The following is a 186,488-nucleotide window of genomic DNA, read 5'->3' as shown; positions in this document are numbered from 1 at the left end:
TGCCGCGATCGCCGGTCAGCGTGGCCGGCGGGTCCTGCTGGTCGATCATGCCGACGAGGCGGGCAAAAAGATCGTCATTTCCGGTGGGGGACGTTGCAATTTCACCAACATCCATACCGCGCCCGATCGCTATCTGTCTGCCAATCCGCATTTCGCCAAGTCGGCGCTCGGGCGCTACACCGCCGCCGATTTTATCGGGATGGTCGAGCGCCACGGCATCCGCTGGCACGAAAAGACGCTGGGGCAGCTGTTCTGCGACGGATCGGCGCGGCAGATCGTCGCGATGCTGCTGGGCGAATGCGAGCTCGGGCGGGTCGAACTGGCACTGTCGTCGCCCATCGGCGAGGTCGGGCATGACGGCAATCGCTTTACCGTCGCCCTGCCCGGTCGCATCGCCACTGCCCCACGGCTTGTCATCGCGACGGGCGGGCCGTCGATCCCCAAGATGGGCGCGACCGGTTTCGCCTACGATCTCGCGCGCCGTTTCGGGCTGAAGGTGGTCGAGCCGCGCCCGGCGCTCGTGCCGCTGACCCTGGGTGGCGAGGAAGCATTGTTCCGCACGCTGTCCGGAGTTGCGGCAGAGGTGGTGGCCAGCGCGGGCAAGTCGCGGTTCCGCGAGGCCGCGCTGTTCACGCACCGCGGCCTGTCCGGCCCGGCGATCCTGCAGATATCGAGCTACTGGCGGCCACGCGAACCGATCGCGATCGACTTCACACCCGATACCGACGCCGACTGGCTGGTACGGACCAAGCGGGCGCAACCGCGTACCACGCTGCGCCGAGCGTTGGCCGCGACGCTACCCGATCGACTGGCCGAGGCGCTGAGCGAACGGCTCGCGCTGACCACGGAACTGGCCAACACGCCCGATCGCAAGCTGGCGGAGGCGGCCCTACAACTCTCGGCGTGGCGTTTCACCCCGAATGGCAGCGAAGGCTATGCCAAGGCAGAGGTCACCGCGGGCGGGATCAGCACCGCCGACCTGTCATCGCAGACGCTGGAGGCGCGGCGGGTACCCGGCCTGCATGCAATCGGCGAGGCCGTCGATGTCACCGGCTGGCTGGGCGGCTACAACTTTCAATGGGCGTGGGCGAGCGGCTGGGCGGCGGCACAGACCTTATAGCGACACTCCCGATCGGTCGTTCCCCGGGCAGCCGTGGCCAGTCGGCAATGCCGGGGCTTTCAGGCAGTTGTGCGCCGGTAATCCGCTGTAGCTGCACGCTGTAACCGGCCGCGAGTTGCGCAAACGCACGTTTGAGAGTAGGGGCTTGTACGCGGCCTCGCTCGGCCTCGGCTTCGCGGATTAGGCGGCGCAGGGTCTCTGGGGTCACGGTCACGGCCATGATGCGCGGGTACAAGCGCTACATTGCGTCCGTATTGCCGCCCGCACCTGGCCCGCGATTCCATCGCGACTCTGTTGTCCCTGCTGCGTTCCCGCCCGGCTCATCGCCTCGGCTGTGGGGCGCCGCTCGTATTTAGGTTTTCCCATGCCCTTTTCCTCCCTGCCCCCGCTTCTCGCCGAAGCGCTCGTCGCTCGCGGCTATGAAGCGCCCACCACCGTCCAGGCATCGGTGATCGAACCCGAGGCGGCGGGCCGCGACCTTGTCGTGTCCGCCCAGACCGGTTCAGGCAAGACCGTCGCCTTCGGCCTCGCCATGGCCGGCGAGCTGATGGCGGACGGCACCCTGCCCCCGCCTGGCCTGCCGCTCGCTCTCATCATCGCTCCTACCCGCGAACTCGCCTTGCAGGTCAGCCGCGAGCTGATGTGGCTGTACAAGGGTGCGCATGCCCGCATCGCTACGTGTGTCGGCGGCATGGACGCTAGCAAGGAGCGCCGCTCGCTCAGCCACGGCGCGCATATCGTCGTCGGCACGCCGGGGCGTCTTCGCGACCATCTGGAGCGCGGCGCGCTCGACCTGTCGGCGCTGCGCGTCGCGGTGCTGGACGAGGCGGACGAGATGCTCGACATGGGCTTCCGCGAGGACCTAGAGGGTATCCTCGACGCCTCGCCGACCGAACGCCGCACGCTGATGTTCTCGGCCACGATGCCGCGGCCGATCGTCGCGCTCGCCAAGCGCTACCAGCGCGATGCGCTGCGCATCTCGACGGTCGGTGAAGACCGCGGCCATGGCGACATCGCCTATCAGGCGGTCACCGTCGCACCGGCCGATATCGAGCATGCCGTCATCAACCTGCTCCGCTTCCATGAGGCGGAGACGGCGATGCTGTTCTGCGCCACCCGCGACAATGTCCGCCATCTGCACGCCAGCCTGGTCGAGCGTGGCTTCGCGGCGGTCGCGCTGTCGGGCGAACACAGCCAGAGCGAGCGCAACTCGGCGCTCCAGGCCCTGCGCGACCGCCGCGCCCGCGTCTGCGTCGCGACCGACGTCGCCGCGCGCGGCATCGACCTTCCCTCGCTCAGCCTCGTCGTCCACGTCGAGATGCCGCGCGATGCCGAGACGTTGCAGCATCGTTCGGGGCGCACCGGTCGCGCCGGCAAGAAGGGGACCGCGGTCCTCATCGTCCCCTATCCGCGCCGCCGTCGCGTCGACATGATGCTACGCCAGGCCAAGATCGCCTGCGACTGGATCCCTGCCCCCTCGGCCGACGATATTCGCAAGCAGGATCGCGAGCGCCTTATCGCGACGCTGCTTGCCCCGATCGAGTTCGACGACGAGGATCGCGAACTGGCGACGCGGTTGATGGCGGAAAAATCGGGCGAGGATATCGCCGCCGCGCTCGTCCATGCGCATCGCGCCTCGATGCCGCAGGCCGAAGACCTGCTCGACTCCTCCGCGCCGAGCGCCAATCAGACCGATCGCACGCAAGGCCACCGCCCCGGCTTCGACGATACCGTCTGGTTCCAGATGGACATCGGCCGTCGCCAGAACGCCGATCCGCGCTGGCTGTTGCCGCTGATCTGCCGTCGGGGTCACATCACCAAGGCCGAGATCGGCGCGATCCGCATCAATCCGAACGACACGATCTTCGAGGTGCCGCGCGCCGTCGCCGACCGCGTGCTTGCCAGCGTGCAGCGCACGGCGAATCCGGAGAACGACGAGGGCAGCCTGCAGATCATCCCGTTCACCGGCAATCCGCGGCAAGAGCGCGGCAGCGAGGATCGCGGTCCCCGCACGCCCCGCACCGGCGCCGGGGGCGGCACCGGTCGGCCGCGGCCGGCATCCGGCGGCGCGCCGGCGCGCCATCAGGCGAAGCCCTATCGCAAGGGCCCCCGTGGCTAGGAGTCCCCGCTGATGAGGACAGGCGTCCGTATCCTGGTCGATGCGGATGCCTGTCCCGTCAAGGAAGAGATTTACAAGGTCGCTTGGCGCCGCGAGGTGCCGGTGACGATCGTTAGCAACAGCCACTTCCGCGTGCCGGTTCACCCGCTCGTCACACGCGTGGTGGTAAGCGACGGCTTCGATGCCGCGGACGACTGGATCGCCGAGGCTGCCGATACGGACGCCGTGGTCGTGACCGCCGACATCCTGCTGGCAGATCGCGCGCTGAAGGCCGGCGCGACGGTGCTCAGCCCCACGGGGAAACCGTTTACGACCGCCTCGATCGGGGGCGCCATCGCGACGCGGGCGATCATGGCGGACTTGCGCGCGGGCGGGGATCAGCTTGGTGGCCCGAAGCCGTTTGCCGCAGCGGATCGCAGCCGCTTCCTGCAGGCACTCGACACGGCGCTTGCGAGGTTACAGCGCTGACGGGACGGACGAGGTCAATCTCACCCTGAAACGGCTGACGACCGGATGGCGGCCGGATGTCGAAAGTGTCATCCGGTTTTGGCGCCGGAACCAGCCCCACCCCTTGCCGATTGTCGCGATCATTCCAGCAAAGGAGTCTCGCCGATGATCCGTCTTTGTCTGCTCGGTGCCGCACTGATCGTCACCGTACCGGTCGTCGCTCAGGCGCAGAGCGCCCGTCCCGTCGCACAGCCGAACAGGCCCCTGCCCCACGATCCCGGCCAGGACAGCAGCAATCCGCGCAGTAACGCGATCGCCGCCGAAACGGCGCCCGATGTCGCTGCCGCCAATCGTGAGATTGCTGCACAGGCGCGGCTTCAGGGCGGTGCCGTCGCAGCGGTGAACAGCGCGAACGAGGCGCGCTACGCCGCCGACGTCGCGCGCTATCGCACCGCGATGCGCAAGCGCCGGCATATCATCGCCGCCGATGCCGCGCTCCAGGCCGATCGCGAACGCGCCTATGCAATGGCGATGGCCGACTGGCGCGCGCAGGTCGATGCTTGCAGCCGCGGCAGGACCCGCGCGTGCAAGCGGCCGACGCCGAACCCGCAAGACTATATGTAAGAGCCGCGGGCCGGCGCCTCTACCGCGTACTACCGCTGTCAGGACACCGATCGAGCAAGTGCCATACTTGTCCGATCGGTTTGACGTCTCAATCTGGACGCGACGTGCCTCTATACCAGATTATCCCTCGTCGCCCATCCGCAGAGCCGCGATGAAGGCTTCCTGGGGAATGCTGACGCTACCGTATTCGCGCATCTTCGCCTTGCCCTTTTTCTGCTTGTCGAGCAGCTTGCGCTTGCGGCTGGCGTCGCCGCCATAGCATTTGGCCGTCACGTCCTTGCGCATCGCGCTGATCGTCTCACGCGCGATCACCTTGCCGCCGATCGCCGCCTGGATCGGGATCTTGAACAGGTGGCGCGGGATCAGTTCCTTCAGCCGTTCGACCATCCCGCGGCCGCGCGTTTCCGCGGTACCGCGGTGGACGATCATGCTCAATGCGTCGACCGGCTCCTCGTTGACGAGGATGCTCATCTTGACGAGGTCACCCTCGCGATAGCCGATCTGGGTATAGTCGAAGCTCGCATAACCCTTCGACAGCGATTTCAGCCGATCGTAGAAATCGAACACCACCTCGTTGAGTGGCAGCTCGTACGTCGCCTGCGCGCGCCCGCCGACATAGGTCAGGTTCTGCTGGATGCCGCGGCGGTCCTGGCACAGCTTCAGGATCGAGCCGAGATATTCGTCGGGAACGTAGATCGTCGCGTTGATCCACGGTTCGCTGATCGTCGCGATCTTGTTGGGATCGGGCATGTCGGCGGGATTGTGGAGGTCGATCTGGGTGATGCCGGCCGGATCGGGATGCGTCAGTTCGATCTGGTACACCACCGACGGCGCGGTGGTGATGAGGTCGAGGTCGTATTCGCGGGTCAGCCGTTCCTGGATGATCTCGAGATGCAACAGGCCGAGGAAACCGCAGCGGAAGCCGAAGCCGAGTGCCGCCGAGGTCTCCATCTCGAAGCTGAAGCTGGCGTCGTTGAGGCGTAGCTTGCTGATCGATTCGCGCAGCTTTTCGAAATCGTTGGCGTCGATCGGGAACAGGCCGCAGAACACGACCGGCTGGACTTCCTTGAAGCCCGGCAGCGCCTCGGCGGCGGGCTTGCGCGCGTCGGTCAGCGTGTCGCCGACGCGGGCCTGCGCGACGTCCTTGATCTGCGCGGTGATGAAGCCAATCTCGCCCGGCCCAAGGTCCGTGAGCTGTTCGATCTTGGGCCGGAAACAACCGACACGGTCGACCAGGTGCGTGGTGCCCGCCTGCATGAAGGTAACCTGCTGCCCCTTCTTGAGCACGCCCTCCATCACGCGGACGAGGATGACGACGCCGAGATACGGATCGTACCAGCTGTCGACCAGCATCGCCTTCAGCGGCGCGGTATCATCGCCCTTCGGCGCAGGGATACGGGTGACGATCGCCTCGAGGATCTCGTCGATGCCGATGCCCGACTTGGCGGATGCCAGCACCGCGCCGGACGCATCGATGCCGATGACGTCCTCGATTTCCTTTCGCACCATCTCGGGTTCGGCGGCGGGCAAGTCGATCTTGTTGATGACCGGCACGATCTCGTGATCGTGCTCGATCGACTGGTAGACGTTGGCGAGCGTCTGCGCCTCGACACCCTGCGCCGCGTCGACGACCAGCAGCGCGCCCTCGCACGCCGCCAGGCTGCGCGACACCTCATAGGCGAAGTCGACGTGGCCCGGCGTGTCCATCAGGTTGAGCGTGTAGGTGACGCCGTCCTTAGCCGGATACGACAGGCGCACCGTCTGCGCCTTGATCGTGATGCCGCGTTCCTTCTCGATATCCATGTTGTCGAGCACCTGGCTCGACATCTCGCGGTCGGTCAGGCCGCCGGTCCGCTGGATCAGGCGGTCGGCGAGGGTCGACTTGCCGTGGTCGATGTGGGCGATGATCGAAAAGTTGCGGATCTGCGAAAGCGGGGTCGTCATGGCAGCGCCCCTAGCAGGGTGTCGGCAGCTTCACAAAGGGGGACGCGCCGGTCGTATCACGTACGGCTCAGCCGCTCGATCGCGCTCAGGGCGTTGAGGTAGCGCACCTCCCCTGCCCCGGTGACGAGCGCCCAGGGCAGATCGCGTTCATCAAGGATCGCCTTGCTGAGGTCGAAGAAGCGGCGCCGCTCCCGTTCGGAGCCGAACATCCGGGTGCCATCCTCGACCCAGGGGAGGTCGACGTCGAACAGCAGATAGATGTCGGCGGTGGCGGTCCAGGTGGCGAACCAGGGGTCGCGGCGACCGAACAGCATGTCCGCCCACACCGCGGTCATCAGCGGATCGGTATCGAGGATGACGGGATAATGCCGTTCGGCGAGCGCACCGCGGACCTTGGCGTCGTGCCCCTTCCCGATCTCGACCAGGTCGGCCATCGTCAGGTCGGTGCCGAACGCCTCGCAATAGGCGCGGCCGAACTCCGCGACGCAGGGCACCCCGCCGAAATGCTGGGCGAGGCGCGGGGCCAGCGTTGACTTGCCCGTGCTTTCCGGGCCATGCAGGCAGATGGAGAGCGGCGTCACGCCATGGCCTCGGTCCGCAGTCGCGCCCGTGTCCAGCCGAGCAGGCCACCGACCGACAGCGCCAGCAGGACGCCGTACAGGGCGCAGGTGAACCACAGCCCCTTGGCCGCGTAGAGCGGGATGCTGGCGATATCGACGGTGATCCACACCCACCAGCTTTCGATCGCCCGCCGCGCCTGAAGCAGTTGCGCCGCGATCGAGGCGATGGCGATCGCCGCATCCCACCACGGGTAGGACGCGTCGGTGTAGCGATGCATCATCGTCCCCCAAAGCATGCAGACCGCGATGCCGCCGAGGGCCCATGCCAGCCGGGCGGCGGGGGCGAGCCGTTCGACGACGACTTCGCCCGCGTGCGCCCGGCTGCGTGCCCAATTGCTCCACCCGTACAGGTTGGCGGCGAAGAAGAACGCCTGCAGCAATGTGTCGCTGTAGAGGCGGGCGCCGGCGAAGACCCAGGCGTAGAGGGCGACGGCGGCGAGCGCGACCGGATAGTTCCACACGTTTCGCCGGGCGACGAGCGCGACATTGACCACGACCAGCGCGGCGGCAAGCGGTTCGACGAAGGCTGGTGCCATATCCACGGCCGCCTGCCTAAGGCCGCCACGACGGTTTTCGCAAGCCCGTCATTCCGGCGCTTGCATCCCGTTTCGGGCGTGGCTATAGGCGCGCCTCCAAGCACGGTTCGGCCCTTCACGGGGCTGATATCGAACTCCGTCGGGGAGTAGCTCAGCCTGGTAGAGCACTGTCTTCGGGAGGCAGGGGCCGGAGGTTCGAATCCTCTCTTCCCGACCATTTCCGCCGCGTTCCGCGGTGGATTGCCTGGTACATCAGGAGCGGTGCCCGAACCGCTCCCCTAGCGCCCGTAGCTCAGCTGGATAGAGCATCAGACTACGAATCTGAGGGTCGGACGTTCGAATCGTTCCGGGCGCACCATTTTCAAGATCATCATCCGGAGCCGCAGCTTTGGTGGACAAGAGCTGGGGCACTGCCCCGTCGACGCCGTCGTTTCGCGTCAGGACCAACGACAGCACCGACCAGCGTGCCGCCGAGCGCGCCCGTGCGCGCGAAGAGCGCAGCCGCGATCGCGCCGCGGCGATGACGCAGCGGCTGGAAACGCGCGCGGTCGAGCGCGAGGCGGACATCCGTTCGCGAGAGGAGGCGCGCGTCGCCCGCCGGGTGGAGGAAGAGCGCAAGGCAGAGGGCGATCCCCATGCCGCCGCCGCGCAGCGCCGCCGTGGGTCGGGACGCAAGGACGTGGTGCGCGAGCAGCGCGACACCCGCAGCTATACGACCATCGTCGATGTCGGCCGGATGCGCGAACTGGCCAAGCGCGGTGCGTCGACCGCCGGGCTGGCCGGCGCGTTCGGGATTACCGAGGCCGAGGTGACGGCGGCGCTGGCGGATGCGGACGCGGACGAAGAGTGAGACAAGATGAACAAGTGGGGCACTTGTGACGAAACGATCGAGGGCGATCGTTTGCGATCAGGCGATGATCCACAAATCGGCGAGAGCGGCGGCTCTGTAGCACTCGGCAAGGGTGTAGGACAGCAGCCCCGTAATCCGCTGTCGTTTCGGTATCTTGCAGATACCCGCATCCATCATGCCCGCCCCCGCAAAGACGAGGAGCAGGCTCCGCCGCAGCCCGCCCCTGCCGGCGACCGACGACAATCGATCAGGCGGCGCGGGCGAACCGGCGAGCTTCGGCACGGTCGTTGGCGATCGTACGCGCCGGCTGGATCGGGGCAGCGCCAAGCACCGACATGGCGGCCTGACGGCGATAAGAGATGATGGCGGCGATCAGGCTGAACATGGGAACGGCTCCTGGGGAAGGATTGCTGCAATGCAGCATCGGTGCGGCATATGTTGCCCCTGGGAGCATGCGGCAATTGCAATGTGACTTTGCGCGATTGCGTGCCATGCAATCGTAAAAGCCGTCGGGTCGGGAAGGCGTGATCTCCGCCGCGACGCCCCGCGACCGGTGGATTGCGGGGAGCTGAGCCGCCGCGTGTGCCCGGTGCCGGGGTCGCGACCCGGCCGTGGTCGATCCTTCAACCTGCCATGTTCCACGATCGCAAATGATGTTCATTCAGGCCTTCCCCCCAACGCGCATCGTGGCCGTCACGCGCGCGTGATTGCGGCTGAGCGCATCCGCCCGGCTAAAGTCTTGATCTGGAATGCGATCGGAACGAAACGGGGACATGGCCGATGACGAAGCCCCGCCGCAGCGAAAGGTGATCCATGTCGACATGGATGCCTTCTATGCGTCGGTCGAACAGCGCGACGACCCGACCTTGCGCGGCAAGCCGGTCGCCGTCGGTGGATCGCGTGCGCGCGGGGTCGTGGCGGCGGCGAGTTACGAGGCGCGCGCGTTCGGTGTGCGCAGCGCGATGCCGTCGGTCACCGCGATCCGGCGTTGCCCCGACCTCGTCTTTGTCCGGCCGCGGTTCGACGTGTATAGCGGGGTGTCGCGGCAGATCCGGGCGATCTTCGCCGACTATACCGACCTGATCGAGCCGCTGTCGCTGGACGAGGCGTATCTGGACGTCACCACCGATATTCGCGGACTGGGATCGGCCAAGGCGATCGCCGAGGACATTCGCGCGCGCATCCGCGCCGACACCGGACTCACCGCATCGGCCGGCGTCAGCTACAACAAATTCATCGCCAAGCTGGCGTCCGACCAGAACAAGCCCGACGGCATCTGCGTGATCCCGCCGCACAAGGGCGCGGCGTTCGTCGCATCGCTGCCGGTCAAGCGCTTTCATGGCGTCGGGCCGGTGACCGCGAAAAAGATGGAGTCGCTCGGCATCCTGTCGGGCGCGGACCTGCGCGACCGGCCGCTGGCGTTCCTGCAGGCGCATTTCGGATCCTATGCCGATTACCTGTATCGGGCGGCACGCGGCGAGGATCACCGCCCGGTGCGATCGCATCGCCAGTCGAAATCGGTCGGTGCGGAACGGACGTTCGAAACCAACCTGTTCGATCGCGCGGACCTGCACGCGGCGCTTGCCCGCGTGGCGGAGGCGGCGTGGGTGCGGATCGACCGGTCCGGCACGCGGGGACGGACGGTGACGCTGAAGCTGCGCCATGCCGATTTCCGCACCATCACGCGGGCGCGATCGTTCGGCGTGCCGATCGCCGACGAGGCGGCGTTCCTGAAGATTGGCGACGAGCTGCTCGATGCGCAGCTGCCGGTGCCGGATGGCGTGCGGCTGCTGGGGCTGACGCTGTCGGGGATCGTCGGCGAGGATGCCGATGTCGACGAGGTGCAGCCCAGCCTGCCGTTGTAAGTGGCTGGGGTGTGTTGCGGGAAGGGTTTCGTGGCCGAGGACGGGGGCGCAATCGAAAAAGGTAGTCGTTACTATGCGTAGCGCTTTTTTGGCGTGGTTGCCCAACTCGACCCCGAACTTCGCCGGGGGACGGATTTGTGATCGAGGGCGGCGCTCTGTCACTACCTTGGTCCAACCAGGCTCGCCGGTTGCCCCGGGACGGAATCGCGACGGACAGCTCGCCGTCATCCCCGCCCCTCGACGCGTTAACGATTGTCGTTTACGCCTCGTTTACCAAACGGGCGGGGACATGACGGGCGAAGCGTGGTTCATTGCGGCGATGGCGCTGAGCCTGGCGGGCTATGGCATCTATCTGGCCGGACTGCGGCGCCACTTGGTCGAGCCGAGCCGGGCCTCATGGCTCATCTGGGCGGTCGCGACGGGGGTCGAGGCGGCGACGTATCTCGCGGTCAATCCGGGCGAGCCGCAGGGGCTGGTGTTCGCAACGTCGGCGATCGCCTGCATCGTGGTGACGCTGGCGATGTGGCGACGGTCGCGCTGGACCGCCCCCTCCCCCACCGAGACGGCCTGCATGGCGGCAAGTTTCGTCGCGATCATCCTGTGGCTGCTGCTGAAGGAGACGTTCTGGGCGCATATGCTGGTCGTCGCGGCGGTGCCGCTGGGCTTCTGGCCGACCTGGGCGAGCGTATGGGAGGATCGCGCACGCGAACGCTCGCCGGCCTGGGGGCTGTGGACGCTGGGCGACCTTGCCACGCTGATCGTCGCGACGCGAAGTTCGGGATCGGGCGTCGGCGAATATGCCTATGTGCTGGTCGAGTTGCTGTGCCACGCCAGCGTGTGGTTCATGGTCGGGCTGGCGACGATCAACCCGTTGCGATCGTTCGGACGGCGCGAGGGCGGGTTGCGCGTGCTCGACGCCTATCTGCCGGCCAATCCGTTCGCCGTGGGCGAGACGCATCTGGGCAAGGCGGTGTTCGCCGCACGGAATTTCGCGGAGGGCGAGACGATCGTGCGCTTTTCGGGGCGGACGGTGCCCGCATCGCGACTGCCACGCGGCCTGAGCGGGGCGGCGGACCGCTTCCTCCAGATCGCACGCGATCGCTATATGGGGCCGTCGGGCCGGATCGACGATCTCATCAACCACAGCTGTTCGCCCAATGCCGGGCTGCGCTTCACGGACGGCGGCGTGTTCCTGACGGCGCTGCGCGGGATCGCGCCCGGCGAGGAGATCGCGTGGGACTATTCGACAACGCTGGCCGATCGCGACTGGTCGATGGTCTGCGCCTGCGGCAGCGCCGAATGCCGCGGGGTGGTGCGCGCCTTCGCCCTGCTGCCCGCGGAGGCACAGGCACGGTATCGCACGCTGGACGTGGTCGCGCCCTATCTGGATGAGGTGGCGGTTCGCGCGGCGTGACGATACGCGGCTGCGGGCGGCGATGCGGACGAAGATGCCGTCCCCTTCGCGCATACGCCCTGTCCACCATTGCGTCCCGCTCCGGTTTCCGCTAACGGCCGCCGCTTCCACGCTCATGGCTGGATGCTTGCGGGAGGGCGCCCTGGCGCCCGACTGGACCGCTAAACTTGAAACGAGAGTGACATGGCAAAAAAGATCACAGGTTATATCAACCTGCAGGTTCCTGCAGGCGACGCGAAGCCCGCCCCGCCGATCGGCCCGGCGCTGGGTCAGCGCGGCGTGAACATCATGGAATTCTGCAAGGCGTTCAACGCGCAGACGACCGACATGGACAAGGGCACGCCCCTGCCCACCAAGATCACCGTCTATGCCGACCGCTCGTTCTCGTTCGAGATCAAGACGCCGCCGGCATCGTTCCTCATCAAGAAGGCCGCCGGCCTGAAGTCGGGTTCGAAGGAGCCGGGTAAGGTCGTCGCCGGCAAGATCGCGCGCAGCAAGCTCGCCGAGATCGCCCAGACCAAGATGAAGGACCTGAACGCCAACGACATCGAGGCTGCGACCAAGATCATCGAAGGCTCCGCCCGCGCGATGGGCCTCGAAGTGACGGAGGGCTGATACAATGGCCAAGCAGACCAAGAAGCGTAAGTCGAACGCGATCAACCCCGAGACGCTGCACGGCGTCGACCAGGCGATTGCCATCGCCAAGCAGAACGCCACCGCCAAGTTCGACGAGACCATCGAGGTCGCGCTGAACCTGGGCGTCGATCCGCGCCACGCCGACCAGATGGTCCGCGGCGTCGTGACGCTGCCCGCCGGCACCGGCAAGACCGTCCGCGTCGGCGTGTTCGCCCGCGGACCCAAGGCCGAGGAAGCACTGGCAGCCGGTGCGGACGTCGTCGGCGCCGAGGACCTGATGGAAACCATCCAGGGCGGCACCATCGACTTCGATCGCTGCATCGCGACCCCGGACATGATGGGCGTCGTCGGTCGCCTCGGCAAGGTGCTGGGCCCCAAGGGCCTGATGCCGAACCCGAAGCTCGGCACCGTGACGATGAACGTTGCCGAAGCGGTCAAGGCCGCCAAGGGCGGCCAGGTCGAGTATCGCGTCGAGAAGGCCGGCATCATCCATTCGGGCATCGGCAAGGCGTCGTTCACGCAGGAAGACCTGCGTCGCAACTTCGACGCGCTGGTCGATGCGGTCGTGAAGGCCAAGCCGTCGGGCGCCAAGGGCAAGTATGTCCGTAAGGTCGCCGTCAGCTCGACGATGGGTCCGGGTATCCGCGTCGACACTGCCGAGGTGGCTGGCGCGTAAGCGTTCCGGTCTTCGGATAGTGAAAGGGCCGGGAGCGATCCCGGCCCTTTTCATATGTGCCGCCGGCGTACGGTCGGATCGCCGCGGAGATGCGACGGGTTGGCGTCAGGCGGGGAAATCGGCGCCGATCGCCTGATCGCGCAGGCTCTCGATCGACGACAGCCGCTCCTTCAGCCTGGCGGTGACCGCGTCGTAGCCGAACTTGCCGAGCACCAGATGGCGCGGCGGATCGGTCATTTCGGCCGCGGCGATGATCGCTTCACCGGCGCGGACCGGATCGCCGGGCTGTTCGCCGCTATACCCCTTGGTGCTGTCCATGCGCGCGCCCGCCGTGTCGGCGTAATCGACGATGGTGACCGGCGTCTGCTGCAGCGACCGGCCCGCCCAGTCGGTGCGGAACGGCCCCGGTTCGACACAGGTCACCGCGACGCCGAGCGGGCCGACTTCGGCGGCGAGGCTGTCCGACCAGCCCTCCACCGCATGTTTCGACGCGGCATAATAACCGGAACCCGGAAAACCGACGAGGCCGGCGACCGAGGTGAAGTTGACGATATGTCCCTGCCGGCGTGTCCGCATGACCGGCAGGACGGCACGGGTCAGTGCGAACAGGCCGAAGACGTTCGTGTCGAATTGGGCGCGTATCGCATCGTCCTGCCCTTCCTCGACGCTCGCCTGATAGCCATAGCCGGCGTTGTTGACGAGCACGTCGATGCGGCCGAAACGATCCTCTGCCGCGGCCACCGCTTGGACGATGCCGGGGGCATCGGTGACGTCCAGCGAGAGTGCCAGGGCGCGATCCTCATGCCCCGCGACCAGATCGGCGACACGGGCCGCATCGCGCGCGGTCGCCACCACCCGCCAGCCGCGATCCAGTACCAGCCGCGCGAGGTCGCGCCCGAACCCGGTCGAACAGCCGGTGATGAACCACACGGGATCGGAAGCAAGCGTCATGGACCATCGCCTTTGGTGATACGGGAAGGAAGGTGTCGCCGCAGCAATGCGGCAGCCACCCGCCCGGTTCCCCGGCGACGGCGATCAGCGCGGCGGCTCATCGGCGGCGCGGATGGCGCTGCCGTCGAGATAGCCGCCGACGATATCGAACGGCCGCGACAGGATACCGCCGACTTCGCTGGCCAGCAGCACCGCGGCGGTGGTGACGATGACGATCATCACCGCGAACTGGACGATGCGGGACACACGCCGGCTGGCCGCTTCACGGTCGGCGATGGATGCGGCGGATCGGGCGGCGACGCGGCGATCGTCACCGTCGTGGCCCGGCTTGTGGAGCGGCGGCCTGGCCGCCACGATACCGTCGATGTCGATCCGGTCCTGGGTGCGGACGCCGAAATAGGCGCCCTTCTGCCAGACGACGCGGCCGACGATGACGTGATGGATACGGCGGATCTCGATCACCGTCCCGCGCGGGCAAGGTACATCGGCGGTGGCGAGCAGGCCGCGCGAGGACATGTTGTGGATCAGTACGTCGCCCCAATCCGCGCCGTGGCGCATGCGGGCGCGGACCAGGACCTTGCGACGTGCCTCCCGCTGCTTCACCGCAGCGATCCCCACCGGAACCGGGCGACCCGACACCGGTCGGTCGAAGGCATCATGCGGGCCATGGCGCCAGACTATGGCGAAGAGCTTAACGGGCGGTAAGCATGCCGACCGAAACGAACCTTGCCGGAGGGTGGGGCCCCTCCGGCACGTCGTCGGGGCGTTACAGACCGATGATGCCGCCATCGGTCTTGGTGATGACGATCGTCGCGGATCGCGGACGGCCGGTGCCGGTGCCGGTCGCCTGGCTCTGCGGCCAGTTGCTGGTGATGGCGGCGGGATTGCCGTTCTCGCCGGGGTGCTGGATGTTGACGAAGATCGCCCGGCCATCCGGCGTCGAATCGATGCCGGTGATCTCGCATTCCTTCGGCCCGACCAGGAAGCGCTTCAGGTTGGTGCCGGGCGCCTTGCCGATCCGCGTCGTCTGGCTGGCGGTGGCGCCGTTCAGGCTGTTGGTGATCGTCCGCGTGCCGCCGTCGCCGACGCTACCGGGAATCGCCGCCAGCAGCATGCAGTTGGTGACGTCGGTATAGGCGCCATCGTCGGTTTCGATCCACATCAACGGCGTCCCCTGCCCCGCGACGTTGCTCGGCCGGGCGAACCACAGGCCATCGGGCGACGAGAAGTCGTTGGTCGCATCGAGGTTCGACAGGTTGATGTTCGCCGGATTGAGATCGCTGCCGGCACCGAAGGCGTAGATATCCCAGGTAAAGGCCAGGGCCTCGCTGGTATCGCCGCTCTCGCGCAGGCGGATGACGTGGCCGTTGGGGTTGCCGCTGGTCGAACCGCCGGTCGTCTTGGGATCGGTATAGGCGCGCGGGTTCGCGGCGTCGGTGGTGGCCACCGTGCGCGACGAATTGTTGGTCAGCGTCAGATACATCTCGCCATTGACCGGGTTGACTGCGGTCCATTCGGGACGATCCATCCGCGTCGCGCCCAGCGCGTCGCCGGCGAGGCGGGCGTGGGTCAGCACGTCGGCCTGATCGGCGAAGGCATAAGCGGCATTGGCGGCGGTCAGCGGTCCCTGGCCGAAGACCAGCGGCAGCCACTGTCCGCTGCCATCGGCGGCCAGCTTCGCGACATAGAGCGTGCCGCTGTCGAGATACTTGTCGCCGATCGCGAGACGATTGGTCGTCGTCGCATCCGCCGCAGCCCAGGGCGTGGCGGAGACGAACTTGTAGAGATATTCGTTCTGCGCGTCGTCGCCCATGTAGAAGGCGGGCTTGATACCGGCGACCGTGCGACCGACCACACAGCCTTCATGGTTCATGCGGCCGAGCGCGGTGCGCTTGCGCGGGGTCGAGGCGGGGTCGAACGGATCGATCTCGACCACCCAGCCATATTGGTTGGGCTCGTTGCGAAAATCGCCGGTGCCGTTCGCGGGCAGCGTCGGGTCGATCGTCGCGTTGAACTTGGCGATGCGGGTATCGCCCGCCGCCGGTGCGGCCGCCGTCGTCCAGTTATAGTTGCCGCCGCGCTCGCTGAGGCCGTAGCGGGCGAAGGCGACGGAGGATTTGGCGCTGACCGCAGCCGTGCGGCGCGCGTTGTCGCCCGTGTCGCGGCGGAAATAGCCCGCCCAATTCTCTTCGTTGGTGAGGTAGGTCATCCATGGCATCGTGCCGTTGGCGCAATTGTTGATGGTGCCGCGACCGGCGCGACCCGTCGGCGAGAAGGCGGTGAAGAGCAGCCCGCTGCCCGCGACCGGCCCGGAGAAGCTGGTCGGCGTGAACGGCGTGATCCGGCGGTTGAGGCTGCTGGTCGGCGCATAGGCCCAGCCGCTGGTGCCGCGCGCGATCTCGATCACGCTGACGCCGTGGCATTCCATCTCCTTCAGAACCTCCGCCGTCGGCCGGGCGCCGGCGACGCTCGTCGGGCCGTTCGGGTGGAGATAGTTCTGGGTGATGTTCTCGTGGTTGAGCACCAGCACGCCGCGCGTGCTGCTGTTCGCATCGGGCGTGGTCCCGGTCGCGGCGAGGCCGAAGAAGCTCATGCCGTCGTGGTGATCGCCGGCACGCGCCGAAAAGGTCGCGTCGGTGCCGTCATTGGCATAGGCGCCGACGCTGGCGTTGATCGGATCGCCCAGACGGTACAGCACGGTAACCTGATAGCCCGAAGGCACCGCGACGATGTCGGCCAGGCTTTTCGGCACGGCAGTGAAGTCGAGCGTCGCGGGTGCGACGGTGACGGTCGTGTCGGCAACCGATTTGATGCCGTCACTCGACGTGCTGCTGAACTGGAAGCCAAGCACCGTCGATGCGGTGACGGCAGGGGCGGTGAAGCTGGCGGTGGCCGTCGCGCCATTGGCGAGCGTCACGATCGGGCCACTGGTCTGCGTCCACCCCGATGCCGACGCATTGCCGCTGGTGACGCTGCCGCTGAGCGTCACCGTCTTGCCGACCGAGGTCGTGATCGCCGAGCCGGCGGTGACGGTGGTGCCGCGACGATCGTCGTCCTTGTCGCAGGCGGTCAGCATCGTACTGCCGAACACCGCCGCGGTCATCGCCGACAGGCCGCCACGCAGCGTCTGGCGTCGCGAATAGCGCGACGCGATCAGATCGGCGATGTGCGGATTGGCGGTAAGATTGGTATCGATGTCGCCATCGTCATAGCCGATCGTCGGCTGGTTCAGCATCGTCATGAATTTTCCCCCGAATTTGCGGCAGCATGCCGCTCGCCAGGCCGCTTTGCCGGTGGAAAGCGGCAAACGGGTTGCGCAGCGATGACGGGATGATGAAACGGATATGACGGATCGGAGACGCCGCTGCCATTCCGCCCCGCCCGGGGAGGATCGGTTGACTCGCCATCGCATTGCGCTATGAGCGCGGCCTTGCCGACGGGTTCGCCCGCCGCGCATCCGTCCGAGACAGCAGGTGCCGCGGAATATGCCGCAGCTTAATGTCCTGCCGAGACGGGGACAGGAATTTACGATCGGCATGCCCTTGCGGCGTTCCGGTCCGCCGCCCTTCACGGGTGCCTTCCCCATCGATGGACAACCCCGGCGGGGTTTTCCCCTCCGGTTTGTAACCGGGGTGATCGTTAGCGATCATCTCAAAACGTGGAGAATGGCATGGATCGTGCTCAAAAGGCCGCGGCCGTTGCCGAGTTGAATCGCACCTTTTCCGAAGTCGGCGTGGTAGTCGTTACCCGCAACAACGGAATGACGGTTGCCCAGTCCACCCGACTGCGCAACGCGATGCGTGATGCTGGCGCGACCTATAAGGTCTCGAAGAACAAGCTTGCCAAGATCGCACTGGATGGCACCGATTACGGTTCGGTGGGCGACATGCTCACGGGTCCCGTCGGCCTCGCCACCTCGATCGATCCGGTCGCCGCAGCCAAGGTTGCGGTCGAATTCGCGAAGACGAACGACAAGTTCGAAATCGTGGGCGGAGCGATGGGTGCGACCCCTCTCGATGTTGCTGGCGTGGCTGCGCTCGCCACCCTGCCCTCGCTGGATGAACTCCGGGCGAAGATCGTCGGCCTTCTGGTTGCTCCGGCAACGAAGCTCGCGACCATCACCCAGGCTCCCGCGGCGCAGATCGCGCGCGTGCTGTCGGCGTATGCCGAGAAGGAAGCCGCCTGAACTTCAGGCGCTTTTGGTTAAGCGAATTTTCAACTGACACTTTGGGGCGATGAGCCCCGACATATGAAGGAAGTATCATGGCAGACCTGAACGCGCTCGTTGAGAGCCTGAGCGAACTGACCGTCCTCGAAGCCGCTGAGCTCTCGAAGATGCTCGAAGAGAAGTGGGGCGTTTCGGCCGCAGCAGCGGTCGCAGCACCGGCAGCTGGCGGCGGCGCAGCCGCTCCGGCCGCTGAAGAGCAGACCGAATTCGACGTCATCCTGACCGGCGACGGTGGCAAGAAGATCAACGTCATCAAGGAAGTCCGCGCGATCACCGGCCTGGGCCTGACCGAAGCGAAGGCTCTCGTCGAGGGCGCGCCGAAGGCCGTCAAGGAAGGCGTGAACAAGGACGAGGCCGCCAAGGTCAAGGCGCAGCTGGAAGCAGCCGGCGCGACCGTCGAGCTGAAGTAATCCGCCGTACCGGGGCTCGCTGAGGCAAGCCCCGGTGCGCGACCGACGAAAAGGGCGGCCTCCGCAAGGGATGCCGCCCTTTTTGCGTTATCGCGGCAGCGATGTGCCCCCCGCATCCACTGCGCCCCGCGCCGACAGCCCGTTCGGCACGACGAACCTACCAGAAGCCCTGCCCGCCGCTCCGGTCGCATGCCTGATCCGGATCGGCACGCCGTTTCATCATCTCCGCGGCACGTTCGGTGGCGCGGCGGGTATCGCCGGCTAGCTTCTTCACCTCGGCGGCGACGACGGCGAAACCGCGACCGGCCTCCCCCGCCCGCGCCGCTTCGATCGTCGCATTGAGCGCCAGCATCTTGGTCTGCGCCGCGATATTACCGATCGTGGCGACGATCACGCCGAGATGCTCCATCGTCTCCTGCATCGCGCTCGCCTGGCTTTCCAGCGCCTGTTGCAGGTTCTGACCTTCCTGCAGACGGTCGGCCACTTCGCGTTCCAGCCGCACGCGATCGGTCACGTCGCTCGCGACCTTGACGATCTTGACCGGGCGGCCATTGGCGTCGAGCACCGGATTATAGGTCGCCTGCAACCACACATCGCGACCCGCGGCATCGATCCGGTGGTAGAGGCCGCTGTCGAATCGGCCTGCGCTCAGCTTCGTCCAGAAATCGTCATAGGCTTGCGAACGGACATGGTCGGGCTCGCAGAACATCCGGTGGTGGTGGCCGACGACCTCGTCGGCGCGATAGCCCATCAGGCCGAGGAAATTGTCGTTTGCCGCCAGAATGGTGCCATCGAGCGCGAATTCTATGACGGAATGGCTGCGGTCGAGCGCGGCGATGCGCGCTGCCCGGTCGGCGTCCTGCTGACGGATGGCCGATACGTCGGATGCGATCTTGACTACGCCCAGCACCTCACCGGCATCGCCAAGGATCGGATTGTACGTCGCCTGCAAACGCACTTCGCGCCGATTACGCCCGAAGCGTTTGAATTCACCCGCTGCAAAGCGGCCGTTCGCCAGATCGCGCCAGAACGCTTCGTAGCTAGGCGACGCGCAGTCGGCGGGCGAACAGAACATGCGATGATGCTGGCCGACGAGTTCGTCCAGCCGATAGCCGAACAAGGTACAGAAGAACGGGTTCGCCCATACGACATGTCCGGCGCGATCGAATTCGATCACGGCTGCCGAGCGGCATATCGCCTGCCATACGGCCCCGCTCTGTTCGTTCCGGTACATCCCGCTCCCTTTATGACCATATAGGACATAATATTAATGGATGAATGACTGGTTTACGTAGCAGGCGCACGCACCATCAGCCGATCAGCGGGCGATCGCCACGACATAGGGTCGGATACCGAGCCCGTCGTACATCCGCGGCGGCTGATCGAGCCATAACGGCGCAAGCTTGGCACTGTCGACGCGTTCGACCCCCACCGCAAAGGCCTGCGCCGCCTGTCCTTCGCCGCGCCCTGCCTGATACAGCGCGTTGACGGCGACGACCGGCACGAACATCGCGCGACCGCCCGCGGCCAGCGACCGGATGTCCGCCCGTGGCAGGGCGACGACGAGGCGCACCCGGCGTTCTTCGCCCGGCCCGAGCGCGAACGGCGGTGTGATCGGGCGGACGACGGGCTGCGCGAACAGAGCGGCGACGTCACCCTCCGGCCCGGCGGTGGCGCCGATCAGCGTGGCACCGATGCGGATACCGGTTGCGGCTGCGGCCCCGTCGTTGCGCACCAGCAACTCGCCCTCGACTGTCGCGCTCAACAGGTTGAGCCCCGCGCGGCGCGGGTGCAGCGTCACGGAAAGGCGCGCGCGGTCGGCGGCGAACGGGATCGGTTCGGCTGGCGCAGGCGCGGGCGAAGGCGGGGGCGGCGGCGTGACGGGCTGCGGCGTCTGGCTTGGCCGCGTTACGTTCGGCGCTTCCGATCCGGTGACCGATCGACCGGTCCGGGCGCGTCGATACCACCACGCGATCGCCAGGCCGGCAAGCAGCGCGAGCCCCGCGCCGATCGCCCATCCGCTCCAGCCGTCCTGCGTTGCAGCGCTGTCGCCGGTAACGGCGGCGGGCGTCGTCGGCGTCGCGGCGGGCGTGGGCTCGACCGCCGGCGCCGTTGGAACGACGGGCGCCGGGCTGGGAGTGGCGGCGGGAGCCGGGGTGGGTGCGGCAGTGGGTGTCGGCGTGGGATTGGGGGTCGCACGGGGACCCGGCGTCGGTGTGGTCTCCGCGCGGGGTGTGGCCCTTGCCGCGGGCGTCGGGACGACACGGGGCGTGCGCGTCGCGACCGGAGCCGGCACGGGGGTCACGGCAGGCGTCTGCGTCGGGACGGGCTCGGACGTCGGCGCTGGGGTCGGCGTCGGCCGCGATGGCGGCAGGTTGAAATTGTCGAGGCCCGGGATCGTCTGGGGCGGGGTGCTGCCCGCCGTCTGTGCCGATACGCCGGCCGCCGTTCCCGCCAGCAACATGGCGATCGTGCCGGTCCGCACGCGCCGCGAAATATGCATGTACCCTGTTCTCACCCGAAAGCCTTTGCGCGCTCCTGACCCGTCCGCGCAAGCCCGCCAGCCATGCTGCGATGAAGCGCCCCGCGCATTCGACGGGGCGATGTGCGATGTTGGACGGCTGCTGGCCCCTGCCCCTTTGACAGGACCCAACCATGATCCTATATCCGCCTCTCACCAGTTCTTTCGGGACACGGTGCGCCGTCGCGCAGCGCATCGTACGAATAGGAAGTTCATGGTTTCATAGACGCTGAAGGCCGACGCACTGCGATGCGATCGGCTTTTTTGCGTCGCTCCTCGCGTCCCGTCCGGAGGTTTCCGGACACGATATTCCGGCCGACGCCCGTTCCCACGGGCAGGCCACGACTGAGGGCATAACGATCATGGCCACCAAGGCGATCCAGGGCAGCACCGCAAAGCGGCGCATCCGCAAGATCTTCGGGGACATCCACGAAGTCATCCAGATGCCGAACCTGATCGAGGTTCAGCGCGAAAGCTACGAGCAGTTCCTGCGCTCGGACAAGAGCACCGGCCACGTGTCGGGCCTCGAGAAGACGCTGCGCAGCGTGTTTCCGATCCAGGATTTCGCCGGCACCGCCTATCTCGACTTCGACGATTACGTCCTCGAACCGCCGAAGTTCGACGTCGAGGAATGCCGTCAGCGCGGCATCACCTATGCAGCGCCGATGCGCGTCACGCTGCGCCTGACCGCGTTCGAGGTCGATCCCGATACGGAGGCCAAGTCGGTCATCGATATCAAGGAGCAGGACGTCTACATGGGCGACATGCCGCTCATGACCCAGAACGGCACCTTCTTCATCAACGGTACCGAGCGCGTCATCGTGTCGCAGATGCACCGCTCGCCGGGCGTGCTGTTCGACCACGATCGTGGCAAGACCCATGCGTCGGGCAAGTATCTGTTCGCCGCGCGCGTCATTCCGTATCGCGGCAGCTGGCTCGATTTCGAGTTCGACGCCAAGGATATCGTCAACGTCCGGATCGACCGCAAGCGCAAGCTGCCGGTGACGGCGCTGCTCTATGCGCTCGGCATGACCAGCGAGGACATCCTCAACGAATTCTACAACCGCGTGACCTATGTCCGCGGCCAGGGCGGCTGGATCATCCCGTTCGCGCCGGAGAACTGGCGTGGCGTGAAGCCCCTGTTCGACATCGTCGATGCCTCATCGGGCGAGGTCGTGTTCGCCGCGCAGCAGAAGATTTCGCCGCGCGCCGCGAACAAGGCGGCCAAGGACGGCCTGTCGCAGCTGCTGATCCCGACCGAGGAAATCTTCGGTCGCTATTCGGCCTATGACCTCATCAACGAGACGACGGGCGAGATCTACGTCGAGGCGGGCGACGAGATCGGCGCCGAGAACCTCGAAGCGCTGGACAAGGCGGGCATCGACACGATCGAGCTGCTCGACATCGACCATGTCTCGACCGGCGCGTGGATCCGCAACACGCTGAAGGTCGACAAGGCCGAGGAGCGCGAGCAGGCCCTGTCCGACATCTATCGCGTCATGCGCCCCGGCGAGCCGCCGACGCTGGAGACGGCCGAAGCGCTGTTCGCCGGCCTGTTCTTCGATCCCGACCGGTACGACCTGTCGGCCGTCGGTCGCGTCAAGCTGAACATGCGCCTCGACCTCGATGCCGAGGATACGGTGACGACGCTGCGCACCGAGGATATCCTTGCCGTGGTGAAGACGCTGGTCGGCCTGAAGGACGGCAAGGGCGAGATCGACGACATCGACAACCTCGGCAACCGCCGCGTGCGGTCGGTCGGCGAGCTGCTCGAGAACCAGTATCGCGTCGGCCTGCTTCGCATGGAGCGCGCCGTGAAGGAGCGCATGTCGTCTGTCGACGTGTCGACAGTCATGCCGAACGACCTGATCAACGCCAAGCCGGCGGTCGCTGCGGTGCGTGAGTTCTTCGGCTCGTCGCAGCTGTCGCAGTTCATGGACCAGACCAATCCGCTGTCGGAAGTGACGCACAAGCGTCGCGTCTCGGCACTCGGGCCGGGCGGCCTGACGCGTGAACGCGCGGGCTTCGAGGTACGCGACGTCCACCCGACCCATTACGGCCGCATCTGCCCGATCGAGACGCCGGAAGGCCCGAACATCGGCCTGATCAACAGCCTCGCGTCGTTCAGCCGGGTGAACAAATACGGCTTCATCGAGACGCCGTATCGCAAGGTCGTCGACCACAAGGTCACCGACGACGTCGTGTATCTGTCGGCGATGGAAGAGGCCAAGCACACGATCGCGCAGGCCTCCGCCGAATTGAACGCCGATGGCGGCTTCGCCGAGGAGCTGGTGTCGTCGCGTCAGGCGGGCGAATTCCTGATGGCGCTGCCCGACAACATCACTTTGATGGACGTCAGCCCCAAGCAGCTGGTGTCGGTCGCCGCATCGCTCATCCCGTTCCTGGAGAACGATGACGCCAACCGCGCGCTGATGGGTTCGAACATGCAGCGTCAGGCCGTGCCGCTGGTGAAGGCGGAAGCGCCGTTCGTCGGTACCGGCATGGAAGAGACCGTGGCGCGCGATTCGGGCGCTGCGATCGGGGCGAAGCGCGCCGGTATCGTCGATCAGGTCGATGCCAGCCGCATCGTAATCCGCGCCACCGGCGAGGTCGATTCGACCAAGTCGGGCGTCGACATCTACACGCTGATGAAGTTCCAGCGTTCGAACCAATCGACCTGCATCAACCAGCGTCCGCTGGTGAAGGTGGGCGATGTGGTCAACGCCGGCGACGTCATCGCCGACGGCCCCTCGACCGAGTTCGGCGAGCTGGCGCTGGGCCGCAACGCGCTCGTCGCGTTCATGCCCTGGAACGGCTACAACTATGAGGATTCGATCCTCATCAGCGAGCGGATCGTGAAGGACGACGTGTTCACGTCGATCCACATCGACGAGTTCGAGGTAATGGCCCGCGACACGAAGCTCGGGCCGGAGGACATCACGCGCGACATCCCCAACGTCGGCGAGGAAGCACTGCGCAACCTCGACGAGGCGGGCATCGTCTATGTCGGCGCCGAGGTGGAGCCGGGCGACATCCTGGTCGGCAAGATCACGCCGAAGGGCGAAAGCCCGATGACGCCTGAGGAAAAGCTGCTCCGCGCCATCTTCGGTGAAAAGGCGTCGGACGTGCGCGACACCTCGCTGCGGCTGCCGCCGGGCGTTGCCGGCACGATCGTCGACGTTCGCGTCTTCAATCGCCACGGCATCGACAAGGACGAGCGCGCGATGGCGATCGAGCGCGAGGAGATCGAGCGGCTGAAGAAGGACTCGGACGACGAGCGCACCATCCTCAACCGTGCAACGTGGTCGCGTCTGCGCGAGATGCTGCTCGACCAGGTCGCCACGGCGGTGCCGAAGGGCCTGAAGAAGGGCTCGGCGATCGACATGGACCTGCTCGACAGCGTCGACCGCCACGAATGGTGGAAGTTCGCGGTTGCCGACGACAAGGTCCAGGCCGATCTCGAAGCCGTCAAGCAGCAGTATGACGAGGCCGCCAAGCGGATCACGGACAAGTTCCATGATCGCCGCGAGAAGCTGGAGCGGGGCGACGAGCTGCCGCCGGGCGTGCTCAAGATGGTCAAGGTCTTCGTCGCGGTGAAGCGCAAGCTGCAGCCGGGCGACAAGATGGCCGGCCGTCACGGCAACAAGGGCGTCATCAGCCGCATCCTGCCGGCGGAGGACATGCCGTTCCTCGCCGACGGGACGCCGGTCGACCTCGTGCTCAACCCGCTGGGCGTGCCGAGCCGCATGAACGTCGGCCAGATCTTCGAAACGCACCTTGGCTGGGCTGCCCGTAACCTCGGCATGCAGGTCGCGAGCGCGCTGGAAGACTGGCGCGAGGCGAACCCGGATGCCAAGGCGGGCGAAATGCCCGACGCGGTCAAGTCGCGCCTCGTGGAAGTCTATGGCGATCATTACGCCGAAGACATCCAGAGCCGCGAACCCGAGGAGATCGTCGAACTGGTGCACAATATCCGCACCGGTATTCCGATGGGCACCCCGGTGTTCGACGGCGCGCGCGAAAGCGACGTGTCGGCGATGCTGGAACTGGCGGGTCTCGACACGTCAGGCCAGTCGGAGCTGTTCGACGGGCGTACGGGCGACAAGTTCGATCGCAAGGTGACGGTGGGCATCATCTACATGCTGAAGCTGCACCATCTGGTGGACGACAAGATCCACGCGCGTTCGATCGGGCCGTACAGCCTCGTCACCCAGCAGCCGCTGGGCGGCAAGGCGCAGTTCGGCGGCCAGCGCTTCGGCGAGATGGAGGTCTGGGCGCTCCAGGCCTACGGCGCCGCCTACACGTTGCAGGAGATGCTGACGGTGAAGTCCGACGACGTCGTCGGCCGCACCAAGGTCTACGAGGCGATCGTCAAGGGCGACGACACGTTCGAGGCCGGCATCCCCGAGAGCTTCAACGTGCTCGTCAAGGAAATGCGCAGCCTCGGCCTTAACGTCGACCTCAAGACCATGCAGGACGTGGACGACGAGGGCGGCATCGCGATCGCGGCGGAGTAAGCTCTTCTTCTCCCTCTCCCGCCGGGAGAGGGAGGGAGCGCCGAAGGCGCGGAAGGGTGAGGACAGCAAACTGCCCTGCCCTCACCTTCCCACCGGCTGACGCCGGCGGGCCCCTTCCTCTCCCAACGGGAGAGGAGACAAGATTTGAAAGAGGTTCATCCCCATGAACGAACTGACCAACTTCGCGAACCCGATCGCAAAGCCCGAGACCTTCGACCAGATCCAGATCGGCATCGCATCGCCCGACAAGATCCGTTCGTGGTCGTTCGGCGAGATCAAGAAGCCCGAAACCATCAACTATCGCACGTTCAAGCCCGAGCGTGACGGCCTGTTCTGCGCGCGCATCTTCGGTCCGATCAAGGATTACGAATGCCTGTGCGGCAAGTACAAGCGCATGAAGTACAAGGGCATCGTCTGCGAGAAGTGCGGCGTCGAGGTCACCGTGTCGAAGGTCCGCCGCGAGCGGATGGGCCATATCGAGCTCGCCGCCCCCGTCGCGCACATCTGGTTCCTGAAGTCGCTGCCGAGCCGCATCGGCCTGCTGCTCGACATGCAGCTGAAGCAGCTGGAGCGCGTGCTGTACTTCGAGGCCTATATCGTCATCGAGCCGGGCCTGACCCCGCTCGAGAAGTTCCAGCTGATGACCGAGGACGAACTCCTCGAGGCGCAGGATCAATATGGTGAGGACGCGTTCTCGGCCGGCATCGGCGCCGAGGCCGTGCGCATCATGCTCGAAAGCCTCGACCTCGAAGGCGAGAAGGTCGCGCTGCTAGAAGAGCTGGCGACGACCAAGTCGGAGCTGAAGCCCAAGAAGATCATCAAGCGCCTGAAGGTCGTTGAGAGCTTCCTGGAATCGGGCAACCGGCCGGAATGGATGATCCTCGAGGTCGTGCCGGTCATCCCGCCCGAGCTGCGCCCGCTGGTGCCGCTGGACGGTGGCCGCTTCGCGACGTCGGACCTCAACGACCTGTACCGCCGCGTCATCAACCGCAACAACCGCCTGAAGCGGCTGATGGAACTGCGCGCGCCGGACATCATCGTCCGCAACGAAAAGCGCATGTTGCAGGAAGCGGTCGACGCGTTGTTCGACAACGGTCGCCGCGGTCGCACGATCACGGGCGCCAACAAGCGCCCGCTGAAGTCGCTGTCCGACATGCTGAAGGGCAAGCAGGGCCGCTTCCGCCAGAACCTTCTGGGCAAGCGCGTCGACTATTCGGGCCGTTCGGTCATCGTCACCGGTCCGGAGCTGAAGCTGCACCAGTGCGGCCTCCCGAAGAAGATGGCGCTCGAGCTGTTCAAGCCGTTCATCTATGCGCGCCTCGACGCCAAGGGTCTGTCGATGACCCTGAAGCAGGCCAAGAAGTGGGTCGAGAAGGAGCGCAAGGAAGTCTGGGACATCCTGGACGAGGTGATCCGCGAGCATCCGGTGATGCTGAACCGTGCACCGACGCTCCACCGTCTCGGCATCCAGGCGTTCGAGCCGGTGCTGATCGAGGGCAAGGCGATCCAGCTCCACCCGCTGGTCTGCTCCGCGTTCAACGCCGACTTCGACGGCGACCAGATGGCCGTGCACGTCCCCCTGAGCCTCGAGGCCCAGCTGGAAGCGCGCGTCCTGATGATGTCGACCAACAACATCCTGTCGCCGGCGAACGGCAAGCCGATCATCGTGCCGTCGCAGGACATGGTGCTAGGCCTGTATTATCTGTCGATGATGAAGGAAGGCGAGCCGGGCGAAGGCATGCTGCTCGGCGACATGGCCGAGGTGCATCAGGCGCTCAACGCGCAGGCGGTGACGCTGCACACCAAGATCATCAGCCGCGTTCCACAGACCGATGAGAACGGCAAGCAGTACCTCAAGCGCTACGAGACGACGCCGGGCCGCATGCTGCTTGGCGAAACCCTGCCGCACAGCCACAAGGTGCCGTTCGAGACCGTCAACCGCCTCCTCACCAAGAAGGACGTGGGCGACGTGATCGACGAGGTCTATCGTCACACCGGCCAGAAGGAGACCGTGCTGTTCGCCGACGCGATCATGGCACTGGGCTTCCGCCACGCGTTCCGCGCCGGCATCTCGTTCGGCAAGGACGACATGATCATCGCGCCGGACAAGGACAAGCTGGTCGACGAGACGCGCGATCAGGTGAAGGACTTCGAGCAGCAGTATCAGGACGGCCTGATCACGCAGCAGGAGAAGTACAACAAGGTGATCGACGCCTGGTCGCGTTGCGGCGATCAGGTCGCCAACTCGATGATGAACGAGATCAAGGCTGTCCGTCACTATGACGAGGGTCCCAACAAGGGCCGCGAGAAGGACATCAACTCGATCTACATGATGGCGCACTCCGGTGCCCGTGGTTCGCAGGCACAGATCAAGCAGCTCGCCGGCATGCGCGGGCTGATGGCCAAGCCGTCGGGCGAGATCATCGAAACGCCGATCATCTCGAACTTCAAGGAGGGCCTGACCGTCCTCGAATACTTCAACTCCACCCATGGTGCTCGCAAGGGCCTTGCGGACACGGCGTTGAAGACGGCGAACTCGGGGTACCTCACGCGCCGCCTGGTCGACGTGTCGCAGGATTGCGTTATCGTCGAGGAGGATTGCGGCACCGAGCGCGCGCTGGAGATGAAGGCGATCGTGCAGGGCGGTTCGACCATCGCCTCGCTCGGCGAGCGCATCCTTGGCCGTACGACGGCGGAGGACGTGGTCGACGCCAAGACCGGTGAGGTCATCATCCCGACCGGCACGCTGCTGGACGAGGCGATGATCGCGCAGATCGAGAAGATCGGCATCCAGGGGATGAAGATCCGCTCGCCGCTGGTCTGCGAGAGCAAGATCGGCGTCTGCGGCAAGTGCTACGGGCGCGATCTCGCCCGCGGTACGCCGGTCAACATCGGCGAGGCGGTCGGCGTGATCGCCGCGCAGTCGATCGGTGAGCCGGGTACGCAGCTGACGATGCGTACCTTCCACATCGGTGGTGCGGCGCAGCTCAACGAGCAGTCGAACCTCGAGGCGCCGGTCGACGGCACCGCGGTGTTCAAGGACCTGCGCCTGATCGTCGACCAGCGTGGTCGCCGCGTTACGCTGTCGCGTTCGGGTGAAATCGTGATCGTCGACATGGACGGTCGCGAACTCTCGACGCACCGCATCCCGTACGGCGCCTACGTGCTGTTCGACGACGGTCACGTCCTGACCAAGGGCGATCGCATGGCCGAGTGGGACCCGTTCACCATGCCGGTGATCACGGAAAACTCGGGTATCGTGAAGTACGTCGACCTGACGGAGGGCAAGACGCTTACCGAGCAGACCGACGAGGCGACCGGTATCGCCCAGCGCGTCGTCATCGAATACCGCACCTCGACCAAGTCGAAGGAGGATCTGCGTCCGCGCCTGACCCTCACCACGACCGAGGACGGCGAAGCGGCCCGCTACATGCTGGCGGCCGGCGCGGTGCTATCGGTCGACGACAATGCGCAGGTGCAGGCGGGCGACGTGCTGGCCCGCGTCAGCCGCGAATCCGCCAAGACCCGCGACATCACCGGCGGTCTGCCGCGCGTCGCCGAACTGTTCGAGGCGCGCATCCCCAAGGAAGCGGCGATCATCGCCAAGGTTTCCGGCCGGGTCGTGTTCGGCAAGGACTATAAGGCGAAGCGCAAGATCGGCATCCAGCCCGAGGATGGCGGCGACGTCGTCGAGTATCTGGTGCCGAAGTCGAAGGTGATCGACGTTCAGGAAGGCGACTACGTCAAGCGTGGCGACAACCTGATCGGCGGTTCGCCGAACCCGCACGACATCCTGGAAACGATGGGGATCGAGCCGCTGGCCGAATATCTCGTCAGCGAAATCCAGGAAGTCTATCGACTGCAGGGCGTGAAGATCAACGACAAGCACATCGAGACGATCGTTCGTCAGATGCTGCAGAAGGTCGAGATCACCGACGGCGGCGACACCACGCTGCTGAAGGGCGAACAGGTCGATCGCGAGGAAATGGACGCGACCAACGAGCGGCTCGAGAAGAACCAGCAGCCTGCGCACGGCAAGCCTGTCCTGCTCGGCATCACCAAGGCGTCGCTGCAGACCCGCAGCTTCATTTCGGCGGCGTCGTTCCAGGAAACCACCCGCGTCCTCACCGAGGCTGCGGTCCAGGGCAAGCAGGACACGCTGATGGGCCTGAAGGAGAACGTCATCGTCGGTCGCCTGATCCCGGCGGGCACGGGTGCGGGCATGAACCGCCTGCGCGTCGCGGCCTCGTCGCGCGATGCGGCGCTGCGGGCGCAGCAGCGTTCGCTGGCCGCCGCGATCGTCGCTCCGGCATCGGCCGCGGAACTCCGCGCCGCCGAGGAGCAGCGTTCGCGTCGTGAGGACACCGGCACGGGTCCCGATCCGCTCGCCGAAGTCGTCCCTTCGGGCGACGGCAGCGACGAGGCCGCCGGCGAGTATCTGAACCAGGAGTGATCACTGGTTCGGGCTTCTGCCAGACGTGATTGAGAGAGCCGCCGTCCGGAATACCGGGCGGCGGCTTTTTCGTGACCGGGCGACGCGCGGCCAATCGCGAACGCCACCCCCACCATTCGCCACCAAAAGCCACGCTGTTCTGCCAGACGCGGGAGGAAAGACGCGCCGTATGCTGGAGTGACGGCGACTAGGCCCAATTCTCCAAATTATCGATTATCAACGAATCACTTGCTGATTATCGATATGCCGATATGCTCGCCCGACAATCTTCGGGGGATGATATGCGGGACGGTGGACGGTTGCTCAGGGCTTCGATCGCGGTCGTTCAGCTGTTCCGGATCGTCAACGCTGCGTCCATATTGTTCTTCGTCGCGGCGTTGGTCGCTACATTGCCCGGCGCGGAATGGGTCGAGGGCGTGCTGGTGCGCAAATATGGCACGACCGTCGATCCGCAACAGGTCATCGTGTTCATGCAGCTCACCATGCTGCTCACCCTGCCGGTCGCCTTTGCGGTCGAACGTCTGCTGCTGGCGCTGCGCGCCATCCTGCGGACGATCGAGGACCGCGAGCCGTTCGCCGCAGCAAATGCCGGGCGGCTCCGCCTGATCGGCTGGATGCTGCTGGTGATCCAGTTCGCCGATGTCGGCTTCGGGATCGTCACGTGGATCGCACGGGCGCTGCACATCGACTTCCTTTCCTGGACGCCCGGCTTCACCGGCTGGATCGCGGTCCTGATCGCCTTCGTCCTGGCCCAGGTGTTCGAACGCGGGGCAGCGATGCAGCACGATCTGGAGGGCACCGTCTGATGCCGGTGCGCGTCCATCTCGACGACATGCTTCATGCTCGCCGCATGACGCTGACCGAACTCAGCGAGCGCGTCGACATCACGCTCGCCAATCTCTCAATCCTGAAGACCGGCAAGGCCAAGGCCGTGCGCTTTTCCACGCTGGAGGCGATCTGCACGGCGCTGGACTGCCAGCCGGGCGACATCCTCACTTTTGAAGCGGAGACCGTATGACTGTCTGGAAGGCACTGACCACGACCTATCGCGGCAGCATCGCATTCATGGTCGCCTGCCCGCTGCTGGCGCTGGTCCCGGTGGTGTTCGAACTGCTGCAACATGTCGTCGAGGTCAGGATCGGCCTGTACGACAGCATCGCGGCGGCAAAGGCGTCCGAACATCATCCGTTGCGAATGGCATTCGGCATGGTGAAGGTACTGTCGCTCATCATCCCCGGTTATTGGGTGACGCGATTCCTGGCGCTCGGCGACGCCCGCCGCGCCGGGGCGGTCGAAATGCCCGCCTTGTGGTTGTTTGGCGGCGTGGTCGCCTTCCACACCGTCATCGCCGCCTTGCAGCTGTTCGTCCTGCCGCAGACGCTGCCGGTGACGCTGATCGCCTTTGCCGTGGGTGAGGTGATCGGCTGCCTGATCCCCGCCTGGACCGTGGCCGCGGCGTTGGGGAACCGCGCCGTTGGCCCGCGCAAGTCGATCGCGATCATGGCGCCGCACATGCCCTGGACGTTCGTCGTCCTGCTGCTGTCGATCGTACCGCTGATGATACCGCATTACCTGCTCGGCGCTGCCGCGCTGCTGGCACCGAAGCTATGGCTGTGGCCGGCGCTGATCGTCGATGCGCTGCTGGTCGGCTGGCTGAGCGTGGTCATGGTCGCCGGCGCCTATGTCACCGCCCGCAGGGCGGCGCAGGCCTATGGCGTGGATCTGGCGGCCGGCGCCGCGCGATCGGGAAAATACGCATTATAACGTATACTTTAGCAGGCTGAGATGTGGCACACGATCGGGACAATCCATCAAGGGCAACGGTCGTCATGTCTCTGCAAGTGCTGCCTGTGCAAAGTGAGGCGATAACGGCGTTCCGTCTGGAGGCACTGCTCGCCGAAGCGGTCCGGATCGCGGACAGGATCGGCTACGATCTCACCGCCATCCGGATCGAAGAGGCGATCGCGGCGATCCATGACCGGCATCTCGCTGCCGCTGGCGGGGCGTCGTTGCCGTTGAACTGACCGGCCCCGTAATGGCGGCCCTGCGATGTCAGTCGACGTGCAGGGCCGGATTCACCATGCTGCAGACCTGCGCGATGAACGCGATGCGCAGGGCCTGCGACAAGGACTGGGCATCCAACTTTTCCATCACATTGGCGCGGTGGATCTCCACGGTTCTGGCCGAAATCGCCAATCGCCGCGCGATCTCCTTGTTGGACCAGCCCCGCGTCAATCCCTCCAGCACCTCGCGCTCGCGAACGCTGAGGATGTCGAGAGCGGCCTGCACGCGGCGCATGGTGGCCGCGCGTCGTTGCGCCTGCTTCAGCCGATGCCGCGCGACACCCATCGCCTCATACAGCCGCGGTTCGCCGACCGGCTTCGGGATCACGTCGATCGCGCCGCGTCGCATCGCCGCGACCGCCTTGTCCAGATCGGTGCAGGCCGTGACGATGACGCTGGGCATGCCGATCCCGGGACTGGCCAGGCGTTCCTGCAACACCGCCACGTCGATGCCGCTCGCAAACGGGTCCATGACCACGCACCCCGCCGGCACGGCATCGCAACGCTCGCCGAACGCGGCGAACGAGGGCCATGAGTGCACCACAAAGGACTGCCGGGTCAGCGTGTCGCCGACATGGCGAGAAGCGGTGGCGTCCTCGTCCACCACGTGCACGCAAAAGCTGTCCGCCGCCGCCTCGTGTAACCGCATGTTCAATGTCATGATGCCGCCCCCTGCCCTGGCAAGGCTATACCACGTTAAGATCGAAATCGGTTAGCTGCAAAGACTTACGCGCGGCGTCCAAAGATAGGACGGCGTACGTCACACGATAGCGGCCGGCTCGATGCGCGGTTCGGCGGTGTCCTCGCTGATCGGGCGCCTCGCCGCGGCCGTCCCGGTCGCCTCGTCCATCGTCCGGGCGATCGTTTCGAAACGGCCGTCGACGATGCGGATCTCGTTGAACGCGGGCGGCGAATTGCGCACGCGTTTCGACAGGGTGCCGGCGCCGATCATGCGGACGATCCGGCCCTCCCGTTCGACCGGCACGTCGAACGGATCGTGGACATGGCCCGACAGCACGGCATGCGCCCCCGCCTGTGCCAGTGCGGTGAGCGCGCTGTCGCCGTGGCGGGTCTTCGCCGTCCCCTTCGTACCACCCTCGATCAGCGGATGATGGGCGGCGACGAAGATCAGCCGGCCGGGCGGCACCTGTTCGATCATCGCCAGCGCGCGGCGCAGCGAACCCGCGCTGACCCGCCCCTTCGACCAGTTCCAGCGCCACTGCGCGCGCGCCGTCGTCTTGAGCGGCACGATCGTCACGCCGGGCAGGTCGAGTTCGCGTTCGATCATCCGTTCGACCGTGGCATAACGCTGGTAGGGCGCGAAGATGCGGCGGAACGGATCCCAATAATAAGGGATGTCGTGATTGCCGACCTCCAGCGTCACCGGCACGCCCAGGCTGCGCAGCCAGTCGCCGCCGCGCTGGAACTCGTCCCGCGTCGCGCGCATCGTCAGATCGCCGGTCATGATGACGGCATCGGGCTTTTCCGCGGCCACGCGCTCGCTGAACCAGGCGATCGCCTGCGGGTCTTCCGCACCGAAATGCACATCGCTGACGTGAAACAATCTGATCATGATAGTCCGGTCACACTCCCGTCCGTCCCCACCCCAAGCCTCATAGCGCGCCGATCTCCGCAAAGAACAGGACCGTCATGCGCCATAGTCGGGTCGCCCTGCATCCATTCGCCCGCGCGGCCCGCGTCGTCGTCACCTTGGACCCGATCGCTAACCCGCCACCCATCCCGGCCGTTCCGCCAAACATATTGATCGAGATCAGCCAGCCGTGGATTGTAAAGCCTGCCGCCCCGGCCCATGCTCGTCGCAACGACGATCAAGAGTAACGATGGCGATACCCCTGACGACTGACCCGACGCTCGACCTGACCGCATGCGACCGCGAGCCGATCCATATTCCAGGAGCCATCCAGCCGCACGGCCTGCTCCTGATCGCAGAGGCCGATGGCGAGCATCGCGTGATCGCCGGCGCCGGCGACCTAGAAGCGCGGCTGGCGCCGGACTGGCTGGGCAGCCCGCTCGCCGCGCTCGTCGGTCAGGATGTCGATGCCGCGCTGCGTACCACAACCGGTCCCGCCGCGGTGACGCCGCTGTCGGTCGCGGGGATCGAGGAACGCTTCGTGGCGACGCTGCACCGCGCCGGCGATCGCCTGCTCGTCGAACTGGAACCGATGGTCGACGAACCCAGGACGGCGACGGCCATGCTGGCCTGGCTGGACGGCGCGGCCACCACCTTCGAACGCGCCGCCGACAAGCAGACGTTGTACGATCGAGCCGCGGTCGCCTTTCGCACGCTGACCGGGTTCGACCGGGTGATGATCTATCGCTTCCTCGACGATGACGCCGGCAGCGTCGTCGCCGAGGATCGCGACCCTGCGCTGGGCAGTTTCCGCAACCACCATTTCCCCGCCTCCGACATCCCGAAACAGGCACGCGCCCTGTATATCCGCAATCGGACGCGCACGATCCCGCGGATCGACTACACCCCTGCCCCGCTGCGCCCGGCGGGCTTCGTCGACTGCGATCTCAGCGACGTCGCGCTGCGCCATGTGTCGCCGATCCACCTTCAATATCTGCGCAACATGGGGGTCGGCGCCTCCGCATCGATCTCGATCGTCAAGGATGGCCTGCTCTGGGGCTTGGTCGCCTGCCACCACAATACGCCGCGCCTGCTGCCGCCCGACGTGCGCAGCGCCGCGGCTACCCTTGCAAGCGGCCTCGCCCGCCAGATCCGCGCCAAGGAAGAGGCCGCCGCCTATCGCGAGCGGCTCGCGCTGCGCGCCGCCGAAGACAGCGTCGTGCCTCGCCTCAACAGCGAGGAGCCGTTGCGCCAGGCGGTCGTCGCGGTGAAGGACGAATTGTGCGCGATGCTCGATGCGGACGGGTTCGCCATGGTCGCGGGCGATCAGGTCGAATCGGTGGGGCGGTGCCCGGACGCGTCGACCCTGATCGCGATCGCGCGCTGGGTCCGCAGCCGCGGCAGCGATCCCGTCGCCACGCACGAACTGTCCACGCTGCTGCCGGAAGCGGGCCGCCATCTCGGCCTTGCCAGCGGTCTGCTGGCCCTGCCGTTGTACGAGGAGAATGCCACGCTGTTGTGGCTGCGCGCGGAAACGGTCGAGACGATCGAATGGGCGGGCAACCCGCACAAATCGGTCCAGCTCACGCCGGGCGAGACGCTGACCCCCCGCGCCTCGTTCGCCAGCTTTTCCGAAACGGTCCGCGGCCGCTCGCGGCGCTGGACACAGGAAGAGGTGGAGGCCGCCCACCGCCTGCGCCGGCGCTTCCACGAAGCCCGCCAGAACCTGCAGGTCCGCATCCTCAACCGCGAACTCAACCGGACGCTCGCCGAAAAGGACGCACTACTCGCGCAGAAGGACGTCCTGATGAAGGAGGTCAATCACCGCGTGCAGAACAGCCTGCAGCTGGTGGCATCGTTCCTGCGGTTGCAGGCGAAGGCCGCCGGCGGCATCGTCGCCGACCAGCTGGCGGAGGCGCAGGCGCGGCTGGCGGCGGTGGCGCTGGTCCACCGGCGGCTGTACCGCGACGATCAGGTGGAAAGCGTCGACCTGTCGCGCTACATCGATGAACTCGTGGCCGACATGCGCGTCTCGCTGGGGGACGAATGGGGCCGGCACATCCGGCTCGATCTGGCGCCGATCCTGGTGCCCACCGACCGTGCGGTGAACATCGGACTGATCCTCACCGAACTGGTCATCAACGCGACCAAATATGCCTATCCGGGTGGCTCCGGCCCGATCGCTATCGCGTTGGAACAGCATAGTGCGAAGCTGCGTCTGATCGTCGCCGACGACGGCCGTGGCAAGGGTAACGGCGAAGGTTTCGGCAGTCGCATGATGGAAGCGATGGTGCAGCGGCTGAACGGCGACATCGAATTCGGCGACAATCATCCCGGCCTGCGCGCGATCATGACGGCGCCCATCGCCGAAAGTTGACCACCATTGTTGACGATCGTTTCTATGCAGTAACGATCATCCTAAGAATTGCTTCACCGTCATGCGCTATAGCGACCGCGACGATTGATGTGCAGGACCTTGGGCAATGAGAGTGGCGGTTGTATCGAACGGCGACGGCAGCAGCCGTGACGCCATGGCGCCGGCCTCCGCCTCACGGCTATCGCGCCTGTCGGCATGGATCGGCGGTACGCCGGATCCCCGCGTCATGGACATGGTGATACCTGCCGACGGAGATGGAAATGGGGATGGCGCCGCGCCGACCGACCTGTTCGCACAAATCGGTGCGTTTCTCGATCGGCACGCCCTGGAACCGACCGTCGAACATTTCCGCATCGCGCGGTCCTTCGTGCTGCGCGATGATGATCGTCTGGTCCGGGCGATCGATCACCGACTGCGCGATGGCGGCGCCATCGATGCGGCGTTGCTGGCATCGCTGAAGCCCTGCGCCCAGGCCGACCCGCTCGGTTCCCGACGTATCGCGGAAATGGCGGATGCGCTCGCCGCGCGACTGGCGGATACGCAGAGCACGGTCCGGCAAAGCCACGCGTCGGCGCGCGATTACGAACAGGCGCTGTCGGTCGAGGCCGGGACGGCGGGCAGCGACCCCGATGGCACCATCAAACGGCTGTTGGCGCTCACCACGCGTGCGATCGCGCGCAACCGGGAACTGGCCGATCGGCTGGAGGAAACCCACCGGGAAACCAACCTGCTACGCAGCAATCTGGAGGATGCACGCCGCGCGGCGGACGAGGATCACCTGACCGGATTGCCCAATCGCCGCTGTTTCGACGCACGCCTCGACGCGCTGTCGGCAGCGGCTGGCAATCTGGACGCGCATTGCGTCGCCTTGTGCGACATCGACGATTTCAAGGCGATCAACGATCGTCACGGCCATGATGCCGGCGATCGCGTGCTGAAGCTCGTCGCCCGTCACCTGACCACCGAACTCGGCGCATCGGTCCTCGTCGCACGGCACGGCGGCGAGGAATTCGCATGTCTGTTCGAACATTGCGCTCCCGACGCGGTGCTGGCCTCGCTCGATTCCGCCCGCGCGATGTTGGGCGAACGCATCCTCGTCAACCAGGCGACGGGCGAAGGCATCGGCCGCATCACCATCTCCGGCGGCATCGCCCGGATCGGCGACGATACCGCCGCCGCGATGCGCGCGGCCGATGCGGCGCTCTATGCCGCCAAGCGCGCCGGCAAGAACCGCATGGTGTTCACCGCGCCGTCCGCCTGATCCCGGCCCCCGCGACCACGGCGGCCGCGACCACGGCGGCGCACCCCGGACCAACCATATCCGGGCGAACGTCAATCAGACCCTCGATCCCCCGTTCAGCCCTCCGCAGCCCGCGCATAGAGTGCGAACGTCGCCCGCGCTCCGGCCACCGCTGCGTCACGCCACGCATCGTCGCTCGCCGCCGCCCGGGCCTCGATCGCCGCAAGTAGCGCCCGCCACTCGCCCGGCAGATGCCGCGCCGACAGATAGGCGGATGGCAACGCCGCCGGCACCGATCGCGCCAGCAACTGGCCGCCCAGCCGCGATCCCTCGATCACATACAACGCCCCCCACAGCGCCGGCCCATCGGTCAGGGCGAGGGCCAGCGGCACCGGCATCGCCAGACCCAGCGCAGCGAGATCGCGCGCCAACAACGCGCTGCGGGGACGCCACGCGGGCAGATCGTCGTCTCCTGCCCGGTCCAGCATCGCCTCCACGGTCGGCAGGGCGCGGCCATGCGCGACCAGGAACCGTCGATAACCGGCAGCATCGTCTAGTGCGAAGCTGCCGAATGCGGCATCGACCGCGTCATGGTCGCTGGCGGTGGCGGCGCGAAGGGCTTGGACGAAGGACATGCCTCCCCCTGCCCCGGCCGGCCGATGCTGTCGAGCCACAGCGCGGGCATGCATCGCCTGTGCCGTCGCCGGTACAGCCCTTCGTCTCAGACGAGCGTCAGTACCACCTTGCCCGCCAGATGCCCCTGCTCCAGCCGCTCCTGCGCCGCCGCGACGTCTTCCAGGCGATAGGTCGCCGCCACGGTGACGATCACCTCGCCGGACGCGACGAGGTCGCCGATCGTGCCGAGCTGTACCGTGTTGGGCTGCGCCAGCCATTGCGGCACGGCACGGACGCCGTGCGCACGCGCGGTTTCGGCATCCGGTTCGGACAAGGTCGACACCAGGATACCGCCGGGCCTGATGACGGCCCACGATCGCGCCCGCGTGTCGCCATCGACCAGATCGAACACGCAGTCGACGTCGTGGGCGATATCCTCGAACCGCTGCCCCTGATAATCGATCGCGACGTTGGCACCCAGGCGCCGGATCAGCTCCTGATCCGCGGCGCCGGCGGTGGCGATCACTTCTGCGCCCTTCCACCTGGCGAACTGGATCGCGAACTGGCCGACGCCGCCGGCACCGCCATGGATCAGCACGCGCTGGCCCGCCTCCAGGCCGCCATGGTCGAACAATCCCTGCCAAGCGGTCAGGGCGGCAAGGGGGATCGCCGCTGCTGACGTCATGTCGACGCCATCGGGGATCGCGCACAACTCGACCGCCTTGACGACCACATAGTCTGCCTGGGCGCCGCGATCGAAATCGATGAACGCGAACACCCTGTCGCCATGGCTCAGCATGTTGTGCGCGCGTGTGCCGACCGCCTCGATCGTGCCGGCCAGGTCGCGGCCCAGCGTCGCGGGCAAGTCCGCCGCGCCCACCGGCGGGAATTCGCCCGCGCGGGTCTTGCCGTCGACCGGGTTGACGCTGGCGGCGTGGACGCGGACCAGCACCTCGTCGTCCACCGGCTGCGGAATGGCGATCTGTTCGACGCGCAGCACCTCGGGTCCGCCGAAGGCGGCGATCCGCACAGCGCGGCCGGTGCTTGCCCCCCGACCGGTACCGCTATCTGCGTTACGGTTAGTCATGCTATCGTCATGCGTGCTCGCCATGGTCAGTCTCCATTCACCTGGATCGGAACGCCGCGAGGGCGTGGCCGATCCGTCCCGGTTCGGCGCAACCGGCAGAAACGGCTTGCACGCCGGATCGCCGGGCTCCATGCGCGCCGCGCCATCAACGAAAGGTCTCTTATGGTTGCCTGGTTCCAGGCGCTGATGCCGAAGCAAGGTCGTTTCTTCGATCAGTTCGAGGCGCATGCCGCCACGCTGGTCGCGGGCGCCGATGCCTTGCAGAAGCTGTTCAGCGGCGACGGCGCGATTGCCCGGCACATCGCCGAGATCGTCGACCGCGAGCATGAGGCGGACGATATCACCCGCGACGTGCTGCAGGACGTTCGCCGCGTGTTCGTGACGCCGTTCGACCGCTCCGCGATCACCGACCTGATCGGGGTCATGGACGATTCGATCGACCAGATGAACCAGACCGCGACCACCATCGCTTTGTACGAGGTGACCGAATTCGCACCCGACATGCGCGAGATGGTGAAGCTGGTGGTCGAGGCGGCACGGGTGACGGCAGAGGCGATCCCGCTGCTCCGCAAGCTCGACGTCAACGCCGCCCGGCTGCACGATCTCACCGCGCGGCTGGTGCAGCTCGAAGGGCAGGCGGACGATTTCCATGCACGGGGGCTCAAAGCGCTGTTCAAGGCGTGCGGAAACGACAATCCCATGCGTTTCATCGTCGAGCGGGAAATCTACAGCCACCTCGAACGCACCGCCGACCGCTTCGAGGACATCGCGAACGAGATCCAGGGTCTCGTGATCGATCACGCCTAGGCCATGATCATTTCCTTCCCGCTGCTGGTCGCACTGATCGGCGTGGCGCTGCTGTTCGACTTTCTGAACGGCCTGCACGATGCCGCGAACTCGATCGCGACCGTCGTGTCGACCCGCGTCCTGAAACCGCATCACGCCGTCCTCTGGGCGGCCTTCTTCAACTTCATCGCCTTTGCCGTATTCGGCCTCCATGTCGCGCAGACGGTGGGCAAGGGCATCGTCGATGCGCAGATCATCGATCCGCAGGTGATCTTCGGCGCCTTGATGGGCGCGATCGCGTGGAACGTCATCACGTGGCGTTACGGTATCCCGTCCAGCTCGAGCCACGCGCTGATCGGCGGACTGCTCGGCGCCGGCATCTCCAAGGCGGGGCTGGACAGCGTCGTCTGGAGCGGCGTCGGCAAGACCGTCGCCGCGATCTTCCTGTCGCCCACCGTCGGCCTGATCCTGGCGCTGATGCTGGTGCTGCTGGTCGCCTGGTCGTCGCTGAAGCTGACCCCGATGGGCGTAGACAAGCGATTCCGCAAACTCCAGCTCGTCTCCGCGGCGCTCTATAGCCTCGGCCACGGCGGCAACGATGCGCAGAAGACGATGGGGATCATCGCCGTGCTGCTATATTCGCAGGGCATGCTCGGCGGCGAATTCCACGTACCCTTCTGGGTGGTGCTGTCGTGCCAGGCGGCAATGGCGCTGGGGACCATGTCCGGCGGCTGGAAGATCGTTCACACGATGGGATCGAAGATTACTCGCCTCACCCCAGCACAGGGCTTCTGTGCCGAAACCGGCGGGGCGATCACGCTGTTCATGGCGACGATGGGCGGCATTCCCGTATCCTCCACGCACACCATTACTGGCGCGATCGTCGGCGTCGGTTCCGCCCGCCGGCTCAGCGCGGTGCGCTGGAACGTCGCCAGCCGGATCGTCGTCGCCTGGGTGGTCACCCTGCCCGCCGCCGGTCTGATCGGCGCCGCTTGCTACGAGCTCGCGGTCCTGCTGGGACGGTAATCGCATCGGACGAGGGAGCCTGGGCGCCGCTCCCTCGTTCCACCGGATAACCAACGGGAACACGCCCATGCCTATCGAACTGACATTGCTGGGCGCATCGACGCTATTGCTGTTCGCCCATGTGATGATCCAGGGTCAGACCGTGACGCGCGAGCGCGGCCTCGACTGGAACGCCGGCGCCCGCGACGGCCAGCCACCGCAACTCGGCCCCTTGGCCGGCCGGGCCGCGCGCGCACTCGGCAATTTTCAGGAAACCTATCCCGCCTTCATCGCTCTGGCGCTCGGCCTCGCCGTTACCGGTCAGACCGGCGGATTGGGAGAGGCCGGCGCGATATTGTGGTTCGCGGCCCGGATCGCCTACATTCCGCTGTATCTGATGGGCGTGAAATACATCCGCAGCCTAGCCTGGACCCTGTCGATGCTCGGACTGCTGCTGATGCTCATCCGCTTCTTCTAGAAGCGTGGAGCGGGTGAAGGGAATCGAACCCTCGTCGTAAGCTTGGGAAGCTTCTGCTCTACCATTGAGCTACACCCGCACGGGCGCGATCGATGCGCCGGAGCGGATCGACTAATCGCAGCCGCGCAGCGATGCAAGCGCTGTTGCGTATCAGGCGGGCATCAACATGTGAAGCGTGTCCGCCCCAACCCACGCGGCGGTACGGACACTGCCGTCGAAGCTCGCAAGATCGACGAGGGTCCGATCGGCGACGACGATGCGCAGCCGGGTGCCGTGACGCGACACTGCGCCGATATTGTCGCGACCACCCAGTGCCGCCAGAAGCGATGCCGGCACGGTCGCCATGGCAGGCGTCGCTGCCGATGCCGGTGGCGATACGGCGGACGTGCCAGACATCGGCACGGCATCCATCGCGGTGCGCATGTCCATCGCGAGGCCATCCGCTATGCCGCCGACGATCACCTGCACAGCCGTTGGCGAAGGACGAAGCACGCCGCGGGCGCCCAGTTGCCGCAGCCTTGCCTCGTCGATCGCGGTCGCATCCACCACCGACAGCCGAAGCCGCGTAGCACAGGCGTCGATGGCACGCAGGTTCGCAGCGCCGCCCAGAGCCGCGACGAAAGCCGCCGCCTTGTCGTCCGCCGCCACCACGGGTCCCGCCGGCACCGTGTCGAGCGCCTCGCGCCCCGGCGTCGGCAAATCGAAGCGGACGATGGTCCAGCGGAACAGGCCGTAATAGATGCCGGCATAGACCGCGCCAATCGGGATCAGCAGCAGCGGCTTGGTCGCCTTGCCGTAGTTCAGCACGTAATCAAACAGACCCGCGGAGAATCCGTAGCCGAGCTTCACCCCCAGCGCGTTCATCAGCGCTTCGGACAGGCCGGTGAGCACCGCGTGGATCGCGTAGAGCACGGGTGCCAGGAACATGAAGCTGAATTCGATCGGCTCGGTCACCCCGGTCAGGAACGACGTGAGCGCCAGGCTGAACAGCATGCCGCCCACGGCCTTGCGGCGGTCGGGCGCGGCCGCATGGTACATGGCGAGACAGGCGGCCGGCAGGCCGAACATCATCACCGGGAAGAAGCCGCTCATAAAGCCGCCGGCCGTCGGATCGCCGGCGAAAAAGCGGGTGAGGTCGCCTGTCTTGCCCTGGTAGTCTCCGACGACGAAGTAGGCGACGTTGTTCAGGATGTGATGGAGGCCGGTTACGAGCAAAAGGCGATTGAGCACGCCGAACGCGAACAGGCCGAACCCGCCCGCCGCGACGACACCGTTGCTAAGCGCGTCCATACCGGCGTTGATCGGCGCATAGCTGAGCCCGAGGGCAAGCGCGATCACCAGTCCGGCGATGCCCGCGATGATCGGCACGAACCGCCGCCCGCCGAAAAAGGCGAGATAATCCGGCAGCTTGAACGTCGCGAAGCGATTGTAGAACAATCCGCCCACCAACCCCGAGACGATGCCGACCGGCACCTCCAGACGATCGATCGCCGCAGCCTTCCACGCGGTCGAGACGCCGGCGGCGAGCGCGTCCGGCACGTTCGCCAGGGTCGCGGCCGGCACATTCAGGAACACCTGTGCGCCGTTGGTGGATACGAGGTAGCAGACCACGCCCGCCATCGCTGCGGCGCCATTGCCGTCCCGGGCGAAGCCGGTCGCGACGCCGACTGCGAACAGCAGGCCGAGGTTGGCGAACATCGCATCGCCGGCAGCGCTGAGAAAGGCGATGTCAAGCAGGTCGGGCTGGCCGAGCCGCAGCAGCAGTCCGGCGATCGGCAGCACCGCGATGGGCAGCATCAGCGCGCGGCCCAGCGGCTGGAGGAAGGCCATGGCCGAAAAGCGGGGGGCGTTCATCGGCCGGACTCCTCGGCGAAACGGCGGGCAAGGTCGCGCACCCGGGCAGCGTCCCGGGCGGCGAGCGCGCGGTCCGCCAGGTCTCGCGCGGCGGCGAGAGTCAGTCCGGCGACGAGCGCCTTGGTGGCGGGGATGCGGGCGGGCGGCACCGACAGGGTGCGGACGCCGAGCCCGATCAGGATCGGCGCCGCCAGCGGATCGGCGGCAAGCCCGCCGCACACGCTGACCGGGACATCGCGGGTAGCGGCGCCCTCGCAAGTCATCCGGATCAGCCGCAACACGGCCGGGTGCAGTCCGTCGATACCCGCGGCAAGGGCGGGATTGCCGCGATCCATCGCCAGCACATATTGCGTGAGGTCGTTGCTGCCGATCGACAGGAAATCCGCATGACGCGCGATCAGGTCGGCAGTCGCCGCCGCCGCCGGCGTTTCGATCATCGCCCCCAGTGGCACGGGACCGATGCCCAATTCGCCACGTAACCGGTCGAGCGCGGTGCGGACCGCGATCATCTCGTCGACGTTGGCGACCATCGGCACCATGATCCGGCAGCGATCGACATCCGGCACCGCCAGGATGCCGCGCAATTGCGCGTCGAGGATTTCGGGGCGGGCGAGCGCAACGCGGATACCGCGCAGGCCAAGTGCCGGATTTTCCTCCGCCGGAATGGCGAGATATGTCGCCGGCTTGTCACCGCCGACATCGAGCAGGCGGATCACCACCGGTCGCCCCGGCAACGCCGCGACGACATCGCGGTATTCGGCGGCTTGTTCCTCATGATCGGGCGGCGTGGTCCGGTCGAGGAAGAGGAATTCGGTGCGGAGCAGGCCGCAGCCTTCGGCACCCATCGCCGCCGCATTGCGGGCGTCGGTAACCGAGCCCAAATTGGCAAAGACGTGGACAGGCACACCGTCGGCGGTCGCCGCGGGACGATCGCCCGCCACCAGCGCGGCCGCCTCTGCCGCGGCGCGCGCGGCCATGATCGACCGGACGGCGGCGACGCGTTCGGGCGCAGGATCGGCGACCAAAGTGCCGGCATCGGCATCCAGCAACACCGTCACGCCATCGGTGACGGCGTCGATCGCATCGCCGAACGCCACGGCCATCGGCACGCCCATACCCGCCGCCAGGATCGCGACGTGCGATGTCGGTCCGCCGCCCGCCACCGCAAATCCGCCGACCTTCAGGTCCGCCAGCGCCGCCAGCTGCGACGGGAACAGGTCGTGCGCCAGTACGATCGCCCCCGCCGGCACACTGAGGGCCGCAGGTTCGGTACGGAGGATCGCATGGACCACGCGCAGGGCGACATCGCGAATGTCGTCGGCACGTTCGGCGATGCGCGCATTGCCGGATGCGCGCAGTTGCGCCTCCTGCGCCTCCGCTGCCGTCATCATCGCTGCCGCGGCGCTCATGCCGTTGGCGATCGCCGCGTCCGCGCGGGCGCGCAGATCGGGGTCGTCCAGGATGGCGCGATGGGCGTTGAGCACGCCCCGCATCTGTCCGGGCTCGGTCGCCGCCATATCCAACGCCGCGGCGACGGCGGTCAGGCCCTCGCTCAGCCGGGCCCGTTCCACCGCGACCCCCTCGCCGTTCGCCGGCAGGTCGGGCGTCGCGACGTGCAACCAATAGGCCGGTCCGATCGCCAGCCCCGGTGCCGCGGCCACGCCGCCGATCGCGCCGGGCTCCGCGACGATGGCCGGCTGGCGGACCGAAGGTGCGGGTACGGGTGCGGATGCTGGCCCGGCGTCGACCTCGGCGCTCAGCAGCGTGGCGATGGTATCAATCACCCCCGCCGCCTCGCCGCCCCGCGCCTCGATCGTCACCGGTGCGCCCGACGCCAACCCCAGCGAGAGCAGGGCGACCGGGCTGGTCGCGGCGGCCGATCGTTCGCCGCTGCGGATCGTCACGTTTGCTCCGCTCGCCCGGACCGCGGCGACGATGCGGGCCGCAGGCCGCGCATGGAGGCCGTGAGGCAGCAGGACGACGGTATCGCGGCTGACCATGTCGCCGACGATGCGGCCGGTCCCGCCGGCATCATCGGCAGCAACGATGCGGAACAGGGGATCGCCGACCGCCACCAGTCCTTCGGCCGCCACGTCGAGCAGCGCGACGCCCTCCCCTTCGATCACGATCACCGGCGTGACGGCGGAGGGGGCGGCCTGAACCACGCCATCCAGATCGAACCGGATCAGCGGGTCGCCGGCAGCCACCCGGGCGCCCGGTGTGACGAGCGGCTCGAAACCCTTGCCCTGTAAAGCGACGGTGTCGACGCCGATATGCATCAGCAGGGACATGCCGTGTCCGGCGTCCAGCGTCACGGCATGCCCGGCCGCATGGACGGTCAGCACTATTCCATCGCACGGTGCGTGCAGCGTGTCGCCGATCGGATCGATGCCGATGCCCGGCCCCATCATGCCTTCCGCGAACACGGGATCCGGCACGGCAGCGAGCGGCAGGACCCATCCTGCGAGTGGCGCCACCAGCTGCACGTCCGTCATTCGCATTCCTAATCCGGTCATCGTCGGTGCAGTGTATCGCGGCTTCGCGTACTGACAATACCTATTGCATACCATTGTGTGTCGTTGATGTGACGATCCTTTGGCACACCACCTGTCGGATGACGCGACGGCGCGCTAGCGCGCGTCCAGCGGCCGTATCTCCACGGGACCGACGATGCCCGATGGCTGCCCCGGCTCCGGTCGAACGATCAGCAAGACCGTCCGCTCGCCGGCTCCGGGCGGCAGCGCGACGTCGATCGGGCCGGTTGCCGGTCCGCCCGTGTCGGCGAGCTTGCGGCCATCGACCCACAGTTCGGCGCGCCCCGCCACGCCGGCGAACACGATGCGTCCGCCATGGGCGGCGACCGCCCGCACCGGCGCAACCCGCGCACGATACAATTGCCAGCCCCCGGCCGCCTCTGCCGGCGTCGCGGTGCCGCTGCGCACGAAGGCCCAGCTGTTGTTGTCGCCATCCGCCGGCGCCAGTGCGGGATCGGGACGGGCGGGCAGCAAGGGCGACCGGCGCCAGCCATCGATGGTGCGCAGCGCCACGGCCGGCGCAACCTGCGGCCCGGCGGCTCGCGCGATCCGGTCGATCCGCAGACTGGCGGGCGTCAGCCCCGGCGCACTGGCCCGCAACACGATCGTGCCGCGCGGCGCGGCATCTGCCTGCACGATCACCTGCGCCAGACCATTGAAGAGCGATCGGGCATCGCCCTTTTCCGGTTCGTGGCTGTTGGGATCGCCGTTGCCGACGCCGATGATGGCCGCGCCGACGACCGCGAAGCGCACCGGCAGGTTCGCGTTCGGCACGTGCCGCCCGCGTGCGTCGATCGCATCGACGGTGACCGGCTGCACGTCCTCGCCATCGCCCGTCATCACCCGGCGCGCCGGCGTCAACCGCAACGCCGCGGGCGCTCCGGCGGTCTCGTGCCCCGCGCGTGCGACCTCGCGTCCGCCGCGATAGGCGATCGCCTCCAATATGCCGGGTGCGTAGGACACGCGGAAACTGTTGCCCATCAACCGGTCGACCGCCGCATCCCCGACGATCCGGCCGTTCAACGAAAGGACGATCCGGTCGGCGTTGCTGGTCACCAATACCGGGATCGATTGCCCCTCCCGGCCCGGCCACGTCCAGTGCGGCGCGATCCCGACGACCGGCGCGTCATCGACCCACCCGGCGCGATGGATGTCATAGGCGGTCTTGCGGAAACCACAGAGGTCGAGGATGCCGAAGAAGCTGGCGATCGTCGGCCATGCATGCGGCGTAGGTTCGCCATGATAGTCGAACCCGGTCCACACGAAGCCATCGGCGACGAACGGCCGCGTGGCGATCTTGGCCCAGCCGCTGCGATGCGTCTCGCCCCATCCCGCCGCCTCGTCGTCCATCGACGACAGGACATGGGCGGCGGCGTCGGTCGCATAGGCGCCGCGCGTCATGAAGGCGCTGGTATCTTCCGAACTCGTGATCGGCTTGTCCGGATTGAGCGCGTGGAACTTGTCGTAATCGCCCGGATAATAGTTGAAGCCGACGACATCGACGACGGTCGAGACGTTGGCGGGGTTGAAGAACGACCCGTTCATCGCCGCCGTCACCGGCCGGCTGTCGTCCAGCCGCTTCACCGCCGCCGCCATCCGCCGCACCATCTGCACGCCCGCGGCGGTGCCCTGCATCGGTTCCTCGTTGAAGACCGACCACAGGATGACGCTGGCATGGTTGCGATCGCGCCGTACCAGCCATTCCAGCTGTGCCATGTAATCGGGCGCGGGATTGAAATTGCGGTTCTCGTCCATGACGAGGAAGCCCATGCGGTCGCACAGGTCCAGGAACGCGGTGGCGGGCGCATTGTGCGAACAGCGGATCGCGTTGCAGCCGAGTTCCTTCAGCCGCTCCAGCCGCCATGCCAGCAGCGCGTCCGGCACCGCCGTACCGACACCGGCATGATCGAGGTGCAGGCACACGCCCTTCAGCTTGACCGGCCGATCGTTGACGAACAGCCCCTGCGCGGGATCGAAACGGATCGTGCGGAACCCAACTGGTACGTGCCGGGCATCGACCACCGCGCCGCCGCGTTCCAGCGTCACCACGACGGTGTAGAGGGTCGGCGCTTCCACCGACCACAGCATCGGCGACGGCACGGGGATCGACAGGGCGAGGTCCGCCTGTTCGAGCGGCGCGATGGTCACCGGGGCGGAACGAACGCTGGCGATACTGCGCCCGGCGGGATCGATCAGGCTGGCGAGCGCGACCACATCGGCGGGTGCCGCGGCGATCGAGCGGGCGGTGACCGTCACCGGCACGTGCCATGCGTCACCGGTCCGGCGCGGGTCGCAATGCACGCCGTCGGTGACGATCGCCACGGGCGCGCGCTTGGCCAGCCACGCGTGGCGGTACAGGCCCGCGCCTTCATACCACCAGCCCTCCATCGCCTCCGCATCGACGCGGATCGCGACGACATTGGTGCGATCGCCGAAGCGCGCGAACGGCGTGATGTCGATGTAGATGCTGTTGTAGCCCGACCAATTGTGCGCCACGATGCTGCCGTTGACCCAGATCGTCGCGTTGGTGGCGATGCCGTCGAACTGCAATTCGAGATATTTGCCCTCGTCCGCCGCATCGAGGCGGAAGGTGCGGCGGTACCAGCCGATGCCGCGCGGGCGATAGCCCTGCGACGGGTTGGCGGTTTCGACGAACGGCTGGAAACTCGCCCAGTCGTGCGGCAGCGTCACCGGCGACCAGTCGCTGTCGTCATGGTCGATGGCCGCCGCACCCCTGGCGTTGCCGGCCTTGGCACGGATGTATGTTTCCTCGTGCGTCGTCGCCGGCGGTACGACGACATCGCCCTCGTGGAACAGCCAGCCCTGGTCGAACCCGATCCGCGACGGGTCGACGATCGGCAACGGCCGGGGCAAGGCATCGCCCGGCACCGGCATCGACAAGGCGCCATATCGCGACGAGTGTGCCGCTGCCGCCCCGCCGGGCAGGGTCATCGCAAGGCCTGCACCGGCGGCCCCCATCAGTTGCCGCCGGTCTATCGTCACGCCCGTATTCCCCCGATGGTCGTCGCCACCGGCGCCATGGCGCTGGTCAGTTGCACCCAATCCGCCCGCAGTCCGACGGCGAGCGTACCGCGCTCCGCCTCCAGCCCCAGGAACGCCGCCGGATTGCCCGCCGCCAGCCGCGCCGCGACCGCCGGATCCAGCCCCAGCATGCCCATCGCATTGGCCACCGCCGCCGCCATGTCGAGGTCGGACCCGGCCAGCGTGCCATCCTCGTACGAACAGATGCCGTCGCGAACGCGGATCTGCCGGCCCTGCAACACGAAATCCTTGGTCTCGGCGCCGACCGACGACATCGCATCGGTCACCAGCATCATCCGATCGATGCCCCGCGCGCGCAGGGCGATGCGCAGGACCGCCGGCGCGACATGGACACCGTCGACGATCAAGCCGCACCAGGGTCGCGGATCGTCCAGCGCCGCGCCAACCAGCCCGGGCGTGCGCTGTACCATCGGCGGCATCGCGTTGAACAGATGGGTGATCCCGCACAGCCCCGCATCGAACGCGGCCAGGGCGGTGTCATAGGGGGCCTCGCTATGCCCCGCGCTCACCCGCACGCCCGCCCGCGACAGGCGCGCGATGTCGTCGATATGCGCCAGTTCGGGTGCCAGCGTCACCATCACGCGCCCCCGGCGCGGACGCGACAGCAGGTCGACCATCTCGGCGTCGAGCAGCCGGAAGCGGGCCGCATCGTGGATGCCCTTGCGCGCGACGTTCAGGAACGGCCCCTCGATATGCACGCCGACCACGCCCGGCACGTCGGCGTCGATCGCGGCATCCACCGCATCCAGCGCCGCCGCGATGCGGTCCGGCGAATCGCTGATCAGCGTCGGCAGCAGCGCCGTCGTGCCATAGCGCGCATGCGCGGCGGTAATCGCGGCGATCCCGTCGACGCTGGTCGCATCGTTGAACAGCACGCCGCCGCCGCCGTTGACCTGCGTATCGATGAAGCCGGGCATCACCCAGCCGCCGCCCAGGTCGATGCCGTCCGCCGCATCGACCTCCAGCGGCCGGATGCTGGCGATACGGCTGCCGGTGACGACGATCTCGGCGCCCGACCAGATCTCGCCGGCAACGACGATATGGCCGTTGGTGAAGCGATGCGCGTCGCTCATAGCGTGCGCGTCACCTTGGCCAGATGCGGCGGCGTATCGGGATCGAGCCCGCGTCGCCGCGACAAGGCTTCGGCCAGGCCGTAGAAGCTCGCCAGCATCAGGATCGGCTGCACCGCCGGATGCGCGTCCAGCGCCGGCAGGATCGCGCGTGCGTCGCCGGCATGCGCCGCCAGCACCGTCGCACCCCGCCCCGCGAAGGTCTCGACCACCGCCATGACGTCGTCGCCGGCGGCGTCGCTGGTCGCCAGGGCGAGCACCGGAAAACCCTGTCCGACGATCGCCATCGGCCCGTGGCGCACTTCGGCGGCGCTGAACGGTTCGGCCTGGATCTGGCAGGTTTCCTTCAGCTTCAGCGCGCATTCCTGCGCAACGCCAAAGCCATAGCCGCGGCCGATCACGAACATCTGCGTCGCCGCGGCCAGCGGTTCGACCGCGGCGCTCCAGTCGAGCGCGACGGCGCGCTCCAGTTGCTCCGGCAGGGCGTCGACCGCCGCCTGCAACGCCGCATCGCCCGCCCAGGCCGCGACCATCGCCGCCAGACCGGCCATCGCCGCGATGCACGATTTGGTCGCCGCGACGGATCGTTCCGGTCCGGCGCTGAGCGCCAGCAGCGTGTCGGCCATGGCGGCGAGCGGCGACGTCTCGTCGTTGACCAGCGCCACGACCTCTGCGCCGCCCCTCGCATGCGCCTCGACCGTCGCGATGAGGTCGGGACTGCGCCCCGATTGCGAGATCGCGATGCACAGCGACCGGCGCGTCGCGACCGGCGCATCGAACAGCGACACCACCGACGGCGCGGCAGAGGCGACGGGCACGCCCACCATCGTCTCGATCAGATACTTGCCGTACATCGCAGCATGATCGGACGATCCGCGCGCGCAGGTCACCACCACGTCGGGCGCCGACGACCGCAGCCGTTCGCCAAGCGCGCGCAACGCCCCGCCATTGCGGGCCAGCAGGCGCGCGACGGTCGCCCCCGCCTCCAGCGTTTCCGCCCGCATCAGCGTGTCGGTCATGGTATCGCTCGTCACAGATCGCGCCCCCCAGGCGGTGTCAGGTGTCCGCAAGCTCGGCCACGAAATCGTAGCTGTCGCCGCGGTAATAGGATCGGGTGAATTCGACGGCGCGGCCGTCGCGCAGGAAACCACGCCGTTCGATCAGCAGTCCCGGCGAACCGGGATCGACGCCCAGCATCCGGGCGTGGTCGCCGCCGAACGGCACCGCACGCAGCCGCTGCAACGCGCGCGTCGGTCGATGCCCCGCCTCGGTCAACGCGGTATACAGCGAGGTATCGACGGCATCGACCGACGGCAGGCAGAAACCGGCGATGGTCGACAATTCCAACGCCATCGGCACCTCGTCGGCGAACCGCAGGCGCTGGAACCGGTAAACGGGCGCGCTCGGCGACAATGCCAGCGCCATCGATTCCTCCGGGCTGACCGTCCCCTCCGCGCGCGAGATCCAGGCGCTGCTCGGCACGCGTCCGCGTGCGATCATGTCCTCGGTGAAGGACGACAATTTGCTGAAGTTCTTCTCGACGCGGCCGGCGACGAACGTCCCCGCGCCGCGTCGCCGCGTCAGCAGACCCTCTTCGACCAGTCCCTCGATCGCCTTGCGGACGGTGATCCGCGACACGCCGTAATCGACCGCCAGATCGCGCTCGGCCGGGATCGCATCGCCACGCGTGATCACCTCGCTGCCGATGGCGTCGCGGATAAGCTGTTGCAGCTGCAGGTAGAGCGGCGAGGGATTGTCGGTACGGAACCGCCCCACTCTGCTCACGAAACTCATCGTCGACTCCCTCTTCCACGCGCCGTTGCACCGGATCGGTGCCACGGCTCGCGGAGTAGCGCCAGCGGCGCCTTGATCTACAATTGTCCTAGATTGGACTTGTGGTCAATTACCTGTCGCAGTTGCCGGACGACATCCTCGCTCGTCCGGCGCGGCATCGGGCCAAAGCCGAAGCGGTCGTCCACATCGGCATCCGCCGCCACGCTGGCGGACCCATGCAAGGCCCCGACGCCCGTCGCCTCGATCAATGCCGCGGCATTGCCGGGGTTAACTCCTGCACCGGCGATGATCTCGCACCGCCCATCGGCGCGCTCGGCCATCCGCGCGATCACGCTCGCGCCCGCCATCGCGCTCGCCGCACCGCCGGACGTCAGGATGTGTCCAAAGCCGAGCGCCACGGCCTGCTCCACCGCGGCAACCGGATCATCGACGACATCGATCGCCCGGTGCAGCGTCAGCGCCGGCCGTTCCGTGCCCAGAGTCTCGATCCAGCGCGCCAGATACTCCGTCGCCAGCCGACCGTCCCCGGTCGCGCCGAACACCAGCCCCTGCGCACCGCCCTCGACGAGCGCCCGTGCTTCCGCCGCGGCGAGCGCCAGATCATCGGCATCATAGTCGAATCCGCCCGGTCGCGGCCGGACCATCGCATGGACCGGGACACCCGCCGGCCGCGCCACCGCGAGCACCGATGCGAGCAGGCCGGCAGACGGCGTCAGGCCGCCGAGCGCTAGCGCCGCACACAGTTCGATTCGATCACACCCTCCGGCGATGGCAGCCCTCGCCCCCGCCGCCGACTCGACGCAGATTTCGAGCGTCACGGACCGGCCGTCACTTTCCCATTTCGGCATCAATACTGCTCGCTCGCCCCCTGCACTGTCGGTTTCGATCGTCGAAACCACACTTCCCGACACTTGCTTACGGCCGGAAACCGGGGCGGTTCCATGAAAATCCAATTATGACAAATTTTTTATAGGTCATTGGGTATGGATTGGTTATAAGAAAAACTATCGGAACCGATACGAGGCCAGAAAGAGGTCCGTCGTTCCGCTCTGTCGCCGGCTTCGCGGCAGCTTCGGGTTGGGGGGGACATGCGACCGGGCATGTTCCGAATAAGGAATGTCCTATGCGTTTGCGCCACGCGATCCTCGTCACCACCGCCCTTGCGGGCTTCGCCGGTAGCGCTACCGCGCAAGAGGCACCCACGACCACGGCGCCCTCGGGCACCGCCGCGACGCAGGATGCCACCGGCGCCGATTCGGGCGACGACATCCTCGTCACCGGCTATCGCGGTTCGCTGCGCGAGGCGATTTCGGTGAAGCGCAACGCGAATGCCGTCGTCGACGTCATCACCGCAGAGGACGTCGGCAAGTTCCCCGATCGCAACGTCGCCGAATCGCTGTCGCACATCCCCGGCGTCAGCATCGACCGTCGCTTCGGTGAAGGCGAAAAGGTCGCGATCCTCGGCACCGACCCCGCGCTCAATCGCATGCTGCTCGACGGCCATGCGCTCGCCTCGGCCGACTGGGGCGGCAACGACAACGATCCGTCCAGCCGTACCTTCAACTATTCGCTGCTCGCCCCCGAGCTGGTCGACCGGCTGGAAGTCTACAAGTCGCCCGAACCGCGCATCGAGGAAGGCAGCCTTGGCGGCACCGTGATCGTGCGCACCCGCCGCCCGCTCGACCTGCCCGCCAATTCGATCTTCGCCTCGGGCGGCTATTCGTATAACGACCGTTCGGACAAGGGCAACGTCCGCGGCTCGGGCCTGTACAGCTGGCGCAACGCCGACGAGACGTTCGGCGTCCTCGTCGCGGCCACCTACGACAAGCAGAACCTGACCCGCGCCGGCGTCGAATTCTTCGGCTACGACAATGCCGCACCCAATGCCGACGGCACCTACAACAGCCCGTTCGTCAACCGCGCGGCCAACGGCGCCCTGACGCTCAAGAACCCGGGCGCGACGATCAACGGCGGCACGATCGCAGATCTGTACAAGGCGGCATCGCCGTTCGGCATCAACTACGCCTATTTCCAGCAGCAGCGTGAGCGCAAGAGCCTGTCCGGCACGGTGCAGTTCCGCCCCAGCAGCGACCTGACGTTCACGCTCAACGGCCTGCATATCGACGGCAATTACAACAACTACAGCCAGTCGATGTACACCATCCCCGGCGCATGGACCGGCGACAAGCTGCAGTCGGCGACGATCAGCAACGGTGTCGTCACCGCCGCCAGCTTCGGCGCCGCGACCAGCCAGAGCGCGCAGCTCGACACGCTCGTCCGCCACACCAAGCTGAAGACCGACAACATCAACCTGTTCGCCGACTGGGAAGGCGACAATGGCGCGAAGATCGGCTTCGCGGGCGGCTGGTCGAAGGCGACCGGCGGCCGCAATCCCGAATATCTGTTTAACGTGCAGACCAAGCTGCCGTTCAGCTATGCCTTCACCAACAACAGCGCGGACGTGAACTTCACCGGCGATCTGACCAACCCGGCGAACTATTTCACCAACCCGAACAACAATCCGGCGACGATCGAAGGGCGCCCGGTCATCGTCAACGGCACGCAGCTGAATGCGGCGCAGATCGGCGGGCTGGATTACAGCGTCACCACCGATCGCGACATCTTCGGCGGCTATGACGCGACGATCCCGGTGGAATTCGGCCCGTTCAAGGAAATCCTGCTCGGCAGCCGCGTCACCGACCACGTCAACCGCATCGATGGGCGCGGCGTGAACACCTACCTCCAGCGTTCGCTGACCGGCGCGCAGCTGGGCGTCACCACGTTGGTCACGCCGGACGGCACGTTCAGCGGCAGCGGCGGCAACGGCAATGCCACCAAATACCTCAACCTGCCGGAACAGTCGGTCATCGACATCCTGGCGAACGCCATCAACAGCCCGCTGATAAAGAAGGTCGGCGCCTCGACCAAGGTCAAGGAAACCGTCGCAGCAAGCTATATTCAGGCGAATTTTGACCAGGGCGGCCTGCGCGGCAATATCGGTGGGCGTCTGGTCTACACCCGCGACGTGTCGAACTATGCGCTGTCGCTGACCACCACCGCAAACCCGAACCCGATCCCGACGCCGACCCGGACGGTGACGGACTATCTGAAGTTCCTGCCCAGCCTGAACATCGCCTACGAAATCAGCCCGAAGGTGCTGGTCCGCGGCGCCGTCGCAAAGGTGATTTCGCGTCCACGCTACCAGGATCTGGCAGCATCGGTGTCGCAGAACGACATCACCAACGATGCCGGCGGCGGCAATCCGAACCTCAAGCCGTATGAATCGACCAATTACGAAGTCACCGCGGAATGGTATCCACGCGCCGGCTCGCTGGTCGCGGTCGAGCTGTTCCGTCGCGAGATCAGCAACTACATCATCAACACGATCGCCCCGGCGACCCTGTTCAACTCGCTGCGCGCCCGTCTGGAGACCTATAACGTCTCGCAGCCGATCAACGGCGGCAAGGCCAAGGTCAACGGTGCCCTGATCTCGGCGCAGAGCGAAATCTGGGGCGGCTTCGGCTTGCAGGCGAACTACACGTATCAGGACAGCAGCACCTCGTCGGTCGATGCGACCGGTGCATCGCTCAACCTGCCGTACCTCTCGAAGCACAACGTCAACGTGATCCCGTATTTCGAGAGCGGACCGTTCCAGGCGCGCGTCAGCTACAATTACCGCACCGCCTATTTCCGCACGATCGGTCGTCTCAACAGCCGTGAGATGGTGGCGCCGTACAGCCAGCTCGACGCCTCGGCATCGCTGGCGATCACCAAGGGCATCATCCTGAGCGTCAACGCCCAGAACCTGCTCGACGAGACCTACCTGCAGTACAACGCCACCAAGGACCGTCCGACCGCCTTCTACAAGAACGGCCGCACCTTCTCGGCGGCGCTGTCGTTCCGCATGTAGGATGATCGGCGCCGGCCGGGACCTACCCGGACGGCGCCGGTCCTCCGTGTTACGTGCGGTTTTGCCCGCACGCCCGTCTCCCCGATGGACGCGTCCTCCCCTGCGGCGCGTCCCGGCCCTCGACCCCGGCCGCCGTCCCCACGGCGCCGGGGTTTTTTTAATCGTCGGGCATGGACGCCGCCGGATCGCTCCGGCAAGATACCTTCAATACCAAAACAGAACCAAGGGGCTGTCATGACGCAGAACGCCGGTATCGCGACCATCGTCGGGGGAGCGGCGCTCGCCTTGCTCGTGCCGGCCATGGCCCATGCCCAAACGGCGTTGCCGCTGCTGCCGATGCCGCAGTCGGTCGTGCGCGCGGCCGGCAGCATCACCATCGGCAATGGCGCGGCGATCGTCGCCAGCGATGCCGGCGCGACCGCTGCGGCGGCATTGCTGACCGCCCACGTCGCGGCCGAACGCGGCCTGACGCTGGTGCCCGGCGCCGCAGGTCCGATCCGCTTCGTCCGCGACCCCGCCGTCCCCGGCGACGAAGCCTATCGCCTTGCCGTCACGCCGCAGGGCATCGTCGTCGCCGCCTCGGGCGATCGCGGCCTGGTCCACGGCGCGATGACGCTCGCACAATTGCTCAGCCCCGACACCGCCTTTGGCAAGCCCGTTGCGGTACCGGCGCTCACCATCACCGATGCCCCGCGTTTCGCATGGCGCGGCCTGATGATCGATCCGGCGCGCCATTTCCTCCCCATGCCGGCCCTGCGCGCCATCGTCGACCAGATGGCGGCGGTGAAGCTCAATACGCTCCACCTGCATCTCACCGACGACCAGGGCTGGCGGGTCGAGATCAGGAAGTATCCGAAGCTGACCGCGGTCGGCGGGTGGCGGTTGCCGCCGTGGACCGGCGGCGCGCAACCGACCGAAAAGGTCGGCGGCTTCTATACCCAGGCCGAATTGAAGGAACTGGTTGTCTATGCCGCCACCCGCGGCATCACCATCGTCCCGGAGATCGACCTGCCCGGCCATGCGCAGGCGCTGGTCGCCGCCTATCCCGAACTCGGCATTCTCGGCGATGCGCCGGCGGTCAGCAACAATTGGGGGATCATGCCCTATCTGTTCAATCCGGGGCCGAAGGGCATCGCATTCGTCAAGGACGTGCTCGATGAATTGATGACCATCTTCCCCGGCACCTATGTGCACCTCGGCGGCGACGAGGCGGTGAAGGACCAGTGGCAGCGCAGCCCCGAGGTGCAGGCGCAGATGAAGGCGCTCGGCATCAAGGACGAAAATGCCCTGCAAAGCTGGATGATCGACCAGTTCGGCACCTACCTGCAATCCAAAGGCCGCCGCCTGATCGGCTGGGACGAGATCCTCGAGGGGGGCCTGCCGCCTTCCGCCTCGATCATGTCGTGGCGCGGCGAACAGGGCGCGGTGGATGCGGCGAACCAGGGGCATGACGTCGTGCTGTCGCCCGGCACGCCGCTGTACCTCAATTATTCGCAGAGCCGCCTTGCCGACGAACCGCCCGGCCGCTTCGCGCCGATGACGCTGGAGCAGGTCTACACCTACGATCCGATGCCCGCGGGCATCCCGGCGGACAAGGCGAAGCACGTGCTCGGCGCGCAGGGCAATCTGTGGAGCGAATATATCGTCACGCCCTATCAGCTCCAGCACCTCATCTTCCCGCGGGCCGGGGCGGTGGCGGAAATCACCTGGTCGCCGAAGGACAAGCGCGACTTCGCCGGGTTCCTGCCCCGCGTGCAGCGGCAGGGCGATCGCTGGAGCCGCGGCGGCATGCACGTCGCCGACAGTGCGTTCGCGGTGGATATCCAGGTCGACGGGACCCGCGGCGATGCGCTGCGCCGCAATCGGGTGCCGCTGACGCTCGCCACGCAGGTCCCCTATGGCACCATCCGCTACACCACCGACGGCAGCACCCCGACCGCCCGGTCGGCCGCTTATGGCAAGCCGCTGTCGCTGAAGTCCGGCGCGATCGTCCGCGCGGCGGCCTTCGATGCGAACGGCCATGCGACCGCCGGGATACGCAGCTTCGATACGTCGCGGTCCGCGCTGTTGGCGCGCACTAGTTCCGACATGGCCGCCTGTCCTGCCGGCGACCTTGGCCTGCGCGTGCCGCTCACGTCGGAATCGCGCGACAATGCGCCGGTGTTCAACATCAACCTGTTCGACACCTGCACGCTCTACCCCGCCGCCCCGCTCGACATCGCGCGCGGTTATACGGTCGATGTCGTCCGTCTCGCCCGCCATTACGGCCTCGCGCACGAAGCCGCGATGGTGAAGGAACACTACAACGTCTCCGACCACGGCGAATTGCTCGTCCAGGTCGGCTGCATCGCCGCGGCCAAGGCGCGGGCGGCGGGCGACAAGACGGCACGGCCGGTCGCCGCGGGCGCCTTCCCCCTCCCCGATCCCCGCACCGCGCCACAGCAGTTCAGCTTCAAGGGCACATTGCCCGCGATGGCCGGCGACCAGGACGTCTGCTTCCAGTTCACCTCGCCGATCAAGGACCCGTTCTACACCGTCGGCCGCGTCCAGCTGACGGAGGCCGCTCGATGAAGCGCGCCCCCGCCCTCGCCCTCGCCCTCGCGCTGTTGCTCACCACCTCGCCGCTCGCCGCGCGCGACACGATCCCGCTCGATCGCGACTGGCAGGTCCGGCTCGATCCGGCCGATAGCGCGGCGATCGGGGCGCACCCGCGCGAGGCGAAATGGTTCGCGGCGCAGGTGCCCGGCAGCGTCCAGCAGGACCTGATCCGCGCAAAGCGCGTCCCCGATCCGTTCATCGGCACCAACGAGGGCGCAATCCAATGGGCGGGCCTGTCGGCATGGCAGTTCCGCACCCGGCTGACCGTGACGCCCGCGATGCTCGCGCACGGCCACCTCGATCTGGTGTTCGACGGCCTCGACACATTTGCGGCCGTGGCCGTCAACGGCCGGCCGTTGCTGAAGGCGGACAATGCCCACCGCCGCTGGCGTGCAGACGCCAAGCCGCTGCTGCACGTCGGCGCGAACGAGGTGCTGGTCAGCATCGCCTCGCCGATCAGGACGTTGCAGCCGATGGTGATGAAGGAGGCGCATCCGCTTCCCGGCGAATATGACAGCGCGTTCGGCGACGAGCCGAAGGGCGTGCAGACCAGCCCGTATATCCGCAAGCCGAAATACCAGTACGGCTGGGATTGGGGTCCCCGCATCGTCACCACCGGCCTGTGGCGGCCCGCCCGGTTGGAGGCATGGGACGACGTCCGGCTCGACCACGTCCGGGTCGCGCAGGATGCGCTGTCGGATGCGGAGGCGCGGCTGACCGCCCATGCCACGATCGTCGCCGACACGACGAAGGCGGTGACGCTCACCACCACCGTCACCGCGCCGGACGGAACCCGTGATACGGTCCGGCGCAGCATCACGCTCGTCCCCGGCAGCAATCCGGTGACGATCCCGTTAACGATCGCGCGGCCGCAACGCTGGCAGCCCGTCGGCTATGGCGCGCAGCCGCTCTACACCGTCGCCACGACGCTGGACGGCGACACGCAGACGCGGACCATCGGTCTGCGCACGGTGACGATCGATCGTAAGGATGGCGCCTTCGGCTTCGTCGTCAATGGCACGCCGATCTTCGCCAAGGGCGCCAACGTCATCCCGTTCGACAGCTTCCCCGCGCGCGTCGATCCCGCCGAACCGGAAAGCCTGTTGAAGGCGGCGCGCGACGCCAACATGAACATGGTCCGCATCTGGGGCGGCGGCTATTACCTCGACGACGCCTTCTACGCCGCCGCCGACCGGATGGGGCTGATGGTATGGCAGGACTTCATGTTCGGCGGGTCGGTGACGCCCCCCGACGCCGCGTTCCGCGCCAATGTCGCGGCGGAAGCCGACGAACAGGTCGCACGGCTCGGCGATCATCCCTCGATCGTGATCTGGGCGGGCAACAACGAAGTGCTGTCCGGCTGGGAAAACTGGGGCGACCGCAAGGCGTACAAGACGGCGATCGGCCCCGACCAGCAGGAACGCATCGGCACCGGGATGGCGGTGCTGTTCGATCGCGTCCTGCGCGGCGCCGTCACCGCGAACAGCCCCGGCACACCCTATATGCCGGGATCGCCGTCGAGCGACTATGAAGGCCCGGTCGATACCGACGCCAACGGCGACCGCCATTTCTGGGACGTCTGGTCCGGCAGCAAGCCCGTCGAGACGTATCTCGATTCCTGCCCGCGCTTCATGAGCGAATATGGTTTCCAGTCGATGCCGACGATGGCGACCATTCGCGGCTTTGCCGGCAAGGGCGCGCTCGATCCCGACAGCGCGGTGATGAAGGCGCATCAGAAGTTCCTGGCCGGCGAGGGCAACGCCCGGCTGCGCCTCTATCTCGACCAGCGGCTGCGGCCGGCGAAGGATTTCGCCGACTTCGTCTATCTGACGCAGGTCAACCAGGCGCAGGCGATCGGCCTTGCCGCGCGCCATCATCGCGCCTGCCGGCCGGTGACGATGGGATCGCTGTTCTGGCAATTGAACGACGTATGGCCGTCGATCAGCTGGGCCAGCATCGATCATCTCGGCCAATGGAAATTGCTGCAATATGAGGCGAAGCGGGCATTCGCGCCGCAGGCGATCGTCGCCGAACGCCGCAATGGCAGCACCCGCATCGCGCTGGTGTCCGATGCGACCACGCCGGTCGAGGCCACGTGGCGGATCGTCGTCCGCGACATGACCGGCGCGACGCTCGATACCCGACAGGCGGACTTGACGCTGGCCCCGCTCAGTGCGGCCACCGTCGCGACGCTGAGCGATGCCGACCTGTTCGGCGCGGCCGACCCGGCGAAGAGTTACGCCGTCGCCGAACTGATGGTGAGGACGGATGTGCCTGAAGCATTCCGCACCGACCGGCGCGTCGTCAGCCGCACCCTGATCGAACGCCTCCCGCCGAAGGACATGGCCTATCCCGACCCCGGCCTCACCCTCCGCCGTACCGGCGACACCGCGACGATCACGGCAAAGAACCTCGCCCGTGCGGTGATGGTCGACATGGGCGATACGACGGGTCAGGCGAGCGACAGCGGCTTCGACCTGCTGCCCGGCGAGAGCGTCACGGTGACCTTGTCCGGAAAGCAAACCCCCGTGCTGCGCACGCTCGCGCGATGATCGCCGTCCCCTTCACTTCCCCGGCGAAGGCCGGGGCCAAGATGGGCGGCCGTGGGTGTTCGCCAGTGGCGGTTTCCCGACTAGGCCACGGCCCCCGCCGGGGAAGCGAGGGGCGATGGTCACGCGAAGGCGCGATGGCGCGCAGAAAGGGGATTCACGCGGAGACGTGGAAGCGCGGAGGGGCTGCGCCCGGAACGCCTGACGTGTGTCGTCACGATGGTAGTCGAGCCTGCGTTGGCTTGGACGATCCTCGTAAGCAGCCGCCATGCTCGCCCGCATCCGCGCCTTCCCTCCGCGTCTCCGCGGCTTCGCGTGACCGACACTTTCCCCTCGCGCGCCGTCGCGTCTTCGCGCGCACCCCCAAAACGGGACCGACAGCATGATCCCCGCCCTCCTGTTGCTCGCGCAGGCCGCCGATCCGGTGACCGCCGCCATTGCCGCGATGAGCCCCGAGCAAAAGGCGGCGCAATTGCAAAGCACCGCCCCGGCGGACGCGCAGGCGAACCTGCCCGCCTATGACTGGTGGAACGAAGGGCTGCACGGCCTCGCCCGCAACGGCCGAGCGACCGTATTCCCGCAGGCGATCGGCCTTGCCGCGACCTGGGATGTCGACATGATGGAGCGTGTCGGCACCATCGTGTCGACCGAAGCACGCGCCCGGTTCAACGCACAGCCGGTGGCCACCGACCGCCGCATCTATCAGGGCCTCACCATCTGGTCCCCCAATATCAATATCTTCCGCGATCCGCGCTGGGGCCGGGGACAGGAAACCTATGGCGAGGACCCGTATCTGACGGGCAAGCTCGGCGTCGGCTTCGTCCGCGGGCTGCAAGGTCCCGACCCGCGCCATCCGCGCGTCATCGCCACGCCCAAGCACCTCGCGGTGCACAGCGGGCCGGAGGCGGGACGCGACGGGTTCGACGTCGACCCCTCGCCGCGCGATCTGGAGGCGACCTATCTGCCCGCCTTTCGTCGCGCAGTCGTCGAGGGCAAGGCGCAATCGCTGATGTGCGCGTACAACAGCCTGCACGGCACGCCGGCCTGCGCCGCGTCCTGGCTGATGAACGATCGCATCCGCCGCGACTGGGGCTTCACCGGCTTCACCGTGTCCGACTGCGACGCCGTGTCGAACATCCACGCCTTTCACCATTACCGGCTCGATGCCGCCGGCGCCGCCGCCGCCGCGGTCCGGGGCGGCACCGACCTCAATTGCGGCACCGCCTATGCCGCCTTGCCACAGGCACTGGCGAAGGGACTGGTCAGCCAGTCGGAAGTCGACACCGCCCTTGCCCGCGCGCTGCGCGGCAGACAGGCGCTCGGGATCGCATTCGGTGCCACCAGCCCCTGGGCGCGGATCGGCTCCGATCAGGTCGCGACCCCGGCGCATCGCGCCACCGCGCTCGAAGCGGCCCGCAAGTCGATCGTCCTGCTGCGCAACGAAGCCGGTCGCCTGCCGCTCGCCAGGGGCACGAGGATCGCCGTGATTGGTGCCGATGCCGACGACCTGGGCGTGCTGCAAGGCAATTACCACGGCACCGCAGTGAACCCGGTGACGCCGCTCGACGGCCTGCGCGCCCGCTTCGGGCCCGCCAACGTCGCCTATGCGCAGGGCTCGCTGCTCGCCGAAGAGGCGGCTGTCGTCTTACCCGAAACCGCGCTGCGCAGCGATGGCCAGCCCGGCCTCCACGCCACCTATACCGCGAACGGCGCCCCGGTGGTCCGACGGGATCGCCGCGTCGACTTCGACCTCAACCGCGCGGCGCCCGCTCCCGGCCTGCCCGTCACCGGCTATCGCGCCCGCTGGACCGGCACCTTCGTGCCCCCCGGCCCGGGGCGATACCGCCTGATCCTCGACCAGTCCCCATGCTGGAAGGATTGCACGGTCCACGACCGCGCCACGCTGACGCTCGGCGGCCGGCTGCTTCACGACGGCGACCTGCCCAGGGGCCGTGTCGAGGTCGCGGTCGACAGCGACGGCACGCCGCAACCGATCGACCTGACGCTCGACCACCGTTCTGAGGACGAAAGCTTCCGCCTGCTCTGGATCCCTCCGGCCGAGCCGTTGCTGGCACAAGCGGTTGCGGCGGTGCGCGATGCCGACGTCGCCGTGGTGGTCGCCGGCCTGTCGCCCGACCTCGAGGGCGAGGCGCTGTCGGTGCAGGTCCCCGGCTTCGTCGGCGGCGATCGTACCGACATCGCGCTGCCCCTGCCGCAGCAACGGCTGCTCGCCGCGCTGAAGGCGACGGGCAAGCCGATCGTCCTCGTCCTCACCAGCGGCAGCGCGGTGGCGGTCGATCCCGGCTCCGCCGACGCGATCCTCGCCAATTGGTATCCGGGCGAAAGCGGCGGCACCGCGCTCGCCGACGTCATGTCGGGCGCGGTCAATCCGGCAGGGCGCCTGCCGGTCACGATGTACCGCGCGACCACCGACCTGCCCGCCTTCGTCGATTATGGCATGAAGGAGCGGACCTACCGCTATTTCACCGGCACGCCGCTGTGGGGGTTCGGCCACGGCCTCAGCTACACGCAGTTCGCCTATGCCAGCCTGCGGGCGCCTGACAGCGTCGCCGCTGGCGGCGACCTGCGCATCGAAGCGATGGTGACCAACGCCGGCGCGCGCGACGGCGAAGAGGTGGTGCAGGCCTATCTGGTCCCGCCCGCACCGCCAGAGGGCGGGTTCACCGATCCCGTCCTGCAACGCCAGCTGGTCGGTTTCCAGCGGGTGGCGATCGCACGCGGCAAGACGGCACGCGTCGGCTTCACGCTCGATCCGCGCGCGATGAGCATCGTCGATCGCGACGGCCGTCGTCACGTCGTGCCGGGTGCCTATCGCCTGTGGATCGGCGGCGGCCAGCCGGGCGATGGCCCCGGCCGGTGGTTCGATTTCACCGTGAGCGGCACGGATACGGAACTGCCGAAGTGAACCGCCGCGATTTCCTCGCCGCCACGGCCGCCACAGCTGCGGCAGCGGCGACCCCGACGCGCGCCGCACCGGCATTCCCGTCGCAACGCCCGGCGCCGAAGGATCGCCGCTTCGCCAGCCCGGCGGTGGAGCGCGAAATGGCTCGCGTCACGGCCCGGATCGGCGATGACAAGCTGCGCTGGATGTTCGGCAATTGCTACCCGAATACGCTCGACACCACCGTCGCCATGAGCACGATCGACGGCCGGCCCGACGCATTCGTCATCACCGGCGACATCAAGGCGCTGTGGCTGCGCGACAGTTCGGCACAGGTGAAGCCCTACCTGCATCTTGCCAGGAACGCCCCGGAACTGCGTCGCCTGTTCCACGGTCTGATCGCGCGCCAATCGCGCTGCATCCTGATCGACCCCTACGCCAATGCCTTCATGGCGGATCCGACCGCCAAATCCGACCTCGAATGGTCGCAGGCCGACGAGACGGTGATGAAAACGGGCATCGCAGAGCGGAAGTGGGAGATCGATTCGCTTTGCTATCCGATGCGGCTCGCACACGGCTATTGGCGGGCGACCGGCGATGCCGCCCCCTTCGATGCGACCTGGGCGGAGGCGGCACGCGCCAGCATCCGCACCTTCCGCGAACAACAGCGCAAGGACGGCCCCGGCCCCTACAGCTTCCGCCGTTCCGCACCGCAGCCGACCGAGACCCTGCTGTGGGGCCATGGCGCACCGACCAGGCCGGTCGGTCTGATCCATTCGGGCTTTCGTCCATCGGACGATGCCTGCCAATATCCGTTTTTGATCCCGAGCAACCTCTTCGCCGTCACCGCCCTGCGCGAACTGGCAACCGTCGCGGGCGAGGCGTGCAACGATGCAGCGCTGGCGCAGGACGCGACGGCGCTCGCCGCGGAGGTTCAGGCGGCACTCCTGCTGCATGGCACGATGCGGCTGCGCGACGGCAGCGAGGTGTGGGCCTATGAGGTCGACGGGTTCGGCAATGCCATCTTCATGGACGACGCCAACGTCCCCAGCCTGTCGGGCCTCGCCTATCTGGGTTGCGTCGATTCCGCGGACCCGCTGTGGCGGCGGACGCAGGCGGCGTGCTGGAGCGCCGCCAACCCCTGGTTCTTCCGTGGCAAGGCCGGTTCCGGCATCGGCGGTCCTCATGTCGGGCGCGGCCAGATCTCGCCGATGTCGCTGATCGTCCGCGCCCTGTCGGCGGGCGACGATGACACGATCCGCACCGCGCTGCGCACGATCCGCGATACCGACGGTGGCACCGGCTTCATCCACGAAAGCTTCGATCAGGACGATCCCTCCAAGTTCACGCGCGCCTGGTTCGCCTGGGCGAACGGTCTGTTCGGCGAACTCGTCGTGCATCTCGCCGCGACCCGGCCCGCCCTGCTGAAGGCACCCTTATGATCGATCGCGCCATCTCGCGCCGCACCCTGCTCGCCGGAACAGCGGCCGTCGGCCTGCCGCTGCCCGCATTCGGGGCAGCGGCGGCGGCGGCGGGCAAGCCGAACCTCTTCGTCGGCACCGGCGGCCATGGCCACACCTATCCCGGCGCGACGTTGCCGTTCGGCATGGTGCAGCTGTCGCCGGACACCGATGTCGAACGCTGGGATGCCTGCTCGGGCTATCACCGCACCGACACGTCGATCATGGGATTCAGCCACACGCATCTCAGCGGCACGGGCATCGGCGACATGCTCGACGTGCTGGTGGTCCCGACCGCGGTCGAGCGCCGGGATGCGCCCGTCCAGCTCCAACCCGGCCCGCTCGACGATCCCGATGCCGGCTATCGCCAGCGCTTCACCGCCGAACATGCCGAACCCGGCTATTATCGCGTCGCGCTGGAAAGCGGCGTGCGCGCCGAATTGACCGTCACCGAACGAACCGGCTATCACCGCTATACCTTTCCGGCCGGTGCGGGCCGCATATTGGTCGACCTGTCGCACCTGATCCTCGACACCTCCGACCAGCCGCCGCTCGTCACCGAGGCCAGCCTGCGGCTCGATCCCGACGGGACGCTCACCGGCAGCCGCACCGTGCACCGCTGGGCCAAGGGCCGCCGCATCCATTTCGCGATGCAGCTGTCGCGAACGCCGACGCGCATCACCTTCTACGGCGACGGGGACGTCGAACAGCCGGCCGGCACCACCGCCGTCGCCGGTCGTCGCCTGAAGGCACTGCTGCACTATGACGATGCCGGCGATGCGCCGATCCTGATCCGCTGCGGCATCTCCGGCGTCGATGTCGCCGGCGCACGCGCGAACCTCGCCGCGGAAGCGCGGGCGTGGAACTTCGACGCCGTCTGCGCCGCCGCACGGCGACGCTGGGCAGAGCAGCTCACCACGATCACCGTCGCGGGCGGCACGCCGGATCAGCGCAGCATCCTGTCCTCCGCCCTCTATCACGCCCTGCTGGCGCCGACGCTGTTCTCCGACGTCGACGGGCGCTACGTCGGGCTCGACCGGCAGGTCCATCGCGTGCCGCGGGGCGGTGCCGCCTACAGCAGCTATTCGCTGTGGGACACCTATCGTGCGCTGCACCCCTTGCTGACGATCGTCGCGCCCGACACGGCGCAGGCTCTCGTCGCCGACATCGTCCGCCAGACGCAGCAGAGCCCCTATGGACCGCCGGTCTGGCCGCTGCAAGGCGTCGAAACCGGCACGATGATCGGCTGGCACGGGGTTGCGGTCCTTGCCGAAGCGCAGGCGAAGGGCATTCCGGCCGATTACGCCGCGGCATGGCCGGCCATCGCCAGGCGCAGCTTCGATTTCACCGCCCCCGACCTCGACAACAGCAAGGGGCGCGACCTGTACGACGCCGAGGGGTACGTGCCGGCTGACGCCTGGTTCGAAAGCGTCAGCCGGACACAGGAATATGCCTATGACGACTGGGCATCGGCACATCTGGCCCGCGCCGCGGGGAAGGCCGCCGACGCCGACCGGCTGCTGAAGCGATCGGGCAACTGGCGCAACGTCATCGACGGCAAGGCGGGCTTCGCCAAGCCGAAGTTCGCCGACGGCAACTGGTGGAGCCCCTATGATCCGATCCAGCTCGGCCACATGCCAAAGCCGTGGTGGCGCGACTACACCGAGGCGAACGGCTGGCAGGCGACATTCCTCAACCAGCACGACGTCTACGGCCTGATCGCTCACATGGGCGGCGATGCGGCGTTCGAGGGGCGGCTCGACGCGTTGTTCGCCGCGCCCTCGACGCTGCCTGCCAACGCGCCGCCCGACATCAGCGGGCTCGTCGGGCAATATGCCCATGGCAACGAACCCAATCATCACGTCGCCTACCTCTACGCCTATACCGGCGCGGCGTGGAAGACGCAGGCGATGGTTCGACGCCTGTGCACCGACATGTACCGGAACGACCCCGACGGCATCATCGGCAACGACGATTGTGGCCAGATGAGCGCGTGGTTCGTGCTGTCGTCGCTCGGCTTCTACCCGGTCGATCCGGTCGAGGCGGCGTATGTCTTCGGCTCGCCCCTGTTCGAGCGCGTGACCATTCGCCTGCCCCGCGGCCAGCGCCTGACGATCGAAGCGCCGGGCAACACCGCCGACACGCCCTACGTCCGCTCGGTCACGTTCAACGGCCGCCCGTGGACGAAGAACTGGATCGCGCACGCCGACCTGATGAAGGGCGGCCGGCTGGTCTTCACGATGAGCAGGACGCCGGTGAAGACCTTCGGCCAGGCCAAGGCCGATCGCCCGCCGTCGAACGGCCATGGGGCGGTGTGAACCATCGCCCCACCTTCCCCGTCACCCCGGACGTGTTCCGGGGTCCACCGCGCGGCAGGTGTCCCGGCTTCAAGCGCCGCCCGCACGCTGGTGGACGGGTGGACCCGGAACACGTCCGGGGTGACGTAGGGAGTGGGGACAGGCCCGCTCTCCCCGACAATCGCATGCCAGCCGCCAACACCGGAGCCACCCCGTGACCGACCTCTCCCGCCGCACCCTCATCGCCTCCGGTCTCGCCGCGACCGCGACCGCCACGCCCGCCTTTGCGGCCACCCCGCCGGCATCCCCCCAGCCATGGGGCGCCACGCCTTCCAAACGCCAGCTCGCGTGGCACCAGCGCGAACGCTACGCCTTCGTGCATTTCTCGATCAACACGTTCACCGATCGCGAATGGGGCTATGGCGACGAAAGCCCCAGGCTGTTCGATCCCAGCGATTTCTCCGCCGACCAGATCGTCGCTGCGGCCAAGGCCGGCGGCATGACCGGCATCGTCCTCACCGCCAAGCACCATGACGGCTTCTGCCTGTGGCCGACGATGCTCACCGAACATTGCATCCGCAACAGCCCGTACAAGCAGGGCAAGGGCGATATCGTCCGCGAAATGGAACAGGCGACGCGCCGCGCCGGCCTTGCGTTCGGCCTGTACCTCTCACCTTGGGATCGCAACCATCCCGAATACGGCCGTCCAGCCTATGTCGATTACTATCGCAAGCAGATCGTCGAACTCTGCACCCGTTACGGCGAATTGTTCGAATTCTGGTTCGATGGCGCCAATGGCGGCGACGGCTGGTACGGCGGCGCGAAGGAAACGCGCACGATCGATGCGCCGAAATATTACAACTGGCCCTCGATCATCGCGCTCGTCCATCAGCATCAGCCGATGGCCTGCACCTTCGATCCGCTGGGCGCGGACATCCGCTGGGTCGGCAACGAGGATGGCGTTGCCGGCGATCCCTGCTGGCCGACGATGCCGGACCACGCCTATGTCCAGTCGGAGGGGAACAGCGGCGTGCGTGGCGCGCCCTTGTGGTGGCCGGCGGAAACCAACACCTCGATCCGCCCCGGCTGGTTCTACCATTCCGACGAGGATGCGAAGGTGAAGACGCCCGCGCGCCTGATCCGCTTCTTCGATGAATCGGTGGCCCGCGGCACCAACATGCACCTCAACCTGCCGCCCGATCGCCGCGGCCGTATTCCCGACCACGACGTCGCGGTGTTGAAGAGCTTCGGCGATGCGATCCGCGCCAGTTTCGCCACCGATTTCGCGCAGGGTGCGGTCGCCAGCGCCACCGCCACCCGCGGCGCTGCCTTCGCACCGGCGAAGGTGCTCGACGGGGATCGCGACAGCTATTGGTCGACGCCCGACGGCGACGCCACCCCGACGCTGACGCTGGACCTGCCGCCGGGCCGCAGTTTCGACCTGATCCGGTTGCGCGAACATCTGCCCCTCGGCGTCCGGGTGACCCGGTTCGCGGTGGAGGCGGAGGTCGGCGGCGCGTGGCAGCGGCTCGCGACGCACGAATGCATCGGCGCGCAGCGGATCATCCGCCTGGCCACACCGATCACCGCGCGCCGCGTGCGGCTGGTGATCCTCGAAGCCCCCGCCTGCCCGGCGATCAGCGAGATGTCGCTGTTCCGCAGCGTCGCGCCGGTCGCCGTCGCCGCGCCGCGCGGCACCGATACCGCGGTGCTTTCGCCGCGCGACTGGAAGGTCTTCGCCGCCACTGCCCCCGGCGCCGAAGCGCTGCTCGACGGCGACGGCTCCACCGTCTGGAGCCAGCCCGCGCCCGCCACGACCCCGGCGAGCGTCACGCTCGATCTCGGCACCGCGCAACGGGTCGCCGGCTTCAGCCTCACCCCTGGCGCCACCCCGACAAGGTCAGCGCGCCGCCCCGCGGCTATCGCGCCGAAACCAGCGTCGACGGCAAGACGTGGACGCCCGCCGCAGAAGGCGAATTCCAGAACATCGCCTACGCCCTCTCGACGCAGCGCATCCCGTTCACCGCGCCGCGCGCCATGCGCTACCTGCGCCTGATCTTCGCCGCTACCGCGGTGCCGGCGCAGAAGCTGGCGATCGCGGATGTGGGGGCGTTCGCGCGGTAGCCGCTCGCCGCGTCATTGCGGGCGCAGCGCGGCAATCCAGGGGTTCTGGTGCAACCCTGGATTGCTTCGCCACGCTTGCAATGACGCGCGGCTAAATCCCCTCGGGAACCACCTCGCGCCCACCGGCCTCCAGTTCGCGCGTCAAGTCGGCGAGGCAGGCGTCGACCAACGCCGCGTCGGGGCTGCGCACGACGAAATTGGCGCCGGTGCGCCCGTCGCGGAAGAACGGATAGGACCCGATCGATACGCCCTCGTGCACCTTTTCCGTGGTACGCAGCAGGTCGGCGACCTCGCTCTCGCCGACCCAGCAGCCGATCGTTCCCGACACCACCGGGCGTCCGCCCTCCAGCGTCCCGGTCAATCCGTCGAGCATGCCGGCGGTGATGTGCGGCACGCCCGCCATGATGAAGACGTTGCCGATACGGATGCCGGGCGCGCCCGACACCGTGTTGACGATCAGCCCCGCCCCCGCCGGCACCCGCGCCATCCGCGCCCGCGCTTCGGTCAGCCCGCCGCGCGTCGCATAATATCGCTCCAGCACCGCCAGCGCTTCGGGATGATGCTCTACCGCGACGCCCAGCGCCTCGGCGATCGCATCGACGGTGATGTCGTCGTGCGTCGGCCCGATGCCGCCGGTGGTGAACAGGTAATCGTTGCGTGCGCGCAGCGTGTTGACCGCCTCAACGATCGCCTGCGTCCGGTCGGCCACCACCCGCGCCTCGGCCAGCCGGATGCCCTGTACGTTCAGCCAGCTGGCAAGCTGCGCGATGTTCTTGTCCTGCGTCCGGCCGGACAGGATCTCGTCGCCGATCACGATCAGCGCGGCGGTCCAGATACGGTCGGGCTGCGTGCGATCGGGATCGTTGGCCTGCTCCATCGTCCTGCCATAGCCTCGCAAAAACGGTCTCGCCATGCTATATCGCCGCGATGACCGAATACGTGACCGTCACTTCAGACGCGCCGGAAGGGCGCACCGGCGCCATCAAGCTGCATGGCCCCGCCGCCTTCGCCGGCATGCACAAGGCGGGACGGCTGGCCGCCGAAACGCTCGACATGCTGACCCCGCACATGGTGCCGGGCGTCGCCACCGCCGAACTCGACCGGCTGATCTACGATTTCATCGTCGCCGGCGGCGGCGTGCCCGCGACGCTCGGCTATCGCGGCTATACCCATTCCACCTGCATCTCGATCAACCATGTCGTCTGCCACGGGATCCCGAGCGAGAAGACCCTGAAATCGGGCGACATCGTCAATGTCGACGTGACCCCGATCGTCGATGGCTGGCATGGCGACACCAGCCGCATGTACCTGATCGGCGACGTGCCGCTGAAGGCGCGGCGCCTGGTCGAGGTGACGTACGAATGCCTCATGCTCGGCATCGAACAGGCAAGGCCCGGCGCACACATGGGCGACGTCGCCAACGCGATCCAGCGCCATGCCGAAAAGCACCGCTACGGCGTCGTCCGCGATTTCTGCGGCCACGGCCTGGGGCGGCTGTTCCATGACGCGCCGGAGGTCGTCCATGTCGGCAAGCCCGGCACCGGGCCCGAACTGCGCCCCGGCATGATCTTTACGATCGAACCGATGATTAACATCGGCCGCCCCGACGTGAAGCTGCTCGACGACGGCTGGACCGCGGTGACGCGCGACCGCTCGCTGTCGGCGCAATTCGAACATTCGATCGGTATCACCGAGGATGGCTGCGAGATCTTCACGCTTTCCCCCGCCGGTTTTCACCAGCCTCCCTTTTCCTGACGGACATTCGGCTGCGGGTGACGCGTTCACCGCATCCCACCAGCCGAAGGACCCGCCCATGACCGACGACGATGACGTGCGCGCCGACCGGCGCGGCCGGGCCGTGCCGAGCGGCCGGCTGTCCCGGCTGGGCGCGTTCGGGCGCATGGCCGCCGGCGTCGGCGGCGGCGTCGTGGCAGAGGGCGCGCGCCGGATCGCGGCGGGCGAACGACCGCGCATGGGCGACATGCTGCTCACGCCTGCCAATGCGGTGCGCGTCGCCGACCAGCTCGCCCATCTGCGCGGTGCGGCGATGAAGCTCGGGCAGATGATATCGATGGATGCCGGTGACATGCTGCCGCCCGAACTGTCGACGATCCTCGCCCGGCTGCGCAACCAGGCGCATCACATGCCGCCGCAACAGCTCGACAAGGTGCTGACGGCGGAATGGGGCCGCGACTGGCGCCGCCGCTTCGCGCATTTCCAGGCGCATCCAATCGCCGCCGCCTCGATCGGGCAGGTCCATCGCGCCCGCCTGCCCGACGGCAGCGAGCTTGCGATCAAGGTGCAATATCCCGGCGTCAAACAAAGCATCGATGCCGACGTCGACAATGTCGCGACGCTGCTGCGCGTCTCAGGCCTGCTGCCCAGGACGCTCGATATCGCGCCGCTGCTCGGCGAGGCGAAGCGCCAGTTACACGAAGAGGCGGATTATATCCGCGAAGGCGCCATGCTGACCCGCTATCGCGATCTGCTCGCCGATGCGCCCGCCTTCGTCGTTCCCGCCCTGCACGAGCCGCTGACGACCCCGCGCGTGCTGGCGATGACCTATGTCGCCGGCATGCCGATCGAGGCGCTGGACACGGCGGAGCAACCGGTGCGCGATGCCGCCATGCACAGCCTGATCGGCCTCGTCCTGCGCGAATTGCTCGACTGGCGGCTGATGCAGACCGATCCGAATTTCGCCAATTATCGCTGGCAGCCGGAAACCGGTCGCATCGTCCTGCTCGACTTCGGCGCGGCGCGCGAAATCCCTGCCGAGACCGCCGATGGCTATCGCGTACTGCTCGCCGCCGGCCTGTCCGGAGATCGGGATGCCGTCCGCGCAGCGGCGATCGCCGCCGGCTTCCTCGGTGCCGCCGCCGCCGCCGCGCATCGTCCGCTGGTCGATGCGATGATCGACGTCATCCTCGACAACCTCAATCGACCCGGTCCGTTCGATTTCGGCGATCGCGCCTTCGTCGGCGTGGTGCGGGAACAGGGCATGGAAATGGCGCGCGACCGTACAACATGGCACCTGCCGCCTGCCGACACGCTGTTCGTCCAGCGCAAGATCAGCGGCACCGCCCTGCTCGCCGCACGACTGAAGGCGCGCGTCGACATCCGCGCCATGGTGCAGGACAAGATGTGAACCGCATCACCCATGGCGCCGGGCCGGGCCGTCCTTCGGCACCGATGCTCGACGTCGATCTGCAATGGCAGGCGGGCAATCGGGTGGCGGCGATAAGCCTATCCCGTTCGAAGCCGCCTGACGCGATCGCGGCGTCGTCCGCCTCGAACGGCCGGCCCTAGCCCCCGCCAAATCCCTGCTGGCTCGGTCGCGATGCCCTGGGCACGGATGTCCGCGGTCGGCAGGGATCAGCGGCGGCTGCGACGTGCTTCCGCCTGACGCGCCGATGCGATCGTATCGACCACCATTTCGTAGAATGCGGGCGAATAGCCCACCGCCAGGAACGCCTTCACCTCGACCGATGCGATCGAATAGCCGCGCTTCCAGCTCAGCACCGCGATCCGGCGCAGCGCCTCCAGCTTGGGATCGGCCAGTCGCGGGCTGATCCGCACGCCGAACACCAGCTCCAGCCAGCGCGATAGCCGTCCCGGCTGTCGCAACGTCGCCAATCCGTCCTGTCGGGCGATGCCGATCACCGATCGCTCCAGTTCCGTCAGCACCGGTCGCTCCTCCTCCGTATCGACGGCGACCGTGTCGCACACCAGCGTCAGCGAGGGCCGCACGGGCGCGGTCGCACGCGCATAGCCGGCGTTGCCGGGCTCGGCGAAAGCAAGAAAGGCCATGGCGTCACTCCCTCGTCGGATCACAGGCAGGCGTGCCGCATCCGTCGTGATGCAGCACCCTAGCGCCGGTTTGTTGCTACCCTTTTGCCGCCGATAACCGGCATGCGTCCGGATGTTCCCGAGAAGCCACGGCGTTTCGCCGCCGCCAGCTTCTATACTGGACGGTATAGAAGCAGCGCCGACGTTCGTCAAATCGTTTTGTACCGCTTGGTAACGAAAAGTGCGCGGTGACGCCTACACGGGTGTCAGCGCGCTCTTTGCCGCTGCCGCGCACCGATACCGCGCGACGCTGCGTTCTTCATAGGCGGGCACCAATACCGTCGATACGGTGCGGAAATCCGCCGTCGCCGCCTGCCGGTCCAGCGTCAGCAATATATAGCCCTTGTGGTCCTGATCGCAGAACAGCACCTCGTCGTTCGCCTCCTCGATCAGCTTGCCGATGCCCGGCAGCAACGATCCGTAGGACGGGCTGGTCACCGCCGTCGCGCCGAATTCCACCGCGACGGGGCCCTTCGCGTCGTCGTGCAGCACGTTGGCCCAGGCCGCGTGGCTGTCGCCGGACAGGACGATCGGCTTCGATCCCGCACGGCGGAACGCCTGGTACAACCGCTCGCGCGCCGGCGGATAGCCGTCCCAGCTGTCGAAATTGAACGGCAGGCCGGCGCGATACGACGCGATCGACGCGGCCAGCCGGTCCCGCCACATCGCCGGCAGCTTGGCCATCGTGTCGGCGAACCGCACCGGCCCCAGCTGCCGTTCGATATCCGGCCCCGCGACCTTCGCCATCACCACCTGATTGCCGAGCACCTGCCACGGCTTGTCCGCCTTCACCGACGCGGCGAGCACCCGCTCCAGCCAGGCCTGCTGACCGGCGCCGAGCAGTTCGCGCTTCGGCAGCGCCCGTTCCGCCATCATCGGCGCGTAATCGGCGGGGGCGATCCCCGCTCCTTTCGCGGCGACCTGCCGGGACCGGGCGAGCAGCCGCGTCTCCACCATCGCCAGCGTGGCGAGATCGCCGAACTCGAACGACCGGTTGATGGCTTCCCACGGCTGGCCCGGCAATGGATCGCGGATCGGCATCCATTCGAAATAGGCCTGCATCGCCGCCGCCTTGCGTGCCTTCCAGTCCCCCTCCTTGGCGGGATCGTGGTTCTCGGCGCCGCCGATCCAGTCGTCGTTGGCGACCTCATGGTCGTCCCACACGCAGATGAAGGCGGCGCGGGCATGCGCTGCCTGCATGTTGGCATCGCGCTTCACCTGCGCATGCCGCGCCCGATAGTCGGCAAGCGTCACGATCTCGTGCGCCGGCTCCACGATCCGGCCGATCTTGCGGGCGATGTCCGCGCCATAGCCGTCCGCACCATATTCATAGATGTAATCGCCCAGGTGCAGCACCGCATCCAGCCGCGGCTGCCTGGCGATCGCGTCATAGACATTGAACAACCCGCCACCGTACAATTGGCAGGATACGACCGCGAACGTGACGGTGTCGGTCGCACCCATCGGCAACGTGCGGAAGCGTCCGACCGGGGAACGTGTGCCGTCCTCGCTCTCGAACCAATACCAATAGTCCGTGCCGGCCTTCAGCCTGGTCGCGGTGGCCTTGGCCGTGAAGTCGCGGGCCGCCCGCGCGGTCGCCTTGCCGCTGGCGACCGGCTTGCCGTCCGGCGCGGTCGCGACATGCCAGGTCAGCGCCACGTCGCCCGTCGCGTCCGCCGCGGACGGCGTGGCCCGTGTCCACAACACCGCTCCATCGGCGGCCGGATCGCCGCTCGCCACGCCATGGTCGAACCGGACTGCGGTTGCCGGTCGCGCCGATGCCATGTTCGGCAGCCCCAGCGCTGCACCAGCGCCGAAGAGTCCCAACGTTTCGCGGCGGTTGATCGTCATGCTGCATTCCTTCGAAGGTCGTCGCCGGCGCGTAGGATCGGGCAGTGACGATACGGCGACGCCTGGATGACAGTCCCGCGACGCAATCGTCACGCCCGGGTAACGTCATCGACGCACGTTCGTCATCCACGGCCCCTATCGCCCGGTCCAACGACATCGGGGGACCATCCATGACCTGCTTCTTCACGCGCCTGGCACTCGCCGGGCTCGCCGCCACCTGTTCGACCGCCTCGATGGCGCAGGCGACCGTACAGGCCGATCCGGCGCTCCCCGCCGCCGAAACGGATAACGAGATCATCGTGACGGCGCAAAAGCGCGAACAGCGGATCGAGGATGTCGCGGTGACCGTCACCGCGCTGACCGGCGCGCGCATGGCCCAGATCGGCGTATCGGAACTGGACGAAGTCGCCGCCTTCATCCCCGGGCTGCAGGTGCAGGAACAGAGCGCCAACAACCCCGGCCTCGTCATCCGCGGCATCACATCCGATTCCGGATCCGCGCAGCAGGGCGCGCGCGTCACCCTTTATTATAACGGCGTCGACATCAGCCGCTCGCGCGGGGCGTGGCAGGACCTGTACGACCTCGAACGGATCGAGGTGGTGAAGGGGCCGCAGGCGACGTTGTTCGGCACCGCCGCCGCCGTCGGCGCGATCAGCCTCGTCTCCGCCCGGCCGGTCGCCGGCACGCATGCCGGCCTGGACGCCAGCTACGGCAATTACGACCGTACGCAGGTGTCCGGCTTCATCAACGCCGGCAACGACACGCTCGCCGGCCGCATCGCCTTCGCCTATAAATATCGCGACGGCTATGTCCGCAACATCGCCGGCGATCCCAAGGTGCCCAACCAGAATCAGGGCCAGGTCGATCAGGACGATCTCAACGGTCAGGATCAGCGCGGCATCCGCGGCTCGCTGCGCTGGCGGCCGAACGATGCGATCACCGCCGACCTCGTCCTCACCTACGACGGGCAGCGCAATCCCGGCACCGCGTTCAAGAGCCGCGCCTTCGCGCCGACCGGCGGCCAGACGGGCGATTACGGCTATGCCGAACTGTCCGGCTCGCCCTTCTCGCAGTCCGTTCTCGGCAAGCGCAAGCTGGGCCTCGATCGCAACGTCTACGACGCCAATTTCACGTTGACCGCACAGCTGTCGCCGGGTGTCACCTTCACCACCGTCAACGGCTACCGCCGCTTCGATGCGCTGGAAACGTTCGATGCCGACGGCGGCCCCGCCTGGTATCTGGAATTCGCCGAGGACGCCAAGGGCGACCAGTGGAGCCATGAAAGCCGCTTCGCCTTCGAAGGGCCGAAATATCGCGCCGCCTTCGGCTGGAACGCCTTCTTCGAAAACGGCTATCAGCGCGTGCCCTTCTCCACGGAGGAAGGGACATATCTCGCCTGTTCGGTGACCGGTGCCTATGCCGCGATCCGCCAGAACCTCAACCGCGCCGGCCTGCCGACCGGCCCCGCCTGTGTCGCCGCCAACGGCACGATCCCCGCCACCCGCGCCACCGCGCTGCTCACCGGCGGTCGCGCGACCGTCATCCCCTATGCCGCGGAATTCGCCAATTACGGCAACAACGACACCTATTCGGTATTCGCGGACGCGACCTGGATTCCGACCCCCGCCGTCGAACTGACCGCCGGCGCCCGTATCCTGATCGAGGATCGCCAGTCCGGCTACACCTCGACCCAGCCGGATTCGCAGATCCTCGCCGGCCTCGGCGTCTTCACCAGCCTGCTCGGCACCGCCAATACCAAGGGGGTCCGCTACGAGGCGGAGGAAAGCTTCATGGCCATCCTGCCGCGCTTCAACGCGCTGGTGAAGCTCACCGACGACGTCAACCTGTACGGCACGATCAGCAAGGGTCGCCGCTCGCCCGTGGTGCAGCTCGGTGCCAGCCGCATCGTACCGACCAGCGTCGCCAACGCCGGCTCGATCCCCAACCGCCAGGTCATCCCGGAGGAAAAGGTCTGGAACTACGAAGGCGGCATCAAGGGTCGGGTCGGCCCGTTCAGCGGCGCCGCCTCGGTGTTCTACCAGACGTATGACGGCTTCCAGGTCTCGATCACCGAAAACGGCGTCACCACGACGCGCAGCGCCGGCTCCGCCAACAACCTTGGTGTGGAACTGGAGGGCAACCTGCGCCTCGCCAACGTCCTCTCTCTGTTCGGCACCTTCGCCTATATCGACGGTGGCATCGGCAAGGACGCCAGCAACGGCGTGTTCGCCGGCAACCGTTTCCGCCTCCAGCCCGCCTATACCGCATCCGGCGGCGCCACGCTGCGCCTGCCATTGACCGATCGCGCCACTGTCTATGCGACCCCCACGGTCACCTATCGTTCGAAGGTGTTCTTCGAACTGCCCAACAGCGCCGCGATCTCACAGGGCGGATACACGCTGGTCAACCTGCGCGCCGGGGTGGATTTCGACAATGGCCGCTACACGCTAGGCGGTTTCGCCCGCAACCTGACCAACAAGAGCTATCTGATCGACGCCGGCAACACCGGTGGCGGCTTCGGCGTGCCGACCTACATCGCCGGCGAACCGCGCTTCTACGGCGCGGAGGTCGGCTTCCGCTTCTGACCGCGAACCGCGTCCGGGCGGCCGGTGCCGCCCGGACGCGGGATATCGGCGGACCCCAGCGCGTTGTTGTCGGCGAACACAGGAGGTCATGCATGCCCGACAATGCCGCCGACAGCGCGCCGGTCGATCCCGAACGCGACCGTCAGGACAAGCCGTTCGACCGCAAGGACGGCACCTACGGCCTGGACTATGACAAGGAGAGAGAGGCCGCGTCCGGCGCGCAGCGGCCGAGCGGCACCGTCGGCGCCAGGCCGGGCGATGCGGGTCCGCCCCGCGATCCGGCCATGCCGCCCGAAAACGGCCGCCGCGCCTCGTTCGATCCCGCGACCGGCGCCGTCCACGGCAGCGGCAGCGGTGCGGGCGGCGGCGGCAATCCGGGCGAGGATTTCGAAAGCGACCCCGCCGCCGGCGACGGATATCCGATCACCGGGGGCGAGGGCTTGGCCAAGGGCGGTGACACCGACCTGGGCCCGCCCGATCGCGACGAATGACCTTGGGCGCGTTGCCACCCGCAAGTCGCGACGCGCCCATCATCGCACCCCGGTCCCCAGACAAGGTCGCGATCAGGCGGCAGGCGGCGCCAGCAGTTCGGGCTCGAGCAGGCGGTGCAGGTGCACGACGACGAACTTCATCTCCGCATCGTCGACCGTCCGCTGCGCATTCGCGCGCCACGCCTTTTCGGCGCTGGCATAATCGGCGAAAATCCCCACCACTTCCAGCTTGGAGGGGTCGGCGAATTCGAGGGTCCGGGGGTCGTTGACACGACCGCCGAAGACGAGGTGCAGCTTGCTCATGCGCATGTCCCGGGTGAGAGGTTCAAGTCACCGCACTAGCGTGTTGCGCTGCAATATTGAACCCCAGAAGGCACGGGGCCGTCGTTTGCCGACGACCCCGCATCGCTCCTATGCCTTGTTCGCGGCCCCCTTGGCAGCGGCCGATCCGGCACTGGTCGCCGCCTTGGCGATGCCCTGGAATAGCGACTTCACCTGATCCTTCGCCGCGTCCCTGGACAGGCCGGCATTCTGCAACTCGCTGTTGCCGGCCTCGCGCGCCGCCTGGAACGCACTGCGCGCCCGCGCGCTCAGGCTGCGCCCGACCGGCGCCAGCAACTCCTTTTCCTTCGCCGATCGCGGAATCAGCGCGCCGGCCAACGCGCCGATCGCGATGCCTCCCGCCACGATCGCCAGCGGATTGGTCTCGATCGCATTGGCGGTCGCCCGCGCGGCGTCGGTGGCGGCGTGTTTCGCATCGTCGATGCGATCCTGCGTATGCGCGTTCATCGGAATATCCTTGAAAGAGTTAGTCGTTGGGGCCGAGGCCGCGTTCGTGATTGCGATACCCCGGCTTGTGCTTGGGCTTGCGCCGGAACAGGCTGGCGATGCGATGACGGGCGAGGAACAGGCCGGCGATCGCGGTGGCGCCCGCAACGGCGCCGGGGTTGCGCGCTGCCGTGTCGAGGCTCGCCTGCGCCGCGGCCCCGCCCTTGTCGGCAACGTCGCGCGCCGCCTGCAAGGCCAGCGCCTTCGGATTGAGCTTCACCTGCAGCTTGCCGACCGTCGCCGACAATCGCTCCCGCGCGATGGCTGCCTGCGCCTCCGCCTCGGCCAGCCGGGCGGCCGCATCGAGGCCGCTCATGCCGATGTCCCCGGCGCCAGTCGTCCCTTGCCGACGATCGCCAGCACGGCGGCGATCGCCAGCGTGCCGACCACCACCGCAGCGGTCGCCAGCCAAGGCCCGATCACCGTCGCCAGGCTGAGGATCAACCCGACGAGCAAGGCGATAAGTGCAGCCAACGCGAGCACGCCCGCCACGACGAAGAACACCGCGGCGTTCTTGTATGCACTCGCCCGCTCGCCGATGCGCGCCTTGACCAGCGCGACCTCGGCACTCGCCAATCCGCGCGCGTCCTCGACGAACTGCGAGACGAGGGCGCCGATGCCCTCGTCCTCCGTCACCGGCTCGATCACCGCCATCGACCGGGTCAGGCCTTGTCGCTGTCGATGCCGGACTGGACGAGGCGGGCGATCGCAAAGCCCAGCGCCGCGGCTACCCCGACTGCCACGCCCGGACTCTTGCGCACGAACTCGCGCGCTTCGTCCAGCAGCTGGTCGACGTCCTTGTCCTTGATCTGCTCGGAGAAGCTCGACACGGCGCCTGCCGCCGAGCGCGCATATTCGCCATATTGCGCGCCGAGCTTCTCATCGACCTGCCCGGCCGCATCGTTGATCATCTGCGACAGCTGATCGAGCCCGCCGACCGCACGGTCCTTGCCGGTGTCGGCCAGCGTACGGATCTTGTCGGTCGCCTGGCTGCCGTATTTGGACGAATAATCCTTCACGGTCTGCTTCGCCTGCTCGGTCCTGCTGCCGCTATCGTCGGGCTCGAAATCGACGCCGGAATTTTTCAGCGGCGCCGCCGGCGTGAAATCGGTTGAGGCTGGCGGCGACGTGATGTCGCCTTCGGTGATCGGTTTCAGGTCGTTATCGGCCATGACGCGCCCTTTTCGGTTGTTCGACACCATCAACCCCGGTCCACCAAGCGCGGTTCCCTGAGGGTTCAGGAGATTGCCGCACTGCGTCGGGCAAGGTACAGGCGCCCTCACAGCCCCAAGACCTAGGAGCATCGTTACGTGACCGCAATCATCGACATCCATGGCCGCCAGATCCTCGACAGCCGGGGCAATCCCACCGTGGAAGTCGACGTGTTGCTGGAAGACGGCAGCTTCGGCCGCGCCGCGGTGCCATCGGGCGCCTCGACCGGCGCACACGAGGCGGTCGAAAAGCGTGACGGCGACAAGACGCGCTGGGGCGGCAAGGGCGTCGACGACGCGATCGAGGCGGTGAACGGCGAACTCGTCGAAGCACTGATCGGCCTCGATGCCGAAGATCAGGCGGACCTCGACCGCACGATGATCGACCTCGACGGGACCGAGAACAAGGGCCGGCTGGGCGCCAACGCGATCCTCGGCGTCAGCCTCGCCGCCGCCAAGGCCGCGGCCGAAGCGCGCGGCATGCCGCTCTACAAATATGTCGGCGGCGTCGCGGCCCATGTTCTGCCGGTGCCGATGATGAACATCATCAACGGCGGCGAACATGCCGACAACCCGATCGATTTCCAGGAATTCATGATCGTCCCCGTCGGCGCCGACAATATCATCGAGGCGGTCCGCTGCGGGTCGGAGATTTTCCACACGCTCAAGAAGGCGTTGCATGACAAGGGGCTGGCGACCGGCGTCGGCGACGAGGGCGGCTTTGCCCCCAACATCGCCTCGACCGAGGAGGCGCTCGGCTTCATCATGCAGAGCATCGAACGGGCGGGCTATACTCCCGGCGACGACGTCATGCTCGCGCTCGATTGCGCCGCGACCGAATTCTACAAGGACGGCCGCTACGATATCTCGGGCGAAGGCAAGATCCTCGAAAGCGGCGCGATGGCCGAATATCTTGCCGACCTGACCCGCCGCTATCCGATCTTCTCGATCGAGGACGGCATGAGCGAGGACGATTGGGAAGGCTGGAAGGCGCTGACCGATCTGATCGGCGACAAGGTCCAGCTGGTCGGCGACGACCTGTTCGTCACCAATCCCAAGCGGTTGAAGCGCGGCATCGACGGTGGTTACGCCAATTCGCTGCTGGTGAAGGTCAACCAGATCGGCACCCTGACCGAGACGCTGGAGGCGGTGAACATGGCGCACCGCGCGCGCTACACCGCAGTGATGAGCCACCGTTCGGGCGAGACCGAGGATGCAACGATCGCCGACCTGGCGGTCGCGACCAACTGCGGCCAGATCAAGACCGGCAGCCTCGCCCGGTCGGACCGGCTTGCCAAGTACAACCAGCTGATCCGGATCGAGGAAGAGCTGGGCGATGCGGCACGTTATGCCGGCCGCGACGTTCTGAAGGCTTGATCGCGGCGACGTCGCAAGCGAGGATGCGGACCATGGCAAGGGCAACGAAGACGTCGGCGTTTCGCAGAACGATGCGCCGCGCCGCGCTGCCCGCGCTTGGCCTCACCATCATGGCGTTCTTCGGCGCCTATGCGGTGCTCGGCCCCAACGGCATCCTCGCCTATGGCGACTATAAGAAGCAGCTGGCGCGGCGCGAAAAGCAATTTACCGTGCTGGACCAGAAGCGCGCGGTGCTGAAGAACCGCGTCGCGCTGCTCGACCCGGATCACGCCAATCCTGACATAGTCGATGAAATGGTGCGCAAGGAATTGAACGTCGCCCACCCGGACGAGGTCATCGTCCCGCTGAAGTGATCGAGGCGGAAGCGTTGGGGCGAGGTGATGGCCAGATGCGCCTGTACCGCCTGTTGGCCCGAGGGCTTCCGAGGCTGACGGACATCGGTCGCCCGATCGCTGAATTTTGCGGTGACGAGGGTTGCTACCCGCCCGTCGTCGCGAGCAGGCCCCGTCAGGGCAAACACCCCCTCGTCAATGCGACCGTAGCCTCGTCATTGCGAGCGTAGCGAAGCAATCCAGGGCGTCCTGGTCCAACCCTGGATTGCTTCGCTGCGCTCGCAATGACGGGGGAGGGCAGCCTCACGCCACCGTCCCATCGCCAGACCTACCGACTAAAAAACGAAACCCCCCGAAGCCACGAAACGCGGCTCAGATGAACTCGATCTTCGACACCACGTAATAGCGGTCGCCCGCCGGCACCGACACCTCGACCTCTTCATCGACCTTGCGCCCGATCAACGCCCGGCCCAGCGGCGAATTGTAGGAAATGCGGCCGGTCTTCGCATCCGCCTCGGTCTGGCCGACGATCTGATACTTCACCGGCTTGTCGTCGTCGTCGAGCAGCGTCACCGTCGCGCCGAATACCACCTTGTCGCCCGACAGGTCGCGCGGGTCGATGATCTGCGCGCGGGACAATTTGTCCTCGATGTCGCTGATCGTCGCCTCGTTCTGGCCCTGTTGTTCCTTTGCCGCATGATATTCGGCGTTTTCCGACAGGTCGCCATGCGCACGGGCTTCCTCGATCGCATCGACGATCAGGGGACGTTCCGCTTTCAGACGCTTCAGGTCCGCGGTGAGCTTTTCGTAGCCCTCCTGGAGCATCGGCATCTTTTCGACGGTCGCCATATCTACGTCCCCAATTCACTCTTTCCCCGCGCGAACCCGCTGGGCTCGCCCGCACACATTTCATTATGTCGGGATCAGTTGTGCGACTGCGAATAGTAGGATTGCAACGGCCTGACTTCAAGATGCGTCACCCCGATTGCCGCCGCCGCCTGCACGCTGGCGGGCGCGGTGGTGAAATACGGGATCTTCTGCGCCAGCGCCGCCTGACGGATCGGCTTCGAATCCTTCAGGCTCTGCCATCCCTCGGTGGTGTTGAAGATCAACGTCACCTCGCCGTCCATGATCCGATCGAGGATGTGCGGCCGCCCCTGCGCCACCTTGTTGACCTTCTCGACCGCCAGTCCCGCGGTTTCGAGGAAATCGGCGGTGCCGCCGGTCGCCAGCACCTTGAAGCCGTGCGACAGCAGCGACTTCACCGCCGGCACGATATGCGGCTTGTCGCCGTCCTTGACGCTGACGAACGCGGTGCCGCCGGTCGGCAGCACGGTTCCGGCCCCCAGCTGCGACTTGGCGAAGGCGGTGGTGAAATCGGGATCGATTCCCATCACTTCGCCGGTGCTCTTCATTTCGGGCGACAGCACCGGATCGATGCCGGGGAAGCGGTTGAACGGGAACACCGCCTCCTTCACCGCATAATAGGCGATGTGCCGATCGATCGTCGGCAGGTCGCGCAGCATCTCGCCCGCCATCACGCGGCTGGCGATCTTGGCGATCGGCACGCCGATCGCCTTGGCGACGAACGGCACGGTCCGCGACGCGCGCGGATTGACCTCGATCAGATAGACTTCGCCGTCCTTGACCGCGAACTGGATGTTCATCAGCCCCTTGACCGACAGCGCATGCGCCAGCGCGATCGTCTGCCGCTCGATCTCGGCGATCGTCTCGGGGGTCAGCGAATAGGGCGGGATCGAACAGGCGCTGTCGCCAGAATGGACGCCGGCCTCCTCGATATGCTGCAACAGTCCTGCGACCACGACCTCCTCGCCGTCGCAGATCGCATCGACGTCGACCTCGATCGCATCGCGCAGATACTGGTCGATCAGCACCGGGCTGTCGCCCGACACCTGCACCGCGGTCTGGATATAATCGTCGAGCTGCTGGAGCGAATCGACGATCTCCATCGCCCGCCCGCCCAGCACATAGCTCGGCCGCATCAGCACCGGATAACCGATCCGCTCCGCCGCCGCGACCGCCTCGTCGCGGCTGCGGGCAAGGCCGTTGGCCGGCTGCTTCAGCCGCAGCTTGTTGACCAGCGCCGCGAACCGCTCGCGATCCTCCGCCAGATCGATCGCATCGGGCGACGTGCCGAGGATCGGGATACCCGCCTTCTCCAGCGCCCGCGCGAGGTTCAGCGGCGTCTGCCCGCCGAACTGCACGATCACGCCGACCAGCTCGCCCTTCGACTGTTCGACGTGCAGGATCTCCAGCACGTCCTCGGCCGTCAGCGGCTCGAAATACAATCGGTCCGACGTGTCGTAATCAGTGCTGACCGTCTCCGGATTGCAGTTGACCATGATCGTCTCATAGCCCGCATCCGCCAGCGCGAAGCAGGCGTGGCAGCAGCAATAATCGAACTCGATCCCCTGCCCGATCCGGTTCGGGCCACCACCCAGGATCACCACCTTGCGGCGGTCGGACGGCATGCTCTCGTCCTCGGGTACGCCGAACGACGGCGCCTCGTAGGTCGAATACATGTACGGTGTCTTCGCGTCGAACTCCGCGGCGCAGGTGTCGATGCGCTTGAACACCGGCCGCACGTTCAACCGGTGGCGCAATGCGCGCACCTCTTCCTCGGTGACGCCGCCGGTCATCGCGACGACCGCATCGTGGATCAGGCCCGATCCGCGCGCGATACCGCGCTCCATGCCGCGCAGGTTCGCCGACTTCAGCGCCAGATAGGCGAGCCGCTTGTCGCTGAAGCCCATCGACTTCAGCCGGCGCAGGCCCGCCGCCTCGATCGGCAGTCCGTTGGTGCAGACCTCCGCCTCGGCCGCGACGATCTCCTCCAGCCGCTCGACGAACCACGGATCGAACTTCGCGATGGCGTGGATCTCGGCGACGGTGAAGCCCTCGCGCAGCGCCTGCGCCGCGACCAGCAGCCGGTCGGGGGTCGCCACCGCCAGCGCCGCCTCGATCTCCGCACGCGGTGCGCCGACCAGCCGCTCGACCGCGTTGAAGCCCGACAGGCCCGTCTCCAGCCCGCGCAACGCCTTCTGCATGCTCTCGTGGATATTGCGCCCGATCGCCATCACTTCGCCGACGCTCTTCATCGCCGTGCCCAGCACCGCCTCGGCGCCCTTGAACTTCTCGAACGCGAAGCGCGGGATCTTGGTGACGACATAGTCGATCGTCGGCTCGAACGACGCCGGCGTCGCGCCGGTGATGTCGTTGGTGATCTCGTCCAGCGTATAGCCGACCGCCAGCTTGGCGGCGACCTTGGCGATCGGGAATCCCGTCGCCTTCGACGCCAGCGCCGACGATCGCGACACCCGCGGGTTCATCTCGATGACGACGAGGCGGCCGTCCTTCGGATTGACCGCGAACTGCACGTTCGAACCGCCTGTTTCGACACCGATTTCCCGGAGTACCGCGATCGATGCGTTGCGCATGATCTGATATTCCTTGTCGGTCAGCGTCAGCGCCGGCGCGACGGTGATCGAATCGCCGGTGTGGACGCCCATCGGATCGACGTTCTCGATCGAACAGATGATGATGCAATTGTCCTTGCGGTCGCGCACCACCTCCATCTCATACTCCTTCCACCCCAGGAGCGATTCCTCGATCAGCACCTCGGTGGTCGGCGACGCGTCCAGGCCCTTCCTGACCATGTCGACGAATTCGGAGCGGTTGTAGACGATGCCGCCGCCCGACCCGCCCATCGTGAAGCTTGGGCGGATGATCGCGGGCAGGCCGGTGATCTCCAGCCCCGCCATCGCCTCCTCGATCGTATGCGCGATCGCGGACCGGGCGCTTTCCAGCCCGATCTTCGTCATCGCATCCTTGAACTTCAGCCGGTCCTCGGCCTTGTCGATCGCCTCGGCATCCGCGCCGATCATCGTGACGCCGAACTTCTCGAGCGTACCGTCATGGAACAGCGCGAGCGCGGTGTTGAGCGCGGTCTGCCCGCCCATCGTCGGCAGGACCGCGTCGGGGCGCTCCTTCTCGATGATCTTGGCGACCACGGCAGGCGTGATCGGCTCGACATAGGTCGCGTCGGCCAGCTCGGGATCGGTCATGATCGTGGCGGGGTTCGAATTGACGAGGACGATGCGATAGCCCTCTTCCTTCAATGCCTTGATCGCCTGCGTGCCCGAATAATCGAACTCGCACGCCTGCCCGATGACGATCGGCCCCGCGCCGATCACGAGAATGGAGGAGATGTCGGTACGTTTTGGCATTACTTGTCTTTCGGAGCTTGCTCGTTACCGACGAGGCCTATGTTCGTCATATCGACCACTGCGCTGATCTTCCCCAGCACACATTCGATCTTGGTCAGATCTGAGTCAGGATTGGCCTTGAAGACGACTTCACGGCCTCGCAACTCAACCCAATTTCGAGGCGCGTGACACGCATCAGCCATCGCGTTCAGACGCGTCTGGCTTATCCGACGGCGTGTTGGGGAGCGAGGTTGAGACGCAGCCTGCACCGCAAGGGCGAGCAACGCACTCATGATGCCTTCCGATCGAGCGACCCGACAAACCGCTCGAACAGATACAGGCTATCCTGCGGCCCGGGACTCGCCTCCGGGTGATATTGCACGCTGAACGCCGGCCGATCCGTCAACTCCAGCCCCGCATTCGACCCGTCGAACAGCGACACATGCGTCTCGCGCACGTTGGCAGGCAGGCTGTCCCGCTCCACCGCAAAGCCGTGGTTCATGCTGGTGATCTCGACCGCGCCGTCGCTCAGCCGCTTGACCGGATGGTTGGCGCCGCGATGGCCCTGGAACATCTTGGTCGTCGTCGCGCCAACCGCCAGCCCCAGCAACTGATGGCCGAGGCAGATGCCGAACAGCGGCTTGCCGGTGTCGAGCAACCGCCGGATCACCGGTACCGCATAGTCCCCCGTCGCCGCGGGATCGCCGGGGCCGTTGGACAGGAAGATGCCATCGGGCGACAGCGCCATCACCTGCTCGAACGTCGCCTCCGCGGGCAGCACCGTCACCTTCGCGCCCGCATGAACGAGGTTGCGGAAGATGTTGTGCTTGCTGCCATAATCGATCGCGACGACATGCGGGCGCCCGTCCCCGTCGCCGCCGCCATAGCCGAACCCCAGCCGCCACGGCCCGCCCTCGCGGCCCTCGCCCCAGGCGTAATGCGTCTCGGTCGACACGCTCCGGGCAAGGTCCATGCCCTCCAGCCCCGGCCAGCCCTGCGCCATGGCGAGCAGCGCGTCGAGGTCGAACACCCCGTCCGCCGCATGCGCGACGACGCCGTTGGGCGCGCCGCCGCTGCGGATGCGCCGCGTCAACGCGCGCGTGTCGATCCCCGACAGGCCGATGCGGGCATGCCGCTGCATCCACCCGTCCAGCCGCTCGACCGCGCGGAAGTTGGACGGCGCGGTCACGTCCTCGCGCACGATCATGCCCAGCGCATGCGGCGCATCCGCCTCGATATCGTCGGGGTTGGCGCCGACGTTGCCGATGTGGGGGAAGGTGAAGGTGATGATCTGCCCCGCGAACGACGGGTCGGTCATGATCTCCTGATACCCGGTCATCGCGGTGTGGAAACACACCTCGCCCACCGCAGCGCCTTCTGCGCCGAAACCGCGGCCCCAGGCCACGTCGCCGTTGGCGAGGACCAGGACACCCGTCGCGCCGTCGGGCTGAGCCGAAGCGTTTAGGGCAGGCATGGCAATGGGCTTGGCGTCGGCCATGGCTTGGCGGGCACTCCTCAAGGTTTCGTCTATGTCGCTAAGTGGCGCCCGCTAGACCCCTGCCCCCGTGAGGTCAACCGGTTCACGGGAAGCCGTTCGTCCGCTAGGCTGACCCGCTTCACCCGCAGGTACGAGAGTTTCCCCATGATTCGCGACGACATCAAGGCCGCCCAGGTCACCGCCATGAAGGCCGGCGACAAGGAATCGCGCAACGCGATCAGCCTGATCCAGGCCGCGATCAAGAACCGCGACATCGAATTGCGCACCGGCGGGGCGACCCCCGACGACGATGCGATCGTGGTCGAGGTGTTGCAGAAGATGGTCAAGCAGCGCCGCGAATCGATCGCCATGTACGAAACGGGCGGCCGCCAGGAACTCGCCGACGCCGAAAAGGCGGAGGTCGCGGTGATCGAACGCTTCCTCCCCGCGCAGATGAGCGAGGCGGACACCACCGCCGCGATTCTCGCGATCAAGGCCGAACTCGGCGCCACCGGCATGAAGGACATGGGCCGCGTCATGGCCGAACTGAAGGCGCGCCACGCCGCCAGCCTCGACATGAGCAAGGCGAGCGGCCTCGTGAAGGCGGCGCTGTCCTGATCCCCGCCGTGAATCCTTGCCGGGGGTCGGCCCTGCACCGATCCCCCGCCCGCTTCGATGCCGGAACATAGGGCTGTCCTACACGGAACAAACCGTGCATGTCGGGCCGCCCGGCTGTTTCTCATCGTCGATCCCGCCTCTTCCCTTGGCCGGGCAGGTCGCATGCCGGAAAGGCGTTGCGGACGCGACGTAGTGTCAACTTCGGCAACTTCCGCGCGCCCCCGCCCCCAGATTTGCCGCGCGGTGCGGCATCGTTCATGGTAGAATCGCCCGCATGAGCCTGTCCCCCCAGTTCCTCGACGAGTTGCGCGCCCGCACCTCGCTGTCGGCACTGATCGGCAAGACGACCAAGCTGCAAAAGGCCGGCCGCGAAATGCGCGGCTGCTGCCCGTTCCACAACGAAAAGACCCCGAGTTTCTACGTCAACGACGACAAGGGGTTCTATCACTGCTTCGGCTGCTCCGCGCATGGCGATGCGATCAAGTGGATGACCGATCAGCGCGGCCTGCCCTTCATCGATGCGGTGAAGGAACTCGCGCAATCCGCCGGCATGGAAATGCCCGCACAGGATCGCGCGTCCGCCGCCCGGGCCGAACGCGCAAAGGGTCTGCACGATGCGATGGCGGATGCTGCGACCTGGTTCACCGAACAGCTGAACGGCATCGCCGGCAGCGAGGCGCGCACCGTGCTGGCACGGCGCGGCATCTCGGCGGACACCGCCCGCACCTTCGGCATGGGCTTTTCCCCCGACAGCCGCGGCAAGTTGAAGACCGCGCTCAGGGAATACGGCGACCCTGCGCTGGTGGAATGCGGCCTGCTGATCCAGGTCGAGGGGAAGGACCCCTACGACCGTTTCCGCGGCCGGTTGATGATCCCGATCCGCGATGCGCGCGGCCGGACGATCGCGTTCGGCGGCCGGGTCATCGGCGAGGGCGAGCCGAAATATCTGAATTCCCCCGACACGCCGCTCTTCGACAAGGGCCGCACGCTCTACAATCTCGACCGCGCCGCCCCCGCCGCCCGCAAATCGGCGCGCGTGCTGGTGGTCGAGGGGTATATGGATGTCATCGCGCTGGCGCAGGCCGGCATCCACGAAGCCGTCGCCCCGCTCGGCACCGCGCTGACCGAGGCGCAGCTGGAACGATTGTGGCGGATGGTCGACGTGCCGATCCTCTGCTTTGACGGCGACAATGCCGGTCAGAAGGCCGCATTGCGTGCGGCGGCGCGCGCGATGCCGCTGCTCGGCAACGGCCGCAGCCTGTCGTTCGTCACCTTGCCGCAGGGGCAGGACCCGGACGATCTGGTCAAGGCCGGCGGCGCGCAGGCGATGGAGGCCCTGCTCCAGCAGCCGCAGCCCTTGGTCGACAGGCTGTGGCAGAGCGAGGTCGCCGCCGGACCGCTGGATACGCCCGAACAGCGCGCCGGCCTGAAGCAGCGGCTTGCCGAACTCGCCGCGACGATCGCCGATGCTTCGGTCCGCCGCGAGTATGAGAATGATTTCAAGAATCGCTTCTACGAACATTTCGCGCCGAAACGCCGCGTGTTCACCCCCAATGCGCCCCGCCCGCAGGGCAAGCGCGGCAGCGATGGCCAGTGGAAACAGCCGATCGCGCCGCCGACGGAGGATGTGAAGGCCTTTCACGCCGCCGGGATCGACCGCGTGCTCGCCAAGGCTATCCTGGCCGGACTGATCCGCCACCCGATCGAAATCGCGCGCCATATGGAGGTGCTGGGCAGCCTGAAGCTGGTCGGAGGGCCCCTTGGTCGCCTGTTCGAAGCGGTGGTCGATGTCGCGCTGGAGGATCAGGCGCTTGATAGCGTCCGCCTGCGCACCATATTGGCACGTAGCGGTTTCGATTCAGTCGCGAGCGATTTGCTGAGAGCCGATACGATGCCCTATTCGTTTACGCAGAACGGCGGTGATCCGGACCGCGCCCGAGCCGACCTCGACGAGGCGATCGCCATCATGGTGGCACGGCCCGAGGTCGATCTGGCGTTGGGAGAGGCGACTGCCTCTATGCAGGCGCACTTCACCGACGAGGCGTTCGAACGGCAAGTGGCATTGGTGAAAGAGAAACAGGCGTTGGAGCTTCGGCTTGCAAATTTGGTGCAGTCGAACGAAGACGCCCGAGCGTTGGGATCCGAGGGCAATTGATGGCGAAAGTTAACGGTAACGGTGGCGATGAGGGTGGTGACGTGACCGACGCACCGCTGATCGACCTCAATGATGCCGATATCAAGAAGCTGGTCGCCCGTGCCAAGAAGCGCGGGTACATCACCTACGACCAGCTGAACGAGGCGCTGCCGCAGGACCAGATGTCGTCCGACCAGCTCGAGGACATCATGTCCGCGCTCAACGAGATGGGCGTGAACATCGTCGAGAACGAGGAAGCCGGCGAGGACGGCGACGAGAAGGAAGCGCAGGAAGACGACGAGGCGGAGACGCCCGAAGTCGATGGCGACGGCACCGCCGCGCCCGCGCTGGAGACGAAGAAGAAGGAAACCGTCGATCGTACCGACGATCCGGTTCGCATGTACCTGCGCGAGATGGGCGCGGTCGAACTGCTGAGCCGCGAGGGCGAGATCGCCATCGCCAAGCGGATCGAGGCGGGTCGCGACACCATGATCCTCGGCCTGTGCGAATCGCCGATCACCTTCAACGCGATCATCGATTGGTCGACCCAGCTCAACGAAGGCACGATGCAGCTGCGCGAGATCCTCGATCTCGACGCGATGCTGTCCAAGGGACCGTCGGCCGAACAGGTCGAGGGTGCCGAGGATGACGATTCGGCGGAGATCAGCGAAAAGACCGCCGGCGCCAGCTTCAAGGACGAACCCGAGCCCGAGGAAGCGTCGGCCGACGAGGACGAGGAATCAGGCGAGCCGCGTGCGCCGCGTCCTTCGGACGACGAGGACGAGGACAACACGCTCAGCCTCGCGCAGATGGAGGAAACGCTCAAGCCTCAGGCGCTGGAACGCTTCGCCAACATCACCGCGCTCTACAAGAAGTTCAGCAAGATCCAGCAGGCGCGTCTTGATGCGATGACCGCCGGCGGCGAACTGACGTCGGGCGACGAGCGCAAATATCACAAGCTGCGCGAGGACCTGACCGCCGAGGTCGAGAGCGTCCAGTTCCACAACGCCAAGATCGAATATCTGGTCGACCAGCTCTATGCCTACAACCGTCGCCTGACCGCGCTGGGCGGGCAGATGCTGCGGCTTGCCGAGCGTCACAAGGTCAGCCGCAAGGACTTCCTCGACCGCTATGTCGGCCACGAGCTTGACGATACGTGGCTGCAGTCGATCGGCAAGCTCGACAAGAAGTGGACGGCGTTCGCCAGCAACGAGGGTGATGCGGTCGATCGCATCCGCGGCGAGATCAACGAAATTTCGCAGCAGACCGGCATGGCGCTCCCGGAATTCCGCCGGATCGTCAACATGGTGCAGAAGGCGGAGCGCGAGGCGCGGATCGCCAAGAAGGAAATGGTCGAGGCTAACCTGCGCCTCGTGATCTCGATCGCCAAGAAATATACCAACCGCGGGCTGCAGTTCCTGGATCTGATCCAGGAGGGCAACATTGGCCTGATGAAGGCTGTCGACAAGTTCGAGTATCGGCGCGGCTACAAGTTCAGCACCTATGCGACGTGGTGGATCCGTCAGGCGATCACCCGCTCGATCGCGGACCAAGCGCGGACGATCCGCATTCCGGTCCATATGATCGAGACTATCAACAAGCTGGTCCGCACCAGCCGCCAGTTCCTCCACGAGCAGGGCCGCGAGCCGACGCCGGAGGAGATGGCGGAACGGCTGAGCATGCCGCTCGAAAAGGTTCGCAAGGTGATGAAGATCGCCAAGGAGCCGATCAGTCTCGAAACGCCGATCGGCGACGAGGAAGATTCGCACCTCGGCGATTTCATCGAGGACAAGAACGCCGTCATCCCGGTCGATGCGGCGATTCAGGCGAATCTCAAGGAAACCGTCACGCGTGTGCTGGCGTCGCTGACGCCGCGCGAGGAACGCGTGCTGCGCATGCGCTTCGGCATCGGCATGAACACCGACCACACGCTCGAAGAGGTCGGCCAGCAGTTCAGCGTGACCCGCGAGCGCATCCGCCAGATCGAGGCGAAGGCGCTCCGCAAGCTCAAGCACCCGAGCCGCAGCCGCAAGATGCGCTCGTTCCTCGATCAGTAAGGCCTAGGGGGCGGGAGCATGGCTCTCGCCCCCTCTTATTATCGTTTTCTAGCAATCACATAGCGGGCGACAAGCGGCCTAGTCGGGGATCTGCCCGAACGGCAGCAGCCGGGCCGCCAGCGTCCGCGTCGCCGCGGCGTTGCCCGCCTGGATCGATCCCAGCACCATCGCCGCCGCCTTGCGCATCGACCGGTCGAACAGCGTCGGCGTCGCGGCGCGGGCGGCCTGTTCGGCCAGCGCCCTGCCCTTCGGATCGCTGGCGTCCTGCTCCAGCCGCAGCAGCGCCGATACGCCGGGATAGATCGCCCGGTCGCCACCGGTCGCCACGGCGCGATCCAGCGCGGCGAGCCCGGCGCTCTTCTGCGCGCCCAGCGCCGCCCGGCCGATCATCCCGCCCAGCTTGAACACCGCGCCCATATGCCATGCACCAAGGCCCAGCTGCGGCTCCGGATCGCGCGGCGTGCGGGCGGCCAGCGCCTCGAACATCTTCCGCGCCGCGATGGCATCGGCCCGGCTGCCATTCATCTTGGCGCGATAGCTGCGCGCCGTCGCCTGCATCAACAACGCTTCGCGATCGTCCGGTGCCCGCGACAGCACCGCCGCGGACAGCCGCTCCGCCTCACCGATGCTCTGCAACGCCGCCTGCTTGCTCCGTGCACCGAATGACGCCTGGGTCAGGACATCGCGGGCGCTTTCCGCCGCTGCCGGAACAGCGGCCACGCCAACCGTGATCGCAACCATCATCGTCGCCAGCCTGAGATTCAACACTGCGGTATCAATCCTTTGCTCAGTCAGGATGACAGCACATCGCCCGCGCCTCTGCAACGATCCTGCAATCTCGCCCGATTCGCAAACCTGCGGCGGCACCACCGGAACTCCCGCCCGATGACATCGATCGACCAGCATCGGATCGAACGCACGGCATGCCGCCGACGCCGATTGATGGAGACTATCTCCACCGATCTGCATGACGCCGAACAAAACCCCACGAGATACAGAGTGCATCCCCGCAGTCGCCTTGAACCTCGATGGGCGCGCGCTTGCGATGTCGATCCAAGCGGCTCTATTAGATGTTCGGCACCCTGATGCCGACATCCTGCATTTTGCTTTGCGTCTTAAGATTCCGGCCACGACGCCACGATCGCCTGCAAAGGTATCGGCGCCCTTTACCGATCCCGGACCTTCCTCCTAACATCAGGACCGAGCGGCAGCACGGTAAGCAGTTTGTCGCTGCGGCCGCCATCGGCACCGGTGGGAATCGGAGCTGGAGGGGGTCCGACAGTCCACGAAAAAAGGGCGCGGAGGTCAGCCTCCACGCCCTTCCTCATATTCAGATCCGGTCGGATTACTCCGCGGCAACGGTACCCTTGGCCGGACGCGTGTCGCGGCGCTCGGCGATACGCGCCGACTTACCGGTGCGGCCGCGCAGATAATACAGCTTGGCGCGACGGACGGCACCCTTGCGCACGACCTCGATCGAATCGATGTTCGGCGAATAGAGCGGGAAGACGCGCTCGACGCCCTCACCGAAGCTGATCTTGCGCACGGTGAACGACGAACCCATGCCCTTGTTCGAACGCGCGATGCATACGCCTTCGTAGTTCTGGACGCGGGTACGCTCGCCTTCGACGACCTTCACGCCGACCTTCAGCGTGTCGCCGGGACGGAATTCGGGGATCGCGCGCTTGGCGGTCAGCTTTTCGATCTGCTCGGCTTCGAGCTGCTGGATGATGTTCATGACTTCGAGTCCTTCGTTCGCCGCGCGCCAGAGGGAGGTTGGACCCGAGCGCCCTCATGGCGCTCCCACAGGTCCGGCCTCCGTAGCCGTGTATCGGTCTCGGCCTGTTGCTTTCGCCAGGCCGCGATCCTCGCATGATCCCCCGATCGCAGCACTTCGGGGATCGTGCGCCCTTCCCATTCAAATGGTCGGGTATATTGCGGATATTCGAGCAGCCCCGTTTCGAAGCTCTCGTCCACACCGCTTGAAGCCGCGCCCATTACGCCGGGGAGCAGCCGAATGCAAGCGTCGAGGAGGACCAGTGCCGCCATCTCGCCGCCGGACAGGATATAGTCGCCGATCGATATCTCTTCGATAGCGCGCCCTTCGAAGATACGTTCGTCGAACCCCTCGAACCGGCCGCACAGGATGATTACGCCGGGGCCGGCAGCGATCTCGCGGACGCGCGCCTGGGAAAGCGGCCTGCCGCGCGGGGTCATGGCGACAACGGGGCGACCGTCGGCAACGCTGTCGATCGCCGCTGACAGCACGTCGGCGCGCAAGACCATACCGGCGCCGCCGCCCGCGGGCGTGTCGTCGACCGACCGGTGCTTATCCAGCGCGAAATCGCGTATCTGGACGGGGTCGCAAGACCATCCACCCTCGCGCAACGCCCTTCCCGCCAGCGACACGCCAAGCGGACCAGGAAACATCTCCGGGTAGAGCGTAAGGAGGGTCGCGGCAAAGGACATGGGCAATTCTCGATAGGCAATCCGACCGGTGTCGATAGTGCCAGAATGTGGGTTCGTCACGAGCGACGGAATTGCCTGAGTTGAACACGTTGCCGCGATGGTCGTTAAGCCACGGCATGCCGCTGTGAGGATGGAATGCATTGCTGCGTGAAGGGGCGTAAAGTCTGATGGACGATTGCATCATCGTCGGCGCGGGTCCGGCGGGGCTGACGGCGGCGATTTATCTGGCGCGGTTTCATCTTTCCATCCGGCTGTTCGACAGCGGATCGAGCCGCGCCGCCATGATCCCGTGTACGCGCAACCACGCCGGTTACCCCGAAGGGATCAGGGGAACGGACCTTCTGGCATTGATGGGGAAGCAGGCGGCCAAATACGGCGCCCATCGCGAGCAGACGAAGGTCACGGCGATCGTGCCGGAAGGGGATACGTTCCGCATCACGACCGACAGCGGCGCGTTCGAGGCGCGTACGGTGCTGCTGGCTACGGGCGTGGTCAATCATCGGCCGCATATCCTGCCGGACGTACACGACCCCGCACTGGAGCGTGGCCTGATCCGCTATTGCCCGATCTGCGATGGCTATGAGGTGACGGACAAGCGGGTCGCGGTGATCGGCACCGGCGATCATGGGACACGCGAGGCGCTGTTTCTGCGTGGCTATACCAGGGACGTTACTCTGATCTCACCCGAGGCGGAGCATCTGCTGAATGACGCCTGTGCCGGCAAGCTCGACGAGGCGGGGATCGTGCGGGTGCAGGGGCCGTGCGGCGGCTGGGCGATCGAGGGCGAGCAGTTGGCGCTGGATACGGCGCGGGGGCGGATGTGGTTCGACAGCGTCTATCCGGCACTCGGGTCGCGGATACGGTCGCATCTGGCGATCGCGGCGGGAGCGCGGGCAAACGACGAGGGGTGCCTGGAGGTAGACGACCACCAGCGCACCAGCGTGCCGGGGCTGTTCGCGGCGGGAGACGTGGTCAAGGGGCTCGACCAGATCAGCCATGCGATGGGCGAAGCGGGAGTCGCCGCAACGACGATCCGGAACCTGTTGAGCGAGCGTCAGCCGATCAGGCGGTGAGAGCGGGTCATCAGGTGAACATGAACAACATGAACAACATGGGCACCCGTGGAGAAACGATTCAGTCCCACCGTTTCGAATAAGGTGATGGTAGGCAGGGGTCCGATTCGCGACGGTGCTTTACGTATCGCTTGACCAATAGGACAGAGCGGCTCCTTTTTCGTATCCGCTGAGCGGTTTACGCAGCGGCCGATCCAACCACCGGTATCATTCGATGAAGCTGGCGCTTACCACCAGACGGTCGACATTCCATTCGGGCACCGCATCGGCGTTCATGGGGACCATGAACCGCTTACCGTCGGGACGTTCGATCTCGATGACATCACCGGCGCCGAAATTCTCGATCAGCACGACATGACCGATCGCCGCCCCGGTGTCGGCCACGACGGGCAGGCCCAGCAGGTCGGCGTGATAATATTCCCCCGCGCCCAACGGCGGCAAGGCGGAGCGAGGGACCGTCAATTCGGTGCCGCGCAACGCTTCTGCCGCATTGCGATCAGCGATCTCGGCAAAACGGGCGATCGTGCCGTTGTTGCCGGGCTGCGACGCCTTCAGCGTCAGCGTGCCGTGGTTGAAGCTCCTGTAACTACCGAAGTCGTCGGCGAAGACCTTCAGGCGCACTTGGCCGTTGATGCCGTGAGCGCCGATCACCACGGCCAGCGTGACGGCGGGTTCGCCTGCGGCTGCCCTAGCGGCCGGCGTGTTCGGGCGATCCGTCGCCTCCTGTGGGGGCATCGTCGTCACCTTCCGCGGGTTCGGTATTGGAGACGCCCTGATTGGTGGCGTCGTCGATCGTACCGTCCTCGTCGGGCGCGGTACGGGGATCGGGTTCGGTGACCATGGTGCGTCAACTCCTTCGTCTGGAAGGGATCAACGCACCATGGCCGGTTCCGATGCTTACGCCTCGGTGGTCTCGGCGGTCGCTTCGTCGGCCGGAGCCTCCTCAGCGGCAGCCGGAGCGGCGGCGGCGGCTGCGGCGGCCTCTTCCTGCGCCTTCAGCTTCTCGGCACGCTCTTCGGCGCGCTCGGTCGCCTTCTCGCCCGGCTTGCCCTTGTTCGGGTTGCTGCGGGCCGCGCGCTCGCGAATGCCGGCGACGTCGAGGAAGCGGGCGACACGATCGGTCGGCTGCGCGCCGTTCGACAGCCAGTATTTCGCACGCTCGGCGTCGAGCACGACGCGGCTTTCCGAATCCTTGGCGAGCAAGGGATTGTAGTTGCCGATCTTCTCGATGAATTTGCCGTCGCGCGGGCTGCGCGCATCGGCGACGACGATCCGGTAATACGGACGCTTCTTGGAGCCGCCACGCGACAGGCGAATGCTGAGAGCCATGTGATATTCCTTCGTTCTAAGTCAGTTGAAGTGGATTATTACTTTTTCTTGATAAGATTTTCGAAGCCGGGCGGCAGCTTGGGCATGCCATCCTGGCCACCGCCAAGGCCGGGCAGGCCCTTGGGAAGGCCGCCACCGGCCTTGTCCATCATCTCGCCGAGCCCGGCGCCGCCGAGCGCATTGCCGAGACCGCCCATGCCGCCCTTGCCCAGCATCGCCATCATGCCTTTCAGCCCGCCCATCTTCTTGATCTTCTTCATGGCGGTGGACATTTCCTGATGCATCTTCAGGAGCTTGTTGATCTCCTGCACCGTGGTGCCGGAGCCCTTGGCGATACGGATCTTGCGCTTGGCGTTGATGAGTTCGGGCTTGGCGCGCTCCTTCACGGTCATCGAACCGATCATCGCGTCCATGTGGATGAGCATCTTGTCGCCGCCAGCGGTAGCGAGCGCACCCTGCGCCTTCTTCATGCCCGGCATCATGCCGGCGAGCGCGCCGAGTCCGCCCATGCGGCGCATCTGCGCCAGCTGGCCGCGCAGGTCGTTCATATCGAACTGGCCCTTGGCGAGCCGCGCCGTCATCCGCTCGGCGTCTTCCGCTTGGATCGATTCAGCAGCCCGCTCGACCAGGCTGACGACATCGCCCATGCCAAGGATACGGCCGGCGACCCGGCTGGGATGGAAGGCTTCCAGCGCGTCGAGCTTTTCGCCCACGCCGGCAAACTTGATCGGCTTGCCGGTCACCGCGCGCATCGACAGCGCCGCACCACCACGGGCGTCGCCGTCCATGCGGGTCAACACCACGCCGGTCAGCGGGACCTGATCGGAGAAATTCTGTGCGACGTTGACCGCGTCCTGCCCGGTCAGGGCGTCGACGACGAGCAGGATCTCCTGCGGTGTCGCGATTTCCGCGACCGCCTTCATCTCGTCCATCAATGCCTGATCGACGTGGAGGCGACCCGCGGTATCGAGCATCAGGACATCATAGCCCTGCAGCTTTGCGGCTTGCAGCGCGCGGCGGGCGATGTCGACCGGCTGCTGGCCCGCGACGATCGGCAGCGTCGCCACCTCGATCTGCGTGCCGAGCGTGGCAAGCTGTTCCTGCGCGTTCGGACGATTGACGTCGAGCGACGCCATCAGCACCTTCTTGCGCTCGCGGGAAACCAGGCGCTTGGCGATCTTTGCCGTCGTGGTCGTCTTGCCCGAACCCTGCAGGCCGACCACCATGACGACGGCGGGCGGGGTGACCGCCAGTTCCAGCTCGGATTCGTCGGCGCCGAGCATCTCGACCAGCGCATCGTTGACGATCTTGACGACCTGCTGTCCCGGCGTGACCGAGCGCAGGACGTTCTGGCCGACCGCCTGTTCGGTGACCTTGTCGACGAAGCTGCGCGCCACCGGCAGCGCGACGTCGGCCTCGAGCAACGCGACGCGCACTTCGCGCATCGCCGTCCGCACATCGGCTTCGGTCAGCGCGCCACGGCCACGAAGGCGGTCGAATACGCCACCAAGCCGGTCGCTCAGACTGTCGAACATCGCCTCAAGACCCTCATCATACCCGCAACGCAAAAGACGCCGGCGGGCGAAACCTCGCCGGCCAGCGTGCACCCGTGGGCGCGCCATCGATCGCATTCCGTGGTGGAACGTTCGCGGCGCTTACCTTGGTTCGGTGCGGAAGGCAAGGTTCGGGTTTGGGTTCGGGTTCGGGAATGAGGTGTTCGCGCGAAGACGCTAGGCCGACAAGAAGCAGAATTCGCGCAGAGGCGCGGAGGCGCGGAGAAGGTTCTTCAGGGTGCGCGCGCCCTATCCCGCCCGTCATTCCGGCGAAAGCCGGGCCCCATGGACGCGCTGTCGGCGAGGTTGCGCGCTACATCCGGGTTCATCGCAACCATGGGTTCCGGCATTCGCCGGGATGACTAAAGATCGCCAGGTCGTTGCTCGCTTATCCGCTGCACTCTCGGCGCCTCTGCGCGTCCGCGCGAACGCCTTGCCGACCCGACCCTACCACCCGGCATCCGGTTGCGCGAGATAGGCTTCTTCCTTCGCCGTCGACGTCCGCCCCAGTGCCGCGTTGCGGCTCGGGAACCGGCCGTATGCCGCGATGACGTCGCGATGGTCGCGAGCGAAGGCGATATTCTCGTCGATGCCCAGCGCCTCGAATTTCGCGACCGACAGGTCCTGCAACGCGCGATCCTCGGCGTGCATCAGCGGCATGTAGAGGAAGACGCGGCGATCGGGCGGGTAGCGATCCTCCCAGCCGCGTTCGATCGCCGACAGGGTCAATTCGACCGCGAGACCGTCGGCGGCGAAGGCGGCGGCCGTGCCCCGGTGCATGTTGCGCGAGAACTGGTCGAGCAGGATGATCGCCGCCAGCAGGGTGTCGGGATCGTCGCGCCACCCCTCCGCCCGCCCGCGCAGCACGCCGTCGCGCAGCGCGCCGAAACGCTCGGCGATCGTCCGGTCGAGCGCGTCGTCCTTGGCGAAATGCTGGTCGGTGGTCATCCCGAACCAAAAGTCGAGGACGGGCGCGGACATGTCATGGACTTGATCGTGTCGGTCGATTAGATCGCGCGGCATGCATGCTCCTGCGCCAGAGGTGATTTCCCTCGGCTGCCGCCTCAACATCGCCGAGAGCGAAACGATCCGCGCGCTGATCGCGGGCCGGGATACGGTCGTGGTCAATTCCTGCGCGGTCACCAACGCCGCGGTGAAGGCGACGCGCAGCGCGATCCGGCGGGCGCGGCGCGACCGACCGGGCGCGGAACTGGTGGTCACCGGCTGCGCCGCTCAAATCGATCCGCAGGGCTTTGCCGCGATGCCGGAGGTGGACCGCGTAATCGGCAATGGCGAAAAGCTGTCGGCCGCCGCCTGGACCAGCCGCGACGCGGTCGTGGTCGGCGACATCATGCAATTGCGCGAAACCGCCCCGCATCTTGCCGCGAGCGTCGGGGCCGCGAGCTTCGGCGGCCATGCGCGCGCGTTCGTCGAGGTGCAGAACGGCTGCGACCATCGCTGCACCTTCTGCGCCATTCCGTTCGGGCGCGGACCGAGCCGTTCGGTACCGGCCGGCGCGGTGGTCGAGCGGATCGCAGGACTGGTCGAGGCCGGTCATCACGAAGTGGTGCTGACCGGGGTGGACCTGACGAGCTATGGGCACGACCTGCCCGGTGCGCCGACGCTGGGGCTGCTGGTCGAGCGCATCCTGCGCCATGTGCCGGCGTTGCAGCGGCTACGCCTGTCGTCGCTCGATTCGATCGAGATCGACGACCGATTGTTCGCGATCGTCACCGGCGATGCCCGCGTGATGCCGCACCTTCACCTGTCCTTTCAGGCGGGTAACGACCTGATCCTGAAGCGAATGAAGCGGCGCCACAGCCGCGCTCAGGCGGTCGATGTGGTACGGCGGCTGAAGGCGGCGCGGCCCGATATCGCGATCGGCGCCGACCTGATCGCAGGCTTCCCGACCGAGGATGCGGCGATGTTCGCCGATACGCTCGCGCTGATCGACGATGCGGATATCGTCCATGCGCACATCTTTCCCTATTCGCCCCGCGCCGGCACGCCGGCGGCGCGGATGCCGCAGGTCGATGCCGGTACGATCCGGGCGCGCGCCGAGGCGTTGCGGGCCGCCGCCGCGCGACGCAAGGCGGCATGGCTCGCGGACCAGACCGGCACGATGCAGGCCGTGCTGGTCGAACGGCCCGGCGTGCGCGGCCATGCCGGAAATTTCGCCGACGTCCTGCTCGATACCGCCGGCGAACCCGGCACCCTGTCCATGGTACGCATCACCGGCGCGACCGAAACCCAGCTTCTAGGTACGATTGCATGAGCACCACCCCCACCTGGCACGAACGCCTGCTCGGCGGCTTCAAGAAGACCTCCGACCGGCTGGTCGGCAATCTGGCGGGTCTGGGCGGCGCGCGCCTGGACGAGGCGACGCTGGACGAGGTGGAGGAGGCGCTGATCGCATCTGATCTGGGGCCGGACACGGCGGGCAAGATCCGTACCCGGCTGGCCGAGGGGACGTTCGAGCGCAACATGGAGGAGCTGGGCATCCGGCTCGTCGTCGCCGAAGAGGTTGAGAAGGCATTGGCGCGGGTCGCGCAGCCGCTGGAGGTCACCGCCTTTCCCCGGCCGCAGGTGATCCTGGTGATCGGTGTCAACGGATCGGGCAAGACGACGACGATCGCCAAGCTCGCGCATCTGCTGATGGAGCAGGATTACGGCGTCATGCTCGCGGCGGGCGACACCTTCCGCGCCGCAGCGATCGGACAGCTGCGGACGTGGGCGGACCGCGTCGGGGTGCCGATCGTCACCGGGCCGGAGGGCGGCGATGCCGCCGGCGTGGTGTGGGATGCGGTGAAGAAGGCGACCGAAACGGGCATCGACGTGTTGATCGTCGATACGGCGGGCCGGTTGCAGAACAAGCGCGAGCTGATGGACGAACTCGCCAAGATCCGGCGCGTGCTGGGGCGGATCAACCCGGCCAGCCCGCACGACGTCGTACTGGTGCTGGATGCAACCACCGGCCAGAACGCGCTGAGCCAGATCGAGGTGTTCAAGGAAGTCGCCGGCGTCACCGGCCTGGTGATGACCAAGCTGGACGGGACCGCGCGCGGCGGCGTGCTGGTCGCGGCGGCGGAGAAATACGGCCTGCCGATCCATGCTATCGGCGTCGGCGAGGGGATGACCGATCTGCGGCCGTTCGACGCCAACGAAGTGGCGCGGATCATCGCCGGTGTCGATGCCGGAGGACGGATGTGAGGCCTTTCCTTCCTTCTCCGAAGAAGGCAGCGGTGTCGTTACGGCCGGTGCGCGATCGGTGCCTGATGCGTTTGCCGCCGGCGCCCGGCCTTCACCGGGCAACGACGATGGGATGCAAGGCATGACGCAGCAGCATAGCGCCTCCCCCGGTTTGCGGATGGGTGTCGAATATGGACCCCTGTTGGTCTTCTTCGCGGTCAACTTCCTGTTCCCCGCGGCGCTGGCAATGCAGCTGGTCGCAGCTGGTACCGGGTTCCTTTCGGACCTTGATCGGGCCGGCGCGCTGGTGATCGCCAAGGTGATCGTGGCGACCACCGCCTTCGTCCTCGCCACGATCGCAGCGATGATCGTCTCGAAGGCGAAGCTCGGCCAGATTTCGCCGATGCTCTGGATTTCGGGCGGGTTCGTCGTGCTGTTCGGCGGCCTGACCGTCTATTTCCACGATCCCAAGTTCATCCAGATGAAGCCGAGCTTCGTCTATGGCATGTTCGCCGCGGTGCTCGCGTTCGGGCTCCTCACCGGGCGCCCGCTGCTCCAGGGGCTGCTCGGCACGGCCTATCCGGGACTGACGGCGGAGGGGTGGCGCAAGCTGACGCGTAACTGGGCGCTGTTCTTCCTGTGCATGGCCGCGCTGAACGAGGCTGTGTGGCGGACGACCAACTGGGATTTCTGGGTCGGCTTCAAGCTGTGGGGCGCGATCCCGCTGACCTTGCTGTTCGCATTCGCGAATATTCCGATGCTGCTGCGGCATGGACTGAGCACGGGCGATACGCCCGACGCGCCGGTAGAATAAGGGGCCCTCTCCCCCGAGGGGGAAGAGGGTCTGCCAGCATTGCCGGGAACCGGTGAGGACGATCGAACCGCTCTCACCGTATGGCTTCCTCTCTCCCGGCCGGAGAAGAGAGGCTTCAGGCGGCGTCGAAACGCTTGCCGGCCTCGTCCCAGTTCACCACGTCCCACCATGCCTTGAGGTAACCGGGGCGGTCGTTCATGTAGGTCAGGTAATACGCGTGTTCCCACACGTCGTTGCCCAGGATCGGCGTGCCGGGCTCCTTGGCATCGTCCATCAGTGGATTGTCCTGGTTCGGGGTCGAGGTGACCTTCAGCGCACCGCCGGAATCCTTGATGACCCAGGCCCAGCCTGAACCGAACTGGCCGGCGCCCTTGGTGTTGAAGTCGTCCTTCAGCTTATCGAGCCCGCCATAAGCGTCGATCGCATCCTTGAGCGCACCGGAAGGCTGGGTCGAGCCCTTGGGCCCCATGATCTTCCAGAAGAAGTCGTGGTTCCAGAACCCGCCACCGTTGTTGCGGACCAGCGGCGGCAAGGTCGAGATCATGCCGAGGATGTCCTCGATCGACTTGCCTTCCAGCTTGGGGTCGGCCGCGACACCCTCGTTCAGCTTGTTGGTGTAGGCTGCGTGATGCTTGTCGTGGTGGAAGGTCATCGTCTCCTTGGAGATGACCGGTTCCAACGCGTCATAGGCGTAGGGCAGCGGCGGAAGTTCGAATGCCATGGAAAAAGGCTCCTTTCGAGAAGGTGGGACGATGTCGTCCCCGCGTTAACGCGAGAGGCGGCCTAACGCTCCCGGCCCGTTACGCAAGCGTCATGACCCGTTTGCGTTGATCAGATCGTGACGACGCAAGGCATGACGCAGCTGGTCGTAGCTGAGCCCCAGCGCCTCGGCCGTCGAACGCTGGTTGAAGCGATGTTCGGCGAGCGCACGCGCGAGCAGTTCGCGTTCGAACCGGGCGACGCGAGACTTGAAGTCGGATGGCCCCGTATCGCAGGCGACAACGGGATCGTCCTCGGGCTGTGGTGGCGGTTGGGTGGGCGCGGATGCGGGCGCTTCGGCCTTCGGTCGTGCGGGGCCGCCCCCTGCACCGCCGGTCGGCCGGAACGGCGAGGCGAAGGGATCGATTTCGATTCCGTCGACCGGGCCATCGCCCTCCCAACGATACACCGCGCGTTCCACCACGTTGCGCAATTCGCGAACGTTGCCGGGCCAGCGGTGCGTCAACAGCTGGTCGACCGCGCGGGGTCCGAAACCGGGCCAGCGTTCCCAGCCGATCTCCGATGCCATCCGCCGGCCGAAATGGTCGGCCAGCACCGCGATATCGCCCGACCGGGCGCGCAGCGGCGGCAACGTCACCACCTCGAATGACAGGCGGTCGAGCAGGTCGGCGCGGAATTCGTGCGCATCGACCTTGTCGGGCAGATGTTCGTTGGTCGCGGCGACGATACGGACGTCGACCCGCCGCGGTCGCGACGATCCGATGCGCGTGATCTCGCCATATTCAACCGCGCGCAGCAACCGATCCTGCGCGGCCATCGACAGCGTGCCGAGTTCGTCGAGAAACAGGGTGCCCCCGTCCGCTTCCTCGAACCGTCCGGTGCGCGTCTTGGTGGCGCCGGTGAAGGCACCCGCCTCATGACCGAACAATTCCGCTTCGATCAGCGATTCGGGCAGGGCAGCGCAGTTCATGATGACGAGCGGCTGATCCCAGCGCGGGCTGAGGCGATGCAGGCGCTCGGCAACCAGTTCCTTTCCCGTCCCGCGTTCGCCGATGACCAGCACCGGCCGGTCGAGCGCGGCGGCACGGCTGGCGCGTTCCAGCGCATCCAGAAAGGCCCCCGATTGGCCGATGACCTGCGTCGTCCGTTCCATCGCCAACATCTGGCGTAAAACACCAACGTTACGCAAGCGTTCATCCGTGGTTCATGCGAATAACACACCAGGAAATGACGGTTTTGCGTCGTTTTCGCAATTGGCACGCCGCATGCAATGCTGCCGGTATACCGCCGAACGGTGGTCACCACATTTGCATTTCAGGAGGTTTCCATGTTCAATTCCGACATCGGCCGCAAGCTCGCCGCCATCGTCTGCACGGTCGTCTTCAGCGCGACCTGCGTCGTCGGCGCGGTGGGTCCGGCGACCGGCGGCAGCCAGGGCGCAGCGGCAGCTGCCCGCCTGACGGCATAAGCGGCAACACACCGGGGCCACCCCGTTTCTCGGGCTGTCCCGGCCTCGTTTCAGGAGCACACACCACGATGGGCATTTTCTCCCGCACCCGCGATATCGTCGCCGCCAACTTCGCCGACCTGCTGGAAAAGGCGGAAGACCCGGCGAAGATGATCCGCATGATCATCCTCGAAATGGAGGAAACGCTGGTCGAGGTCCGCGCCAGCGCGGCCCGCACGATCGCTGATCAAAAGGAGATGCGCCGCCACGTCAACAAGCTCGACCAGCTTCAGGCGAACTGGCTGGAAAAGGCCGAGCTGGCGCTGAGCAAGGGCCGCGAGGATCTGGCCAAGGCCGCACTCGGTGAGAAGCAGAAGGCCGCCGACATGGCGGAACAGCTGATGATCGAGGTGAAGGTGCTCGACGATGCGCTGCGCGCGTCCGAAGAGGATATCACCAAGCTCCAGAAGAAGCTTTCCGAGGCGCGCGCCAAGCAGTCGAACGTGCAGACCCGGCTGGAAAGCGCCAACAATCGCTATCGCCTGCGCGAGATGTACGCCGGCCCCAAGACGCACGAGGCCTTCAGCCGCTTCGACGTGCTGGAACGCCGGGTCGACGATGCCGAGGGCCGTGCCGAGGCGATGGGGCTGGGCGTGCCCAAGACGCTGGAAGAAGAGATCGCCGAGCTGCGGCAGGGCGACAAGGTCGATGCCGAGCTCGCCGCGCTGAAGGCGCGTCTGAGCGGCTCGAAGCAGGAGGGTTGAGATGAACTTCGAAGGAGTTCTGGCGATCTTCTGTGCGCTGATCGGCCTGCCCTGGCTGATCTTCCACTATGTCACCAAGTGGAAACAGGCGCCCAAGATCACCGATGAAGACGAAAAGCTGCTCGACGAGATGTTCAATCTCGCCCGCCGCCTGGAGGAACGCATCAACACCGTCGAGCGGATCGTCGCCGCCGACAATCCCGATTTCAAGCCGAGCCTGACCGCTCCGCAGTCCACCCCCTATCAGCTCGACCGGAGGAATTGAGATGTCCGCCCGCACCAAATTCTACCTCGATCCGCAGGACGGCAAGTGGAAGGGCGTCTGCGCCGGGATCGCCGATTATACCGGGGTCGACGTGCTCTGGGTCCGCCTGGGCGTCGCCGGCATGACCCTGATCGCGCAGCAATGGTGGATCGTCCTTGCCTATATCATCGTCGCCTGGGTCGCCGAGAACAAGCCGAACGGCCTGTACGACACGCCCGAGGATGCCAAGTTCTGGCAGGGCGTACGCTCCAACCCGAAGCGGTCCACCGCCGAGGTACGCAGCAAGTTCCGCGACATCGATCGCCGGCTGGCCGACATCGAGCTGCACTACACCAGCCGCAACACCCGGCTGGCCGAGGAAATCGACAGCCTGCGCTGAGCCAAGGGACTCGCCAAGCAAGGACATATGCGATGAACAATTGGGGGATATTGGTACCGATCGCGATCTTCACGGTCGGTCCGGCGAGCTGGGTCATCAACAACTGGATCCGCGTTCGTCACGGCTACGAGCCCGACCGCTGGAAGAGCCGGCGTGAACGCCGCCACGGCGGCGACCCGGACGATGCCCGCAAGATCATGCTGCTGACCAACGAGAACGACAAGCTGACCGGACAGGTCGGGCGCCTGGAGGAACGCATCGCCGTCCTCGAACGCATCGCCACCGATCCCGCCGAGCGCACCGCTCGCGAGATCGAAGCCCTTCGCGACCGCTAGAAGGAACCCCGCCATGGGACCCGATCACGTATTCTGCATGTTCGTTGGTGCCGCGATCACGCTCGCCATCCAATGGTACGGCCGTCGCAAGGTGCGTCAGGCAACCACCGCGCCGGACCTCGCCGCCCGACACGATATCGAATTGCTCGATGCCGAGAACGCCCGCCGGGTCGGCCAGATCGACCGGTTGCAGGAGCGGCTGGCGACGGTCGAGAGCATCGTTACCGACCGTTCACACCGGCTGGACCGCGAGATCGAGCAGCTGAGACTCGGCACGAATTGAGGATAGCGCGATGAGCCCGATCATGATCCCGATTCTTGGCATCTGTTGCGGTCTGCTGGCGATCTTCGGCGGCGTGTTCCTGCGCCCCTGGTTCCGGTTGCAGGAGCGCCGGATGGAGATCGAGGCGACCAAGGTCGCCGAAAAGGCGGCGCAATATGCCGCACAGACAGAACGGCTCGAGGAACGCGTCCGCGTCCTCGAACGGATCGTCACCGACCGCGGCGTCGATTTGGCGCAGGAAATCGACGCGTTGCGCGATGCGCGCCACGACGGGCGTTCCGCACCCAGCCGCCTTCCCATCAACTGACCCCTGCCGGAGGAGGCAGACCATGTTCGATCCCAATGTGTACCTCACCGTGTCGCTGTCTTCGCTGGCCGGGCTGGCGATGGTAACGACTGCCGGCCTGTCCGGCTGGCGCAGCTGGCTGGCGCTGAAGCATCAGCAGCTGGACCAGACCACCGATCCGCTGCCAAACGTCGCATCGGCGGGATCGCGGATCGAGATCGCCGACCTGAAGGAGCGGATCAAGAAGCTGGAGGCGATCGCGGCGGGCGTCGATTTGTGATCGCCGTCGACTTCCCGTCCCCTTCCCCCGTCATTGCCGCCCGGGCGGAAACCCACTGTCGCAGGATGCGGTGACGCTGACGGCGGTCAGCCAGACCGTACCCCCGCCCCTGTACAGGTGACGGACGGGCGAGGGTCGAAACGCGCGGCTCCTCAGAACGATTGCCCCCGCCCCGTCCCGCCTGTACCGCGCGAAGCCATGACCAGCATCGCCGACGTCCGCGACGAATACGACTTCCTCGACCCCGATGATCGCTATCGGTTGCTGATCGACCTGGGCCGCGCGCTGGAGGCCATGCCCGATGCGCTGAAGACCGAGGCGACGCTGGTACGGGGTTGCTCGGCCTCGGTGTGGGTGTATCCGACCCGCCGCGACGATGGCACGCTCCACTTCCTCGCCGATAGCAATGCGGCGATCACGAAGGGGATCATCGCGCTGGTGCTGCTGACCGTGCAGGATCGTGTGCCGGATGATATCGCAGCGACGGATATCGAGCGCGAGCTGGCGCCCTTCGATCTCAAGAACGCACTTAGTTCCAACCGGACGCAGGGCATTCCGAACATGATCGCGCTGATCCGCGACACGGCGCGGCGATATGGCTGACCATAGCCGCTGCGCATGACGCGAACCATTCGCGGGCAGCGCCACGCCCCGGACGCCTGCAATAACGATAGCGCAACCAGCCTCAGACAGACTTGCGTGTCTGAATTCCCGCTTCCGCGGGATCGACGGCGGCGGGCGGATATATTTGCGGGCGTTCCAGCTGTGCCGCCAGCTCCGCCACATCGGCATGGCGGGGCACCACCAGCCATTCGCCGGGGCGACGGGCATCGACCAATGCCACCGCATCGCGGGGGCACACGCCGAGACACCGCGTTTCGACGACGCCGAGATGGGCCTTGCGCCCCGTCTTCAGGCCCAGAATCTTGCGCAGCAGCTTGGCAAGCGGCGTGCGCCCCTTCTTGCCGAAGCCGCCGTCCAGTTTCTTCGAGCATTTGCCGCAGACCAGCACCGCGCCCTGCCAGTCGCTGCGGACCCGCTTCAACTGGGGCGCCACTCGCGGCGTTCCTCAGCGGAGCGCAACACCTCGAACGCGGCCTGCACGGTCTGGAAACGCACCGCGGCATCGGCGTCGCCGGGGCGGACGTCGGGATGGTTTTCCTTGGCAAGGCGGCGCCAGGCCGTCTTCACGGCATCGAAGTCAGCATCGCTCTGCAGCCCCAGCGCCTCCAGCGCGCGCATTTCATCGCGCGAGCGGCTGCCGTCGCCCGAGCCGCCCCAGGCATAGTGGCTGGCATTGGCATAACCCTTGGCGGTGCTGCTTTCCGATGCCTCGCGCCGGGCGGCCTCTTCGGCGGACAAGCCCTCGAAATAATTCCAGCCGCGATTGTATTCGGCGGCGTGTGTCTCGCAGAAATACCAGCGGTCAGGGCTGTTGGGCGATTTCGGCGCAGGGCAGTTGCCCGGCGCGTCGCAGCCGTGACGGTCGCACAGACGCACGGTGGTGGCATCGCGACTGGAACCATAACCGCGCCAGCGCGGAAATCCCCAGTCGTTCGAACGTATCGTGCTGCGCGCCATCGCCGCTCACATAAGCGCTGGACGGCGGCGTGCAACGCCCATCGCCCGGCAAAGGGAACGTCAGAGGGTCTGTAAGCCGGGTTCTGTCCACTCCCGAGGGAGATAGGCGACCATTCCTCTAGGACGACGCTTGCGCGCCGCCTCAAGCAACCAACCCGGACGACGAGCTGAAACGAAGCCCATATGCCGTCCCTATTCGGTTTTGCTCCCGGTGGGGTTTGCCGTGCCGCCCCTGTTACCAGGGGCGCGGTGCGCTCTTACCGCACCCTTTCACCGTGACCGTTCCGAAGACCGGCCGTCTGCTCTCTGTGGCACTGTCCCTGGGGTCGCCCCCGCCGGGCGTTACCCGGCACCGTCGTTTCGCGGAGCCCGGACTTTCCTCGCGCGTCCGAAGACGCCCGCGGCCGCCCGACCCTCTGACGTTCCTGCCCTAGCGCGCGAAAGCGCGCCAGGGAAGCGGTTCCAGCCTGAACGCTGCCCTACCGCAGCGTTCAGCCGACATCACTCGTCCCCCTGCGGTTTGGGCAGCAGCAGCGCGAGCAGGATCATCCGGCATTCGGCGTCGATCTCGCCATCGATCAACTCGGGCCGGAAGCGGCGCTGGAAGGCCATGATCGCGGCCATCGCATCGCCGACGTCGTAGCCGAAGCGTTCGAGCGCCAGCAGAAAGCCGCCCTGCGTCCACATCGGGTCCATCAGATTGCGTGTCGGGCGCGGCAACGCGAGCCGCAGCCTTGCGAGGCGCGCCCAAGGGAACAGTTCGCCGGGATCGCGCTTGCGGGCGGGGGCGATATCCGAATGGCCGACGACGTTGCCGCGGGTGATGCCGTAGCGCTCCTTGATCGCCGCGACCAGCGGCACCAGCGCGTCGATCTGTTCCTCGTTGAAAGGGCGATAGCCCCATTCGTGGCCGGGATTGACGATCTCGATCCCGATGCTGGCGGAATTGATGTCGGTCACCCCGCGCCAGTGCGAACGGCCCGCGTGCCAGGCCCGCCGGTCCTCGTCGACCAGGCGGCAGACGGTGCCATCCTCCTCGACCAGATAATGGGCGGAGACCTTCGCCTCCGGATCGCGCAGCCGCGCCAGGGCGGACGGGCCGTCCTGCATGCCGGTGTAGTGCAGCACGATCATGCTGATCGGCAGCGTCCGCTCGTCGAAGTTCGGCGAGGGCGTGTCGAGGATGGTCATGCCCCTTCCTAGCGAAGGAGCGCGCGGCGTGTAAGAGGGGTCACACCAGCGCGATGCGGGCCGGCGCGGCGCGGCGGGTGGCGCCGACGCGTTCGTACAGGCCGCGCAACTGCCGGCTCGGCTCGAACGCCTTGGTCTGGCCGATCACCGTCTCGCCGGCGCCCAGCGCCAGCGTGCCGCCGGGACGGATGACATCGGCGAAGCGGGCGAACACATCCGCCTTGGTCGTCGCGGACAGATAGAGCAGCACATTGCGGCAGAGCACCACGTCGAACCGGCCCGATGGCGGGCGATCGGCGACGAGGTTGTGGCGACGCACCGCCACCAGGCGCGTGAGGTCCGGGCGGGCGACCCAGTCGGACCCGTCCGCCTCGAACCAGCGCATCATGCGACGGATCGGCAGGCCGCGCTGGATCTCGAACTGCGTATAACGTCCCGCCCTTGCGCGCGCGACCGCGGCTTCCGAAACGTCGGTGGCGACGATTTCGGGCATCGGCTTGCCCGTGTCCTGGCGTTCGGCGAACAGCATCGCGAGGGACAGCGGTTCCTGTCCGGTCGAGCAGCCGGCGCACCAGATGCGGGCGCGGCGCCCCTCCGCTTCCGCCCCGGCCACCGCCTCGACCAGCAGGTCGAAGATCGGCGCATCGCGGAAGAACGAGGTTTCCTGGTTGACCAGCGCATCGACGATCTGGTCGCCGATCCGCAGATCCTGGCCATCGAGCAGCAACGGGATGAGCTGGTCGATCGTCTGCAGATTGCGGTCGCGCAACAGCGGCTTCAACGCCGTGTCGATCCGCCACGATCGATAGCTGGCGATCTGCTGGCCGGTGCGCGCCTCCAGCAGGGCGCTGAATACGTTGAGCGCGACCGGCGACACCGGCGCCGCGATGGGGTGGGACGCGACGTTCATGGACGCTGCCGTGCCGCAGCGAGACGGCCGATCGCGGCGGGCGGCAGGATCGCATGCGCACAGCCGGTGTCCGCGACGGCGCCGGGCATGCCCCAGACCACCGAACTCGCCTGATCCTGCACCACCACGCATCCCCCCGCCCGATGGACGTACCCGGCCCCGTCGGCCCCGTCGCGGCCCATGCCGCTCAACACGATCGCCAACATCCGCGGCCCGAACACTGCCGCCAGCGACGCGAACATCGGGTCGACGGAAGGCATGCAGCCGCTGCCGCTGGGCTCGCTGCTGAGACGGATCGCCGCGCCGCCTTCGGGCAGCGCCACGCAGCGCATGTGCGCATCGCCCGGCGCGACGACGATCCGTCCGGGGCGCAGCCGGGTGTGGTCCGCGGCGACGTCGCACGGACGCCCGGCGATCACCGCGAGTTGTGCCGCGAAATAGGGCATGAACGACACCGGCAGATGCTGGGTCACGAGGATCGGCAGCCGGAATTCGGGGGGGATCGCCCGCAACAGCTGACTGAGCGCGTGGATCCCGCCCGTCGAGGCGCCTATGGCGACGACGTCATATTCCTCGCCGACGACGACCGGGCGCATCGGCGGTGCCCCCGTCGACCGGGTACCGGCCGAGGGGGCACCCCCGCGCGACAGGGTTGGATCCGCGAGCCGGCCGAGCTTGTCGACCAGGGCATCGCCGAACCCGCCCATCCGATCGCCGCTGGCGGGTTTGAACAGGGTGTCGGCAGCGCCGAGCGCCAGCGCCTGCACCGTCGTCGTTGCGCCCTCCCCGCCTGGCCGGACACGATCACCACGCGGGCCCCCTGCCCCGCCGCGATCAGATCCGGCAGCGCGGTGATGCCATCGACGCCGGGCATCTGGACGTCGAGCAGGATGAATTGCACCCGTTCGCGGGCGAGGAAGGCGAGCGCGGCGCCTGCGGTGCTGACGCTGGCGGCCACGACGAACCGGTCGGTCGCACCGATGATCCGCTCCATCACCGCTCGCGCGACCGCCGAATCGTCGACGATCAGGACGCGGGGCGGCGGCGATGTGGGAAGCGCAAGCGTATGCACGGCATGGGCCATCGCCGGACCTCCCGCGTCAGGCCATGCCGACGATCTGAAGCTTCGATTCCAGCGTGTCGCGATCGAACGGCTTCATCACATATTCGTCAGCGCCGGCTTCGATCGCCGCACGAATGTAGGCCATGCCGTTTTCCGTCGTGCAGAACACCACCTTCGGGCGCGAGGCGATGGTCGAATCGCGCAGCGCCCGCAGGAAATCCATGCCGCTCATCACCGGCATGTTCCAGTCGAGCAGGATCACGTCGGGCGCAGATGCCATACAGGCATCCAACGCCTCGCGGCCGTCGCACGCCTCCGTCACCGCGAAATCGAGCGTTTCCAGGATATGACGAGCGACCTTTCGGATCACTTTCGAATCGTCGACGACGAGGCAGGTCTTCATGGATAAGCCTTTTTACGAGCGATGATCGCCGCCCCAGTCTATGGCAGCGAAGCGTAAGCGTCGCGTTAAGCGGCAAGCGATTGCGGGGCCGCGGGCTGCGGGACCAGCGTGGCCAGATCGACGATCAGCAGCGGTTCGCCATCGCGTTCGACCAGCCCCACGCCGACGCTGGCCCAGCCGCGATCCAGCGCCAGCCCGGACGAGAGCGGCTGTCGTTCGAACGAGGCGACATCCTCCAGCGCATCGACCAGGATGGCATAGGGATGGCCGTCGACCCGGGTGATGACCGCACGACGCGCACTGTCGGGCGTCGGCTCGAGCCCGAGCGCGGTGCCCGTGTCGATCACCGTCACCACGCGGCTGCGCAACGCGACGAGGCCGCGAATCGCCGCTTCCGTCCGGGGTACGGCGACGATGTCGGCGATGTCGACGACCGAATCGACCTGCCCGGTTTCGATGGCCACGCCCCGCCCGGCGATCTGCGCGATCAGGAACAATTCCATCAGCGGTCTCCCACAGCGCGCGCAAGTGCGTCGAGCAGCCCGGCGCGATCGTAACGATAGATGCTGCTGCCGCCAGGCGGCGCGACGATGTCGCGGCGCAGCCGCACGACGTTGCGTGCGGCGGCGGGAGCGATGACGGCATCGTCCATGGTCAGCGCGACGTCGGCCGGCGCGTCGCGGGGCGGTTGCGTGACGCAGCGATAGCCCGATGCTTCGAGCATCGGCCGCAGGAAGGTTTCCATCCAGCCGCTGCCGTCCGCCTGCAGCCAGCACAGTCGCTCCTGCGATCCCGGCCGGGCCTCGCCCGCGAACAGCGCATGCGCGTCGAGCAGTTCGACCTGTTCGCCATCGATCATCACCACGCCCGCGATCGGCCCCGGCCCGCGCGGCGGCGCGACCTCCGCCGGCAGCTGGACGATCTCGATCGGTTCGTGGATCGCATAGGCGATCTCGGTCGTGCCGTCGGTCAGGCGGAGTACCGGCACCTCCGCACGATCGCCGATCGCGGCAGCGGAGTATAACGGTACCAGCGCGCCGCCGATCGCCAGGCGCCACTGGCCCGCGGTCAGGCGGATCGCGTCGGTCGATACCGGTTCGACCCGATCGATCGCGGCGAGCGGCAAGGCACGGCGCTGTCCGTCCAGATCTTCGAACAACAGTGCAGGCACCGCTTCGACGCTGTCTTCCGCGACGCCGTCCTCCTCGATCGCGGCGGTCCGGAGGAAGCGGAGGCCGGCGACGGTGGCGATGCCCGCCCCGTCGAGCAGCAGCATCGGCAGACCCGAATCGGGCAGCGTCTGCCCGGCGTAGACCCCGGTCGCCATGACCGCGGGCGTGGCCGGCTTCACCACCAATTCCTCGGTATCGATGACGTGGTCGATCGCCAGGGCATAGTCGCCGTCGCGGGTGGAGATGATCGCCAGCGTCCGCCCTGCCTCGTCGCTATCCCCATTGTTGTCCCCGTCACCCGCGATGTCGAGCAGTTGGCCCAGCGACACCAGCGGCAGCCGGCGGCCGCGGACGGTCGCCACCTGCGCATCGCCGATCGTGTCGATCCGCACCGCCTCGCCGCGGACGCGCAGGATCTCGTCGACCGACTGGCGGGCGATCGCGAACCGCTGGTCACCGACGCCGACGACGATCGTCGACATGATCGACAGCGTCAGCGGCACGTAGATGACGATGGTGAGGCCGCGACCCGGTTGGCTCGACAGCTGGATGCGACCGCCGATATGTTCGATGTTGGAGCGGACGACGTCCATCCCGACGCCGCGCCCTGAAATCGCGGTGACGGTGTCGCGACTGGACAGGCCGGGATGGAAGATCAGGTCGAGCTTCGCCGCCGCATCCATCCGGGCCAGGTCCGCCTCGGGCACCAGTTTCTGCTGGCGAGCCTTGGCGACCAGGCGGTCGACGTCGATGCCGCAGCCGTCGTCGGCGACCTCGATCAGGATCTGGTTGCCGGATTGGCGGGCGGAGACGATCAGCCGGCCCGCCTCGCGCTTGCCTGCCGCCTTGCGATCCGCGGGCGATTCGATGCCGTGATCGACGGCATTGCGAATGATGTGGACGAGCGGATCGCGCATCAGCTCGATCATCTCGCGGTCGAGTTCGACATCCGCGCCATCCACGCTGAGGGCGACCTGCTTGCCGAGTTCGCCGGCGGTGTCGCGCACCATGCGCGGCAGAGCGGAGAACAGGGCATCGATCTTTTGCATCCGCGTTCGCGTTACGGTGTCGCGCATTTCGGCGACCGTCAGCGACAGGCGTTCCAGCGCCGCCTCGACCAGCGGATCGACGGCCTCATCACGCAGGCGCCGGGCGAGTTCGTTGCGGGCCAGCACCATTTCCGACATGCCGCTCATCATCCGGTCGAGCAGGTCGACGTTCAGGCGCACCGAGCGACTGTTGGTGCGGGGCATGTTGGCAGGCTGCGCGTGGACCATCGGCCGGGCGTCTTCGGCGAGTGCGGCGATCAGCAGGTCTTCGCTCGAATCATCCAGCGCCGCCCCCGAATCGATCGCCTCGACGATCTCGCCGATCCGGTCGACGATCGCGAGTACCGCGTTGACGAGCGCGGTATCGGGTATGCGCTTGCCGTCGCGCACGGCGGCAAGGACGTCTTCCGCCGCGTGGCTGAGCCGGGCGAGCCGCGGCAGGTCCAGAAAGCCGCAGCTGCCCTTCACCGTGTGGACGAAGCGAAAGATGGCATCCAGCCGCGCGCGATCGGTCGGATCGGCTTCCCACGCGACGATCTCGCCGGACAGCGCTTCCAGCGTTTCGCGCGTTTCGGCGATGAATTCCTGCAGCAGGTCGTCCATGGGTCCCCGGATGTTACCGGGGCGGTCTTGGCGCAGGAGGAGTTAAGACCCCGTTTAGGGGGCGTGGCTTCGGCGGTCAGACCAAACCGACGGTGACGGCGTCGCGTGCGACGCGCTGGCCACCAGCTTCCGTACGATCGATATGAAAGCTGGTGACCCCTACGGGATCAAAAGCCAACATCTCTGAATGGCAGAAAACCGCGGTTTCTTGTGTGGCTTCTCCATGGCCGCTGTACCAGCGCCAGCTACCTCGCGCTGTACCTTCGGCATACCCGCGCCGCGACGACGCCGCGGCGCGAGGGCAGTACGAGTTTCTGGATGGATTGCCTATCCGCCGCTCCGTGCGCATCGGCAGGTCGTGTTGATCGACCGACGAGACGGGTCCGGCGGTCTTCACGCCTCGACCGGTACGGGCATCGAGCCGAGATCACCGTAGCCTGCAATGAGAGATCATCGCGTCGGCCTTCCTAAGTCAAGGCTACCTAACCTTTCGTTGACGTGAAGGGGCGTAGCCCTGCATCAGAAGAGCAGCCGGTTGGATAGGCCGCGTGCGAACGGGGAAATTGATGGCGCGGACAAATCATGGCTGATGCGGAGCAGCTGACGCTCGCGGTGCCGGTGCAGGCCCGATGGTGCGATACCGCGAGCTTCGGCACCGCGGACTGCAGCCAGATCTGCCACTGCGACGACGGGTCCGACTATGCGGTGAAGGACGACGTCGTGGTCGCGGCCGTTCCCCATTCCGAATGGTTCTGCACGCACCTCGGCGAACTCGTCGGTCTGGCATCGCCGCCGTGCAAGATCGTCGACGTGAAGGGAAAGGCCTGCTTCGGCTCGCGGTGGGAGACGGGACATAACTCGACCGACTGGATCCTGCGCGCGCAAGACGGCCGGATAGACTTCTCCTCGCTCGCGCCGACGCTGTCGCGCATCTACGCGTTCGACCTGTTCGTAAACAACGTCGATCGGCACACGAACAACTACATCGTGCGTGAGCAGCACTTCGGTATCTCGCTCCTGGCGTTCGACTACAGTCGCGCGTGGCTGGTTCAGGGCATGCCGCCGCCTGTCCTGCCGATGTCGGACATGCACAATACGGTCAGGGTGATCAAAATCCTGCGCGCTCTGTTTGGCGAATTCTTCATCAAGTCGGAAGCATACCACGTTCTAGATAGAATAGAGTCTCTTGACGACTCTAAGGTGGATAAGATTATAGCTTCCCACCCAAAAGAATGGTTGACCGATCAGCAGCGTGATGGCATTATTTCGTGGTGGAAGAGCGACGTGAGGACTTCACGTATCGGCGATATAAGGGAAGGAGTTAAGGGTGGCGACTATCTTTAACTACGCCGTTGTTCAGGCGGTTCCCGATCGTCGTCGTGGCGAGCGGGTGAATATCGGACTGATGATCTTCGGACCGGACGGCGTTGAGCTCCGCATCAGCGAGACGCGCAAGCTGGCCGTGTTGGCGGCCGGGTCGTGGGACGCTGACATCGACGCGTTCGCCTCGGCCGTCGAGGCGCTGGACGATCCTTCGCTTGAGGCCCGCGAGCGCATGGACCGCGTGTCGCTGGTGGAAAACCAGTTCACGTCGACCAGCCGCGGCTGGTTCGAGGCGAGAAAGCCGGCCGAATACGAGAAGATGGTCGGCGAGATCGTCGATACGCTGGTCGCCCGCAGGCGTGCGCCGCGCAGCCGCGACGGATCGACCGTGGTGGCGGAGATCAGCGCCGAGCTGCGTGGAGCCGAGATCCTGGCTGGCCGCGACGACGAGCTGCGTAGCGGCAAGGTGATCCGCAACTTCCGCGTCGCCGACGGGCTCGAGGCCGACTTCGCGCAGCTGAACGGTCAGTTCCACGTCGCGGCAGTGCTCGACCTGCGCGCGAACAGCCCGCGGCTCGCCCAGGCGGCGCTGAAGGCCGTGGTTCTCGATCGTGCCCAGTCGGTCGTGCCCGACTACAGGGTGCACAAGATCGGCGTGTTCGCCGCGGCGCCCGCGCGGCTCGGCGAGCTTCACGACAACCTAGCGATCCTGAAGCCGTATGCCGACGAGCTGGTCAACTGGGAGGATCCGTCGGACCGCCGCGAGCTGAAGCGCATCTTCTTCGACGCCTACAACTCGCACAGCCCGACGCCGTTGGGGCACTGACGACAGGCCCCTCCGGCCGGACATGCCCCGGATCCGGGACGAAGAATCTGCATCAGCGCTGTTCCCGGAATGTTCACTCCGTCCTACAAAGGCGGAATGACCGTACCGCGAGCAAGCATGCCACACCTGACGCTGCACGAGCTGCCGTTCGAGATGGTGCCGTTCGAAGCGCGCATGCTCGTCGAAACGACGCCCGCGGGTTTCCCGTCGCCGGCGCAGGACGACATGGACGAGCCGATCGATCTCGCCTCATGGCTGATCGACCATCCGGCGGCGAGCTACGTCATGCGCGTAGCGGGGCACTCGATGGTGGATGCCGGCATCGCCGATGGCGATCTGGTGGTGGTCAGCCGGGCTGTGGAAGCGCGTCCCGGCGACATCGTCGTTGCGCTTGTCGACGGCAGCCGCACGATGAAGCGGCTCCGGCGCTCGGCCGGTCGACTGTGGCTGGTGCCGGAGGCGGAGGGCTACGATCGGATCATCGTCGACGAGACGGTCGAGGTATGGGGCGTCGTCGTGGCGCTGGCGCGGCGGTACAGGCGATGACCACCGTCGCGCTCATCGACTGCAACAACTACTACGTCAGCTGCGAGCGCGCGTTCGACGCCAGCCTGAACGGCGTGCCCGTCGTCGTCGCGAGCAACAACGATGGCTGCGCGATCGCGCGATCCAGCGAGGCCAAGGCGCTCGGTGTGAAGATGGGCGATCCGATCCACCTGATCCGCGATCGGCTGACGAAGCACGGCGTTGTGGTGCGCTCGTCCAACTACACGCTCTACGGCGACATGCAGCGGCGGGTGGTCGCGGCGGTCGAGGAATTCGCCAGCGAGGTCGAGATCTACTCGATTGACGAGACGTTCCTCAATCTGGAGCCGTTCGCCGACCGCGATCTGGTCGATCACGCCAATGCGATGCGCGACCAGGTCCGGCGCTGGACCACGATCCCGACCTGCGTCGGCATCGCCCCGACGAAGACGCTGGCGAAGCTGGCGAACGCCGCCGCCAAGAAGAACCCCCTGTTCGACGGCGTCGCCGACCTCCGCGATCCCGTCCTGCGTTCCTGGGTGCTGGACCGCTTCCCCGCCGGTGACGTGTGGGGCATCGGACGAGCGACGGCGACGAAGCTCGCCGAGATCGGCATCACGACAGCCGGGCAGATCCGGGACATGCAGCTCAAGCAGGCCCGTGGGCTCGGCACCGTCGTTCTGGAGCGGCTGGTGGCCGAGCTGCAGGGCGTAGCGGCGAGCGCGGTCGAGGTGATCGAGCCGCAGCGCAGGGGCATGGCGGTGACGCGCAGCTTCGGTACGCCAGTGCATGATCTGGAGACGCTGATGGGCGCGGTCGCGCAGTATGCGATGCGCGCCGGCGAGAAGCTGCGCCAGCATGGGCTGGTCGCCGGCCAGCTCACCGTCTTCTTCCACACCAACCGGTTCAAGGCCGGTGCCGGACAGTATCAGGGCGCCCGGCGGATGTCGCTGCACCCGATGACGGCGGACTCGCTCGAGCTGCTCGCGGCTGCGCGGCGCGGCGTCGAGGCGGCGTGGCGCGATGGCTACGCCTACACCAAGGCCGGCATCATGCTCGACGACCTCGTCGCGGCCGAACTGCGGCCCAGGACGCTGTTCGAGGGCGACGTTGAACGTCGCGAGCGGCTGATGACCGCGCTGGACGAGGTCAACGGCAGGTTCGGCAAGTTCACCGCCGTGCCTGCGGCGCAGGGATTCAGGCGCGACTGGAAGATGCGCGCGGAGAACCGGTCACCGGCATGGACCACGAGGATCGAGGACGTTCCGATGGTGAGTGCTGACTGATCGACCGTCGCGATCTGGAGGATCCTGATCCCTTGGCGATTTTATCTCTCCATCCTACAACCGAAAATCAACGGGCCTGAGTTCATTGAGGCGTCGAGGGGGACTTATGGACGATACGGCTGATGCTCAGGAGCTGCTCATCAACCTTGCGGTCGAGAGCTGGCGGCTGTGTCGCCTGTTCCAGCGTTCGATCGACGCAAGCGATATCAGGGCGGCGGGGCGCCAAGCCAATCAGGTTAGATATTTTCAGCGCAAGCTGGACGACAGTCTCTCACCCTTGGGCCTTCGTCTCGTGACTCTGGATGGGCAGCCCTACGACACGGGCATGGCAGCCACCGCGCTCAACGCGGCGGACTTCGGTCCCGAAGACAACCTTTACGTCGATCAGATGATGGAGCCGATCGTGATGGGTCCCGACGGGGTTCGTCGTACCGGCACCATGATGCTCAGGAATTAAAAGCGTGGAATACGTAGGAATCGATCTCGGTACGACCAACAGCGCGATCGCCAGCTACGATGGCGAGGCGGTGGCTCTCTACAAGAGCCCCGAGCAGCACGACGTCACCCCGTCAGCCATCTTTATCGATCGGCGCGGCAACAAGTTCGTCGGTTCTCGAGCCTACGCCAACGCGGCACGTAATCCAGATAACGCGGCCACGCTGTTCAAGCGCATGATGGGAACCAGCACGCCGGTTCGGCTGACGGCCTTGAACAAGGTCATGACTCCGGAGGAGTGCTCGGCCGAGGTCCTGCGCACGGTGTTCGGCTATCTTCCCGAGACGATGCGGCGAGATGGCGACACCGGCACCGTCATCACGGTTCCTGCCGCCTTCAACCAGATGCAGAAGGATGCGACGCTCGCGGCAGCCGAGTCCGCCGGCATCGGTCGGGTGGCGCTGATGCAGGAGCCGGTGGCCGCAGTCATGAGCGTCATGCGACAGCGCAATCGCGACGGCACGTTCCTGGTTTTCGATCTCGGTGGCGGCACTCTGGACATCGCCATTGCCCAGAGCATGAAGGGTCGCGTCAGCCTCCTCGCGCATGGCGGGGTGGAGATGTGCGGTGGTCGGGACATCGACCGCGCTCTGATGGACGAGGTGGTCAAGCCATGGCTGGTCCAGACCTTCGACCTCGGCGAGAACTTCGTTGCCGACAAGCGGTTCAAGTCTCTCGTCCGACTGGCGACATGGGCAGCCGAGCGCGCCAAGATCGAGCTGTCGCGTGCTGACGACGCAGTGGTCGCGCTGTCGGAGACCGAGATCGGCGTGCGCGACGACGCCGGTGAAGAGATATACATCGACATCCCGCTCGACCGAGCTGGACTCGATCGGTTGATCGCACCAATCCTCGACAAGGCAATCGAGTCTGCGCGCGCGACGCTCGACCAGGCCGGCATCAGCTCCCACGACGTCGACCGAGTGGTCTTCGTCGGTGGCCCCACGCAGTACAAGCCGCTCCGCGACAAGGTCGCTTTCGAACTTGGGATCGCCGCCTCGACCGACGTGAACCCGATGACCGCGGTTGCCGAAGGCGCGGCGATCTTCGCTGAGTCGATCGACTGGTCCACCCAGAGCCGCGGTCGCAAGGCTTCCCGCAGTTCCCTGTCTGCTACCGGCCTTGAGTTCTCGTTCGTCGCGCGCACGCCTGATGCATCGGCCCGAATAGTCGCACGGAAGGTCGGCGCCTCCACCGGCGAGTTCCAGGTCGACAGCTTGGACACTGGCTGGTCGTCCGGGCGCAAGGAACTGAAGGAAGGTGCGGCCATCGACCTGCCGCTGGCGAAGCCTGGCGAGAACGGCTTCCGCGTCTTCGTCTTCGACGCAAGCGGCGGCCCGGTGGGCATCGCCAATGACCGCATCGTCATCAGCAGGACGGCCGCGTCCATCGACGCCATCCCGGCCTCGCACACCATCAGTGTCGAGGCGCTCGAGCGACGTGGTGGGCCCACTGTGCTGGTTCCGCTTGTCCGAGCGGGCGATGCACTGCCCAAGAAGGGCGTCGTAAACTTCAGGGTTGCCGAAGCCCTTCGAGCGGGCAGCCCTGGTGCGCTCAACTTCAAGCTCTGGGAAGGCGACATCCGCGAGCCCGTCGAGGACAACGTGTTCATCGGCACCTTCCGGGTGTCGGGATCGGACTTCGAGGAAGGGATGATCTCGGTCGGCTCGGAGATCCGGTGCGAGTACGAGATTACCGATGGCGGGACGATCCGCCTTGACGTGTCGGTAGACGAGATTGGCGGCTCGTTCACTAGCGGCCACAACTATTACGCACGACAGGATGCGCAGCTCGACTATGCGCAGGCGGCTGGCCTGGTCGCCGTCGAGGCCCAGGCGACGATCGGGCGGCTCGACGAGTTCGGTCGGCACATCGACGATCCTCGGGTCGGTGCGATCCGGGACAGAATAGCCAAGGCGTCGAGTCTCGATGTCGACCGTGCCGAACCCGAGGAAACCAAGCAGGCCCTCGACGAAATTCGCGCCGCACGCCGCGACATTTCTCAGGTTCGTAAGGACCATCTCAAGGTCATTCGCCAGATCGATCTCGATGGCGTCGTTGCTAACTTCGACGGCTGGGGGCGCGAGTTCGCCCGCCCCGAAGAAGCCAAGGCGTTCGATGCGCTTGTGCGGACAGCGCAGCATTCGATCGACATCAACGGCACCGACTTCGAGGCGCACCTGTCGGAACTACGGTCGAAGAACATTGCGGCGCTGTGGCGATCCGACGAGTTCATTGTCGAACGCTTCCACTGGCTTTCGCGCAGCCCAGAGCAGTTCATCGACCAGGCCCGCTACGGAGCGCTCATCCAGCAGGGCCGGGCTGCTCTGGCTCAGCCCGATATAGCGATGCTTCGCGATCTTCTCATCACTCTCGACGAGCTGCGTTTCACGCGTGGCGGCGAGGAGGAGATGCTCGCGATGACCAACATCGTGAGGGGCTGATGCCAAGCTCTCCGCTTCCCCAAGGAACGCCACTTCCGGATGGCGCCCAGCTCGGGCGTGTCATCCGCTCGGTCGATAACGCCTTCTGGATCCATGCGGTTAAGGGGGGACGGCGCGTGCTCGTCATGACGCCCACCTTCGCCTCGACCACTGGGCTTGAGCTGGCTGAGCTGAAGATCCTGACTTTCGCCGGCATCGACTACAGCTGCCATCTCTGCTCAGGAGCGCTTGACCTGCTCGAGCATGTGCCGAGGCCATCCACGGTCGATCAGGCCCTTGCGCTTGCCACCGCACTCGCGGCGATCGACGAGCCGGTGCAAGGCATAATCTACGACGACGTGACCGGCACGCTCATTCCGATCTCCGCAGCGGAGATGCCGCCTCTATCGAAGGCGGATGTCCTGGGCCGCTACCTGACCGGCGGCGTCGAAGTCACCGGTGACGACATAGTCGCGCTCGCGCGCATCCGGCCGACGTTCGACGAAGACGATCTCGTGTTGATCGCGGCGGCCGCAGGCTTGGCGACGAAGAGGCCCATCCGATCCGGCAACTCCACACGCCGGAAGGCCAGTGCGCCGGTCTCGCCGCCGCCGCTGACGCCGGTCGGACGGTTCGAGTTGCCTGGTCGCCTTGCGCTTGCCGACTTCTTCAATGAACACGTCATCGACATCGTCGCCGACGAGGAGCGTTACGCCGCACTTGGGATAGGTTTCCCAGGCGGAATCATCCTCGAGGGGCCGACCGGCTGTGGGAAGACCTTCGCGGTCGAACGGCTGATCGAGCATCTCGGCTGGCCGAGCTTTCCCATCGAGGCGTCCAGTGTTGCGAGCCCCTATATCCATGAGACCTCGCGCAAGGTGGCGCAGGTATTCGCGGACGCGGTCAAGGTTGCGCCGTCTGTCATCGTCATCGACGAGATGGACGCATTTCTTTCGAGCCGGGAAGTCGGCTCGCAGCAGCATCACGTCGAGGAGATAGCAGAGTTCCTGCGTCGTATCCCAGAAGCGGCGAAGCAGCGCGTACTGGTGGTCGGCATGACGAACCAGGTCGAAGCGATCGACCCCGCCATCCTGCGACGCGGCCGCTTCGATCACGTCATCCATGTCGATCACGCCGGTCGGGACGAGATTGCCGGCCTGCTCCGGTCATTGCTCGCCGACATTCCCAACGACGTGTCCGATCTGGATGAGCTGGCAGGTCGATTGGCCGGCCGTCCGCTATCGGACGTGGCGTTCGTAGTACGTGAGGCAGGGCGGTTGACGGCGCGAGCGCGCAAGGAACGCATCGGCTCCGACGAGATCGCAGCGGCCCTGGCGAGAAGCCCATCGCGCGACTCCGACGATCAGCGCAGGATCGGGTTCTGAAGATGAGCGACTTGACTGGCAGGGGCTTCGAAGGCCTGTCCGACTATAGAACCGATGTGGATGAGGCGATTGCGAAGGCTGATCGTATCGCCTCGGGTACGCGACCTGCTCAGCCTCGGAATCCGAGGCCGACGCCGACGACACCAGCCACCCCGATCCACAGTGACGGTGGAGCGTTCTTGGGTTTGTTGAAGAAGGTCGGCGGGTGGGTCCTCGCCATCGGCCTGATCTTCGCGGTTAAAGCCTGCATCTTCGGCGGAGTGCGGGCCGTGAGCAGCAGTGGATCCTCATCCCCGACCTATTCCACGTCGAGCTCATCAGATCAGCCCGGGGAGTATGTTGCCGACGTGAACGATACCGACGCGATGACGGACAACATGACGGCCGTCGATGGAGGCGACGGGACGCCTACGATCGGCGAGGCGCTCGATGCGTCTGAGACCGATGCGACACAGGAGACATCGCCGTCGGACGACGGCGCAATGGCGAAGCCGGTACCTGGGTATGCTACCCTCAGTATATCGGAGGTGAGGTACTGTCTGGCGGAAGACATGCGCATCGCGGCGCAGAAGACGGAACTCGACAGCCTGCAGTACAGCGACATGGACCGTTTCAATCGCAACGTAGATGGCTTCAACGATGCCGTGAACGACTACAACAGCCGCTGCGTCAACCGTTCCATCATGACGAACGACCGACCGCTTGCGACGTCGCAGGTTGAACAGCAGCGCTCTCAGCTCCAGGCGGAGGGACGCGACCGTGTCCAGTGAAATTACCATGACAACCAACAACCCGTTCGCGGTTCTCGGAGTATCGACGCGGGATGATCGCGTGCGCATCATGGAGGCGGCCGAAGAGCGCGCGGACATTCTCGACCCCGAAATCTGCTCGCAGGCGCGCGCGACGCTGACGAACCCCCGCAAGCGTCTTGAAGCGGAGCTCGGCTGGTTCCCGGGAACGTCGCCGAAGATCGCCGAACAGGCCTTGTCGACACCGGTGGCCGGTATCGATCAACTGCCGCTTGCCGGGCTTGCCAAGGCCAACGGACTTGCCATCGCGGCGGAGCGCTGGACCCCGTCGAATACCGAACAGCTTGGCAGCTTCCTGGATAGGCTCAGTGCCGCCGTTGACGAGGTAGACCTCACCCAGGTTCTTCGCGAGGTCAACGAGGACCGGGAGATCGCGGGATTTCCAGCGTTCTCCTCCGCCGAGGCAGCCGAGGATGTCCTGCGTGACCGCCGTCAGGCCTGGCGCCGTTCAGCGATGATGGTGATGGAGCGAACGCCAACCGCCGACATGGCGGAAGCGATGTTCATCCTCGTGGACAGGCTTGAGGCCGAGAAGCGCTTCCCCCTCTTCATGCACGAGCTGATCGCGGACTATGCGCTCCGCGCCCAGCCGTTCATGGCCCGGGAAGTGGAAGGTGCCGAGCGCCTGGTCGATAAGGCCCGTGAACTAGCCGGCCTGCGACCAGACGCTCTTCCGCCGCTATTCGATGCCTTGAAGGAGCTGCTCGGCACCTGGGACGAGGTGACCCGCCCTATTCAGCTCAGCGCGACTTTGCTCGGTCGCAAGGATTCGGACAGCGAGAACCTTGCGTTCGCCGTTCGCGGGCTGTCGATCGACCTGTATAACGATCATCGGCTTGTCGACGAGGCGCGGCAGGTGTCGGCCATGGTCGGCGCCAGCTTCTCTGCTCTGCCGCGGATAGCCACCCAGGTAGCCGAAGATGCCAAGGCACTAGAGAAGCTGGCTGCCGAGGCCGCGCAGGAGGAGGCCGACCTGGCCTATGCGGTTGATATCGGGACCTTTAGCAAGTCCCGCCTGGCCATCGACAAGGCTGGCATAGAATGGAAGGGTCAACGGACATCACTGTCCGCTGTATGCGGGGTGCGATGGGGTGCGGTGAAGAAGTCGGTCAACGGCATCCCGACGGGGACAGACTATCTGATCGCATGGACGGATGGCTTGTCCACCACGACGGCTGAATTCAAGAACGGAGCCATTTTTGAGGCATTCGTCCCGAAGCTCTGGAAGGCAGTGGGCTTTCGGCTTGTCGACGAGATGGTGAGTACGCTCGGCGGCGGCGGTGAGCTACGGTTCGGCAACATGATCGTTCGTGACAACACCGTCGTGCTGACGAAGCGTAAGTTCATGGGGAGCGAGCCCGCGGAGTTCGGCTGGGGTGACGTGAGTGTTACGACTGCTGATGGATCGTTTGTCGTCAATGGTCCCAAGGGATCGAAGGCCTCTGCATCAATGCCATACAGGGAGGTCACGAACATCCACTTCTTCGAGCTTCTGGTGAGACAGGCCTTCAAAAACGGGCGCGTCAGGCTCAGCGAAGCCTTCGCATGATCGCATGATCCGAGCGAGATCGCTGGACCCCGCCCGGAATCGGTTCTGTCCCGATCCGTCGTGAAGTACGGCGTCAGGTCATACGTTCGAATGGGGCGGCAAAACTGAGCCTTGATCCGTATCGGACGTGGAGGACCAGCTGCGCCACGAAGCGACCCGAAGCCTCGGCATCTGCACGCGAATGCATGTGCCAAGGTCCGGGATCCTGTCGTTCAGATGCGTCACTGCCAGCACCATGATCGGCAGGGTGTCGAGCAGCTCGTGGCGCAGGACGGAGGCGAGCGGCACCGCATCGCCGCGGCGCATTGCGGGAAGCGGCATGCCCCACGCGTGCAGCGTCTCGAGCGGGTGATGGTACCAGAGCCCCTGGGCCAGACGGATCACGCATCGGAGCCCTTCCGGCGCGAGGTAGGCCTGGATCTCGAGCTCGCGGTCGGCTGAGCGGATGGATTGGTCCTGCCAGATCGCACCGCTCGCCAGCCTGACGAGGAACGCGCGTAATCGCGTGTCGGCGGCCTCGAGCGCCGACAGGATGACGATCGGGAGTTCGAGCCGGTCGCCGTCGAACGCGTGCCGGGGAAGCGGATCCGGACCCGGCGTCAGCGGGACCATGCCGCGCGGTCCGCTGTGCGGCGGGCGGCTCACGGCCGTCCCGCCCCGCCGTCATGGCCGATCGCAAGCGGCCCCGCAGGTCGAGGTGCTTCGGTCGGCTGCCGTTCTGACCGGTCGGCGAACAGGAGCGTCATGAGGTGCTGCGTCAGGGCCGGCGCGCCCTCGCGCAGGACGAGTTCGCCCCATGCGGTCCAGCGGTCGGACCGGTCGGCCATCCACAGGAAGAGGCGGTCGCGCAGCTGCGCGTCGGGGAAGCGGATGTGCCAGATGGTCCGTGCGACGGGGATCACGTCGTTGGGATCGCGATGAAGCAGCGAGATGCCCGCGGTGCCGAACGCCGTCTCGCGTACGATCACGAGCGGCAGCAGCCGCGCGCTCGCCTCCGCCGCCTCGAACTTGGCACGGTCGCATTCGTCCAGTGCCCCTGGCGTACCGAGAAATTCGACCGCGGCACGTCCGACGGGCACGGCGTTCAGCTCGACCGGACGCGTGACAGCCAGCATGCGCAGGACGGCGACGCCTTCCGCCGAGAGGTCGGCGTCCAGCGGGTCGCGACGGAAACCGCCCTCCACGAGTCCCTCGGCGTACATCCAGTACCACCAGAACCGCATGAAGACATGATCGCCGCCGAAGACCGAATGGGCTCTTTCGTCTGTCGAGACGATGCCGTGTCGCTTGGAGGCGAACGCCGCGAGCATCAGCTCCAGCTGCTCGTTCATTACCCGGGGACTGGACGTGCTCATCCGCAGGCGCCCGGCCCAGAAGGCGTGACGCAGGCTTTCCCATGTCCGGCCATGCTGGTCGATGACGGTGACCCCGCCAACACCGGTCGCGATCCGCATCCAGCATCCCCAGGGAAGCTCCGGGGAATAGGCGTAGTCGGTCATCGCACCTCTCCCAGCAGCGTCAGGTCGCGGGCGAGATCGGTACAAAGATCGATTGCATAGGCCTCGTCGCGGTAGACCTGATCGATGCCGAGGCGGCGCGCCTCGGTGGCGTGCCCGATGTCGTCGGGGACCAGATCGGTGATCTGGTCGCACGTCGTTCCGATCCACCACGCGTCGTCGACGTGCTCGACGCTGCCGGAATGGACGTGGCAGATTGACCGGTCCTCTGGGCCTCGGTCGTCACATGCTTCGGCGTAGTCGACACCCCCGTGCGTGCGCAGGAGTCCGGGCGGGATGGCGCCGGCCGAATACCCGAAGAGCGGGTGTCCACGCCTGACGGCGACGAACGCCCCCAGGTGCCCCCTGTTCATCCGGCGGACAATGCAGTCGAGACCGGTGGCGGGATCGGTCCACGCGAGCTTGTCGTGCTCGCGCCTCCAGGGGCCGGATGTCTTCGGCTGGAGGTCCGGAACGCTGTACGCCTTCTCGATGCGCCGGCCGGACAAGACGATGCCGGTGCTCGGCGCGACCGTCGCAGGCGGGGCGCTGGTGCGACGCTTAGCCATGCGCGCCTCCCGCTATCGCGATCGCGACCCACAGGCCGCCGGCGACGATGCCGAGGTCGACGACAAGGATGAAGATCATCGCGCCGAGCAGCGAGGTGCGGGCGATCGATCCGGGTACGTCGGGGATAGCCAGGATCTCCCGGCACGCCTGCCACGTGGTGCCGGTCGCGCCGCAGCCGACCAGCGCGGTCCCGATGCCGAAGACGAAGAGGGGATCCATCACGCCTCTCCCGCCAGGAGATGCTGCTGGTGACCGCGTGCGCTCTGCCACCAGTCGATGCCCGAGAGCGTCGTCTGGTTGAGCAGCGTGCCGCGTTCCGACAGCCAGGTGCTGGCCACCCAGATGCGGGTTTCGGGATCGCGCGTGATGTACGGTTCGGAAAGAGCCTTGAGCAGCATGACCGTCCCGAGCGGATCGGCCTGCCGCGACGCCAGCGCCGCGCAGCTCCCACCGATTTCGTAGCAGATGCCGAGCGCCATGCTGTCCATGCAGAAGAAGGCATGCGCGAGGTCGTTCCAGGTCGGGGCGAGCTCGTCGTCGGGGATCGTGGCCAGCTCGGCGATGAGCGCGGGAGGCGCGAGGCGACTGACTGACACGATGGAGACCACCGCGGTCTCCACGATGCTCGCGTCGGCGAGGAAGGCGGTGCAGGAGAGCGTGCGCCACCAGGACAGCGGGCCGGTGCCCCTGTCGCCGAGCGCCTCGAGCTGGTCTTCGAAAGCGATGTTCCTCATGTGCAAAGCTCCGTCCGCAGCGCCGGAATTCGGGCGCTGTCATTTCAGGATGGGATATGTCATCCAGAAATTGCAGAACGTAGCGGGAACGATTTGGACTCACTGAATGAAGGAAAAACTTCAGTAGGACTCCGTCAAGCCTTCACTGCGGCCCACTTGTCACCTAGGTGGACGACAATTCCGCCCCTGTCATCGAGCTTCCTGAGCAGGGGCGAGATGCTCGTCCGCGGGATAGTCTCGCCGAACCGCTCCTTGACTGCGTCCATCATCGCCCTGATGCCCATGGGTTCGGGCGACGCCCGGAGGACCTCCAGCACCATCACGGTGTCCGTCGGTAGCCCCAGCTGCTTCTTCGTCCGCTGCCGGTTGGCTCGACCGTTGCCCGGTCTGTAGAGATTGCCGTTCAGGCGGATGTCCCCCATCACGTGGAACGGCCGCAGATCGTCCCGGAGGCCCTTCTCGGTTACCCGTCGGCCCGTCGCCTTCCCGACCCGTTCGGCGAGCTGCCCGGCGGGGATCCCTTCGTCGCCTGCGCTCCGGACGATGTTCAGCGCATGTTCGATCGCCGGGCTGGCGAGGCGGCGCTGCTGTGCGCCGAGGTCCACTCCGGCAAGGCCCGCGAGCTCGACCGCCGCCGCGATGCGCTCGCGGTCGAGGCGCTCGGCCTGATCGAGGGCCGCGTCGATCTGCGCCGACAAGTCGATGATGCGCGTCGCCTCGGCCACGATCCGCGAGGATCGCTCCCTCTCGTGCATGGTCATGTATATCTTCCTTTTCAAGGTCGGGTAGTGACGTGCATCGAAGACTCTACAGAGGATAATTGACTCATGAGCCTGCGATCGTCATGGTCGGCGCATGAGCGAATCACCTGCATCCCCGTCGACCCGGCTGGTCACCCTCGATCTCGACGATCTCTATCGTCGACGTGACGAGGCGGAGGAGCGGGTCGCCCGCGAGACGCGGGCGCTCGCAAGCATCTTGGGCGCCATTCAGGTCGTGGAGGAGGCGCTAGGCCTGACACCGCGAGGCGCTCCGCAGCAGGGGTCGGCAGGCGCGACGGTCGTGAAGGCTCGCCCGACGCACCGGACGATGCTGACGACGGTGCTCGCCGAGGCCGGGAAGCCGATGGGAGTGCGCGAGATGATCGACGCCGTGCATGCCCGATGGGGCGTGACGATCCCCCGTACGAGCGTATCGCCGCTTCTTCGCAAGCTCGCCGATCGCGGCGAGTTGAGGCACGATGGCGAGAACGCCAGATGGGTCATCGGCGATATCGATCGTGCGACGGTCGAGGGCGAGATCGTAGGGTTCCGCGGTCCCAGGACCGCGAAGCGCGAAGCGGCATGATGGTCGTCAGCTCAGGTTCGCCGGCCGGAGGCGCGATGCGCTGATGGCGATTTTCGTCCGGGAGGAGGTGCGGGGCCGCCGTAGGAGCGGCAGGCCCCGCGGACCACTCTTGCCGGACCCCACCACCGTGAAGGAGAAGGTCATGAAGCCGACCTGAGGATTACCCCAGAGACGACATCCGGCTGAAGCGGCTAAGTTCCGAATCGCACGCCGCACCCCCGGACGTCAACACCCGTCACGTCGCACTGCGAAGCCCGTTTTCAGGATAGGACGGGAACCGTTCACGTTGTGTTCGGTTCATGGCCGACTCCCGTGCGGTCTTCGGAGGACTGTGGAGGCCGGATGGTCTCTACGGGCGAGTTCGGCCGCCTTCCGGTCAGGAGCGGCGATCGATGCAGCATGACGATGACGACGATATGGTCAGCGGGACGACTGGCGCGCGAGCGCGGCTTCCCGACTGGCCGAGACTGATGCCGCTGCGGCTCGCCTGCGCCTATTTCGGCGTGTGCGACAAGACCTTCCGTTCGCTCGGCATCGCGCCGCGGCGGATCGGACGGCGCGTGCTCTGGGACCGGCAGGACCTCGACCGCTTCGCGGACGCGATGGCCGGAACGCCGTCGCGGTCTACGGACCCGGCCTCGAGTGCGCGGGCGATGCAGCAGCGGTTCTACGCAAGGCTCAAGAAGCATGAACAAGCAGCACGGCAAGGTTGATAAGCCCAAGTACACCTACATCGCGCGCGGCACCTACTGGCGCTTCCGCTATCGCGACTTCCAGACCTCGCTGCCGGGGCAGCCCGGCGAGCCCGAGTTCCTAGAGAAGTATCAGCGACTGCTGACGCAGATCATCCCGCCCGAGCGCGTGCGGGTCGAGAACGCACACGGTAGCTTCTCGTTCGTGCTGGAGAAGTTCTTCGCCGACGTCGAGTTCCGCGCGCTGGCGCACAAGACCCAGGAAGGGTATCGCGGGTTGGCGCGGAAGGTGGAGCCGTTGCTGGGCGACTGCGACATGACCGCCACCACCTCCGAGATGATCGCCGAGGTCCGAAATACCGTCCCGATCGGCAGCTCGAATGGCTTGAGGGCCTTCATCAGCCGTCTGTACAATTTCGCCAGCAAGCGCGGCTATGTCGAGAAGGGCGTGAACAGGGCGCGGGAACTCGACAGGGTCAAGATCGTGTCCGACGGGCACGTGCCGTGGTCTGACGACGAGATCGTCCTTCTTCTCAAGCATGCGAAGGGGGCGATCCGCACGCTGCTGATCCTGGGGCTCTGCACCGGTCAGCGTGCCGGCGATATCGAGCGCACGCAGTGGTCGCAGGTGCTCGGCGACAGCATCCGCGTCAGGCAGGGGAAGACGAGGGAGCTCCTCGACATCCCGCTGCATCCGATGCTGAGGGCCGAACTCGACTACCTCCGCGCGCAGGGCCCCGTCTCGGGAGCGATCGTCCGGAACCACGTCGGCAATCCCGTCGGCAGGAAGAGCTACAATCGGCGGCTGACGAAGCTGATCGCGAGCATCCCGAACTTTCCGCATCGCACGCCCCACGGCGGCCGCTACGCGACCGCCGCGATGCTCGAGGATGCCGGATGCACGGTCCAGGGCATCATGGCGATCATCGGTCATCGGACGTACCAGCAGGCGATCGCCTATCTCATCAAGCGCAAGGAGGCGGGTCATGCCATGGCGAGGCTGGTCGAGCACGCCGCGGCGATGAATGCGGAGCCGCCGATGATGCGCCAGGCGGTCAGGCGGGCTGCGCCGCGTCTGCGCCTGCGTCTGGTCAGCCTGGCCAAGGCGGCCTAGCCCGAGCCGATCGCGGCGGGTGACAGTCGGGGGTCGGGGCCGCGAGGCCCCGGCCCTTTTCCATGCCGGCTCGGCATGAGGAGGAGGCATTGGTCCGCCTCTTCGGCCGACGCCCGGCAAAGTGCGAACTTCTGCGAACTCTGACGCTTTTCTGCGGCTTTGGTATCATCGGCGCTGTTTGCAAAAAAGGGGAGGGCCGCAGAAAACCGTCAAAGTTCGCACCTACGAATGGACTCATCCAGAAATGGATAGGAACCACGATCAGTCGCTAGGGCTAGTAATCTTAGCTCGCGCGACGAGCTTTTGAACCAGGTCGACCCACTTCACGTTTGCCGCCGCCGCCGTGATGGCGTCCCAGTCGATAGCTGCGAAGACGATCCTGTCGAGGTTCCGCTTCAGCGACGGCAGACCGACACCGCTGCCGTACTTCCCGCCGACGCTGGTCGGCGCATGACCGCACAGTTGGTCGAGGATCCGTTCCTGGATCTCCGCTTCTCGCCCCTGGTCCTTGAAGGTGTGGCGGAACGAGTGGAACACGAGGCGCGGGTCGTCGGCGACGACCCTGTCGATATAGCGGCCGGCCCGACGGCTGGCCTCCTGTGTGAGCTTGCTGAACATGTTCGACGTCAGGTCTGGAAAGAGCTGGCGCTGATCCGCCCTCCTCAGCGCATCGACATAGCGCTCGAACCCGATGTCGAGAAGGCGATCGTGGATCGGCACGACCCGTCGGGACCCGTCGTTCTTGACTGACTTTTCCAGTTCGCCAGCGCCGTCCTCCGTGTCGGTCACATAGTCGTCGATGTCGATATGAAGAACGCCGTCACGTCGCACGACGTCGGCGAGATGGGCCTGGCCGATCTCCTCGATCCGAGCGCCGGAGGTCACGCCGAACAGGAAGAGCCAGTAGAGGGTGAGATCGCTCACCTTGGTACGGCGGTCGAGCAGCCGGGTGGGATGAAGGAAGAGCTCGCTGCCGAACAGCGTCGTCAGCTCCTCGCTCCTGAAGCTGCGCCGCCGGATCTTCGGCCGACCAGCGCCCTCCACGGTCACCCCGCGTCCGACGTTGTGCTCCAGCCAGCCTTCCTGGCTCGCGAATCCGAGAAGCGCCTGGACGGCGCCGATGCGCTTCTTGACGGTCGTGGCGCCAACCCGATTCAGCTTCGTCCCTGCGTACTTCTCCACGCGGGCCGGGAACGGGAGCTCGCGGTCCGCCCTAGGCATGCCGAGCGGCAGCCCACGAGCGGCGTCGCGGTAGTCGAGCAGCATGTCCTTGGTGAACGACGAGACGGCGATGTCGCCGTAGAACGCCACGAGATCCGCGATTGCGACCTTCGTGTCGTGGATCGTCTGTGGGCGCGGCGTACGGGCCTCCGCCCAGCGATCGAGCAGTTCGCCGAACCGAAGGCCGGAGTCGAGCCGCGAGCGGGACCTGGCGCGAGGCGGATTGTTCACGGCGTCGTGGAAGCGCCGGCTGTCCTCTTCGACCCGGACGTTCCAGGCGTCCATCAGCGCGAACTCGTTCTCGGGTATCCGCTTGACCGGCGGTGTGGCGAATCTGAACAGCGGAACAAGGATCTCGTCGCATGCCTTGATCCAGACCGACCGTGGCCGATCGCGGACGAAGTCGAGCCACTGGTCGCCGACGAGCAGCCTGCCGCGCTTGAAGGAGAGGTTGTCGGTGTCCTCCATGGGCATCGGCGTCGAGCGCTCCGCGACGAACCCGTGCAGCCGCACGCAGGTCTCCTCCGCATAGAACGTGCGCGCGAGCGAGTAGAACGGGTGGAAGAGGTTGTCGGGGCGGTATGTCGCGAGATACCGGCTCACGATGTCGCCCGCACGCTCGGCGGAGATCTCGTCGAGGGAGCGCGCGGCGAGGATCCGCTTCTCGGCCTCGTCCATCATGACCTGCAGTCGCGCGTTGGCCGCGACGAAGAGGCGTGCCGCCTCGGCGGGATCCCTCGTGCCGAGCGATTCCTTGAAGACCGGACTGCCGCCCATCTCGGGCCGCAGCCGTTCGGGTATCTGGCGCCGGAGGTAGTATATGCCGCTTGGATGTTTCCAGGGGTGGCCATCTGCACCATTCGTGTCTCGCTGTACCTGCTCGCTGTACCAGCGGGCGGTGAAGACACCGTAAATCCTGGATTTCTGCCGCTAACAGCGGTGCTGGTGACCCCTACGGGAATCGAACCCGTGCTTCAGCCGTGAAAGGGCCGCGTCCTAACCGCTAGACGAAGGGGCCAGCGGGGGTGCTGCTAGAAGAGGGTCGGCGATCGGTCAAGGGGCTGTTCATCAATTTGCCCATGCCGCATCCTCCAGATGCATTTCGGCGGCGGGGCGGCTGCCCCAATCGTCGATCTTGACCCGACCGGCGAGCCACAGGCGGCGATGCGGTGCGGCGCCGAGCAGCGCCTGCCCGAGCGTGGTGTCGGCGGCGCGGAACGCCACCGCCTTGAAACTGCGGCCATCATCGCCCGCGACGACGGCGCGGACGTGGCCGTTGCCGACGACATCGGCCTTGATGATCCGAACCGGTCCCGCTGCGATCCGCGGTGCCGGCCAGCCCATGCCGTATGGTCCGCCGACGTCGAGCGATTCGACCAGCAGAGGGTTCACCCCTCCCGGCGCGAGCACCGCATCGACCAGCAACGCCCGTTCACCCATCGCGCGATCGACGCCGGCGGCAAGCCGTTCCTCGAGGAAGTCGGCGAAGGCGGCGACCCGGTCTGCATCGATGGTGAGGCCCGCCGCCATGGCATGGCCGCCGCCGGCGACGAGCAGCCCGTGCTCCTTGGCGGCCAGCACGGCGGCACCAAGGTCGACGCCCGCGATCGAGCGACCAGAACCCTTGCCGATGCCGTCCTCGCCGATTCCGATGACGATGGCGGGGCGGCCGAGCTTTTCCTTCAGCCGTCCGGCGACGATGCCGATCACGCCGGGGTGCCACCCCTGCCCCGCCACCACGACGACCCGCCGATCGGCGGAGGTCATCGTGTCCGCGGCCAGTTGCACCTCCGTCTCGATGCCGCGGCGCTCTTCGTTGAGGCGGTCGAGTTCTCCGGCAATCTGCTGCGCCTCGTCCGGGTCCGCGGTGGTGAGCAGGCGGACGCCGAGGTCGGCGCGGCCGACACGGCCGCCGGCGTTAATGCGCGGGCCGAGTGCGAAGCCCAGATCGGTGCACGTCGGAGCGCGGGTCAGCCGCGATGCGGCCACCAATGCGGCAAGGCCGATGTTGCGCCCCTGCGCCATGACCTTCAGCCCCTGCGCGACGAATGCGCGATTGAGGCCGCGCAGCTGCGCCACATCGGCGACGGTGCCGAGCGCGACGATATCAAGGTGATGGATCAGGTTGGGCTTGGCCCGGGTGGCGAAGAACCCCCGCGCGTCCAACGTGCGCAGCAGCGCGGCGGCAAGCAGGAAACAGACACCGACTGCGGCGAGGTGGCCATGCGCCGCGCCCTCCCCCTCGTCCAGGCGATTGGGATTGACCAGCGCATGCGCCAGCGGCAGCGCAGCGGCACATTTGTGGTGATCGACCACGACGACATCGACGGGATGGGCATGGGCGGTCGCCAGCGCCTCGAACGCCTGCGCGCCGCAATCGACGGTCACGATCAGCGAGGCGCCCTCGCCCGCCAGCCGCACCAGCGCCGCGCCGGACGGGCCATAGCCCTCGATCAGGCGATCGGGGATGTAGGGGCGCGCCTCTACCCCCAAATCGCGCAGGACGAGGATCAGCAACGCCGCGGACGTCGCGCCGTCGACGTCGTAATCGCCGAACACCGCGATATTCTCCTGCGCCTGCACCGCATCGGCGAGGCGTTCGGCGGCGCGCTCCATGTCGCGGAAGATCGACGGGTCCGGCATGAACGCGCGGATCGACGGATTGCGGTGCTGCTCCAGCGTCTCGCGCGGCGCACCGCGGGCGAGCAGCAACTGCGTGACGAGGTCTTCGGTGCCGAAGCCGTCGCGACCGTCGGCGGCGAGGCTGCGCCACCGCCATGGTTGGCCGAGAATCGAATCCGTTACGCCGAGTACGGGTGTCATGGGGTGCGAAATGTTCCGGAACGCGCGCGGGGCTGGCGCAGCGTCGTCATACGGCAGCCGCGATGCGGGGGCAAACCCGCCCTTCGACAGCGGCGGGTCGGCTGCCTATATGCAAGGGGATGGCCGATTCCTTTGATCTGGGCGAACCGCCGCAGCCCGCAGCTCAGGCGCCGTCCGCCTCGAGCCCCTATCGCGTGCTTGCGCGCAAATATCGTCCGCAGACCTTTTCCGAACTGATCGGGCAGGATGCGATGGTCACCACGCTGGGGAATGCGATCAGGCGCGACCGGCTGGCGCATGCGTTCCTGATGACCGGCGTGCGTGGGGTAGGCAAGACGTCGACCGCGCGGCTGATCGCCAAGGCGCTCAACTGCATCGGGCCCGATGGCACCGGCGGCCCGACGATCGACCCATGCGGGGTGTGCGAGCCGTGCCGCGCGATCGCGGAGGGGCGGCACATCGACGTGATCGAGATGGACGCCGCGAGCCACACCGGCGTCGACGACGTGCGCGAGATCATCGATGCGGCACGTTATGCCGCGGTGTCGGCACGCTACAAGATCTACATCGTGGACGAGGTCCACATGCTGTCCAAGAACGCCTTCAACGCGCTGTTGAAGACGCTGGAGGAACCGCCCGCACACGTGAAGTTCCTGTTCGCCACGACCGAGGTGAACAAGGTGCCGATCACCGTGCTGTCGCGGTGTCAGCGCTTCGACCTGCGGCGCATCTCGGCAGAGCAGCTGGCGGCGCACTTCGCGTTCGTCTGCCGCGAGGAGGGCGTCGAGGCGGAGGCCGAGGCGTTGACGCTGATCGCGCGCGCCGCGGAAGGGTCGGCGCGCGACGGGCTGTCGATCCTGGACCAGGGCATCGCGCATGCCGGGCTGGAGGGTGGCGGCGTCACCGCGGCGGCAGTGCGGCAGATGCTGGGCCTGTCCGATCGCGGCGCGGTGCGCGACCTGCTCGGGCTGGTGCTGGCCGGCGATGCCGCGGCGGCGCTGGCCAGCCTGCGCCGGCAATACGACTATGGCGTCGATCCGCAGTCGGTGCTGCGCGCGATGCTGGAAACCGTGCACGGCATCACGCTGGCCAAGGTCGGCACGGCGGAGGACCCGGCACAGCCGGTCGAGGAACGCAACGCGCGCGCCGAATGGGCGGCCAAACTGTCCTTCCCTGCCCTGCATCGCCTGTGGCAGTTGTTCCTGAAGGGGCATGACGAGGTCGCGAAGGCGGCGTTGCCGATCGAGGCGGCGGAGATGGCGCTGCTGCGCGCGATCCACGCCTCGACCCTCCCCGACCCGGGCGAACTGGCGAAGGCGATCGCGAGCGGCGAGCTGACGGCGCCGCAGCCGCAGGGCGCCGCCGCCGCACCGGCCCCGCTGGCGGCGCCGGCCGCGGTCGAGCGGCAGGGTGCGCCCGCGGATTTCGCCGGGCTGGTGACGTTGCTGGAAGACAAGGGCCATCACGCGGTCGCGGCGCAACTGAGCAACGGCGCCCGCGTCGTCCGCTACGAGGCGCCCGAACTGATCCTCAGTGGATCGCGGCCGATGTCGGCGGATACGCTGCGCGACGTCGCCGATGCGTTGAAGACGGCGACCGGGAAAGCGTGGAAGATCGCCTTGGAGGATGCGCCCGGCGCGCCTACCTTGCGCGAGCAGGCCAAGGCCGAGGAAGAGGCGACGCGCCAGGCGATCCTCGACACGCCGCTGGTCAAGGCGGCGTTTGCCGCCTTTCCTGGGGCGGAACTGGAATCCTGGCCCGGCAAACGGAGTATCGCATGAAGAATATCGATGAAATCCTCGCGATGGCGCAGAACGTCCAGAGCGAATTGCAGAAGGCGCAGGATCAGCTCGACACGATCGAGGTCGAAGGCGTGTCGGGCGGCGGCCTCGTCAAGGTGAAGGCCAGCGCGAAGGGCCGGATCATCGACATCGCGATCGACGATTCGCTGATCGAGATGTCCGAGAAGCAAATGCTTGAAGACCTGCTGGCCGCCGCATTCAACGATGCCCGTACCAAGGCGGATGCAGTATCCGGCGCCGAGATGTCGAAGATGACCAGCGGCCTGCCGCTGCCGCCGGGCTTCAAGCTGCCGTTCTGAACCCCGCGCGCGCCGTCGGCGATGCCGGCGGCGGGACGCGTGCATCTATGGCTGGTGTGCGCCGCGACGATCGCCTCCGCCACCATGCCACAGCCGCCTATTTCAGGCAGGCGTCCAGGCCATTGCGCCGCACCGTACCGACGTAGCGCGCCAGCGTGTTGCCGTGCCGCCGCACGAAGCCGCGCGGATCGATCGCGGCCCGCTTCTTCGGCAATGGCAGGACCGCCGCGATCCGACCCGCTTCGGTCGGAGACAGCCTTGTCGCGTCATGGCCGAAATACCGCAGCGCCGCGGCGTCGGCGCCGTAGGTGCCGATCCCCGTTTCGGCGACGTTGAGATAGACCTCCATGATCCGGCGCTTGCCCCAGAGCGTTTCGATCAGGACGGTGAAATACGCCTCGAACGCCTTGCGGATATAGCCGCCGCCCTGGAACAGAAAGACGTTCTTCGCGGTCTGCTGGCTGATCGTCGAACCGCCCCGGATGCGGCCGCCCTGCGCGTTGCGATAGGCAGCGCCGGCGATGGCGCGGAAATCGAAGCCGTGATGTTCGCAGAAGCGTGAATCCTCGCCCGCGATGGCGGCACGCGCCATGTCGGGATCGATATCGGACAGCGGCATCCACCGTTTGGTGACGCTGCGTCCGGCGACCAGATCGCCGGCCATCGTCCAGGTGAACGGCACGGGTACGAAGCGATAGATGGCGACCCACAGCACGCTGACGCCGACGAAGATCAGGCCGGCCTTGAACAGGATGCGGAGGATGGAGATCATCGCCGCCTCTTACGTGCGGCGCGTGGCCGCCAGCAAGCCCAGGATGGCGTCCGCCGCATCGATGCCGGTCAGATAGGCGCCATGGGCCGTGGAGAAGTCGTGGTCGGAACAGGCCTCGCCAGCGAAGAACAGGCGGTCGTCGATGGTTGCGGCCAGTGCCGCGCGGGCGGCGGCATGGCCGACGCGGGCGTGGCTGTAGCTGCCGTGGATATATGGCATGCCACGCCAATGCGTCGCGGCGAGCGGCGTCAGCCGGGCGCGCCACGACGCCCCGAGCAGCGTCACCAGTTCCGCGAGGGCGAAATCCGCCGCAGCGTGGGCGTCCGGCATCGCTTCCGCACAGGCACCGCCGAAGAAGCTTTCGATGATCGGCAGGCCGAACGGCGACAGCCGATGGCTGGCGGTACACGTACGATGGGGGTCGCCGACCAGATGCGCGTTCGCCGGCCATTCCGGCGCGTCGACGGCGACGAACACCTTGTCGGCAAGCCCGAGCGGCAGCGCGGCTGCGGCGTCCTGCTTCACCGTTAACGCCGGGTCGAAGCGAAGCGTGCGATAGGCGGTGGTCGGAATCGCGAGGATGATGCGATCGGCCTCGATCGTGCCGGCGGGTGTATCGAGGCGGATCGTCGGTCCGCGATGGTCGATGCGGGTGACCGGCGTGTCAAGGCGCACGGGCGCCGCACCGACATGACCGACGACCAGCGTGCCATAGCCACTGGGCAATGCCCAATTGTCCTCGGTCGCGGCGTCTTCGTAACTGGCCCAGTCGTGCAGCGACACCTGGTCGAGCGGCGCGCCATTGGCATAACCAGAGATCGCATCGATCATCGGCCGCCAGGGGTCGTCGGCAGGGACGAAGGCAGAGAGCGGCCGATCGGGCCCGTCCAGCGCCGCATGAGCAGTCGTTTCGAAACAGGCATAGGCCTCGCGAAAGGCCTGTTGTTCCGCGGGTGGGTAGCCGAGGTCGCGCCATTGCACGCCCCAGTTCGGCGAGGAGCGGTCGATGCCGATGCCCTCGCGTTCGGCGATGGCCGTCCACGGGTTGCGCCGGGCCGAATGAAGCCAGCCGCAGCCGGCATCGACGATCATGCCCGGTTGCTCTCCCCTGGCGGATGTCGGGCCGCCGGTGGACAGCATTGGTGGCGTATCGGAGAACGTATCCAAACCATACCCCGGTCCTGCCCGAGGATGGGATAATGGCGGTGTGGTTATCTCGACCGCGGCGACCATGTCGCCATCTCGCGGCAGCGGGGGAGCATGGGGGAGGCGCAAGCTCAATGCCCGCCCACCCAGTCGGTCGCTCGCCTCGACCAGCAGCACATTCGCGCCCGCATCGTGCAGCCGCCGTGCCGCAGCTATGCCGGCCGCCCCGCCGCCGATGACGACGGTGCGGCCCATCTCAGGCGGCGAGCAGGCGCTTCTCGCCGGCGATACGCATCATCGCCTTTTGCAGCTTTTCGAAGGCACGCACCTCGATCTGCCGGACGCGTTCGCGGCTGACGCCATAGACCTGCGAGAGTTCCTCGAGCGTCTTGGGATCGTCGGTCAGACGGCGTTCGGTCAGGATATGCTTCTCGCGATCGTTGAGGTCGTCCATCGCCGAAACGAGCATGCCGTGGCGGACGTCCGCCTCCTGTGCCTCGGCGACGACGGTGTCCTGCAACGGCGCATCGTCCTGCAGCCAGTCCTGCCACTGGCCCTCGCCGTCCTCCCGCATCGAGACGTTGAGCGACGTGTCGCCGCCCATCGCCATGCGGCGATTCATCGACACGACATCGCTTTCGGCGACGCCAAGGTCGGTGGCGATCTTGGTGATATGTTCGGGCTTGAGGTCGCCGTCCTCGAACGCGTCGAGCTTGGACTTCATCCGGCGCAGGTTGAAGAACAGCTTCTTCTGCGCGGCGGTGGTGCCCATCTTCACCAGGCTCCACGAGCGCAGGATATATTCCTGGATCGAGGCGCGGATCCACCACATCGCATAGGTAGCGAGGCGGAAGCCGCGGTCCGGCTCGAACTTCTTGACGCCCTGCATCAGGCCGATGTTGCCTTCGGAAATCAGTTCCGACGTCGGCAGGCCGTAGCCGCGATAGCCCATCGCGATCTTCGCCACGAGACGCAGGTGCGAGGTAACGAGCTGCGCCGCCGCATCAGTGTCGCCATGTTCCTGAAAACGCTTGGCGAGCATGAATTCCTGCTCGGGCGCGAGGATGGGGAATTTCTTGATCTCGGACAGATAGCGGTTGAGGCTCTGCTCCCCGCCGAGGGCAGGAATCGTCGCGGGGACGTTGCTGCGGGCTGCCATGATCTGATCTCCCTTTCTGCGGAGGCGTCGTTCCGCACTGCGGTAACGAACGGCTCTAACCTATACGTGAAGCTCGGTGAACAGTTCCTGCATGTCGGCAGGCATATCGCTTTCGAACGCCAAAGCGGTGCTTTTCACCGGATGAATGAACCCCAGGTGCGCCGCATGCAAGGCTTGGCGGCGGAAACCGAGGGTTTCGAGAAGCGCTTTTTGAGCACCCTTTGTTCTACCATAGACCGGGTCACCCAGCAAGGCATGGCCGATCGATGCCATGTGGACGCGTACCTGATGCGTTCGTCCGGTTTCCAGCCGGCATTCGACCAGCGCGGCATCACGCAGCGTCGTCATCGTGCGGAAATGCGTCACCGCCCGTTTGCCGCCAGCCACGATCGCGATCTTCTTGCGATTGGCCGCCGAGCGAGCGAGCGGGGCATCGACCTTGCCCTCCGCCGGGCGCGGCACGCCGCCGACGATGGCACGGTAGCGGCGATCGATGCTGTGGTCGTGGAACTGGCGGGCCAGCCCTTCATGCGCGCGGTCGGTCTTGGCGGCGACCATCAGCCCCGACGTATCCTTGTCGATGCGATGGACGATCCCCGGCCGGGCGACGCCGCCGATGCCGGACAGGCTGCCGTCGCAATGGTGGAGCAGCGCGTTGACCAGCGTGCCGTCGAGGTTGCCGGCGGCAGGGTGGACGACGAGGCCGGCGGGCTTGTCGATGACGATCAGATGTTCGTCTTCATAAGCGACGACGAGCGGGATGTCCTGCGCCTCGTTATGCGGCAGCGTCGGCACCGGTACGGCGACCGCCAGCCGGTCGCCCGCGGTCGCGCGCTTGGCCGGATCGCGCACCATGATGCCGTCGCGGGTGACCGCACCGCTGGCGATCAATACCTTCAACCGTTCACGCGACAACGTCGGCACGGCATCGGCCAGCGCGCGGTCCAGCCGCCAGCCATCGGCCGTGGTGGCGATCGTCGCCTGCAAGATGGAAACCCCCCGGTCCATGTCGTAACGATGTGGGCATGACGGTGACGATTGCAAGCGAGCTGGTCGGGCAAATTCTGGAGGAAGCGGCGGCATCGCCGGCGGTGGAGATTTGCGGGTTGCTGCTGGGCGAGGGGGACAGGATCACGCGTGCCCTGCCCTGTCGCAACGTCGCCACCGATCCCGCCCGCCGGTTCGAGATCGATCCCGCCGCGCTGATCGCGGCGCATCGCGCCGCGCGGGGCGGCGGGCCGCGGATCGTCGGCCATTACCATTCCCACCCCGGCGGCGTCGCCGTGCCGTCGGCGCGCGATGCGGCGGAGGCGGCGGCGGACGGCACGCTGTGGCTGATCGCCGCCGGCGGCGTGCTGCGGGGATGGCGCGCGGTGGCGGACGGGCCGGTCGAGGGGCGGTTCGTTCGGATCGCGCTGGCGAAGTCGAACAACATGAACAAGTGGGGCACTCGTACGGAAACATGAGCGGTCGATCGTTTCCATTCTCGCGATGATCCGACGCGGTGAACAGAAACGAGCCGGGCGATAGCCCGCACCGGACGCATAGGACAGGCGTCCGACAATCCGCCAGCGATACCAACGACACGCGGGGATCGCGATCCAACAGCCGCGGCGGCTTGCCAGCGCGACTCGGGTCGGCCACAGATTGGCCGAGAGTTCAGGGGATCCCAATGTCCGTCAGTCCGGTCGATTTCGCCAGCCTGCTGTGTTCGCGGCTGTGCCATGACCTGTTGTCGCCGGTCGGCGCGCTCAACAACGGGCTGGAGCTGCTGGGCGACGAGAACGATCCCGAGATGCGGGCGCGCGTGTTCCAGTTGCTCAGCGAGAGCGCGCGGGCGTCGGCGAACAAGCTGAAGTTCTTTCGCCTCGCCTTCGGGGCGGGTGGCGGTTTCGCTGAGCGGGTCGACAGCCGCGAGGCGAAGACCGCGATCGAGGGGCTGCTGGTCGACAACAAGCGGACGACGTTCAACTGGTGGGTCGAGGGCGAGACGCTGCCGAAGACCGCGCTGAAGGTGATGCTGAACCTGACGCTGATCGCCAGCGAGGCGCTGGTGCGGGGCGGCACGCTGGATGTCGGCGGCGAGGAGAATGACGGGCATCTGGAGATCGTCGTCAAGATCGAGGGGCCACGCATCATCCTCGACCCCGAATTGCGCGAGACGCTGACCGACGGCGAGCGGGCCGACGGCGTGACGCCGCGCGCGGCCGCCGCATATCTGGTGCATACTTTGGTGGCGCAGGCGGGCGGTGCGGTGCAGGTCAACGAGCCGGCGGACAACGTCATGATCCTGGGCGCGGTGTTCAACGCGAGGTAAGGGATCCCGAGACCGTTCGCCCCCTGCCCTCACCCTTCGCCGCCTGCGGCGTCTATTCCCTCTCCCGATGGGAGCGGGAGGGAGGGGCGCAGCGGAGGAAGGGTGAGGGCAGCACGTCGGCCGAAGTTCAATCGGTCAGCATCGTGTCCAGCGCAGGCGTCAGATATTCCCGGGTCACGCCTTCGATCAGGGTCACGATCCGCCCCGCGATGCCGTGCGTCGTCGCCAGTGCCCCCCCTCCCCCGGCCCCAGCACGGTCAGAGCCGTCGCCCAGGCATCCGCCGTCAGCGCGTCGGCGTGGATGACGCTGGCGGACACGACTCCGTTCGCTACCGACCGGCCGGTGCGGGGGTCGATCGTGTGGGCGCCGCGCCGGTAGTCGCCCGAGGTCGCGACGGCGAGGCGATGGAGCGCGATCCGCAGCGGCGCGAGGTCGCTGCCGGGCGGAACCTCCAGATCGACCCACCACGGTTCGCCATCGGGGCGGATGCCGCGACCGACGAACTCGCCGCCGATCTCGGTTAGCGCATGCCTCACGCCGCATTGCGCCAGCACGTCCGCGATCGCGTCGACGGCATGCCCCTTGGCGATGCCCGACAGGTCGAGCGACAGGCCGCCGGGCTGGCGCAGGCGGCGATCGCCGGGGGTGTAGGTGAGACGCTGCCAGCCGGTGGCGGCCTTGGCCTGGGCCAGCGCAAAGTCGGTGGGTGACGTAGTGACGGGCGTGGGGCCGAAACCCCACAGCTCGACCAGCCGGCCGATCGTCGGATCGAACGCGCCGCCGGTCGCCGCGGCAATCGCCAGCCCGCCCGCGACGACATGCGCGAAATCGGGCGGCAGCGTCACCCACGCGCCCGCATCCGCGCGATTGAAGCGCGACAGCCGCGAGGTCGGCGACCAGTGGCTCATCTCGTTGACGATGCCGTCGAGGCGGGCGACGATCGCCGCCCCGACCGCGGCGACCGTCATGCCGGCGGGGAGGACGGCACGGACGTGCCAGCGCGTCCCCATCGTCTCCCCGCCGAGGTCGACGATCGCCGCGGCCGGGTCGTGCGCCGCGACCGCCGCCGGATCGATGACGGCGGGCAAGGCGATCCGCATCGCGGGCGGGCTCAGGGGGTCAGCACTTCCAGCGTGGTGACGTAGGTCATCCGGCGCTCGGTCGCGCGCGGCACGGTCGTCTTCGCATCGGTGGCGGTGGCGTTGAGCCAGTACATGCCGGCGGCCGGCCATGTCACGGTCAGCACGCCGTCCGCGCCGGTGGTGAGGTTCATCGCGCCTTCGTCGTTGCGATAGCGCTTGCCGCCGGGGATGACGGTGACCTTGAGGCCGGGGGCGGGCTTGCCGTCGATTAGGAAGCGGAACTTCGCCGCCTCTCCCGCGACCAGTTCGTCGGGGTGGGTGACGGGGGCGAATTCGAGGCCTTTGCCGCTGGTCTTCAGCACCGTGGTGGTCGGCGCGCCGGCGGTCAGGAACACCTCGTTGCGGGACGACACCTCGGTCAGCTTCACGTCGGTGGCGTTGGCAGGGATATCCGCGACGGTCAAAGGCGCAGGCTGGCCGGGACGCGGCTGGCCGCCACGACCGCCGACGCGCTTTTCGACGCCGTCCGCCTTGAAGCTGCCCATGACCGCGGACATCTGCGTCGCGACCTTCCACGTGCCGGGCTTGTCGAGTTCGACGTCGAAGACCGATCGGTAGCGGCCGGTCGCGCCGTTCTGCAACTTGCCCTCGCTGCCGTCGGGCTGCCACACCTTGATGCCATCGAGGCGCAGCGGCTGGTGATCGAAGAAGAACAGGTCGTTCGACACCGCGGCGTCGATCGTCGCCCAGCTGTCGGTGCCGGAGAAGACGGTGCCGGAGGGCAACATCCACATCCGGTGGGCGGACAGCATCGTCGGGGCCGCGACCAGGGCGGCGGCGGCCAGCAGACGGATGGGCAGGCGGATGGCGTAAGGCTTCATCGGGCGACCTTTCAGCGGGCGGAGAGCGTGATGGCGCCGAGTTCGGACTTGCCGGCGGCGCGGGCATTGGGGGCGGGCACGGTCAGCGGCAGCGTCACGAGTTCGCGGCCCCCCGTTTCACGCGCCGCCTCGACGTTCAGTACGTATTGGCCGGGCTTCAGGTCGGGCAGCTTGACGCTGTACTGGCCGGGCGCGCGGGTGGCGCCGCTGACGCCATCGGCGGGGACGGTCATCGACCGGCCGCCCTTGCGCCACCAGGAGCGCAGGTCGGCGAGGTATTTGGTGCCGGCCTCCTTGCCGGTCTTTTTCGTTTCGTACCACAAAGCGACGGTACGGGCGGCACCGCCGCCGGCCGGCTCGACCCACATGGCGACATAGGGGCGGTGATATTCGGCGACATCCTGTTTGGGGATGGTGATGGTGACGGTCGAGGCGCTCGCCGGCGCGGCGATGACGCCGCCGAGCAACGCGAAGGTGGTCGGACGCATGGTTTCCCCCTTTTAGTGGATGAAGACTAGGATCAGGACGGTCGGGATGACGACGCCGGCGGCCACGATCGGCCACGTCGTCGGGCGGTGGCGGGCGTGCAGCTGGAGCAGCAGCAGCCCGGTGAGCGTGAACAGGATGCAGGCGCCCGCGAAGATATCCAGGAACCAGCTCCACGCGCCGCCCGCATTGCGCCCTTTGTGCAGGTCGTTGAGATAGGCGATCCAGCCGCGGCTGGTGGTTTCCGAAGTGATCGCGCCGCTGGCCCGATCGATGCTGACCCAGGCATCGCCGCCCGGCCGGGGCAGCGCGACATAGACGTCGGCGTCCGACCATTCACCCGGGCGGCCGGCGGGATCGAGGCCGACGGCGCGGTCCACCGCGGCGGCGACCGGCGCGGGCAGCGGCGCATCGGTGGCGGCGGGCGTCCTCAGCGTGCGAAGCAGCGGCGGCGGCAGCGTCCCTGCCCTGTCGGTGACCACCGGGGTCGCGCCGATCGAGGCGGCATGGTTGAGCGTGATGCCGGTCGCGGCGAACAGCAGCATGCCGACCAGCGAGATCGCCGCACTCATCCAGTGCCAGCTGTGCAATTGCTTGAGCCACCAGCCGCGCCATTTGCTCTTGCGCTTGCGGACGGCGGGCTGGGGGGCGGATTCGCTGCGGGTCACCCGCATCGACTAGCCGCGGCGGGGCAACAGTTCAACTCTCTTGCGAATGATTATCATCCGCACCTGTCAGAGGTAGCGCATCCACCATGCCCCGCTCGCCTGTTTGCGCCGCGCGAACCAGCGGGTCGCGAGCCAGAGCGGCGGGGCGAGGAGCGCCGCGATCAGCCACAGCCACGCGACCGAGGGAACGTCATGCAGTTCCGCGGTCGGCACGCCCACTGCGGCGGCCGCGGCAATGCGCACGAGGTGAAGGACGTAGAGGTGCACGACGTAGAAGAATAGCGGCGCGCTGCCGAGCACGGCGAGCCAGCGCCCTGCCCGTTCCGGCCACGCCGACAGCACCAACGCGCCGACGCCCAGCGTCAGCAGCAGGAAATCGAGCGAGGGCGGGTATTTGGTGACGTTGAGCACGCTCATCGCCGTCGCGAGCGGCGTGTCGCCGGCGTGCCAAGGGGTGGGATCGCCATAACCGTTCAGCCCGCGAACGATCGCAAAGCCGACCAATGCGGCGATGCCGCAGATGCGCAGGTTGCGGGTACGGGTGTCGGCGGACACGCTCGCCGCGAACCACGGCCCGATCGCATAGCCGAGCGCGATCGCGCCGATCCATGGCAGGACGGGGTAGGAGGTGCGCGCCCTCGCCCCCTCCCACAGGTCGATATACCCACGGTCGTGCAGGATCGCCCACAGCGTATGACCGGGCTGGCCGGGCGCGAAGGCGATCGGATCGAGCAGATTATGCCCGACGACGATGACGCCGCCGATGCCCGCGATCCACCCGCGCGGCAGGTGGACCAGCGCGGCGAGCGCGATCATCGACCAGCCGATCGCCCAGATCACCTGCAGGAACACCGTCGTCGGCGGCCATGCGAAGGTCCAGGCGAAGCCGACGACGGTCAGTTCCAGCACGATGAGGAACAGGCCGCGCTTCACCAAGAATGCGGCGGTTTCGGCGGCAGGACGCCTTGCGCCGTACAGCCAGGCGGCAAGGCCGGTCAGCGCGACGAAGACCGGTGCGCACAGATGCGCCGCCAGCCGGGTGAAGAACAGGCCGGGCGACGTCGCGGCAAGGTCCATCGGGTCGGCGACCTGATGGCCGTAGAAGAAGGTCTCGCGCGCGTGGTCGACCAGCATCAACAGCATGACGAGGCCGCGCAGGCCATCGATCGCGCCGATGCGGGCATTGGCGGCCATGGTCGGTGCAGCTGGGCTCGCGCCCACGATCGATGCGGGCGGGCTCGCGTTATGGGCGGGTGGAGCGATCGTGTCGGTAGCCATGACGTCGCGCTATGATATGTTATCACGTCTAGGGCAACCTCCGCCGCCAGTGATCCCGCTTGCCACCCGGGCCGGTCGGACGGTAACCGCGATATCGCCAAACGTCCCGGAGTGACCCCGATGAAGACCCGCGCTGCCGTCGCGTTCGAAGCCAAGCGCCCGCTCGAGATCGTCGAGCTCGACCTTGAGGGTCCCAAGGCCGGCGAAGTGCTGGTCGAGATCATGGCGACCGGGATCTGCCACACCGATGCCTATACGCTCGACGGATTGGACAGCGAGGGCCTGTTCCCGAGCGTGCTGGGGCATGAAGGCGCGGGCATCGTCCGCGAGATCGGCGCGGGGGTGACGAGCGTCGCGGTCGGCGACCATGTCATCCCGCTCTACACGCCCGAATGCCGCCAGTGTAAGTCGTGCCTCAGCCAGAAGACCAACCTGTGCACCGCGATCCGCGCGACGCAGGGCAAGGGCGTGATGCCCGACGGCACGACGCGCTTCAGCTACAAGGGGCAGCCGATCTTTCACTACATGGGCTGTTCGACATTCTCGAACTTCACCGTGCTGCCCGAGATCGCGGTCGCGAACATCCGCAAGGACGCGCCGTTCGACACCAGCTGCTATGTCGGCTGCGGCGTGACGACGGGCGTCGGCGCGGTCGTCAACACGGCCAAGGTGCAGGTGGGCGACACCGTCGTGGTGTTCGGGCTGGGCGGCATCGGCCTCAATGTCATCCAGGGCGCGAAGCTGGCGGGCGCGAAGATGATCGTCGGCGTCGACATCAATCCCGATCGCGAAGAATGGGGCCGCAAGTTCGGCATGACCCACTTCGCCAACCCGAAGGCGGTCGGCGATATCGTCGCGCATATCGTGGCGCTGACCGACGGCGGCGCGGACTATAGCTTCGATTGCACCGGCAACACCGACGTGATGCGCCAGGCGCTGGAATGCTGCCACCGCGGCTGGGGGACGAGCGTCGTGATCGGCGTCGCCGAAGCGGGCAAGGAGATCGCGACCCGGCCGTTCCAGCTGGTGACCGGGCGCAACTGGCGCGGCACTGCCTTCGGCGGCGCGCGCGGGCGGACCGACACGCCCAAGATCGTCGACTGGTACATGGACGGGATGATCCAGATCGATCCGATGATCACCCACCGGCTGACGCTGGACGAGATCAACACGGGTTTCGACCTGATGCACGCGGGGACGAGCATCCGGTCCGTGGTGATCTATTGATATTGCCATGCCGCGGTAACACGGCACAGACAGGTTCAATCATAACGAAGGAGAGACGGAGTGTTCAGCCACATCATGATCGGCACCGACGACATGGCCGCGTCCAAGGCGTTCTATGACGCCACGCTCGGCGCGCTCGGCGGTGCGGCCGGACGCGCCGATCCGATGGGCCGTACCGCCTATGTGCACGACGGCGGCATCCTGATCCTCACCAGGCCGATCAACGGCGAGCCGGCCTGCCATGCCAATGGCGGCACGATCGGCTTCGCCGCCGCCTCGCCCGAGGCCGCCGACGCCTGGCATGCGGCGGGCGTTGCCGCCGGCGGCACCGCGATCGAGGATGCGCCGGGCGTGCGGCAATCGCCGTTCGGGCCGCTCTACCTTGCGTATCTGCGCGATCCTGCCGGCAACAAGGTGTGCGCGATGCACCGCGTTTCCGCCTGATGACCGAACGCCGCGCGGTCCAGGTGCTGACGTTGGCGTGCCAGGACCGCGTCGGCATCGTCGCCGCGGTGTCCGGCGCGCTGGCCGCCATCGACGGCTTCATCGTCGACAGCCAGCAATATGCCGATCTGGAGACTGGGCGCTTCTTCATGCGCGTCGCCTTCGTACGCGGCGGCGGGCGCTATCCCGCCGATCGCGCGGGGATCGAAGCGGCGCTGGCGCCCGTCGCCGCCCGGTTCGCGTTCGACTGGAGCCTGCATGCCGCCGCGGATCGCCCGCGGGTGCTGATCGCGGTGTCCAGGGGCTCGCACTGCCTCAACGACCTGCTCCACCGCTGGCAGACCGGCGCGCTGCCGGTCGAGATCGTCGGCGTGCTATCCAACCACGAGAACCTGCGCCCGCTGGTGCAATGGCACGGACTGCCCTGGCATCACCTGCCGGTGACGGCGGACACGCGCGACCGGCAGGAAGCGGCGATCGTCGCGCTGATGGCGGAGGCGCGAGCGGATTACCTCGTCCTCGCGCGCTACATGCAGGTGCTGGGCCCGGGGCTGGTCGCCGCGCTGGAGGGGCGGTGCATCAACATCCACCACAGCTTCCTGCCCGGCTTCAAGGGCGCGCAACCCTATCACCGCGCGCATGCCCGCGGCGTGAAGCTGATCGGGGCGACCGCGCATTTCGTCACCTCGGACCTCGATGAAGGGCCGATCATCGAACAGGCGGTGGAGCGGGTCGATCATCGCGCCAGCGTCGACGACCTTATCCGCATCGGCCGCGACATCGAATCGCAGGTGCTCGCCCGTGCGGTCGCCTGGGTCGGCGAACGGCGGGTGTTCCTCAACGGCAACAGGACGGTGGTGTTCAGATGACGATCGAGACGGTGTCGAAGGCGCGCGCCTGTGGCGGGACGCAGGGCGTCTACACCCACGCATCGAGCGCGACGGGAACGCCGATGACCTTTTCGGTCTACGTCCCCCCGCATGACGAGGGCGAGACATTGCCGGTGGTCTGGTATCTGTCTGGCCTCACCTGCACCCACGCCAACGTCACCGACAAGGGCGACTATCGGCGCGCCTGCGCCGAGCTGGGGCTGATCCTGGTCGCGCCCGACACCTCGCCGCGCGGCGATGGCGTGGCGGACGATCCTGCGTACGACATGGGCCAGGGTGCGGGCTTCTACGTCGATGCGACGCAAGCGCCCTGGACGCCGCATTTCCGCATGTGGACCTATGTGACGGAGGAATTGCCGGCGCTGGTCGGCGCGCATTTCCCCGCCGACATGACGCGCCAGTCGATCATGGGGCATTCGATGGGGGGCCATGGCGCGCTGACCATCGGCCTGACCTTCGCCGACCGGTTCCGCGCGATGTCGGCCTTCGCACCGATCGTCGCGCCCGGACAGGTGCCGTGGGGCGAAAAGGCGTTGGGCGGCTATCTGGGCGACGACCCGGCGGCATGGCGGGCGCATGACGCGGTGGCGCTGATCGAGGATGGCGCGCGCGTGCCGGCGCTGCTGGTGGACCAAGGCGACGCGGATCAGTTCCTGGCCGATCAGCTGCAGCCGCAGCGGCTGGCCGATGCCTGCCGGGCAGCGGGGATCGACCTGACGCTGCGGCTGCAGCCGGGATACGACCATAGCTATTATTTCATCGCGACCTTCATGCCCGACCATCTGCGCTGGCATGCCGAGCGACTGCGATAGCGTTCCGACGCGCGGGGCCACCGGCCGCCGCGCGCGCAACGCCCGGCGCCCGCGATCGCAGGCGGCCGGACGAGCTGCGTGAGGATCAGGCCGGTTTCGCCAGCATCTTTTCCGCGCTGGTCTTCACGAATTCGGCGATCGGACCGGACATCATCGCCAGCATCATCGGCACCTTGACCGTGCCGTCGACGTTCGCTTCGCCGACGGTCATGTCGACCGCGACCTTCTGCCCCATCGTGACGATCGCCATTGCCAGCGTGTCGGCCCCGGTCCAGTCCGCATCGACCGTGCCGCCGCCGGGGATATGCTGCGCGAGCCGGGGCAATCCCGCATCGATGCGGCGGCGGGCCTCGTCCTTGCCGAGCGCGTGGGGGATGTCGAACGGAATGTTGGCCATGATGGTCCTTCGTTGGATGGGCGGCGCGCGCTATCGCCCGCCCCGCGCCGGCCGGGCAAGGTGAAATCCCCGCCCCCCTCTGTGCGTGCGCGCCGCCGTTGCCTTCGCGAACCTGGCGCGGGACGCGGGAGGCTCCACGGACAGGTGACGAAACCGCCGAGCCTCGCTAAGGCGCGCGCATGACCGAGATCACGCCCCAGATCGTCGCCGACCATGGCCTGTCCCCCGAGGAATATGAGCGCGTGCTGCACGCGCTGGGTCGCGAACCCAACCTTGTCGAACTCGGCATCTTTTCGGTCATGTGGTCCGAGCATTGCAGCTACAAGTCGAGCCGCATCCACCTCAAGAAGCTCCCCACCGAAGGGCCGCAGGTGATTTGCGGCCCCGGTGAGAACGCCGGCGTGATCGACATCGGCGACAACCAGGCCGCGATTTTCAAGATGGAATCGCACAACCACCCCTCGTACATCGAACCCTACCAGGGCGCGGCGACCGGCGTCGGCGGCATCCTGCGTGACGTGTTCACGATGGGCGCGCGGCCGATCGCCAACATGAACGCGTTGCGCTTCGGATCGCCGACGCACCCCAGGATGCGCCACCTGATCAGCGGCGTCGTCCATGGCATCGGCGGCTATGGCAATTGCGTTGGCGTGCCGACCGTCGGGGGCGAGGTGAACTTTCATCCCGCCTATGACGGCAACATCCTAGTCAATGCGATGACGGTCGGGATCGCCGATCAGGACAAGATTTTCTATTCCGCCGCCAGCGGCATCGGCAATCCGATCGTCTATGTCGGCAGCAAGACCGGGCGCGACGGCATCCACGGCGCGACGATGGCGAGCGCCGATTTCGGCGAGGATGCCGACGCCAAGCGCCCGACGGTGCAGGTCGGCGACCCCTTCACCGAAAAGCTGCTGATCGAGGCGTGCCTGGAACTGATGGCGACCGACGTGATCGTCGCGATCCAGGACATGGGGGCCGCCGGCCTGACGTCATCGTCGGTCGAGATGGCGTCGAAGGGCGGCGTCGGCATCGAACTGGTGATGGACGACGTTCCCCAGCGCGAAACCGGCATGACCCCGTACGAGATGATGCTCTCCGAATCGCAGGAGCGCATGCTGATGGTGCTGAAGCCCGGCCGCGAGGGCGAGGCGGAGGCGATCTTCCGCAAGTGGGAACTCGACTTCGCGGTCATCGGCCACGTTACCGATACCGAGCGGATGGTGCTGAAGTGGCGGGGCGAAATCGTCTGCGACATCCCGCTGGGGCCGCTCGCCGACGAAGCGCCGCTATACGACCGTCCGCACGTCCCGACGCCTGCGCCGGCGCCGCTGGAAAACGTGCCCGAGAGCGGCGATATCGCCAGGGACCTGCTGACGCTGATGGGGTCGCCCGATGTCGCCAGCCGCCGCTGGATCTGGGAGCAATACGACCACATGGTCGGCGCCGACACGGTGCAGGCACCGGGCGGCGACAGTGCGGTCGTCCGCGTCCACGGAACGACCAAGGCACTGGCGATCACCACCGACTGCACCCCGCGCTATTGCTTCGCCGACCCGGTCGAGGGCGGCAAGCAGGCGGTCGCCGAGGCGTGGCGCAACCTGACCGCGGTCGGCGCGACGCCGCTGGCGATCACCAACTGCCTCAACTTCGCCAATCCGCAGCGGCCCGAGATCATGGGCCAGATCGTCGGCTGCCTCGATGGCATGGCGCAGGCGTGCCGGGCATTGGACTTTCCGATCGTGTCGGGGAACGTCAGCCTGTACAACGAATCCAAGGCGACCGGCGGCGGTTCCGCGATCCTGCCAACGCCCGCGATCGGCGGTGTCGGCCTGCTCAAGGACTGGACGAAAAACGCGACGATCGCCTTCAAGGGGACGGGCGACATGATCCTCGTCGTCGGTGCGCGCGGCGGCCACCTTGGCCAGTCGCTGTACCTGCGCGAATGCCATGGCCGCGAGGAAGGCCCTCCCCCGCCGGTCGATCTCGACGCCGAGCGCAAGGCGGGCGACCTGATCCGCGCCGCGATCACCGATGGCTGGCTGTCGGCGGTGCACGACGTGTCGGATGGCGGCATCGCGGTGACGATTGCCGAAATGGCACTGGCCGGCGGCATCGGCGCGATGATCGATCGCAAGCAGCCGTTCGGCTGTGCACGGTCGTTCTTCGCCGAGGATCAGGGCGTCTATGTGGTGACGGTGCAGGACCATGCCCTGCTCGACTTCCTGGGCGCCGCCCATGCCGCGGGCGTCGAGGCGGAGCCGCTGGGTCGCACCGGTGGCAAGCGGCTGATCTTCGAACGCCCCGACCGCGACGACGTGGTGACGCTCGACGATCTGCGCACCGCGCACGAAGGCTTCTTCCCCCGGTTGATGGGGGCCGACGCCGCGCTGGCCTGACCGGCGAATCCGGATCGTCTGGCGCGCGGGATCGGGTTGCGACGAACCGTGCGCCAGCGACTGCGAATCAGTCGCATAATGACTTGCGAGCGCCTCGCATTAGCCCTATTCGGATGGGCGAAGCGAAGGAGCATCCATGGTCGTCTGCGTCTGCAATGCCATTCGGGAATCCCAGGTCCGTGCAGCGGCACGCAGCGGCTGCATGACCGCGTGTCAGGCGTATCGCTCGTTGGGATGCCAGGCGAAATGCGGGCAATGCACGGTGGTAGCGCGAGCCATTATCGATACCGAACTCGCTGCTGCCTGACGTTCGCAAGTCAATAAAACCGCAGAAATCCGCCACTTTCGGGGTTGCCGCAATAGTGGTTTGACGCCTAGACCCGCCTGGTAACGATCCGAAAGGTGTTGGAGTCATGGCGATGAAGGGCGACCCGCGGGTCATCGAATTCTTGAACGAAGCGCTCAAGAACGAACTCACTGCGATCAATCAATATTGGCTCCATTACCGGATGCTCGACCATTGGGGCGTCTACAAGCTCGCCCAATATGAGCGGATGGAATCGATCGACGAGATGAAGCACGCCGACTGGCTGTCGGAGCGCATCCTGTTCCTCGACGGACTGCCCAACTTCCAGCTGCTCGGCCGCCTGCGCATCGGCGAGACCGTCGAAGAGGTGCTGCGTTCCGATCTCGCGATGGAGCTGGAAGCCGTCGTCCAGCTGAAGGGCGCGATCGCCTATTGCGAAGAGGTGAAGGACTATATCAGCCGCGACCTGTTCGCGCGGATCCTCGCCAGCGAGGAGGAGCATGTCGATACGCTGGAACGCCAGTTCGAGATGATCGAACGGATGGGCATCCACAATTACGTGCAGCTGAATTCGATCAGCGAACATGATTCGCCCAAGTCGGGCGCTGCCCCGTACTTGAAGGGCTGACGTTATACATCGGGCGGCGGTTTGCAGACCGCCGCCCGATGATCGAAGCGTCTAGGCTTCGGAGCAGCCCATGGCCGCCCCGTCGCTCAGATCAGCGACACTTCACATTGCCGCGGTCGATCGATCGGCCCAGCACCGCGCCGCCACCCGCGCCGAGCAGCGTGCCGAGCGTACCGCCGCCGACCAGATTGCCTAGCACGCCGCCACCGAGCGCGCCGACGACCAGACCGGTGGTGCCGTCGTTACGCTTGCAATAGGCACGACCGTCCCGGCCCTTGTAGATGCGATCGTTGCGGCCCAGGCGACGCTCGCGATATTTGCCCGAGCGGTAATGCTCCGACGGTTCCCAGTTGCGGCCGTTGTCGCCCTGCCAACGATGGTCGCCCCGCTGCGCGGCGGCGGGGGTCATGGCGACGGGCGATGCCATGGCGATAGTGGCGAGTACAGCGAGCAATCCGGTCTTCATCATTGGTCCTCCTGCAGGGATGATGCAGGATAACCGCAGCCGCCACGTTTGGTTGCCGTGGCTGACCTATTTCCCCGGCGGCCGGGGTGCGGCCTTGGTCTTGACCAGCCATGGCTTGACCAGCCCGGTCGGGTGCGGCGTACCGTTCAGGCGGCGTGCGGCGACCAGCCTGATCGGCCGCAGCAGCAATTGCCCGCCCATGCCCCCGCCGGTCGGCAACGCCAGGATGCGCTTCACCACGGGCATGCCGGACACGACATGGCCGAACGCCGCATAGCCGGGATAGCTGCCCTTTGCATCCATGCTGGGCATCGCGCCCACGGTGATGAAGAAATTGCCGCCGGCGGACCCCGCCTCTGCCCGGCGCGCCATCGAGATCGTGCCGTCGACATGCCTGATCCCGGTCATCGCCGTCGTTTCGAGCGGGAATGGCGGCAGGATGCGCCGCGCGTCGGTGCGGATACCGCCCTGGATGAAGCCATAGGTCGGGGCGCTGCGATTGCGGGCGGAGCGATAGAAGCTCATCCCGTCGAAGCGCTTGTCGTCGACATAGCCCATGAAGTTGGCGACGGTCTTCGGCGCCCGTCGCGCTTCCAGCGCCAGCACGATCGGGCCGTAGGGGGTGTCGAGCCGCACGCGGACGACCGCCGGGTCGCGGGGAGCGGCGGCCGGCGCGGCGGTGGCCAGCGCTGCAATTGCGAGCAGAATCAGCGGAACACGCATCGCCAGCCTCGCTATGCGGATGTGCCGCTTCGTGCAACCGCGCCGTACCCACAGATGGTAGCGCTACGATTGCGACAAACGAATGCTGGATTGCACTTTTTGCAATTGCTTCGTTTCGTGCTGCGATGCACAACGACTGTGCCTTTCAGGCATCCTCTCCTAAAAACTTTTCGGCCGGTCTTTGACCGGCCTTTTTTTTGGCCGCGATCCGGCGTAGGGGACGGCTGTCCAGACCGCGCCGTCAACGAGATATACGGAGTGGAGCCCGCCGGTGAAACCGGCACCGGCGCGATCGGGACGCGGGGGATCGAGTCCAGCGGCGTATCGGATTCTCCCCCGCCGTTTCGTCAGACGACCGTGTCGGAGCGTCCATCATGCACATCGGCATCCTCGCGACGGGCGCGCCTCCGGGTGATCTGGCGCGGACGCATGGCCTTTATCCTGACATGGTCGCGCGACTGCTCGGACCGGATCATCGTTATTCCAGGTACGACGTTCGCGCCGGCACGTTGCCGGCGGTGGCGACGGAGTGCGACGCTTATGTCGTTACCGGGTCTGCCGCCGGCGTGAACGATGGCCTCGACTGGGTGGACGCACTTGCAGCATTCCTGCGCTCGGCGCGGGGCCATGCGCGGTTGATCGGCATCTGTTTCGGGCATCAGGCCATCGCCCACGCCTTCGGCGGCACCGTGGTCAAGGCACCGCAGGGTTGGGGTCTGGGCCTCAGCCGCTACGATCTGGCGGCACCGGTCGCAGGGCTGGCCGGCCAGGTGGTGGCGATGGCGTCGCATCAGGATCAGGTGACGCAGGCACCCGCCGGTGCGCGCGTGCTGGCATCGAACGGGTTCACGCCGTGCGCGGCGCTTGCCTATGCCGACGGTCAGGCGTTGACGCTGCAATTCCACCCCGAATTCGATGCGGATTACAGCCAAGCCCTGATCGCGGCGCATACGGCGCCCGACATCGGCGATGCGTTACGCGCCGCCGCCACCCGCTCGCTGGACGGGGCCAGCGACAATGCCGCCATCGGCGCGTGGCTTAATCGGTATCTTGAAACCGGATCGTCGGCCTGAACGGCACTGGCGCGATGTCGCACACGGCGCCGCTTCCCGACGCCGCAATCCAGCCCCGCGGTATCGCAATGCCGTAATGCTCACCCGATTCGCGGATGCCGTACCGCGCAGGACCAGCTTGATCCGGGTTCGTCATTGCGAATGGAGGCGTCATCGGCACGGCGCGCTCCGTCTCATCCGGCGGATCGCTATGCTGCCGCCCTCATTCCCGTGTGCCGGTCAGCGTTCCCACCACCTCGCCCGCAATCAATATCCGGCAGGCTTGCGCCCGAAGCCGCCGCCGCCGGCGGGACGACGCGAGACCAGCGGATTGGCCTCGCGTTCCAGCAGGTTGAGCGTTTCGAAGAACAGCGGGCGCAGGCGGACGACGTGTTCCAGTGCCTCTTCGCAGCTATCCTGCCGCTCGACGCAGTCGCGCGCGATCTCCTCGATCGTCTCCGCCAGCGCACCCAGCGGGTCGGCGCCGAACTGGCGCGATTCCCCCTTCAGCGTATGGGCGGGGATCACCATCGCCGCCGCGCTATTGCTGCGCATCGCCTGTTCGATGGCGGCGACGGACTTGACGCCATCCTCGCGGAAATAACCCAGGATGCGCACGAACCCGGCGCCGAGTTCGGCGCGCGCCTTGGCGAACGCCACCCAATCCACCAACGTGCTGCCTTCGAACGACACCGCTATCTCCCCGCGCGATGGATGCCCCACCGATGTTCGCAGGCAGGATTAGGGCAAAGCGGTAAACACGACGTTGCCGACGGGCCGCATCAGTCCTTATTATCGAAGGGATTTTTCGGCGCGCGGAAGGTGATCCGCACCGGAACGGCACCAAAGCCCAGTTCCTTGCGCATCGAATTCACCAGATAGCGTTCGTAACTTGCTGGCAATTGGTCGACGCGCGTGCCGAAGATCACGAAGCTGGGTGGCCGCGTCTTGACCTGCGTCACGTACCGCATCTTGATCCGCTTGCCGCCGGGCGCGGGCGGCGGGTTCGCCTCGATCGCGCGTTCGAACCAGCGGTTCATCTCGCCGGTGCCGACCCGCTTTGACCACGCCTCGCGCGTGTCGAAACACGCCTGGATCAGCTGGTCGATGCCCTTGCCGGTCGCCGCCGACACGGTCATCACGGTGACGCCCTTCACCTGCGACAGGCCGTCCTCCAGCGCGCGCTTGACGCCGTTGAACAACGACGAGGCGTTTTCTGCGACATCCCATTTGTTGAGCGCGATGACGAGCGCGCGGCCCTCTTCCAGCACCTTGTCGGCAATGCGCAGGTCCTGCGCCTCCAGCCCCAGCGTCGCATCGAGCAGCAGCACGACGACTTCGGCGAAATCCACCGCGTGCAGCGCATCGGCGACCGACAGCTTTTCCAGCTTGTCCTGCACCTTGGCGCGCTTGCGCATGCCGGCGGTGTCGATCAGCCGGACCGGCCGCGGTTCGCCCTTCGGGTCCTGCCACAACCAGTCGACCGCGATCGAATCGCGGGTGATTCCGGCCTCCGGGCCGGTAATCATCCGGTCCTCGCCCAGCATCCGGTTGATGAGCGTCGATTTGCCGGCATTCGGCCGGCCGACGATGGCGAGCTTCAGCGGTGCATCGGGACGATCGTCGTCCTCTTCCTCGGGCATCGCCTCCAGCGCCGCCTCGATATGCGGCAGCAGCGCCTCGAACAAATCGCCCATGCCCTCGCCATGCTCGGCGGACAATTGTACCGGATCGCCGAATCCGAGACTGAGCGATTCGAGGATACCCTGCTCGCCGGCCTTGCCCTCCGCCTTGTTGGCGGCGAGCACCACCGGGGTCGAGGACGAGCGCAGCCAGCGCGCGATTTCCTCGTCGAGCGGCACGATGCCGGCGCGCGCGTCGAACAGGAACAGCGCGACATCCGCCTGCCCGATCGCCGCCTCGGTCTGCAACCGCATGCGGCCGGGCAGCGTCTGGGCGTCGTGATCCTCGTAACCCGCGGTATCGATGATCCGAAAGTCGAGGCCGATCAGATGCGCATCGCCCTCGCGCCGGTCGCGGGTGACGCCGGGACGATCGTCGACCAGCGCCAGTTTCTTGCCGACGAGGCGGTTGAAGAGCGTCGACTTGCCGACGTTGGGACGGCCGACGATCGCGACGGTGGGAAGACGGGACATTCGCCCGCTCTTAGAAGAGGTCGCGGGATAAGGGAACCGACACCTTGGTCAGCCCCGATCCGCGTAGGGCGGGCGTCGGCGCGGCGGGCGGGAGGCAATGGTCTTGCCTGCCCCCCTCCGTCACCACCCGCCAGGCGACGCCCCCCCCTATTTCGGAGGAGGCGCCAGACTCAACGATAGGCCGAGATTTTGCCCGACTGACCCAGCGTGTACAGCGTGCCGTTGGCCACGATCGGCGGCAATGCGAATGCATCCTTGGTGTCCACCGTCGTCACGACGCTGCCATCATTCGGCGAGGCATAGACGAGCTGGCCCAGCGAATTGGTCATCACCAGCCGGTTACCCGCCAGCACCGGTCCGAACCAGGTGACCTGCGGCCCCTTGTTCTTCTTGGCGTTCTTGAAGCGCTGCAATTGCGCGATCCAGCGCGCCTTACCGTTCGACCGGGCGAGGCAGACGAGTCGTGCATCGTCGGTGACGACGAACAGCCATTCGCCCGCGATCCACGGCGTCGAGATGCCGGCGAAATTCTGTTCCCACAACCGCTGGCCGGTGGCGAGGTCGAGGCTGACCATGCGCCCGCCCTGCCCCACTGCAAAGACGCGGCCGTTGTCGATCACCGGTGCCGCATCGATGTCCGACAGGCTCGACACCGACGTGGTGATCGAGGTGCGCGACAGGGCATCGCCCCACAGGACGCGGCCGTTTTCGTAGCGATAGGCGTTCAGCTCGCCGCTCGAAAAGCCGGCGACCACCGTGCCCTGGCTTGCCGCAGGCGCCGCGACGCCGAACACGCCCTGCGTTTCGAGCGTGCCGGACTGCGCCCACTGCACCTTGCCGTCGCTCTGATCGAGCGCGAAGATCTGGTTGTCCTGGCTTTCGACATAGACCGACCCGTTGGCGACGGTCGGCGCGCCGCGTAGCGGACCACCCGGCTTGCCGCGCCAGACTTCCTTGCCGTCCGCGGCATTGAACGCGACCACGTCGCCGACGCCATCGGTGGCGAAGACGCGCCCGCCCTCATAGCTGACGCCGCCGCCGAAGCGGGCCGGCCGGTTCTGGTCGCCGGTGCTGACCGGTGCCTCCCACAGTTTCGCGCCGGTGTCGGCGGCAAAGGCGTGGAGCACGGCCTGGACGTCGACGACGAACAGCTTGTTCTCCGCCACGACGGGGGCGGCACCGAGCCGTTCGCGCGCCGAACCGCCGTTGATCGATGCCTGCCATGCGCGCGACGGTGCGTCGGCGAGCGTCAGCTGCCCCATCGACTTGGCCGCATTGCCGCCCGGCTGGGTCCAGCTATCATTTGGGGCGGCCGCGGGCAGCGTCACCTGGATGTCGGCGATCGTCTTGTCCGCTTCGATCGCGCTCTCCGACGCCAGGATCGGCACGCGTTCGCCGACCGTCGGCGTCTTCTTGGGGCCACCGCCCTTGAACACGCCGCAGGCGGACAGCGCCATCAGCGCGGCGATCGCCACGCTGGCCCGGTAGGTGGTCGTCCGCTGGCGGGCCCGATGCTCGATCATTGCGCAGGTGCTTCCTTGGATTGTGCGGCGTGGACGCTGGCGGGGGTGACGACGCGTACGTCGGCCGCGGCGTTCGCATTCACGTCGGCGCCCATCGCGCCGGCCATCTGAACGCTGCGTTGACGGATCGATTCGGGAACCGTTTCGTCCTTGGCCATCTGGCCGAACATCTGTCCGGCCAGGTCCTTGCGGCCGCTGTTCAGATAGGCGAGCGCGACCAGTTCGCCGGCGCTGCCGAAATAGGGATTGCCGGTGACCGCCAGCGGACGCAGCCGTTCGATGACGACCTGCGGCTTCAGCGTGTCATATTCCGCGACCGTCTGGCGGATCAACGCCAGGTCGCGGAACGGCTGCGCGATGCCGCTGTCGGCCGCGATGGCGCCGAACTTGGCGGCAGCGGCCTTGTCCTGCTTCTTGCTGAGCAGGATGTCGGCCTCGGTCATCATCGCCAGCGCCTTGTAGCCGTCCCGACCCGATGCGGCGATCGGCGCCAGCGCCTTGGCGGCCTGATCGGGCTGGCTGTTGCCCAGCGCGTCATAGGCCGCCTGGAGCTGCTCGCCCTGCACGCCGGCGGCCTCCTTCTGGCGGTGCTGCCAATACAGCACCCCGGCAAAGGCGACGAGCGCCAGAACGATCGCGGCGATCGTCCAGCGGCCATAGCGTTCCCAGAACGTCATCAGCTGGTCGCGGCGCATCTCGTCGTCGACCTCGCGCAGGAACGCTTCGTTGTTTTGCGGCGTAAGGGCCAAGGAGGGCTCCGGACAAAGAGACAGAGGAAAGGGGAACGGCGCGCATCCTTAGCGGTCACGGCCGGGAAACAAAAGGTGGCGTAACGACCGGTCGGGATCAGCCCCTGGACGGGTAGATCTGCTCGGGTCCCGGAAAGCTCCGCGCCCGGACCTCAGCGGCATAGGTTTCGGCTGCGGCGGAAATGCGGCCGGCCATATCGTCGTAGCGCTTCACGAAGCGCGCGGTGCGTTCGAACAGGCCCAGCATGTCCTCCGCCACCAGCACCTGTCCATCGCAGCGCGCCGAGGCGCCGATGCCGATCGTCGGGCAGGCGACGGTATCGGTGATGCGGATCGCGATCGGCTCCATCACCCCCTCGATCACCACCGCAAACGCGCCCGCGTCGGCGACGGCGGTGGCATCGGCGACGATCTTCGCCGCCTCCGCCTCGTCCTTGCCGCGCGCGCCATAGCCGCCAAGGACGTTCACCGCCTGCGGCGTCAGGCCGACATGCCCCATCACCGGAATGCCGCGTTCGCTAAGGAAGCGGACCGTCGGTGCCATCGCCTCCCCGCCCTCCAGCTTCACCGCCGCCGCGCCGGTCTGCTTCAGCAGATAGGCCGCGCTCTCGAACGCCTGCTGAGGAGATCCTTCGTAGCTGCCGAACGGCATGTCGATGACCACCACCGCGTGGAAGCTGCCGCGCACCACCGCCGCGCCGTGCGCCGCCATCATCTCCAGCGTCACCGGCACCGTCGACGGCAGGCCATAGATGACCTGCCCCAGGCTGTCCCCGACCAGCAGCATGTCGCAATGCGGATCGAGCAGCTGCGCAGTGCGCACCGTATAGGCGGTGAGCATCACCAGCGGTTCGCCCCCCTTGCGACGGCGGATCGCCGGTACCGTCAACCGCTTCAGCGGCGCGGGTGTCGGCGTGGCGCGGCTGGTCGCGGTATCGATCGTATAGGTGGTGGACATGGCGCGACCTTAATCGGGTGCGCCCGGTCGATCCAGCCCCGGCGGAGGACCGATCCACCGCCATCGCCACGAACCGGATCGGAGCGTGGGCCAACCCCATCGCGCCACGCCGGCCATCGCCTGCATTCCCGCGCGGCGATGGCGGCCGGGGACGGATCCGCCCCAGCTCACTTCTTTCTGGGCAGCACCGCCAGCGTCCAGTCCTTGTCCGGCACCAGATACTTCGCCGCCGTCGCCTGCAGCACCGCGGGCGTCACGTCACCGAAGTCGCGACCGATGCGGCGGGTCGCCTCCAGCCGGCGATCGTCAAAGGCGCCGCCCGACAGTTCGCGCAGCCAGAACAGGCTGCTGGTCGAGGCCCGGGCATAGACCTGCTGCAACGGCCCCTTCACCCGGGCGAGTTCGTCGTCGCTGACCGGGTTCTTCGCCAGGTCCGCCGCGATCTCACGCGACAGGCGGAAGAACAGGCCGACGTTGGCGGGCGCCACCTGGCTTACCGCCATCAGCCGCCCGCCACCGGGCAGCCCCTTGGGCCAGTTGCTGGCGACGCCGGGGCTGTAGCTGGCGCCCGCCGCCTGCCGCATCCGCTCGAACAGCCGATCGCTGAACACCTGCGCCAGCACGTCGAGCCGGCGCGCCTCGGCGATGTCGGTCAGGCCCGCGCCGATCGGCCAGGCGATGACCGCGCTCGCCTGGTTGTCGGGGCCGTTGTGGTAGCGCAGCACCGGCGTGGCATTGTGGGCGGGAAAGCGCACAGGCGGCGGTGCGGCGGTCGGCGCGGTGCGGGCGGGGATCGCCCCCAGGCTCTTGGCCACCGCGGCCACCGCCTCGTCCGCCTTCACGTCGCCGAACACGTCGACCTCGATCGGCCCGCTGGCGAGCAGCGGCGCCCAGAACGCCTCGAAGCTTTTCGGCGTCAGCGCGTCGACCGCCTTGGCGTCGGGCGTCGCCCAGCGCGGATCGCCGGCGTGCAGCAACCCTTCCAGATCGCGCGACAACACCCCGTCCGCCGACGAATCATAGCCGGGGATCGCGGTCAGCGCCGCCGACTTCGCCCGCGCGACCGGCGCCGCGTCCCAGCGCGGATGCGCCAGCTTGGCGGCGATCAGCGTCAGCTCGTCGGCATAATCCTTGGGATTGCTCAGCGCGGCGATCGAAAAGGTATCCTCGTCGATGCCGAAATCTAGGCCGAGCTGGCGACCCGCGGTCAGCTGGTCGAGGTCGTCCTGCCCCAGATTGCCGATCCCGCTTTCCATCAGCGCAAGGTCGCCGGCCCATGCGGGGCTCGGCCGGTTTGCGGGCAAGGCGTTGTAACCGTTGCCGAAGCGTACGCGCACGAACACGCGGTTGGTGTCGTCGGGGTTCGGGAACACCAGCATCCGCACGCCGTTCGCGAACACCACCTTTTCGGCCGGCAACCCGTCGATCGGGGTGCGCGTCACCACCGTGCCGGGGGTGCCGAGCGCCGGCAGCTTGCTGAAATCGACCGCCGCCTGACTGGCGCGCTTGATCGTCAGCGCGGACACGTCCGCCTTCAGCGCGGCGGCAAGCTTTTCCGCCGTCCCCTTTTCCGCGGTGCGGGTGTTGACGAGCGCACGCGTCGCATCGCCCTGGAACAGCTTCTTCGACGAGGCGAGCACCGCGGCGGGGTTGAACATCCCCTTCTGCTTGGCGTCGGTCAGGATCGCATAGCTGTTTTCGGGCGCGGTCACCGTCTCGCGGATGTCGAGCGCGCCGGCCATGTCGTCGGCCTGCTTGGCGCTCGCCTCGACCCGCGCGGTTTCGACACCGTTGCGGATCGCGACTTCGTAATCGGCATATTCACGGTCGATCTCGGCCTGCGTCGGGGCCGAATTCTGGGCGTCGGCGATCACCGCGCGCACGTCCTTCAACGCCTGTTCCCACTGGTCGCCGACCGGCAGGATCATGACCGTCGTCATGTTCGCCGATCGCGACCGGTCGTCGAGGTCGACGCCGGCCTGCACGAAGCTGGCACCGGCGCGCGCGCGCCGTTCCAGCCGCCGGCTGATGACCTTGGCCGCGATCGTGTCGACCATCCGCTTCTGGTTGAAGATCCTGGTGTCGTCATTGTACTGCCACGGCCGCAGCACGCCCATCATGACGAGCGGCGGCAGGCCCGGTTCGACCAGCGTCGCCGACGTCGGCTGCGAGGGGTCGGGCTTGCCGAAATCAAGCGCCGGGCTGGCGGGGCCATTCCCCTTCCAGTCAGCGAAATGCGTCGTGACCATCTGGCCGAGCGTCGCTGCATCCATATCGCCCGAAATGATGACGACCGCGTTTTCCGGGCGATACCAGCGATCGTGGAACGCCTTGATGCTGGCGCCGTTCGCCGCCTCCAGCGTCTCGACGGTGCCGATCGGCGAGCGGTTGGCGAGTGGCTGGCCGGCGAAGAACAGGCCGTTCATCGCATCCTGCAGCTTGACCTGCGGGCCGGGCTGCTCGCGCCGCTCGGCGAGCACGATCGGACGTTCGCTCGACACGGCGGCATCGGTCAGCGCCGGCGCGGCCATCATTCCCGACAGGATCTTCAGGCTTTCATCGACCGTCTGGTTGGTCGCCGACGGCAGGTCGAGCTTGTACAGCGTCTGCGTCGGCGTGGTCGATGCGTTGCTGTCCGACCCGAAGGTCGCGCCGAACCGCTGCCACACCCGCTTCGCCTCGCCGTCGGGGACGTATTTCGATCCGCGGAACGACAGATGCTCGATGAAATGCGCATAGCCGCGCTCGCTGTCCTTTTCGTTCAGCGAGCCTGCATCGATGCGGACGCGGATCGACACCTGCCCCGGCGGCACGCCGTTCTTGCGCACCGCATAGCGCAGGCCGTTGGGCAGCGTGCCGAACACCCACGCCGGGTCGTGCGGCAGGTCGCTGCCCTTGTACAGCCAGGCGGTGGGGTCGACCTTGACCGCGGCAGCGGCAGCGGCAGCGGCGACCGGCGCCGGCGCCTTGGTCTGGGCGGTGACCGTCGATGCGAGAGCGAGGACGAGAACGGGCGCGAATGCGCGGGGGAAGAACGCCATAGGCCGCTCATGTAGCGCCTGCCGCCCGCTGCCGCCAGCGTGACCGTATCGCCCTCGTTTCGGTCATCATTTCGCCCCAGCAGGGGTCTAGCGCCAACCGTGGGACGACAGTCGGCGCATCCAACCCCCGCCGACTCGATGATGGTGCTCGCGATGACGGTGGCAAGGAAGCAGGCGGAGGCCGCAATGTGGCGGCAATCGGGCGAAGCGACGGCGATGCCGGAGCTGACGCTGGTGCCCGGCGCGCCCGAACCCGATGTCGCGATGCAGGCCGAACCCGGTCGGCCGTTCATCATCCGCATCGGCAAGCACCTACGCGGGGTGTTCGACCGGCTGATCGGTGCATCCTCGCTGGTCGCCACCGATCCGGTGCTCGACGTCCGCGATTTCGGCTGGACCGCATCGCTGCGCGATCACTGGCAGGACATTCGCGATGAAGCGATCGCGGTCAGCCAGACCGGCGCTGCGCCCAGCCTCGCCACGATCTCGCCCGACCATCGCTCGATCGCGCGGATCGGCAAATGGCGCTCGTTCTTCCTTTGGGGTTACGGCTATCCGATCGACGAGAACCTGGCGCGCTGTCCGAAGACGCAGGCGCTGGTCGAGCGCATCCCCGGCCTCAACAGCGCCTTCTTCTCCATCCTCGCGCCCGGCACCCACATTCCGGCGCACCGCGGGGTGACGAAGGGGCTCATCACCTGCCACCTCGGCCTGATCGTGCCGCGCGACGGCGACGTGCGCATGCGCGTCGCCGACCGGGTCGTCCGCTGGGCGGAGGGCGAGACGTTGGTGTTCGACGATACCTACGATCACGAGGTGTGGAACGACACCGGCGGCACCCGCGTGGTGCTGCTGGTCCAGTTCGAACGGCCGTTGCGCAATCCGGGCAAATGGTTCGCCGACCTGTTCCTCGGCTTCGTCCGCCGCTCCGCCTTCGTGCAGGAGGCGCGCCAGAATATCGCCAGCTGGAATGCGGCGGTGAAGGCGCTGGAGGCCTGACGTGCTCCCCCGGGTCCGGTGGGGATTGGGGGATGGAAACAAACCCTTTCCCCCACTGCGCTTGATCGCCCGCCCGACACGGTCCACATGGCAGCCATGCTGATCGAGACCGAAACCACCCCCAATCCGGCGACGCTGAAGTTCCTGCCGGGCCGTATCGTCATGGATGCGGGCACGCGCGACTTCGCCACGCCTGAGGAAGCGGACGCCAGCCCGCTCGCCGAGATGCTGTTCGCGCTCGGCGACGTCACCGGCGTGTTCTTCGGCCGCGACTTCGTGTCCGTCACCGCCGCCCCCGGCGTCGAATGGCACAGCCTGAAACCCGACGTGCTCGCCATCCTGCTCGATCATTTCGCCGCCAACATGCCGCTGTTCCGGCAGGGCAGCGCCGGCTTCAGCGTGCCGGGCGCGGACGAACCGATCGCCACGGACGATCCCGCCGATGCCGAAATCGTCGCGCAGATCCGTGAACTGATCGACACCCGCATCCGCCCCGCGGTCGCCAACGACGGCGGTGACATCGTCTACCGGGGCTTCGACAAGGGCAAGGTGTTCCTGGCGATGCAGGGTGCCTGCGCCGGCTGCCCCTCGTCCAGTGCGACGCTGAAGAACGGCATCGAGCAGCTGCTGAAATATTACGTCCCCGAAGTCACCGAAGTGAGGGCGGTCTGATGTCGCAGATCCTGTCCGACGACGCGCTCGACGCGATCTTCCGCAAGGCGCGCAGCTACAATGCCTACACCGACGAACCGGTCAGCGAGGATCAGCTGCACGCGATCTGGGAATTGATGAAATGGGGGCCGACCTCGGCCAACCAGCTGCCCGCACGCCTCGTCTGGTGCGCCAGCGACGAGGCGAAGGACAAGCTCGCCGCGTGCACCTCGCAGCAGAACCAGCCGAAGATCCGCAACGCGCCGGTCAGCGTCATCATCGCGATGGACGTGGAATTCCACGATCATCTGCCCGAACTGTTCCCGCACACCGATGCCAAGGCATGGTTCGACGGCAATACCGAATTGCGCGAGGCATCGGCGTTTCGCAATTCGACGCTGCAGGGCGCCTATTTCATCATGGCGGCGCGCGCATTGGGGCTCGATACCGGCCCGATGTCCGGGTTCGATCAGGGCGCCGTCGACAAGGCGTTCTTCGCCCACCAGCCCGGGGTGCGCACCAATTTCATCTCTACGCTCGGCCACGGCGATCCCGCGAGCATCTTCGACCGCTTGCCCCGTCCCGCCTTCGCAAAGTTCAACACCATCGCGTAGACGCGCTTCACTGTCGAACCACGCACGCCCTCCCCCGGCGTAGGCCGGAATCGTGTCCATGGATCGCGTAAGACGGCACATCCGGCGGGCGGCGTATCCGGGACGGTCGTCACCGTCCGACCGCATCTCGCCCGCTTGTGTCCCCCCGCCGCCTGTCGCAAAGCGGGCGCCAGACGAGCCCATGACCGACACACCTCCCCCCCCTCGCCCGCCATTCGCACTCTGGTCATCGACACCGCCACCGCCGCCTGCTCGATCGCGCTGATCGAGGGCGGCGCGATCCTCGCCGCCGCGCATCGCGAGGTTGGACGGGGCCATGCCGAACAATTGCTGCCGATGATCGCCGAACTGCCCGATGGCGGCCGCGCTGCGCATATCCTGGTCGACGTCGGCCCGGGCAGCTTCACCGGCCTGCGCGTCGGGATCGCCGCCGCGCGGGGCCTCGCGTTGGGCTGGGGGGCGGACGTCCACGGGTATTCCAGCCTGTCGCTGATCGCCGCCGCCGCCTTTGCCGCCGGGCAAGTGCATGACATTGCAGTCATGTTGGAAGGAGGGCATGGTGAGGTGTTCATGCAAGCCTTCGCCCCCGGCCCCATGCCCCTCGACGCCCTCGCCTCGCGCACCCCCGACGCGGCGATCGACGCACTCGCCGGCCGCCACCCGGTCGGCAACGGCGTGCGCTGGCTGCAGCAGGTCGCCCCGGATCTGGTCGGCACCCCGGCGCTGCCCAATGCGGCCGATGCGCTGCTGTTGCCGATCCCGCTCGCCACGCTGCCGCCGCGCCCGCTCTACGGCCGCGCGCCCGATGCCAAGCTTCCCGGCGGCAAGCTCCCCGCCGCCGGCACGGTCGCCTGATGCCCACCCGTCAGGTCGTGCTGCGCACCGGCGACGCGCGCGACGTCGCCATCGTCGATACGCTGATGAGCGCCAGCTTCGATGCCGCCTATGGCGAGGCGTGGACACGCAACCAGTGCCTTGGCGTGCTCGCCATGCCCGGCGTCCGCCTGACGCTCGCGACGGTGGACGATCGCCCGGCCGGTTTCGCGATGGTGCGCAGCGTCGCCGACGAGGCCGAATTGCTGCTGCTCGCCGTCGATCCCGCCTGTCGCCGCCGCGGCATCGCCACCGCCCTGCTGCGCGCCGTCATCGCCGAGGCGCAGGCGGGCGGCATCGCCGACCTGCATCTCGAGGTGCGCGCCGGCAACGAGGCGGTGAAGCTGTACGCCGCGCAGGGCTTCGCCAAGGTCGGGGAGCGCCGCGGTTACTATCGCGGCAAGACCGGACAGGTCTTCGACGCCCACACCTACCGCCGCGCCGTATAGGCGAAACCGCCGTCGGTTCAGGCCCCTGCACCCCACCGTCATTCCCGCGCAGGCGGGAATCCAGACGCGCAGCGCTTCTGGTTGAAGGCACTTCGCGACCCCACCCGCGCGACACCGACGGGATGTGGTACCCGCCCAGGGATCACCTCACCGCAACCCGATCTTGTTGCGAGTCGGTTTCGCTTTTCGCAACAAGCCCGCTGCACTACATGGTGTTCATGCCTCGCAAGATCGACCTCGAAGCCCTCTGCAACCAGAAGGGTCTCCGCATCACCGAACAGCGCCGCGTCATCGCCCGCGTCCTGTCCGAAGCCGAAGACCATCCGGACGTCGAAAAGGTGTACGAACGCGCCTCGGCGATCGATCCCGGCATCTCGATCGCGACCGTCTATCGCACCGTCCGCCTGTTCGAAGAGGCGGGCATCCTCGATCGGCACGATTTCGGCGATGGCCGCGCCCGCTACGAACCCTCGCCCGAGGCGCATCACGATCACCTGATCGATGTCGAGACCGGGCGCGTGATCGAGTTCGTCGATCCGGAACTCGAGCAGCTGCAAAAGGCGATTGCGGAAAAGCTCGGCTTCCGCCTCGTCGATCACCGCATGGAATTGTACGGCGTCAGCCTCGACCGCAAGCCGTGATGCCGATCGCGGCCCGGCCCGCGACGATGCTCGCTTGACCGGCAACCTGCGCCTCGGCCTGCGACTGGCCGCGTTGGCATCGGCGCTGATGGGTGCGCTCCTGATCCACGGGCTGTGGCGGCTGTTCCGCATTCCGTCGCCATGGCCGCGGCGGTTCCTGGGGCTGGTCGCGCGCATTGTCGGCGCGCGGGTGCGGGTGATCGGCACACCGCTGCGCCGCGATGTTGTGCTCCTCGCCAATCACCTCAGCTGGATCGATATCCTCGCGATCGCCGGCGCGACCGGCAGCGCGTTCGTCGCCAAGGGCGAACTACGGGGCGTGCCGCTGGTCGGCTGGCTCTGCACGCTCAACCACACGCTGTTCGTCTCCCGCGAAGACCGCTTGCAGGTGACGGCGCAGATCGCGCGGCTGCGCGATGCCATCGGTGGTGGCCGACCCGTCACCATCTTTCCGGAGGGAACGACGGGCGACGGGCGGACGCTGCTGCCGTTCAAGGCCGCGCTGCTCGCCGCGCTGGATCCGCCGCCGCCGGGGGTGCGCGTCCAGCCGGTACGGATCGACTATGGGGCGGCGACCGCCGATCTCGCCTGGGTCGGTGAAGAACCGGGCCAGCACCATGCCCTGCGCGTCCTGCGGCGGCGCGGCACCTTCCCGGTAACGCTGCACCTGCTCGCGCCCTTCGATCCTGTCGAAACCGGCAACCGCAAGGCCATTGCCGCGGCGGCACGATCCGCGATCGTGGCTGCCGCCTGATCGCCGGCCGTCAGCGCATGCCGGCGCCAAAGGTGTAGGACAGCGCCAGCCCGCCCGACAGCTGGTTGCGCGATCCGAACGCACGCACGACCGGCGACCGGCCCGGATCGTCGACCAGCCGATCGTATTTGGCATAGCCCGACACGCCCCAATGCGTGGTCAGCTGGCGCAGCGCCCCCGCCGTTGCGCCGACCGCCTGCACGCCGCCATCCGCCCTGAACGCCGGCAGGCCGGCGCGCACCGCATCGGCGGCCGCAACCCCGAAATAGGCGCGATTGTAGCGGCTGCCCGACAACGTCAGCCGCGGTCCGATCGAAAACAGCCAGCGATCCGCATCGCGTGCGACGTAATCGGCGCCGACCATGCCGATCAGCCCCTTGTGGCCACCGATCCCCTGCCGCGCCTCCACCCGCACGCGCAGCGCGTCGGTCAGCGCATATTGCGCGAAGCCGCCGACCTCGACCGTGAAGCCCACCGACGGCAGCGCGCCACCGACATCGCGGCTGCGACGCCGCCCCTCGAAGCCGATCGATGGCCCGAACTGGAACCGGTTGTCGCGCAGCACCGGAAAGCCCGCGCTCTCGTCCGGCGCCTCGAATGCGAACGGCGTGTCCCCGCGCGTGCGAGACACATCCACGAACGGGCGCAGGCTTACCGAATCCGATCCGGGGTAACTCGGCACCAATTGCGGGCCCAGGCCGATGCGCGTGCGGCGCGGCGCATCCGGCGCCGCCTCCTGCGCATGGACGGGAACGACACCGAGGCCGGCGGACGCCAGCAGGGCAAGGGCGATGTGGCGAATGCTCTCCATGACCACGAGCCTACAGCTTTCCCACGCTTTGGCGAGAGGGCTGCATTGAGGCTGTGGCACGGGGCTGGCCGCATAGCTGGGCCACGGCGCTGCGGTCCGCTTCAATCCCGCCGCCGCGCGACCGGTTTGGGCAACGGTCCGGTCACCGGGTCGAGCGTGTCGATGCGGCGCTTGACGCAGCCAAGCACCGCATCCGTCGTATCCTCGCCTTCGCGCACGCAGGCCCGCACCATCGCGCAACCGACCCGGTCCAGCCTGGGGTCGCCGCTCGAAATATCGGCGTGGCACCAGCGGAACGCCTTGCCGCTGCTGGCATAATGCAGCCGGATGCGGCGCAGCTTGCGGGCGATCACGACGATATCCTCGGGCTCCCCAGGCGTCTCCGCCACGCTGGCGCGCAATGGCGTCGTTGCCGGCGCGCCCTCGGCCACATCGGGATGCCCCGGCGTACCGGGCAACGGGCCGTCGACCAGCGCATCGTCCGCCGTCGCCTCTGACCGTTCCGGTCGCGCGGCCGTGGCCGACGGCGGCGCGACCGCGATTGGCGCCGCCACGGCCGTGACCGGCGCCGGCGCCGACGCCCGTTGGCAATCACCCATGCGGCGGGCCGATACCCGCCACCGACTTTTCGGCGCGGCATATCCGGGGCTGCCGACACGAAGCGTATAGTCCGCGGTCAGGCTGGTCGCCGCGATCGCAGCCCGCATCCGCGTCTCGGCGACCAGCCCGGTGACGACCCCCGCATCGCCTTCCGCCTGCGCGGCAAGCGCACAGCGACGACTGCCGTTCACCCGATCGCGCGTGATCGTCAGCCCCATGCGCGAACACAGCCCACCCTCGTCCGATACGGCGCGGGCGCCGATCAGTTGTTCCAGGATCGCGGGCGTATTGCCGTCGCCGATGCAAAGGCTCCAGTCCTGCGGGCCCCGGCCGCGGTGACCGTGCGATCCGGCCACGGGGTCCACCGATACCGCTCCGGCATGAAAGCTCCACAGTCCCGCCTCCATGCGCGGCGGTCCGGCCTTGACGATGATGTCCTGCCCGGTCGTTGGCCCCGCCTGCGCCGCCAGCACCATCGCGACCGCCGCCGCCGCCCCGCCGCCAACCGATCCCCGCACCATCGCCCGTCCCTCTCCCGACCGGCAATCTTCCACGGATCGGCACGCAGGGCCAGACGCGTCGCGCCGCCGCCGTTACCCGGCAGGGCTGGCGACGCCATCGTGCATCCTGTATGCGCCCGCGCATGACCTCCGCCGATCCCAAGACCAGCCCGAAAACCTTCCACGTCAAATCGTTCGGCTGCCAGATGAACGTCTATGACGGCGAACGCATGGCCGAACTGATGGCGGCGGACGGCATGACCGCCACCGACGATCCCGGTGCCGCCGACCTCGTCGTGCTCAACACCTGCCACATCCGCGAACGGGCCACCGAAAAGGTCTATTCGGACATCGGCCGGCTGCGCAAGGATGCCCGCCTGGCGGATCGCCCCGCACCGATGATCGCGGTCGCCGGCTGCGTCGCGCAGGCGGAGGGCGACGAGATCGTCCGCCGCGCCAAGGTCGACGTCGTCGTCGGCCCGCAGGCCTATCACAACCTCCCCGGCCTCGTGGCACGGGCGGCGTCCGGCACCGCCAGCCTCGACACCGACATGCCGTTGCTGTCGAAATTCGCCAGCCTGCCCGCCCGCCGCAAGGTGTCGCCCTCCGCCTTCCTCACCGTGCAGGAAGGGTGCGACAAATTCTGCACCTATTGCGTCGTTCCCTACACCCGCGGGCGGAGGTCAGCCGCCCGTTCGCCGGCATCGTCGACGAGGCGCACGCTCTGGTCGATGCCGGCGCGCGCGAAATCACGCTGCTCGGCCAGAACGTCAATGCCTGGGCGGACGGCGACAAGGGTCTCCACGACCTGATCCGTACGCTGGATCGGATCCCGGGCCTGACCCGCATCCGCTACACCACCAGCCATCCCAACGACATGACGCAGGGCCTGATCGACGCGCATCGCGACGTCGAGAGCCTGATGCCATTCCTCCATCTGCCGGTGCAGGCCGGCAGCGACCGGGTGTTGAAGGCGATGAACCGCTCGCACACCCGCGACAGCTATCTCCGGCTGCTCGACCGCGTCCGCGCGGTACGTCCGGATATCGCCGTGTCGGGCGACTTCATCGTCGGCTTCCCCGGCGAAACCGACGCCGAATTCGCCGAGACGATCGCGTTGGTCGATGCCGTCGGTTACGCACAGGCCTATTCGTTCAAATACAGCCCGCGCCCCGGCACCCCCGCCGCCGACATGGCCGGCGCGATCCCCGATGCGGTGATGGACGAACGGCTCCAGCGGCTGCAGGCGGCGCTGGGTCGCGATCAGCAGGCGTTCAACCAGGCCAGCGTCGGCCGCACGTGCGACGTGCTGATCGAGCGCCGCGGCAAGCTGCCCGGCCAGATGCTCGGCAAGTCGCCCTGGCTGCAATCGGTGCATCTGATGACCGATGCCGCGATCGGCGACATGGTGACCGTCGACCTGCTCTCGGCCGGCCCGGTGTCGATGGCCGGCGCCGAACGGGTTCGCGCCGCCGCCTGACCGGCGCCGATCCGCAGCCGTCGTTTTGCGGCTTTCCTTTCACCGGTCCGCATCCCACATTCGTCTCATGCCCTATCGGCACGAAAGGACCGCATGAGTCGCAAGCCCGTCCCCGCCCGCTCCGGTGAACGCAGCCGGGCAGAGGTGTTGTTCGACAAGCCGCAACTGCTCGCCACGCTGTTCGGCCAATACGACCAGAATCTGGTGGCGCTCGAAAATCGTCTCGGCGTCTATATCACCGCGCGCGGCAACCGCGTCGGGCTGGAAGGCACCGCCGAAAACGTCGCCCTGGCCCGCGACGTGTTGCAGGACCTCTATCACCGGATGCAGCGCGGCGAGGAGGTGGACACCGGCCTCGTCGATGCCGCCATCGCGATGGCATCCGAACCGACGCTGGCGGGGATCGTCAGCGCCGAACGCGGCGGCATCCCCTCGGTGATGATCCGTACCCGCAAGAAGACGATCGTGCCGCGCACGCCTGCGCAGGCGCATTACATGCGCGAACTGGCGACCAACGACATGATCTTCGCGCTCGGGCCGGCGGGTACGGGCAAGACCTATATCGCGGTCGCGCAGGCGGTGTCGCAGCTGATCACCGGCAGCGTGCAGCGACTGATCCTGTCGCGCCCGGCGGTGGAGGCGGGCGAGAAGCTCGGCTTTCTGCCCGGCGACATGAAGGACAAGGTCGATCCATACCTGCGCCCGCTCTACGATGCGCTGCACGACTGCCTGCCCGCCGAACAGGTCGAGCGCCGCATCACGTCGGGCGAGATCGAGATCGCGCCGATCGCCTTCATGCGCGGCCGGACGCTGGCGGATGCCTTCGTCATCCTCGACGAGGCGCAGAACACCACCCCGGCGCAGATGAAGATGTTCCTCACCCGCTTCGGACAGAACAGCCGGATGGTGATCTGCGGCGATCCCAACCAGACCGATCTGCCCGGCGGCGTCGGCGCATCGGGGCTGGCGGATGCCACCGTCCGGCTGGAAGGCGTCGAGGGCATCTCGATGACCCGCTTCACCGCCGCCGACGTCGTCCGCCACCCGATTGTCGGGCGCATCGTCGAGGCGTATGAGGGGCCGAACGCTTGACGGCGCAGGAGGCGAGGCTCGCCCTCGACGGCTTCGTCCAGACCGCGGGCCTGCGTATGGTCCCGATCGGGAGAACGAAGCGCAGGCGCGCGGTCGATGCGCACGCGCGCTCCGGCAAGGGCTATCACCCCGCGCGCCTCAACTTGGGTGATTGCTTCGCATACGCCTGCGCCAGGACCCATCACGCCCGCCTGCTGTATCAAGGCGACGATTTCTCGCAGACGGACCTTGCATGATCCACATCGAACTCACCCGCGAAGACCCGTGGCCCGCCGTTACGGACTGGGACGCTCTCGCCGCCCGCGCCGCCCGCGCGGCGATCGAGCGCACGCCGCACGGCGATCTCATCGCCACCGCCGCCACGGTCGAGATCAGCATCCGCCTCACCAGCGACGACGAGGTCCATCAGCTCAACGCGCAATATCGGCACAAGGACAAGCCGACCAACGTCCTGTCCTTCCCGATGGTGCAGCCCGACCTGATCGACACCGTCAGCCAGAACAGCGACGATGGCGAGTTGCTGCTCGGCGACATCGTCATGGCGCATGGCGTGTGCGAGCGGGAGGCGATGGAAAAGGGCGTCACCGTCGCCGAACATGCCACGCACCTGCTGGTGCACGGCACGCTCCATCTGCTAGGCTATGACCACATGGGGGACGAGGAAGCCGAAGGCATGGAGGAGATCGAGCGGCAGGCGCTCGCCAGCCTCGGCATCGCGGACCCCTATCCTGTACGAGAGGACTGACACGGCCGCCATGGCAGACGACCGAAGTAGCGCCGGCAACGGCGACTCCAGCGAATCCAACATCTGGCGGGGGCTGAAGCATCTGATCTTCGGCGGCGCCCCGGAAGAATCCCTCCGCGACCAGCTGGAGGAGGCGATCGACCGGCACGAGGACGATCCCGCGCCCGATGCCAAGGGCGATCTGACCCCGCTCGAACGGCAGATGGTGCGCAACCTGCTGCACTTCGGCGAACGCGACGCCGGCGACGTCGGCGTGCCCCGCGCCGACATCATCGCGATCGAGGAAGGCACGACCTTCGCCCATCTCGTCCAGATCTTCGCGGAGGCCGGTCACAGCCGCCTGCCCGTCTATCGCGGCGCGCTCGATACGATCATCGGCATGGTCCACATCAAGGACGTGTTCAACATCCTTGCGACGGGCGCCGACCATCCGGCGGACCTGTCGGGGCTCATCCGCGACCCGCTCTACGTCCCCATGTCGCGCGGCGCGCTGGACCTGCTCGCCGACATGCGCGCAAGCCACGTCCATCTCGCGGTGGTGCTCGACGAATATTCGGGGACCGAAGGGCTGGTCACGATCGAGGACCTGATCGAAGAGATCGTCGGCGAGATCGAGGACGAACATGACGAGGCGCCCGAGGCGCTGCTGGTCCCGATCGACGGCGGCGCATGGGAAGCGGACGCCCGCGCCGAGCTGGAGGATGCCGCCGAGCTGATTGATCCGCAGCTGGGCGAAACGGAACACGACGTCGACACGCTCGGCGGTCTCGCTGCGGTCCTCGCCGGCCATGTTCCCGCGCGCGGCGAATGCGTCGACCACCCGAGCGGCTGGAAGCTGGAAGTGCTCGATTCCGACGAACGCCGCATCCACCGCCTTCGCCTCCACCCGCCGGTCGCCCGCGAAGTCGAGGACGCCTGAGCGCCCGGACACTCACCCTCACCCTTCCGGCGCTACGCGCCTCCCTCCCTCTCCCATCGGGAGAGGGAGGAGATGGCGAAGCCGGCGACAGGGTGAGGGTGAGAGCGATGCCCCGGCCATTCATCGCACCCTCGCCTCTGATCGCCCCATCCGATCACCACGTTCGCGATTTCGTGTTTCTTCGATCACAGTCGCTGCGTTAGCATCCTCGCAACATACCGCCCGCGATGCCGGGCGATGCGAGGAGAGAGCGACATGGACGCGATTACCCAAGGCAGCCCGATCAACGATCCCAAGAAGCAGCCAGCCGCGATGCGCCGGCTGCTTGGCCAGACCGCGAGGGACTGGTGGCCCGAATCGCTGTCGATCGACATCCTTCACCAGAAGGGCGTCAGCGGCAATCCGATGGGCGACGACTTCGACTATCGCTCCGAATTCCTCAGCCTCGACTATGACCAGCTGAAGGCTGACCTGACCGCGCTGATGACCGACAGCCAACCGTGGTGGCCGGCCGATTACGGGCATTACGGCCCCTTCTTCATCCGCATGGCGTGGCATTCGGCGGGCACCTATCGCACCGGCGACGGCCGCGGCGGATCGTCGGCGGGGCAGCAGCGCTTCGCCCCGCTGAACAGCTGGCCCGACAACGGCAACCTCGACAAGGCGCGTCGCCTGCTCTGGCCGATCAAGCAGAAGTACGGACGCCAGCTCAGCTGGGCCGACCTGTTCATCCTGGCGGGCAACGTCGCGATCGAATCGATGGGCGGCCCCACCTTCGGCTTCTCCGGCGGCCGCGAGGACGTCTTCGAACCCGAGAAGGACGTGTACTGGGGTACCGAGGAGGAATGGCTCGGCCAGACCCGCATCGACGAGGAAGCCGGCCTCGCCCTCGAAAGCCCGCTTGCCGCGATCCAGCACGGCCTCATCTACGTCAATCCCGAAGGGCCGGGCGGTTGCCCGATGCCACAGGGTTCGGCGCGCGACATGCGCGAAACCTTCGCGCGCATGGGCATGAACGACGAGGAAACCGTCGCGCTCACCGCCGGCGGCCATACCTTCGGCAAGGCGCATGGCGCCGGCGACCCGAGCCTCGTCGGCAAGGAGCCCGAGGGGTCGGACATCGCCAGCCAGGGCCTGGGCTGGGCATCGACGCATGAAAGCGGCATGGGCGATCACACGATCACCAGCGGGATCGAGGGCGCCTGGACCCCGACGCCGACGACGTGGGACATGACCTATTTCGACATGCTGTTCGACCATGAGTACGAACTGACCAAGAGCCCCGCCGGCGCCCATCAGTGGCAGCCGGTCGGCAGCCCCGAGGACACGCTCGCCCCCGCCGCGCACACCGCCGGCAAGCGCGTGCCGACGATGATGACGACCGCAGACATGGCGTTGAAGGTCGACCCGGCCTACAATGCGATCTGCCAGAAATTCCGCGCCGACCCGGCCTATTTCGCCGACACCTGGGCGCGCGCCTGGTACAAGCTGACCCACCGCGACATGGGGCCGAAGATCCGCCTGATCGGCCCGGAAGTGCCGGAGGAAGAGCTGATCTGGCAGGACCCGATCCCGCTCGCCGACTATCCGCAGGTCGATGCGTCCGACATCGCCGCACTGAAGACGGCGATCGGTCAATCGGCCCTGTCGATCGAGGATCTCGTCACCACCGCCTGGGCCTCGGCCTCGACGTGGCGCGGCTCGGACCATCGCGGCGGTGCCAACGGTGCGCGCATCCGCCTCGCCCCGCAAAAGGACTGGGAGGTCAATCAGCCCGAACAGCTCGCCCGCGTGCTGGCGGTCTATGAAGGCATCAAGGCCGATTTCGACGACGCCCAACAGCAGGACGGGGGCGGAAAGAAGGTGTCGCTCGCCGACCTGATCGTGCTCGGCGGTTCGGTCGGGATCGAAGCGGCGGCAAAGGCCGGCGGCCATCCGATCGAGGTGCCGTTCACCCCGGGCCGTACCGATGCCAGCGACGAACGGACCGAAACCGAAAGCTTCGACGTGCTCGAACCCAGGGCCGACGGGTTCCGCAACTATCTGCAGGTCAATTTCAACGTCCCGACCGAGGAACTGCTGGTCGATCGCGCCCAGCTGCTCGGCCTCTCGGCACCCGACATGACGGTGCTGGTCGGCGGCCTGCGCGTCCTCGGCGCGAACCATGCGAAAGCCAAGCAGCACGGCGTCTTCACCGACCGCTCGGGCCAGCTGACCAACGACTTCTTCGTGAACCTCCTCGACATGGGGACCGCGTGGAAGCAGGTGAGCGACGAGAGTGATGAGGAATTCGTCGGCACCGATCGTCACACGCACGAACACAAATGGACCGCCTCGCGCACCGATCTGGTGTTCGGCTCCAACTCGCAGCTGCGCGCCATCGCCGAGGTCTATGCCTGCGACGACGCGCACGCCATGTTCGTCAGGCACTTCGTCAAGGCCTGGACGAAGGTGATGAACGCCGACCGCTACGACCTGCTGGTCGGCAGCCCGGCCTGACCGCCAAGTCGGTGAGGTGGCCGACCGGCCGCCTCACCGACCTGATATGGCAGGCGAGTGAAACCGTCACGGTCCCGACCGAAGTCTGGACCGGTTCGCTGCGCCCGCAATGACGAAACACTTCCACTCCCCCCTCTCCCCCCTATCGTACGCTTATGCTTAAGCACGTCCTGCGCCTTGCCGCGCTCATCGTCGTCGTCGCCATTGGCGTCGTCGTCTATCTCGCCTGGCCCGACACCGCGCAGGTGCCGTTCGACCGCATCACCGGCAAACGCCCGCAGATCACCGAGGCGCGCATCCAGACGCTGCCGACGGTCAAGGTCGCCGACGTCGTCGGCTGGCAGGGCGACCAGACGCCCGTCGCCGCCGCCGGTCTGACGGTGAAGGCGTTCGCCCGGAACCTCGACCATCCCCGCTGGCTCTACCGCCTGCCCAATGGCGACGTGCTGGTCGCCGAAACCAATTCGCCGCCACGCAGCGGCGGCGGCATCCAGGGCTGGGTGATGGGCAAGCTGCTGGGCAAGGCCGGCGCCGGCGTGCCCTCGGCGAACCGCATCACCCTGCTGCGCGACAGCGACGGGGACGGCGTCGCCGATCAGCGCCACGTGTTCATGACCGGCCTCAACTCGCCGACCGGCATGGCGCTGCTCGATGGCCAGCTCTACATCGCCAACACCGATGCCGTGGTCCGGGTGCCGTACACCGACGGGGCGACGCAGATCGCCGCCAGGCCAGAATTGGTCGTCAAGCTGAACGGCGGCGGCAACCATTGGGCGCGCACGCTCATCGCCGCGCCGGACGGGCGTACGCTGTTCGTCGGTGTCGGGTCATCCTCGAACATCGCCGAAAACGGCCTCGACGCCGAAAAATTCCGCGCCAACATCCTGCAGGTCTATCCGCAGCAAAAGACCTTCCGCATCTATGCCTCGGGCCTGCGCAATCCACAGGGTATGGCGATCAGTCCCTTCAACCAGCAGCTGTGGACCGTCGTCAACGAACGCGACATGCTGGGATCGGATCTCGCGCCCGACTATCTCACCCAGGTCGAACTCGGCGACCAGTTCGGCTGGCCTTGGTTCTACTGGGGTGGCTATCCCGACACCCGCGTCGATCCGCAGCGCCCGGACTTGCAGCAATATTCGAAGCGCCCCGATTACGCGCTCGGACCGCACGTCGCCGCGCTCGGGCTGACCTTCGCCGGCGACGTCAGGCTCGGCGGGCAGTTCGCGCAGGGCGCGTTCATCGGCGAACACGGCTCATGGAACCGCAAGCCGGTGTCGGGCTACAAGGTCGTCTTCGTCCCCTTCGCCGCCCGCGGCTTCCCGGCCGACGGCGCCAAGCCGGTCGACGTCCTGTCCGGCTTCCTCGACAAGGACGGCAAGGCCCATGGCCGCCCGGTCGGCGTCACCGCCGATCGCACCGGTGCGCTGCTGGTCGCCGACGACGTCGGCAACACCATCTGGCGCGTCGCCCCGGCGAAATGACACGAAAAACCCCTCCTCGATCGAGGAGGGGTTTTGCCAGGACCGTGGGTCCACTGCGGCTCGGGCCGCCCCGGTCTACGCCCGCTCAAGCTTCCGCCCGAACAGCGCCGCCACGGAGCCCACGGCGGCGCGCATCTGGACCGGCCGTCACACCATCCGCAGCCGCAGCGGCGTCCGCTCCACGTTCCCCGACAACACCTTGCGCCCGAACACGCGGGTCATCGCCGCCGCCGCATCGCCATTCATCAACACGACGCGCGTGCCGCCGGACGCCAGCGATTCGATCGCGCTGATCGGCGCCTTGTGCTTCAGGCACAGGGCCTCGACATCGGACTTGGTGGCATTGACGTTGATGGCGCGCGACATGCGGGTCTCCCAATCGGAAAGCGGGAGCGCATAGTATCTCTCAGTCGGACCATGCTCGAATGGGGCAGTCCGATGGATCCCAAATGGCCCTTCCGCCGGCGGTACGCAACCCTTGGGGGCCCGCGGCGCTGCCAAAAGCCCGGCGGCCTTGCCGAATGCGCCGCCTTGCCCCATATGGACCGTGCTAGAGTCGCACATCGACGGTCTACGGTGCTTTGCGGCTCCCTCTTCCTTCCTTCCCTGCTTCGCGCGCAATTCGCGCTTCGGTAATCGTACCGCCGCGCGGCTAGAGTAGAAAGGATCCTGCCATGAGCAGCATCACCGGCACCGTAAAGTTCTTCAACGCCGACAAGGGCTATGGCTTCGTCGCTCCCGACACGGGCGGCGCCGATGCGTTCGTCCACATCACGGCGGTCGAGCGCGCCGGCATGGCGACGCTGAACCAGAACCAGCGGATCAGCTACGATCTGGAGCAGGACCGTCGGGGCAAGACCTCGGCCGTCAACCTTCAGCCGGTCGACTGATGTGCGTGGCGGGGACGATCGCGTCCCCGCCGCCCATTGACGATGCATGCCCGATCAGGGCGTGGTGCGATCCTCGAACTTGATCGCCGTACCGGTGGCGTTGGTCTTTCCCCAGCTGACCGCCGTCACATGCGAATTGCCGTAGCGCGCATTGATGACCGCATCCGCGCCCATCTTGTCGGCTCGCTCCCATAATTCCCGGAATACCTTGGCCTTTGACGCGGCCTTGCTGAACACCGTCGCCTTGCGCACCCCCGCCGTCACCTCGCCGATCGTGCGATACGGCCGATCGGTGATGTCGCCTGCGAACACCGGTACGCCCACCGCCTCGTTGACGACGACATAGGCACGCTTGTCCTTGGCCACCGCCCCGCCGGTGCCCCCAGCCAGCAATACCGCCGCAGCGACCGTCCCCATGATCCGCATCCGCATCCTCCCCTTGCCCGCTTCGTGCGCGCCGGATCGAAACGGCATACACGCTCCCGACGCCGTCAAGCCGGAGCAGCCAAGTGTACGGGTTCAGGGAAAATGTATGATGAGGAGACGCCACACCACAGTCTCGCGCCATCGGTGACGGAAGAGCGCCACCGCTGCGCTTCCGTAAAGACCTTCCACGCAAGGAACGGCACGGCGCCAACCGCAACCAACCGCCTGGGCGCCGTCATATCAGGAAAAAATACCCGCACCCGGGGCGTATCGAACCGCTCTCGGGCGGTCGCTTCGGAACCGGATGGTGGAGCCGAGGGGGATCGAACCCCTGACCTCTGCAATGCCATTGCAGCGCTCTCCCAGCTGAGCTACGGCCCCATCCGTTCCGGGAGGCGCCCCACTAGCGGGGGCGCCCAGGCATGGCAAGCGATGAAATCCGCCTGCCATGCATTTATCCACAGATTTAGACGATCAATGCTCGTCTTCGTCGTTGGGCGCTTCCACGCCCAGGTCGTCGTCGCCACCCAGGTCGACTTCGTCGTCGGCCGAGGGCTCTTCCTCTTCGCCCAATGCCTCCAGATCCTCGTCCTCACCCTCGAGGTCGCGGTCGGCTTCCTTGGTGTCGGGCTTCGCCTGCTCGAACGGCAGCGGCTGCTTGGACTTCAGGATGGGTTCGGGGTTCCACGTCGTGCCGCAGTTGATGCAGGTGACGGGATCGTCCTTTTCGAGGTCGTAGAAGCGCGTCGCGCATTTCGGGCACGTACGCTTCGTGCCCCATTCCGGCTTGATCATGCCGTGGTGTGCCTTTCGGAATTGGGTGTCGCAGGCTAAAGTCGCCCTTAGCCCGAGAGGTGGGCGGCGCCTTGCCATAGCGCAAGGTGGCTGTCAAAGCCCCCGACCCATGGCGCACCCCCTTCCCCAGGAATTGAGCATCGTCCCGCGCGGCGCGCTCACCGGCACGATCCAGGTCCCCGGCGACAAGTCGATCAGCCATCGCTCGCTCATGTTCTCCGCGCTCGCGGTCGGCACCAGCCACATCACCGGCCTGCTGGAGGGCGAGGACGTGCTCGCCACCGCCGCCGCGCTCCGCGCGATGGGTGCGACGATCGAGCGTACCGGCGGCGATGCATCCGGGGGCATCTGGCGGGTCGACGGCGTCGGCGTCGGCGGACTGCTGCAACCCGCCACCGCGCTGGAGATGGGCAACAGCGGCACCTCCACGCGGTTGCTCATGGGCCTCGTCGCCAGCCACCCGATCACCGCGACCTTCACCGGCGATGCCTCGCTGTCGGGCCGGCCGATGGGCCGCGTCATCGATCCGCTCAGCCGGATGGGCGCGGACATCACCGCCAGCCCGGGGGGCAAATTGCCGCTGATGGTGCGCGGCCTCTGCCCCGCCGTGCCGATCACCTACACGCTGCCCGTCGCCTCGGCACAGGTGAAGTCGGCGATACTGCTCGCCGGCCTCAACACCCCCGGCATCACCCGCGTGCATGAACCCGTCGCGACGCGCGACCACAGCGAGCGGATGCTGCGCGGCTTCGGCGCCGCCATAACCGTCGAGGAGACCGACGAAGGCCGCATGATCTCCATTACCGGCGAGGCCGAACTGAAGCCGCAGACGATCACCGTCCCCGGCGACCCCTCGTCCGCCGCCTTCTGGCTGGTCGCCGCCTCTATCGTCCCCGGCTCCGACATCGTCGTGCGCAACGTCGGCCTCAACGTCACCCGCGCCGGCCTGATCGCGGCGCTGCGCCTGATGGGCGCCGACATCACCGAACTCGACCCCCGCACCGTCGGCGGCGAACCCGTCGCCGACCTCCGCGTCCGCCACGCCCCCCTCACCGCGATCGACGTGCCGCCCGACCTCGCGCCGAGCATGATCGACGAATATCCCGTCCTGTTCGTCGCCGCCGCCTTCGCGAAGGGCCGCACCGTCGCCCGCGGCGCGCACGAACTGCGCGTCAAGGAATCCGACCGCATCGCCGCGATGAAGGACGCGCTCGAGGCCTGCGGCGTCCCTTGCGAGGAATATGAGGACGGCCTCGCGATCACCGGCACCGGCGGCGATGCCATCCCCGGCCCCGCCACTCCCGACATTCGCATCGCCTCGAAACTCGATCATCGCATCGCAATGAGCATGACCGTCGCTGGACTTCATGCCGCCCGGCCGATCACGATCGACGACATAGGCCCGGTGGCGACCAGCTATCCCGTGTTCTATCAATCGCTTGACGAGCTTACGGGGGCAGCATGATCATCGCCGTGGACGGCCCGGCCGCATCGGGAAAGGGCACCATCGCCAAGGCGCTCGCGCGGCATTACGGCCTGCCTCACCTCGATACCGGCCTGCTCTACCGTGCCGTCGCGCTCACCGTCCGCCGCCTCGATCTGGACCCTGCGCGGGAGGCCGATGCGGTCGCCGCCTGCGACTTCGACGATGCGCTGCTCGCCGATCCCGCCCTGCGCAGCGATGAGATCGGCCAACTCGCCTCGATCGTCTCCGCCCATCCGCTCGTCCGCGCCGCATTGCTGCAACGCCAGAAGCGCTTCGCCCGGCAGGACGGCGGCGCCGTCCTCGACGGCCGCGATATCGGCAGCGTGATCGCCCCCGACGCCGACGCCAAGCTGTTCGTCAAAGCCACCCCCCAGATCCGCGCCCAGCGCCGCCACAAGGAACTGCAGGCCCACGGTTCCCCGGTCAGCTTCGACAAGGTCCTCGCCGACATCCGCGCCCGCGACGCCCGAGACAGCGGCCGCTCCACCGCCCCGCTGGTCATGGCCCCGGACGCGGCGCTGCTCGACACCAGCTTCCTGTCGATCGAGGCGAGCGTGCAGAAAGCCGTCGCGCTGGTCGACGCGCGGCGCGCGAAGGCGGCGGAATAGACGGGGATATTCTTGGGAGGGGAGCTGCCCGTCTGCTCTGGGCCGTCCGCCTCAAGAAGCGGACCGTCCGTTCAAGCGACGTCCGATGACGAGCAACGCCACTGGTGTGATGTAAAACCACGCCGCGATTACCGCCCATAGCCCTATCCCCTCCGGCGTGCTTTTGTTACTGAACGTTGGCCAGAGAGGGACTTCCAAAAGGAAGGCACTAAGCAAGAAAATCGGGATAGCGGTTCCCAACCAAACGGCGGCAACGAGCCGGAACAGCCGCAACTTGATCTGCGAAGGCCCGTTGGTCATGTCAGCAGAATGTCTGCTTTCAGGGTAGAGGTCTACCCCTCGCTAGGTCTGCTTCTGGGCGGGACCGGAATGTCCGATGTTAGGCGCCCCCACCACCGCACATCCCAGCTGTCCTACACACCGCCAATCTGCCATCGTCCCCCCATGACGCCGCACCCTCGCCCCGCCCTTCGTCCGGCGGACCGGTGCGGGGGCGGTTTCGGGCGGGACGTAGTGTCAACTTCGGCAACTTCCGCGGCCGCCACGCCGCGAATCGCGCCTTCCCCATCACCTTGCCAAAACGCGCGTTTTCGCCTAGGCGTGCCCTGTCCCGCGAGCCATGGCTGGCGGAGGATGGCGCGACCGGCCTGCCCGCTCGCGCCCTTTTCGCATGAAGCGCATCGTATTCCTCCGTGTTGCCCGGTTCAACGGATGCCGCGACCGGCATGGGGTCGCCGCGGCGTTTTCAGCCAAGACCAGCGGATCCAACCGCTTGGCCGGAAACAGTTAAACCTGAGGACACTCTAACCCTATGGCTACCCAGCCCACTCCTACCCGCGACGATTTCGCCGCGATGCTCGATGACATGTTCGGCGGTGCCGACAGCTTCGAGGGCCGCGTGGTGCACGGCACCGTCACCGCGATCGAAAACGACATGGCCGTCATCGACGTCGGTCTGAAGTCCGAAGGCCGCGTGCCGCTGCGCGAATTCGCCGCACCGGGCCAGAAGGCCGAGCTGAACGTCGGCGACGAAGTCGAAGTCTATGTCGACCGTGTCGAAAACATGCACGGCGAAGCGATGCTCAGCCGCGACCGCGCCCGCCGCGAAGCCGCCTGGGACAAGCTCGAACTCGAATTCAGCAAGACCGCCCGCGTCGAGGGCGTCATCTTCGGCCGCGTCAAGGGCGGCTTCACCGTCGACCTGTCGGGCGCCGTCGCGTTCCTGCCGGGCAGCCAGGTCGATATCCGTCCGGTGCGTGACGTCACGCCGCTGATGGACATCCCCCAGCCGTTCCAGATCCTGAAGATGGACCGCAAGCGCGGCAACATCGTCGTCAGCCGCCGCGCCGTGCTGGAAGAGACCCGCGCCGAG

The 186,488-nt window shown here is 67.0% G+C and carries 175 protein-coding genes, 5 tRNA genes, 1 other RNA gene and 4 pseudogenes (2 of these 185 cut by a window edge); 96 read left to right on the top strand and 89 right to left on the bottom strand.

Annotated features, from left to right (window positions below):
- The 4 genes from GTH33_RS12125 to GTH33_RS12110 form a co-directional block, all read left to right on the top strand.
- A protein-coding gene (locus tag GTH33_RS12125) for a BaiN/RdsA family NAD(P)/FAD-dependent oxidoreductase (protein ID WP_163958619.1) crosses the window boundary here: on the top strand, positions 1 to 1,120 show its 3' portion. It extends 59 nt beyond the left edge of the window; the window shows 1,120 of its 1,179 coding nt (coding positions 60–1,179); its start codon lies beyond the left edge, outside the window; it ends in the stop codon at positions 1,118 to 1,120.
- A 364-nt stretch (positions 1,121 to 1,484) separates the two neighbouring features.
- Positions 1,485 to 3,239 (top strand): DEAD/DEAH box helicase, encoded by a 1,755-nt coding sequence (locus tag GTH33_RS12120; protein WP_163958618.1) that lies wholly within the window; start codon positions 1,485 to 1,487, stop codon positions 3,237 to 3,239.
- A gap of 12 nt (positions 3,240 to 3,251) precedes the next feature.
- The gene (locus GTH33_RS12115; RefSeq protein ID WP_163958617.1) at positions 3,252 to 3,707 is read left to right on the top strand and encodes a YaiI/YqxD family protein; all 456 of its coding nucleotides are present in this window, start codon (positions 3,252 to 3,254) and stop codon (positions 3,705 to 3,707) included.
- Positions 3,708 to 3,851: 144 nt separating this feature from the next.
- Complete coding sequence (locus tag GTH33_RS12110) at positions 3,852 to 4,310, top strand: hypothetical protein (protein ID WP_243848317.1); 459 nt, start codon at positions 3,852 to 3,854, stop codon at positions 4,308 to 4,310.
- A gap of 120 nt (positions 4,311 to 4,430) precedes the next feature.
- Here GTH33_RS12110 and lepA read toward each other — a convergent pair whose 3' ends face one another.
- Genes lepA through pnuC form a run of 3 tightly spaced genes read right to left on the bottom strand, consistent with a single transcriptional unit; the run spans position 4,431 to position 7,410 of the window.
- A complete protein-coding gene (gene lepA / locus GTH33_RS12105; RefSeq protein ID WP_163958616.1) occupies positions 4,431 to 6,254 on the bottom strand; it encodes a translation elongation factor 4 in 1,824 nt (607 codons plus the stop codon).
- A gap of 56 nt (positions 6,255 to 6,310) precedes the next feature.
- Complete coding sequence (locus GTH33_RS12100; RefSeq protein ID WP_163958615.1) at positions 6,311 to 6,835, bottom strand: AAA family ATPase; 525 nt, start codon at positions 6,833 to 6,835, stop codon at positions 6,311 to 6,313.
- A complete protein-coding gene (gene pnuC / locus GTH33_RS12095) occupies positions 6,832 to 7,410 on the bottom strand; it encodes a nicotinamide riboside transporter PnuC (protein WP_163958614.1) in 579 nt (192 codons plus the stop codon). Before pnuC ends, GTH33_RS12100 begins: the two co-directional genes overlap by 4 nt.
- Before the next feature lie 140 nt (positions 7,411 to 7,550).
- Here pnuC and GTH33_RS12090 point away from each other — a divergent pair.
- The 3 genes from GTH33_RS12090 to GTH33_RS12080 all read left to right on the top strand — a co-directional run bounded on the left by GTH33_RS12090 (position 7,551) and on the right by GTH33_RS12080 (position 8,260).
- Positions 7,551 to 7,627: transfer RNA gene (locus tag GTH33_RS12090), tRNA-Pro, on the top strand.
- Positions 7,628 to 7,691: 64 nt separating this feature from the next.
- Positions 7,692 to 7,768 (top strand) — tRNA-Arg (locus GTH33_RS12085).
- Positions 7,769 to 7,801: 33 nt separating this feature from the next.
- Positions 7,802 to 8,260 carry a hypothetical protein gene (locus tag GTH33_RS12080; RefSeq protein ID WP_249054877.1) on the top strand — a complete coding sequence of 153 codons (459 nt, stop codon included), beginning with the start codon at positions 7,802 to 7,804 and terminating at the stop codon, positions 8,258 to 8,260.
- A 57-nt stretch (positions 8,261 to 8,317) separates the two neighbouring features.
- On the opposite strand, the gene GTH33_RS12075 is transcribed toward GTH33_RS12080, so the two are convergent.
- Both GTH33_RS12075 and GTH33_RS12070 read right to left on the bottom strand, forming a co-directional pair.
- Positions 8,318 to 8,542 carry a hypothetical protein gene (locus GTH33_RS12075; protein WP_163958612.1) on the bottom strand — a complete coding sequence of 75 codons (225 nt, stop codon included), beginning with the start codon at positions 8,540 to 8,542 and terminating at the stop codon, positions 8,318 to 8,320.
- Positions 8,508 to 8,645 (bottom strand): hypothetical protein, encoded by a 138-nt coding sequence (locus GTH33_RS12070; RefSeq protein ID WP_163958611.1) that lies wholly within the window; start codon positions 8,643 to 8,645, stop codon positions 8,508 to 8,510. The genes GTH33_RS12075 and GTH33_RS12070 overlap by 35 nt, the downstream gene beginning before the upstream one ends.
- Before the next feature lie 388 nt (positions 8,646 to 9,033).
- On the opposite strand from GTH33_RS12070, the gene dinB reads away from it, so the two are divergent.
- From dinB to rplA, 4 genes are all read left to right on the top strand, one after another.
- A complete protein-coding gene (gene dinB, locus GTH33_RS12065) occupies positions 9,034 to 10,125 on the top strand; it encodes a DNA polymerase IV (RefSeq protein WP_163958610.1) in 1,092 nt (363 codons plus the stop codon).
- A gap of 289 nt (positions 10,126 to 10,414) precedes the next feature.
- Positions 10,415 to 11,539 carry an SET domain-containing protein gene (locus GTH33_RS12060; protein WP_163958609.1) on the top strand — a complete coding sequence of 375 codons (1,125 nt, stop codon included), beginning with the start codon at positions 10,415 to 10,417 and terminating at the stop codon, positions 11,537 to 11,539.
- A gap of 183 nt (positions 11,540 to 11,722) precedes the next feature.
- On the top strand, positions 11,723 to 12,154 hold the full coding sequence (gene rplK, locus GTH33_RS12055) for a 50S ribosomal protein L11 (RefSeq protein WP_017978227.1): 432 nt from the start codon (positions 11,723 to 11,725) through the stop codon (positions 12,152 to 12,154).
- Positions 12,155 to 12,158: 4 nt separating this feature from the next.
- Positions 12,159 to 12,851 (top strand): 50S ribosomal protein L1, encoded by a 693-nt coding sequence (gene rplA / locus GTH33_RS12050; protein ID WP_163958608.1) that lies wholly within the window; start codon positions 12,159 to 12,161, stop codon positions 12,849 to 12,851.
- Positions 12,852 to 12,956: 105 nt separating this feature from the next.
- Here the strand turns inward: rplA and GTH33_RS12045 are convergent, their stop codons facing one another.
- The 4 genes from GTH33_RS12045 to GTH33_RS12030 all read right to left on the bottom strand — a co-directional run bounded on the left by GTH33_RS12045 (position 12,957) and on the right by GTH33_RS12030 (position 17,209).
- Positions 12,957 to 13,802, bottom strand: a complete 846-nt coding sequence (locus GTH33_RS12045; protein WP_163958607.1) for an oxidoreductase — start codon at positions 13,800 to 13,802, stop codon at positions 12,957 to 12,959.
- Between the two features lie 84 nt (positions 13,803 to 13,886).
- Positions 13,887 to 14,405: a hypothetical protein gene (locus tag GTH33_RS12040; protein ID WP_208404064.1), complete on the bottom strand. Its 519-nt coding sequence runs from the start codon at positions 14,403 to 14,405 to the stop codon at positions 13,887 to 13,889.
- Between the two features lie 163 nt (positions 14,406 to 14,568).
- Positions 14,569 to 17,043 (bottom strand): PhoX family protein, encoded by a 2,475-nt coding sequence (locus GTH33_RS12035; RefSeq protein WP_420853544.1) that lies wholly within the window; start codon positions 17,041 to 17,043, stop codon positions 14,569 to 14,571.
- Complete coding sequence (locus GTH33_RS12030) at positions 17,009 to 17,209, bottom strand: hypothetical protein (protein WP_163958606.1); 201 nt, start codon at positions 17,207 to 17,209, stop codon at positions 17,009 to 17,011. Before GTH33_RS12030 ends, GTH33_RS12035 begins: the two co-directional genes overlap by 35 nt.
- 263 nt (positions 17,210 to 17,472) lie before the next feature.
- Between GTH33_RS12030 and rplJ the strand changes: the two genes are divergently transcribed.
- The gene (gene rplJ, locus GTH33_RS12025; RefSeq protein WP_163958605.1) at positions 17,473 to 17,988 is read left to right on the top strand and encodes a 50S ribosomal protein L10; all 516 of its coding nucleotides are present in this window, start codon (positions 17,473 to 17,475) and stop codon (positions 17,986 to 17,988) included.
- A 77-nt stretch (positions 17,989 to 18,065) separates the two neighbouring features.
- On the top strand, positions 18,066 to 18,440 hold the full coding sequence (gene rplL, locus GTH33_RS12020; protein ID WP_163958604.1) for a 50S ribosomal protein L7/L12: 375 nt from the start codon (positions 18,066 to 18,068) through the stop codon (positions 18,438 to 18,440).
- 157 nt (positions 18,441 to 18,597) lie between these two features.
- Here the strand turns inward: rplL and GTH33_RS18315 are convergent, their stop codons facing one another.
- Complete coding sequence (locus tag GTH33_RS18315) at positions 18,598 to 19,617, bottom strand: methyl-accepting chemotaxis protein (protein WP_338054380.1); 1,020 nt, start codon at positions 19,615 to 19,617, stop codon at positions 18,598 to 18,600.
- Between the two features lie 141 nt (positions 19,618 to 19,758).
- Positions 19,759 to 20,943: a hypothetical protein gene (locus GTH33_RS18015; protein WP_208404063.1), complete on the bottom strand. Its 1,185-nt coding sequence runs from the start codon at positions 20,941 to 20,943 to the stop codon at positions 19,759 to 19,761.
- 380 nt (positions 20,944 to 21,323) lie between these two features.
- Between GTH33_RS18015 and rpoB the strand changes: the two genes are divergently transcribed.
- From rpoB to GTH33_RS11980, 6 genes are all read left to right on the top strand, one after another.
- Positions 21,324 to 25,478, top strand: a complete 4,155-nt coding sequence (gene rpoB, locus GTH33_RS12005) for a DNA-directed RNA polymerase subunit beta (RefSeq protein ID WP_163958602.1) — start codon at positions 21,324 to 21,326, stop codon at positions 25,476 to 25,478.
- Between the two features lie 163 nt (positions 25,479 to 25,641).
- Positions 25,642 to 29,931 carry a DNA-directed RNA polymerase subunit beta' gene (gene rpoC, locus GTH33_RS12000; RefSeq protein ID WP_163958601.1) on the top strand — a complete coding sequence of 1,430 codons (4,290 nt, stop codon included), beginning with the start codon at positions 25,642 to 25,644 and terminating at the stop codon, positions 29,929 to 29,931.
- A 299-nt stretch (positions 29,932 to 30,230) separates the two neighbouring features.
- The gene (locus tag GTH33_RS11995; RefSeq protein WP_249054875.1) at positions 30,231 to 30,737 is read left to right on the top strand and encodes a DUF2975 domain-containing protein; all 507 of its coding nucleotides are present in this window, start codon (positions 30,231 to 30,233) and stop codon (positions 30,735 to 30,737) included.
- Positions 30,737 to 30,949: a helix-turn-helix domain-containing protein gene (locus tag GTH33_RS11990; RefSeq protein ID WP_163958599.1), complete on the top strand. Its 213-nt coding sequence runs from the start codon at positions 30,737 to 30,739 to the stop codon at positions 30,947 to 30,949. The genes GTH33_RS11995 and GTH33_RS11990 overlap by 1 nt, the downstream gene beginning before the upstream one ends.
- Positions 30,946 to 31,695 carry a hypothetical protein gene (locus GTH33_RS11985; RefSeq protein WP_163958598.1) on the top strand — a complete coding sequence of 250 codons (750 nt, stop codon included), beginning with the start codon at positions 30,946 to 30,948 and terminating at the stop codon, positions 31,693 to 31,695. Before GTH33_RS11990 ends, GTH33_RS11985 begins: the two co-directional genes overlap by 4 nt.
- 77 nt (positions 31,696 to 31,772) lie before the next feature.
- Positions 31,773 to 31,955, top strand: coding sequence for a hypothetical protein (locus GTH33_RS11980; protein ID WP_163958597.1), 183 nt, complete (start codon positions 31,773 to 31,775; stop codon positions 31,953 to 31,955).
- 28 nt (positions 31,956 to 31,983) lie between these two features.
- On the opposite strand, the gene GTH33_RS11975 is transcribed toward GTH33_RS11980, so the two are convergent.
- Complete coding sequence (locus GTH33_RS11975; RefSeq protein ID WP_163958596.1) at positions 31,984 to 32,607, bottom strand: response regulator transcription factor; 624 nt, start codon at positions 32,605 to 32,607, stop codon at positions 31,984 to 31,986.
- A gap of 147 nt (positions 32,608 to 32,754) precedes the next feature.
- Positions 32,755 to 33,567 carry a metallophosphoesterase family protein gene (locus tag GTH33_RS11970; RefSeq protein WP_163958595.1) on the bottom strand — a complete coding sequence of 271 codons (813 nt, stop codon included), beginning with the start codon at positions 33,565 to 33,567 and terminating at the stop codon, positions 32,755 to 32,757.
- Positions 33,568 to 33,835: 268 nt separating this feature from the next.
- Between GTH33_RS11970 and GTH33_RS11965 the strand changes: the two genes are divergently transcribed.
- Entirely contained in the window at positions 33,836 to 35,962 is a 2,127-nt protein-coding gene (locus GTH33_RS11965) for a histidine kinase dimerization/phosphoacceptor domain -containing protein (RefSeq protein ID WP_163958594.1), read from the top strand.
- Positions 35,963 to 36,068: 106 nt separating this feature from the next.
- Complete coding sequence (locus GTH33_RS11960; RefSeq protein ID WP_243848315.1) at positions 36,069 to 37,223, top strand: GGDEF domain-containing protein; 1,155 nt, start codon at positions 36,069 to 36,071, stop codon at positions 37,221 to 37,223.
- Between the two features lie 95 nt (positions 37,224 to 37,318).
- On the opposite strand, the gene GTH33_RS11955 is transcribed toward GTH33_RS11960, so the two are convergent.
- On the bottom strand, positions 37,319 to 37,837 hold the full coding sequence (locus GTH33_RS11955) for a biliverdin-producing heme oxygenase (RefSeq protein WP_163958593.1): 519 nt from the start codon (positions 37,835 to 37,837) through the stop codon (positions 37,319 to 37,321).
- An 86-nt stretch (positions 37,838 to 37,923) separates the two neighbouring features.
- Complete coding sequence (locus tag GTH33_RS11950) at positions 37,924 to 38,904, bottom strand: NADP-dependent oxidoreductase (protein ID WP_163958592.1); 981 nt, start codon at positions 38,902 to 38,904, stop codon at positions 37,924 to 37,926.
- A 147-nt stretch (positions 38,905 to 39,051) separates the two neighbouring features.
- Between GTH33_RS11950 and GTH33_RS11945 the strand changes: the two are divergent.
- From GTH33_RS11945 to GTH33_RS11935, 3 genes and pseudogenes are all read left to right on the top strand, one after another.
- Positions 39,052 to 39,711: pseudogene (locus tag GTH33_RS11945) on the top strand (DUF47 domain-containing protein); the annotation flags it as partial.
- Positions 39,712 to 39,714: 3 nt separating this feature from the next.
- On the top strand, positions 39,715 to 40,716 hold the full coding sequence (locus tag GTH33_RS11940; protein WP_163958590.1) for an inorganic phosphate transporter: 1,002 nt from the start codon (positions 39,715 to 39,717) through the stop codon (positions 40,714 to 40,716).
- Positions 40,717 to 40,783: 67 nt separating this feature from the next.
- On the top strand, positions 40,784 to 41,173 hold the full coding sequence (locus GTH33_RS11935; RefSeq protein ID WP_163958589.1) for an MAPEG family protein: 390 nt from the start codon (positions 40,784 to 40,786) through the stop codon (positions 41,171 to 41,173).
- 5 nt (positions 41,174 to 41,178) lie between these two features.
- On the opposite strand, the gene GTH33_RS11930 is transcribed toward GTH33_RS11935, so the two are convergent.
- The 8 genes from GTH33_RS11930 to GTH33_RS11895 all read right to left on the bottom strand — a co-directional run bounded on the left by GTH33_RS11930 (position 41,179) and on the right by GTH33_RS11895 (position 52,306).
- Positions 41,179 to 41,252, bottom strand: a tRNA-Gly gene (locus GTH33_RS11930).
- A 71-nt stretch (positions 41,253 to 41,323) separates the two neighbouring features.
- Positions 41,324 to 43,027: an N-acetylglucosamine-specific PTS transporter subunit IIBC gene (gene nagE / locus GTH33_RS11925; protein ID WP_243848314.1), complete on the bottom strand. Its 1,704-nt coding sequence runs from the start codon at positions 43,025 to 43,027 to the stop codon at positions 41,324 to 41,326.
- Complete coding sequence (ptsP, locus tag GTH33_RS11920) at positions 43,024 to 45,522, bottom strand: phosphoenolpyruvate--protein phosphotransferase (RefSeq protein WP_163958588.1); 2,499 nt, start codon at positions 45,520 to 45,522, stop codon at positions 43,024 to 43,026. The genes nagE and ptsP overlap by 4 nt, the downstream gene beginning before the upstream one ends.
- 135 nt (positions 45,523 to 45,657) lie before the next feature.
- Positions 45,658 to 48,564: a beta-galactosidase GalA gene (galA, locus tag GTH33_RS11915; RefSeq protein WP_163958587.1), complete on the bottom strand. Its 2,907-nt coding sequence runs from the start codon at positions 48,562 to 48,564 to the stop codon at positions 45,658 to 45,660.
- A complete protein-coding gene (gene nagA / locus GTH33_RS11910; protein WP_163958586.1) occupies positions 48,561 to 49,697 on the bottom strand; it encodes an N-acetylglucosamine-6-phosphate deacetylase in 1,137 nt (378 codons plus the stop codon). Before nagA ends, galA begins: the two co-directional genes overlap by 4 nt.
- Positions 49,694 to 50,713: an SIS domain-containing protein gene (locus GTH33_RS11905; protein WP_163958585.1), complete on the bottom strand. Its 1,020-nt coding sequence runs from the start codon at positions 50,711 to 50,713 to the stop codon at positions 49,694 to 49,696. The genes nagA and GTH33_RS11905 overlap by 4 nt, the downstream gene beginning before the upstream one ends.
- Positions 50,714 to 50,750: 37 nt before the next feature.
- Positions 50,751 to 51,488: a GntR family transcriptional regulator gene (locus GTH33_RS11900; RefSeq protein ID WP_163958584.1), complete on the bottom strand. Its 738-nt coding sequence runs from the start codon at positions 51,486 to 51,488 to the stop codon at positions 50,751 to 50,753.
- Between the two features lie 77 nt (positions 51,489 to 51,565).
- Positions 51,566 to 52,306: a copper homeostasis protein CutC gene (locus GTH33_RS11895; RefSeq protein WP_249054873.1), complete on the bottom strand. Its 741-nt coding sequence runs from the start codon at positions 52,304 to 52,306 to the stop codon at positions 51,566 to 51,568.
- A 305-nt stretch (positions 52,307 to 52,611) separates the two neighbouring features.
- Here GTH33_RS11895 and GTH33_RS11890 point away from each other — a divergent pair, with 305 nt between their 5' ends.
- The 7 genes and pseudogenes from GTH33_RS11890 (at position 52,612) to GTH33_RS11860 (ending at position 69,328) form a co-directional block, all read left to right on the top strand.
- Positions 52,612 to 55,398 (top strand): TonB-dependent receptor, encoded by a 2,787-nt coding sequence (locus GTH33_RS11890; protein WP_163958582.1) that lies wholly within the window; start codon positions 52,612 to 52,614, stop codon positions 55,396 to 55,398.
- Positions 55,399 to 55,632: 234 nt separating this feature from the next.
- A complete protein-coding gene (locus tag GTH33_RS11885) occupies positions 55,633 to 57,969 on the top strand; it encodes a beta-N-acetylhexosaminidase (protein ID WP_163958581.1) in 2,337 nt (778 codons plus the stop codon).
- On the top strand, positions 57,966 to 60,548 hold the full coding sequence (locus tag GTH33_RS11880) for a beta-mannosidase (protein WP_163958580.1): 2,583 nt from the start codon (positions 57,966 to 57,968) through the stop codon (positions 60,546 to 60,548). The genes GTH33_RS11885 and GTH33_RS11880 overlap by 4 nt, the downstream gene beginning before the upstream one ends.
- Positions 60,549 to 60,927: 379 nt before the next feature.
- The gene (locus GTH33_RS11875; protein ID WP_163958579.1) at positions 60,928 to 63,471 is read left to right on the top strand and encodes a glycoside hydrolase family 3 C-terminal domain-containing protein; all 2,544 of its coding nucleotides are present in this window, start codon (positions 60,928 to 60,930) and stop codon (positions 63,469 to 63,471) included.
- The gene (locus GTH33_RS11870; protein WP_163958578.1) at positions 63,468 to 64,889 is read left to right on the top strand and encodes a glycoside hydrolase family 125 protein; all 1,422 of its coding nucleotides are present in this window, start codon (positions 63,468 to 63,470) and stop codon (positions 64,887 to 64,889) included. The genes GTH33_RS11875 and GTH33_RS11870 overlap by 4 nt, the downstream gene beginning before the upstream one ends.
- Positions 64,886 to 67,225 carry a GH92 family glycosyl hydrolase gene (locus GTH33_RS11865; RefSeq protein WP_163958577.1) on the top strand — a complete coding sequence of 780 codons (2,340 nt, stop codon included), beginning with the start codon at positions 64,886 to 64,888 and terminating at the stop codon, positions 67,223 to 67,225. Before GTH33_RS11870 ends, GTH33_RS11865 begins: the two co-directional genes overlap by 4 nt.
- Before the next feature lie 193 nt (positions 67,226 to 67,418).
- Positions 67,419 to 69,328: pseudogene (locus tag GTH33_RS11860) on the top strand (alpha-L-fucosidase).
- 91 nt (positions 69,329 to 69,419) lie between these two features.
- Here GTH33_RS11860 and GTH33_RS11855 read toward each other — a convergent pair.
- Entirely contained in the window at positions 69,420 to 70,205 is a 786-nt protein-coding gene (locus tag GTH33_RS11855) for a competence/damage-inducible protein A (RefSeq protein WP_163958576.1), read from the bottom strand.
- A gap of 50 nt (positions 70,206 to 70,255) precedes the next feature.
- Between GTH33_RS11855 and map the strand changes: the two genes are divergently transcribed.
- Genes map through GTH33_RS11840 form a run of 3 tightly spaced genes read left to right on the top strand, consistent with a single transcriptional unit; the run spans position 70,256 to position 72,634 of the window.
- On the top strand, positions 70,256 to 71,083 hold the full coding sequence (gene map, locus GTH33_RS11850; RefSeq protein ID WP_163958575.1) for a type I methionyl aminopeptidase: 828 nt from the start codon (positions 70,256 to 70,258) through the stop codon (positions 71,081 to 71,083).
- 58 nt (positions 71,084 to 71,141) lie between these two features.
- Positions 71,142 to 72,473 carry an ABC1 kinase family protein gene (locus tag GTH33_RS11845; protein WP_163958574.1) on the top strand — a complete coding sequence of 444 codons (1,332 nt, stop codon included), beginning with the start codon at positions 71,142 to 71,144 and terminating at the stop codon, positions 72,471 to 72,473.
- Positions 72,470 to 72,634 (top strand): hypothetical protein, encoded by a 165-nt coding sequence (locus tag GTH33_RS11840; RefSeq protein ID WP_163958573.1) that lies wholly within the window; start codon positions 72,470 to 72,472, stop codon positions 72,632 to 72,634. The genes GTH33_RS11845 and GTH33_RS11840 overlap by 4 nt, the downstream gene beginning before the upstream one ends.
- Positions 72,635 to 72,700: 66 nt before the next feature.
- Here the strand turns inward: GTH33_RS11840 and GTH33_RS11835 are convergent, their stop codons facing one another.
- The gene (locus GTH33_RS11835) at positions 72,701 to 73,135 is read right to left on the bottom strand and encodes a hypothetical protein (RefSeq protein WP_163958572.1); all 435 of its coding nucleotides are present in this window, start codon (positions 73,133 to 73,135) and stop codon (positions 72,701 to 72,703) included.
- A 234-nt stretch (positions 73,136 to 73,369) separates the two neighbouring features.
- A complete protein-coding gene (locus GTH33_RS11830; RefSeq protein WP_163958571.1) occupies positions 73,370 to 75,025 on the bottom strand; it encodes an alkaline phosphatase D family protein in 1,656 nt (551 codons plus the stop codon).
- A gap of 170 nt (positions 75,026 to 75,195) precedes the next feature.
- Between GTH33_RS11830 and GTH33_RS11825 the strand changes: the two genes are divergently transcribed.
- Positions 75,196 to 77,610, top strand: a complete 2,415-nt coding sequence (locus tag GTH33_RS11825; RefSeq protein ID WP_163958570.1) for a TonB-dependent receptor — start codon at positions 75,196 to 75,198, stop codon at positions 77,608 to 77,610.
- A 92-nt stretch (positions 77,611 to 77,702) separates the two neighbouring features.
- A complete protein-coding gene (locus tag GTH33_RS11820) occupies positions 77,703 to 78,101 on the top strand; it encodes a hypothetical protein (RefSeq protein ID WP_163958569.1) in 399 nt (132 codons plus the stop codon).
- A gap of 72 nt (positions 78,102 to 78,173) precedes the next feature.
- On the opposite strand, the gene GTH33_RS11815 is transcribed toward GTH33_RS11820, so the two are convergent.
- The 5 genes from GTH33_RS11815 to GTH33_RS11795 all read right to left on the bottom strand — a co-directional run bounded on the left by GTH33_RS11815 (position 78,174) and on the right by GTH33_RS11795 (position 80,101).
- A complete protein-coding gene (locus GTH33_RS11815) occupies positions 78,174 to 78,404 on the bottom strand; it encodes a DUF4170 domain-containing protein (RefSeq protein WP_163958568.1) in 231 nt (76 codons plus the stop codon).
- A gap of 108 nt (positions 78,405 to 78,512) precedes the next feature.
- Positions 78,513 to 78,890: a hypothetical protein gene (locus GTH33_RS11810; protein ID WP_243848313.1), complete on the bottom strand. Its 378-nt coding sequence runs from the start codon at positions 78,888 to 78,890 to the stop codon at positions 78,513 to 78,515.
- Positions 78,891 to 78,909: 19 nt separating this feature from the next.
- On the bottom strand, positions 78,910 to 79,245 hold the full coding sequence (locus GTH33_RS11805) for a DUF3618 domain-containing protein (protein WP_163958567.1): 336 nt from the start codon (positions 79,243 to 79,245) through the stop codon (positions 78,910 to 78,912).
- Positions 79,242 to 79,583, bottom strand: coding sequence for a phage holin family protein (locus GTH33_RS11800; protein ID WP_163958566.1), 342 nt, complete (start codon positions 79,581 to 79,583; stop codon positions 79,242 to 79,244). Before GTH33_RS11800 ends, GTH33_RS11805 begins: the two co-directional genes overlap by 4 nt.
- An 8-nt stretch (positions 79,584 to 79,591) precedes the next feature.
- Complete coding sequence (locus tag GTH33_RS11795) at positions 79,592 to 80,101, bottom strand: hypothetical protein (protein WP_163958565.1); 510 nt, start codon at positions 80,099 to 80,101, stop codon at positions 79,592 to 79,594.
- A 138-nt stretch (positions 80,102 to 80,239) separates the two neighbouring features.
- On the opposite strand from GTH33_RS11795, the gene eno reads away from it, so the two are divergent.
- The gene (gene eno / locus GTH33_RS11790; RefSeq protein WP_163958564.1) at positions 80,240 to 81,517 is read left to right on the top strand and encodes a phosphopyruvate hydratase; all 1,278 of its coding nucleotides are present in this window, start codon (positions 80,240 to 80,242) and stop codon (positions 81,515 to 81,517) included.
- Between the two features lie 32 nt (positions 81,518 to 81,549).
- Positions 81,550 to 81,870 (top strand): FtsB family cell division protein, encoded by a 321-nt coding sequence (locus GTH33_RS11785; protein WP_243848312.1) that lies wholly within the window; start codon positions 81,550 to 81,552, stop codon positions 81,868 to 81,870.
- A gap of 351 nt (positions 81,871 to 82,221) precedes the next feature.
- On the opposite strand, the gene greA is transcribed toward GTH33_RS11785, so the two are convergent.
- The 4 genes from greA to carA form a co-directional block, all read right to left on the bottom strand.
- Positions 82,222 to 82,698 (bottom strand): transcription elongation factor GreA, encoded by a 477-nt coding sequence (gene greA, locus GTH33_RS11780; RefSeq protein WP_163958562.1) that lies wholly within the window; start codon positions 82,696 to 82,698, stop codon positions 82,222 to 82,224.
- A 74-nt stretch (positions 82,699 to 82,772) separates the two neighbouring features.
- On the bottom strand, positions 82,773 to 86,096 hold the full coding sequence (gene carB / locus GTH33_RS11775) for a carbamoyl-phosphate synthase large subunit (RefSeq protein ID WP_163958561.1): 3,324 nt from the start codon (positions 86,094 to 86,096) through the stop codon (positions 82,773 to 82,775).
- Positions 86,096 to 86,368 (bottom strand): hypothetical protein, encoded by a 273-nt coding sequence (locus GTH33_RS11770; RefSeq protein WP_163958560.1) that lies wholly within the window; start codon positions 86,366 to 86,368, stop codon positions 86,096 to 86,098. Before GTH33_RS11770 ends, carB begins: the two co-directional genes overlap by 1 nt.
- Complete coding sequence (gene carA / locus GTH33_RS11765) at positions 86,365 to 87,573, bottom strand: glutamine-hydrolyzing carbamoyl-phosphate synthase small subunit (RefSeq protein WP_163958559.1); 1,209 nt, start codon at positions 87,571 to 87,573, stop codon at positions 86,365 to 86,367. Before carA ends, GTH33_RS11770 begins: the two co-directional genes overlap by 4 nt.
- 144 nt (positions 87,574 to 87,717) lie before the next feature.
- Here carA and GTH33_RS11760 point away from each other — a divergent pair, with 144 nt between their 5' ends.
- From GTH33_RS11760 to rpoD, 3 genes are all read left to right on the top strand, one after another.
- On the top strand, positions 87,718 to 88,170 hold the full coding sequence (locus tag GTH33_RS11760; RefSeq protein ID WP_163958558.1) for a GatB/YqeY domain-containing protein: 453 nt from the start codon (positions 87,718 to 87,720) through the stop codon (positions 88,168 to 88,170).
- A 274-nt stretch (positions 88,171 to 88,444) separates the two neighbouring features.
- On the top strand, positions 88,445 to 90,325 hold the full coding sequence (dnaG, locus tag GTH33_RS11755; RefSeq protein ID WP_163958557.1) for a DNA primase: 1,881 nt from the start codon (positions 88,445 to 88,447) through the stop codon (positions 90,323 to 90,325).
- The gene (gene rpoD / locus GTH33_RS11750; RefSeq protein ID WP_163958556.1) at positions 90,325 to 92,361 is read left to right on the top strand and encodes an RNA polymerase sigma factor RpoD; all 2,037 of its coding nucleotides are present in this window, start codon (positions 90,325 to 90,327) and stop codon (positions 92,359 to 92,361) included. Before dnaG ends, rpoD begins: the two co-directional genes overlap by 1 nt.
- A gap of 78 nt (positions 92,362 to 92,439) precedes the next feature.
- On the opposite strand, the gene GTH33_RS11745 is transcribed toward rpoD, so the two are convergent.
- The 3 genes from GTH33_RS11745 to trmD form a co-directional block, all read right to left on the bottom strand.
- Entirely contained in the window at positions 92,440 to 93,081 is a 642-nt protein-coding gene (locus tag GTH33_RS11745; protein WP_249054871.1) for a hypothetical protein, read from the bottom strand.
- Between the two features lie 625 nt (positions 93,082 to 93,706).
- A complete protein-coding gene (gene rplS / locus GTH33_RS11740; RefSeq protein ID WP_163958555.1) occupies positions 93,707 to 94,099 on the bottom strand; it encodes a 50S ribosomal protein L19 in 393 nt (130 codons plus the stop codon).
- The gene (trmD, locus tag GTH33_RS11735) at positions 94,096 to 94,830 is read right to left on the bottom strand and encodes a tRNA (guanosine(37)-N1)-methyltransferase TrmD (RefSeq protein ID WP_163958554.1); all 735 of its coding nucleotides are present in this window, start codon (positions 94,828 to 94,830) and stop codon (positions 94,096 to 94,098) included. Before trmD ends, rplS begins: the two co-directional genes overlap by 4 nt.
- A 167-nt stretch (positions 94,831 to 94,997) precedes the next feature.
- Here trmD and GTH33_RS11730 point away from each other — a divergent pair, with 167 nt between their 5' ends.
- A complete protein-coding gene (locus tag GTH33_RS11730) occupies positions 94,998 to 95,903 on the top strand; it encodes an NAD(P)/FAD-dependent oxidoreductase (protein ID WP_163958553.1) in 906 nt (301 codons plus the stop codon).
- Between the two features lie 207 nt (positions 95,904 to 96,110).
- Here GTH33_RS11730 and rimM read toward each other — a convergent pair whose 3' ends face one another.
- The 5 genes from rimM to GTH33_RS11710 all read right to left on the bottom strand — a co-directional run bounded on the left by rimM (position 96,111) and on the right by GTH33_RS11710 (position 99,766).
- Positions 96,111 to 96,638, bottom strand: a complete 528-nt coding sequence (gene rimM, locus GTH33_RS11725; RefSeq protein ID WP_163958552.1) for a ribosome maturation factor RimM — start codon at positions 96,636 to 96,638, stop codon at positions 96,111 to 96,113.
- On the bottom strand, positions 96,592 to 96,744 hold the full coding sequence (locus GTH33_RS17920) for a hypothetical protein (RefSeq protein ID WP_166753150.1): 153 nt from the start codon (positions 96,742 to 96,744) through the stop codon (positions 96,592 to 96,594). The genes rimM and GTH33_RS17920 overlap by 47 nt, the downstream gene beginning before the upstream one ends.
- A 56-nt stretch (positions 96,745 to 96,800) precedes the next feature.
- Positions 96,801 to 97,232, bottom strand: a complete 432-nt coding sequence (rpsP, locus tag GTH33_RS11720; RefSeq protein WP_163958551.1) for a 30S ribosomal protein S16 — start codon at positions 97,230 to 97,232, stop codon at positions 96,801 to 96,803.
- A 38-nt stretch (positions 97,233 to 97,270) separates the two neighbouring features.
- A complete protein-coding gene (gene ffh / locus GTH33_RS11715) occupies positions 97,271 to 98,767 on the bottom strand; it encodes a signal recognition particle protein (RefSeq protein WP_163958550.1) in 1,497 nt (498 codons plus the stop codon).
- A gap of 465 nt (positions 98,768 to 99,232) precedes the next feature.
- Positions 99,233 to 99,766 (bottom strand): DUF924 family protein, encoded by a 534-nt coding sequence (locus GTH33_RS11710; RefSeq protein WP_163958549.1) that lies wholly within the window; start codon positions 99,764 to 99,766, stop codon positions 99,233 to 99,235.
- A gap of 40 nt (positions 99,767 to 99,806) precedes the next feature.
- On the opposite strand from GTH33_RS11710, the gene mtaB reads away from it, so the two are divergent.
- The 3 genes from mtaB (at position 99,807) to GTH33_RS11695 (ending at position 102,788) form a co-directional block, all read left to right on the top strand.
- On the top strand, positions 99,807 to 101,060 hold the full coding sequence (mtaB, locus tag GTH33_RS11705) for a tRNA (N(6)-L-threonylcarbamoyladenosine(37)-C(2))-methylthiotransferase MtaB (protein ID WP_163958548.1): 1,254 nt from the start codon (positions 99,807 to 99,809) through the stop codon (positions 101,058 to 101,060).
- Positions 101,057 to 101,995, top strand: coding sequence for a signal recognition particle-docking protein FtsY (gene ftsY / locus GTH33_RS11700; protein WP_163958547.1), 939 nt, complete (start codon positions 101,057 to 101,059; stop codon positions 101,993 to 101,995). Before mtaB ends, ftsY begins: the two co-directional genes overlap by 4 nt.
- A 121-nt stretch (positions 101,996 to 102,116) precedes the next feature.
- Positions 102,117 to 102,788, top strand: a complete 672-nt coding sequence (locus GTH33_RS11695; protein ID WP_243848311.1) for an inner membrane-spanning protein YciB — start codon at positions 102,117 to 102,119, stop codon at positions 102,786 to 102,788.
- Positions 102,789 to 102,903: 115 nt separating this feature from the next.
- Here the strand turns inward: GTH33_RS11695 and GTH33_RS11690 are convergent, their stop codons facing one another.
- Both GTH33_RS11690 and pspF read right to left on the bottom strand, forming a co-directional pair.
- Positions 102,904 to 103,509 (bottom strand): superoxide dismutase, encoded by a 606-nt coding sequence (locus GTH33_RS11690; protein ID WP_163958546.1) that lies wholly within the window; start codon positions 103,507 to 103,509, stop codon positions 102,904 to 102,906.
- A 90-nt stretch (positions 103,510 to 103,599) separates the two neighbouring features.
- On the bottom strand, positions 103,600 to 104,661 hold the full coding sequence (gene pspF / locus GTH33_RS11685) for a phage shock protein operon transcriptional activator (protein ID WP_163958545.1): 1,062 nt from the start codon (positions 104,659 to 104,661) through the stop codon (positions 103,600 to 103,602).
- 174 nt (positions 104,662 to 104,835) lie between these two features.
- On the opposite strand from pspF, the gene GTH33_RS17915 reads away from it, so the two are divergent.
- The 9 genes from GTH33_RS17915 to GTH33_RS11645 all read left to right on the top strand — a co-directional run bounded on the left by GTH33_RS17915 (position 104,836) and on the right by GTH33_RS11645 (position 108,150).
- On the top strand, positions 104,836 to 104,976 hold the full coding sequence (locus GTH33_RS17915; protein ID WP_166753149.1) for a hypothetical protein: 141 nt from the start codon (positions 104,836 to 104,838) through the stop codon (positions 104,974 to 104,976).
- A gap of 68 nt (positions 104,977 to 105,044) precedes the next feature.
- On the top strand, positions 105,045 to 105,719 hold the full coding sequence (gene pspA / locus GTH33_RS11680; RefSeq protein ID WP_163958544.1) for a phage shock protein PspA: 675 nt from the start codon (positions 105,045 to 105,047) through the stop codon (positions 105,717 to 105,719).
- Between the two features lies 1 nt (position 105,720).
- On the top strand, positions 105,721 to 105,984 hold the full coding sequence (gene pspB, locus GTH33_RS11675) for an envelope stress response membrane protein PspB (RefSeq protein WP_163958543.1): 264 nt from the start codon (positions 105,721 to 105,723) through the stop codon (positions 105,982 to 105,984).
- A 1-nt stretch (position 105,985) separates the two neighbouring features.
- Positions 105,986 to 106,363, top strand: coding sequence for an envelope stress response membrane protein PspC (pspC, locus tag GTH33_RS11670; RefSeq protein WP_163958542.1), 378 nt, complete (start codon positions 105,986 to 105,988; stop codon positions 106,361 to 106,363).
- 32 nt (positions 106,364 to 106,395) lie between these two features.
- Positions 106,396 to 106,698, top strand: coding sequence for a hypothetical protein (locus tag GTH33_RS11665; protein ID WP_163958541.1), 303 nt, complete (start codon positions 106,396 to 106,398; stop codon positions 106,696 to 106,698).
- A gap of 13 nt (positions 106,699 to 106,711) precedes the next feature.
- Positions 106,712 to 106,981 carry a hypothetical protein gene (locus tag GTH33_RS11660; protein ID WP_163958540.1) on the top strand — a complete coding sequence of 90 codons (270 nt, stop codon included), beginning with the start codon at positions 106,712 to 106,714 and terminating at the stop codon, positions 106,979 to 106,981.
- 22 nt (positions 106,982 to 107,003) lie between these two features.
- The gene (locus tag GTH33_RS11655) at positions 107,004 to 107,288 is read left to right on the top strand and encodes a hypothetical protein (protein WP_420853543.1); all 285 of its coding nucleotides are present in this window, start codon (positions 107,004 to 107,006) and stop codon (positions 107,286 to 107,288) included.
- A gap of 22 nt (positions 107,289 to 107,310) precedes the next feature.
- Positions 107,311 to 107,547: a hypothetical protein gene (locus tag GTH33_RS11650; RefSeq protein WP_163958538.1), complete on the top strand. Its 237-nt coding sequence runs from the start codon at positions 107,311 to 107,313 to the stop codon at positions 107,545 to 107,547.
- Between the two features lie 198 nt (positions 107,548 to 107,745).
- Positions 107,746 to 108,150, top strand: a complete 405-nt coding sequence (locus GTH33_RS11645; protein WP_163958537.1) for a SufE family protein — start codon at positions 107,746 to 107,748, stop codon at positions 108,148 to 108,150.
- An 82-nt stretch (positions 108,151 to 108,232) separates the two neighbouring features.
- Here GTH33_RS11645 and GTH33_RS11640 read toward each other — a convergent pair whose 3' ends face one another.
- From GTH33_RS11640 to GTH33_RS11595, 11 genes and pseudogenes are all read right to left on the bottom strand, one after another.
- Positions 108,233 to 108,604 carry a (2Fe-2S) ferredoxin domain-containing protein gene (locus tag GTH33_RS11640; protein WP_249054869.1) on the bottom strand — a complete coding sequence of 124 codons (372 nt, stop codon included), beginning with the start codon at positions 108,602 to 108,604 and terminating at the stop codon, positions 108,233 to 108,235.
- On the bottom strand, positions 108,589 to 109,128 hold the full coding sequence (locus GTH33_RS11635) for a J domain-containing protein (RefSeq protein ID WP_163958536.1): 540 nt from the start codon (positions 109,126 to 109,128) through the stop codon (positions 108,589 to 108,591). Before GTH33_RS11635 ends, GTH33_RS11640 begins: the two co-directional genes overlap by 16 nt.
- 56 nt (positions 109,129 to 109,184) lie before the next feature.
- Positions 109,185 to 109,548, bottom strand: an RNA gene (gene rnpB, locus GTH33_RS11630) — RNase P RNA component class A.
- An 81-nt stretch (positions 109,549 to 109,629) separates the two neighbouring features.
- Positions 109,630 to 110,319 (bottom strand): N-acetylmuramoyl-L-alanine amidase, encoded by a 690-nt coding sequence (locus GTH33_RS11625; protein ID WP_163958535.1) that lies wholly within the window; start codon positions 110,317 to 110,319, stop codon positions 109,630 to 109,632.
- Positions 110,320 to 110,359: 40 nt separating this feature from the next.
- Complete coding sequence (locus GTH33_RS11620; protein ID WP_163958534.1) at positions 110,360 to 111,229, bottom strand: CheR family methyltransferase; 870 nt, start codon at positions 111,227 to 111,229, stop codon at positions 110,360 to 110,362.
- The gene (locus tag GTH33_RS11615; RefSeq protein WP_338054379.1) at positions 111,226 to 111,996 is read right to left on the bottom strand and encodes a CheB methylesterase domain-containing protein; all 771 of its coding nucleotides are present in this window, start codon (positions 111,994 to 111,996) and stop codon (positions 111,226 to 111,228) included. The genes GTH33_RS11620 and GTH33_RS11615 overlap by 4 nt, the downstream gene beginning before the upstream one ends.
- Before the next feature lie 56 nt (positions 111,997 to 112,052).
- Positions 112,053 to 112,223 (bottom strand): annotated as a pseudogene (locus GTH33_RS18390) (response regulator); the annotation flags it as partial.
- A gap of 106 nt (positions 112,224 to 112,329) precedes the next feature.
- Entirely contained in the window at positions 112,330 to 112,695 is a 366-nt protein-coding gene (locus GTH33_RS11610; protein ID WP_163958533.1) for a response regulator, read from the bottom strand.
- A 65-nt stretch (positions 112,696 to 112,760) separates the two neighbouring features.
- Entirely contained in the window at positions 112,761 to 113,198 is a 438-nt protein-coding gene (locus tag GTH33_RS11605; RefSeq protein ID WP_163958532.1) for a chemotaxis protein CheW, read from the bottom strand.
- Complete coding sequence (locus GTH33_RS11600; RefSeq protein WP_163958531.1) at positions 113,198 to 115,519, bottom strand: chemotaxis protein CheA; 2,322 nt, start codon at positions 115,517 to 115,519, stop codon at positions 113,198 to 113,200. Before GTH33_RS11600 ends, GTH33_RS11605 begins: the two co-directional genes overlap by 1 nt.
- 76 nt (positions 115,520 to 115,595) lie before the next feature.
- Positions 115,596 to 115,916, bottom strand: coding sequence for a hypothetical protein (locus tag GTH33_RS11595; RefSeq protein WP_163958530.1), 321 nt, complete (start codon positions 115,914 to 115,916; stop codon positions 115,596 to 115,598).
- A 185-nt stretch (positions 115,917 to 116,101) separates the two neighbouring features.
- Between GTH33_RS11595 and GTH33_RS11590 the strand changes: the two genes are divergently transcribed.
- From GTH33_RS11590 to GTH33_RS11550, 9 genes are all read left to right on the top strand, one after another.
- On the top strand, positions 116,102 to 116,863 hold the full coding sequence (locus tag GTH33_RS11590; RefSeq protein WP_163958529.1) for a HipA family kinase: 762 nt from the start codon (positions 116,102 to 116,104) through the stop codon (positions 116,861 to 116,863).
- Positions 116,847 to 117,668, top strand: a complete 822-nt coding sequence (locus tag GTH33_RS11585; protein WP_163958528.1) for a DUF3037 domain-containing protein — start codon at positions 116,847 to 116,849, stop codon at positions 117,666 to 117,668. The genes GTH33_RS11590 and GTH33_RS11585 overlap by 17 nt, the downstream gene beginning before the upstream one ends.
- Positions 117,669 to 117,785: 117 nt before the next feature.
- Entirely contained in the window at positions 117,786 to 118,214 is a 429-nt protein-coding gene (locus GTH33_RS11580) for a LexA family protein (RefSeq protein ID WP_243848310.1), read from the top strand.
- Positions 118,172 to 119,479: a Y-family DNA polymerase gene (locus tag GTH33_RS11575; protein WP_243848309.1), complete on the top strand. Its 1,308-nt coding sequence runs from the start codon at positions 118,172 to 118,174 to the stop codon at positions 119,477 to 119,479. Before GTH33_RS11580 ends, GTH33_RS11575 begins: the two co-directional genes overlap by 43 nt.
- Positions 119,480 to 119,585: 106 nt before the next feature.
- Complete coding sequence (locus tag GTH33_RS11570; protein ID WP_163958527.1) at positions 119,586 to 119,936, top strand: hypothetical protein; 351 nt, start codon at positions 119,586 to 119,588, stop codon at positions 119,934 to 119,936.
- 4 nt (positions 119,937 to 119,940) lie between these two features.
- Positions 119,941 to 122,418 (top strand): Hsp70 family protein, encoded by a 2,478-nt coding sequence (locus tag GTH33_RS11565; protein WP_163958526.1) that lies wholly within the window; start codon positions 119,941 to 119,943, stop codon positions 122,416 to 122,418.
- Between the two features lie 125 nt (positions 122,419 to 122,543).
- On the top strand, positions 122,544 to 123,782 hold the full coding sequence (locus GTH33_RS11560) for an ATP-binding protein (protein WP_166753147.1): 1,239 nt from the start codon (positions 122,544 to 122,546) through the stop codon (positions 123,780 to 123,782).
- A 2-nt stretch (positions 123,783 to 123,784) separates the two neighbouring features.
- The gene (locus GTH33_RS11555) at positions 123,785 to 124,552 is read left to right on the top strand and encodes a hypothetical protein (protein ID WP_163958524.1); all 768 of its coding nucleotides are present in this window, start codon (positions 123,785 to 123,787) and stop codon (positions 124,550 to 124,552) included.
- A gap of 7 nt (positions 124,553 to 124,559) precedes the next feature.
- Entirely contained in the window at positions 124,560 to 126,140 is a 1,581-nt protein-coding gene (locus GTH33_RS11550; protein WP_163958523.1) for a hypothetical protein, read from the top strand.
- A gap of 78 nt (positions 126,141 to 126,218) precedes the next feature.
- On the opposite strand, the gene GTH33_RS11545 is transcribed toward GTH33_RS11550, so the two are convergent.
- The 6 genes from GTH33_RS11545 to GTH33_RS11520 form a co-directional block, all read right to left on the bottom strand.
- Positions 126,219 to 126,752, bottom strand: coding sequence for a hypothetical protein (locus GTH33_RS11545; RefSeq protein ID WP_163958522.1), 534 nt, complete (start codon positions 126,750 to 126,752; stop codon positions 126,219 to 126,221).
- Positions 126,753 to 126,781: 29 nt separating this feature from the next.
- Complete coding sequence (locus GTH33_RS11540) at positions 126,782 to 127,639, bottom strand: hypothetical protein (protein ID WP_163958521.1); 858 nt, start codon at positions 127,637 to 127,639, stop codon at positions 126,782 to 126,784.
- Positions 127,636 to 128,205, bottom strand: coding sequence for a hypothetical protein (locus GTH33_RS11535; RefSeq protein ID WP_163958520.1), 570 nt, complete (start codon positions 128,203 to 128,205; stop codon positions 127,636 to 127,638). Before GTH33_RS11535 ends, GTH33_RS11540 begins: the two co-directional genes overlap by 4 nt.
- Positions 128,198 to 128,425 carry a hypothetical protein gene (locus GTH33_RS11530; RefSeq protein WP_163958519.1) on the bottom strand — a complete coding sequence of 76 codons (228 nt, stop codon included), beginning with the start codon at positions 128,423 to 128,425 and terminating at the stop codon, positions 128,198 to 128,200. The genes GTH33_RS11535 and GTH33_RS11530 overlap by 8 nt, the downstream gene beginning before the upstream one ends.
- Entirely contained in the window at positions 128,425 to 128,940 is a 516-nt protein-coding gene (locus GTH33_RS11525; protein WP_163958518.1) for a hypothetical protein, read from the bottom strand. The genes GTH33_RS11530 and GTH33_RS11525 overlap by 1 nt, the downstream gene beginning before the upstream one ends.
- 134 nt (positions 128,941 to 129,074) lie before the next feature.
- Positions 129,075 to 129,701: a hypothetical protein gene (locus GTH33_RS11520; RefSeq protein WP_163958517.1), complete on the bottom strand. Its 627-nt coding sequence runs from the start codon at positions 129,699 to 129,701 to the stop codon at positions 129,075 to 129,077.
- A 94-nt stretch (positions 129,702 to 129,795) separates the two neighbouring features.
- Between GTH33_RS11520 and GTH33_RS11515 the strand changes: the two genes are divergently transcribed.
- The 3 genes from GTH33_RS11515 to GTH33_RS11505 all read left to right on the top strand — a co-directional run bounded on the left by GTH33_RS11515 (position 129,796) and on the right by GTH33_RS11505 (position 132,093).
- Positions 129,796 to 130,287: a hypothetical protein gene (locus GTH33_RS11515; RefSeq protein ID WP_163958516.1), complete on the top strand. Its 492-nt coding sequence runs from the start codon at positions 129,796 to 129,798 to the stop codon at positions 130,285 to 130,287.
- Positions 130,288 to 130,586: 299 nt separating this feature from the next.
- Positions 130,587 to 131,000 (top strand): MerR family transcriptional regulator, encoded by a 414-nt coding sequence (locus GTH33_RS11510; protein WP_163958515.1) that lies wholly within the window; start codon positions 130,587 to 130,589, stop codon positions 130,998 to 131,000.
- Positions 130,975 to 132,093, top strand: coding sequence for a tyrosine-type recombinase/integrase (locus GTH33_RS11505; RefSeq protein ID WP_163958514.1), 1,119 nt, complete (start codon positions 130,975 to 130,977; stop codon positions 132,091 to 132,093). The genes GTH33_RS11510 and GTH33_RS11505 overlap by 26 nt, the downstream gene beginning before the upstream one ends.
- A gap of 261 nt (positions 132,094 to 132,354) precedes the next feature.
- Here the strand turns inward: GTH33_RS11505 and GTH33_RS11500 are convergent, their stop codons facing one another.
- From GTH33_RS11500 to recJ, 3 genes are all read right to left on the bottom strand, one after another.
- Positions 132,355 to 134,103 carry a site-specific integrase gene (locus GTH33_RS11500; RefSeq protein ID WP_338054413.1) on the bottom strand — a complete coding sequence of 583 codons (1,749 nt, stop codon included), beginning with the start codon at positions 134,101 to 134,103 and terminating at the stop codon, positions 132,355 to 132,357.
- Between the two features lie 154 nt (positions 134,104 to 134,257).
- Positions 134,258 to 134,332, bottom strand: a tRNA-Glu gene (locus GTH33_RS11495).
- A 50-nt stretch (positions 134,333 to 134,382) separates the two neighbouring features.
- Complete coding sequence (recJ, locus tag GTH33_RS11490; RefSeq protein ID WP_163958512.1) at positions 134,383 to 136,137, bottom strand: single-stranded-DNA-specific exonuclease RecJ; 1,755 nt, start codon at positions 136,135 to 136,137, stop codon at positions 134,383 to 134,385.
- Positions 136,138 to 136,256: 119 nt separating this feature from the next.
- On the opposite strand from recJ, the gene GTH33_RS11485 reads away from it, so the two are divergent.
- Both GTH33_RS11485 and GTH33_RS11480 read left to right on the top strand, forming a co-directional pair.
- On the top strand, positions 136,257 to 137,918 hold the full coding sequence (locus GTH33_RS11485) for a DNA polymerase III subunit gamma/tau (protein ID WP_163958511.1): 1,662 nt from the start codon (positions 136,257 to 136,259) through the stop codon (positions 137,916 to 137,918).
- Positions 137,915 to 138,238 carry a YbaB/EbfC family nucleoid-associated protein gene (locus GTH33_RS11480; protein WP_163958510.1) on the top strand — a complete coding sequence of 108 codons (324 nt, stop codon included), beginning with the start codon at positions 137,915 to 137,917 and terminating at the stop codon, positions 138,236 to 138,238. The genes GTH33_RS11485 and GTH33_RS11480 overlap by 4 nt, the downstream gene beginning before the upstream one ends.
- Before the next feature lie 97 nt (positions 138,239 to 138,335).
- Here the strand turns inward: GTH33_RS11480 and mtgA are convergent, their stop codons facing one another.
- The 4 genes from mtgA to GTH33_RS11460 are packed head-to-tail and all read right to left on the bottom strand — an operon-like array spanning position 138,336 to position 142,323.
- Positions 138,336 to 139,010, bottom strand: coding sequence for a monofunctional biosynthetic peptidoglycan transglycosylase (mtgA, locus tag GTH33_RS11475; protein WP_163958509.1), 675 nt, complete (start codon positions 139,008 to 139,010; stop codon positions 138,336 to 138,338).
- A gap of 9 nt (positions 139,011 to 139,019) precedes the next feature.
- Positions 139,020 to 140,411, bottom strand: a complete 1,392-nt coding sequence (locus tag GTH33_RS11470) for a flavin monoamine oxidase family protein (RefSeq protein ID WP_163958508.1) — start codon at positions 140,409 to 140,411, stop codon at positions 139,020 to 139,022.
- A 1-nt stretch (position 140,412) separates the two neighbouring features.
- A complete protein-coding gene (gene rpoH / locus GTH33_RS11465) occupies positions 140,413 to 141,315 on the bottom strand; it encodes an RNA polymerase sigma factor RpoH (protein ID WP_163958507.1) in 903 nt (300 codons plus the stop codon).
- 60 nt (positions 141,316 to 141,375) lie between these two features.
- Positions 141,376 to 142,323, bottom strand: a complete 948-nt coding sequence (locus GTH33_RS11460) for an RluA family pseudouridine synthase (protein WP_163958506.1) — start codon at positions 142,321 to 142,323, stop codon at positions 141,376 to 141,378.
- A 17-nt stretch (positions 142,324 to 142,340) separates the two neighbouring features.
- Between GTH33_RS11460 and GTH33_RS11455 the strand changes: the two genes are divergently transcribed.
- Complete coding sequence (locus GTH33_RS11455) at positions 142,341 to 142,781, top strand: M67 family metallopeptidase (RefSeq protein ID WP_163958505.1); 441 nt, start codon at positions 142,341 to 142,343, stop codon at positions 142,779 to 142,781.
- A 206-nt stretch (positions 142,782 to 142,987) separates the two neighbouring features.
- Positions 142,988 to 143,632, top strand: a complete 645-nt coding sequence (locus GTH33_RS11450; protein WP_163958504.1) for a histidine phosphotransferase family protein — start codon at positions 142,988 to 142,990, stop codon at positions 143,630 to 143,632.
- A 192-nt stretch (positions 143,633 to 143,824) separates the two neighbouring features.
- Here GTH33_RS11450 and GTH33_RS11445 read toward each other — a convergent pair whose 3' ends face one another.
- The 5 genes from GTH33_RS11445 to GTH33_RS11425 form a co-directional block, all read right to left on the bottom strand.
- The gene (locus tag GTH33_RS11445; RefSeq protein WP_249054868.1) at positions 143,825 to 144,733 is read right to left on the bottom strand and encodes an FAD:protein FMN transferase; all 909 of its coding nucleotides are present in this window, start codon (positions 144,731 to 144,733) and stop codon (positions 143,825 to 143,827) included.
- 11 nt (positions 144,734 to 144,744) lie between these two features.
- Positions 144,745 to 145,596, bottom strand: a complete 852-nt coding sequence (locus GTH33_RS11440) for a DUF4198 domain-containing protein (RefSeq protein WP_163958503.1) — start codon at positions 145,594 to 145,596, stop codon at positions 144,745 to 144,747.
- An 11-nt stretch (positions 145,597 to 145,607) separates the two neighbouring features.
- Complete coding sequence (locus GTH33_RS11435; RefSeq protein ID WP_163958502.1) at positions 145,608 to 146,084, bottom strand: DUF2271 domain-containing protein; 477 nt, start codon at positions 146,082 to 146,084, stop codon at positions 145,608 to 145,610.
- 12 nt (positions 146,085 to 146,096) lie between these two features.
- Complete coding sequence (locus GTH33_RS11430; RefSeq protein ID WP_249054866.1) at positions 146,097 to 146,750, bottom strand: PepSY-associated TM helix domain-containing protein; 654 nt, start codon at positions 146,748 to 146,750, stop codon at positions 146,097 to 146,099.
- Positions 146,751 to 146,816: 66 nt separating this feature from the next.
- A complete protein-coding gene (locus GTH33_RS11425; RefSeq protein WP_243848307.1) occupies positions 146,817 to 148,028 on the bottom strand; it encodes an acetyltransferase domain-containing protein in 1,212 nt (403 codons plus the stop codon).
- Positions 148,029 to 148,148: 120 nt separating this feature from the next.
- Between GTH33_RS11425 and GTH33_RS11420 the strand changes: the two genes are divergently transcribed.
- Genes GTH33_RS11420 through fghA form a run of 4 tightly spaced genes read left to right on the top strand, consistent with a single transcriptional unit; the run spans position 148,149 to position 151,401 of the window.
- Complete coding sequence (locus tag GTH33_RS11420; RefSeq protein WP_163958500.1) at positions 148,149 to 149,255, top strand: S-(hydroxymethyl)glutathione dehydrogenase/class III alcohol dehydrogenase; 1,107 nt, start codon at positions 148,149 to 148,151, stop codon at positions 149,253 to 149,255.
- A gap of 60 nt (positions 149,256 to 149,315) precedes the next feature.
- On the top strand, positions 149,316 to 149,699 hold the full coding sequence (locus tag GTH33_RS11415) for a VOC family protein (RefSeq protein WP_163958499.1): 384 nt from the start codon (positions 149,316 to 149,318) through the stop codon (positions 149,697 to 149,699).
- Complete coding sequence (gene purU / locus GTH33_RS11410; protein WP_163958498.1) at positions 149,699 to 150,568, top strand: formyltetrahydrofolate deformylase; 870 nt, start codon at positions 149,699 to 149,701, stop codon at positions 150,566 to 150,568. Before GTH33_RS11415 ends, purU begins: the two co-directional genes overlap by 1 nt.
- Entirely contained in the window at positions 150,565 to 151,401 is an 837-nt protein-coding gene (fghA, locus tag GTH33_RS11405) for an S-formylglutathione hydrolase (RefSeq protein ID WP_163958497.1), read from the top strand. The genes purU and fghA overlap by 4 nt, the downstream gene beginning before the upstream one ends.
- Before the next feature lie 85 nt (positions 151,402 to 151,486).
- Here the strand turns inward: fghA and GTH33_RS11400 are convergent, their stop codons facing one another.
- The gene (locus tag GTH33_RS11400; RefSeq protein WP_163958496.1) at positions 151,487 to 151,798 is read right to left on the bottom strand and encodes a polyhydroxyalkanoic acid system family protein; all 312 of its coding nucleotides are present in this window, start codon (positions 151,796 to 151,798) and stop codon (positions 151,487 to 151,489) included.
- A 179-nt stretch (positions 151,799 to 151,977) separates the two neighbouring features.
- On the opposite strand from GTH33_RS11400, the gene purL reads away from it, so the two are divergent.
- The 3 genes from purL (at position 151,978) to bfr (ending at position 155,132) form a co-directional block, all read left to right on the top strand.
- Positions 151,978 to 154,197 (top strand): phosphoribosylformylglycinamidine synthase subunit PurL, encoded by a 2,220-nt coding sequence (purL, locus tag GTH33_RS11395; RefSeq protein ID WP_163958495.1) that lies wholly within the window; start codon positions 151,978 to 151,980, stop codon positions 154,195 to 154,197.
- A gap of 136 nt (positions 154,198 to 154,333) precedes the next feature.
- On the top strand, positions 154,334 to 154,504 hold the full coding sequence (locus GTH33_RS18195; protein ID WP_163958494.1) for a (2Fe-2S)-binding protein: 171 nt from the start codon (positions 154,334 to 154,336) through the stop codon (positions 154,502 to 154,504).
- Between the two features lie 112 nt (positions 154,505 to 154,616).
- Positions 154,617 to 155,132 (top strand): bacterioferritin, encoded by a 516-nt coding sequence (gene bfr / locus GTH33_RS11385; protein WP_163959959.1) that lies wholly within the window; start codon positions 154,617 to 154,619, stop codon positions 155,130 to 155,132.
- Positions 155,133 to 155,223: 91 nt separating this feature from the next.
- Here the strand turns inward: bfr and GTH33_RS11380 are convergent, their stop codons facing one another.
- Both GTH33_RS11380 and GTH33_RS11375 read right to left on the bottom strand, forming a co-directional pair.
- Positions 155,224 to 155,598, bottom strand: a complete 375-nt coding sequence (locus GTH33_RS11380; RefSeq protein ID WP_163959957.1) for a glycine zipper 2TM domain-containing protein — start codon at positions 155,596 to 155,598, stop codon at positions 155,224 to 155,226.
- 66 nt (positions 155,599 to 155,664) lie between these two features.
- Positions 155,665 to 156,321: a peptidylprolyl isomerase gene (locus GTH33_RS11375; RefSeq protein ID WP_163958493.1), complete on the bottom strand. Its 657-nt coding sequence runs from the start codon at positions 156,319 to 156,321 to the stop codon at positions 155,665 to 155,667.
- Between the two features lie 374 nt (positions 156,322 to 156,695).
- Here GTH33_RS11375 and GTH33_RS11370 point away from each other — a divergent pair, with 374 nt between their 5' ends.
- On the top strand, positions 156,696 to 157,394 hold the full coding sequence (locus GTH33_RS11370) for a type 1 glutamine amidotransferase (protein WP_163958492.1): 699 nt from the start codon (positions 156,696 to 156,698) through the stop codon (positions 157,392 to 157,394).
- Positions 157,395 to 157,640: 246 nt separating this feature from the next.
- On the opposite strand, the gene GTH33_RS11365 is transcribed toward GTH33_RS11370, so the two are convergent.
- From GTH33_RS11365 to GTH33_RS11340, 6 genes are all read right to left on the bottom strand, one after another.
- The gene (locus GTH33_RS11365; protein ID WP_163958491.1) at positions 157,641 to 158,066 is read right to left on the bottom strand and encodes an Hpt domain-containing protein; all 426 of its coding nucleotides are present in this window, start codon (positions 158,064 to 158,066) and stop codon (positions 157,641 to 157,643) included.
- An 89-nt stretch (positions 158,067 to 158,155) separates the two neighbouring features.
- Entirely contained in the window at positions 158,156 to 159,529 is a 1,374-nt protein-coding gene (gene der, locus GTH33_RS11360) for a ribosome biogenesis GTPase Der (RefSeq protein WP_163958490.1), read from the bottom strand.
- Positions 159,530 to 159,699: 170 nt separating this feature from the next.
- Positions 159,700 to 161,052, bottom strand: coding sequence for an outer membrane protein assembly factor BamB family protein (locus tag GTH33_RS11355; protein ID WP_163958489.1), 1,353 nt, complete (start codon positions 161,050 to 161,052; stop codon positions 159,700 to 159,702).
- The gene (locus tag GTH33_RS11350; protein ID WP_163958488.1) at positions 161,049 to 161,801 is read right to left on the bottom strand and encodes a tetratricopeptide repeat protein; all 753 of its coding nucleotides are present in this window, start codon (positions 161,799 to 161,801) and stop codon (positions 161,049 to 161,051) included. Before GTH33_RS11350 ends, GTH33_RS11355 begins: the two co-directional genes overlap by 4 nt.
- Before the next feature lie 97 nt (positions 161,802 to 161,898).
- Entirely contained in the window at positions 161,899 to 162,759 is an 861-nt protein-coding gene (panB, locus tag GTH33_RS11345; protein WP_163958487.1) for a 3-methyl-2-oxobutanoate hydroxymethyltransferase, read from the bottom strand.
- A 167-nt stretch (positions 162,760 to 162,926) separates the two neighbouring features.
- A complete protein-coding gene (locus GTH33_RS11340; RefSeq protein WP_163958486.1) occupies positions 162,927 to 165,800 on the bottom strand; it encodes a M16 family metallopeptidase in 2,874 nt (957 codons plus the stop codon).
- Positions 165,801 to 166,064: 264 nt separating this feature from the next.
- Between GTH33_RS11340 and GTH33_RS11335 the strand changes: the two genes are divergently transcribed.
- From GTH33_RS11335 to GTH33_RS11305, 7 genes are all read left to right on the top strand, one after another.
- Positions 166,065 to 166,799: an aspartyl/asparaginyl beta-hydroxylase domain-containing protein gene (locus GTH33_RS11335; RefSeq protein WP_420853545.1), complete on the top strand. Its 735-nt coding sequence runs from the start codon at positions 166,065 to 166,067 to the stop codon at positions 166,797 to 166,799.
- 96 nt (positions 166,800 to 166,895) lie between these two features.
- Positions 166,896 to 167,471 (top strand): NifU family protein, encoded by a 576-nt coding sequence (locus tag GTH33_RS11330; RefSeq protein ID WP_163959955.1) that lies wholly within the window; start codon positions 166,896 to 166,898, stop codon positions 167,469 to 167,471.
- On the top strand, positions 167,471 to 168,064 hold the full coding sequence (locus GTH33_RS11325) for a malonic semialdehyde reductase (RefSeq protein WP_163958484.1): 594 nt from the start codon (positions 167,471 to 167,473) through the stop codon (positions 168,062 to 168,064). The genes GTH33_RS11330 and GTH33_RS11325 overlap by 1 nt, the downstream gene beginning before the upstream one ends.
- 213 nt (positions 168,065 to 168,277) lie before the next feature.
- The gene (tsaB, locus tag GTH33_RS11320; RefSeq protein ID WP_163959953.1) at positions 168,278 to 168,919 is read left to right on the top strand and encodes a tRNA (adenosine(37)-N6)-threonylcarbamoyltransferase complex dimerization subunit type 1 TsaB; all 642 of its coding nucleotides are present in this window, start codon (positions 168,278 to 168,280) and stop codon (positions 168,917 to 168,919) included.
- Complete coding sequence (locus GTH33_RS11315) at positions 168,919 to 169,386, top strand: GNAT family N-acetyltransferase (protein WP_163958483.1); 468 nt, start codon at positions 168,919 to 168,921, stop codon at positions 169,384 to 169,386. Before tsaB ends, GTH33_RS11315 begins: the two co-directional genes overlap by 1 nt.
- 218 nt (positions 169,387 to 169,604) lie before the next feature.
- Positions 169,605 to 170,027, top strand: coding sequence for a Fur family transcriptional regulator (locus tag GTH33_RS11310; RefSeq protein WP_163958482.1), 423 nt, complete (start codon positions 169,605 to 169,607; stop codon positions 170,025 to 170,027).
- A gap of 34 nt (positions 170,028 to 170,061) precedes the next feature.
- Entirely contained in the window at positions 170,062 to 170,781 is a 720-nt protein-coding gene (locus GTH33_RS11305; protein WP_163958481.1) for a lysophospholipid acyltransferase family protein, read from the top strand.
- 10 nt (positions 170,782 to 170,791) lie between these two features.
- On the opposite strand, the gene GTH33_RS11300 is transcribed toward GTH33_RS11305, so the two are convergent.
- Together GTH33_RS11300 and GTH33_RS11295 are read right to left on the bottom strand one after the other, a co-directional pair.
- Positions 170,792 to 171,592 (bottom strand): MipA/OmpV family protein, encoded by an 801-nt coding sequence (locus GTH33_RS11300; protein WP_163958480.1) that lies wholly within the window; start codon positions 171,590 to 171,592, stop codon positions 170,792 to 170,794.
- 101 nt (positions 171,593 to 171,693) lie between these two features.
- Complete coding sequence (locus GTH33_RS11295) at positions 171,694 to 172,713, bottom strand: hypothetical protein (RefSeq protein ID WP_163958479.1); 1,020 nt, start codon at positions 172,711 to 172,713, stop codon at positions 171,694 to 171,696.
- A 122-nt stretch (positions 172,714 to 172,835) separates the two neighbouring features.
- Here GTH33_RS11295 and miaB point away from each other — a divergent pair.
- From miaB to GTH33_RS11260, 7 genes and pseudogenes are all read left to right on the top strand, one after another.
- Positions 172,836 to 174,172, top strand: a pseudogene (gene miaB, locus GTH33_RS11290) (tRNA (N6-isopentenyl adenosine(37)-C2)-methylthiotransferase MiaB).
- A 93-nt stretch (positions 174,173 to 174,265) separates the two neighbouring features.
- Entirely contained in the window at positions 174,266 to 175,264 is a 999-nt protein-coding gene (locus GTH33_RS11285) for a PhoH family protein (RefSeq protein WP_163958478.1), read from the top strand.
- On the top strand, positions 175,261 to 175,500 hold the full coding sequence (locus GTH33_RS11280; protein ID WP_243848306.1) for a type II toxin-antitoxin system VapC family toxin: 240 nt from the start codon (positions 175,261 to 175,263) through the stop codon (positions 175,498 to 175,500). The genes GTH33_RS11285 and GTH33_RS11280 overlap by 4 nt, the downstream gene beginning before the upstream one ends.
- A complete protein-coding gene (gene ybeY / locus GTH33_RS11275; RefSeq protein WP_163958477.1) occupies positions 175,497 to 176,009 on the top strand; it encodes an rRNA maturation RNase YbeY in 513 nt (170 codons plus the stop codon). Before GTH33_RS11280 ends, ybeY begins: the two co-directional genes overlap by 4 nt.
- A gap of 10 nt (positions 176,010 to 176,019) precedes the next feature.
- Entirely contained in the window at positions 176,020 to 176,928 is a 909-nt protein-coding gene (locus tag GTH33_RS11270) for a hemolysin family protein (RefSeq protein ID WP_163958476.1), read from the top strand.
- Positions 176,929 to 177,183: 255 nt separating this feature from the next.
- Positions 177,184 to 179,427, top strand: a complete 2,244-nt coding sequence (gene katG / locus GTH33_RS11265; RefSeq protein ID WP_163958475.1) for a catalase/peroxidase HPI — start codon at positions 177,184 to 177,186, stop codon at positions 179,425 to 179,427.
- A gap of 155 nt (positions 179,428 to 179,582) precedes the next feature.
- Complete coding sequence (locus tag GTH33_RS11260; RefSeq protein ID WP_163958474.1) at positions 179,583 to 180,911, top strand: PQQ-dependent sugar dehydrogenase; 1,329 nt, start codon at positions 179,583 to 179,585, stop codon at positions 180,909 to 180,911.
- A 147-nt stretch (positions 180,912 to 181,058) separates the two neighbouring features.
- Here the strand turns inward: GTH33_RS11260 and GTH33_RS11255 are convergent, their stop codons facing one another.
- Positions 181,059 to 181,277 carry a hypothetical protein gene (locus GTH33_RS11255; RefSeq protein WP_163958473.1) on the bottom strand — a complete coding sequence of 73 codons (219 nt, stop codon included), beginning with the start codon at positions 181,275 to 181,277 and terminating at the stop codon, positions 181,059 to 181,061.
- A 308-nt stretch (positions 181,278 to 181,585) separates the two neighbouring features.
- Between GTH33_RS11255 and GTH33_RS11250 the strand changes: the two genes are divergently transcribed.
- On the top strand, positions 181,586 to 181,801 hold the full coding sequence (locus GTH33_RS11250; protein ID WP_037534615.1) for a cold-shock protein: 216 nt from the start codon (positions 181,586 to 181,588) through the stop codon (positions 181,799 to 181,801).
- Between the two features lie 54 nt (positions 181,802 to 181,855).
- Here GTH33_RS11250 and GTH33_RS11245 read toward each other — a convergent pair whose 3' ends face one another.
- From GTH33_RS11245 to GTH33_RS11235, 3 genes are all read right to left on the bottom strand, one after another.
- Positions 181,856 to 182,275 (bottom strand): heavy metal-binding domain-containing protein, encoded by a 420-nt coding sequence (locus GTH33_RS11245; protein ID WP_243848305.1) that lies wholly within the window; start codon positions 182,273 to 182,275, stop codon positions 181,856 to 181,858.
- Between the two features lie 257 nt (positions 182,276 to 182,532).
- Positions 182,533 to 182,608: transfer RNA gene (locus GTH33_RS11240), tRNA-Ala, on the bottom strand.
- Between the two features lie 93 nt (positions 182,609 to 182,701).
- On the bottom strand, positions 182,702 to 183,022 hold the full coding sequence (locus GTH33_RS11235) for a TIGR02300 family protein (RefSeq protein WP_037534617.1): 321 nt from the start codon (positions 183,020 to 183,022) through the stop codon (positions 182,702 to 182,704).
- Positions 183,023 to 183,131: 109 nt separating this feature from the next.
- On the opposite strand from GTH33_RS11235, the gene aroA reads away from it, so the two are divergent.
- The 3 genes from aroA to rpsA all read left to right on the top strand — a co-directional run.
- Positions 183,132 to 184,487: a 3-phosphoshikimate 1-carboxyvinyltransferase gene (gene aroA / locus GTH33_RS11230; protein WP_163958472.1), complete on the top strand. Its 1,356-nt coding sequence runs from the start codon at positions 183,132 to 183,134 to the stop codon at positions 184,485 to 184,487.
- Complete coding sequence (cmk, locus tag GTH33_RS11225) at positions 184,484 to 185,116, top strand: (d)CMP kinase (RefSeq protein WP_163958471.1); 633 nt, start codon at positions 184,484 to 184,486, stop codon at positions 185,114 to 185,116. The genes aroA and cmk overlap by 4 nt, the downstream gene beginning before the upstream one ends.
- 811 nt (positions 185,117 to 185,927) lie before the next feature.
- Positions 185,928 to 186,488 carry the start of a 30S ribosomal protein S1 gene (gene rpsA / locus GTH33_RS11220; protein WP_163958470.1) on the top strand. The gene runs 1,158 nt beyond the window's last position, so 561 of the gene's 1,719 nt are visible here — the first part of the coding sequence; its start codon is at positions 185,928 to 185,930; the stop codon falls past the right edge of the window.

This window comes from Sphingomonas insulae, from assembly GCF_010450875.1.
Taxonomy (GTDB): Bacteria; Pseudomonadota; Alphaproteobacteria; order Sphingomonadales; family Sphingomonadaceae; genus Sphingomonas; species Sphingomonas insulae.
This window is presented reverse-complemented; position numbering and strand designations above follow the sequence as displayed.

What these genes read in the sequence shown, in the direction of transcription:
- GTH33_RS11570 (WP_163958527.1), top strand. Translation starts at nt 119,586, where the DNA reads ATGGACGATACGGCTGATGCTCAGGAGCTGCTCATCAACCTTGCGGTC.
- GTH33_RS11560 (WP_166753147.1), top strand. Translation starts at nt 122,544, where the DNA reads ATGACGCCCACCTTCGCCTCGACCACTGGGCTTGAGCTGGCTGAGCTG.
- GTH33_RS11695 (WP_243848311.1), top strand. Translation starts at nt 102,117, where the DNA reads ATGACGCAGCAGCATAGCGCCTCCCCCGGTTTGCGGATGGGTGTCGAA.
- GTH33_RS11530 (WP_163958519.1), bottom strand. Translation starts at nt 128,425, where the DNA reads ATGGATCCCCTCTTCGTCTTCGGCATCGGGACCGCGCTGGTCGGCTGC.
- GTH33_RS11525 (WP_163958518.1), bottom strand. Translation starts at nt 128,940, where the DNA reads ATGAGGAACATCGCTTTCGAAGACCAGCTCGAGGCGCTCGGCGACAGG.
- GTH33_RS11940 (WP_163958590.1), top strand. Translation starts at nt 39,715, where the DNA reads ATGATCATTTCCTTCCCGCTGCTGGTCGCACTGATCGGCGTGGCGCTG.
- GTH33_RS11375 (WP_163958493.1), bottom strand. Translation starts at nt 156,321, where the DNA reads ATGCGTGTTCCGCTGATTCTGCTCGCAATTGCAGCGCTGGCCACCGCC.
- pspA (WP_163958544.1), top strand. Translation starts at nt 105,045, where the DNA reads ATGGGCATTTTCTCCCGCACCCGCGATATCGTCGCCGCCAACTTCGCC.
- GTH33_RS11845 (WP_163958574.1), top strand. Translation starts at nt 71,142, where the DNA reads ATGACCGACGACGATGACGTGCGCGCCGACCGGCGCGGCCGGGCCGTG.
- GTH33_RS12045 (WP_163958607.1), bottom strand. Translation starts at nt 13,802, where the DNA reads ATGACGCTTGCTTCCGATCCCGTGTGGTTCATCACCGGCTGTTCGACC.
- GTH33_RS11445 (WP_249054868.1), bottom strand. Translation starts at nt 144,733, where the DNA reads ATGCGGATCGCCTTGCCCGCCGTCATCGATCCGGCGGCGGTCGCGGCG.
- dinB (WP_163958610.1), top strand. Translation starts at nt 9,034, where the DNA reads ATGGCCGATGACGAAGCCCCGCCGCAGCGAAAGGTGATCCATGTCGAC.
- GTH33_RS11260 (WP_163958474.1), top strand. Translation starts at nt 179,583, where the DNA reads ATGCTTAAGCACGTCCTGCGCCTTGCCGCGCTCATCGTCGTCGTCGCC.
- GTH33_RS11510 (WP_163958515.1), top strand. Translation starts at nt 130,587, where the DNA reads ATGGCCGACTCCCGTGCGGTCTTCGGAGGACTGTGGAGGCCGGATGGT.
- GTH33_RS11710 (WP_163958549.1), bottom strand. Translation starts at nt 99,766, where the DNA reads ATGTCCGCGCCCGTCCTCGACTTTTGGTTCGGGATGACCACCGACCAG.
- GTH33_RS11270 (WP_163958476.1), top strand. Translation starts at nt 176,020, where the DNA reads ATGGCAGACGACCGAAGTAGCGCCGGCAACGGCGACTCCAGCGAATCC.
- GTH33_RS11620 (WP_163958534.1), bottom strand. Translation starts at nt 111,229, where the DNA reads ATGAACGTCGCGTCCCACCCCATCGCGGCGCCGGTGTCGCCGGTCGCG.
- GTH33_RS11555 (WP_163958524.1), top strand. Translation starts at nt 123,785, where the DNA reads ATGAGCGACTTGACTGGCAGGGGCTTCGAAGGCCTGTCCGACTATAGA.
- GTH33_RS11450 (WP_163958504.1), top strand. Translation starts at nt 142,988, where the DNA reads ATGTCCGTCAGTCCGGTCGATTTCGCCAGCCTGCTGTGTTCGCGGCTG.
- lepA (WP_163958616.1), bottom strand. Translation starts at nt 6,254, where the DNA reads ATGACGACCCCGCTTTCGCAGATCCGCAACTTTTCGATCATCGCCCAC.
- GTH33_RS11515 (WP_163958516.1), top strand. Translation starts at nt 129,796, where the DNA reads ATGAGCGAATCACCTGCATCCCCGTCGACCCGGCTGGTCACCCTCGAT.
- GTH33_RS11355 (WP_163958489.1), bottom strand. Translation starts at nt 161,052, where the DNA reads ATGATCGAGCATCGGGCCCGCCAGCGGACGACCACCTACCGGGCCAGC.
- GTH33_RS11905 (WP_163958585.1), bottom strand. Translation starts at nt 50,713, where the DNA reads ATGACCGACACGCTGATGCGGGCGGAAACGCTGGAGGCGGGGGCGACC.
- GTH33_RS11540 (WP_163958521.1), bottom strand. Translation starts at nt 127,639, where the DNA reads ATGACCGACTACGCCTATTCCCCGGAGCTTCCCTGGGGATGCTGGATG.
- GTH33_RS11550 (WP_163958523.1), top strand. Translation starts at nt 124,560, where the DNA reads ATGACAACCAACAACCCGTTCGCGGTTCTCGGAGTATCGACGCGGGAT.
- GTH33_RS11825 (WP_163958570.1), top strand. Translation starts at nt 75,196, where the DNA reads ATGACCTGCTTCTTCACGCGCCTGGCACTCGCCGGGCTCGCCGCCACC.
- GTH33_RS11250 (WP_037534615.1), top strand. Translation starts at nt 181,586, where the DNA reads ATGAGCAGCATCACCGGCACCGTAAAGTTCTTCAACGCCGACAAGGGC.
- GTH33_RS17920 (WP_166753150.1), bottom strand. Translation starts at nt 96,744, where the DNA reads ATGGTCACCGAACCCGATCCCCGTACCGCGCCCGACGAGGACGGTACG.
- GTH33_RS11300 (WP_163958480.1), bottom strand. Translation starts at nt 171,592, where the DNA reads ATGGAGAGCATTCGCCACATCGCCCTTGCCCTGCTGGCGTCCGCCGGC.
- GTH33_RS11610 (WP_163958533.1), bottom strand. Translation starts at nt 112,695, where the DNA reads ATGAAGACCTGCCTCGTCGTCGACGATTCGAAAGTGATCCGAAAGGTC.
- GTH33_RS11590 (WP_163958529.1), top strand. Translation starts at nt 116,102, where the DNA reads ATGGCTGATGCGGAGCAGCTGACGCTCGCGGTGCCGGTGCAGGCCCGA.
- fghA (WP_163958497.1), top strand. Translation starts at nt 150,565, where the DNA reads ATGACGATCGAGACGGTGTCGAAGGCGCGCGCCTGTGGCGGGACGCAG.
- rplL (WP_163958604.1), top strand. Translation starts at nt 18,066, where the DNA reads ATGGCAGACCTGAACGCGCTCGTTGAGAGCCTGAGCGAACTGACCGTC.
- GTH33_RS12110 (WP_243848317.1), top strand. Translation starts at nt 3,852, where the DNA reads ATGATCCGTCTTTGTCTGCTCGGTGCCGCACTGATCGTCACCGTACCG.
- GTH33_RS11960 (WP_243848315.1), top strand. Translation starts at nt 36,069, where the DNA reads ATGAGAGTGGCGGTTGTATCGAACGGCGACGGCAGCAGCCGTGACGCC.
- ftsY (WP_163958547.1), top strand. Translation starts at nt 101,057, where the DNA reads ATGAGCACCACCCCCACCTGGCACGAACGCCTGCTCGGCGGCTTCAAG.
- ptsP (WP_163958588.1), bottom strand. Translation starts at nt 45,522, where the DNA reads ATGACGGACGTGCAGCTGGTGGCGCCACTCGCAGGATGGGTCCTGCCG.
- GTH33_RS11655 (WP_420853543.1), top strand. Translation starts at nt 107,004, where the DNA reads ATGATCCCGATTCTTGGCATCTGTTGCGGTCTGCTGGCGATCTTCGGC.
- GTH33_RS12115 (WP_163958617.1), top strand. Translation starts at nt 3,252, where the DNA reads ATGAGGACAGGCGTCCGTATCCTGGTCGATGCGGATGCCTGTCCCGTC.
- GTH33_RS11885 (WP_163958581.1), top strand. Translation starts at nt 55,633, where the DNA reads ATGACGCAGAACGCCGGTATCGCGACCATCGTCGGGGGAGCGGCGCTC.
- GTH33_RS11235 (WP_037534617.1), bottom strand. Translation starts at nt 183,022, where the DNA reads ATGATCAAGCCGGAATGGGGCACGAAGCGTACGTGCCCGAAATGCGCG.
- cmk (WP_163958471.1), top strand. Translation starts at nt 184,484, where the DNA reads ATGATCATCGCCGTGGACGGCCCGGCCGCATCGGGAAAGGGCACCATC.
- GTH33_RS11810 (WP_243848313.1), bottom strand. Translation starts at nt 78,890, where the DNA reads ATGAACGCGCATACGCAGGATCGCATCGACGATGCGAAACACGCCGCC.
- GTH33_RS11690 (WP_163958546.1), bottom strand. Translation starts at nt 103,509, where the DNA reads ATGGCATTCGAACTTCCGCCGCTGCCCTACGCCTATGACGCGTTGGAA.
- GTH33_RS11990 (WP_163958599.1), top strand. Translation starts at nt 30,737, where the DNA reads ATGCCGGTGCGCGTCCATCTCGACGACATGCTTCATGCTCGCCGCATG.
- GTH33_RS17915 (WP_166753149.1), top strand. Translation starts at nt 104,836, where the DNA reads ATGTTCAATTCCGACATCGGCCGCAAGCTCGCCGCCATCGTCTGCACG.
- GTH33_RS11425 (WP_243848307.1), bottom strand. Translation starts at nt 148,028, where the DNA reads ATGGCTACCGACACGATCGCTCCACCCGCCCATAACGCGAGCCCGCCC.
- GTH33_RS11380 (WP_163959957.1), bottom strand. Translation starts at nt 155,598, where the DNA reads ATGAAGACCGGATTGCTCGCTGTACTCGCCACTATCGCCATGGCATCG.
- GTH33_RS11485 (WP_163958511.1), top strand. Translation starts at nt 136,257, where the DNA reads ATGGCCGATTCCTTTGATCTGGGCGAACCGCCGCAGCCCGCAGCTCAG.
- rpsP (WP_163958551.1), bottom strand. Translation starts at nt 97,232, where the DNA reads ATGGCTCTCAGCATTCGCCTGTCGCGTGGCGGCTCCAAGAAGCGTCCG.
- GTH33_RS11315 (WP_163958483.1), top strand. Translation starts at nt 168,919, where the DNA reads ATGCCCACCCGTCAGGTCGTGCTGCGCACCGGCGACGCGCGCGACGTC.
- GTH33_RS11785 (WP_243848312.1), top strand. Translation starts at nt 81,550, where the DNA reads ATGGCAAGGGCAACGAAGACGTCGGCGTTTCGCAGAACGATGCGCCGC.
- GTH33_RS11950 (WP_163958592.1), bottom strand. Translation starts at nt 38,904, where the DNA reads ATGACTAACCGTAACGCAGATAGCGGTACCGGTCGGGGGGCAAGCACC.
- GTH33_RS11310 (WP_163958482.1), top strand. Translation starts at nt 169,605, where the DNA reads ATGCCTCGCAAGATCGACCTCGAAGCCCTCTGCAACCAGAAGGGTCTC.
- GTH33_RS18195 (WP_163958494.1), top strand. Translation starts at nt 154,334, where the DNA reads ATGGTCGTCTGCGTCTGCAATGCCATTCGGGAATCCCAGGTCCGTGCA.
- carA (WP_163958559.1), bottom strand. Translation starts at nt 87,573, where the DNA reads ATGGCCGACGCCAAGCCCATTGCCATGCCTGCCCTAAACGCTTCGGCT.
- rpoD (WP_163958556.1), top strand. Translation starts at nt 90,325, where the DNA reads ATGGCGAAAGTTAACGGTAACGGTGGCGATGAGGGTGGTGACGTGACC.
- GTH33_RS11635 (WP_163958536.1), bottom strand. Translation starts at nt 109,128, where the DNA reads ATGGCGCGCAGCACGATACGTTCGAACGACTGGGGATTTCCGCGCTGG.
- GTH33_RS11970 (WP_163958595.1), bottom strand. Translation starts at nt 33,567, where the DNA reads ATGATCAGATTGTTTCACGTCAGCGATGTGCATTTCGGTGCGGAAGAC.
- rpoC (WP_163958601.1), top strand. Translation starts at nt 25,642, where the DNA reads ATGAACGAACTGACCAACTTCGCGAACCCGATCGCAAAGCCCGAGACC.
- GTH33_RS11665 (WP_163958541.1), top strand. Translation starts at nt 106,396, where the DNA reads ATGAACAATTGGGGGATATTGGTACCGATCGCGATCTTCACGGTCGGT.
- GTH33_RS11370 (WP_163958492.1), top strand. Translation starts at nt 156,696, where the DNA reads ATGCACATCGGCATCCTCGCGACGGGCGCGCCTCCGGGTGATCTGGCG.
- bfr (WP_163959959.1), top strand. Translation starts at nt 154,617, where the DNA reads ATGAAGGGCGACCCGCGGGTCATCGAATTCTTGAACGAAGCGCTCAAG.
- greA (WP_163958562.1), bottom strand. Translation starts at nt 82,698, where the DNA reads ATGGCGACCGTCGAAAAGATGCCGATGCTCCAGGAGGGCTACGAAAAG.
- trmD (WP_163958554.1), bottom strand. Translation starts at nt 94,830, where the DNA reads ATGTCCTTTGCCGCGACCCTCCTTACGCTCTACCCGGAGATGTTTCCT.
- rpoH (WP_163958507.1), bottom strand. Translation starts at nt 141,315, where the DNA reads ATGGCAGCCCGCAGCAACGTCCCCGCGACGATTCCTGCCCTCGGCGGG.
- GTH33_RS11535 (WP_163958520.1), bottom strand. Translation starts at nt 128,205, where the DNA reads ATGGCTAAGCGTCGCACCAGCGCCCCGCCTGCGACGGTCGCGCCGAGC.
- GTH33_RS11295 (WP_163958479.1), bottom strand. Translation starts at nt 172,713, where the DNA reads ATGGTGCGGGGATCGGTTGGCGGCGGGGCGGCGGCGGCGGTCGCGATG.
- GTH33_RS11575 (WP_243848309.1), top strand. Translation starts at nt 118,172, where the DNA reads ATGGGGCGTCGTCGTGGCGCTGGCGCGGCGGTACAGGCGATGACCACC.
- dnaG (WP_163958557.1), top strand. Translation starts at nt 88,445, where the DNA reads ATGAGCCTGTCCCCCCAGTTCCTCGACGAGTTGCGCGCCCGCACCTCG.
- GTH33_RS11875 (WP_163958579.1), top strand. Translation starts at nt 60,928, where the DNA reads ATGATCCCCGCCCTCCTGTTGCTCGCGCAGGCCGCCGATCCGGTGACC.
- recJ (WP_163958512.1), bottom strand. Translation starts at nt 136,137, where the DNA reads ATGACACCCGTACTCGGCGTAACGGATTCGATTCTCGGCCAACCATGG.
- carB (WP_163958561.1), bottom strand. Translation starts at nt 86,096, where the DNA reads ATGCCAAAACGTACCGACATCTCCTCCATTCTCGTGATCGGCGCGGGG.
- GTH33_RS11255 (WP_163958473.1), bottom strand. Translation starts at nt 181,277, where the DNA reads ATGTCGCGCGCCATCAACGTCAATGCCACCAAGTCCGATGTCGAGGCC.
- GTH33_RS11335 (WP_420853545.1), top strand. Translation starts at nt 166,065, where the DNA reads ATGCAGGCCGAACCCGGTCGGCCGTTCATCATCCGCATCGGCAAGCAC.
- GTH33_RS11770 (WP_163958560.1), bottom strand. Translation starts at nt 86,368, where the DNA reads ATGAGTGCGTTGCTCGCCCTTGCGGTGCAGGCTGCGTCTCAACCTCGC.
- GTH33_RS11815 (WP_163958568.1), bottom strand. Translation starts at nt 78,404, where the DNA reads ATGAGCAAGCTGCACCTCGTCTTCGGCGGTCGTGTCAACGACCCCCGG.
- GTH33_RS11580 (WP_243848310.1), top strand. Translation starts at nt 117,786, where the DNA reads ATGCCACACCTGACGCTGCACGAGCTGCCGTTCGAGATGGTGCCGTTC.
- GTH33_RS11830 (WP_163958571.1), bottom strand. Translation starts at nt 75,025, where the DNA reads ATGACGATCAACCGCCGCGAAACGTTGGGACTCTTCGGCGCTGGTGCA.
- pspB (WP_163958543.1), top strand. Translation starts at nt 105,721, where the DNA reads ATGAACTTCGAAGGAGTTCTGGCGATCTTCTGTGCGCTGATCGGCCTG.
- GTH33_RS11955 (WP_163958593.1), bottom strand. Translation starts at nt 37,837, where the DNA reads ATGTCCTTCGTCCAAGCCCTTCGCGCCGCCACCGCCAGCGACCATGAC.
- katG (WP_163958475.1), top strand. Translation starts at nt 177,184, where the DNA reads ATGGACGCGATTACCCAAGGCAGCCCGATCAACGATCCCAAGAAGCAG.
- GTH33_RS11600 (WP_163958531.1), bottom strand. Translation starts at nt 115,519, where the DNA reads ATGGACGACCTGCTGCAGGAATTCATCGCCGAAACGCGCGAAACGCTG.
- GTH33_RS11795 (WP_163958565.1), bottom strand. Translation starts at nt 80,101, where the DNA reads ATGGCCGATAACGACCTGAAACCGATCACCGAAGGCGACATCACGTCG.
- GTH33_RS11935 (WP_163958589.1), top strand. Translation starts at nt 40,784, where the DNA reads ATGCCTATCGAACTGACATTGCTGGGCGCATCGACGCTATTGCTGTTC.
- ybeY (WP_163958477.1), top strand. Translation starts at nt 175,497, where the DNA reads ATGATCCACATCGAACTCACCCGCGAAGACCCGTGGCCCGCCGTTACG.
- nagE (WP_243848314.1), bottom strand. Translation starts at nt 43,027, where the DNA reads ATGAACGCCCCCCGCTTTTCGGCCATGGCCTTCCTCCAGCCGCTGGGC.
- GTH33_RS11440 (WP_163958503.1), bottom strand. Translation starts at nt 145,596, where the DNA reads ATGAAGCCTTACGCCATCCGCCTGCCCATCCGTCTGCTGGCCGCCGCC.
- pnuC (WP_163958614.1), bottom strand. Translation starts at nt 7,410, where the DNA reads ATGGCACCAGCCTTCGTCGAACCGCTTGCCGCCGCGCTGGTCGTGGTC.
- GTH33_RS11985 (WP_163958598.1), top strand. Translation starts at nt 30,946, where the DNA reads ATGACTGTCTGGAAGGCACTGACCACGACCTATCGCGGCAGCATCGCA.
- GTH33_RS11660 (WP_163958540.1), top strand. Translation starts at nt 106,712, where the DNA reads ATGGGACCCGATCACGTATTCTGCATGTTCGTTGGTGCCGCGATCACG.
- purL (WP_163958495.1), top strand. Translation starts at nt 151,978, where the DNA reads ATGACCGAGATCACGCCCCAGATCGTCGCCGACCATGGCCTGTCCCCC.
- GTH33_RS11835 (WP_163958572.1), bottom strand. Translation starts at nt 73,135, where the DNA reads ATGGCCTTTCTTGCTTTCGCCGAGCCCGGCAACGCCGGCTATGCGCGT.
- GTH33_RS11880 (WP_163958580.1), top strand. Translation starts at nt 57,966, where the DNA reads ATGAAGCGCGCCCCCGCCCTCGCCCTCGCCCTCGCGCTGTTGCTCACC.
- rpoB (WP_163958602.1), top strand. Translation starts at nt 21,324, where the DNA reads ATGGCCACCAAGGCGATCCAGGGCAGCACCGCAAAGCGGCGCATCCGC.
- GTH33_RS12030 (WP_163958606.1), bottom strand. Translation starts at nt 17,209, where the DNA reads ATGGCGAGTCAACCGATCCTCCCCGGGCGGGGCGGAATGGCAGCGGCG.
- GTH33_RS11285 (WP_163958478.1), top strand. Translation starts at nt 174,266, where the DNA reads ATGAGTCGCAAGCCCGTCCCCGCCCGCTCCGGTGAACGCAGCCGGGCA.
- GTH33_RS11855 (WP_163958576.1), bottom strand. Translation starts at nt 70,205, where the DNA reads ATGGAGCAGGCCAACGATCCCGATCGCACGCAGCCCGACCGTATCTGG.
- GTH33_RS11965 (WP_163958594.1), top strand. Translation starts at nt 33,836, where the DNA reads ATGGCGATACCCCTGACGACTGACCCGACGCTCGACCTGACCGCATGC.
- GTH33_RS11650 (WP_163958538.1), top strand. Translation starts at nt 107,311, where the DNA reads ATGTTCGATCCCAATGTGTACCTCACCGTGTCGCTGTCTTCGCTGGCC.
- map (WP_163958575.1), top strand. Translation starts at nt 70,256, where the DNA reads ATGACCGAATACGTGACCGTCACTTCAGACGCGCCGGAAGGGCGCACC.
- pspC (WP_163958542.1), top strand. Translation starts at nt 105,986, where the DNA reads ATGTCCGCCCGCACCAAATTCTACCTCGATCCGCAGGACGGCAAGTGG.
- GTH33_RS11645 (WP_163958537.1), top strand. Translation starts at nt 107,746, where the DNA reads ATGACCAGCATCGCCGACGTCCGCGACGAATACGACTTCCTCGACCCC.
- GTH33_RS12035 (WP_420853544.1), bottom strand. Translation starts at nt 17,043, where the DNA reads ATGACGATGCTGAACCAGCCGACGATCGGCTATGACGATGGCGACATC.
- ffh (WP_163958550.1), bottom strand. Translation starts at nt 98,767, where the DNA reads ATGTTCGACAGTCTGAGCGACCGGCTTGGTGGCGTATTCGACCGCCTT.
- GTH33_RS11435 (WP_163958502.1), bottom strand. Translation starts at nt 146,084, where the DNA reads ATGCGTCCGACCACCTTCGCGTTGCTCGGCGGCGTCATCGCCGCGCCG.
- rplK (WP_017978227.1), top strand. Translation starts at nt 11,723, where the DNA reads ATGGCAAAAAAGATCACAGGTTATATCAACCTGCAGGTTCCTGCAGGC.
- rplJ (WP_163958605.1), top strand. Translation starts at nt 17,473, where the DNA reads ATGGATCGTGCTCAAAAGGCCGCGGCCGTTGCCGAGTTGAATCGCACC.
- rimM (WP_163958552.1), bottom strand. Translation starts at nt 96,638, where the DNA reads ATGCCCCCACAGGAGGCGACGGATCGCCCGAACACGCCGGCCGCTAGG.
- GTH33_RS11460 (WP_163958506.1), bottom strand. Translation starts at nt 142,323, where the DNA reads ATGGACCGGGGGGTTTCCATCTTGCAGGCGACGATCGCCACCACGGCC.
- GTH33_RS11520 (WP_163958517.1), bottom strand. Translation starts at nt 129,701, where the DNA reads ATGACCATGCACGAGAGGGAGCGATCCTCGCGGATCGTGGCCGAGGCG.
- rplS (WP_163958555.1), bottom strand. Translation starts at nt 94,099, where the DNA reads ATGAACATCATCCAGCAGCTCGAAGCCGAGCAGATCGAAAAGCTGACC.
- GTH33_RS18015 (WP_208404063.1), bottom strand. Translation starts at nt 20,943, where the DNA reads ATGCATATTTCGCGGCGCGTGCGGACCGGCACGATCGCCATGTTGCTG.
- GTH33_RS12120 (WP_163958618.1), top strand. Translation starts at nt 1,485, where the DNA reads ATGCCCTTTTCCTCCCTGCCCCCGCTTCTCGCCGAAGCGCTCGTCGCT.
- GTH33_RS11760 (WP_163958558.1), top strand. Translation starts at nt 87,718, where the DNA reads ATGATTCGCGACGACATCAAGGCCGCCCAGGTCACCGCCATGAAGGCC.
- GTH33_RS11455 (WP_163958505.1), top strand. Translation starts at nt 142,341, where the DNA reads ATGACGGTGACGATTGCAAGCGAGCTGGTCGGGCAAATTCTGGAGGAA.
- rplA (WP_163958608.1), top strand. Translation starts at nt 12,159, where the DNA reads ATGGCCAAGCAGACCAAGAAGCGTAAGTCGAACGCGATCAACCCCGAG.
- GTH33_RS11890 (WP_163958582.1), top strand. Translation starts at nt 52,612, where the DNA reads ATGCGTTTGCGCCACGCGATCCTCGTCACCACCGCCCTTGCGGGCTTC.
- GTH33_RS11800 (WP_163958566.1), bottom strand. Translation starts at nt 79,583, where the DNA reads ATGGCGGTGATCGAGCCGGTGACGGAGGACGAGGGCATCGGCGCCCTC.
- GTH33_RS11605 (WP_163958532.1), bottom strand. Translation starts at nt 113,198, where the DNA reads ATGGAATTGTTCCTGATCGCGCAGATCGCCGGGCGGGGCGTGGCCATC.
- mtgA (WP_163958509.1), bottom strand. Translation starts at nt 139,010, where the DNA reads ATGATCTCCATCCTCCGCATCCTGTTCAAGGCCGGCCTGATCTTCGTC.
- GTH33_RS11900 (WP_163958584.1), bottom strand. Translation starts at nt 51,488, where the DNA reads ATGAGTTTCGTGAGCAGAGTGGGGCGGTTCCGTACCGACAATCCCTCG.
- GTH33_RS11325 (WP_163958484.1), top strand. Translation starts at nt 167,471, where the DNA reads ATGTCGCAGATCCTGTCCGACGACGCGCTCGACGCGATCTTCCGCAAG.
- panB (WP_163958487.1), bottom strand. Translation starts at nt 162,759, where the DNA reads ATGTCCACCACCTATACGATCGATACCGCGACCAGCCGCGCCACGCCG.
- GTH33_RS12060 (WP_163958609.1), top strand. Translation starts at nt 10,415, where the DNA reads ATGACGGGCGAAGCGTGGTTCATTGCGGCGATGGCGCTGAGCCTGGCG.
- GTH33_RS11505 (WP_163958514.1), top strand. Translation starts at nt 130,975, where the DNA reads ATGAACAAGCAGCACGGCAAGGTTGATAAGCCCAAGTACACCTACATC.
- purU (WP_163958498.1), top strand. Translation starts at nt 149,699, where the DNA reads ATGACCGAACGCCGCGCGGTCCAGGTGCTGACGTTGGCGTGCCAGGAC.
- der (WP_163958490.1), bottom strand. Translation starts at nt 159,529, where the DNA reads ATGTCCCGTCTTCCCACCGTCGCGATCGTCGGCCGTCCCAACGTCGGC.
- pspF (WP_163958545.1), bottom strand. Translation starts at nt 104,661, where the DNA reads ATGGAACGGACGACGCAGGTCATCGGCCAATCGGGGGCCTTTCTGGAT.
- GTH33_RS11245 (WP_243848305.1), bottom strand. Translation starts at nt 182,275, where the DNA reads ATGCCGTTTCGATCCGGCGCGCACGAAGCGGGCAAGGGGAGGATGCGG.
- GTH33_RS11340 (WP_163958486.1), bottom strand. Translation starts at nt 165,800, where the DNA reads ATGGCGTTCTTCCCCCGCGCATTCGCGCCCGTTCTCGTCCTCGCTCTC.
- GTH33_RS11470 (WP_163958508.1), bottom strand. Translation starts at nt 140,411, where the DNA reads ATGGGCCGCACCGTCGTCATCGGCGGCGGGGCGGCCGGCATAGCTGCG.
- GTH33_RS11865 (WP_163958577.1), top strand. Translation starts at nt 64,886, where the DNA reads ATGATCGATCGCGCCATCTCGCGCCGCACCCTGCTCGCCGGAACAGCG.
- GTH33_RS11480 (WP_163958510.1), top strand. Translation starts at nt 137,915, where the DNA reads ATGAAGAATATCGATGAAATCCTCGCGATGGCGCAGAACGTCCAGAGC.
- GTH33_RS11330 (WP_163959955.1), top strand. Translation starts at nt 166,896, where the DNA reads ATGCTGATCGAGACCGAAACCACCCCCAATCCGGCGACGCTGAAGTTC.
- GTH33_RS11400 (WP_163958496.1), bottom strand. Translation starts at nt 151,798, where the DNA reads ATGGCCAACATTCCGTTCGACATCCCCCACGCGCTCGGCAAGGACGAG.
- GTH33_RS11730 (WP_163958553.1), top strand. Translation starts at nt 94,998, where the DNA reads ATGGACGATTGCATCATCGTCGGCGCGGGTCCGGCGGGGCTGACGGCG.
- GTH33_RS11805 (WP_163958567.1), bottom strand. Translation starts at nt 79,245, where the DNA reads ATGAGCGGCCTCGATGCGGCCGCCCGGCTGGCCGAGGCGGAGGCGCAG.
- GTH33_RS12070 (WP_163958611.1), bottom strand. Translation starts at nt 8,645, where the DNA reads ATGTTCAGCCTGATCGCCGCCATCATCTCTTATCGCCGTCAGGCCGCC.
- aroA (WP_163958472.1), top strand. Translation starts at nt 183,132, where the DNA reads ATGGCGCACCCCCTTCCCCAGGAATTGAGCATCGTCCCGCGCGGCGCG.
- GTH33_RS11820 (WP_163958569.1), top strand. Translation starts at nt 77,703, where the DNA reads ATGCCCGACAATGCCGCCGACAGCGCGCCGGTCGATCCCGAACGCGAC.
- GTH33_RS11625 (WP_163958535.1), bottom strand. Translation starts at nt 110,319, where the DNA reads ATGACCATCCTCGACACGCCCTCGCCGAACTTCGACGAGCGGACGCTG.
- nagA (WP_163958586.1), bottom strand. Translation starts at nt 49,697, where the DNA reads ATGAGCGACGCGCATCGCTTCACCAACGGCCATATCGTCGTTGCCGGC.
- GTH33_RS11420 (WP_163958500.1), top strand. Translation starts at nt 148,149, where the DNA reads ATGAAGACCCGCGCTGCCGTCGCGTTCGAAGCCAAGCGCCCGCTCGAG.
- mtaB (WP_163958548.1), top strand. Translation starts at nt 99,807, where the DNA reads ATGCATGCTCCTGCGCCAGAGGTGATTTCCCTCGGCTGCCGCCTCAAC.
- GTH33_RS11545 (WP_163958522.1), bottom strand. Translation starts at nt 126,752, where the DNA reads ATGGTCCCGCTGACGCCGGGTCCGGATCCGCTTCCCCGGCACGCGTTC.